Below are 230,686 nucleotides of genomic sequence, written 5' to 3' on the forward strand. Positions count from 1 at the left end.
TAGGTAGAGTTTCGGAAATATTACTGATTGGGCTATAGATAGTGTAACATTCGTTTGTATGGTGATTTATTCTGTCAAATATGGGTTTGATGAGTGATTTATCACCAAGTACTAGTCGTTTGTAAAATCAAAGCAGGACAAAATTATGGGCAAGAGTGCCAGAAAAAAACTTAAGCACGCCGCTTCTCTTCAAGCTAATTTGGAAGTTGGAAGAGGTGAAATACAAGACAATGCGTTAAAAGCCATCGTTACCAGCCAACTGTTTAAAACGCGGGTAGAGAAGTCGAAAAAGGGGAAAGGGAGTTTTTCTCGTAAGCTAAAACATAAGGGCAAAGAGCCCTATTCAAAAGCCGCTTAAACAGCAACTTTCGAATAGTGCTCTTTTCTTTTATCTATTGAGTGCGACTATCGCTCGATTCGCGGTGAGTAAATGGAATAAGCCGTAACCTGACCAGCAACAATCGCTGAGAACATAAACAGTGCTGAGAGACCAATACTTGGAATGGGCAAGATAGACTGTTCAAATACAGATTGCCCAGCACTGACCAAAACTCGACTACCTGGTACCAAGATGATGATGCCCTGGACGATATAGATAGACCCGGTGAGATCCATCTTCTTCGCCACCCAAGTGCCGTAGAGCGTGATCAGTACGGTGGTAATCCAAGTACCCACAACCCAACCACTTTCGAAACCTAGGTAAAACGGTCCCCACATGCCCAGTACCGCTACAGGCAAACCGAGCAAAATGTCTTTAGGTCTGGCATTGAATATCACACCAAGAGATACGGATATTAGAAACAGCCCTGAGATGTGGAGCCAAGTGGGTATCTCATTGACGTAAGAAGTGATATCCGGCTGCCCCCAGATTGCTTCTCCGATGTTCAAACCCATCATAATGCCGACAAACAGTTTAATCAGGGTGAGAAAGCTTTGACCCAGCAGGCTGGTCCCTGAAACCAAATCGTTAAACGCTAGGCATTCGAGCGAGTTAGCTATCGATAAACCGGGAACAAATAAGACGATAGCGGCGATACACAGCGCCCAGACAGGGAGATCGGCGCTGGTACTTGCGAAAAAGGCAACCAGAATGCCGGTGACCAGTGCAGCGACAAACTCTACGGCGATGGAGCGCCTCGCTTTACAGATTTGCTGAGCGCCCCATGCGAGAAAACCAAGAAAGATCGAAATATAGACAGCCTCTAGCGTACTACCAACCAGCATAAGGTACGCAGGTGGAATCCCCATATTCGCAAGTGCCGTGACCCATTTAGGGTAGCCTACAGGCTCTGGAACGGGCTCCTTACTGGGTTGGTTAATTCGAATAATGGTGTTCGCCAGTAAGCTGAGGTTAATCGAAGCGGGCTGATGGCGCTTCATAACCACGGCATTGTTGTCGTCAGGAAACTGATAGTTAACGGTTGTTGGAGTCGCTTGAATCATGACATCGACGCCATGTTTTCGAGCATAAAATTGAGTGTATTTTTCTAATTTGTAGGGCGCGCAGCCACTACGATGCAAGGTGTCACCGATCTCAACGATCTTTTTGATTCTGTACTCTGAAGGCATGGTATGTAGTACGAAATATCGAATGCGCGCAAAGGTAACAAAGCCATATGTTCTATTCGAGCGCAAATCTACTGAACAGTGGCTAGAGTCACACTCTTTTTGATATTCCCAATAATAGGGATGCTGAAAAGTGAAAACTTAGATTGTAACAACGTATTTGGGCTCGAAATGTCTGGTTTAAAATGCATCAGATCACAAAATTACCAATGATTATAGATGTAAATGTTGTTACCTAATTGTAACTGTATATTTCACTTTTGGCGGGTTTATTGGGTTTTGAGCTTGAGTTGTAAGGAACCTTACCTATTGTTTTGTTAACCATTATTTTACATATGTTGCAGGGGTATTTGACGGACAAAAAATGTACCAATTTAGGGGTTGAATTTCGGAGGGAAATGGCGAAAATATGTGCAAAATGAGTTTGCAAAAATGAAAGGAAGCTTTTTCCAAGTTTAAAAAGCGAGGCAATGATGAAACTATTTCTGATAATAATGGCGTCAATCTCAGCAGGTGTGCTATCCGCTGAACACCTTCATTCTTTCATGTTAGGTCTTTCGATTTCTGCATTGGCCGTTGGCAGCTGCTACTGGTTTGCATTCCGAACGACTCGTTTTCCTCAGCTAGCTTTGTTGCTTCTGATTTGTGGCATGCTATCTAAGCTGACTATCACCGTGATTGGGGTGAGTTGGAGTATGTCGGAAGAGCTGATTACTTCTCCATTAGTATTCGCACTGTCATACCTATTCTTCTCTTTAGTAGTGACTTACTTGTGGTTTAGCTACCGAGACAGCATTACGCCAAAACCGAAGAAGGTTCAGGAAGCTCAAGCTTAGTCGCTCAGAGAATCAAGATTGATAAAGCCAGTGTTATGAACACTGGCTTTTTTGTACTAATCTACCCATATATGGAGTCGAACTCTCATTATTTAATAAAACTTTCCAATAAGCGTAACGATTGATTACAAAGCGAATAAATATCATTGTTGTTTGTTTATACTCGAACTAATCATAAAAACTCCGATTGTGACTAGAGTTGGTAACGTCCCATGAAAAAAACGTTTCTCCTAAAAGCAGCACTTTTCTCCTCTATCGCTGTGACATTCAATGCCATTGCGGCACCTACTATTATCCCTGAGCCTCCGACATTAGGGGCGAAAGGCTATGTTTTGATTGACTACAACACTGGCCAAGTGTTGGTAGAAAAGAATGCGAACACCAAGCTTAATCCGGCCAGTTTAACCAAACTGATGACGGCTTATGTGGCGGGACAGGAAGTTAAAGCGGGCAACATTACTTTGGATGATCAGGTTGTGATCAGCAAAAACGCTTGGGCAAAGAACTTCCCCGACTCGTCAAAGATGTTTATCGAAGTAGGCACTACGGTACCTCTGATGGATCTTTATCGTGGTCTTATTGTGCAATCGGGTAACGATGCGAGTGTGGCGATTGCAGAATACGTCGCTGGCAGTGAAGGAGCCTTTGTTAACTTAATGAACTCCTGGGCTGAAAAGCTCGGCCTAGAAAACACCGCCTATACCAATCCACACGGTTTGGATAGCAATGGCCTTTACTCAACCCCTATGGATATTGCGAAACTGGGCCAAGCCATTATTCGTGATTTGCCTGATATCTATCCTCTCTATAGCGAGACGTCTTATACCTACAACGGCATTACTCAGTACAACAGAAATGGTTTGCTACGAGATCGCAGCATGAACGTTGATGGTATGAAGACAGGTTACACCAGCGGAGCAGGGTACAGCTTGACCACATCTGCAACCAGTGGGGACATGCGTTTGATCGCCGTGGTGATGGGTGCAAGTAGCACTAAGAGTCGAGAGTCTGAAAGTAAGCAATTACTTAGCTATGGTTTCCGATTCTTCGAAACGGTGTCACCTACCAAAGCTGGCGACACTGTGACCGAAGCGAAAGTCTGGATGGGTGAGCAGGATCAGTTAAGTGTGGGTGTCAATGAAGATATCTATATGACACTGCCAAAAGGTAATGCGGCCAAACTGACGGCTGAAGTCGAATTTGACCGCGAATTGGTGGCTCCTATCACTGAGGGGGAAAAAGTCGGCACCATCATATACAGCGTGGAAGGTGATGAAGTCGCGACGGCAGATCTAATCGCTCAGACTGATATCGATGAAGGCAGTCTTTTCAAACAGCTGATCGATTGGTTCAAACGTCTGATTTCTAGCTGGTTCTAACAGATAAGCGGATGCCTTGTGCATCCGCTTTTGTCTGTACTCTAAAGCATCAATTTAAGGACATTGTGTTTCCTAATAAGATGATGGTGAGCCACTGCGAGAATATGAAGCATCACCAGTGAAGCAAGCATCAGGCAAGATAAACGGTGAACTTTAAAGAAAAACGAACTTATTTCTACTTCTTGAATTAGATTGCTAATTTCTACTATCCAGAAAAAATAATACGGGCTTTGTAGCATCAGAAATCCGGAAATAAATACCCAAGACATCATGAAATACATCAGTGAATGAATGAGTTTAGCAACACTTTTTTGCCAATGAGCAATGTTGTCGTCAACCTCTAGGCTTGGCCTTAAATACTTCCACACCCAACGTGCCAAAAATACGGGAGCTGCCACTGTGGCAAGAGACATGTTTAATGTCGACAAGAAGTGAAACATAGGAGAATCCTGGGTTGTAAGGTGCATCCCATATCCTGCCATTGTTGTGTACACAATGATGATTGCCATAAACCAATGAAACGTTTTGGTGACTCTGTCATAACTTACTCCGCTCATGTTCATACCTTCCCTTTCATATTCACACTAGACAGAATCAAGCCAACATAATAAGTGTTTAATAAAAGTTATTAGATGATTCTGCTGTTATTTTATTTTGCTAATTAAGTGAGAATCTAGCGGAAGGAGAGTTATATTCATCATTTATCCCTGTTTTTGGAAAGGATATCCCGAATAAAAATAACGGTTGCAAGTGAGTTTATAAAACTATTGTTTGATTTATTAATAGTCATTTATTTGGAAGATATGAGCCGTCGAACTGTTACATATAGTAAATGGATTTGTATGTCATCATTGCACCGCATTAGAGACTGCCTTTAGCGAGCAAACCAAACTCTTAACTAACGTTAACTCATTGCTGACATCTCTGTGAATGAAAAGGCGCAGAATCCATCGCACTAAGCGATACAAGGATTCACCCATGGAATTTACTGAGAAGGATAGAGAGGCGTTATACAATACGTGGATGTCTCAAAAGTCTAAAATGCGTCTCACGCAAATGGAGTTTGCGAAAAAGTTAGGGATCAGTCAGCTAAGCTTCTCGCAACTCTTACGCGGAGAAGAGCCTTTGACGATGTCGTTCATTAGCCACTTTTGCCGATTACTTCATCTCGATGCGAAACTGGTCTTTCCTTCACTTAAACAAGCTAATGATATGGGCCCTAAGGTGGTTTATCTTCAAAGCCGAATGAGTGTTGACGGAGAAATCCAGAACGCCTACATCGAAGGTAATCAAATTGTGGTCGAATACGCACACACTGTAAATCAAGCGTAATGTGAGCCTACGGTAGCGTCGCCTCTGTCTGGCATTAAATTTCAGTGGTACTCTAGGCATAGAGTTCATCCTGAATAGTAAAATCATGCTGGAAAAAGAAAACCTCATTAAGTTAGCACGCGTCCAGATGCCCTTTGGCAAATATGCTGGACGCGTTTTGATCGATCTCCCCGAAGAATATTTATTGTGGTTTGATAAGAAGGGCTTTCCTAATGGGGAGCTTGGCGACCTCCTCAAGCTATGCCTTGCGCTAAAAATCGAAGGATTAGATAGCGTCGTTAAGCCTTTAAAGCGAATGTAACCCTAGAACTTAAACAAAAGACTGACTATGAATTTTGATATCGAAGCATTGAGACACCACCAACTGGTCGAAGATGGCCAACTTGAAGGGTGCTACATTCATCAGCCTGCTGAAGGTAGCCAGCAAGATGACAAAGCCGTTTTGGCAGAGCGCCAAGCGTTAGAAAAGATGGGCTACAAAGTAGTACAGGTTCAAGCGAAAGGTAAAACAACAACCTTTGCTGAGGCTATGCAAAAGTTTGCGAAGAAGAGTGGTCATCAGTCTAAGTAATCGGCGGATGTCACCTGCCACAATATCCTTAACCTCTCCCAAGAAAAATCTTGTTTCCATTGAAAAGAGTCAGCCTGTTAGGCTGACTCTTTTTTGCCCCATTGTGTTTTACGTTAAAGCTTTATTGTGCAGCAGTCACCTTAGTGTTTGAATTACATTCTGTTATGAAAAACACATTAAGTTGATTAACCCCCCTACATACGCAGCCGACGTAAATAAGCTTAAGTACTCAATGTAATATCGAGACCGATAACATCAGTCACCTCTTTCTTGTATGGAACATATCGGAATCGTTTTTTGCAGGAGCGTAAAACAACGTGCTAACTGGTAAAATGAACAATTCCAAGTTCTACAGCTTTACCAATGTTTACTTTGCCTTGGACTAAAGCTTGTAATGCAGCTTCACTCATAAGCATGACGGATGATGGCTTGGCTGAAACGGGTGAGACATGAATCTCAATATTTTGATCGGGGGATACCTTAGTCCATAAATGGCTGTCGATAAGATAAATATATGACACAGACCGAAGTTCAACTTGCTGCTTCTTTGCAATTAGTTTTAGCCACCAACTCGCGCGTCGTAATCCTTGCTTACCTTCAAGAGTTTCAACGCTTTCAAGATAGTTTTTCGCTAACGCATCTTGTGTTGCCATTGCAATATCGAGTGAACCTGGAAAGCTTTCGGTAAAGGGGTTATTGAACTGCCCATCATAGGAGCAAGCATGAGTCGCCATGCTTGCTCCTAATGTAAGGCTCAACAATACCATTGGGTATAATGCCTTCATATTACCTTCCTAGGGTGTCACAATATTGAACCAGAAATTGAAGGTATCAAGCATACCAACAAAATCTTTGAACACTTTCTTATCACCGTTGAGCTTAATATCCCCATTGGAAATAGCCTTCTCAAGAGTGGTTACACCAAGTTGTACGTCATCAAGCGTTGCTTTGGTTAAAGTGAGCGAAACATCTGGATCATCATTGAATTTCGTTGTGTGGTTAAGCACTGAGTTTTCGATATACAAGGTATATTTTTCACCAAGATCGGTGAAATTGATGTTAATGGTGTAGTCCTTGCCTGCCGCTTTTTCTGGAAGCAATCGAACCGCAAGATAGTCGAATAACATCTCCGGTGGCATATTTTTGATGATGTCAGGAGAGGCTGTATTGGTTCCACCTGCAGATGGAGTACCGTTTCTTAATTCATATGCACCTTGTAAGTAGACGGAACGCCAAGGGCCAGACTCAGCTTGATAGCCAAGTTGCTCATAAGTATCAGCCAGTAATGCTTTACCGTTTTTACTTTGAGGGTTTGCAAATACAACGTGTTTTAACACTTCCGCTACCCATCGATATTTTCCGTTATCGAAATCTTGTCTCGCTTTGTCGATGACGGTTCTTTCCCCACCCATATATTCAACATATTTTACCGCAGCATTCGTCGGTGGAAGGTTATTGAGGTCTGATGGATTACCGCTGTACCAACCCATGTAGCGTTGATAGACGGCGCGACTGTTGTGGCGCAGAGTTCCGTAGTAACCACGAGTACTCCAATTATTCTCAATTTCATTTGGGAATTGAATTATTTCAGAGATTTCAGAACCAATGTAACCTTGATTCATTAAGCGAACGGTTTGGTCGTGAGTATATTTGTACATATCGCGTTGAAGCTTGAAGTACTCGACAATTTCTTCTTGTCCCCACATAGGCCAGTGGTGACTTTGGAATTTAACTTCGACTTCGTCGCCCCACATTTCGATGGTTTCATTTAAGTAATGTGACCATTTCAAAGCATCGCGAACTTGTGCACCACGGAGGGTCAATATATTGTGCATGGTATTGGTACTATTTTCAGCCATCCACAGTGCTTTTTTCTCAGGGATCCAAGTATTTATCTCTGTTGGTGCTTCAGACCCTGGTGTGTATTGGAACACCATTTTAATACCATCAACAACGTGCTCTTCACCTGTTTTTTCGATAATCAGAGTTGGGCGAATTAGCGTCGCAAGGCCGGTTGAGGTTGTTTGACCTAAGCCCCCGTTGACACCACCTTCAGGATTACGTGGCAACAGCGCGCCATACATATAAATTGCGCGTCGACCCATTGCATTGCCAGCGATGACGTTTTCAGAAACTGCATGCTCCGTAAATCCGTGTGACGCGATAATCTGTACTTTGCCAGCTTCTACATCGGCTTCATCAACAATACCTCGAACACCGCCAAAGTGATCTATGTGGCTGTGGCTATAGATCACCGCAGTAACAGGGCGCTCACCAAGTTCTGCGTTGATAAATGCTAACGCCGCTTTAGCGGTTTCTTGAGAAATCAACGGATCAAAAACAATCCAACCATTTTCACCTTCAACAAAGGTAATATTGGTCAAGTCATAGCCGCGAACTTGGTAGATACCGTCAGTAACTTTAAATAGGCCGTTTATAACGTTTAGCTGAGCATTACGCCATAAACTAGGGTTAACACTATCCGGGGCTTTGGCATCTAGTGTAATGAACTTTTTATACTCTTCTAAATCCCAGACAACATCCCCATTTTCATTAGTAATGGTGACAACATCTTGCTTGGCGATGAAGCCCTTTTGAGCACGTTCAAAATCTTTGGTGTCTTTAAATGGCAGGGTTTTATAGAGTGCTTGATTAGTATCAATAGTGGCTTGAGTTGCAGGTTTCGACTCTGCTGCGACAACTCCTGTAGACATGACCAACACTAGCAACGAGTTCGTTATATTTCTCATAGAGTGTTCCTTCACTATATGCATGGTTATATTAAATCAGCCTATTAGTAGGTAAATATTTATTGCTAATAGGATTAGTTTTTAATATGCATCAAAATGCACTTCACATAATGACCATACATTAGAAGACATGGTTATGCCACATGATATTCAATTTGGTATATATCTGGAATTCACGCTTTCTAAGAAATAGGCCCCAAACCTCATGTCTTGCTTAAAAACGTATAGAGGATGAATAAACTATATGCACTAGAGTAAATACTTAGCAATACCTCAGCTAATCCGCTATGCACCAATTTAGTCAAATAGGTAACACAGAAATGTCCAATCCTGAGTTGCAGCAAAAACTCCTCAAAGAAAGCAGTTTGTTTTTGATTTGATAACAACGGCTCGCCAATCGGTGAGCAGTGTCAGCGACTTAAACTATGTTTAGGTTTGAAAATTGAAGGCCTAGATAGTGTTGTTAAACCCCTCAAACGTATGTAATTCTAGAGGCACACAAATCGTGGGCTTTATTTCCTAGAGTGAGCAGTTTTTCATCGTCAGAAAATCACCAGTATTCACAGCCCAACCCTCAATAGGCGAAGAACAAGGTAATCACAATGCAGCAAATAGGTAATCAGAGTTTAGTGTCTTTTATGGTGTCGGATCAGGACAGAAGTGTTGCGGTTTATAACCCCGCGACACAAGAGCTGCTGGGTTATGCACCGGTTTCCACTCAGGAGGAAATCGAACAGGGAATCGTTCGGGCTCATAACGCTCAGAAAGAGTGGGCCAAGCTGACTGGCAAGCAGCGAGCTGCCATCCTCCAAGGTTGGTTTCGATTACTGGTTGAAAACCAAGATGACCTCAGCCGTTTAATGACCCTAGAACAAGGCAAGCCACTAGCGGAAGCGAAAGGTGAAGTGCTCTATGGCGCGAGCTTTGTTGAGTGGTTCGCTGAAGAAGCAAAACGCACTTATGGCGAAACCATTCCAGCACCAACACCGGACAAGCGTATGGTGACCATTAAGCAGCCAGTCGGTGTAGCGAGTGCGATTACGCCGTGGAATTTTCCGATAGCGATGATTACTCGCAAAGCCGCTCCCGCGCTTGCCGCAGGTTGTAGCTTTGTGGTGAAACCCGCTGAACTGACGCCGTTGTCTGCGTTTGCGGTAGTGGAACTGGCCTATCAGGCGGGTATTCCTCGCGATGTATTACAAGTGGTTGTAGGTGAAAGTGCGCCAGAAGTTGGGGCGCTGTTTACCTCTCATCCACTGATTCGCAAACTGTCTTTCACGGGTTCAACTCGTGTCGGCAGTCTCCTGATGCAGCAAAGTGCCCACGATATTAAACGCACTTCAATGGAGTTGGGTGGTAACGCCCCTTTCATCGTATTTGATGATGCAGATATAGACGCTGCTGTTGCTGGAGCTGTGGCTTCTAAATTTCGTAATGCAGGCCAGACGTGTGTGTGCGCTAATCGCTTTTATATCCACCGCAATGTATACGATGAATTTGTGGCTAAATTTGATGATGCAGTAAAACAGCTCAAATTGGGTAACGGTTTAGAAGAAGGCGTTAATATTGGGCCTGTTATTAGCCAAGCTGCCAAAGAGGGTATCGAGCGTTTGATTGATGGGGCGATTGAACAAGGGGCGCAGCCTGTTTCTCCCATTGAGCCTCAAAGCGGTCAGTTTATCGCTCCGGTCATCTTAAAGAATGTGACGCAGGATATGGATATAGTCTCGAAAGAGATCTTCGGCCCAGTGGCGCCAGTATTGGCATTTGAGAGTGATGAAGAGTTGATTGAGATGGCGAATGACACCATCTATGGTCTGGCGGCTTACTTCTACAGTGATAATATTCGTCGTATCTGGAAGGTGGCTGAAGCGCTTGAATACGGAATGGTTGGAATTAATGATGGGATTATCTCATCAGAAGTCGCGCCATTTGGCGGCGTCAAACAATCCGGTATTGGCCGAGAAGGAGCCAAACAGGGGATCGATGAGTACATGGATTTGAAATACCTTTGCTTTGGAGGCCTGAGTTAACCTTGCCTCAGCATCTGAATTAAAAAAGCCCGCAATTGCGGGCTTTTTTAATGGCTTTTCTTCGGCCCGTTGCGGACTAAATCCTGACCCGTTTTGAAGATTTCGTCTGTTACCCAACGAGCTAGCAGCAGCTGGTGGTTATCATCCAACACTGCCACAAAGTGGCGGCCATCAGCATTGTTCGTGGCAAGGGCGATACCTGCAATGCCTTCCAGACCAAAACTGCCGTTTTCGACAGCAATAAGAAAAGCTTCTAGCTCTTCGAGATTATCAATGATGCGATCATCACTAAACATAATTTCTTCTCTCTCGTCACATTGAATTTCAATGCGATAACTAATCATGGCGCTACTTTAACGATCATAGCCGTTGATTTCCAGATAAGCCGCAGAGGCTGAACAAAATCTCACCATTCACGCTCTATTTTTACCATTCACGTCTTCCAACCACCGTTCGTCGCATACCCAAGCAGCCTTGCTCATTGCTGATTAACCTTTGAACATCAGCTACGAAGAAGGAACGACAAAATGAAACTGACGCATCAATTAGGTCTGTGTTTACTGGTTAGCGCTCAAGCGGTCGCAGCGCCAAGTGACAAGTTAATAGAGCAATATAATCAAGCCGCTCAAGGCGATGAAGATAAGGTTGAATCCGTTTATGAGCAGCTGCAAGGTCAGATCGAAAGACAAGGCGGTGATGCTCTGACATTGGTCTATCTCGGTAGCTCACAAACCTTGATGGGACGCGATGCTTTTCTTCCTTGGAACAAGATGAAATACGTCGAGCAAGGGCTCGGTACGATTGCCAAAGGGTTGGATATGCTATCGGATGATACAACGCCTGTTCCACTGCAAGAGATTCGTCAGGGGCTACCAGAGTCCCTATTGGCAAGAGCCGTTGCGGCGACGACTTATACATCATTGCCCGACATGTTTAATCATTTCGAACGTGGTTATGAACTGTATTCGGGGCTTCTCTCTGAGCAGGCTTTTAGGTCTCAATCCTTTGATGCGATTGCCTGGGTTTACATCTACGCCATTCAGGCCGCCATACGTGCAGAAGACAGCATACAGGCACAAAAATGGGCACAGGAAATGTCAACGCTCAATGCCCAACATCCGATGACGTTACAAGCGATAGCGATGGCCAATAACGCCTAAGGAGAGAGCATGTTGCAGTTTCAAAATCTAGCCAAGCAGTACCAACTCGGTCAGCAGCGAGTGGAGGCTCTCAGCAACGTCACTGGCGAAATCAGTAATGGTGAAATGGTCGCGCTTTGTGGCCCGTCAGGCTCTGGCAAAAGCACGTTGCTGAATATTCTGGGTTTGCTTGATAGTGAGTATGAAGGTCAGGTTATGTTCGATGGCTCGTTATACCCGAAAGAGCCACAACAATCGGCGCAATTGAGGCGAACCAGCATGGGTTTTGTATTCCAGCGCTTTAACTTGGTTCCCGTAATGAGTGCATGGGAAAACGTGGCGTACCCACTAATGTTGAACGGATACTCTGCCAAACAGCAGCAACGGCTCGCCATGGAAATGCTTGGCAAAGTGGGGCTGGAAGAGTTTGCTCACCATCGACCTGATCATCTCTCGGGTGGTCAACAACAGCGCGTCGCCATTGCACGGGCGCTGGTTCATCAACCCAAACTTGTTATTGCCGATGAGCCAACCGCCAGTCTGGATAGCCATACCGCGCAGCGTGTGATTGAACTGATGAAAACCCTCGGGCATGAATTGGGAACAACCTTCATTGTCGCCACTCATGACCAAAGAATGGCGAATCAATGTGACCGCCCCCTCTCACTGGTGGATGGCAGAATAAGCGAGGAGGCGATGAAATGGGCCAGTTAGTTCCTCAATCAGTGCGCATAGCGTATCTGAATTTGCTGCGAAATCGTCGTCGCAGTGTGCTGTCCGCTCTTATTATCACGATTGCCGTTTTTGCTTTGACGTCAGCGGGTGGGTTTGGGCTTTACACCTATGAATCACTCCAAGAATCAACGGCGCGGGATACGGGGCATCTGACAATCAGCATTCCCGGATTTTTTGAGAAAGATGAAGACATGCCATTGACGAATGGTCTGGAAGACAGCGCTGCGATCTACAAGCAACTGATATCGAATCCGGATATACGAGGCATTCAGCCTAGGATTGAGTTCACAGGGCTGGTCTCAAATGGCAATAAATCGACCATTTTTGTCGGTACTGGCGTGAATGAACGTGAGTTCGATATGAAGGGGCCGTTTCTCGACGTGCGTCAGGGTAAAACTTTGTCTGATATTCGCTCTTCGCGGTATCAACCCTCGGAGCCTGAGGTGATGCTGGGCGTCGATTTGGCCCGTAACCTCAACGTATCAATTGGTGACTGGATCACCGTGCTTGCGACGACGAGCGACGGCGCGCTGAATGCGCTCGATTTTAAAGTTCATGGTATCTATTCAACGGGTGTACCGGACTTAGATAAGCGCCAGCTATACCTGCATATTGAATCGGTACAGGAACTATTGGTGAGTGACAAAGTGAGTACTTTGTCGGTCTTCCTCTACGAAACACAAAACACGTTGAAGCTTCAGAGTTGGGTGGAAGAACAACTCGCTTCTTTGCTACATAGCCAAGCACTGGAAGTCACGCCGTGGCAGCAAAGAGCCTTTTTCTACACCAAAGTGAAAGATTTATACGATCGAATCTTCGGCATTATGGGGGCGGTGATGTCGCTGGTGGTGTTCGTTGCCCTGTTTAACACCATGACGATGTCGGTGACGGAAAGAACGCGAGAAATCGGAACCTTGTCCGCGTTAGGCACATATCCTGCGGAAATCGTGGCGGGCTTTGTGCGCGAAGCCGCATTGTTGGCTGGCATTGGCACACTCTTAGGTGGGCTTCTAACAGCCGTCACCAGTATTGTCCTGATGGTGGTGGATGTGCAAATGCCACCACCACCGGGTCGAACCGACGGTTATCCACTCAATATCTATTTTTCACCCGAGCTACTGAGTTACAGCGCATTGGGTGTCATGGCAATTTGTATTTTCGCTGCGTTTCTTTCCGCCCGAAAGGGTGTCAATAAGCCGATAACGGAGGCATTGACCTATGTTTAAATCACTTTCTATCGTCATCGCATTGAGTCTGTTGAGTGCTGGTGTGTTTGCTAATGACACGGCAACCATGGTCAAAAATGCAGATGCCTACCGCCTTGATACAGCGTCCGCCAAAGTGGTGTCTCTCGTTACCTTGTATAAAAACGGAGAGCTGGATAAAACACGCCAATACAATGTTTATACGCGCCCCGAACGCGAGTCTTTGGTTGTGTTTAAGTCACCAGTTGAATCGGGGCAAAAGATGCTGATGTTGGGAGACAACTATTGGCTAGTGATGCCTAAAAGTCGTCGCCCGATCCGTATAACACCAATGCAAAAGCTACTCGGTGAAGCCTCCGTTGGCGATGTTTCTACTCTCACTTGGAGTCAGGACTACCGAGCGACGCTGACGGCTCAGGAAACCTTGACCATCAATGAGCGGGCAGTGCTGGCAAACCAGCTTTCTCTGCAGTCTGTAACTCAAGGTGCGAGTTACGATCGCATCGAATTATGGTTGGAATCGGAGAGCGATTTCCCGATCAAAGCCGATTTGTACTTAAAATCTGGCAAGCTGGCTAAGCAGGCATTGTTTGAACAGGGTGAGCGCGATGGCCAGTCAAGAGTCGTGAGCATGACCTTGATTGACAAGATTCAGCCAGCGAAGAAAACGGTCATTGAATATCAGCAAGTGACGGCTCATCAACTTGAAGATAAATACTATATTCCGGCATTTTTGACGCGTAACGCACTGTCGGAGCTGTAACGTGACTTACCGTTTGATTTTCGCGTTGGCGGCAATGGTTTCAGGCAGTGGCCTTGCTCAGCCAAGTTTCAACTGGGACTGGACGGTTAGTGTTAGCCAGAGTCAGCACAGAGACTCCGTCTGGTTTGAACCGCATACGGCGTCGCACACTGAGCAGCTAGACGCATTGCTTCGTGTGCAAGCCGAGTGGCAAAATTGGAGCGGCCTGTTAGCAGCAAAGAGTAGTCAACTAGCGTCGAGCAACTCATCCGATTCAACTGACAATGAGTTGATTGTTCAGGAGTTTTTTTGGCAAGGCGTCTGGGAGACTGGCGTACTACCGATTGATATGACGCTGGGTAAAATCCGCCTCGATTGGGGAGTAGGGTATGGATATCGTCCTTTAGATTTGTTCAAACCTTATCGGCGTAACCCAGTGGGAATTCAGGTAGAGGAGGGCGCAGGTGTCGCAATGGCGTCATACTTTGATCCTTCGGGAGAGTGGAGTTTGCTTTACAGCGACTCCAGTTGGACAAAGCAAGAGTCTAGCGAGCTCGAACAGAGAACTGAGCAACAGGGCATTGGTCTGCGTCGTTACTGGTTGGCAGATGAGACGGAATGGCAGGGCATTGCTTACTATGACGACGTGAGACAGGGTTTAATTGGTGGCTCCATGGTGTCTGTTTATGATGCGTCATGGGCATACCACGCTTCTTTTGTGTACCAGAGGGATTATCTAGGGTTTGAGCAGCAAGGGCTCTACTCACCCGTAACTCTTGCTAACAAAAGTAGTGGCTTTCAAGGTTTGGTTGGGCTTAATTGGGCGAGCCAAGCCGGCAATCAAATCATTGTTGAATATTGGTATGACAATCGGGCGTGGAGCAAAGAAGATTGGCGTCAGGGACTGGAAAGAGCGACTGCTTTATCAGAAAGCGCCAACACCGCTGGTCTATCGCATTCGTACGCTCAGGGGCTCAACCATATCAATCTGGCGCAGCATAACGTCATGTTTCATTGGAGTTTGAATCCCACTAGCTGGGGTCAGTGGCAATGGAGTAAAAATGCCTTATGGCTGGAGAATGTAGAGCCAACTTTTGATCTCTTATTATCGCCACAAGACGGCGGTGTCATTGCAACACAGTGGATTAATTACAGTGCTTATGACTCGGGGCAGACTTCGGTCGACGTTGAACTTGCAGCCCGTTTTATGACGGGAAGACATGACTCCGTATATGCAAATCTATCAGATAAGCGTATGATTTTTATAAATCTAAAAGGGAAATTTTGATGACTGACTTTGCTACTCGTTTAACAGACGTATTGAAGAGTTTGGTGTTTACCTCAGTTTTTTGCCTCATCATCGCATTCGCAACACATGCCATCTGGCCGAGCCCGTTTTGGGAGCATATTCTTATCAGTTTCGGCTACGGATATAGCGCAGTATTGAGCTCTCATTTATTGCAGTGGACGAGTGAGCATTGGACTCGGCGTCAGCTGAGCATGTTGTCTATTGGCGCTTCAATGGTGTTTGGTACGACCAATGCCTACTATTGGTTAAGCAAATACGACAAGTTTGCCGACTTCAGCCAGATGAAGCCGGTAATCATTCTTGGGTTTATTTTCTCAGCGGCTTGTTTTCTGTATTTCTATACGCATGAGCAAAAGCTGCAGACTCAAAAGGAGCTGGAACGGGCTCGCCGTATTCAAACGGAGCAGGAGAAAGCACTGCTACTAAGCCAACTGAAGCAGCTGCAAAGTCAGATTGAACCCCACTTCTTGTTTAATACACTGGCTAACATTAGCGTATTGATAGATAGCGATGCGACAAATGCCAAGCTGATGCTGGAGAAACTGACCGAGCTATTACGCGGGACGTTACAACGCAGTCGTCAGTACAACACGACCTTAAAAGGCGAATTAGAGCTGGTGGATGCTTACCTTGCCATTCAAAAAATACGGCTCGGAGAACGCTTGAATTATGAAATCTCCGACCATTGTTTGGGGGACCTCAATATACCGCCTCTGTTGGTTCAACCGCTAGTGGAGAACGCAGTACAACATGGCATTGAGCCCAGCTCTGTCGGTGGAAAAATAACAGTAGAGGTTGCTGAAAATCAGGATAGTGTGACCATTTCTGTTATCGACAACGGGATTGGTTTTAGCGATACGCCTAGTCATGCTGGGCAAGGTATTGGGCTGGACAATATTCGTCATCGGCTCACCACTTTGTTTGGTCAACATGCGTCACTGAACCTGAAAGAGAATGCATCGGGTGGTGTGATTGCTCAGTTGTCTGTACAACGTCGCTCATTGGAGAAACTTGAGGAAAACATGGATGCAAACTGATCTTCTTACGGCAGTCATTGCCGACGATGAGCCGTTGCTGCGCCGTCATCTTAATCAGGCGCTTGCTGAGTATTGGCCTGAACTCGATATTGTCGGGCAGGCTGCGAATGGTGAACAAGCCCTTGAAATGATCGAGCAACATCAGCCTCAAGTGGTATTTCTGGATATAAAAATGCCCGGGCTGGATGGTATGTCACTGGCAAAGAAGCTCTCTAAGCGTGATTGCCAACTTCATATTGTGTTTGTAACGGCGTATGACGAATACGCTGTCCAAGCTTTTGAAACTAATGCGGTGGATTACCTGCTTAAACCTGTCTCTGATTCTCGCCTTATCCAATGCGTTGAAAAACTGAAAGCGCGGCTAAGCAGTGCTGAACCCGCGACAGAGCTTGGTACTTTGTTGAATCAGATTCAGCAGCTCAACGCGCCCGCTCAGCCGAAATACTTAAGTTGGATTAGAGCAAGCAAAGGTGAAGAGATCCACCTCATTGCTTTGTCTGAGGTGCTTTACTTCAAAGCGGAAGACAAATACGTCTCTCTGTACAAACGAGAACAGGGCAACAAAGTTGAGTATGTGCTGCGAACGTCACTTAAGGAACTACTGGCTCAGCTTGATCCGGATTTGTTTTGGCAAGTGCACCGCTCGAGTGTGGTTAACGTCTCGATGATAGACAAAGTGAAGAAAGATTTTACCGGTAAAATGGTTGCGGTAATTGGTGACGACAGCATTCCCATCAGCAGAGCGATGCAAAGCAAATTTACCAGTATGTGGTAATGGAAGGAGATCAAAAGTGGATATCTTTAAGTGGACTGAGAAAATGATGGGAATGGATGAAGAGGCGTGGCAGCGACATGCGAGTCCGCTCAGCGTTTATTCTCGATTTACGATATTGCCGCTGCTCTCATTATCGATTTGGTCAAAAGAATGGATCGGCGTCTGGTCGACACTCCCGATTTTTATCTCTATTGCTTGGGTCTGGCTCAACCCTCGCGTTTTCTCAGCGCCAAAAAACACTAACAGTTGGGCGTCTATCGGAACCTTCGGAGAGCGGATTTATTTGCAACGATCAAAAGTTAAGATACCGGGGCACCATCTGAGGATGTGTAACCTGCTGAGTACGCTTTCTGCGCTTGGTGTACCTATTCTGATATACGGTTTGTATACCTTGGATGTTGGTATCGTCGTATTGGGGAATTTCTGGGTAATGGCATTCAAAGCATGGTTTGTCGATCGCATGGTCTGGATTTACATGGATCTAAAAGATACGGATCCTGAGTATGCCAGTTGGCTAAAATTATAGTGGGTTTGAATGCTGCAAGGCGATTGTATTTTTATACAATAATGTTACTTTTCAGTAACCCACTATGTATGAGGCACAGCCATGACCGTTGAAAGTGCGATCACCTTCTTTATCGCTATGTTGATCTTTAGCATCACACCTGGGCCGGGCGTATTTGCCATCGTTGCTCGTGCTATGGTTTCAGGCGCAAAACACTGTATTTCTCTTTCTGCTGGAATGGTTGCCAGCGACGTTATCTATCTCCTTTTAGCCTGCTTGGGTTTGGCCGCAATAGCTGAAAACTGGGCAACGCTGTTTGTGGTGATTCGTTACGTCGGTGCGGCTTACCTCATCTATCTCGGTTATAAGATGATCAAAGCACTGCCTCAGGCCAGTGAAGCGATTCAACAGGATCAAACACCAAAAGCTCCGTCTCATATCGCCGGATTTGTACAGGGCTTTCTTATCTCGGCTTCAAACCCTAAAGTGATCCTATTCTATATTTCATTCCTGCCAACGTTTATGGACTTAACCGTTCTTAATAGTCAGGATATTGCACTGGCTGCGGTATTAAGCATTGTTGCTCTGATGACAGGGTTAATGATGATAGCGATTGGTGCAGGGCGACTGGTTAAAGTGTTGAAAACTCCAAGTGCTCAACGCAAGCTGAATCAAGGGGCTGGTGGCGTGATGATTGCTGCTGGTACTTACCTCGCAATCAATAAATAGACAGATAAAAAACAAGCGCTTAGCAATGGGGGTTGCTAAGCGCTTGTTGTTTAAACACTCTGAACTAACAGTTCAATAAGTTCGTCTTCTGTTTCAGGTATTTTGTTAAATTCTACACTCACATCCGCGCCGCCCTTGAGCATATACGCTTTACTGGTACAGTGATCATGGTGAAACCATTTACCACCTACACAAACGTCAGTGTAACATCTTGGGTCTTTTTTCAGTTCCATGGGCATCCCTCTTGTTAATCTCCGTAACATTATGTCAACATAAATGATGTAATGACTTTGTTAAAATGATCTCGATCAAGCAGAGGTAACAATTACCTCTATGGGGTTAAAGGAAATAGACGAATTGGTGATGTAGACCCTGATTCGCTACTCAGTATAAGGATGAACTCATGCAAGCTGCCAAACTCTACTACGTTTACGACCCTATGTGTTCTTGGTGTTGGGGTTATAAACCCACTTGGGAAAAAATCCAGAGTGCGTTAGCTGATGAGGTGACAGTGCAATATGTGGTTGGAGGGTTGGCGCCAGACTCTATTGAGCCTATGCCCATCGCCATGCGTGAACAAATTGCCTCATATTGGAAGAAGATCGAAAACTATCTAGGCACTGAGTTCAACTATGACTTCTGGACAAAAAACACCCCTAAGCGCTCAACTTATCCTTCTTGTCGAGCAGTGTTAGCGGCACGCAAGCAGGGAGCGGAGAAAGAGATGCTACGCGCCATTCAGCACGCTTATTACCTTCAAGCACGAAACCCGAGTGACAGTGAAGTATTGATTGCGATAGCAGCGGAGGTTGGGCTTGATGAAGCGCAGTTCTTGCGAGATTTTCAGTCTGAAGCTCTAAACCAACAATTCATGGAGGAGCTGGGTTTCGCTCGCTCTATCGGTGGGAATAGTTTCCCATCCTTGTTTGTAGAGACGGCCAATGGTGTGGTCGAGCTGCCCGTTGATTATGAATCTGCCCAAGATACCATTGAGCAGATTCATCGTTTAATGGCTTAGGCTAATTGCGCGGGCTTTTTCTGCTTCATAACGTCTCGGATACTCATGCTCATTAGTATCAAGTTGGTGAAGCCCGCAATCAATTCAACAATCTGAACGATGTAAAACGTGCTGTTAAACTGCCCAGCGCTTGCAAGATAGTGAAGGTAGATGGCTGCCGGCGTCAGAACCAGCAAACCATTTAACGCAATTAAGGGCATGCGTTTTTTCTTTGCTGCAATCGGCCCTCTTGTGACCTTTGGTGCCATCTTAGCCCCCGTAATACCCGCCAATGCCATGGTTGGAATCAAAAACCATATTGCATAGAAGATGTATGTCTTAACGCTTGCGATCTGAGCAAGACTGCCAAATAGTCCCACATAAAGCGTGCTAGTAAAGAAGCTTAGAATCATCATAAAGCCACTTAAGGCGGCTGCTTTATGTATTGTTCGAATCCAGTTTTTCATCTTAATTACCTTTGCTTTATCTGTATGGGATGATTTAAATTTACAAAACAACAGTTGCAATTGCAACTGTTGTTTTTGCACTTAAATTGAAAATAGCAAATGTGAAAGGTAATAGATTGATTATTAAAAAGATTAAACTTTAAACGAAATAGCATTGCCCAGAGATATCTGGGCAATCGGGTTCTATAAGACGTGTATTAGCGTTCGCTTTCGATAAGAATTGAAGAGACGGGTTCAAGCTGAATCGAGATTTCACTGTTGCTGACCGCCACCTTTTGCTTTGTCATGGTATTGAAGAAAGTTGGGTTGGTGATATTCAGTTTCCAGACAGGCAGGGTGAGCGACTTTACATTATTCCCCAAATTGAAAGCTGCGATCACACATTGTCCAGCGAGTTGGCGAGCATAGGCAAAGCTTGTGTCATCTTGGTAGAGCAGCACAAAATCACCTTCTTGTAGAGCCGGTTGAGTTTTACGGATCTCAATCAGTTGCTTGATAAAAGGTAAATAGGTGTTGTGGACTACCTCTTCCCAAGGCATACATCGGCGATTGTCTGGATCATGGCTTCCCTCCATGCCTAGTTCTGTACCGTAATAGAGACAAGGTGTGCCAACGTAGCTAAACAACAAAGTTGCAGCCAGTCTGAACAGCCTAGGATCGTGTTTAACCAACTCCATAAATCGTGCAGTATCGTGGCTGTCTAATTGATTTAACTGGCTAAGTTGATTCAACCAAGGAACTTTCGCTCTGGCTTCGGACAACCAATTGAGAAACTCAGGTACGGATATTGATATTGGATCAAAGGCAATGTCGAGATTGGCAAGCAGGGCACGCAGTGGGTGAGCGAAACCATAGTAGTTCATCGCACCGTCTTCCTGATCGCCTTGTAGCCACTGAGTCGCTTCAAAGAAGTGTTCACCAAGAACATAGCAATCAGGATTGACGGATTTAGCCGCTTGGCGAAACGCTTTGACATAGTGCTGGTTATTCTTAGCACCTTGTCCTTCACCGAGCATATGGATTACGTCGAACCGCCAACCATCAATAGAATAGGGCGGTTTTAGCCAGTGTTTGATGACGGCATCGTCACCGAGGTAAATGTAATTTCTTACGCGGCTGTTTTCAAAATTGAGGACAGGCAGTGACTTAATCCCTTTCCACCCCTCGTAGTGGCGGCTTTCTCCTTCAAAAAGGTAGTAATCGCGATATTCAGAGTGAGTTCCTTGGTAGGCGCCCACTTCGGGATGCAAGCCTTGCAGATTGAACCATGGGTGCTCTGTTGAGGTGTGATTGAAAACCGCATCCAACATGATTTTCATATCGCGCTGATGGATTTGTTGGCAGAGTTCGGCGAAATGTTGGTTGCTCCCAAGGTGTGGGTCGACATTCAGATAGTCGCTGGTATCGTACTTGTGGTTGCTTGGAGCGCCAAAAATGGGATTAAGATATAAAGCAGTGATGCCAAGTGTTTCAAGGTAATCCAGCTTTTGCTCAACACCGTGCAAATCACCGCCATAGAACTCGCAGCCAGCATTGCCGTTACTCACATCAACAGGCTCTCCCCATTGTTTAGCAACGACGTTTCTTGTTCCTCCTGAAACTTTGTATTCGCCAGTCTTAACACTGATGTCAGAGTTTCCATTACAGAATCGGTCGGGGAATATCTGATAGAACACCTGCTTGTTGACCCAAGCCGGAGGTTGATGCTTAGAGTTGAACTTAAAATGGGTCTCTCTTGGCGGCATACGTGTATGGAGGCCTTTTGCATCTAACCAAAGCTGACGCTGGGGCATGAGAATCTTAAACGCGTAACGAGTGAGGTCTTGGTCTGAGTTGGCAGTGATTGATGCGGTCCAGAAGGTAAGATGATGTGTTTCACCATCGGGCTGCATTTCTACAAGATACTCTTCATTGTCAGGTTCGTGACGGACCAAGACTTTGTCCAACTCAATGCCTTTCTCTATTGCAAGCTTGAGGGTTAGTGTGTCGTTGGTAACGCGAAACCAGTCTTTACTTTGACCATGAAAGATAAATGGATGTGTCATAACTTTTGTTCCGAATCAGGGGCGACAAGCTCTAGAAACAGGCTTGCCAGTGGGGGAAGCAGCATAGAAATGGAAGCTGATGTTTGAGTCACATTCAGGGTGTACTCCGAGTCACTCATCCTATCTATCCAACGATATTGTCCGGGAAGCAGCTGCCAGTCAGTAATGAGCGAGTAAGGGAGAATCAGTTCGACTTGTTTACCTTGTTGTGCGCTGAAATTGGCAACAACAATCAGCTTTTGTTCTTCACTGGCTCTGGCGAAAGCGAACAACTGATCTTGCATTTCGCCGAAATTGTCAAAGTTCGCAGCGTAAAGGTCGTGATAGTCTCCCAATAGGGCAGGGCTTTTTAACGTCAGGTTAAGCAGCTTTTGGTAGAAGGTTCTCAGTGCTTTTTCATCCTCACTCAGTTGGCCTCCGTCAAAAGCGCCATGGTTCATCCAACGCTGATGGTGAGGGACGCCCACATAGTCGAATATCGACGTGCGGCTAGGTGTGCCAAATCCACCGAACTCCGCCCCAGGTTCACCGACTTCCTGACCAAAATAGATCATGCTAGGGGAACTTGATAGGCAAGTAGACACCAACATGGCGGGTTTGCCTTTTTGAGCACACCCCGAAAATTCAGGCGAAGCAAGTCTCTGTTCATCATGATTATCGAGAAAGTGCAGCATATGGTGCTCAATATCGCGCAGCTGATACTCAATACGGCCAATCTCTCGCGTAGAACCGTGACCTTGTACAATTGATTTCAACTGGGTCATAGAGATCAACCTTGTCGTAGAGGTAATCCATTTTTCCGAGCTGGATATAGTCGCGATAAAGTTCCGGCTGATAGACTTCAGCCATCAGAAAGGCATCTTGGTTAGCCACTTTTATCGAAGAGTTAAGATAGCTCCAGAACTCGACAGGCACCATTTCGGCCATATCGTAACGAAAGCCATCGACGCCTTTTTCAAGCCAGTAAAGTGCGATATCCCGAAACTTTTTCCACGAATCGGGAACGGATTTATCCTGCCAGAATTGATGGTGCTCAGAATGAGGCTTAAAGCGGTATTCCTCTGGCAAGATAGGAAAGTCTTTGCTGCCGTCAGGGCGAACACCATAATTGATTTTTACTGTCTCGTACCAATCATCAATGGACGGTTGAGCTTTCCTTGATCCATTGCCGGTCCATTTCGCCGGAAACTCCTGATAAGGCGTCTCCAAGTGTGGATGCACGTCTCCTCCAAGGATCTTTTCAGGCGATAATTCGCTTGGCAGTTCAAAAGGAGCATCTGGAATATAGTAGAAGTTGTTGTCTTTGTGATAACCGACATTGGTGTCATCGTGAGCTCCAAAATCTTCCACACCTGAAGGGTTGTTTAACCCTTTATAAACCCGAGCCACATGATTAGGTACGATGTCGATGATCACTTTGAGGCCAGCATTGTGGGTGCGACTGATTAAATCGTCGAATTCCTGGTTTCGTCGACTGGGATCATCAGCTAGATCTGGGTTGACCGAGTAGTAATCCTTTACCGCGTAAGGAGAGCCTGCACGGCCTTTGACAACCGAAGGGTGATCATTGTCGATTCCTACATGCGTGTAATCATTGACTAGAGCATGATGTGGTACGCCAGTAAACCAGATGTGTGTGATGCCCAAATCACGAATTTCATTTAAAGCCTTTTCAGTAAAGTGACTGAACTTGCCAACCCCATTGGTATCTATGTTGCCCCATGGCTGATTGGTGGTATTCGTGTTGCCAAACAGACGGGTAAAGACCTGATAAATATTGTACTTCTTCATTCAACAATCTAACCATTCTTATTGAGGTTGATTTAAGGCTAGTGGAAGTTGATGGGGTTTGACTCCTCCTTTTGGCGAGAGTGTGGGGCGTAGAAAGACGCTCAGTGGTGAAAACGTGAGATAGAACGAAAAACGCCGTGCGAGGCACGGCGTTTGTATTACGAAAGGTGATTATTTTAGGTCTTGATCAAAGTCACCGTGGAAGTGATCGTGGTCAGAGACGCTGTCGGCTGCTTTAAGTCTTTCGCCAATGCGTAGTTTCTCTTTTGGCGCTTCACCAGTAGAGAAGGCACGTTGTGCTTTCACTTCTGGTTCTGCCGGCTGCTCTGGGAACAACTGTTTGCTCATCGCGTAGTAAGTTGTTACGTAAGCAAGTGACTGAGTATTGGTGTAAAGCGCGTTCTGGTTAACGTTATTCACGTCATCACACGCCTGGTGGTAACACTTATCGTAAGACACATCGATGTCACCGCCGAATTTCTCAACTTCTTCAGCTGTTTTCACTTTCTCTGCACCAGTGAACAGGCCACCAAATGCAACACCCCAGTCAGCGAAACCTGCGTAGTCAGAACGTTTCGACAGAGCTTGAGGAATGGTCGCTTCTTCTTTATCAGTAAAGAACTCCTGGAAGATAGACTCGATGTCAGATGTGCCGTATGGCGGTTTGAAATCACCAGTGTAAGCGTTATCTGGGCTGTCTTTAGTATCAGACAAGTCGCCGTCCATCACACCATAGATGTAGTTCGGTGAACCAATCATGTCGAAGTTCAGGTACAGCTTCACTTTATTGAGCTCAGTGTAACGAGCTTCAACCAGTTCTACTTGCTCAGGCGTTAGCTCACTTGGATCTTTCAAACCAAGTTCTTCAAGAATCTGAGCTTGTGCGTCATTGTAGATTGGTTGGAACAAGTCATTGGTGTAGTACTCAGAGCCTACTAGACCTGCTTCTTCAGCTGCCCACCATGCGAAGCGAACTTTGTTCTTAACTGGTACTTCAAGCTCAGATAGGGTCACGGCGTATTCAAGTAGGCCAGCCGTACCTGTGCCGTTATCGTTGATACCTGGACCTTCTGGAACAGAGTCGAGGTGAGCACCAAGCATGACGACTTGATCGTCGTTACCGCGAGGGGTTTCTGCAAGAATGTTTTGCGTTACGACGTCTTCATCTTTCACATTGACCGTAAGATTTGCCAATACCGTTTCAGATTGTGCTTTGTTGTACCACTCTTGACCAAGATCGAAGCGCGCGCCCAAAGCGGCGATTGTCGCTTTCGTATCACTGCCTAGCGTGCCGTTAACGACAGATTTTCTGCCTTCATCGTTGCCTTGGTTGAAGACGATAACCGCTTTCGCTCCTGCGTTTTCTGCGTTGACAACTTTTGCGTCAAATGCACAGCCACCACGCTGGATAACGGCAATCTTGCCTGCTACGTCTTTGCCTGTGAAGTCAGATGCTTCACAGCCATCAGTGCTGTCGTAATCGGGTGCATCAAAGCGGAAGTCTGGTGTAATGAACGCGAGCTCGCCACTGACCTGGCCATTGGAGTTACCTGAGTAAGACATGACGGCGAAGTCTGCTTCAACACCTTCATCGGCTTCACGTACGCTGATGAGATCTTTGCCATCGACGTTGGCTTTCGTGCCTGCTAGCTCTTCCCAAGCGCGGAAGTCAAACTCTTGTGTAGTAACGATGTAGCCATGTTCTTTCATGGTTTCGACAATGAACTCAACCGAGTTGGCGTAACCTTTGGTGCCTGCTGCACGAGTAATGGAATTGCCATCTGTAGTGGCAGAAGCCAAACCTTCTAGTGTCACTAGGTGGCTGACGACTTCATCTCTATCGATGTTTTCACTGACGTATTTTGCCACCTCACGTGGATCGTCCCAGAAACACCCCGATAGCATGGTGGTACTGATAACAGTCGCGAGAATGGATTTTTTTGTTGTTATGCTTACTTGCATGTGTGACTCCTTTTTAAACAATCCATTCAATTCTTCACAAAAGATTAAGTTATAAAAATGTTAAAATTAACATATTTTATAAAAATGAATGCATATCAAATAATAAAAATGAGAAAGATGTAATTCATAGGTAGAGCTAATGTTCTAGATCTCAAAATCAACATTTTCAATTAGTTATGAGATTTTTATGGTCTTTTAATTGATAAGTTTGTTATCTGGCAAACTGTGATACATGGCAATATGATATGCAGTTAAATTCATATTAATTTTTACTGTTAGCTGCATAGTTGTGTAATTGATAGGTGGTGGGAGATGGAGGAATCGATGATTAGAAGCGACTCATTCCTAATCATCGAACAATAGATTGATTGCTATTGCCATCAAAACTAAACCTGAGATTGGCAGCAAGACACCCAATGGCGAGCGCTCTATGTAAGGCAGATTCTCTGCAATCAATAAGCCCCACTCAGGTTCTGGCGGTTTAACGCCAAGTCCGATAAAACTCAGAGAAGTCAGGCTGAGCGTAATGTACGGCAAACGTAGAAACGCGTGACGAATCAATGGCGGTAGCACATAAGGCAACAAGTAGTAACGGAGTACCCGCCACTGACTGGTTCCCCAAATTGGCGCAAGATGCGTATAAGGCTGCGCTTTGGCCTCCATCAACAAGCTTGCACAGTGCGCGGCTAATGGTGCCCACGACACCATAACAATCGCAATCAAAGCACTGTTTGGATTCATCCCCGTTAGGCCAGCAATCAGCAGACCCGCCACAATGTATGGCACACCTTTGGTGATCTCAATTAAGCCTTGGCTATAACGAGTCACGAAGCCGAGCAGCAAACCAATCACCAAACTTAGGAACGTTGCGATGATGCCCATTTTGATAGTCGACATCATACCGCCACCAACACGAGCAAGCAGATCTCGACCAATTGCATCGGCACCAAACGGTGCTACTAAGCTTGGCGATTCAAGGCGGGTAAATTGGATGGTGTAAGGATCGAGCATTAACGCCCACCCCGCACAACCAATCAGCAAGGCAAAGATTGTCGCACTGACGATACGTTTGGTGGTGCTTTGGGTAAAACGGAACGTACTGTGACTGCTGATCAACTTGCCACTTGTGACACTGTGCCCGAGTAACCAGCGTTGCAATAAGATGCTCGCACTGCTGATCAGCATCGAGAACACCAGCAACACCAACAAGCCTCCTTGCAACATCGGCAGATCTTGTGACTTCGCCGCGCCTAAAATTAGTCGTCCGATACCCGGAATGGAGAACACCTGTTCCACAGCAACCGCGCCGCCGGTCAAACCAATCACCGTCATTGCGATTTGAGGAATCAAGTTACTAACGGCACGCCACAAGGCAAAGCGTAAGATTTGAAACTGACGGACGTTCGCCGATAGCCAAGTGATCACCCAAGGTTCATCTAATACACGCTTGAGGCTGTCATTGAGCAAGCGACCGAACAAGCCAGCAGCAGGCAATGCCATTGCCAAACTTGGTAGCCAGAGGTTTTGCACGCCTTGCCAACCATAAGGCGGGAACCAGCCCAACCAAATGGAAAACACCATGATCAGCAATGAAGCAATCACGTACTCAGGCAATGAAACCAACACCGAACTGAGCGTGTCATGATGTTTGTCTAAACGATTCTGTTGCCAACGACGCACAGTGTAAAGCACGCTCGCCATGCACATTACAAATGCCATACCTAACGCTGTAACCATCAGTAATAGCGACGTTTTTGCGGTTTGTTGAACGCTCTCCATTACGGATGCGCCACTCACCCAAGAGACACCTAAGTCACCTTGCATGGCAAGCGTCAACCAATCCCACAGTCGCTCAGCAGCGCTGCGGTCAAGTTGAAGATCCTCTCGAATTGCTTGCAGAGCTTCTGCCGTCAGCAATTGTTGAGCACCCGCACGAGCACGGAGGATTGATTGGCTTGGATCGATACCGGCAATATCCGGCATCAAACCCACCAAAACAACCACTACCCCGAGAGACAGGAAGCGCGACAAAAAACGCGTAAACCATTCAGGCATACAAGCGCTCCAACGAGAGCGCATGTTGGCAACAGACGACATCGAGTTAGTTCACCTCAGTAAACTGGTCGATCAGACGACGCTCACGTGGGTCACGTTGTGCATTCTTTACGCGGTTACTCTCACCTTGGATTACACGCTCGTGAAGCAGTGGAATCACAGCGTATTGCTCAAGGATTTTGCTTTCTGCTTCGATGATCGCTTGTTGGCGTTTCTCACCCAAAGGTTGACGATCAGCGTGTTTCAATGCTGCGTCCACCTCTTCAGAGCAGAACTGACCTAGGTTGTAAGAACCTTTACAGCTAAAGTCACTTTGCATGTACGCCACTGGGTCACCAGAATCCAGCACCGTTGCACGTGACAACAAGAACGCATCGAACTTACCTGCTAGTGCATCGTTTTCGATTTGTGCGTATTCACGAACATCTAGCTCAACCACAAAGCCTGCCGCTTCAAGTTGTTGCTTTAGCAGCACCGCTACTTCTGGCAACTCAGCACGGTCGGTAAATGTACCGATGGTGATCTTCTCACCGTTCGCGTGGCGCATTTCCATGGTTTCCATACGAGGGTTCGCATCACGAATTGGTTGAGCCCATGCCAATGCTGGACCTAACAGACCTTTCGCTGAATCGGCGTGGTTCTCGTAAACCGTTTTGATGATTTGCTCACGGTTAACCGCTTGAGCCGCTGCTTTACGCAAACCGAACTGGCTAAACACATCTGATTTGTTGTTTAGGTAAAGCGTGTTGGTACGTGGCATTGCAACTTCGTGCAGCTGTGAAGATTCCATCATCGCGATTTGCGAAACAGGAACCGCTTCAACGACATCCGCCTCACCGGTACGCAGCGCTGCAGCACGAGCAAAACCGTTTGGTACGTATTCCGCAAAAATGCTATCTACTTTCGCTTTTTCACCCCAGTAACCGTCAAAACGCTTCAGTTTTGCGCTGGTTGTCCCGTTGATTTCTGTCAGAACGAATGGACCCGTACCCGCATTGATTGGCACAACACGACCGTTTTCTTGATATGCAGCACCAGAAAGGATCGCTAGCTGTGGGCTAGAAAGACGGCTTGGCAACAATGGATCGTTAAAGGTCGTTTTGATTTCAACAGTGAAGTCGTCCAATGCGCGAACTTGCCATTCGATACCATCCAAAATGCGTGGCTTTGGTGCAGCATCTAATGCTTTTTGCAGAGAGTTCACGACCGCGTTGGCATCAAGGTCAGAACCATCGTGGAATTTCACGCCCTTACGTACCGTAAATTGCCACGTCTTCGGGTCAACTTGTTCCCACTCTGTTGCCAGCATAGGCTCTGCTACCGACTGATCGTTTAGGTTCACCAGCGTTTCTGCCGTGCTCCAACGTGACAGTTTGAACGCGTCATCTGAAAGTGGCGACAAACCTGTGCGTGGTGGCTGCATCATGGCAACGCGAATTTCCGTTGCTTGCGGTGCCGCTGCTTTTTCCGCTTCTGGCTTGCTTTCGCCAGAGTCAAAACAACCGGTCAGCAGTGCGCTTAAGGCTAGCGACAAAGCTAACTTGGGAGTACTAAGGTGCATAAGAAACCTCTCCAATGGTTTTTGTGAATTCATTACTTTTGTGTTGAGCGCTCATTAATGCTCTCGTGATCAAGTGCGATGGGTTATTTGCCACACTTTGTGTTGTGCCGTGCTCGACAACGCGTCCTTTGTCTAACACCAGGATTTCATCGCATAGGGTTTGTGCAGCATCGAGGTCATGTGTCACCAAAATCAGGCGCATTTGACGACTCTTTTGAATACCTGTTAACAGGTCGAGAATCTGTTTACGACTGACGGGATCTAGGCTGCTGGTTGGCTCATCGGCAACCAACACACAAGGCTCAACAATCAAAGCTCTGGCGATAGCCACACGTTGGGCTTGCCCAACTGATAATTGCTGTGGGTTACGATCCAGCAAAGTGAGTTCCAAGCCGACATCCGCCAATACCTTTTCGACCTTCTCATTGAGCCCTTGCGTTACACCAATATTGCTTAGCGGCTCCAGTAAGATCTGGCGAACACTGTAATACGGATTCAAGCTCGATTGCGGCTCTTGCGGAATCAGTTGAATGTGCTGACACAACTCTTGGCGCTGATTAGCCGACATACGCGATAGCGGATAGCCACACACATACACTTCACCAGATGTGGGTTTACGAAGACCAAAAAGAAGCTCAATCAAGGTCGATTTACCCGCACCAGAAGGACCAACAATCGCAATGTTCTGTGTGTCGATAGCAAGATCCAATTGTTCAAGCGCTTTAAACGGTTTGCCCCCTAACCAACTTGGTTTGGAGTAATAGTGAACACTGGCTTGCTCAAAGCGAACTTCCGCCGATTTAGGCTGCGTGTGCCCGCTCAAGTTGTGCTTAGTCAAAATAGGCTCCAGAGATGAGGTTAAGGCAGCAGTTGCGCAAGTTGTTGGCAGAAAGGATGCGAACTTTGCTGAATGGCTTGCCATGGTGCGCCATAAGCCACCATGGTGTTGTCCGCAATCACTAAGACTTTGTCACACGCCAAAGCAGCAGATAGATCGTGCGTGATCAACAAACCACTGATGTTGCGCTGCTGAACACTACTGCGTAGCAACTCAAGGATCTCCGCTTCAGTTATTGGATCGAGCGCACTGGTGGGCTCATCAGCGATGATCAAGTTGGCACTACCAAGCAACGCAATCGCAATACAAATACGCTGGCGCTGACCACCAGATAACTGGCTTGGGTGCTGCGCCAATGCTGCTTTTGGATCCGTAAATCCGAGTTGAGACAACAAGGTCGTCACCGTTTCTCTGTTTGCTGAAGACAAGCGTGTTTTGTTGCCCGTTAACGCCAAACACAGTTGTTGTTCGACAGACGCCAATGGATTCAGCGCTTTGAGTGCATCTTGGAAAATGACCGCTGGACGCTGCGAATGACTGCGTTGCAACATGCCAGTTTTTGCGACTTCACTGCTGTTAAGCTGGATACTTCCGTCCACCCAAATATCAGACGGCAAAAAACCTGCGACGGCTTTCGACAACATGGATTTACCAATGCCAGAAGGTCCCATAATGGCAAGAACTTCACCTTGGAACAGCTCAAAAGAAATGTCTTTGAAGAGTGTGCGTTCTGAGTCTGCAAGGCTGAAATTATTAACGGAGAGTATTGGTTGAGAAATCACGACACCAAAACAAATGTAACATTATAACATAACAATGCTATCACGTGATTTTGTGCAATAAAACCGTCTGGAGTAGTTATTTCAGCTTATTTTTCCCTCACATCATCAATGCGAACTATCGCGATTGGTTTGATTCACAATGATATGAAATGACGTCCATTTAATATGACTAAAGACATTTTTTCTTCACCTGAATGATGCTTGGGTACAAGAAAACAAAGCGTCCAACGTAGAACACAGTAAATGCCAGCCACAAACCGTGATTGCCCCAGTATTGCACCGCAATAAATTGGGTCACTAAGAACACCACCATGGTTAAGAAGGTAGAGTTACGCACTGGTCGCGTCGTCCCCGTGCCGGTAAAGATGCCGTAAAACGTAAGACCAAAACCCGCAACTAATGGGAACACCAATAACCAAGGGCTCATATCTAAATACAGCTCAACAAGGTTTGGCAAAGTGGTAAACAACGTCACCACTTGGTGTTTGAAAAGAACCAACAGCAAGGTCAAGACAACGACGAACGCTGCGGTCCATTGCGTGTTTAGCTTAATCACGTTATCAAGCAATGTTGGATTCTTCTGCCCAACCGCTTTACCTGCAAAGACGCTCGACGCATTCGCCACACCATCAAACATGTAGCTGACGATGAAGGTCACTTGCATCAAGATTGCATTCACTGCGAGCACATCAGAACCAAGTTGAGAGCCTACACGCGCCATCATGTTGAAGAACACAAGCAGGCACACAGTACGTAACAACAAATCCATATTGGAAGATGCAATGACTTTGAGATCTTTACGCGTCATTTTTGCGGTCTGAATGTAATCAAACAACGAAAACGACAGGTTCTCAACACCAGCACCGCACCAATAACAAACGTCGAGATTTGCGCGATAAGTGTCGCCAACGCAACACCAGCAATTCCCATGTCGAAGTACAACACAAATACGACATCCAGCACTATGTTAAGCACGTTGCCAAACACTTGCGTGAACAAGGTTTCTTTGGCTTTCGCCTGCCCCATTAACCAACCAATCACGGTGTAATTCAGCAGTACAAATGGCGCACCAAAGATCATGATATCGAAGTAAATCTTAGTGTTTTCTGCCACGACTGGATCAGGGGAGATAATCAGTTCTGCACCCATCCAAATCACGGACTGCAATGCAATAAAAATCAAGCCAAGGCTGAGCGAAAGTACGAAAGGACGAAATAAGCTGCTCGCTTGCTCTTCTGGACTGTTTTTACCTAACGCAATCGCACTTTGCCCTGTGGTACTGACTCGGAAAAAGCCAAATAGCCAATACAAGGTGTTCATGATGACCGTACCGACCGCTACACCACCAATCATCTCAGCGACACCGAGCCTACCAATCACGGCAGTGTCCACCGCCCCCAACAAGGGCTGAGTTACAGTAGAAACGATGAAAGGAAATGCAATTTTTAAGTAGTCTTTATGGGTCAGAGCCATCTTATTCTGCCGAGTTTAATAAGAATTGTATCAGGGTAAAGGAGGGAGATGATGTCCAAGATCGGGATGAGAGTCAAAGGTTGTATTGATTATCATTACAGTAAATAGTAAAACTCAAAAATATAACAAGGCTAAGCATATTAAATGCTTAGCCTTTACTTGTTGATAATTTGGTTTGTGAATCTTTAGTTTTAGTGCGTAACTTTTGGTTAGCCTTTCATCACTTCCATCACAGTGTGTCCCGTGGCGAGTTTTGCACTACGGGCGACGCGTAGATTTGATTTGGCGAGTAGCTTTTCCATATCGCTTAAGCTGCGTTGATGGGTGCCGTCTTCACAGATAACCGATTGGAACAGGGCGTTGAACAGCAGTCGTGGAGAGCGCTCACCGTCTTCAACGAGAGGTTCAATCACCAGCAGGCGATTGTCTTCTAGCGATCGAGCAACCGTGTCGAGTATGTCTTTACAAGACTGTGTATTCCAGTTGTGCAGGACGTTTTTCAGCAGATAAATATCGTAGCCAGAGGGGATAGAATCGAAGAAATCGCCGCAGCAGACCTCGACTCTGTCGTGAATGTCGCTGGGCAGGTACTGCCAACTTTGCTCGCACACTTCTTCTCGGTCAAAGATACACCCAGACAGATGTTCGTAGCGATGGAGTAACTCTGCGGTAATTACGCCGCTTCCGCCGCCAATGTCCATTAAGCTACCCGCAAAACTGAACATATCTGGAAAAACTCTGGCGAGCTCTGCGCCCACTGGTCTTGAAAAGTCACGCATAGCGAGATCATACACGGAGGAACGTGAAGGTGTGGATTCTAAATACTGGTAAAGCATCTGATCATAGATGTGTTTGAATCCGGAGTCTCCAGTTTTACAGGTATGGAGTAGCCCCTCATAGCCGCGATAATATTCTTCGCCGAACAGTCGGCAGAAATGTCGCATAGATTGGGGGTGGTCGGAAAGAAGCAGCATGGAATGCGTGTTATTGCTGATCATTCGATCATCTTCAACATCAAAAAAACCAAACAGCTCGACGACCTTAAGCGTATTTAGCAGGACAGTCTTATCCGCATTACAAGCTAAAGCAAGTGCGTCGATGTCGAGCGAGCCCTCTTTTAATAAGTCGGCAAGCCCCAGTTCTGCGGCCACATTGAGTGCTTTGGCTGCCAGAGGCAGCATCATGATTTCAGATATCTTTTTAGTGGACTCTACATTACTCATAAAACGACCTCATTAAACCGTTAATTATTGCGTATTTAGCAAGCTAGCTTTGAAAACTTAATATTTAATTAAGATTGAATGAGTAAAGAATATTATTGGCGGTGTAGGTTACTAATGAATGTTTTATCATTATTACTTGATGATTATGTTTGAGTTGTTTCTTCATTTATAAAAAGAAATTAAATTTAATTCCAAAGTGTTTTTTATGTCTGTTTATAGTCAATTTAAAGTCAGTTTATAATTGATAATATTGAATTTAAAGTAAGTTTTATCTCCATAAGTGGTTGTTATTTGGTTTTTATTTCCACTCTATCTCTGCCTTAAAAACTTTGATGCTTAAAAGCAATTTGTTTCCTTAATTAAATCCTAAGTTTTCATGTCTAACTTTTATTTGTAGAAACCGGTCAGCAAGAAAATATTCTCGCATGACTTCAGGAATACCTTAACCAGCGAGGTAAATATTGTGAAAAATAACAATCCTGTATTTGAAACTATTTCAATGCAATCGTCGATTTCCCCTGAGGCAATAGCGGTTATCTACAAAGACAAGTCGCTGACCTATTCTGAGCTTGAGCTGCAATCAAACCAATTAGCGAGCTACTTAGTTAATCAATATCCTGATGGTGATAAAGGCAAAGTAGCGGTTTACCTTGAACCTAGCCTGATGTTGCCTGTGGTGATACTGGGGGTAATGAAAGCTGGGTTCAGTTATGTGCCTCTCTCTTCGTTCCAGCCGACAAAACGCATTCAGCAAATCTTGGATGATTCCGATGCATTCCTCATCATCACTGATGAGTTACTGAGCAAGAAACCGAGCATGGCTGAGTGCGATACAGAGAAGCTGAATGTTGCAGCGCTTGATCTAGCTGGCACTCTACACTGCCAATCATTGCCGAAGGTAAACCATTCTGATTTGGCTTATACCCTTTACACATCAGGCTCGACGGGTGTGCCAAAAGGGGTAGAAGTTGAACATGGTAGCATGGCGTATTATCTCGATTGGTTTAATCATGATTTATGGCCTGAAACTCAGGTAACCCTACCGCTCACCTCCTCTCTAAGCTTTGCGGCTGCGGTGACTCAATTGTTTGCTCCTTTGCTACGTGGTGACACCCTTCATATTCTTCCTGAAGGTACTTTGAATAACCCGCAACGACTCTTTGATTGGTATCAGAACCGAACTAACACGGCGATCTACTGTGTCCCTACAATATGGAATGAATTACTCAATTACCGCTGCTCAGTCGATAGCGCGCTGTCTCTGCCTGAAACTGTTTTTCTATCCGGAGAACCTATCGGTGAAGACATTAAGCAACGTACGTTCGACAGCATCGAGAATGTGCGTTTGTTTAACCTATATGGCCCGACTGAAACCGTTGCAAACTGTGCGTTTACTGAGTTAGAGCCAGACCAGCCCGTGACTATAGGCAAAGCGTTGGCAGGAAGTGAGTTGTTTCTACTCGATGAAAAGGGCGCATTAGTGACAGACGGCAGCGTGGGTGAAATCTGTATATGCGGCCCGGGCGTGGCTCGCGGATACAGTCATCGACCTGAATTGAGCGCAGAGCGTTTCTTCTCTCATCGCGGCCATAGCGCGCATCGCACCGGAGATTTGGGTCAGTTCAACGCAAACGGAGACATGGTGTGCCTGGGTCGCAAAGATCGTCAGGTGAAAATTCACGGAGTGCGAGTTGAGTTGGGCGAAATAGAAGCCAATCTTCGTCAGCATAGTGAAGTAGCCGACGCTGCGGTGAAAATGGTCAATGGTGGGCTGGTGGCTTACTTGCTGACGGACAAAAAACCAAGTGCTTGGGATCTACGTGCTTTCCTTAGCGAGCGCTGCCCGAGCGCGATGATGCCCGCTCAATTTGTTTACCTTGAAAGCTTTCCAAAACTACCGAATGGAAAACTCGATAGCGCTCGTCTGCCCGAGCCTGCGCCAGTAAGGCCAGAGCTGAATTATGATCGCAGCGTACCCGCTAACGACCTTGAACGGGACCTCGTAGACATCTGGCAAGAAGTGCTCGGTTTTAGTGGCCTAGGGGTTGATGATGACTTCTTTGACTTAGGCGGGAATTCCTTGCAGGCGATGCGTGCCAGAACCCTGATTCGACGCCGCCTCTACAGCGAGATAGATTTCAAGCTCTTTTTCAGCAATGCGACGCCGCGTAAATTGGCTGCGGTTGTACCTTATTATCTGGCAGATGACTTGGATGACGCGACATCCACTCCAAATGAGAAGAATCAAGAAGCGCAATTCGAACCGCTCACATCGCAACAGGCTTACTTCCTGACGTTAGAACAAACCAGCGCTAACCCGAAAGCCTACCAGCCTGCGTTTTGTATTTACCTTGAAGGAAAGGCAAGTTCGGAGAGCGTGGAATGGTGCCTCAATCGGGTGTTGGCCAGCAACCCAATCCTGACTACTCAATTCGATCTCGATAACTTTACCGCTAAAGAAGGTGGCTATGGTGCAGGTAAAGTAGAGATTCCGCACCGCAAGGTTGAGCATGTGTCGGGCAAACTCAGTGAAATGTCGCATTGTGATTTGCTGGATATGGCAGACATGCCGGACATCGACATTGATAGAGAGCCGCCGATTCGCCTGGCGTTATTGAGCAATAGTGACGATGAGCATGTGATCGTTGTTCGTGTCCACCACGCTGTGTTTGACCATGATTCCATTGGCATATTCTTTGAGCAATTTGTTCAAGCTTACCGCGCTTATATGGCAGGAGATTATGGTTTTGCCCAGCATCACCAACACCACTTGAGCTTGAAACAGCATCGCGGTGCGATGGTGGATGAAGAAAGCCAGATGCAATTTTGGTTGTCGAGATTGAATCGCTATCTGACAAAAGGAGCGGACAGTTCGTTGTACCCAAAAGCGGATTACCCGTCACCACAAGGCTACGTTGTGGAACTTTCCCAGCCTTTCAGCCAAGCGATAAAAGACTTTGCGCACGCACACAATGCAACGGCGTATGTCGTGTTACTCACGCTGTTTAATCTCGTGTTAAACCACGAAACTCGTTATCACAACATAACGATTGGCTTGCCTGTCTCCAATCGAGCTCTTTGTCAGAACGATGGTCAGCTCGGCTGTTTCGTCAACATGGTCACCTACCACGAACAGGTTGATCAGGTGGATAGCGTTGTAGGCTTGATTGAAGCCAGCAGCAAAGCGATCTACTCGTTGATAGAAAATCAGTCCGTGTCCTACCTAGAACTTGCTGATGAAATGCGAAGCAAAGGCTGGCTCGAGAAACTACGTTTCCCTGTCACGTTTAATTATCTGTCTGCAATGCCGGAAGCTACAGAGGTGCAAGGCTGCCGCATGAAAGTTCAACACATCGCTGAGCAATCCGCTCGATGCGATTTGACTCTAACTGTCGATGACGGCGAGCAGTTGACCCTCAATTTCGATTATGAAAGCACGGCGTTTACCAAGCAGCAGATCACCTTGCTGGCAGAACAATACTTGGCTCTGATTTCAGACACATTATCTCTGTAATGCGGAGTGTCTCCGGCTCGCAGGGAGCCGGAGATGAATAACGATTAAATATGGGGAGATGAATACAATGTCAAAATTGATCCACCGTCAGTTTGCTCATCAGTGCGCCAAAACACCGGATAATATCGCTCTGCGAAGTGACAGCGAAAACATCACATACCGCCAACTGGAACTGCGCGCCAATAATATTGCTCAGTCATTAATCCGCTCTGGCATTACATCAGGCGATGTTGTCGGCATCTACATGAATCGCTGCAATAACCTTGTTGCGACCATATTGGGTATTTTGAAATCAGGGGCTTGTTACTTACCGCTCGATCCTTATTACCCAAGCGATCGCCTCGCTTATATGGCAGAGCACTCGGAAGCCAAACTGGTGATCACTGACAATTTGAATAGCATGGATTGGCTTAGCAATGATCTTCCAACGTTGGATGTGAATAGCATAGATTTTTCCAGCGCGACAACCCCAGACTTACCGCAGGTAGACGAACAGAGCTTGTGTTACATCATGTACACTTCGGGCTCAACCGGTAAGCCTAAGGGCGTGATGATCGCGCATCATACGGTGGTGAATTACCTCAACTGGATGCAAAATGCCTTTCAACTGACGACAAACAGCCGGGTACTGAATCAGACCACATTCAGCTTTGATATTTCAGTCTGGGAAATGTTCTGGCCTCTGATGACTGGAGCAAGCTGTGCACTGATTGCTGAAGACGCTAAGTATGACCCCGTGCTGTTGGCTGACTTCGTTGAGCAACATCAGGTCACTGTCGCCCAATTTGTGCCAACCGCACTGCGTATCATTGTCGATGCGGATGTACTGCAACAATGTACCTCGCTAGAGCATATCTTCTCTGGTGGAGAAGCGTTGCCGCAACGCTTGGTGGACGACCTTTCCGCGCAGTATCCGGGTCATATCCACAACCTCTACGGGCCGACAGAGGCCACCATCTTTGCCTGTCACTGGTACTGTCAGCCACAGTGCGTAGAAAAAGTTGTGCCGATTGGTCGCCCGATTCCACACGCAGAAGTGCTTGTCCTTGATGAAGATTTACAGCCGGTAAAACAAGGGCAGTGCGGTGAATTGTATTTGGCCGGAGACATTCTGGCGAAAGGTTACCTCAAACGTGCCGACCTTACTCAAGAACGCTTTGTAGATCATCCCCAGAGTGGAGAAAAAATGTATCGCACAGGCGATTTGGTGAGTACCCGAGAAGACGGCGCGTTACTCTTCCATGGCCGAACCGATTCACAAATCAAACTGCGAGGTCACCGAATTGAGCTGGCTGAAATTGAAGCTCAACTACAAGCGATGCCCAGCATTTCTCACGCTGCAGTGATTGTGGATAGCAGCGATGACGGTAAGGCATCTTACCTGACTGCCTTTTATGTGCCCTCTCAGCAGTCCAACGTTGATGTGCAAGTGATCAAAGAACAACTGGCAAAAGTATTGCCTTACTACATGCAACCCTCCCGATATTACTCCGTTGATAGCTTACCCACGCTCCCTAATGGGAAAGTTAGCAAGTCAGCTTTAAACGCTCACTAATTAGAAGGTTCTAGCACTATGTCGAATAACAAACCCAATATGACACCTGAAATTGAAAACCGTGTTCTCTCAATCTGGCAATCGGTTTTAGACGTTAAAAAAATTGCCCGAGATGAGAACTTCTTTGATGCAGGAGGCAACTCATTATTAATGAGTAAAGTACACAGGGAAATAAAAAGACAGCTTGGAATTCCGATTAATATTATCGAGCTATTTCAATGTCCTACAGTGGATTCGCTAAGTAAGAATATATCTAAAAAATACCCTCAGGTGTTATTAGAAAAATCGAATTAAAACTTCGCTAAATAGTTTTACCTAGAAGACAAATTCATTTTATTCGCTGATTGAAACACTCCTTTCTGTTCAAAGGAGAGGGGCCGTTTTTCCCGAAATAAGTACAAATAAATACGACATACAACCCGTGAGGTAGCATATGAAAGACCAAGCAACACTGCGCGATAAAGATATAGCTATTATTGGCATGTCAGGCCGATTCCCTGGTGCAGAAGACATCACGACGTTCTGGAAGAACCTCGCTGAAGGGCTGGAAACCATCACAACATTTAGCGAACAAGAGCTTCGCGAGTCGGGTGTCGATGAAGAATTGATTGCCTCACCCAACTACATTCCTCGCCGAGGTATTCTCGGCAACGCGCAACATTTCGATGCGCACTTCTTTGATATTACTCCTCGTGACGCGGAAATCATGGATCCTCAACACCGTGCGTTTCTGGAAAGCAGTTGGCATGCTTTTGAAGATGCGGGGTACGTGCCTTCGAGTTATCCGGGCAAAGTGGGTGTTTTTGGCGGTACAGGCACAGCGTGGCATTTAAACAAAGTCCATTCCCATCCGGGCGTCAGTCAGTTTGCCAGTGGCGCGTCTGTTGTGACCAATAACGATAAAGACTATGTCACAACGCGAGTCTCCTACAAGCTGGACTTAAAAGGGCCAAGCGTGAATGTGCAGACGGCCTGTTCAACCGCAATGGTGGCTGTGGTGATGGGGATTAACAGCCTATTAAGCCGTGAAAGTGACCTCGTAGTTGCTGGTGGTGTGTCTATCGATACACCGGAGCGCCGCGGCTACAAATACATGCAAGGTGGTATGGAGTCAGCGGATGGACGCTGTTACGCGTTTGATTCTCGTGCCAATGGCACGGTGTTTAGCCGCGGTGTTGGTGCTGTGCTGCTTAAGCGTGTTAAGGATGCAGTCAAAGATGGCGACCACATCTACGCAGTGATAAAAGGTGGGGCAATCAACAATGATGGTAGCCTCAAAGCGGGATTCACGGCACCGGGCATTGAGGGGCAGGTTGAAGTCGCGAAGCAGGCGATTTCCAACGCCGATATTGATGTAGAAAACATCCGCTTTGTTGAAGCGCATGGTACGGCGACAGCGTTGGGCGACCCGATTGAATTTTCGTCTTTGTCGCAAACCTTCCGCCACTTCACGGATAAAGAGCAGTTCTGTCGTTTAGGGTCAGTCAAAACTAACATCGGCCACACCGATGCTGCCTCGGGCGTTGCCAGTCTGATTAAAGCCTCAATGGCATTGGAATCCGGACAGCTGCCAGCTTCGCTGCATTATGCTGAGCCGAATCCTAACATTGAATTTGAAACCAGCCCGTTCGTAATGAACACCGAACTGACGGCATTTAAGCAGCAGGACAAGCCAAACAATGCCTTGGTCAACTCCTTTGGTGTCGGAGGTACTAATGCTTGTGTGATCCTTGAAGCGGCGCCCGAGACTCAACCGGGTGATGCGCATAACTCGCCACTCATGATCCCGTTCTCAGCTCGCAGTCGTAACGCATTGAATGAGATGAAGAAGCGTCTAGCAAGTTACCTGACAGATAACCCAGATGCAGATGTTGCGGACGTGGCGTACACCATGCAGGTAGGCCGCAAACAGTTCGAATTTTCCACCTCGGTGGTTGGCAATGATCGTCAGGCAATCATTGAAGCGCTGGCTAAGCCTTCTCAGATTGTGTCTGGAAACAAATCCAAGCGACCAATGGTGTTTATGTTCCCGGGGCAGGGCAACCAATATCCGAATATGTCTCGCGATCTTTACCAGACGTATCCGGTGTTTAAGCAGGCGATGGATCAGTGCTGCGAATATCTGCTGCCAATTCTAGAACAGGATCTGCGTGAGATTATCTTCCCGCAAGATGATCAAACCGCGGCTCGTATCAACGAAACTCAATTCACCCAGCCTGCGTTGTTCGTTGTTGAGTACAGCCTTGCTCAGCTTTGGATGTCATGGGGCATTCAGCCAGATGTGATGATTGGTCACAGTGTCGGTGAGTACGTGGCAGCATGCTTATCGGGTGTGTTCTCGCTTGAAGATGCGCTCAAAGCTGTCGCGATTCGTGGCAAGTTGGTTCAGGCTCTGCCGGCGGGCGCAATGTTAGCGGTTCTGATGGAAGAAGCTGAGCTTACTGAGCGCTTATCAAACAGTGAACTGGATATCGCGGCGGTCAATTACCCAGAGCTCTGTGTGGTGGCGGGTGAGCTTGAAGCGATAAAAGCGTTCCAGTATGAGCTGGAAGAAGAAGGCATCTTCTGCAAGCACTTGGATACGTCACACGGTTTCCACTCAAGCATGATGGATCCTATGTTGCCAGCGTTCAAAGACGTGATCGATGGCATTGAACTGAATGCGCCGCAGATTCCGTTCGTCTCTTCAGTAAATGGCGAATGGATCAGTGACGAACTAGCGCAGGATAGCGACTACTGGGTTCGTCATGTGCGAAATCCTGTGCTGTTCTCGCATGCATTCAAAACCTTGATGGCCGATCATCAGGATGGCTTCGTGGCACTAGAAGTAGGGCCGGGCCGTTCTTTGGAGTCTGCGGCGAAGCAACACTTCCGTGAAGAAGATGGTTCGAATGCCGATATCTTCTCCTCTTTGCCTACGGCCAAAGAAGTAGAGATTTCCGGTGAGTATTTCATCTCAATGCTTGGTGCTTTATGGGCGCACGGCGTCGAGATTGACTGGTCATCTTACTATGGTGGTGAGCGCCGACGTCGCCTGCCTCTGCCGGGCTACCCGTTCGAGCGAAATGAATTCAAACTGCCTGAACTGAAAACAGGTATTGCTGAAAGCCTATCAAGCAACAGTGCGGAAGCCGGTTTGAAACGCAAGAAAACCGATGTTGGTGACTGGTTCTATATGCCTGCGTGGAAGCGAACCATTCCTGCTGACTTCATGCCGAGCAAGCAAACTCAAGATGAAAATGATTGTTGGGTGGTTTTCGCTGACGAATATGGTGTGGCTGATCAGCTGCATGCTCAGCTTCTGGCATCAGGCCAGCAAGTGGTGACTGTGTTCAAAGGCGTCTGCTATCAGGAGAATGTCGTCACCAGCGACAGCGCGAAGAGCTTTGTCATTGACCCTACCTCTCGTGAAGACTACATCCGAGTGCTTAAGGCAATCAAAGCTCAAAAGATGAATCCGGTTCGTATTGTTGATCTGTGGAACCTCTCTCCTGAGCAAGGTGATGTCGACCTTGAACTGTGCCGTGAACACCAGTTGGATTCTTTCTACAGCCCGTTGTACCTGCAACAGGCGTTAGTGAATGAAAACTTGCTGGATAATCTTCACCTGCTGTTGGTGACCAATAATATCTTCAGTGTATCTGGGGAGCGAGTTTACGCACCTGAGAAAGCACTGTTGGTCGGGCCTGCGCGTGTGTTCTACCACGAGTACCCTGATGTTCAGTGTCATTTAGTCGATATCGACTGGCCTGCGGACTTAGCGAATGAATCCGGCCAGTGGACAGCAGAGCAAGCGGCACGTTGTCTGATTGCTGAGAGCAGTATTAACACTGACGGCCAACTGGTGGCGTATCGAGGTGGTTGTCGCTGGGAGGAAGACTATCAGGCGGTTAACTTAAAACAGCAAGAACCAGGCTTACCAGCGCAATTCAAAGATGATGGCGTTTATCTCATCACTGGTGGATTGGGCGGTCTTGGTATGCTGGTGGCCGGCCACATCTCGGAAATGAGCAATGCGACGCTTGTTCTGACTTATCGCAGTCGTCTGCCTGAACGCGAGCAATGGAATGACTGGATTCAGAATCACCCAGTCGATGATCCAATGAGTGAAAAACTGGCGGGCATCCTGCGTCTTGAAGAGCAAGGTAACACCATTGACCTAGTCAATGTGGACGTCTGTGATTATGTCGCTATGTCGGAAGTGTTTGAACGCTATGATCGCTTTGATGGCATTTTCCACACGGCTGGTATTGCGGGTGGTGGCATCATTCCGCTCAAGTCAGATGAAGATTGTGCCAGCGTTCTGGAGCCGAAAATCCTCGGCAGCCTGATTCTCGATGACCTGACCAGAGACAGCCAGCCTGATTTCATGGTGCTGTTCTCTTCCATCAGCTCGATTGTCGGTGATGAAGCTCGGATTGATTACTGTTCTGGTAATGCCTTTATGGATGTGTTTGCCGGCTACCGTAATCAGAATCGAAACGGTCGCACCATTGCAATCAACTGGGGTAAATGGGGTGATGTCGGCATGGCGGTTCAGTGGGCTCGTGAGTTGGATGAGAAAAACAAAGCCAACGAAGCGCCCCTAGAACAAACAGGGCTGCTTACGCTGCTCGGCCGTAAAGGTATGGAAGAAGAATATCGAGTCAATCTGGATGTGCGAAACGACTGGGTACTCAACGAGCATAGCTTGTCGAATCAACCGACCTTGGTTGGTACCACAATACTGTCGATGCTGCATACCCTGATGAATCACTTCAAGCCTCAGGAAGCGCTTCAGGTTAAGAACTTGCTGTTGACCAAACCGGCGATTTACCACAACGCTTGGCCACGTGAAATGCGCCTGTATGTACGCAGTGAAGGCGCGGGCTACAGCTTTAGCCTTCGTAGCCGCGGCGTCCGTGACATCGAGTGGGACGAACATGCGCTGGGCAACCTTGGCCGTGGTGTCGAGAGTGAAGAGAGCCTTGCTGCTGTAGATTCACTTGAAGCGATTCAGTCTCGCTGCATTAACAAACTGCCTGATGACTTAACTGGCAAGGATTACGTCAATGCCGTAACGGGTGAAACCTTCCTGTCGCTCAGTGAGCGTTGGAATGGTCCTAAGTGTGCGTGGCAAGGTGAGGATGAGTGGCTGATTCATAAAGATCTCGATGCTCAGTTCCAGAGTGATTTTGAACAGTACCCGTATCACCCAGCACTGATTGACTCGGTATCCATTCGCTGTATCAACCTGATCACGACAGACAACTACCTGCCAATCAGCTACGGCAAGATCAGCTATCTGGCACCGCTTGATGGAGATTGCTACGCGCATATCAAGCTCAAACAGCCGTATCAGGCGGAAGACAGCACCATCATCTTGGATGTGGTCTTCCTATCTGCTGACAGCAAGCCGTTGATGGTTCTGGAGAACTACACGCTAGTACGTATGAAAGCCGAGAATCAGGTTGCAGCTTCTGCGCCAGCGTCTGCTGTAGCTCAGGTTACCGTCGATGTCTCCGACAAGGACATTCTGTTCTACGAAGGGCTGGATGCACTGAAACGACAGCTTGCACACCTAGAGTTTGAGCAACTCGTCGTGGTGACTAGTGATCTGGGTCAGCTTATCTACGAAGCGATTCCTGAACAGGAAGATGAACAGCTGGCAGAGCTGGAAGCGGAAGTGAGCCAAGGGCACGCCCGTCCAGAACTCTCTGTTGAGTATGTGGCACCTGAAAACGATATCGAGAAAGAGATCATTGCAGTCTGGCAGTCGATTCTAGGCATTTCAGGTATTGGTGTTGATGACAATTTCGTCGAGCTTGGTGGTAACTCGCTGTTGGCGGTGCAAATTGTGTCAAAAGTGTCAGCCAAGTTTGAAGTCGATATTCGAGTGGATCTCTTCTATCAGGATCAAACCGTAAGAGGGCTGTCCGGCCTGATCATCGAAGCGTTTGAATCTGTTCTTCAGAGCGAATAGCGCCCATTTCCCCGGGCATTAGCCCGGGAAGTTCATCACCTTCAGGCTGTCGCAACGGCAGCCAAATCTTCCAAATGGTAAAAGGGCACGGCTATGACAACGAAAACGAATCAGATTTTGAACTCTATGGGACTCGAAGAGCTGAAAAGGCTCGCCAGAGAGAAAAAACAGAAAAAAGCGCAGCTCATGGAAGAGAGCCGTTCTTCAACAACGGAACCAAAACGCAAAATATTCCCTCTCACCAATGCGCAAAAGAGCATTTGGACACTGGATCGGTTCCTCGAAGACAATAAAGCCTATAACAACCCATTGGCGATCACCTGTCACATTGATCACGAGTTCGAGCCAGACAGAGTCGAACGCGCTCTGACGAAAATGGTCAATAATCACGACATATTCCGCACCACGATCCGAGTGGTCGATGGCGAGCCTTGCCAGTGCATCGACAACCTGCCCAGTTTTGATTTTGGTTTTGATGACATTACTGCCATGCCAGAAGCGGATAAAAATCAGTGGGTCATGCGAGTCGCTCGTGAAGAAGGCAGAAAGAATTTTGACCTGACTAACGGACCACTGTTTCGCTGGCGAATGGCAAAAACTCAGCCGGGTGAATACATCATCATGCTGACCTTCCATCATATTATTTCAGATGGTTGGACCGTCAGCTTGTGCTTCAAAGAGTTTATGAGCACCTATTTTGGTCAGGCGGTAGATCATGCAGCGCAATTTACCGATTACGCCTTAAAGGAAAGCCGCTGGCTTGAAGACGGTAAGTACGAACAGGGGCTGAACTACTGGCGCGATAAGCTAAGTGGCGTTCAAGGTGTGCTGGAACTGGCAACCGATCACCCTCGTCCGGATGCGCTCAATTTTGAGGGAAGTTATGTCAGCCATCCACTTGATGCTGACTTCTGTCATCAGCTTCAGTCTTGCGCAGCAAAACAGGGGGCAACTACCTTTCACTTGATGCTGGCGGCCTATCAGTTACTCCTACATAAATACAGTAGTCAGAACGATATTGTGATTGGTGTGCCTTTTGCCAATCGTAGTGACGCCCAGACGCAGGAAATGATGGGGCTGTTCATGAACACGCTACCACTGCGCTTTAATCTCAATGATGATTTGCCTCTTTCGGCTGTGATAGAAGCAGCAAAAACCGAGAGCGAAGAGGCAATTGCCTATCAGAACGTGCCGTTTAATCGCATTCTCGATGTTGTCGACTATTCGCGAGATGCACGTGTTAACCCGCTTTATCAGGCGGTGCTGACTTATCAGGTTTATCCGCACTCGCGAACCAATACCTTGTTTAGCTATTCGCCACTCAAAGTCGATTACGGTGTGTCTAAGTTGGATCTCAACTTATGGATTGAGGAAGACGGCGACGGTTTGCTGTGCACATTCAACTACAGTACAGCGCTGTTTGAACGCGCCACCGTGCAGCGAATGCTGCGCGATTTACATACCATATTGACCGCATTGGTTGAGCACCCACAGCAATCGATTCAAGCCTTGTCATTGGTGACAGAAGATGAACGTCAGTCTCTACTTAAAACGTGTTTATCGGCAGAGGCAAGTCAAACGTTGCCGGTTCATCAGCAATTTGAGCAACAGGCGCTAGCTTGCCCTGAAGACGTGGCAGTACGTTGTGAAGGCCGTACACTGAGCTACGCCGCTCTTAATGAGCGCGCCAATCAGCTGGCAGCACAACTGGCCTCGCAAGGTATGAGTCACGGTGAGCCCGTCGCGATACTGATGGAAAAAAGTGAGCATAGTGTGGTAGCGATATTAGCCATTCTGAAAGCGGGTGGTTGCTACCTTCCTATCGACATCAATCTGCCGGAATCTAAAATCGGCTTCATCTTAAACGATGCTAAAGTTAAGCGTGTTTTACTCGTAGGTGAAGTACCCATTGCTTTAAAAGCACTGGCTACACAATCTTCACTAAATTGGGTCGACATTCTGAACACAGATACGAGTAACACTTCACCAACACGCACTAATCCGCCAGATGATTTTGGCGATGGACCAGCGTACATCATTTATACCTCTGGCAGTACAGGGGCACCAAAAGGTGTGTGTGTTCACCATTCCCAACTCAGCCACTATTGCCGAGCGATTGCTCCGGTACTCGAACAAACTCACAGAGCGCGATATGGCTTAATGTCGTCTTTCTCCACGGATCTGGCTCATACCATGCTATTCCCAGCGTTGGTCGGGCAAGGCGAGCTGGAGATAGTGACCAATGGCCTACTGGAAAGCCCTGAACAACTCGCCAATTATCTAAAAGATAAACCTCTTGATTGCATGAAAATCACGCCGACACATTTGTCTGCGTTGTTGAATGCCCCGAACGCGCAGCATTTGCTTCCGGAGCAAACATTGGTACTTGGCGGTGAGCGTTTACCTGTTTCTCTGATTGAGAAAGTCAAAGCGCTCAAACCAAGCTGCCAGATAGTCAATCACTATGGCCCAACCGAGTGCACGGTGGGCGTGACGACATTGACGATTCCCGACAACATTGCGGATTTGGGTTATCAGGTTGCGCCTATTGGTCAGGCCCTCGATGGAAGTCATGTACTGGTTCTCGATGCTCATCAACAACTGCTTCCTGCTGGCGTACCCGGTGAAATTTTTATTGGCGGAGCGCAGCTCGCTTCTGGATACCTTGGCCTCGATGAGCAAACACGGCGTCACTTTGTTCCCCACCCGTACTTACCAGGTGGGCGTCTGTATCGTACTGGTGACAAAGGCCGCCTGTTAGCGGATGGCAACCTTGAATATCTTGGTCGCTTGGATCGTCAGGTCAAAGTACGTGGCTATCGAGTTGAGTTGGCCGAGATTGAGCAGGCTTTAGGCCAGATTGCTAATGTTGAACGTGCGGCGGTTGTTCAGCAGCATACCGCGGACACCAACCGTTTGGTCGCTTATGTCGTTGCTGGTGAAACTGGCGATCAGGAAGGGATTAAGGCGGAACTGAGACAGCTATTACCCGCTTACATGCAGCCAGAAGTGTGGATGTGGCTCGACGTTATGCCAATCACCGCAAGCGGAAAAATCAATTATCAGGCGTTACCTGCGGCTAAACGGAATCCAGAGACATCGGCTTCTGCCCTTCCGAACAATCAAACGCAAGCTCGTTTGCTGACGCTGTTTCAGCAAGCCTTGAACACTCAACAGGTCGGTATTGATGACGAGTTTTTCAATCTTGGGGGAAATTCCATCAGTGCATTGAAGCTGTTGATTGAAGTGAATAAAGCGTTCTCTACTACATTGACCCTCGGCCAGATACTGGAAAACAGCAGTGTTGCTCGACTTGGCAAACTGATTGAACAGGTATCCGATAACGCTGAATACGGTTCTTCGATTGTGATGCTCAATCAAGGTAACCCACAGCAGAAGCCGACCGTACTTCTGATTCACCCTGCCGGTGGCAATGTGCTTTGTTACGACGAATTAGTGAAGGGGTTGAGTAAAGAGTATCCGGTCTACGGTGTTCAGGTGGCTGATTTTCAGGGGCTAGCTGAGTACAACCGCCAAGTGTCAACGTTAGCTGAGCACTACGTGAATCAGCTCGGCGAACTGACAGAACGTTCTGATTTGATCATCGGAGGTTGGTCACTGGGAGGCACCATCGCTTTTGAGATGGCGTGTCAGGTTCAGGCCTTGACCGGAAATCAGCCGAAGGTTTTGGTTTTTGACCAACCAGCCCCTCAAGTGAACGTCGATAACAGTGCCACTATGGCTGAGCATGAGCGTCTTGCTTACTTTGCTCACAAGGTAGAGCTGTTTACCGGAACGTCTTTTGATACCTCGGGCCCACAACTGGCCAAGATGTCACAAGCGGAAAGAACACAGGTATTCCTGACGGGCTTTCGTAAAGCGAATTTGGTGCCGGATAATATCCGCGCTGAGGACTTCCAGCATTTTCTCGCCATTCTTCAGGCTCACATGAATGCGACAGATGAATATCAGGGGCAGCGATATTCTGGTCCTGTTATCGTGGCGGAAGCAGAAGAGATCTTAGCTGGCCGTACGCGATTGAAAGAATCTGGGCTGGGTTGGCAGGCATTCAGCGAGCAGCCTCTGACCGTATTGCCTGCTAAGGGAGATCACATCTCCATGATGAACGCGCCTCACATTGGTGACTTGGCGAGTCGTCTACAGGAGGGGCTGCTTTGAGTACGATCGCACTTTCAAAACCGGAAAGCGAAGTCGTCGTTTCAAGGAAGGAGTGGTGGGCCATCATTGGTGGCCTCATCGGTGGCTTTATGGCAATTCTGGACATCCAGATCACTAACTCCTCGATGAAAGTCATTCAGGGGGCGCTGTCTGCGTCCCTGGATGACGCCTCTTGGCTGATGACGTCGTACTTTACGGCTGAGATTGTTGCGATCCCACTTTGTGGCTGGCTATCAAAAGCGCTGGGAACGGGTCGTTACGCTTTATGGTGTATCGGCGGTTTTCTCGGCTCGTCCTTGCTTTGTTCAATGGCGTGGAATCTGGACTCGATGATTGTCTTCCGCGCTTTGCAGGGCTTTTGTGGTGGCGCATTGATCCCCTTGTCTTTCCGTTTGATTATTGAAATCCTGCCGCTAGAAAAACGCCCTATGGGGATGTCGTTATTCAGTATTATCGCCACGTTCGCCCCAGCGATAGGTCCGGCGATCGGCGGTTGGCTCACTGAACACTTTTCATGGCACGCGATCTTTTACGTCAATGTTTTACCGTCAGTCGTGGCATGGGCACTGATTCAACGTTCAATGAAGCATCCCATTATTAACTGGCAAATCATTCGTCAGGGCGACTTTGTTGGCGTTGTGTCGGTGATGATGTTTCTCGGTACACTGGAAGTCATTCTGGAAAAAGGTGGCGATGAAAATTGGTTCGATTCGCGCATGATTTGCGTACTGGCGGTGCTCTCTGCCATCAGCTTTGTGATTTTTGTTTATGACCAGATCGTACATCGCAACCCGCTGATTAACATTCGCCTGTTTAAGGAATATCAGTACTCCTATGCTTTGCTCATCTTTGCCATGTTGGGCTCAGCTATCTACGGCACGCTGTTTCTAGTGCCGTATTATCTGACGATGATTCATGATTATAACGCGACGGAAATTGGTCATGTTGTTATCTGGATGGGGCTGCCGCAGCTGGTGATTTTGCCGATGATCCCATTTCTCATTCGCCGCTATAACCCTAAGTATCTTATTTTCATCGGCTTCGTTGGTTTGGCCATCAGTGCCTTTATGGATTGCCATATGAATGCTGATTTTGCCGGACCGCAGATGATCGCCTCGATGTTGGTTCGTGCGTTAGGCCAGCCGTTTATTATGGTGCCACTCTCCATGCTGGCGACCCAGAACATTAAAGCGGAGGATGCCGCCTCATCGGCAGTGTTAATCAATGTATTTCGTAGTCTAGGTGGCTCCATGGGTACCGCGGTACTGTCGACCTATTTCACTACTCGGATCGATTTCCACCTCGACTCTATCAAATCCACCTTACTGACAGGTAGTCAGCAATTTTATCACTATCTGGGTGAGGTAAAGAATCTGCTGGTCAATCAGGGGTTGCCGTCTGATAGCACTAATGTCCAACAAACTGCGGTGAGCATTCTGGGCGAAAGGATGGCAATTCAATCGCAAATCATGGCCTTTAACGACCTGTTTATGATCATGGGGATCATGATGCTCGCCACCGCCATCATGGTGTTGTGTTCAAACCGTGATTTCCAGCTTCAACTGAAAAAAGAGGAAACAGCATGAGTGATAAAACGTCAATGAGTGTCTGGAGCTATCTGCTGTCTTCAGAAGCAAGAATGACCATCATAGTGCCCATTCTGATTTACAACCTGACATTCTGGGGAGTAGGAGTAGGAGCGGCGTTGATTGTCACCGCGTGTTACTCCGCATTACTGGAGTTGTTCAGCAAACGAAGTGGTTCTCTGTCCATCATCGCTTTGATTTTGGTATCGGGCACTATTCATTACCTTTACCTGCATGGTTACACCCTGTTTGGGATTGACCAAGAAAGCGTCTTCCTTTCGGTAGGCGGATCACTGTCTGTCATCGTCGTGTTTGGCTTCTACTCCATGATTGGCCGCCCAGTAGTTCGTACTCAGGCGGAAAATGCGCTCCCTCGTTTGATGCAGTTGCCTGTCTATGGCTCGCCAAAGTACGCCCAAGTATGGCAGGAGATTTCTCTGGTTTGGATTCTCGCTTACGCAGTGAAAGCGCTACTCGTGATTAAGTTCTCCCGTGATATGCCGGATTACGCTGACTACTTCGTTTTCTTTGGCGCCTGGCCACTGACGCTGGCGATGATTGCTTTCAGTTTTTACTGGCCCGGCTTTCGTTGGTCCTCGGAGGCAAGCGCATAAATCCCCAGCTACTTGGCGTCAAGTGACTTGGTATCAAATTACAACACTATAAACTCAATGAGGTGCTTTATGAATCAACTAGTTAACCCATCAATTGTGCTTGACAACCACCCCCAAGGTGCCGCGACAACGGGCAATTTTCGTATCGCCAACCAGCCAATTGGCGAGTTAAAGCCGGGTGAGTTTTTAATTGAAAACACTTGGCTTTCGATGGACCCATATACGCGACCGCGCCTTAATGAAAACACTGCGTATGTCGAGCCGATCAAACTGGGTGAGGTGATTCAGGGAGAAACCATTGGCAAGGTTGTCGAAAGTAACAGCCCTAAATATCAGGTCGGCGATAGGGTGTTCACTTTTTCAGGTTGGCAAAAATATTGTGTCGGTAACGATGCGGATTTCATGACTTATCGATTGCCAGATACGGAACTATCGCCAACGATCTTTCTCAGTGTGGCGGGAACTCCGGGTCGAGCGGCGTACTTTGGATTGAACAAAATTGCCAAACCTAAAGCGGGTGAAACCATGGTGGTATCAGCCGCTTCAGGTGCTGTGGGGTCGGTTGCCGGTCAACTTGGCAAAATGGCGGGGTGCCGAGTGGTCGGTATCGCGGGCAGTGAGGAAAAGTGTCGTTATGTGGTCGATGAACTGGGTTTCGATGCCTGCGTCAATTACAAGTCTGACAATTTGAGCGAGGAGATTGAAGCCGCCTGTCCGAACGGCGTGGACATCTACTTCGAAAATGTAGGTGGGCGTATATCTTCCTTTGTTGCACGTCATTTAAACGAAGGTGCCAGAGTGCCAATTTGTGGCAGTGCAGCGTTATACAACAAAGGCAAAGATGTGGATGCCTCGACGTTATCGCGCTTCTACTCCTCACTGCCTAGTGCGCCGGAAAATCGATTCTTTCTGGTGACCGAGTGGGTCAATGAATATGCCAGCTCGATCAGTTGGCTGACCGCCGCAGCGGAAAGTGGTCAACTCAAATTTCGTGAAACGGTGACCGAAGGATTGGAAAACGCACCGCAGGCCTTTGTCGATCTATTGGAAGGGAAGCACTTCGGTAAACAACTGGTTCGAGTTTAATACTCTTCGCCTTTTTTGATTGGTTGGTCGTGCTATGAAAAAAATAATAAAGATTTTGATTCCACTGATGTTGTTGGTCCTGGCTGGCGGTGCCTATTGGTATTACTACGGGCGCTTTTTCCAGACCACCGACAATGCTTACGTTCAAACGGACATTACTAACGTCAGTTCGCGCATCAATGCGGAAGTGGTAAAAATTAATATTAAGGACAATCAGAAGGTCAAAAAAGGCGATTTACTGGCGCAGCTGGATGACCGCGAATTCGTGATTAAAGAGCAGCTCGCTGAAGCGACCTTGGCGCAAAGTCAGGCGGAACAGTCGAACGCGGACGCGGCGTACAAGATGCAGAAAAGTACCATCGAAGAGTATCAGAGTAAGGTGACGTCGGCGAAGGCCAAATATCAATATTCACTTCAGCAATACAAGCGTTTGCAGGCTCTAGAGAAGCAAAACTATGTGTCCAAAGGCGAACGTGACAACGGCGCGTCTGCCTATAAAGTTGATAAAGCGGCGTATCTTGAGGCTAAGGCCAGCCTGAAAACGCAACAAGACAAGCTATCGGTACTGGAAAGTGAAATAGAGCAGGCTGACGCGATGGTCAAGCAAGCCACAGCCAGTTTGTCTCAGGCGAAGCTTGAATTGGGCTACACCCGAATTGTGGCTCCAATAGATGGTGTGATCAGCAATCGTAACCTGCAAGTCGGTATGATGGTGCAACCGGGGCAATCTGTGGTGAGCATAGTGTCTGATCGTACACCGTGGATTCTGGCGAACTTTAAAGAAACGCAAAAGTCTCGCATGCACAAAGGGCAGTCTGTTGATGTCACCATTGATGCCTATCCAGGGAAGACTTTCTCAGCACGAATCGACAGTGTATCGCCAGCCACGGGCGCCACCTTTGCTTTGCTACCACCAGATAACGCGACGGGCAACTTTACCAAAGTGGTGCAACGTGTACCGGTTAAGATTGTGTTCAATGATTCGGTTCAGGTCGACAATGGGTTATCTGCGGTTGTTACTGTGGATACGAGGCAGTAATTATGGCGACATTATTTCCTGATATTGACGCCATAGTGGGAGCGCGTGATTTATCTGAACAAACAAGCGGTCGGTTTATCAACAAGGAGCAAAGGTTTCTCATCAATGGCGCGAGTGTCTTTGTGTGCCAGTTTAACCCAAGCCTTTATCACGATGCCTTATTCAAGCAGTTCAGGATTCGATGTCCTGATGGACTTGGCCGCGCGGTAAGCTCAAGACGAGCTGAGTTTCTGGCGGGTCGTTATGCGGCCAGACAGGCGATATCTGCTTGCGGTGGGTTGGTTGCCAGCGGAGTCCAGATCGGGGTCGGGGCAAATCGCTGTCCAACATGGCCAGACGGAATTTTAGGTACCATTACCCATTGCGATGATATCGCTGCATGTGCAGTGCTTCCTGCTATTCAGAACATCAGGCGCTACATCGGAATGGATATTGAGAAAGTGCTAGCGGCCAAAGTGGTGCGTGAGATATCCAGCTCCGTTTGTTCTGTATGGGAGTGGCAGCGTCTGGCGTCACTGCCATTTAGTAACGATATCATCACCACAATCATCTTCTCCGCCAAAGAGAGTCTGTTTAAAGCGCTTTATTCCTACATTGGTGAGTATTTCGGCTTTGAATGTGCTCAGGTTAAATGTGTTGACCCATACAAACAGCGCATATGGCTGGACTTATCGCCTTCGCTGGTGGCTAAGACAGGTTTTCGAGAAGTGGAGTGTCATTACACCTTGCAGTCGGACTACGTGATCACCTTTCTCTCTCAATAGTAGGCCTCTGCGGCGAAACAAAATGGAACTATGTGCATAAACTGATGTACTTAGCATGTTCAACGAGATTAATATAATCGGAGCCTTTCGAATGCCAAGCTAGCACTGGTAAGGCCAAAAATTGAAATGTTTTTCAGTTTATTAAATGTTTTTTAAGTCTGGCTTGTTAATTTGAATGAATTCCATGTTTGGCTTCTGCACTCTCCAAAGCTCAAAAGGCCGACACAGATGGATTAAAAGCAGTGAGACTCAGTAAATAAAACCATCGCTTGTGACCTTCCTTTTATCACTGCTGAATGGGTCACGATACAGAACAGAGATAGATAACATGCGCGTATTATTAGTTGAAGATGACCCTATGCTTGGCAATGCGATTACCGCTTCCCTTGCCAGACATCACTATACCGCAGACTGGGTAACATCGGGTGAAAGTGCCCTTCATGCACTGCAAACTGACAGCTTCCTGCTGGTCATTCTTGATATTTCATTACCAGGTATTAGTGGTTTGAAAGTACTCAAAGAGCTCAGGAGTAAAGGAGACAAGACGCCCGTTTTGATTCTCAGCGCTCGAGATGAACTCAATGACCGTGTTTATGGGCTCAATCATGGCGCAGATGATTATCTGGTTAAGCCGTTCCAACTGGAAGAGCTGCTGGCGCGTATGGGTGCGTTGATTCGCCGATCGGCGGGCATGGCCGATGACACCATTGTGGTGGGAGATGTCTCTGTCTCGGTCAACTCACATAAAGTCGCGGTTGCCGGTGAGTGCATTAATCTGACGCCGAATGAATTTAAAATTCTCCTCTATCTGGTGACGAATGCTGGTAGGGTGCTAAGCAAAACTCAGATATTGCAAAACATGCACGGTTGGGATGAAAGTGCCGGACTTAATTCGATTGAAGTACACATCCATAATCTGCGCAAAAAGATGCCGAAAGGTACCATAGAAAACATTCGAGGAGTCGGATACATCATCCAGCACTAGTATGAGACTGAATTCTGTTAAACGTCGTGTCGCATTGGCGAGTGTGCTACTTTGTCTCGCGGTTATTACTGCGTCTACCATCTGGGTCTATCTTGATACTCGTCAAGCTATTACGGACGTTGATGATGCACGGCTTCAGGATCTCAGTGAGAGTTTCTTGAAGGTGTTGTTATTGACCGACCCCTCTGTGATTGGCGAAGACCGAAACTCAGACCCAGAAACCGTTTTCGCTAACATCACCAGTAAAACGTCTCCCAAAGACAACCTAGAAAAATGGTCACGAGCCAAGCTGCTTGAAGATAATTTTGCCTACTTATTGCTCGATTCAAAGGGCGTTGTATTGGCAAGCTCTCCGAATGCGCCACCTGTTGACTTAAAGATGATGCGTCATCCTGGCCTGAACGACATTCATGATCAGCAGCAATCCAACATGTGGCGTGGCGTAACCATGCTATTAACGCAACCGAAAACGGGTGAGCCAATGTGGCTCTGGCTGGGTGAAGACAAGCACCTGCGCAGCGAAGTCGAAAACAAAATTGCGATCCCAGCTATTGTCCCCATGCTGGTGGCAACACCATTCCTATGTCTGCTATTGGTGCTGTTTACCTATCATTTGTTTGCACCAATAAGCCGTCTGGAAAAGGAAGTGTCGGAGAAGTCGATTGATAACCTCTCACCACTTAATATTACTGATGTCCCAACGGAGCTGGATAGCTTAGTAAAACGCTTAAACTACCTGTTTGATCAAGTCGATGCCGCTTGGCAAAGAGAAAAACGATTTAATCAAGACGCTGCCCATGAACTGCGAACACCTCTGGCCGTGATCAAGCTTAATGCGCAGAATGCACTTGAAACACAAAATGCTGAAGAAAAAGACCATGACCTAAAACAGATTGAAAAGAGCATTACACGTTCTGAGCGAACCATTGAGCAGTTATTGACATTGGCAAAAGTAGAGAGCGGACTGGTCGTTGATTTAAGCCAAACCGTCGATGTCGCTCAGATACTACGCAATGTGATCGCCGAGCTGGTGCCTCTTGCATTGAAGCAACAGCAAAAAATCACATTAGAAGCCGATGAGGAAACCTATGCGATTCAAGGCAATGAGATTTTCCTTAACTGTCTGTTTCGAAATCTGATGGATAATGCTATTCGCTACTCTGGAGAGGGAACTCGAATTTGGGCTGAAGTGACTGAGCATGAAGAACATGTACAGATCGTGATTGCCGATAGCGGTCGAGGAATGAGTCAAATTGATATTGACCGGATCTTTGAGCGCTTTTTCCGTGCTAAAGAAACTCAAAACAAAGCTCAAGGAGCAGGTTTGGGGATGGCGATAGTTGAGCGTGTTATTGCTCTTCATCAGGGAAAAATTGATGTGAGATCTCAAGAGCCGGGTTTGGCGTTCATCATCACCTTGCCAAAGTTCCGTTTAATTTAGCTTCAAATTAGGATGTGGATGTAAGCTCACAAAAACAGAATTCCTGTTAAATGATTTGTTTTAGGCAAAAAAGAGGTGCAAACAAGGAAGTGTCTAGCTTAACGCTCTGCTAATCTGCAACCCATGCTTAATGGGGCGCTTTGACAGTCTGAGATCCTTTTCTACGCTTAGAGTCGTGTATACGTAAGATGAAAAGGAGAAGAGAAAATGGCGACATTTAAACAGGACATTCCACATCGCGTTACTGTCTACCACGATGACATTGATCAGGAAAACGCGTTGAAAAATGCCATGCTGCCTGAAAAACCAAGATATTTTAACGGCTCGCCCACCTATCAGGCTGACAGTATTGAAGAGTTCAAAACTCGAATTGGTCAGGTAGGAATGTCGCTCGAATGAAGATTTGAGTCAGTAGAAAAAGTTATTCAACATCAGCCCGCACTATCGCGGGCTTTTTGATTCCTGTACTTTAATCTGATTACGTCCACTTTCTTTCGCCATATACAGTTGTTTATCTGCACTAGATAGTGCTTTGGCAAAGTCATCATCCAACCATTCCACCACACCGATGCTGACAGTTACTTTGGAGCAGACGACCGATCTCAAACTGGCGACCAGTTGAAGTTCTACTCGGCTGCGAATTCTCTCCGCTAAACTAGCGGCATCTTCCAGCTGAGTTTCCGGCAAGATTAACGCAAACTCTTCGCCACCCAGTCGACCAAAGATATCGGTATCGCGAATCTCACTCATAACAAGAGTACAAAAGGTTTTCAGCACCGAATCACCAATCGCATGGCCGTAGTTATCGTTAATCTGTTTGAAGTGATCTAGGTCCATCATACATATGCATGAACTGGCGTTGAGCCGTCGAATGTCCTCGGCATGATTAACTAATGCGCGACGGTTGAGAATGCCTGTTAATGGGTCTTCGCGCACCAGCTTGACCAGTTGAGATTCTTTAGTCTTGATACTGTAAGCCATGTCAGAAAAGGCACTAAAGAGCTGGCCAATTTCATCATCTCTGACAGAGAAGTCAGTTTTAGCTCGGCCTGTTTTTGAGAGCACTGAGATTCGTCGACGCAGGTCGACGATCGGTGAGGCGATGTAGTGGGAAAGATAAAGAGTCAAAGATGCAAATAAGAACAGAGCAATACATAGGTAGAGGAACACCTCGCGCATTAGTAGTAAGTTGCTCGACTTGAGTTCCTCCATTGATACATACACCACCAAGTTTATGCCTTTTTGATTATCGGGAATGGATGGGTGGGTGTTGTCCACAGAGATAAGATGATTTTGAATATTCAATTCTATAGGTTGATTGATCAGCATCCCGTTTAGATCGTCTCTCATCTGTGGCTTATTGGTCTTATTAAGGCCTGCTTTTGAGAGTTCATGCAGCGACAAATGATTGGCTGCGGACAATGAGTGAAGACCTTGGTTTCGTACCATTAAAACATCTACGTGTTGGAGGTTACTTTGAATCAAGGTGTTTTTTATCTGGTAAAGGTGGTCTTCAACAATGGTGCGATCTAATACGGCTGTGTAAAAGCCGACGATTTGCTTATCGCATCCAATAAGAGGTCGCGAATATAGATAAGTTTCGGTGTCGAATATCAGGCCTAGCTTTGAAATAGTTTCTGCGCTGGCAAGGCTGATGACTTGGCGAGGGAGTCGTCTCCCCTCACGAATCTTGACCAGTAAGTTACTCAAATCTCTACTCGCTTGAGAGTTCACCTCGCCACGCTGGTTAAGTTCGAGTAACTGACGGAGGGTTTCTTGTTCTAACCGTAGATTCTCGGGATAAGTGGTTTGCCACTCTTGGTATGAAGTGTGTAGTAGGGCAAGAACGTGTTCAGGCAGAAGAATAAGGCCCTTAATATTTTTACGAAGTACGTACCGATTACTCTTATTCGAAGACAAACTAAATGCAGTGACCTGTCCGGATAAGTCCGAAATCGCGAGCGCGGAGAAACCACTGGTGAAACTCAAGGCGTCTGCAGAAGAGATAGATAATGAGCTCTCTCCTTCTTTGCAGGTTGTTATCTCACTACTAAGGCGATCAAATTCGGTAAATCGTCCTTCTACATAGTGACTAATTTCATTAGCGCCTAGAGACGAAGAAAGTTGAATAGACTGGAAAATGTGGTCGATGGTGAGCTTTTCTCGAGCTTTGTAATAGGCGTAGCTGAAGATCAGCAATGACACTGCTAAGGGTAGAAGTATGATAAAAATCTTTACGCTAAGCTTATTCATTTCCTACAGGTCTTTGATCCTCTGGTTTGATGGTCCCTAACTGTTCGATCACATTTAGCTTACCGTTGGTAAACTGGCCCAAGTACATGGGCAGTTCAAAGTGATGATCATCTCTGAGTTTAATCGCCAGCTCTCTCTCATATAGAGTTAGCCCAGGGAGTTGGTTGATGACAACTTCTTTATCAACTGAGCCTGCTTTTTCTATCGCTGCTTTGAGTAAGTAAATCAGATCGTAATGAGACTTGCTGGAATAGGTCACCACCGATTCAGAACCATGATAGTTTTTATAATCGTTGACGAATTTCTGTAATACAGGTTCATCGTTCTGACTAAAAAAGTGAAGAGCAGTGAGTACGCCTTCTAAAGCGTCATCACCAAGATTGGACAAATAGGTTTCATCGGCCGCAAAAGCTACGATTTGAAGAGGTCGGCCAAAGTTAAACGACTTCAACTGGGATAAGAAAGTAAAGCCATCAACACCGGGTAAGATGAGCATTAGTGTTTCAGCGCCAGAGGTTTTAATGCGCTCGAATACAGAAGTGAAGTCTTTTACACCAAATGGGGTAAACTCTATATCAACGACGCTACCTTGGTGTTCATTGACGGAGTTTACAATACTTTCAGCCATCCGGTGTGGCCAGATATAGTCATAGCCGAAGATATAAAAATCTTTCCCCACGTTGTCGATCAGGTAAGGAACGATAGGTTCAATGTAATGCTCTGGAATGGCGCTGTAGCAAAACAGGTAGCGATTAAAATGTTGGCCTTCATAATCGATACCGTAAAACAAAGGGGTTTGAAATGTTTCCGCGACTTCCGCCATGGCATAACGAGCCGCACTACTAACAGGGCCAAACAGAGCAAATACTTGGCTTTGCTGTACTAATTCACGGCTGTATTTTACGGTTTTTGCTGGATCAGTCTGGTTATCACGGATGATGAGTTCAAGTTGTCTGTCAAGAACCCCACCATTTGCATTGATTTGGTCGACGGCAAGCTGGGCGCCTTTCAGTGCTTGCTGACCATATATAGCAAAGGTCCCTGTCAAAGGTAGGACAACACCGAGTTTGATATTGGGCTGCTGCGGAAGGCAACTGGTCGTGAGCAGCAAAACTGATGCCGCGAATACATATTTCACGATACGTCCAACCGATGCCACCATAAGCTACCTTGAGAATCCATTCTCACATTCTATTAATAAAAGTTTAAAAAGCGCATTTAGTAAAGCGCATTGGGGGCTTGCTTGTGATGCAGACTAAGTAACGCCATAGTAAAGTCGGCTCAGGTCTCGTTAACCTGGGCAGGTTTACGGCCTCTAGATGTTGATCTTCGCCTCTTCATCAGATACATGTTTTTATCGGCACGGGTAATTGCTGAAAATAACTCGCCTTTAGCACTACCCGATATACCATAGCTAAATTCAATTTCAGAGTTTGCCACGTATCCTAACAACCGTTCAATGAAGTCACCGCTACGCCCAGGTTGGACATAAGCAATAAATTCATCTCCACCATATCGAACCAAATATTCATTCTTGAGAATGCAATGAGACAAATATCGAGCAAATAATACGAGCAAAGCATCACCGTAATCATGGCCAAGCGTATCGTTGATAGATTTAAAGTTATCAATATCCAGATAGATGACGTCGTAATCCTTTTCTGGGATCTTGCGCATGAATTTTCGATTATTAAGTTGGGTCAGATGATCTTTTTCTGATTCTTCTTTGAGTTTAAAATATAACGAAGATACGCCAGATAGCATCAAAATATGAGCAATTAGCAGCGTTGTCGACGAAATTAACAAAACTTCATCTTTATGATCAGAACTAATAGCAGGCCATGACAACTGACAATAGTTGATGAATAGCTCAATGATCATCGAAATCATTGCTAATAAACATCCATACAGTATTTTATTGCTCACCTGATGGCGCAATAAAAGATAGGATATATAGAGAAGAATTATTATTTTTGTCAGTTGTATGGCGAGGTCGAGTTCAGAAATCATTGTCGTGTCTATCCAAAACAGCAAAGATGCTAACTTATTGTTTTTGAATTCCTTCTAGTATTTTTAGAATATCAAGCTTTGTTGTTTCACTGTGGCTGGAGGCTTCTATTATGATATTTGCTAACGTATCGTCATCACAGTAGAAGTAAGCGACGGTTATCTCTAGCGCCGCAGATATGCGTTTTACGGTCGTGTAATCAGGAGCATGTTTACCAGTTTCGTACTGACTAATTCTAGCGCTTGCGCTTCCTGACTCCATCCCTAGTTTTTGCCCCAGCTCTTCCTGAGTGATACCTCTTTTCTTTCTTATGTCTCTTAGCCTTCTAGGTAATGGGCTGGTCATGCAGTGAGTACCTCCACTATCAAAGCAGAGTCATTTTAACCTTATAGTATTAGATATATTACTAAGGAATTTTTAGATTCTAAGTTTTTGGGTATATCTATTAAATAAGCAATGACTTTTTCACTGTTATCGACAGCTGTTTTATGAACTTTAGAACAATATTTTGTTAATTCATGATGCGATTTAAGTGAGGGGCTATTATCGATATATTTGTGATTATTTTTACTAGCACTTTATTACTAGTTTGATCTAGTTAATAGGAACTATTTTGATCAATAAGTAAACAGAATCCCCCGAATAAACAGTTTATATTTAATTCGGGGTTATAAAATTGGAAGGAATATATTATTTTTGATGATTGTTTAAATCTAAAGTTCCAGATTGATAAATTAAGCCATCAGGGATATCCGTGCCAAGTAGCACTGGCCCGTCCAAGTCAACAATCTCTGCTCGGGTTGCGATAGGTAAAGCAGCCTTCATTGCTAACGAGGTACCGAGCATGCAGCCCACCATAATAGAAAACCCTTTCGCTCTGGCTTCTTGTTCCAACGCCAGTGCTTCTGTTAGGCCGCCCGATTTATCTAGCTTAATATTGATCATCTCGTAACAACCCTCTAAGCGGGAGAGGTCGCTACGCACATGGCAACTCTCATCAGCACATATAGGAATCGGATGTGAGATCCCCTTTAATAAACCATCTTGACCTTTGGGAACGGGTTGCTCGATCATAGTGATATTAAGCTGTTCTAATGCTGAAAATAGCTCGCCGAGATCTTCATTCTGCCAGGCTTCGTTGGCATCAAGGATAATTTTGCATTCTGGCGCTGCACGTCTAACGGCAGTGACTCGCGGTACAATGTCTTTGTCGTCCAGTTTGACCTTGAGCAGAGTGGCGCCCTGCTCGATATAATCACTGGCTTGTTGCGCCATTTTTTCTGGTATATCGATCGAGACCGTCATCGCTGTCTCGATTTGTGAGCGGATATCAAAGTAGGGAGATGGAAAGTGTAATCCGTCCGTCTTTGCAATCAAATCCCATAATGCACAGTCGAGCGCGTTTCTTGCGGCTCCAGCCGGCATTTTCTGCAGCGCGACTTTTGCTTCAGCAGCGGAAAGCGTTTTCAACGTAGGAATAATTTGATGAATTTGCGTCAATACTGATTCAACGCTTTCGCCATACCTCGGGTAAGGTGTACATTCTCCCATCGCAACATGAGATAGATGGTGGATCTCCACTCGAACTACATCACAATGCGTTCTTACTCCTCGCGAGATGGCAAAAGGACGAGCTAGAGGAATTGATTCACTGAATGCTGTAATGTCCATGTTTAGCCTCACAGAGTTTTAACATGTGCTGCAATTGCATCGATGCCGAATCTGACTGGGTCGGTGACCGGAACCTGATGTTGCTCTTGCCAATCGGCACAAAGCGCCATGGCATCTTCTTCACTAATAGCAGAGGTATTCAGACTGATACCTGCCAGTTGAGCATTAGGATTCGTCAGTTGTGCAGCTGCGAGGTTAGCACTTATTGTTGCTTCAATCGTTGGTAATTCACAATGCGGTAGGTGGCGAATGTGAGGGCGGCCAATTTCGTGGCATAGCACCAAAGCATCTGCCTGCGCGCCGTGTAGTAAGCCGAGACTCACGCCTGCAAAAGAAGGATTGAACAGTGAGCCCTGGCCTTCGATGATATCCCATTCGTGATCGGTAAATTCAGGGCTGACTTTTTCTACAGCGCCTGAAATGAAATCCGCAACAACCGCATCAATCGATATGCCTCGTCCGTCAATTAAGATGCCCGTTTGACCTGTGGCTTTAAATTGTGCTGAGACATTAATATTGTGCAGTGCTTTTTCTAATGCCAATGCTGTAAACATTTTACCGACAGAGCAATCCGTACCGACAGTTAAGATACGTTTCCCTTTGCGTGGTATGCCATTGCCGACTTCCAGGTTTTGGTCAAAGTGACGAACATCGTGCAGTTTAGTGATGCCTTGTTGTTCCAGCTCGGCCAGTTCAGGGATATCTTTTAGTCGTTGATGCATGCCGGAGGCAATTTCAAAGCCTAGCTCTGCTGCTTGAATTAAGCACTCTTGCCAGCTCTCAGGTATGAAGCCGCCTGCATTGGCGGTACCAATGACGAGTGTTTTTGCTCCCTCATTTTTTGCTTCTTCTAGAGTTAGGTTGGGCAAATCAAGAGTGACAGTGTCACTCGTTAGGCGTAACTCACCAACACATTGTTCAGGTCGCCAAAGTGCAATACCTCGTGCCGTTTTTGCTGAAATCGGGTCGGTAACGTCGCCAAGAAAGAGTAAGTAAGGTTGAGCAATAGACATAAAGCATCCTTGATTAACAGAGTAAGCAGATGCATACACTCTATTGAACTCAATGCTTTATGCCGAATACCTATTTGTTGCTAGGGTATAACGTTAAGCTATACACCTTGTCGCGCGGCTTCTTGAAGGCACTCAGCGAACCACTTGGCTGAAACAGAAAGCGGGTAATGCTGGCAATAAATCAGGGAGACGTTTACTGGTATCGCTGGCATTAATGAAGCACATTGGATCTGCGGATACGATTGATAATGCTTGGCGGTCCAAGGATCGATAATGGCGTTTGCCGCACCATGCACGACCATTTCCGCGGCAACATTATAACTTCTAACGCTGACCTTTGGGTGAAAGTTTGGGGCGACGGCATGAATGGATTGGTGCAGCTGAAACCCAAGTGGATCTCGCGTGTCGAGTCCAACCAGTGGCAACGAACTCTCTAGTAGTTCCTGAAGTGTGACTGAGTGCTGAGCGATCGTCTCTGTGGGGGTCAGCACCTTCATTTCTGTGTTGAGTAACGTGTCTTGAACAATGGAAGAAGCGCTCTCTTCCCCAAAGCATACAGCGAGGTCTAATTCGTTTTTTACTAGACCATCAATCAGTTCATCTCGATTTGCAGTGCACACTTCTAAGGTATAGTCCGTGTTATTGCAAACCTCTGCTATGACCGGTGCGAGGAAACCAGAGGCAAGTATTGGCGGTGAACCAATGCGGAGGTGATGCTGTCCATGCTTGAGTTTGCTGGTTAAACTTCGAAATTGACCAAGTTGTTGGTAGATCTTTTCCGCCTCTGTAATCAGAGATTGGGCCTCCTGAGTAGGAACCAGCCGACCTTTTACTCGATCAAATAGCGTGAACCCTAATTGCTGCTCAGTATGAGCCAGTACTCGGGTGACATTGGGCTGTGAAACATGAAGCTGCTTGGCTGCCCCTGACACTGTGCCAGCGTGCATGACGGCATAAAACACTTCTATCTGGCGTAGATTCACTTCCTCGCTTCCCTAAGTACATGAACGGATAGCAGCCACTTTAAAACAAATGGATGCAGTTAAAAAGAATTAACCTAACTGGGTTGACCTGTCTATAAGTGTAGGCTTTACTGTGCGGCCCGATTTTTGGTAGATGATAAAGAGGTGATTGATGGCGATTGGATTCGATTATGGAACGGCTAACTGTTCGGTAGCGGAATTGGTCAATGATGAGATCAGGCAGATCCCTCTGGTTGGAGATAGCTACTATATCCCATCTACTTTATGTGCGCCAACAGCGGAAGTTGTCTCTGAATATTTGTTTCGCTGTTTAGACATTGAGCCTGGTAGCGAAATCAGTGAAAGCGTACTGCGTCGAGCAATTAAGCTTAATCGCGAGGAAGGACTGGAAGTACGCTCTGACGATATTCGATTTGGTCAACAAGCCTTAGAGCTCTATCTGGAAGATCCCAAGGATGTTTATTACGTAAAGTCCCCCAAATCGTTCCTTGGGGTGACAGGCCTGCGTGATATGCAGTTGGCCTTCTTTGAGGACTTGGTCTGCGCAATGATGGCTAATATCAAAACTCAGGCAGAATGTTCACTTCAAAAAGAGATTTCACAGACGGTCATTGGTCGTCCAGTGAACTTCCTTGGTCGTGGTGGAAATGATTCTAACCTACAGGCAGAAGGTATTTTGCACCGCGCTGCCCGCCGAGCAGGCTTTAAAGATATCGAGTTTCAGTTTGAGCCTCTGGCGGCAGGTTTAGATTATGAAGCGAGCCTTGAGCAGAATAAAAATGTGCTGGTTGTTGATATTGGTGGTGGTACAACAGATTGCTCATTTGTTCAGATGGGTCCAAGTTGGTGTGGAAAACAGGACAGAAGTGAGTCTTTAATTGCTCACTCTGGGCAACGAATTGGCGGTAATGACCTAGATATTTTCACTGCCTTTAAATGCTTTATGCAGGAGTTTGGTATGGGGTCAACTAGCCAGTCTGGCCTAGACATCCCAACCACTCAATTTTGGAACCCCATTGCAATCAACGATGTTCAGGCCCAGCGCAAGTTCTACGCACATGAAAACCTCAAGCAGCTACGACTATTGCTAAAGGAAGCTCGTGAACCTGAAAAACTGGCTAGACTAGTCCAATTGCATCAAGAAACCCTTGGTTACTCGGTGATTCGAGAAGCAGAGCAAACTAAGATAGCGTTGGCTGACGCGGTGGCTTACAACGCAAATCTGGATCTACTTTCTGAAGTGGTTTCACTATCTGTAACACGCCAACAAATGGAAGAAGCCATTGTCAATCCAACTGAGAAAATCAAAGCGCTGGTTATCGAAGCTATTAAGCAAAGTAGTATCAAGCCTGATGTGATATACATGACAGGGGGCTCAGCCCGTTCACCTATCCTCACTGGGGCAGTGAAATCCGTACTTCCTGACACACCTGTGATAAGCGGGAACTATTTTGGTTCGGTAACGGCAGGGCTTGCTCGCTGGGCAAATACGATCTTCAGATAGCGGATGTAGAGTAACCAACTAGGTTGTTCCACCATTGCACTTTGCCTAATTACTATCCTGTTAATTTGACTGGATTTAGCTTTAAAAGCCCTCTATTGATAGAGGGCTTTTTGCTTTTTTCAAAAAAGTTCCGTTTAAATTTCAAAAAGTGTGAACTTGATCGAGAGGTAAGAAAAGGCCTCTTCTCTCACTAAAAACTTTAATACTTTCATGTGGTTAAAAATTGTTCACATTTTTGTTATTTGAGCAATTTCTAATAAATCTTCAAGCTAAGCACTTGGTTGCACTTCATTTTTAAATATTTCGTACTACGTTTTAATTGTTCGTGATGCTTTGGCCCTACAGGCCAGACACGGACAGAAGTTACAAACCTAAACGGACGTTAAGTTATGAAAATTAAATTATTAGCCGCTGCGATTGCGGCAACAGCATGTGGTACTAACGCTTTCGCTGCAGAAATCTACAATAGCGAAGGTTCAACAATTTCTATCGGTGGCTACGTAGATGTGGGTATCGGTGAGTATGACTCGGCAGATGAAGTGGAGGTGCATGATGTGTCTCCTCGAATCAACATCGCTGGAACACAAGATATCGGTAACGGCTTTACTGTCGATGCGAAAGGGGAATGGGCTCTAAACTACCTTGATGGTGGTGACACTTCTTTCACTACTCGTTTGGGTTACATTGGTGCGACTCATGAGCAGTTCGGTCGATTTGTAGTCGGTACTCAGTGGTCTCCATACTACGATATCGCCGGTGTTGCGGATTTACCAATCGCATTCGCCAATGACTTCTTATATGACGATCACAACAATCTCGGTACAGCTCGCGGTGAAGACATGGTCAGCTACCGTAAAGCGATCGAGCTGGGAGACATGGGAAGTCTAAATCTAGGCTTAGCATGGCAAGGTAAGCATACTGCAACCACGGATACTCAAACCGTTTCTGGTGGCACTGTTACGACGACTCGTACAAGCAAAGAGTACGACGCACGTGGTCAAATCGCATTGTCGATGAGTGTTTACGGTTTTAACCTAGGCTATTCATACAACGGCGGTGATGTAGACAACGTAGATGCGCATTCGCACGCGTTTGCTTTTAGCTCTGGTTCATACGGTGACGGCCTATACTCTGCTGTTGTTTATGCAATGAATGAGAATATGAATGGCTTCGAGGAAAGCGATGAGTATGAAATCCTTCTCGCTTACGCATTGGGTAACGGTTGGAACTTAAGCGTCAACTACGAAGCTGAAATTGATGACAAAGCTAGTAAAACTCAGTACAGCGAATCTGCATTGCAGGCAGAGTACACCTTTACGCCTAATTTCATGGGCTTTGTTGGTTATCAGTTTGACCTAGGCAATGACATTAACGTGAAAGAGGAAGACAATTGGACCATTGGTGCTCGTTACTTCCTATAAATCAATAAGATCTACTGCCTCAACACGTAATTGTGTTAGCGCCTATCCAGTGTTGGATAGGCGTTTTTCTGTTTTCTGGGATGGGTGTACCAATTATGGGGATTGGATCTTAGTTTCGAAACACGATGGGTTAATTCATTAATTTGTTGAATTAATATTGGCGTCCGGAGTAGAACGATCAGGGAAGCAGCATGAATTCGGTAAAACTTGGCGATAAAAGTATCTATCCTAGCAAAGTGGTTTGCGTAGGACGCAATTATCTTGAGCACATCAAAGAGCTAAATAATGCAGTACCGGATGAAATGGTTGTGTTCAACAAACCGCCTTCTTCTATCTCTTCTCAGTTAATATCGCACCACGGTGAAACGCTACACTACGAGGGCGAAATATGCTTTATCGTAAGTGGAGGTCAATTGAGTGCGGTTGGGCTCGGATTGGACCTAACCAAACGCGAGTTGCAATCCAAACTTAAGAATAAAGGGTTACCGTGGGAGCGCGCGAAAGCTTTCGACGGCTCAGCTGTATTTAGCCGCTTTATTTCTTTAAATGGTATTGCAATTGAATCTCTGGAAATTGAGCTGTTTATTAACTGTGTTCGTGTTCAAAAGGGGGCCGTCAACCAAATGATGTATCCGCCCCAAACCATTCTTGAAGAGCTCAGAACATACACCACTTTAAATGATGGCGATATCGTAATGACAGGCACTCCACAAGGCGTTGGTGAAGTTCATACTGGTGATGTGTTCCTTGGACGATTAAAAGCTGTAGGTAAAACGCTGATCGAAATTGAATGGTTAGCGCAATAACCCTTTACCTTTCTCCTAGGGAAAGGATTAACCTCTGAATTCTGGTTAACTCAGAGGTCATTATTATGGGATGTTGTAATCAAGCTCCAAAAGGTGGTACTACTCAGCTAGGTGTACTGGTCAAGTGGGTCACGATACTAGGATGTGGTGTTTTGTTATTGGCTTTGATATTCGGCTAAAGCAGCTTTAGGCCAACAAACACCAACATACTGGCTAAGGTCGTCAGTAACACATTCTTAGTTTTCCAAGCCAAGATTGCCGCCAATATTGCAGAAAGTAGGTATGGGTTGTCTGGCGTAAGCCAGAGCTGCTTCTCAGGCATAAATACAATAGGAGCCCAGATTGCGGTCAGAACTGCTGGGCTTGAATAGCTGAGCAGGCGATGCGTTTTTGGGCTTAATCGTAAAGGTAGTCTAGGCTCAAGAAAAACATAACGGCTTAGGAAAACCAATGCTGTCATGGCTAAAATAGAAAGCATAATCATTATTTTGCCCCTCTTACTGTCTCGCAAACATAGCCCGCCACCATTCCGCATACGCTAGCAATCATTAGCCCTGACTCAATTTTCAAATAGCTGCAGACCACCGAGACGAGAAGCGAAGTTAACACCGCCATTAATATAGGGAAGCTTTTGATGTTGGGTGTGACAATTGCAATAAATGTCGCGGCGACCGCAAATTCCAATCCGAGCTCATTCATTGCTGGGATTTGGCTGCCAGCAATGATGCCAGCCAAGGTGGCTAGGTTCCAGCAAAGGTAAAAGCTGAGTCCAGCGCCGAGTGCATACCAGCGATTGAACTGCTGTTCTGATTGTTGACCACACAATGCAAACAACTCATCAGTGAGTAGAAAACCCAACCCTAATCGCCATTTGAATGGTAATGGGCTGACTTTACTGCGCATAGATACGCTGTATAAAAAGTGGCGTGAAGTAATAAAGAAGGTTGCCAGCAGCATAGTGGCGAGTCCAGCTCCGGCTTTTAACATACCTGTTGCCACAAGCTGAGCTGAACCTGCAAAAAGAATCGCCGACAAAGCTTGGCTTTCTATCACAGTAAGACCGGCATCAATGGCAAAAGATCCTGCAAGCAGCCCCCAAGGAATAACGGCAAGGCTCAGAGGCATCATAGCGAATGCTCCTTGCATGAATAATCGTTGTTTACTTGGTGTGTATGGAGAATTCAATGTCGTACTACTCATAAAAATTTGATTGGTTGTTAGACTTGTAATTATTAATACACACGTAAAACCGCGTGCCTTGTATAAAATTGCGCAGCTAAATGCTGTTGGCGTATTGCTTTGGGGTGACCCCCATAGCTCGTTTGAAGTGGCGATGAAAGTGGCTTTGATCGTGGAATCCGGATTCTTGAGCAACATCGGATATTTTCATTCCCTGACGCATCAGTCGCTTCGCGAATCTAAGTCGTGATTGGATTTGGTAGGAGTGTGGTGGCAACCCATACGCTTTCTGAAAGCTTCTCACAAGATGAAATGGGCTTAATCCTGCAAGCTTGGACAGATCTTCCAATGACACATTCGCCTGTGGAAAGTCATCTAGAAACTCCTTAACGATACCAATCTGCTTAGAGCTAGATGTTATCAAATCGCTGGATTGTCGGCTTTTGCTATGGCGAGCGATGAGTTTAACCAGTGTGCCGTAAACCAACGTTTCTCTAAGTAGTTTATTGTCCGACTTTTCTAGTACGTCAAATACCAGCCTTAGCTGTTGTGCCATTTCAGGGTCGTATACGACTGGCTCTGGGAAATAAGGGGCAGATAATGCTGGGGTTAAACCTGAAGTTATCTGAGAGAATTGTTCAGGAAGAGGGTACATGGCTTTGTATTCCCATCCTCCTTCAGTCGCCGTCTGGCCGTTATGCACTTCATCCGCATTGACTAAGATAATGCTGTCTTGAGGCGCAATATGATTGCCTCCGGTTCGATAGAACTTTTGCGCGCCTTTCTCTATAACACCAACGGTATAGCCTTCGTGGCTGTGGCGTGAAAAGTTTTGATGAGTATATTTCGCATCGAGTAACTCTAGCCCACCAAGCTCAGAAGCAAGTTGAAAACGTGCCGACTCCTTCTTTTTGATATCAGCCATTCCTAGAAACTCCACACTTAAAACTCTCACCAGTCTAGCTTATAAGTTTCGCTTATTTTTGTACAAAATTGCTTTCCTTTTAAGAAAAAGTTAATAGTCTGTGATGGTTTTATGTGTTGCTTTTTTGCTCATTAATTGAGTTTTATACCTAGTTATTGATCTTTTTTTGATATAAAATCCCGCGTTTTATTGATTGTCTAATATAATAATTATGATTGATATGTCTGTGCTTCCAGTTTATTTAACTGCAGTGGTGGCACTTTTATTGTTGCCTGGCCCGGATATGCTTCTGATCGCCAGCTCAAGTATGAGTTATGGTCGTCGAGTAGGTGTTTTTGCCAGTTTGGGTAACGCGACATCAGGAGTGATCTTAACGCTGCTTGCTGCCGCAGGCGTCTCAGCCTTGGTGGCTATGAGCCCTTTAGCTCTCAAAGCACTTCATTTTCTGGGCGGCGCTTATTTGTTAAAAATGGGCTGGGATTGTCTACGAGCGAGTGACAGTGGGAATCCTGATTTGGACCCGTCAAATAAAATGGTTGGGACTTTCTATCAGAGAGCATTGGTCAGCAATCTGCTTAATCCTAAAGCTTTAGTCTTTTTTGTCATGTTCTTACCTCAGTTTGTTTCGGTAAATATAGAGGCTTCATCTGGAGAACAAATGTTGGCATTGGGGTTACTGCTCAATGTGCTAGGGCTGGCGTTCAACTTCCTGTTAGTTGCATTGGTGGGTACTTTAGGTAAACCACTGCTTGAAAATGCTAAGTTCCGAACATACCAACATAAGTTCATGGGGCTGATTTTTGCCATTCTGGCATTTTGGATGCTAAGCTCGTTTATCGCAGAGTTGTAATATAAGGCCAGCAATTGCTGGCCTTATTTGTTAAGAGGAAAGGACGTCTATGCACATCAGTTTCATGTTGAACCCGCCAAAGAACATTAAAGATGCTATCTACAATGGGCTGAAATCATTTAACCTCAAGCATTTTCCTGATGAAGACATTGTGTCGTTGGCGTGCATTGCTGAAAATGAACAAGGTGATTTTGTTGGCGGATTAACGGGTGAGATTTTTACAAATACACTTTTTGTTGAATTTTTATGGGTAGATGAAGTCAAAAGCTCTGCTGGCACGGGTTCTAGCTTAATGGCTAGAGTCGAGCGAGAAGCTAAAGCCCATGGCGTAACGGATATTTACTTGGATACCTATTCGTTTCAGGCTGCGGAATTTTATCTCAAGCTTGGTTTTAAAGAAGTTGGGCGCTACGAAGGTTTCCCAACGGCAGGCGTTGATAAGATTTTTTTACAAAAGAAAATTGTATAGTGAAGTTCTGATACTACACTAACATTCACTTTAGCCGCATACCCATAATGGGGCGGTTTTAATCCTCGGGTTTTACAGAGTTAATGATCAAGCGTTTGAAATCTGCAGTGATGGCGAGAATTACCTTACTTTTGGTTGGGTGGGTTTTTGCTATCTGCTTTATGCAGAATACCAGCATCATTAGCATGTGCTCGTTTAAGCAGTCTGCTCTTACCGACACAATTCAGCTCACCGATAACGGTGATGGCATTCAAAAACAGTGTGACCTGACAGAAAAGCTGCTCAGCAGTGCCAAGGTTAATCTTGATAACATGATGGTACCGATGTTTTTGTTCATCGTGGTCATCGTTGCCTGGCTGGATCGGAGTCGACCAGAAGCCCCATCCTTTACCGAACCTATCGTCCCAAAATCTAGGGTTCACCTCACATTGTGTGTTTTCAGAGAATAAATTCAGTCATGTGTTTCTGACTTCGGTCAGAGGATTTAATGCGTCTGTTATATCAACCATTTACAAAAAATGGTGACTATTTTGGAAATACACATGAGAAGTTTATTAAAAGACATGGTCATGAGTGCAATCTCTCTGTTGTTTGCACTGAGTACCTTGCTATTCACCACCCAAGCCTTTGCAGAAGTCGATACCGGCTGGATGACCAAACAGGAGCATCCACCACTCAAAACTCGCTTTGTTCTTACGGGTCAGGCTGACGCTGCGAGTAAAACCGTCGAAGGCTTTCTAGAAGTTGAACTGGATGACGACTGGAAGACCTACTGGCGCAGCCCGGGAGAAGGTGGTGTTGCTCCTTCTATTGATTGGGGAGAGTCGACCAATCTTGAAAACGTAGAGTGGCACTGGCCTTACCCGGAACAGTTCAGTTTGCTTGGCATTAATACACTGGGCTATAAAGATAAAACCGTGATTCCTATGACGTTAGCAGTCAAGGATTTTGCTCAACCCGTTGTATTGGATGCCAAGCTAACGATGTCGTCCTGTACCACGATTTGTGTGCTTACGGATTACCCATTTTCACTCACTTTCACCCCAAGTGAGCTGATTATCAATCAAGACGCACTTTATACGCATGCCCAAGCCATCAGCCAGGTACCTAAGTCTTCGCCTTTATTGTCGAATGCAAAAGCGACCTGGGATGCGAATGCCAATGTTCTTCAAGTTCAGATGAGCAAAGCGCTTGGTTGGCAGGACCCAGACTTTATTGTCGATGGGCATTCGGATGATGCAAAGGAGTACAGCTACAAACTGACTGGCTATAGTGTTGATGGAGATACAGTTACGGCAACGTTTGATGTGTCGAGTTGGTTAGGCGACATCAACTTCATTGACCAGAGTATTTTCGTCACGGTTCAAGACAACAACTTTCTGGCTGAACAGGATGTTATGGTCTCAAATGGGGTAGTGACCAAGACCGATATCTCTCTATTGCATATGATTGGCTTTGCTCTATTTGGCGGTTTGATTCTTAACGTCATGCCGTGTGTTCTACCTGTCTTGGGTATGAAGCTAAGCAGTATTGTGGCAGTGCAAGGTGTTGAACGACGCCAGATCCGCTGGCAATTTCTCGCGTCTTCGGCTGGTATTCTTACCTCATTCTGGTTGCTGGCTGGTTTCCTGTTGATACTTAAGCTGACCGGAAATGCAGTGGGTTGGGGGATTCAGTTCCAAAGCGGTTGGTTTATCGCCATTATGGTGCTGGTCACCAGTCTATTTGGTGCCAATATGTTGGGGTTGTTCGAGATTCGCCTGTCTTCGAAAACCAATACTTGGGCTGCATCAAAAGGCGATAATTCCTATGCCGGACACTTTACCCAAGGCATGTTTGCCACCTTGCTTGCCACTCCGTGTTCTGCCCCGTTCCTAGGAACAGCGGTAGCTTTTGCATTAGCCGCTAGCTCACTGGAGCTGTTTACGATCTTTACTGCCTTAGCCGTTGGAATGGCGCTTCCTTGGATTGGTGTTGCGCTTTTCCCAGGTATTGCGAAACTGCTGCCGAGACCAGGCGCATGGATGAATAAGCTCAAACTCTTGTTTGGCGTCATGATGCTGGCGACCAGTATTTGGCTACTCACGTTACTCAATAACCACATTCCTCCGTTCTGGACGCTGCTTATTGCCTTGGTGGCATTTGTTGTTGTACTGATTCGCGTGAAAAAGGTGTATGGCGACAAAGCCATGGCGATTTCAGGTGGTGGTGCTGTACTCTTGATAGCGGGCGGTTTTGTTCTAGCGAGCATGACCACTGATCACTGGGCAACCCCCTTGCCAGATGAATTGGTTTGGAAGCGCTTATCTAATGAGCGGATTGAGCAAGCCGTTGAACAAGGTCAAACGGTGTTTGTTAACGTGACGGCAGATTGGTGTGTTACCTGTAAAGCGAACAAAATTGGCGTCATTCTACAGGATCCGGTCTATTCGGCACTGAAGCACCCATCGGTCACTTTGATTGAAGGGGACTGGACGCATCCTGATGGTTTAGTGACGGATTATCTGCGTGCCAATGGCCGATTTGGTGTGCCGTTTAACATTGTCTATGGGCCAAGCGCACCCGAAGGTATCCCATTGCCTGTTATCTTATCAAGCGAGGCTGTGATGGAAGCCATTGCAACTGCTGGGGGAGGGAACAGTTAGTGAAACGTTCTCTGCGTTACTGGCTTAAAGAGATTTTGATTCTGGTGGTATTAGCTATTGCGATTTCTGCGGCAATAGACTGGTTTCGTAGCCAGAGCCTACCGACTGAATCGGCGCCGCCGATCACGGGTGTCACTCTGGATGGAGAGTCAGTCGATGTGATTGCCATGAGCTATGAGCAGCCAGTGATGGTCTATTTCTGGGCGACTTGGTGTCCTGCGTGTAAGTTTGTCAGCCCAACGGTTGACTGGTTGAGTCAGTACTATCCGGTCATCGGTGTCGCTGGTTCGTCAGGAACCTCCGCTCGAGTTCGCCAGTTTATGCAGGCTCAAGAGTATCAATTTAGCAATATTAATGATGAAAGAGGGGAGATATTTAATCGTTGGAATATCTCCGTAACCCCAACCGTTTTCATAATCAAAGATGGCAAGGTGGAAAGCATTACAACAGGCATCATTACACCACCGGGTATGTTAGCCAGACTTTGGTTAAATCAATAGGAACAATAAAGTGATTAAGAAATTAACAATAGCACTTGCGATGGGCGTTATGGCGCTATCGCCTCTGGCTCAAGCTCAAAATCAGGATGAGAAAATCAACGAAATTGTCGAGATGCTCAAAGCCAATCCAAGTGTCGTCGACGGGCTTCATGAGAGTCTGGGCATGTACGTTAAACAGCAGCAACAATTTGATCAGTTGCTATCGAGCAGCCAAGCGTACATCAATGACCCTAAGCACACCTCTATAGGGGCAGAAAATGCGGAGTTAACCTTGGTTAACGTGACGGATTACAGCTGCCCTTATTGTAAGAAGCTAGATCTTGAATTGCAGAAGCTGGTAGAGGACTACCCGCAGATCAAAGTCGTTAACTTGTATGTTCCGTTGAAAGAAGGTTCTTCGAGTGTTAACTCGGCGGGTTATGCTTTGAATGTGTGGCAAAACGCACGTGCCAAGTATCCTCAAGTTCACGAGTTGCTAGTGGCGAAACCAGGTACTCACGATGCAATTTCTCTGGCTAAAATCGCCAAGAAAACAGGTACAGAGCAATACCTGAACAACCCTGAAGACATTGAAAAGCAGTTGGAAAACAATTACGCGTTGTTCAATGGCTTCGGTTTGCGTGGAACGCCTGCTTTGATTGTCGGCGAGAGCGTGATACCAGGTTATGTGCCTTACGATAAACTGGAAGAAATCGTAGAGAAGCAATTGTAATGAAAAAGGAACACTCCCTCATTGCGAGGGAGTGTTCGCTTACTCGCTAGTCATCTGAGCGTTTACGTTTTACGGCAGGGATGGCAAAAGCCCAGTGAGCGATGAGTAGACAAAGTAAGAAATAGATAGTCGTTGCTGGTGCTTGCAGTGGGAAATCAACACTCATGTGGATCAGCATCCCTAATATAGCCATAAAAGCCCCAAGCCCTGCCCCTTTCATCTGACGGCTACGTCGATTTCGAAAAGCTTGAATCGACTTAAGCAGAGCGGCGACAACAGCCACTGCCAGTATTGATGTACCAATCAGACCATACTCGAAGACAAACTGGATATAGTCGTTGTGGGCGTGATCGTAAAATAGCTGAATCTTTCCGTTGTTGTAGGCCTGAAACGACGAGTAAAAACTGCCTCCCCCCAAGCCAAGCAGAGGTTGATGTTGAATTGCCTCCAATGCGGCGTAAACCACGTCGTCACGCGATTCGTTGCTCAGGCTGGTTTCCACCAAACGTTGTTTGACTTTTTCTAGGCCAAACCAAGTGCTGACGATGACCGTATCGATCACAAACAGGCTGGCAATCAAAACGTACATACTTTTAGGCTTGTTCTGATACAGGAGCAACAGAAGCAAACTGCCTGTGGTTAAGGCGATGAAAAATGCCACGTTCCCCATTCTTGAACGCGTCAGCACTAAGGCAATCACCATGATAATCAAACCCAGGCGGATAAAAGCCTTATCGGACAGGAATACAGCGAAGAAGCGCTGTGCCGATAGGGTGATGCTTTGCTTTTGACTGTCTTGCAATTGGGAGATCAGCAATCCAAAACCAATGCATAGGTTAATCATCAGAAAGTTGGCTAAATGATTGTGATAAACGAAGCTACCAGACGCTCGATGTCCATTGGGTAAATCAAAAACGGGTGATAAGGGAAGATCAACCAACTGAATGACACCGGCATAAAACCCCTGACATACACCGCTGCTGACCATGACAAGAATTAGCGCTTTGAGGCGCGGCATATTGGTGATAACGACGGAAGCGATCAGGCAGATCTGCAAATAATGCAGCGTTTTAACTGAGGAAACGAGTGCTAGGCCGGTGTCCTCAAACGAACCAAAGGGAAGAACGGGTTGAATAAAAGCCCAAAGGGTAAATATTGCAAGTGGGATCAATACCCACCGAGTTCGTTTTAATTGATGTAGCCAGTGGTCAGTGGAAAAACACAGAATGCAAAACAGTAGTAATCCCGCTACGAAGAATTCATTGATCGACCACGCCCAAGGTCTGTTTCCTCCGAGAGGGATCGGTAGCCAAAATACAAATAAAAGAAACAGTGGGTAGATCAGACGTTCAAGATAATTGGTCATAAAAACAGCACAAAAAAGAGGCAGGCTCATGGCCTGCCTTGAATAGACATATCAAAACTCAATTTGGCGAGGCAGTACCACCACCGCTACCATTGCCAGTACCTAATGCGGTAGTTGCGCCTGGATTAACCGCTAAAGGTGGAGCGGTTGCAATACCCGCAGCGGTTGGTTCACTGATTAACGCCGGGTCAGCGCCGCCTGAAATCGCGGCAATCAGAATGTCTGTTGGGTCGAGCAAATTGAGCTCGGCGACAGCGTCGACGATATCCTGAGCATAGTCAGGAGCAGAGAACACCGCTTGTTGGATAAGCTGTTCGTACGCATCTGGATTGGCGTGGCTAACCACAATCGCTGTTGCTTTGGCGATTTGTTCAGGTGCCAGAGATTGTGTTGCCGCTTCGAGTACAGCCAGACTGTCATCGGAATGGCTTTGAGCAGCAAGAGAGAGAATATCGGTCGTTTGGTCAGGACAGCTGGTTAGCAAACTGGTGAGAGTTGAAGTCAGGTCCGTTGCGCTATCTAAGGACGCTTGGACAGCGTCGAGATCGGAACAGGCCACATTTGGTGTTTCTTCTGCCATTGTTTGTGCTGAAAACGCAAGGCTCGCAATCAACATCCATATTCTGTTTTTCATGGTGATAAGTCCTGAATACTCAATGTGAGCGTTAATAAGGCCAGTATATGGTCTTACACTGATTAATCGACAATTATTGATTTAACATTCTGTTTTTCTTAAAAATGATTCGCTCGCATGTTCAATTATGAAACACTCATACTTTGAGATAGCGGCACGAGCCAATCGACGTATAGTCCACATCCTGCATCTGCTTCATCACGATACAAGCAAAACGAAACTTGTTACTTTGCGTTAGGTAATCGCGAAATGTCTGGCGAACGTCTTTGTGTTTGATAGCTCGATAAATGTGTGGCATCGCTAGCTTCCTTTCCTTAGGTGTGAATGTCTGCCAGTTGGAAAGTGCCAGCGTTGCAATTTTTAGGTTCACCTCAGGAATAAAGGGACCGTGAGTATCTGCTTGGATCAGGTATTGGCTTCGATTAGCCCCGCTGAGCTGAGTTTCTAAAGCCGCTAGGTTCGCCCAGGTGTTCGGCCAGTTAGGTCTGAGCTCTGTACTATGGATATACGCTTGCTTAGCCAAACTCAGATATTTGCCTTTCTCTGATTCGTCGCTGATATACGCCTTCCACTCGTACACTTTTCCTTGTAAGTCAAAGTAGTGAGGGTGAGAAGAATGGTGATTAAGGCTGGCGTCGATCAGTTTCTCAGCGCTTTCTATTTCGCCTAGCTGCGGCTTCTCTTCTGACGCGTTCCAGTGCTCTATTTTATTTGAAACCGCTTTGGCGTAGAGCGAGGCCACACCAAAGTGATACGAAATAAACAGAATGAACATGGCTGAGGCAGCTAGCCCCAGCTTAAACAACAAAGCGGAAACCTTGCCTTTCATTACGCGTTTTCGACTCCGTAATAAGACTGATACTGTTTGTAGCCGCTGTAAGCGGACGCTTTTTTAACGTTCAGCTTGTTAAGGATCACACCGTCAATCCTTGTGCCTTGCTGAGCGAGCTTGCCAACTACATCACGTACTGTTTTGGTTCGAGTATGCGAAGCATTGATGACGATGACCGCTGAATCAACATATCGCGATAGCATGAAGGCATCACTGACAGCCAGACAAGGTGGTGTGTCGATGATGATGCGATCGTATTTAGTTCTCAGTTGCTCAACGAAATCGCCAAAACCTGTTGAAGAGATAAGCTCAAGTGGGTTGTTGGTGTAAGTCCCAGCGGCGAGAATATCCAGCTCCGATTCCTCATCGTGATAAATGCAATCTTCGATAGCGTGAGTTTTGGTTAAGATGTTCGTCACACCTGGTTGCGCAGAAGGCAGGCCAAATCGTCGCGCGACAGTCGGTTTTCTCAAATCGCAGTCGATCAGCAAGGTCTTTTCCATTTGTGCTAATGACAGCGCCAAATTGAGTGCTGAAGTGGTTTTCCCTTCATCGGGTTGTGAAGACGTCACCATGACAACAGAATTGGACTTGTTTGAGTTCGCTAGCAAATATCCTGTACGCACTGTTCGAACGGCTTCAGTCAATTGACGGTTGCGCTCATCGAAGTAGGCTTTGCCATCCAGTGGGCGTTTGGTTTTTAGTGCTGGAACGATTCCCAGAATTTCGAGTGACAACTGCTTTGATACCTGTTTGATATCGGTAAAGGTGTCATTGACTGCATCAGCAACGAATGCCATCACGCAGCCAAAACTCAAAGAAGCTAGGAATGCTAAGATAACGATCATCTTACGGTTTGGTTTGCTTGGTGCAAGCGGAGGGCTCGCATAGTCGGTAAAACGTGCAATATTGGCGTTGAAATCGCTAGACGCATTGGTCTCTTTCTGGCGACTAAGGAACAGGTCAAACAGCTCACGGTTTGTTTGTACTTCGCGCTTCAACTCAGAGTATCTAGCGTTCTTGACGGTCAGAGCCTGAAACTCAACTTTGCGTTTTTCTAGTTCGCCACGAATGGTTTGCTCGGCTTGTCTGGCGGCTTTAAGCTCGTTATTGATGCCATTGAGCAGTTGGTTTAACTCTGAGCGCAGGTTCTTCTTAACGGATTCTAACTCTGCAATTGCTGCTTTGAGCTTAGGGTGCTTAGGGCCGTAACGCTTAGATAGTTCCGAAACTTTTCGTTCAGCCTGAACTTCCGCGACTTTGACATCACGAATGGTTGGATGGTTAGAAATCTCTGGTACCGAAGCCAGCGCTGACAACTGATTAGAGTCAGACTTGTAGTTTCTGGCTACTTGATACAGCGTTTCAGCAGCAACGCGACGATCGCGAGCTTTGTTTAGTTGAGAAGTGAGCTCAGCTAGCTCTTGTGAGGCGAGGCTTTCCACCCCTTGGATATCAACTAGACCTTCTTGTTGTAAGAACGCTTGTAGCTGAGCTTCCGATTGACGCAGTTTTTCGCGCAAATCGCCAATACGCTCATTTAACCAGCTCGACGCCTGCTGAGTGACCTCAATTTTCGCTTCAATATTGCTGTCCATGAAAACGCGTCCGATTTCATTAGCGATTTGCGCGGATAGCTCTGGGTCTCTGCTGGTATAAGAGATCTGTACAAGCTGTGTCTTACGGATCGGGTTGATCGCTAATCCGCGTTTGAACTTGTAAAGTACTAGCTTGTTTCTTGCGTAGTCTGACTGCTCAAGCTCTTCATTGGGTAGAGACTTTCTAAAAGCTTGCAGGACAGGAAACCATTCCATCAAGCGATCTTTCAAAGAAACGTTGGATTCTTCCTGTGCGCGCGGATCAAACTCAGGGTGACTGGTCAGATTGAGACGACGAATCACTTCTTCGGAGACTCGGTCTGATTTCAAAATCTCAATCTGAGTGAGATAGTATTCCTGACTCTTGGTGTCTAAGCCGTAAAACTCTTCAATGGAGATGATGTTGGCTTGCTTAGACTCAATCAGAAGTGTTGCTCTTGCGGTGTATTTTGAAGGCAGTGAAAGTACCACCAATATCGCCAGAGCAGTGACCAGTATTGAGAAAATAATGATGCGCCACTTATAGTTAAGCAACACTTTAAAGTATTGGCGGATATCAATGAGCTCTTCTTTGCTCACCGGAGAATTCTGGGTATTTTCCATAATATTCAATTAAAAGAAGCTTTCTTCAACGGTGATAATGTCACCAGGTTGGATTCGGTGAAGTAGGGAGACACGAGTTGGTTTTGAATCTGGCTCGTCGCTGGACGAAACGAAGATTTTTGACTTTGAAGCTCGCTCAGTAAATCCACCCGCAATAGTAATGGCCTTATTCACGGTTAGCCCGGGATGAAACGGGTAACCGCCAGACGTGATGACTTCGCCGTTGATAAAGTAAGGACGATATTCCACGACACTGACGTAGACGTTCGGGTTGACCAGATAGCCGTCAAGCAATCCATCATGAATGGACTGCTTGACTTCTCTTAGAGTGCGGCCTTTGAGAGCGATGCTGCCAAGGAAAGGGTAATCGATAGAGCCACTATCGCTAACGCGGGTTTCTAGTGACAGTTCAGGTTCGTCATAAACCTGCACCTTAATCAGATCGCCAACGCCAAGACGATAAAGCTCATCGCTAGCAAAGACTTGAAACGAAACACATAGCAGCAGAATTGAAAATATAGACTTCATGAGCTTACATCACACCTTCTACTGCTACGTAGTAGACAGACTGGTCATAGCTAAAGTTGCTTAGATTAGAATCACGAGATTCGTAAGACACCCCGCCTTTGAACGTCAACCAACGACGAAAATCGTAATCAAGATAAACACTCGCTTTGGAAGTATCGTCTTTGCGACTACTGTCAGTGTAATCTTCAGACAGATAAGAAAGCTCAGTATGCGTAGAGATAATTTCTGACCAGTTGTGTGACCAATTAGCGTTGTAGACTGAGGTATCAATTGCACCACCCAAGCCATTAGGGTCAGTGGACTTACGGCTAGATTTCAGTTCGAGTGCTGAGTAGCTTCTCAGCATGTATGCAACGTCAACATCCCATGAAAATGAGTCAAAATCCTCTCGCTGTGATGCGTCAAACTCTTTGTTCTGATAACCGATTTTAACACTGCCGCGTAGCTTACCGGTGGCATCCCATGAGGTGCCTAAGTAAACAAAGTGGTGCAAGCTATCACGCTCGCTGGAACCCGGAGCGACTTCGTTGTAGCTACGGTCATTGACGATGTACTGCGCTAACAGCGATGTTTTAGGAAACGCCTTGTAGAAGAAAGCGGTACTGAATCTTCCTTCGTCCCAGTCTTGGTATCGGGTCACATTTCGGTTGTTCTTGTATGACAAATCACCCCAGCCAACATTCGCTTCTATTTGCCCTTTTGCTTCGGTGCTGCCATAGCGATAGCCAAGGTTGAACGAATTAGAGACATATTTGTTGTAGTCGAGGTTGGAGGTTGTATCGTTGTCACCACGGTTTTCATGCGTTTTGGCTAAGCTGTAGCGTAGATCAAGCGCATTTCTTGAGTTCGCTTCCCAGTAACTGGTCAGGTCAAGAAAGTGATCGGTATAGTTGTCGCGTTGTGAGCTAAAAAACTCACCGCGCTGGATGCGATAGCCAAGATTGTGCTTTTGTTTGTCACTTTCCAGCTCAAACCCGACACCGGGTTCATAGACAGCGAACCAAGAGCTGGTTTCATCAAACTCTTCTTTCGCCACGTTACTGTTGTAGCCACTGTAGAGGTTCAGGTAAGGCACAATTGCGATACCCGATTCTGTTTCAATTGGCACAGGTGTTGGCGCCGCATAGACCGAATGAGAAACCGCAAGAGTCAGAAACCCGCTTGTGATTGATGTGAGTTTGTTGAATCTATTCATAATAAACATCATGTCCATGACTTAATAGGCATTTTTGCCAACAAAACCTTTGAAAACTGTAAGAAAAACAATCTTAATATCGAACCATAGAGACCATCTGTGGATGTAATCTAGGTCGAATTGCACGCGCTTTTCCATCTTGTCGATGGTGTTGGTTTCGCCGCGCCATCCGTTAACCTGAGCCCAACCTGTAATGCCTGGTTTCACTTTGTGGCGCAACATGTAACGGTTCACAATAGTGCGATACTCTTCGTTGTGCGCGACAGCGTGAGGACGTGGGCCAACAATAGACATGCGGCCTTGCAGTACGTTGATAAACTGAGGGAGCTCGTCCAATGAAGTACGGCGAATGAAAGCCCCGAACTTAGTCACACGCGGGTCGTTCTTTGTTGCCTGAGCGACCTTAGCGCCATTATCCATTACTTTCATGCTACGGAATTTCCACACTTTTATCGGCTTACCATCCAGGCCGTATCGAAGCTGCTTGAAAATGATGGGGCCCGGAGAAGAGATTTTTACACCGATCGCGACGGCAAGAAGTACTGGGCTAATCAACACAAGAATTAAGCTGCTCAAAACCAAATCTTCTAAACGTTTTAACCAAGTCGATAACCCATTAAACGGTGTGTCGAATATGCTGAATGCGTTGACTTCACCTATGGTGTACCAGCGGGAATGCAATAGATTAAACGTGAAGAAATCGGGCACGACATACGTATTTACGGTACTGTCAGAAAAAGCTTCCAAAATATCTGAAATACGTTTTTGTGCCTGCATTGGCAAAGCAATATAGATATTTTGCACCTCGCCATTTTTTGCTAACGCTAATGCATCTTTTATTGTGCCTAGTATAGGTAAATCACTAGTCAGTCGCTTCGGCTCTCGGTCATCATAGAAACCCGTGAGTTTAATTCCTAATTCTGGATGATTACGCAAGTTGTTTGATAGTTCTAATCCTTGCGGAGTTAAACCTATAATGGCTGCTTTTTTTGTATGAACACCCCGCTGGTGGAGGTAATAAAGTGCCATGAAAGCGAACATGCGCCAAATAAGCAGAGCTGCAAAAGTGAGTACAATCCAATAACCAATAATTAGACGGGAAAAGTCTGGGCCAGTTTTTGAAAAGTAGCTAAGTAACGTGAGTCCACCAACGGTAGAGACCCAACAAAAAGAAGTATAAAGCGCCAGAGAACGAAGTTTAGCAGTACGCCAATGGCTGTATATATCTAGACTCTCAGCGATGAAAGAGTAGATGATAACACCCAACAGACCTGCAGAGATGTAGCCTAAGGTAACAATGTGCGCATTTGCTTTGATAGCAATATACAACGCACAGAGTATTACCAAGCAGTCAATAAGACGATAAAAGACTTTACCGTGATAATTGGTAATACGTATCCTTCCTCGTTCACTCATTGTGAGCTCCTGAAATACATGTAATCCCTGTAAGGTTTTAACAAATAAAAATAGCAAGGCGCATTTTTATAACATCTTTATATAGGTTGCAATGATATAAGGTGGCTCAATATTAAGACTGATGGTGTATTGTTTTAGATTGAAGGTGATAGGTTAAATTATTTACTAATAAATAATTGGTTAGATAATTATTAGATGTTTTACTCAATAATTTGAGAGTGTGTTTTTTATTTATTTTATTTTCTAAGTTGGATGAGAATAATTTAACTTTCTCAAAATAGAAACAATTACAGATGGCTGGAGTTCTTATTTATAAGAATGGTTGTTATTGGCTATTTACAACAGGTATTTACTTTGAGTCTGGACTTTTATTTAGTTATTGCTAATTAGACAAATGGTTAGAAGAGAGAGGCAAGAACTTGACTTGGTATTCTTGCCCAGAGAGACGTTATTTCGTCTGATAACGTGCAACGAAGGTGTGAGTTGCACATTCTACTGCACTTTTTAGTAGTTCACAGTTTGCCGGAGGTTGATGCCCAAGTAATTGAGGCCAAAAAACGACGGCTTTAATACTGCCGATAAATTGTTCAACAGCCATGGAGATGTCATCGACTTCAAGCACCCCAGCCTCAATGCCTTGTTTTACCCACTGATTAAGGCCATAAGAGTCCTCGATAGCCTCGAAACGTTTCATCAGCAACTGAGAAGTGTGAGGGCATCGAATGCATTCCGCCATGACTAAGCGTGCGGTCATTTGAAAATCGTCGGTATTGATGTAACACATCTGCTTGAGTGTGATATCGATAAGTTGTGCTGCCACTGACACAGAAGGTTCAAATTTCAGCTCACATTGTTCATCAAAGCGACATATTAGCTTATCTACAATGACCTCAAATAGAGCATCTTTGTTTGGGTAGTATTTGTATAACGTGCGTTTTGAAACCCCAGCATGTTTAGAAATACCTTCCATACTGGCCTGCTCAAAGCCTTTTTGAGAGAAAACTTCAATGGCGGACCTGATGATATCTTCTTGTTTTATATCGCTTCGTTTAATCATGCACTCATCTCAAGATACTTAAAGTAAACGATGGTGTTTACTTTTAATGTTGCAGTGTCTAAAGTATACACCATCGTTTACTTTCTTGGGTAGCTACTAGGTCATGAAAATGAGCAATCGGATTAAAGCATCGGCAAATTCAGCACTAGGTGTAATGGGATTCAGCCAGCTTCTTAACACCGAAAGCGGTGTTGAGCGTCAACAGAGCGAACGGCTGAGAGCGAAAAGAATCGTCAACTCAAAGCAATTTAAAAATGGCAAAGTAGTGGCTAGAATGCCTAGCGTGCCAAGCTCAGAGAGTATGTCTGCAGTGATGTGGAAATTCTTTTTCCAACGAGGCTCCCTCAAGCCTCAAACCATGTTGCCCCATGTTCCCGTCAATATGGTCAAACTGGCGCAACGCAGTGATGATATGCGTGTTACTTGGTTAGGACACTCAAGTCTATTTATCGATATAGACCGAACTCGAATCCTTATTGACCCTGTGTTTGAGCACGCGTCACCTTGGGTGGCGAAAAAGTTTTTCTCCCGTAATGTAAAAGCGCCGGTTAAACGTGATGAATTACCTCTACCAGACGCTATTGTGATTTCACACGATCATTATGATCATTTAGAAGAGTCGACGATTCGTTACTACGCCGATAAAGATGTCGTCTTCATGGTGCCGTTGGCGGTAGGGCGCCATTTAGAAAAGTGGGGCGTAAGTCCTGCTAAGATCCAAGAATTAGATTGGTGGGAGTCGACCACTATCAATGGCGTTAAGCTGACTGCAGCCCCAGCAAACCATAATTCTGGCCGTACTGGTTTTGATTCCAATAGCACGCTTTGGGCTTCTTGGGCCATCCTTGGTAAATCTGGCTCATTGTTTTACAGCGGTGATTCAGCGTACGACACACATTTTAAAGAGATCGGAAAAAAACTCGGACCGTTTGATATGGCATTCATTGAAGTGGCCGCCAATGTGAAAGAGGGTAAAGGTTTCCCTGTCGAAAACTGGGGGCATATGCAAGCGCGACATACGATGCAGGCATTTATGGATCTGGGCGCAGAGCAATTGTTCCCAGTTCATTGGTCCACTTTCGAGCTGTTTGCTCACAAATGGGATGAACCCATGACCGATCTCATCGAAGAAGCCAAAGTTACGGGCGCGAGATTAGTGACACCTATGGTTGGAGAAACACTTGAGCTCAATGATGAGATAAACACGTCATTCTGGTGGAAAAACCAGAATGAAAAGTGGGTAAAAGGTGATTTAAGCTTTCAGAATTAGATACTATAACTCCATAGAAAATAAACGATATTTTGACTAGGCCTGCGTATTGCGGGCCTTTTTATTGGAATTATAAATAACGCTATCTTTTACATCGAAAACTCATGTACTCTAAGTTAACATTTATGCAACAAGCTGGTTAATGAAGGAGTAAGCCAATGGATAAAGAACAAAGTCTTTTTCAATGGGAAAGGGTGAAACGTTTTAACTTTTCCGTTTGGACAGTTCTAATTGGCGTACTCATTGCTAGGACCAGTTATTTCATGGCCTGGCCGTTTTTGATTGTCTTCCTCTATCAGGATTATGGTACCTCTGCTATCGAGGTCGGTTCGATGCTTGCAGCGTCTGCCTTGATAGGTTCAGTCGCTGGGCTATATTCGGGTTATCTATCTGACAAGTTCGGCAGAAAGTGGCTGATGTCGGCCGGCTGTATCATCGCTTTTTTTGCGTATAACGGCATCGCTTTGGCGAGTGAAGTTTGGCATTTCTACATTCTCATTCTCTTTACTGGCTTGATGCATCCTCTCATTGATGGGCCAGCTAAGGCGGTGTTAGGAGACTCGCTTGATGATCTGAAAGACCGAGAGCTGGCACTTAACACACGTTACTTTTTGCTTAATATTGGCGGGGCAATAGGGCCTCTTATTGGGGTAACGCTAGCATTATCGGATCCTCAAAGCCTGTTTATGGTGACTGGGTTTACTCACTTAGCGTATTGCTTTTGGATTCTTTTTGGTATTGAACGTAAAGGCAAGTTTAAGCAACCGGATCGTTCACAATTACCCAATTTTCGCCAGACGTTGAAAGTCATCAGTAAAGACCGAATCTTCGTCTTGTTGATGTTGGCTAATCTGATGTTGATGTTCGTTTATGCGCAGCTCGAATCATCAGTTCCTCAGGTTATTGTGCGAAGTGGCATTGAAGAGTCTGCCACATTGATTGCGATGCTATTGTTTATCAACACCGCGACCATTGTTCTATTTCAGTTCCCGCTACTTAAACTGATGGAAAAGCTTCCGCTTTTTACCCGTACTCGCATAGGGATGATCCTGATTGCTATTGGGCAACTGGCATTTATTGTGTCACCAAAAGATGCCGCGATAGGCTGGGCGATAGCCAGCTTTATTATCAGCCTCGGAGAGGTGGTGACTTTCCCAACCATTAACGTTCAAATTGATCGACTCGCGCCTGCCCATTTGAGGGGCTCTTACTTCGGTGCGACGGCGCTCTATACGTTGGGTTTTGCAATTGGTCCATTGCTTGGGGGAATGATGATTGAGTGGTTAGGCGCTAACTGGTTATTTGGTTTCTGCTTTATCGTCTGTCTATCAATGATCTGGCTCTATTGGTATGCCGAACACGCTGAAGACCCAGTGGAAAGAGAACCTGTGACTCAAACATAAATAGAAGCCCTCGAATGAGGGCTTTATTATTAGAGTTCGTTTGGCGTCTGTTCGTCTGAAAATTGCGGCTCAAACTTCAAGGTTTGAGTTGGGTACGCGATATCTGCGCCATGCTTGTGAATGATAGACATGATTTTTAACAGAACATCTTCTTTGACTTCATGATAGCGAATCCAGTTAACGGTTTTGGTGAAGGTATACACCATCATTTGCAGAGATGACGGACCAAAAGCGTTGAAGTTGACGATGAGAGTCTGCTTGGTATCAATATCAGGGTGACTTTTCAACATTGTCTTAATGTCTTTTACGATTTGAGCAACCTTCTCTCCATCATCGTAGCGAACACCAATCGTCTCTTTGATTCTTCGGTTGAGCATTCGTGATGGGTTTTCCACCACTATGTTGCTGAATACTGAGTTAGGAACATAAAGAGGTCGTTTGTCGAAAGTGCGGATAATCGTCATTCGCCACCCGATGCGCTCTACGGTGCCTTCGATCTGGCGATCCGGAGAGCGGATCCAGTCTCCGACTTTAAACGGACGATCGAAATAAATCATCATACCGCCAAAGAAGTTAGAGAGGAGGTCTTTGGCTGCTAAACCCACAACCAAGCCACCGACACCACCAAAGGTCAGTAAACCGGACAAGCTTAGGCCAAATGCCTGCATGATGGTCAGCATACCAATGGTAATGAAGAACAGCCTCGACACCTTGGCTATCGCTTGGACTGTCGTCTCGTCCCTAGACTTCTGTTTTAAAACATACTCTTCGACATTGTTTATCAGCCGCATGGTGATCCAGATAAAGATAGCGATCACCAGTAGAAGCTTTAAAGTACTTAGCCAGTTCAGCTTAGACCCCATGTAGTCTTGCAGAATGAATCCAAGTGAAATTGTCGCGGGCCAACACCAAATCAGTGTGCTGACGGGCGTTTTGAGTGCGTGTAGAGTAAGGTCATCCCAGTGGAATTTGGTTTTGCCGACAAGAATCTCTAGTCTACCGTAGATGATGCGCCATGCGATCCAAGCAAAGAAACTTGCGGCAGTGATGAACAGAACGTTGGTATCCCAGCTTTGCAGCATAGTCACAAGGTTCTGAGGCAATAAAGCAACTAACTCATTCATTTAAGGGGTCTTATTGTTGAAGTTATGAGGACAAGTATAAGGGGTTGTCAGTAGGCACACTACCGACATTTTTCCGACAGGTCTTATTCGCCTTCATTTCTGATGACGGTAAATCAATAAACTGAGCAACGCTCTGTTTATTTCTTACTGCTGAAGTGTTCAGATAAAGCGGCTCGGCGATTTTTGGCAGAGCCTCCGCCGCCTTCCATATCAACCGTGTTTTCATAACCGGCTTTGATAAATCGCTGTGTTGGGCTGTTGGGTTCTAGACGACGAAGTTGAGGTGATTCGAAGGTACCTGCAATTTGATAAATTGAAATACCACCACCCGTTGTTACCGTGACTAGCTTTCCGTCAAAGTCGAAGTTAGTGGTGATTAACCGGTCATTTCGATAAACACCTATTTCGTTAAACGTCAGAATTTCAGTGTTGTATTCAGGAGTGCCGATTTCTATCCAACGGCCGTAGACATTCTTAGGGTGGACGTAATCTTTGTAGCTGAAAAAAAGCAGCGCAGCAAAAGCTGTCGCCAAAATGAAAAATAGCGTTGCGAAAGATAATTTTACAAAAGCTTCTTTTTCCATGTAAGAGCGCTTTTTCAATTTGGGTGCATTGGTTGTTCTGTTTAACGCCACACTAAACTGCTCTGGTCAGCGGAACTAAATCGAAAGTTTACCTTTAATTCGATTGCTGTGGTGTAAGAGTTTTCTCATTGACATTACTTATCAATAATAAGTTTGATCTTCAGCCCAAAAAATGCACGGTTTATTTTAGTCAATATAAGGTGCCACCAATGCCTTAACATTCACTTTGGCCTTTAGTCTTGCTGCTAATAAGTATAGTCCGCCTATCTTGCGATGGAGAAACAGCGCATCTGCTGGCGGAGTATGCCAGTAGTTCTTTTCCATACTTAATACTGTCCCGGCCTCCCTCAATCGCATGGACAAATCACTGGTGCCAAAATCGTACTCCCCATCGAAAAGCATAGGTTCACAGGCCTGCTCAACCAAATTTAAAATGGCTGCTTTCTGTTGGCTTTCAATATCTTGACTAAAGAAACCTATCTGAGAGAGTGCGCTATCTAATGCATGACTATCATTTTTAGTCACCGCTTTAAACGCTCGTTGATAACCTTGACTGATTTTGTCGCTGTATGTTCTGGTCGCCCCGAAATCCAACAGAACGATTTTCTTACTCTCATGATTAAACAGATAGTTGGCAAAGTTGGGGTCTGTTTGCACAAGTTGATACTCAAACAGTTCTCTGAAAAGAAGGGATAGCAACGCGGTCATCACTTTATCACGAGTGATTTGGTCGCAATTACTGATTGTTTCAATAGGCTGCCCTTCGAGATAAGACATAGTTAGCACAGTTTCAGAGCTCACCGCAGGGTAAACTCTTGGAACTTCAAATTCAGTATCATTAATCAAATGCTTTCGATACGTTTCGAGAAATTCGGCTTCTTTTTTATAGTTGGCTTCGTCATGAAGTTGTTCTTTCGCTTGTTGAAGAAGGCCATTGATGTCGACATTTTTGGGAATTAAGCCTACCAGGTTAAGAAGTGTCGCCACATTGTCCACATCACTGTCGATGCTTTTTCTGATACCTGGATATTGAACTTTGACTGCTATGGGATCACCCGCATCAGTATGAGCAAAGTGCACTTGTCCGATTGACGCACTGGCTATTGGCTTAAAGTTAAACGACAAGAATTGAGACTTCCAATCGTCGCCTAAGCCGCTCGACATGACTTGTGTGAGCTGCTTGGCCAACATGGGGTTGGCGTCAGAACGTAAACGAGCCAGAATATCGGCGAGTTCAGGAGAGAGAAGATCACCTGCATCCATAGAGAGCATTTGGCCTATTTTCATTGCTGCACCGCGTAGGTGTGCTAATTGATCGGCCAGGCGTTTGATATTGGTAGGAGTAAGCAATAACTCTTGTTTACTAGGTTTATTGCCTTTCATCCATTGCTTTGTTCCTTCCGCAACGACATTAGAGCCTATTTTGGTCGCCAATGATGCCATCTGACCAAAACGAGATAATCTATTGGTTGGGATCTTGGATTCTTCCTTAGACATCGAACATTCTCCTATCTTTTGGGTGTTTATACGGCAACCCACTGTTTTTATATCACTTTGTAAATGCACCGCCTAGCGTGCGGTTGAAATACTTACTTGCTAGGTGTCAATGATTCCGATAAAAACTAGCTCTGATACTTAGTTTCTATCGAATAATTTCAAGGAGGATACATGATCAAAGCAAATCATTATTTTGAAGGGAACGTACAGTCTTTAGCGTACGAGCAAGACGGCGCACAATCTAGTGTAGGGGTAATGGCTCCTGGTGAATATACATTTGGCACGGCTGCGCCAGAGCGTATGACGGTGGTGCAGGGTAGCTTAACCGTTAAACGTGTTGGCGATGAGGATTGGGTAACTTACACCAAAGGTGAGTCATTTAACGTAGCAGGCGACTCGTCATTCGATCTTAAAGTCACTGCAGCAACTGCTTATCTGTGCGAGTACCTTTAAAATAAAACCAACAATCTCGTCGCGTATGTCTGTATGGTGGGCGGCGAGTAATAACATGCAAAACAAAACGCAATTCGATTTTAAAAACGCAAATTCCATCTATGGAGGACGTATATTTCCTCTCTTCATCACATTTCTGTCCAAAAATCATTTCTTACATGCTTTCAAATATTGGCAAAGACTTTGCTTAAACAAACTAATGAAAGGGCTTGAGAACAAGGCTATATGATGAGGTAGCAGCATTATTGTTCGGAAATCCCGAGATATGACCAAGTAATAAACAGATTTGTCAGTTACATCGTTGGCTATACTTAGTTTGTAACTGAACTGCTTCGAGAGGAGGTTGATGATGGCTGTAGTACCGAAACACAAAGACCCGAACGCTCGTTACGATCCCAATCAGGAGCTTACTGCTGATCAGTTACACCGATTTGGCAAAGTAGCGAATAAAGCGCAAGCTCGGCGCGATCAAATGGCACAGCGTAGCTCATTATCGACTGCTGCAAGGGCTGCCAAAGAGACCGCAATGAAGCCTATTGTTGTGCCAAAGAAGGATAAACCTAATTCTGCTCGTTACGCTGCTTGGATGTTGGTTGTGATGGCTATCTGTCTATGGCTCATGTTCATGAGCCGCTAAACTTATTTATTGGGGTTACCTTCTCTGCATCGGTACTCTTGATTGCAGGGACAGATCCAGCGTGATCACTTTGGTAATATCGATATTGGTTTTTTCCATTATGTTTTGCGGCGTACATTGCTTTGTCTGCACAGCGAGTGAGCTCTGGCAGTGAGTCTCCATCGGTCGGAAAGATTGCGACACCAGCGCTTACGGTGAGTTTATTAATCCTTTCTGTGCTTTGGTAGCTGTCTTCAAACAAATGACAGATGCGCTCCAGTATATTGTTAAGGTCTTTTATGCTTCGTACATCGTAAAGAAGTAAGACAAACTCATCACCAGCATAACGTGCGATTGAATAGTCGTGTTTCTGTGTCTTCCTGTCTTTAGAGCGAATATTGTTCTTTAGGCGTTTTGAGAAATGTTGTAAAACTCGATCCCCTACATCATGGCCATAGGTATCATTGATGGCCTTAAAGTTATCAATATCGAGAAACACCATTGCGGTGACCGTCTTATTGGCACGTACTTCTTCTAATTTCTCCATTGCCCAGCTCTCAAAGCTCCAACGATTCGCAAGTCCAGTGAGTTGATCGCGATAAGCGAGGTCTTCAATCCCCTCTTTATAGAGCGATTGAATATAGTTGACGACTTTGGAGTAGAAGTAAGATGAGGTATTACACAGTAAGCATAGGGCAAATAAACTGATCAGAAATCTATCTACAGAGAGCTGCAGTGGCACAGAAACTAAATCCGTAAATAGACAGGTGATCATCGTCAAAACATAGAAGCTACTACTGAACAGCAATCCATAGCGGAATTCACAGACAAAAATAACAGCCGCCATAATAGGGTAGAGCCAAAGAAGGCGATCGGAGATATGTTCGCCGAATAGTAGCAACATCATTCCTTGAAAGAGCAAAACACATGAAAGCACCAAGTCTGAAAAGTTGGCTGACTGATTAAGTCTGAGGTACCAAAGATTGGCAGAGAGCACTGCCACGCACAGCATATTGAGTGTGCCAAACAGGTAGTTTTGATTGGCAATATGGATAGAGCCGTAATAGGTTAAAATGACGAGCGCAATGACAGAACAGAGGAGCACGACTTTGCACTTGCGAGCAGAGCGCATATCCGCCATTTCTTCTAAATGTTGTCCTACAAAACTCGCCATTTGATTCCTTGCCCGTAAATTCACAATCCGGCAATTAAAGTCTAGAAGAAAAAAAGGAGTCTGAATGAAGGTATTAGAAAAGGAAATTGAATGAGATCAATTAATTATATGAGTCGTATTGCTTATGAGTTGGGGCTAAATTTAAGGCACTAAATTTTGGCGCATAGGTAACTCATTGTATTTGATGGTCAAATATAATAATCGATAATAAATTGGCGTTTTTAACTCTATGATTAGTTTAGAGAAAATGGAGTCCTAGTGTCATTCTATATAATAAAAAAATCTATAAATGGCAGCTAAGTACTGAATTCGCTACGAAGCCAATTGCGAAGTATTAGAACGTGTTCATTTTTAAGCTTCTCGGGCTGGCAGGCGAAGTAAAAATCCTGATGAGGGTTGAGGACTGGCTGGCCAACCTCGACGAGAGAGCCATTACTGACATCATCCCGGATAAACTGTCGATGTGTCACAAAGACACCCAGTTTACGAATGGTCGCTTGAACCGCTTGAATTGAGGCTGAAAAGCTTAAATTATTGGCAAAAGGTGGCATAGAGAGTTGATGGTTTTCACACCATACCTGCCAGTCATATTTTCGTCTGTCGTTAGCAGCAACGATAGCGGGATACTGAGCCAATAAAGATGCTGGTGTGGTCTCTTCATTGACTAGCTCAGGGCTAGCGGCCATTACCAATTCATCCCTAGCTAGTAATTCACAGTAGTAATCAGGCCAATCGTCAGTGTTTCCATGAATGATTGCGACATCAATGCCTTCGTTTTCCATAACAAAGCTACCGATTAGGTTTGAAATGCGTATATCCAGTTGCGGTGCATACTGATTAAATCGATTGACTCGGGGAATCCACCAGTGCATTGCCAGAGAGTGGACCATATTGAGTGTCAGTCTCTGGCTCTGCTGTTCGTCAATCAGATTTTGAGTGGCCGCTACAATCTGTTCTATTGCCGGGGCTACTTGTTTGTAGTACCTGCGGCCAGCTGCGTTGAGAGCCACTTTTCGCCCCGTCCGAATAAACAACGCCTGACCGATTTGTGTTTCGAGTGACTTGATAGCTTGGCTAACAGCAGAGTGGCTGACGCTCAATTCATTGGCTGCCTCCGTCATACTGCCTGTTTCTGCCACAGCAATGAAGGAGTAAATAGACTTAAGAGGTGCTAGTTTTTTCATCTGTAAGTTTTTCTTACTTAACCTGTAAATATTACTCGTTTTTTATTTCTGCTTCAAACTTCTAAACTTAGCAGCAAATAGGGAGGAGTTATGCCAAATCAGTTGTACCCAGTCTTATTCATGTTGTCTTCAACATTCAGTTTGTCACTAACCGGACTGTTTTCCAAATTTTTAAGCGAGCATTTTGATGCTAACTTGCTAAGCTTTCTTCGTTTTATCTTGCCTGCGATGGTGCTCCTTTTGATGTTTATTGGCAAAGAAGTAAGATGGCCAGACCGCAATGAACAGGTCCCTCTTTGGGTGAGAGCGCTTTGCATTGGTGCATGTCAGGTGTGCTTTATCTATGCACTGCAGCACCTGACTCTCGTTGAGAGTGTTGTATTGTTTGGTACTGGACCATTATTTATTCCAGTGTTAGAAAAGCTTATATTTTCTGTTCACTTGAGTGTCGTTAATATTGTGGGACTTGTGACTACGTTTACCGGGGTCGTTTTGTTAGCGGGTGATGTCAGTGGCTTCAATTTCAGACTAGAACTCCTTATTGGCCTTGGAGCTGGGGTGTTTAATGCGGGTTCGCAGTTGAGCCTATACCGCATCAGCAAGAGTAGATTGAATGCGTTTGAAATCAACCTATGGACTTTCCTCTATGCTGCTGTGGTAATTACTCCGCTTTTAGCGCTGAGTTTAGTCAATAATCAAACTATGTATCAGCCTGCTGGAACTAATCCTTGGCTTATAATAGCGGTGCTTGGTGTTCTGGCGTTCCTGATCATCAATACTCAAGTATTTCGCTCAAAAGCCTACAAACTAGCAGAGTCCGGATCTCAGCTCGCACCGCTCATTTTTACCAACTTATTGTTTACCGCGTTATGGCAAGTACTGTTCTACAAAGAAAGTTACAGTGTGTATCAAGTGTTAGGCCTTTCGCTCATTATCATTGCTAACGTAGCCTGCGTACTGTTACCTAAGTGGTTGAAGAAAAGTAACTTAAAAGTAGCGTAAGAAATTAAAAAATGGTTCTGAAGGTGAGATTGATACGTTCACCTATTGATTGGTTAGTTTTGGGTAAGCTGTGCTTCCAGTGGTGTTGCATTTCGCCGGCCATGATGAGCAAGCTACCATGGCTAAGCTCAATATCATGGTTTTGTCCTGTATGTAGGTGTTTGAGAGTAAATCGTCGTGTAGCTCCAAGGCTGAGAGAAGCGATAGTAGGGTTTTGTCCTAACTCGGGCTCATTGTCTTGATGAGCCCCCATCGAATCCTGACCATCGCGATATAAGTTAAGTAATACTGAATTGAATCTTTGGTTGGCGACGCCTTCGCATCGAGATTTAACGGACTGTAATCTTTCCGTCATTGGCATAGCAGGCATCGTTAAGCCAGAGTAGGTATAGGATTTATCTCCGTACCAAGCCTGCAAACGCGGTTGTAGCACGCTACGTCCAAAAAGCTGTATTCGCTCTTGTGTCCAAGGTGTTTCTAATTTGAGTGAAGACATCAGTTCGTCGGCTTCATTGGATGAAATAAAGTTGTCTAACCACAATAATCGACCATTCGGTAAGTCGATCCATCTTTGTTCATAGGGTAAGGCTTCAAACAAATCCAAAATTCACTCTCTTATCAATAATTTTATCTTTAACCGATGAAAACTCACTCAAGTTAATGTAGTTTTTATATAAGTGCTAAAACAATAGCCATAATAATAATTATATACCTCTAACTGGTTAGGAATAGAGGCATTACTACTCATCGGTCTAACAAACATGATCTTTTCGATGAGCTTTTGTGGGGGTGGAATGAAGTATCGCTTTGGCAATCGATGGTCAGTGTTCTTGCTGGCTTTTACACTGTTTTCTTTGGCAGTTGGACTTATCGAGTCTATCGATCGCAGTCAAAAGAATTTTTTGAGAGATAGCTTGTTAGACCGCGCTAAAGAAGAGTTGTCTATTGTTCGTTCAGAGCTAGAGTCAGCTATCGTTTACGACATATTCGCCGTTAACGATATATCGGCGTTAGTCGCTTCTAACCCGAGTTTCGAATATTCAGGTTGGGATTTACTTGCTTCCAGCATTATGCGCAAAGCGAGTCACGTTACTATCATCGGCTTGGCGCCTGATGATGTCATCAAATACATCTACCCGTTGGAAGGCAATGAGAAAGCACTTGGACTTGATTATCGAACAGTTCCAAGTCAGTGGCGAACGATAAAGAAAGCCCGCGAGGTTCAGGAGATCTTTATTGCTGGTCCTGTTAATTTGGTTCAGGGGGGAAGGGCGCTTGTTGCTCGCATACCTATATTTACCGATCCGCTATACAACCGTGATTACTGGGGAGTATGTAGTGTTGTAATCTCATTGGAAACCTTGTTTATTGATGCTGGTGCTGAAGAGTTTTCTTTTAAATACAATTTAGCAATGCGTGGAATAAACAGCTCGGGATTGGATGGAGAAGTTTTTTACGGCTCGCAGAGCACTTTTGATAACGCATTTGCCACCGAAACGGTCCACTTTCCATACGGCAGTTGGATAATAGCTGCTTCCACTAAGGATGATTTGCTTCGACACAGTGAGTGGTACCGAGTCCATGCAGTTCGTTTGCTAGGGTATCCAATGGTGCTGGTTCTGCTGATTGCCTTTGTCACCATTTTTCGCCTATATCAAGCTGCAGATCGACGCTCCCTTCACGATGAGCTAACGTCGTTACCTAACCGTCGTTATTTTATGTATACCCTTCAAGGGCATTTTGACGCAGTCTCTCATTCTGGAAAAGGTGAGGTATTTGCAATCCTCAATGTTGATCTTGATAAATTTAAGCAAATCAATGATACCTACGGCCACGCAGCGGGGGACAAGGTATTGATTGCGGTAGCAGAGAGAATTAAAAGCGTACTCAGGGCTTCAGATGTGGTGGCTCGCATTGGTGGAGACGAGTTCTTAATTATGCTTCCAAGGATATCTTCTATTGAAGATGTTGATGTTCTAAACATTGAGCTACAGAAAGCCATTTGCCATACGCCGGTCATTTTTGAGCAGCATCTCATCAATATTCATGTAAGTGTTGGTTTTGCTTTGTATAGCGCAGACTTTAAAGATGTTGATGACATGCTTAAGCTCGCCGATGTCCGAATGTATGAAGAGAAACGTCGACAGGCTCAGCGTAGCGGATTGTAGTCACGAATCTCTGATTGCGTGTCGGCACTTACTCTAATTTCATGCTATAGACAATACTATAAGATGATGATTTAGAGGGATAAGAATGCGAGATCTGACCCAGTGGCTAAGCGATTATGGTGAGAGTCATCAAAATCCAGTTAACCAGAAAATCCACAAAGTAGCAGTGCCGGGGATTTTCTTATCTATTGTCGGCTTAATCTGGTCAATTCCATCGATTTCGTTTTTCGGTTTTACCCTAAACTGGGTTTGGGTTGCGATGCTACCTGTCATGATTTTCTATTTTAAACTGTCGCTGAGCGTGTTTCTAATGATGCTTGGTTTTACATTGGCGTGTATTTCTTTGATTTGGTCTTTGGAAATTCTTCAGGCGCCCGTGCTCCTTGTTTCGCTGATCTTATTTGCCGTATTGTGGATGTTGCAGTTTATTGGGCACAAAATTGAGGGTAAGAAGCCTTCATTCTTTGAAGATCTTCTTTTTCTTCTTATCGGTCCTGTCTGGGTATTTCGCCAGAAATAGCACACACTTCTTCAACAAAACGTTTGTCTCTAACAGTCCTTCAACTGTTGGGGGCTTCGTATGTGTTTTAGATCACACTTCTTCTGCTCTTAAGCTATCTTGCTATTAACAAAATTGAAACTTGTGACTTTTGTCATGGAAAACGTTTTCTTGTTACCGGTAACATTTGTATCAAAGTTACCGGTAACATAAAATAATAATCCGGTCTCATCCCGGGCAGCTAGACTAGGCTGCATTGGAGTACATGAAACAATCTAAGGACACCCCTACTATGAAAGCGATGACAAAACCTTTGCTTGCTGCCACTTTGACAGGACTTTTTGCGACTTCGGCCTTGGCCGCTGACTTCAAACTGAAGATTCAGTCTTCTGACCCATCTGGTGATTTGAACTTTAAAGTTCAACAAAAATGGGCAGAGCGCGTAGAGAAAATGTCGAATGGCCGAATTGACATCGACCTTCTACCAGTAGGGGCAGTGGTGAAACACACTGAAACTTTAGGCGCGATCAAAATGGGTATTCTAGATGGGCAAGTGACAGCAACTGGTTACTTCTCGGGTAAGGATCCTGCTTTTGGCCTAATTGGCAACATGGTCGGTGCATGGTCAGATACGACCCAGCTTCTGCAGTACATGAACTACGGTGGTGGTAATGAACTGATGACTGAGCTTTACGCACCATATGGTGTGAAGTTTGTTGGTGCTTCAACAACGGGCGTTGAATCCTTCATCTCGAAAAAGCCGCTCAACGGTGTCGATGACTTGAAAGGTTTGAAATTACGTGCGCCAGAAGGTTTGGTTCAGCAAGTGTTCGCCGCTGCCGGTGCAACGCCTGTAAACCTACCTGGCTCTGAAGTCTTCACTGGTTTGAGTAAAGGTGTTATTGATGCAGCGGATTATACGGTATTTTCAACCAACCAAAAAGCGGGCATGAATGATATTGCTACGCACCCAGTTCAACCGGGTTTCCACTCATTACCACTGATCGATATTTCTGTATCTCAGAAGAAATGGGACAAGATGCCTGAAGACTTACAAACTATTCTTCAAACTTCAGTCCGTGATTTTTCTTACGACATGACAACTCAATTGAAAATGGCGGATCAGGCTGCAGTGAAAGAAGCGCAAGCGAACCCATCCATCACTATCCATAATTGGTCTGACGAAGAGCGTAAGAAATTCCGTGAAATTGCTAAGTCTCAATGGAAAGTGTTTGCTGAGCGTTCACCAAACGCGAAAAAAGTGTATGACTCAGTGACTGGTTTCCTAGAAGAAAACGGCCTTCTTTAAGCTGAACATGTGTTCTAGCTTCTCTCAGGAGGGCTTAGCCCTCCTTCTTTTTGGAATTGATTGGTATGAATGACAACGTCCCACATCCACCTCAACAGCAGGATGGGCAACCGAGAAACTTTCTCGACAGAGCCATTATAAAAATCAGTAATTTGCTGAGCTGGTTATTCATCTTCACTGTATTTATTTCGTTTTATGAAGTTCTGATGCGTTATGCCTTTAACGCGCCAACAACTTGGGTTCACGAAACGGCGTCCTTCATTGGTGGTTCACTGTTTATTGTTGGAGGTATCTATGCCTTTGCTGCTAATAAGCATGTGCGAGTGGTATTAATTTACGATTCTGTGTCCGAACAGACACGTAAATACCTCAATATTGTTCACCATCTCATGGGGCTGGCATTTGCTGGCATGCTGGCTTACGCGTCTTTTGCGATGGCGAAAGAGTCTTGGTATGCCCCGTGGGGTGAGCTTCGCCTTGAAACATCGGGTTCTGTACTGAATGCACCTTACCCAGCTTTACTCAAGGGCCTGATTTTTGTCGTCCTTTGTATTCTTGTTATCCAGTTTGTCTTACACCTCATTCAGGAAGTTATGGGGCTAAGGAAGAATAACGATGTTTGATTTATCTTCTATTGGCATCGCATGGGGTAGTGTACTCATGCTGGTGATGATGATTGCCTTGCTGCTCACAGGTATGCAGTTGGCCTTTGTCACAGGCTTTGTCGCCATTTTCTTCACTCTTTGCTGGTTTGGGCCAGATGCACTGCCTTTGATCGCGAGCCGGACTTACAGTTTTGCTTCAGGTTATGTGTTCCTTGCTGTGCCTATGTTTGTTCTCATGGCTGCGCTGCTTGATCGATCAGGCATTGCCAGAGACTTGTTTGACGCGATGAAATCTGTCGGCCGTAAAGTACGCGGTGGTGTGGCTGTACAAACCTTGCTGGTGGCGGTTCTTCTAGCCTCAATGTCAGGCGTGATTGGTGGAGAAACGGTCCTGCTTGGTATTCTTGCTTTACCGCAGATGCTGCGTCTTGGTTATGATCGAAAATTAGCGATTGGTACCACCTGTGCAGGCGGCGCACTGGGCACTATGCTTCCACCAAGTATTGTTCTGATTATCTATGGTATGACGGCGAGTGTATCAATCGGTGATTTGTTCAAGGCTTCGTTCTTACCAGCATTCATTCTTGCTGGTTGTTACATCGCTTACGTATTAGTTCGCTGTAAGCTCAATCCTTCATTAGCCCCGATTCCAAGTGATGGTGATGAAGAAGATGAAAGGCAAGTTAGCTACTTCAAGGCTCTGTTTTTCCCGCTGTTGTCTGTAGCGGTTGTCCTTGGGAGCATTTACACCGGTGTCGCCTCTGTAACCGAAGCTTCTGCACTGGGCGTTGTGGGTATTATGATTTCAGCAATCATTCGCGGTGAAATGAGTATCAACATGCTCAAAGAGAGTGCGATCGCGACCATGCGCACTTGCGGCATGATCATGTGGATTGGTATTGGTGCGAGCGCATTAGTTGGAATCTACAACTTAATGGGCGGTATCGACTTCGTTGAAGAAGTCATTCTTGGCCTGAGTGGCGGTAGCCCTCTCGCGACATTGTTGATCATGATGGTAGTTCTACTGGTTCTTGGTATGTTCCTTGATTGGGTTGGCGTTGCACTGCTGACTATGCCGATTTTTGTGCCGATTATTACCAGTTTGGGTTATGACCCAGTTTGGTTTGGTGTGGTGTTCTGCCTCAATATGCAGGTTTCATTCTTATCGCCTCCGTTTGGGCCGGCAGCATTCTATCTTAAGTCCGTCGCACCAAAAGACATCAGTTTAGGGGAAATCTTCAGCTCACTATTGCCATTTATTGGCCTGCAGATCTTCGTATTAAGCCTAGTGATTATGTTCCCAGATCTCGCTATGTGGTGGAAATAACCGCAAAGCATTTTGAATTAGTAAAGTATTGAAATTGGTATTCACAGCCTTCTGATAATTGGAAGGCTAAGGATAGTATTACCCAATGAAAGTGAAAAAAATATTAGTAATGGGCGTTTCAGGTTGTGGTAAGAGCCTGATTGGTAAAGAGATTGCCGATAAGTTGTCTCTGCCTTTTTATGATGGTGATGATTACCATCCAAAAGCCAATGTGGAGAAAATGGCGCAAGGAATTCCACTGGATGATTGCGACCGCTTAGGCTGGCTAGAAACACTAAACCGAATTTACGTTGAGAATGATGCTGCGGTGATTGCCTGCTCTGCACTCAAACCAGCGTACAGAGATATTCTTCGTCGTAACAATCAACAACTGGCTATCGTCTATCTGAAAGGTGACTTCGATACTATATGGTCTCGACACAAGCAACGTGCTAACCATTATTTTAATGGCGAAGCGATGCTCAAAAGTCAGTTTGAAGCCTTAGTTGAACCAAGCGACGATGAAGCGTTGTTTATCGATATTACGTCGGATGTCAATACCGTAGTGGAATCAGCGCTTATTGCACTGAAGGAGCGAGTGCTATGAGCCAGTCAAATATTGCGATGATTGGCCTTGGTGTGATGGGTAAAAGCCTTGCGTTGAATCTACTCGACCATGGCTTTAATGTCACTGGGTTTGATATTGATGAAGCTAACCGTCGACGGGCTGTTTCCGAAGCGGATCTCATTTCATGCATTGCCAGCAAAGGTCAATTTGTTGCGGCGTCGAATCTCTCTGAGTTACTGAAGACTTTGGAAAAACCACGTGTGATTGCCTTGTCTGTTCCAGCCGGAGAGATTGTTGATAAGGTGATTGATGATTTACTCATTGCTGGTATCGATAGCGAAGATATTGTGATTGATACCGGTAACAGCCTTTGGACGGATTCTGAGCGCCGAGAGACTCACTACCAGGGCAAATTGCGTTTCTTTAGTACTGCGGTTTCTGGCGGTGAAGTCGGGGCTCGAACAGGGCCGGCTCTTATGGCTAGTGGTGACCCAGCAGCTTGGGAATATGTGCGTCCGATGTGGGAAGCGATTGCCGCCAAAGTGGATGAAAAAGGTCTGCCAGTCGGACAATTTGAACAAGGTGAATCATGTGCAGCATACCTAGGGCCTGCGGGAGCTGGGCACTACGTTAAAATGGTTCACAATGGTATTGAATACGCTGATATGCAGCTTATCTGTGAAGCATTTCATTTCATGTCCGATGTTCTTGAGATGTCGGCTAGAGAAATCAGTGCAGTATTTTCAAGTTGGACCAAGGGTGTCCTCAATAGTTACTTGATAGAAATCAGCGCAGAGATATTGCAGACAGAAGATCCAGTAACAGGAAAACCGTTTGTTGATGTGGTGCTTGATAAAGCGGGTCAGAAGGGGACTGGGCTGTGGACGGCGGTGAATAGCCTACAAATGGGCGCACCTGCACCGACCATTGCTCAAGCGGTATTTGCTCGAGCACAAAGTGCACAAAAGCAACTAAGAGTGAATGCAGCAGCAGTTCTAAAAACGCACACCAAACCTGCGGGTGGCTTCGACAAGCAAGCTATGCTCGATGAGCTACACGACGCCTTATACTGCGCCAAACTCGTGGTATACGCTCAGGGTTTTGAGCTGCTGAAGACCACTTCTGTTGAAGAAGGCTGGAATCTAGATTTTGGTGATATTGCTAAAATTTGGCGAGCAGGGTGTATCATCCGCGCCATCTTTTTACAGGACATCACCAAGGCCTACCAAAATGAACCTGAGTTGGAACACCTTCTATTCGCCGATGTTTTTATCGAGCAAATCGCACAGAGATCGTGTGGCTGGCGAAGCAGTGTGTCTAATGCGGCTATTCATGGCGTACCAGTGCCGGCTATCTCTTCTGCATTGAACTATTTCGATTCGCTCCGTTGCGGTGTTTTACCTGCGAATTTGCTTCAGGCTCAGCGAGACTACTTTGGAGCGCATACCTATTCCAGAGTGGATAAACCAGAAGATGAAAAGTTTCATTTAACTTGGAGTGAGCCAAACAAAACGCAACTCACGGTGTAAAAACAGAGCGTTCGCTGCAAAGCGAGCGCTTTTTTGTTATCTGAACCAATAAATTCGTTTTGTTTTATGAGTAAAATGTTACCAGTAACATAAAGAGCAGAAAGAAACATCATCAATGGCCAATAAGAAAAAACGCCCTACGTTGCAAGATATTGCAGATAAAGTTGGGGTGACAAAAATGACTGTCAGTCGTTGTCTACGCGACCCTTCTCTTGTCTCTCAAGCAATACAAGAAAAGGTTAATCAGGCGGTGGACGAGCTGGGATATATTCCCAACCGCGCACCGGATATTCTGTCCAATGCGAAGTCGAATGCTATCGGTGTGCTGGTTCCTTCCTTAACTAACCAGGTTTTTGCTGAAGTGATACGTGGTATTGAATCGGTGACCACACCAGCAGGTTACCAAACGATGATCGCACACTACGGCTACAGTGAAGAGCTTGAAGAAAAGAGCATTGCTTCTCTGCTGTCGTATAACGTTGATGCCATTATACTCTCAGAGAATGTTCATACCGACAGGGCCCGCAAGATGCTGGAAACCGCATCAATCCCTGTGGTGGAAATCATGGATTCATTCTCGCCTCGCATTGAGCAGGCTGTTGGGTTTGACAACAGGCTTGCGGCTCGTGACATGACAAAAGCCATGTTAGCGCAGGGAAGAGAGAACATTGCGTATTTTGCTGCGCGGATGGATGAGCGGACCCGACTAAAGATGGACGGTTATCAGTTGGCACTTCAAGAGCAGGGAAAAGCGCCAGTTACTCTCCAGACGGAGGAAGCTTCGTCGTTTACCTTGGGCGCTAAACTATTAGGTGAGCTTTTACAAAAGCACCCTGAGGTAGACGGTATCTTCTGTACCAATGACGATTTAGCCATTGGTGCTTTGTTTGAATGCCAGAGACGAGGAATAAAAATCCCAGAACAAATGGCGATTGTTGGATTTCATGGTCATGACATCAGTCAGGCAATGACGCCAAAACTAGCGACAGTGATTACGCCACGTGAAGAGATCGGCCAAGTTGCAGCACAGCAATTAATTCAACGCCTTAAAGGTGTTGAAAGCTGGAAAGCGAGTATTGACTTGGGATATCAAATCGAATTAGGAGAAAGCCTGTAATTTGCAAAATGCATTTGTTTGATATTTGCATTTTGCAATCAAGTGCAATTTAGAAATGGATTATGCGTATGGTTTTCATGCATCTGATGCAGAAGTGAACAAAAACAATGGTTTTTATTGATAATTAAAGTTGGCACGCTTCATGCTTTAGTAGTAATGACCCTTATTAAGCCGAGGGTCACCTAGCCAACTGACGTTGTTAGTGAACCTTATTTTTGTTCACATTCATATATAGCCAATCACGATTATTGTGATTGGCTTTTTTTCTTTTTAGGCCCTTACAACTCACATCAGTACATTTTCCTGACATCCGTTATAGCAGCTTGGTTTTCGAGGGCACACAGCGCCTCTGGAACAGATCACCCTTGCGTCGGTCTGAATACCTCGCTCAATCCAGTTAATATTGAGAATCTTGGCAATCGTGGTGAACTCTCTTTGGATATGACGAGGAATTGAAGCACTGCCTCCGTTATCAACACACAATGACTTCAGCTCTTCGGCGATACTACGTGAGTCACCACCTTGAGCGTCGATCGCTGGGTTTAAATCGATGCCCGCGCAGAGAACTCGATTGTTGCCCGCAGGGTCAGTCATGTTGACTGATTCACAGCAGTAGATTCTTGGCTCGTCACCAACATTGAGAATAGAGATTTGCGCTGAGCTGCCGTTTTGAGGCTCAGAAAGTCTTCTGAATACCGCCCAGTGCTGACAAGGGTCGTTAACCTTGCGCATGTTTCCCCAAGGAAGCGGGATGCCATTACCGCGATAAACCGCTTTCAGCTTGTTCTGGCCATAGGCATCAAAGTAATGCCAGTGTGGATAAGGTGACACCACCGTCATTCGGCGCATTGCTACAGAAGGGGAAACCCCTGCTTTGAGGTGAACATCAATCTCGTAACCGCTACGGTCGAGCAACTGGCGGAAAGGCACCTTTGGACATAACAGAGCACCAGCAAAAAAGCTCGATTCAAAATCTCGCCATGCTTGTAAAATATCCTGAGAGTTGAGATCTGAGGTTGGTGCGGCTTGGTTGTGTTCTTCCCAGCTATTGGCGTGACCAACAGACAAGACGCTCTTTAATCCCTCTTTACTATGCAGGACACAATGGCCGATGTAGACGGCCAAATCGTATTTCAGGCGAGTCGGGTATTGTTTCAGAATCTCGTTTAAATAGATAAAACCAGGCGGTTCAAAGAAAGAGGTGACGACCTGCTTTGCGCTAACTCCAAGTTCATCGACAATATCTTGTGGTGGACGCGACACCCAGCGGATGGTTAGCCCCATACTACGAGCAATATCCATCAGATCTTCAGCAGACAAATTAAGGCGTTTTAATCCGACTTCTTCTGCAGCACGTTCTAGATCAGGAAAGTGGTTTTGGTTGCTCTCCTGATGGGCACGGATCAATAAGTGAGCAAACTGGCGGCCGGTAATACCGGTTTGAGAGAGCATTTCTGGAATAGCAATTTGTAAAATCTCATTAGAGAAGAGGAAGCTTGGCTCAAGTGCCATTCCACTAATGCCACCTCTATTACCTTTATCAGGTGTGATATCGGCCTGTTCAGGTTCATCATCCAGAAACCAGGTCGGATCTTTTTGGAAAACTTCAGCGATGACCTCCAACATATCAATACTAGGGACACGCTTTCCACGCTCAATCATTGATAGATAGGAGACAGAAGGGGCGTATTCCGGATTAACTCGTATACAGCGAGCTGACAGATCTTCCATGGTTAAATGGTTGCGTTTACGTAGGTTTCGAATCTTGGTCCCTAAAAAGTGGGACTGACGAATTAGACTTTTTGACAGCATCATTTTGTAAAATTCACATTGTAAAATTTTTGTTGTGAAATTGTAGTCAAAATTTCACTAGTATACAAAGTAAGCAAAGTCACAAATCTGCAATCAGTTAAACGCAAGTTTGAAATATTTGCTCTAGGACAGAAAAGTTGTGAAATATCCGCGAGGGAAACACTATGAATATGCTTACTTTCGATAAAACAGAAATCCAAAAACAAGACAAGCCATTTATCGCTGAAGCAGTCTTCGCGGTAGAAAAGATGAATTCAAATCAAACCACCGAGAAGCAAGTAAAAGCAAAACAATTGCTAGATCGTCTATTTCCACTTGAGAGTGGCTCACACAAAGACGTTACCGCATATGTTATCGACTATCGCCATGTAATGGCTTATTTCAAAGATGGTAGTCACAGTGGTTTGAAGCACTCTAAACACTTTGTTGCTTACACTGGTGAGAAAGAAGATCCTGAATCTATCTTGTTTAGAGATGGCACAGGAAGCCATGTTGAACTGACATTCGGCAATCATAAAGGCACAGGCTGTGTAGAGTTGGTTGAAATTGATGACATTCAACTAGAGACCTGCACTATGTTCCCTCAGGAAAGCAGTGAAATTTCTGCGATGCGCCATTGGATCAGCTTGGTGAAAGGGGATGAGAAAGGCAAACCACGTGCATGTACTGAAGCAAAAGAGTACACGGCGAAAAATGGTGACGACTATGACCTGGAGTGCTGCTACACACTAAGTCGCTAATCTAACTACAATTAATTCTGTCATTAAAAGCTCCACATTGTGTGGGGCTTTTATTATATCTGATGTTCTGTAAATTAATGAAATAAAAAGAAAAAAATGTGACTGAATGTCACGCGTCACTAATGATAGAAATATGTCCGTTTTTAGTGGCATAAAATTATCATTTGTCGCTATCTGATTGTTTTGTTGATCACTTCTTGATCAAATTTTCTCGTATTCAAAATTTAATGAGTAATTCGTGTAGTTTTTTGTTTCCACTGTAAGAATTATAATTTCGTATGTAACTTGCTTGATTGTGCAGCTATCGCTCATGTTATTGGTGCGATTTATCGCAGAGACACTTCCTATTGAGTCGTTGGGGAGAAGGATTTTATACCAATAACAGGAAAGTAAAATGAAACAACGTCAAATGCTTTGGCTGATTGCTGCTGGATTAGGAGTTAGCCTACCAGTTACAGCCGCAGAGATGGTTAAAGTTGAAAACGATGCATTACTACAACAAGCACTAAAAGCTCAGTCAAACAGCGTAGTTCCGTTGGAAACCGGCTTCGCTGAAGTGAAACGAGTCGTTTTACCTAATGGTAAAGTCAAAGTTCGTTATCAACAGACACACATGGGCCTACCTGTGTTTAACACCTCTGTAGTCGCCACTCAGACCAAAAGCAGCCAGAATGAAGTTTACGGTGTCATGGCACAGGGAATCAGTGGTGACTTGGCAACAGTTGCTCCCACTCTGGATGAGAAACAAGCGATCGCAGCAGCGAAAAATGCATTTAAGAAGCACTCTCTTGGGGCTTCTGATGCTCCGTTCGAAAACTCCCAATCGAAGCTGATGGTGTGGCTTGATGACTCTCAAACTGCAAAAGTCGTTTACATGGTAGACTTTTTTGTTGCGGCAAAGGTACCAAGACGCCCATTCTACTTGGTTGATGCTACAACAGGTGAAGTGCTGAAACATTGGGAAGGCATAAACCACGCTCAAGCGACAGGTACAGGCCCTGGTGGTAACCAAAAGACAGGTCAATACAACTTCGGTACGGACTATCCGGGATTTATCGTCGATAAATCAGGCACAACCTGTACGATGAACAACTCAGCGGTGAAAACCGTGGATTTGAATGGTGGTACTTCAGGTAGTACAGCATTCAGCTATCCGTGTAATGACGATACCAATTTCAACGACCACAAGTATGTGAATGGCGCTTATTCGCCTCTGAACGATGCACATTACTTTGGTAAAGTTGTGTTTGATATGTACCAAGACTGGATGAATACTTCACCGTTAACCTTCCAGCTAACCATGCGTGTTCACTACGGCAACAACTATGAAAACGCGTTCTGGAACGGTTCATCAATGACATTTGGCGATGGTCAGAACACATTCTATCCATTGGTTGACATTAACGTGAGTGCACACGAAGTGAGCCACGGTTTCACCGAGCAAAACTCAGGGTTGGTGTACTCCAACATGTCAGGTGGTATGAACGAAGCCTTCTCTGATATTGCAGGTGAAGCAGCGGAATTCTACATGAAAGGTTCTGTTGACTGGGTTGTTGGTGCAGACATCTTTAAGTCTGAAGGTGGCCTACGTTACTTCGATCTTCCATCAAAAGATGGCCGCTCTATCGACCATGTTTCTCAATACTACGATGGCCTGAACGTTCACTACTCAAGTGGTGTGTACAACCGTGCCTTCTACTTGCTGGCTAACAAAGCGGGTTGGGATGTACGTAAAGGTTTCGAAATCTTTACGCTGGCGAACCAACTTTACTGGACAGCAAACAGCACGTTTGATGCAGGTGCTTGTGGCGTAGCCAAAGCAGCAGCTGATATGGGTTACAACGTATCGGATGTTGAAGATGCATTCACTACAGTAGGTGTAAACGCGTCTTGTGGTACAACGCCTCCACCAACCGGCGATGTACTCGTAAAAGGTACGCCAGTGACTGACCTAGCGGGTGCACGCTCTTCTGAAACTTTCTACACGTTCACTGTTGATTCAGCGTCTAACGTTGCAGTTTCTATCTCCGGCGGCACTGGAGATGCGGATCTGTACGTAAAAGCGGGCAGCAAACCAACTACTAGCAGCTACGACTGCCGCCCTTACCGTTACGGTAACACTGAACAGTGCAGCCTATCAGCAACACCAGGTACAACTTATCACGTGATGCTAAGAGGTTACTCTAGCTACTCTGGCGTGACACTAAGATTAGACTAATAAAAAAACACAACATCGTAAGTGAAAGGGCTCCATCTGGAGCCCTTTGTTTTTATCGAGTTGGCCTTTTCCACACTAGGTAAAGCACGAACACACCACCTAATGCTCCAGTGACAATACCGACAGGCAATTCTTGAGGTGCCAGAATTGTTCGGCTTGCTATGTCACCAAACAGCAGTATTACTGCCCCCCAGACTGCAACTAATGGAAGTGCGAGTTTATGAGTCATTCCAGAAAAAGGACGAACCAGATGGGGGACCATGAGCCCGATAAAACCAATAACTCCAGTTAGGGCGACAATTGCAGCGGTACAGAAAGCGCAACAGATAAAAATTTCGCTTCGCAGCCGATGTACATTTATCCCTAAAGACCGTGTTGTTTGCTCACTGACGAGTAAAGTATCTAAGTCGCGATGGCGATACAGCGCGAGTACAACAACGCATAGTAATCCTAGCGCAGCGAAAATTAAGTTGTCCCAACGAGCTAAACCCAGGCCACCCATCGTCCAGAATAGAATGGAGCTAGCAGCGCGCTGATCGCCAGAAAAAATTAAAAAGCTGGTTAGGGCGCTAAACAAAAAAGAGATGGCAAGGCCGCAGAGAACCAGATCGTTGTTACCGCGCTTTTTCTGAGTTGAAAAAAGAAATAACACAGTCGTTGCTGAGACAATACCACCGGAGAAAGCCGCTATGGGAAGTGACCAAGTGCCTAGCGTATTTCCAAGAGAGGTTATCACTAAAACCGCGCCCGCAGATGCTCCCGAGGAAAGGCCAAAAATGAAAGGGTCCGCCAGATCATTTCGTGTCGTTGTTTGCAGCAAAGCACCAACCATCGCTAGTCCTGCTCCTGCGACTATGGCTAGCAATGCACGGGGTAATCGCAAATCAACCAAAATAAGACTAGTCATCGTGGCTTCTTCACTGTTAAACGAAGCCAGACCGCGTACAACCTCATGGAATGAGAGTGGCACAGAGCCGTGCATCAAACTCAGAGCAAATGAAACCAGCATAGCACTGATTCCAAGTAGCCATGCTAGGTGATATTTAGAGATTGGCATAGAGACCAGCACTAACGTTAAGCTATTGCGGGAAAAACGCATTGGATAACTTCTCAATAGCTTCTATGTTGGCAGGCCCCGGGGTGAGTTGTTCATAGCGGAGTTTGACGTAGCGATGAGCTTTCACGGCGTTAGTGTGCTTCATAAGAGGGTGCTGTTCCAGAAAGTTTTTCAGTGCGTCTGCACCGCTAGCTGTCTGATAATCGAGTAGTATGATGACATCAGGGTTCTGCTTAGCAACATACTCCCAAGAGGTAGTTGCCCAACTTGCTTCCATGTTGTCGGTAATGTTTTTGCCTCCGGCTTTCTGAATCATTGCGTTAGGCATTGCATACTTACCAGCTGTAAAAGGCTTATCTTCTCCTGAGTCGTACAAGAATACCTTTGGAGAGGCTTCCCCTGAGTTAGCACTTTTATGTTGTACTGCCTCAACTCTCTGCTTCCAGGCTTTCACCAACTTGTTTGCTTTGTCTTGACGGTCAAAGATGACTCCAAGCTTTTGTACGTCCTCATAAAGTAAGTTCATACTAGCTGCTTGTAAGGACTTATCCATGTGAATGCAGCTTTCGGATAAAACCAGAGTGTCTATCCCGTATGGTTTTAAGCTTTCTGGTGTAACTTCGCCACCGACTTTCATTCCATAGTTCCAACCAGCAAAAAAGAAGTCAGCTTTTGATGCAATTAATGTCTCAAGAGAGGGGTATTTTGCAGCCAGCTCTGGGATGTTACCCAGCGTGCGCTCGAAAGTGGGAGACATTTTGTACCAGCCTGTAATGCCTGTCACACCAACCATGCTGTCTTGTAGGCCGAGAGCAAAAGCCATTTCAGTCATATTGATATCGTGAAATACGGCATGAGTCGGGCGGGCATCAATTGTCAGAGGGCTACCACAATTATCAACTGTGACGGGGTAGTGCGTCACTGCAGCGTTGGCTGTGGCCAGTGGAACAAACAGGATTGGTAACATAAACCACTTCATTAGGCGGCTCCTTTTGATAAGTTAGAGTGGCGATGGGGCGTGGCTTCGAAATGGAAAACCACGCTATTGGTTTGTGGATGGCTGAAAGTAAATACGTCGAGTCCGAACACCGGAGCGATGAACTCATTTCGCAAAACGATATTCGGAGCAGCGCATACCAACATTTTTTGTTCAGACATGAGTAGCACTTTATCTGCAAAAGGAGCGACTAGAGTCAAATCATGCAGGACCACGATCGCCGCAATTCCTCTTCGTTTTACAAGCTCAAGTAACTCTATGCGTGCTAGTGGATCAAGGTGATTGGTCGGTTCGTCTAATAGCAGTAATTCTGGCTTCTGAGCGAACGTACGCGCAATATTCGCTCGCTGCAATTCACCTCCAGAAAGAGACCCAAGAAGGCGATGTTCCATCTTTAACAAGCCGACGTCTTCTAACGCTTGGTTGACGGCAGCCTCATGTTCTTGGAGCGAGCAGCAGAATGTGTGAGGTACTCGTCCGAGTCTAACGTACTCGCGGACAGTTAATCGTGGGTCGGCGTTTTCATGTTGTGCAACAATGGCGATCGTCTTTGCTAATGTTTGCGGAGTTTGGTCTTCGAGGTTTGTGCCACAAATTTTTAACTCGCCACTGGTAACTTGGTATTCGCCAGAAAGGGCCTTCAGCAAACTAGACTTACCACTTCCGTTGGGGCCGATTATTGCAATACATTCGCCTGCTTTGATGTTTAAACTTACTTCGTTAACCGCTCGCCAACCCTGAGGGCCACAAGCGGAAAGCTGTGAAGCGAACATAACGGTCTGAGATAACTTTTTCATAAAATCAAACATTAAATGAGATGTTATAACATAACACTCAATGAGATTAAATTGTCAACAAAGTTTTTAATTTTCCAAATATGATTGAGATAGATTCTAAGTCTGCTGGATGTGTGTACATGTCCAGCAGGCTTAGTTAGTCCGCTGATTGGATTGAAAGTATGGTATATCCCAACACGCCCATATAGACCTATATTGCGTGGCAGTGCGAGTAACGTTCTAGACTGAGAAAACGGGAGACATGCCGTAATTTTCTCCTGCCATTAGTAAAACACCGATAACAATGAGAAGTATGCCACCAATAAGCTGGATGTAAGATCCAGTAACACTCCACCCTTTGCTTTTGCTGTTAGCCTTAACGAGGTAGCGCTTAACTACATGTTTGCCAGTCAATGTCATCATAGCAATCATAGACGTAGTAAGAGCTGTTCCCGCAGCCATCAGTATGGCACTGAGTACGCCCATCCAATACAAGCCAGCAACGTTGGCAAAAAGCAGCACCATAATTGCACCAGTACAAGGTCTAATGCCAATAGTGCTAATAATGGCAAGATATTCGCGCCATGTGGACGCCTGATTAATGGCATCAGCATCAGCTACGTGGTTGTGCCCACAACCGCACGTGTTGCTATGTTGATGTGCTGATTGAGTAAAGCTGCTATGAGGATCGCTTAACGAGCTATTTCCAATTGGTGCTAGTTTCCCTGAGAAAGGCGTGGCGAGTGGTGTTACTGAATTTACTCGAATTCGTGGTTTGCGTATCGACTTATATATATTTTTCAGGGCTTTGTACATGATCAACCCACCGAATAAGGCGACCAGACCAAAGCTGAATGTCACGAAAAGCGAAGCTTGCTGGTTGACTACCCGCATCGAGGCATTAAACCCCCACACTAAGACCGTCACCAAGGTAATGGCGACTATAGCCTGAAGCATGGCGGAAACAACCGTTATCACCAAGCTCGCTTTTACTTTAGTTGGGTGAGTAGCCAAGTATGTGGTCACAATTACTTTTCCATGTCCGGGGCCAAGCGAATGAAGCATGCCATACAAGAAGCTAAAGCCAATCAGGTAGCTACCAGCTATGAGCGTGTTTTCTTTCGCATCGTAGAGTAAGTCTGCAAGCTGACTATTGACCTCTCTTTGCCAGTGTGCCGTTTTGACGACCAGTGTCGGCCATGCGAGCCAGAGCTGATAAAGGCATACAGCTAATATTGCTGTGACTGCAAGGGCGACCAGCCAAGCTTGATACGGACGTAAAGGCGTGCTTTCTTGACGCGCCGGAGTATTAATCGTCAGCGGTTTCATATTTGTACTCATGATTCATGTTTAGATGGAAGGGATGCTCGCACAGTTGATTTTGACGGTCTGGGTAAACAGCTGTCCTAATGCATTATCTGGGTCTGCATCCGCTGGTAATGACATTGCATAGCTCATCTGTTCAGGAGTAGGGTTTGGTTCAATCATCTCTAAATCACACTGTCGATCCAGTTCTGGAGACAAAACCACGTCATTGGGTGATTTCCAGGCCATATCGACATAGTAACTGGGTTCGAAAATAAGTAAGCGTAGAGAATCTCGTGTCACGGGTTGGGGTTTTGAAAGAGGCAGTTCGAAGCTCAGAACGAGTTTTGACCGATTACGGGCTAGAGTCCCTTTCTGAGCGACTTTGTATTTGATAGGCGCTTCGCCATCATAGAAATAGGTAAAGTAGTGTTCATACAGCATATTCTCTAGCACAGAGGCGGATACCTCTTGCAAAGATGATTGCTCATTTTCAGCGCTCATATCTTTTCCGTCTAACATGTAGGCGGATGTCATCGCGTCAAATGTCCACTCCATCTTCAAACTTGTGATCATTCCGTTTTTGCCTTGAATATAGGTCTTCAAATCGATCCAAGAGTGAGGGTGGGCCTGTACTGAGGGAGCAATAATCAATGCGAGAAAAAGCCCGATCTTATTGCACCTACTTTCTTGCATACGATCATGGTGAGCTGAAGAGAAGCTATTTTTAGCACCAGAGATTCGTTTTATAAGGCGTATACATGGCTCGAATAAGCCGTCGATTTTGCTCATTTGTACTGTAATAATAATGATTTTGTTATGTTATAACATATGACTGCTGGTGGGCAAAAAAGTTCAATGTTAGAAATTTGTAGAGCGCTATAATCGAGGACTAAGCATACTCAGATTAGATTAAGAGTTAAGTGATTCATCTGGGAGAGTAGATGGCTTTTTCAGTCGATCAGGTTCGATGTCATTGTTGAGTAGTATTACCAGTAGCCAATCTGATTATCAAAAGTCCTCCTGATATAAAAAAGCCGCCAATCAAAAGATAGGCGGCTTCTCTAGACTGATTTTTGCTTATTGCTGAAGCTTCGATTTAGCTTCTTCGACTTTAGAGAAGTCTAGACCAAGCTCTTCAACAGCTTCTTTAATTAGCGCTGGATTTTGCATTACTTGGCCCATAAGAAGTTGTAGCTTCTCTTGTGGTAGACCAAGTTGGCTGATGGTTGCCATGGCCGCTAGAGGGTTCTGTGTCAACGTCTGAAACAGTTCGTTGATTTGCTCGTCGCTGATGTTGTTCTCTTTCAACGTCTCTAGAATTGGGTTCATCAAATTACCTTTTTACCACTAAATGAAATAGAAGTTCAGTCTAACATCAAGCTAATGAAGGTTGTACTAGCACTAACTGACCTGAGTGAATTTTATGTCTTTGAAATGCGGGTTTTCTATCAAGGCTGTCATAGAAACCAAGGCTTCGGTCGGTAGCTGTGTTTCACCCGTTGCTGTCGCGATGACGATGGACTCCCTTCGATGGGAATCATAGCTGGTTGTCATCGCTTTGCCTTCAACAATCTGGCCCGACTCCGTCACCAACCGAACAGGGATATGGTAGAGACAAGCTATTTCGATGTAATCGTATTGGTTACAAGAGATCATGCTCAGTCCTTATAAAATATCGCCAGCCAGATAGTTTCTTCATCTGGCGTGGTATAGCTGACTCTATGCTTAGTATGGGCTGGTATTTTGATATGGTCACCAGCCCTCAGCTCAACTTCCTCTCCGTCAGGGTACTGGAGGCGAGCATAGCCTGTTAGCACCACGACCCATTCATGTTCGTCTTGATCATACCAAAAATCTGGTTCGGAACTTTGCCCCTTTGAGACGATGCGCTCAAGGCGAAAAGATTGACCGGACAGGAGATCTTCAAAAACTTCTTCTGTTAGATCGTCAGGGATGGATTGTAAAAGGTTCATCGCGTTACACCGTATAATCAAACACCACAATGTCTTCAAGGATTGGCCTGAAGATTTCTTTCAAAACATCATGCTCTGGGTGGGGTAGGTAACGGTCTCGACCTGCTTCGTCAGCAAACGTCATCATAACGCAGTGGGTGTAGTGTTTGTTTTTCCCTTCTGGGCTGTCGTTGAGCCCCCATTCTACGCTATCGACACCTTCAACCTTAGTTGGCATAGATAGAAACGAATTCTTCAGCTCTTCAATCTGCTGTGGTGAAGCATTCGGTTTAAATTGAATAAGTAGAATATGTCTGATCATGATTGTTCCTGAATGAGTGTGTTCTGAACGTGTTGCCAGATGGTCATCATTTCTTCACCAAAAAGGTAAAACTGAATGTCCAGCTGAGCAAATTGGCTCTCTGTGCATACCGTTAGCGCAATCTCGGCGGCTTCCTGAAATGGATAACCATAAACGCCGCAAGAAATTGCTGGGAAGGCAATGCTTAGACACCGATGAGTAAGTGCCAGCTTAAGCGATTCACGATAGGCAGATTGCAATATTTGTTCAGGATTAGCAACTTGATGATAAATAGGGCCGACAGTATGAATAACATATTTTGCTCTTAATTTACCTGAGGTGGTTATTCTTGCTTGGCCTGAAGGACAACGCACACCATCAACGGCTTCTACCTGCTGGCAGGCTTTCAGGAGCTCTGAACCTGCTGCTCTATGAATTGCACCATCAACGCCTCCGCCACCCAGCATCTTTGGGTTAGCCGCATTGACGATAGCATCTACTTGAGCTCGAGTGATATCTCCGTTGATGAGTGTGATCATGACCATTACTCCAGAATATAGGCGTTGGTGATGTTGCTATAGTCACCTTTAGCGAAGGAGAGGATATTGTCAAAGGCGTGTTGAAAGTAGAGCTCATAACTGCCTTGCTCTACGTAGCCTAAGTGTGGTGTTGCAATCACGTTGGGTAAACTCAATAGAGGTTCGTTGTCTTTTGTCGCGGGCTCATAGTCAAAAACATCCACGGCGGCTTGTTTGGTTGGAGCCGTAGCCAGTGTTTGATAGAGCGCATTTGGCTCAATGAGTTCAGCCCGACTGATGTTAACCAGCAACGAATCCGACTTCATTGCGTCTAAATCTTTCTGACTGATAATGTGGCGTGTTGCATCGTTAAGCCTTAGATGCAGTGAAATCACATCGCATTGTTCAAAAAAGGTTTCTCGACTGTTTGCGGCTTGGTAACCCATCTCTATAGCATTTTGTCTGGAGGATTCACTGCCCCAGACCATCACATGCATTCCAAACACTTCAGCGTATTTAGCGATGCGTTGTCCGATTTTACCAAAGCCCCAAATGCCAAGGGTTTGTCCATTTAGTGTCCGCCCTAATGTAGGCTGTCCAGATTGTTGCCAGTGCCCTTGCTTGAACCGTTCGAGGTAAGCAGGAATATGGCGACTGGCTGCCATAATTAATGACCAACACAACTCAGACGGAGCAATGGGGGAACCAATGCCTTCGGCAACAGCCACCTGATGTTGATCGCAATCCGTTAGGTTTAGGTGATTGCTGATTTTTCCGGTCTGGCTGATGAGTTTAAGGTTTGGCAGGTTTTTAAGCAGATTGGGAGTGATGATGGTGCGTTCTCGAATCAGAACTAATACTTCAAACGGTTGAAGCTGTTCGATCAATTGACTCTCGTTTGAGGGGATGTCAGAAAAAACAGTGACATCATGGTCATTCAGTTTTTTATAACAGTCTAAGTGACGAACTTGATCTTGATAGTCATCCAATATTGCAATACGCACAGCACAGTCCTTTTAACCAATGAGGTGCATATATTAAAAGAGATGATCGAAGAAATGTAGCGATAGTGTTAAGTCAATATTTGCGCTTTGAGCTCGACCACATTTCCCTCTGGATCATGAATATATATTGAGCGACCAAAGCCTTGAGCACCGTATCGTTCTGCAAAGGGTTGATAGATAAGCCCGCATTGGTCGAGATAGTTAAGCAGAGCGTTCTCTTCTAGTGGCGCGATTTGAAGGCAGAAGTGATCGACATTGCGACCATTCTGGCTGGGCTCTTTACCACCCAGTTTACCCAGCGTACTGTCGACGCAAACCAAGTCAATGATGGCGCTACCTGCGCGAAGCTGTGTTAGGCCAAGTTCTGGAAGTTCGCGTTCGATAGGGCAGTGTAAAATATCTCGATAGAAGTGAAGCATATCTTTGATGTTACTCGTCCTTAGAACGATGTGATCTAACCCTTTCACTTCAATCATGTTGGTGACTCCCTAAAATCAAAATACTAAGTTATACGCTAGCACAAGCATGATGATTCCGATGATTGCTTCGAGTATTTTCCATGAGCGAGCATGGCGGAAAGCTGGAATCAGGCGCTTAGCCCCATATCCAAGGCTGAAAAAGAATACAAATGAGGCACTGACAGCGCCAAGAGCAAACTGCAATTTATTCGGTTCGTATTGGGTAGAGATGGAGCCAAGCAATACGACGGTATCCAGATAGACGTGCGGATTTAGCCAAGTAAAAGCTAGGCACATCAATGCCGTTTTTAAAGCACTTTGTGTTGAATCACCCGCAGGGTTGAGGGCGTGATTTGCCGTGTAAGCAGAATACAGGCTGTGCAGACCGTACCAGAGCAAAAATAGGCTACCGCCATAACGGGCGACTAGTTCAATCAAAGGAAATTTCGCTACGATTAAACCAAACCCTGCAACACCAGCAGAAATCAGGATGGCGTCTGAAAGAGAGCAAATCAAACAGACCAAAAACACATGGTGCTGTTTGATTCCTTGCTTAAGGACAAACGCATTCTGCGCCCCGATGGCTAAGATTAATGAAAGGCCGAGCGTAAAACCTGCGAGAAACGTACTCATTATCGAAGTTAGAAGCTAGAGCCTGGCTGAGTCAGAAATTCAATTTCTTCGGCAGTACTTTCTCTTCCTAGAATCTCGTTTCGGTGCGGATAGCGACCAAATCTATCTATGATGACCTTATGTTTGATCTCGAATTCGTAGTTATTTTCCATGCCCGGTGCTTTGAATAACTCAACGGCACGCTCATGAATCAATGAAGATTCACTGTGCATAAACGGCATGTAGAGAAAAGACTGCTGTGTTGGTGAAAGCTCGACATCTTTACCTAAAGCGATGGCTTCTTGTGCAAGAGCTAGTGCCAATGGGTCCTGTGCAAAAGCTTTGGGCGTATTACGATAGACATTACGTGAAAACTGGTCCAGCACAATGACTTCCGCCAGTCGACCAAGAGCGTTGGTACGCCAGCTATAAAGCTCAGATTGCGCCGCACGTTGCAATAGGTCACCAAAACGTTGCGTGATCGTATTATCTAGCTGTTCGCTACTTACAAACCAGTCTTTAGGTTCTAACTCTTCAAACCAAAAGGACAGGACTTCTTGCGCAGTGATGGGAGTCATGGTGATATCATCCTTGTATGTGATGGGTTATCCGTCGAATCTAATATACGAGAGTGACGGAGAAATTTAAATGTTTAATCAGAGAGTTATATCAGGGTCTGTGTAGATTCGATAACTTGTTGGTGAATCAGTTTAGCCAATAGTTCGATGCCTTGATGCCACTCCGGAGTATCTTCAAAGTTAGCGGTACTCAGACGGATACAGTGGCGAAATTGATCCGCGGTTGCAAATACAGTTCCCGGTAGGATGCTGATCTTATGTTTATTGCATTCCTTATAGAGAGCGAAGCTGTCAACTGACTCGGGCAAAGTAAGCCAAACTAAAAAAGACCCTTGTGGTTGAGATAGGTGGTAACTATTGCGGAGCTCAGTATAGCGGTTTAACGCTGTTGTAAGCAGTAGGCTGAAACGACGGTTGTTTTGTTGATAGGTACGCTGCATCTTATTGATATGCTGTCGATATTTTCCTGTCGATAGAAATTCGCCTACAGCGGATTGCATCAGGTTCAAGCTGCCCATATTGTCACAAATCAGATACTTCTCGATCTCTGAACGATATTTTCCAGAAAGAATCCACCCGATTCGCAATCTGGAGTCGAGCATCTTTGAGAGTGAATTTACGTAGATCACCCGATCTTGGTTATCGAGTGTTTTCAGTGGTAATACGCCACGATCAAATGCCAGTGCGCCAAAAACGTCGTCTTCGATAATAGGGATATCTTTAGAAACGTTGAGTAGTTCAATTCGCCTTTCTTCAGGTATCCGTGACCCTGTTGGGTTAGTGAAATTGGGCGTTATGAGAATCACGGCGATAGGCCATTCCTGAATCGCATTTTCGAGCGCTTTAGGGTCCATACCATTGCGGGTACAACTCGAAATCTCGACCACTTTTAGCCCAAGTGATTCCATCAAAAGCAGATTTCCAAAGTAACAGGGGGACTCCACGGCGACGATGTCTCCGGGTGTGGTTAGAGCGCGAAGTGCAAGACTGATTGCCTGTTGAGCTCCGTGAGTGATGGCTAGATCATTCGGATTGGCTTTGACACCAAGATCACGGCTGATTTTTGCCAACTGCTTGATGAGCCTATCATTCCCCGGAGGCAGTTGATAATGACTCGGCATGTGACTTTGCATTCTGCTATGACGACCTATTTCTGCATACAGGGATTTGATGGCGGGAGTCTGAATGTTTGGATGAGCAGAGCCAGTCGGTAACAACTCTTTCTCCTCTGGATAGCTGAGGATTTCTTTCGACACAGACAGCAGATCGACGGACTGAGGTGGCTGCTGGTGCAACTCCCTTGGCTGTGTCGCTTTAACTCGATAGCCTGATTTGGGTACCGCATAAATGAGCTCTTCGGCTTCCATCTCCTGATAGGCTCTAATGACGGTATTTTTGCTGACGTTCAGGTCGGCAACCAGTTGGCGGATCGATGGCAGTTTGTCTTCAGGTTGATAAATACCATTGTGAATCGCTTGTCGAATGTGGTGCTCTACTTGAACAAACTTATTGTCGGCTAATGAATCTGTACCCATTAAAAATACTCAATCTGTGTCTTTTTGATTTATCTGTCCCTTATTAAAGTAGCGCTAATTGGAGAGAAAAAGCCAGAGGAAATGACATGTTGGTGAGGTTAATCCCGTTTGTATTTGTGGTGCTTTGGGCATCGGGCTTTGTAGGAGCTAGGTTGGGTCTGCAATATGCGGAGCCAGCGACATTACTCACGATTCGCATGCTGGCCAATGTAGGGTTCTTTTTATTGCTGATTGCTTTACTGCGTCGCTCGATACCGCAAGGCAAGTTGTTTTGGCATAGCTGCGTGGTAGGAGTTTTAATTCACGGCTTTTATCTGGGTGGTACCTATATTGCGATTGATTTAGGAATGCCTGCGGGGTTGAGCTCGCTTCTGGTTGGTATTCAGCCGATATTAACCGCTATCTTATTAGTCGCTTTCAGCCGCGAACAATTCAAAGTATCGCAGTGGATAGGCTTAGCTCTGGGGTTTGTAGGTATCAGTTTAGTCTTGATTGGCAAAACTCAATGGCAAGAGGAGACGCATAAGTTTGCAGCCATCGCTCTGTGTGTGCTGTCGCTGATCGGGATCACTTTGGGGACTTTGTATCAAAAACGCTATTGCAAAGGTGCCGATATGGTTGGTAGTGCTATGGTCCAGTATCTCGCGGCAGCTTGCTTATTCCTCCCTTATGCAATGCATTTTGAAACCATGGAAGTCCAATGGACAACAGAGTTCATTTTTACGCTAACTTGGCTCGTTGTTGTGCTGTCCTGCGTTGCGATTCTGCTTCTGCTCTATATGGTGGAAAATGGTGCATCGTCGAAAGTGGCTTCGGTTTTTTATCTCGTGCCTCCAACGACGGCAATCCAAGCATGGCTCGTATTTGGTGAGTCTTTTGATGGTCTTGGGATGCTAGGGTTTGTGCTGGCAGCGACTGCAGTTTACTTGGTGGTTAAGGCACCAAGCCGGCCGTTCATGGGGAAACGTCGTTCTAAGCTAGTAACCACTAATTCTTAATGGGTATTGGCATTGTCTGTAGGCGCATTATACTTCCCGCATTATTATTGAACACCAAAACCAGGCGATGAGCAAAAAGCCAGATAGGATGAGCGCAATGCTTTCCATCATTCAGCAAGTGAAGCAAGAGCTTCCTTTGTACGCACCGGAAACCTTTGTTTGTGGTTCAAAGGGCAGTTGTGTGGGGTGCCCGAAAAAGTTACTGGAGCTGGTGGATTCTGAACTGACCTATTGGGAATCGGCGATGGGGCGAGGTATTACGCCTCAATTCGATGAAATTCGCCGCTTTGGTAAGATGTGCAATGGGGTTCGTAGGGGGTTACAGCGCAACGGCTTGGTATAAATCCGCTATTTTTCTTTAGAACTCCCGTTGTGTGGGCTAACTTTATAAAGTACTCACTAACTGGGAGTTTGTCATGAAGCGAATGTATTCTCTTCTGTCACTACTCATTGCGTTGTCTGCTTCTTTCTCTTCGGTATCTGTGGCCGGATACTCCGATGACCTTCGTGAGCTGTCATTTTTTACTGAGTCTTATCCCCCTGCCAATTATATGGAAGGCGATAAAATTACAGGTTATGCCGTGGAAATCCTCCTTGCCGCAAGTAAGATGGTCGGGGAAGAGATTGATATGTCGCAGGTGACTTTACAACCTTGGGCTCGTTCATATCGAACGGTGTTAACTCATGATAATTCGGTGTTGTTTTCTACGACACGTTCAGAACACAGAGAAACGCTGTTTAATTGGGTTGGCCCTATCGCTGATATAAAAATTGTCGTTTTGGCGCGAAAAGATGCGGACATTACAATTGAAAAGCCAATGGATATGGCCAATTACCGTATCGGGGTGATCAGAGATGATATCGGTGAGCAAACCCTGCTAGCGATGGGTTTGCCAAGGAACTCAATGCAGGAAGCTAATTACGTGACAACGTTGGCGGAGCAGCTAATGAAAAAGCGTATTGACCTTTTGGTTTACGCCCATCGCGCAGCAATTTGGTGGTCTAAGCAAGCTGAGGTCGATCCGAGTTTGTTTGAATCTGTTTATGTTGTGAGGGAAGGCCTGATCTATTACGCTTTTAACGTTGATGTTAAACCGGAAGTACTTGCTAAGCTGCAAAAGGGTGTTGATATGCTCAAGAGCACCAAAGGTCAGTCTGGAAAGTCTTTATATCAGGAAATTATGGACAAATACGAGCGATAAAAAGCAGCCAAATGGCTGCTTTTGTATTTAAACTTTGGCCTTTTTAACGAAATAAGGATTATCGAATTTCTTTTGTGGCCCCAGCTCTGAAATAACCAGTCTGTTCCACAAGGCTCGGTCGAACTCACCTTTGGGGATAGAAGGGTACAAAGTTTCTTCTTCTTCACGGGCGTAGCGAAGAAACTCTTTCTTCTTGATTTGGTTGTACTTCCGTGCAACACGATTGTGCTTTGAGATCCACTCCAACTTAAAGTTGTTCAAAGCGGGCTCGGCTTCCTCAAGCGGCAGGCGAGTCAAGTAGATCCGTTTATAAGACACTTTTCGATCAAGCATGGTACGCATTGCAGTCTGTATGTACTTACCATGATTGGTGATCGAGATATCCTCTTTGTCGAATAGCGTTACGCTCCAACCAGATGGAAAGAAGTTAGGCTTACGATATTGCTTATTCCGGGTTTCAATCGCCTGATGAATGACCAGATCAGAGGTGCCATTAAATGTCTGCTGCCATTTGGCTATACGTATCTGTGTCGCAGTCGGTAAGCGATAGATATGAGTAAACTTATCTTGGTCCATATGAATACACAAATTGCTTCTAGTTATGAGAGAGCCTATTTCAAAGGTAAGAAAACAGAGTTAGGCGCTTCGAAATAGGAAATGTGGGATGAGATGCGTGCCCACAACAACGACTATCTTAGTGAATTCTTAAACAGGCTGCCACACTTTATTGGTCAATTTTTGGTAAAGAGCAGTCACGGCTTAAATATGCGTTTTAACATTTATAACTGATATGTATCAGAGTTCGTAGTCATCGACTACGCTTACTGATAAGTAGGGAAGTATAACTCTAAAGGTAAGTATGGCTGGGACGGACTTTGTGTCTCTTCTATGGTTGCTGGTTTGCACTTGTATTGCATTCTTCATGCAAGCTGGCTTTACCCTAATCGAAACCGGTTGTGTTCGCGCGAAGAATTCTGTCAATGTCGCGATGAAGAACATGGCAGACTTTCTAGTGGTGTCTGTCGTCTATGTTTTCGTTGGTTTCCATTTAGCACAGGGCAGCTCGCTTTTCTCATTCGACACTTTCCCTCTAACAAGTGAAGACTTTCCCGTTGTGATGTTTAACCTGATGTTTGTTGCGACCGCCGCGACTATTGTCTCAGGTTGTGTTGCCGAGCGAATGAGTTTTCGCGGTTATATTTATACGTCGGCTTTCATTGGTATACTGACGTATCCAGTGGTGTCCTACTGGACTTGGAACCCTAATTCTTGGCTCTACATACTTGGTTTTCAAGATTTTGCTGGAGGTGCGACGGTTCATGTTGTAGGTGGCATGATTGGTTTAGTCGGTACGATGATCATAGGGCCACGCAAAGACCGATTCATTGGCACACAACAAGTAAATGAAATCCCCTCCTATAATCACACTCTGGTTACGATCGGCGTGTTTTTAATGGTGTTTGCTTGGCTCGGTTTTAATGGTGGGAGTTTCTACCAATTCGATGCACGTGTTCCTGTCGTTTTGTTTAACACTGTCCTTTGTGGTGCCGTGTCAGGATTTGTCACTCTGATTCTTGTCCATCGGTCCAAACACGTGCCAGTGTTTGTCACGCTCAATAGTGTTCTGGGTGGGTTAGTTATCGTGACAGCGGGCGCCAATATCTTTAATACATTTGAGGTTGCTCTGCTGGGTTTTCTGGCATCCATTACGGTGTACTACGGCGAAAGAATCCTAGTAGCACTTAAGATAGATGACCCTGTTGGTGCCATCCCAGTTCATTTGTTCTGCGGTATTTTAGGCGTTATATACACCGGCTATTCACTCAGCTTGACGCAAAATGGTGAGTTGGTCTGGGACGTGATGGTGCAAGCTGTTGGTATTCTGGTGATCTTGTTTTGGTCTGGCATTAACTCTTATGCATGTTTTCAACTATTGAAGTGTTTTCATCTCGACAGGGTGTCTCCTCAGGATGAAGAGCTTGGTTTGAATGTCACAGAGCATGGTGTCCAGATGAGTTGGCTTGAGACCCTTAGAGTGATTGAAGGCATCAGTCGAGACGGTGATTACTCAAAACGCGTGCCGGTGGAAATCGGTACGGAAGCGGGTGACGTTGCCATTTCTTTCAATCATTTAATGGATAGGCTAGAGGCCAATATCGATGTGTTACACCACGTAGCAAAAGGTAACCTTGATGATGTGGATATTGTTCCGAGTAGTGATAAAGACGTAATGGCGAACTCACTTCATTCAATGATTGTCAGTTTACGCTCGCTGATTGATGAAGTGGAAGGCGAAATTGAAAATCAAGCCATGCAAATTGAAACCAGTGAGCACTCCATCCAAACACTCATCGAGAAATTTAAACGCACTCAAGATCAACTCATGGAAGCGGAAAAGATGTCTGCACTGACTGGGATGGTTGTGGGGGTGGCGCACGAGTTGAATACGCCGCTGGGCATCTCTGTTACGAGTCTTTCTGTTCTCAGCGAGCATCTTGATGAAGTGGCGAAGAAGTTTTCGGAACGGACTATTACTACAGATGACCTGAACCGCTTTCTCAACGTCGCTAATGAATGTATTGAAATGATAGTGAACAATATCGAACGCTCGGTTGATTTGGTCAGTAAGCTCAAGCAAGTCAATCAGAAAATGACGACAGAAGAGCCTAAGCTGATTGATCTCAAACCCATGCTGAATGATGCCGTTTTGCATGTTAAAGATACTTTATTGCAGAAATCGATCGAGGTTGAAATCGAATGTGAAGAGACATTGCAAGCGTTCTTACCACCGATCTCGCTCCAGTGTGTGGTAGAAGAGCTTCTCAACAATAGTGCACTGCATGGCTTTGGTGAAGAGCAAGATGAAGCTCAACGCGTGATTATGGTTAATGTGCACCAATCCAGTAACCGTATTGATATTATCGTAGAGGATAATGGTGTCGGCATTGCGCCAGAAAACCAGAAAAAAATCTTTCAGCCGTTTTTTACTACCCTACGTGCAAGAGGTGGTACAGGCCTTGGCCTACATATGGTCTATAACATTTGTACACAGAAACTTGCAGGTGCGATTAATGTTCAGAGCGAAGTGAATAAAGGCACTCGCATCGCGCTTTCTCTCGATACTATGGGAGCCGCTGCGGCTCAATAACTCTACTCCCTGTTTCTCAGTTTGATTCACAACGCTTGTCAAATTACTGCCTCAAAAGCGTAAGCAGCTTGTCATTTTCCCCCGGGACACTTAGTACTGGTGACATTAGAAGCTGGTATGACAATGAGAGTAGCAATTTTTGGTAGTGGTTATGTGGGGTTGGTACAAGCCGCGGTTTTGAGTGATGCTGGGCATAATGTGTGCTGTATCGATGTCGATGAAGAACGTATTGCAAAATTGAGAAATGGTGTTGTCCCAATATACGAACCAGGACTAGAAAAGCTGGTCGCTGAAAACTCCTTTGCGGGTCGGCTCACTTTCACGACCTCCGCAGAGCATGAGCTGAATCGGTCAGACGTCATTTTTATTGCTGTCGGCACTCCTCAGGATCAAGATGGCTCTGCCGATCTCAATTATGTGCTTGCGGTAGCGTCAGAAATTGGTAAGTACATTCACGAAGACAAAGTGGTGGTGAATAAATCCACCGTACCTGTGGGAACCGCTCAAGCCGTAGAGTGTGAGATTAAGCTTCAACTGGCTCGTCGAGGATTGAACTCATTGGACGTGGCGGTATTGTCTAATCCTGAATTTCTTAAAGAGGGCACCGCAGTTACCGACTGTACTCGCCCAGACCGCATCATTGTTGGTGTAGACAAACATCATGCGCGCTATCAACAACTTAAAGAGCTGATGCGTGAGCTCTATGCGCCATTCAATCGCAATCATGAAAAGTTGATCTTTATGGATGTAAAATCAGCAGAGTTAACTAAGTACGCCGCGAACAGCATGTTGGCAACTAAGATCAGCTTCATGAATGAAATGGCGAATATTGCGGAGCGCGTTGGAGCGAATATTGAAGATGTTCGTAAAGGTATTGGCAGTGATGAGCGTATTGGTTACCACTTTATCTATCCTGGTTGTGGTTATGGTGGTTCATGTTTTCCTAAAGATATTCAGGCGTTAATTAAGACCTCCGAAAGCTTCGGATATAGTAGTGAAATATTGAAAGCGGTCGAGAACGTTAACTTCTATCAAAAGCACAAGTTGTATGACCTAGTGCAAACACACTTTGGTGGTAGAGAGCAGTTGCGAAACAAGACGTTGGCATTATGGGGGTTAGCTTTTAAGCCTCGAACAGATGATATGCGTGAAGCCCCGAGTCGAGTTTTGATGGAAGCGTTATGGGAGGCGGGTGCAACGGTTCAGGCTTTCGATCCAAAAGCAATGGAAGAAGCGCAGCGAATCTATGGCCCACGTTCAGACTTGCGCTTGATGGGGACGAAAGAGGCGACTCTCAGTGGTGCGGACGGGCTTATCATCTGTACAGAGTGGCAGAATTTTAAGGCGCCAGATTTTGATTTTATTAAGCAGGCTCTAAATCAGGCTGTTATCTTTGACGGTCGTAACCTGTACGAGCCAGAGCGTCTTTCTAGCCGAGGTATTCAATATTATTCTATTGGTCGCCGAATCTAGGAAGTGGAAGGGGAAGTTTTCCCCTTCTTTTTCAACTCACTGGTTAGCCAAGAAATTCTGCTTGTTTCTCGTGTTGAACGACTTTACGCACTACGACTGTATTAGCAATCAAATCGTGCCAGCCTTGCTTCTTACCATTAAAAGCTATCCAGATAAAGCCGAGGCAAAGAGGAATAGCGCTGATGTAATATGCAAGGTAACGGATGACTGATTTAGAAAGCGTCAGCCGATGGCCTGTAACTGCATCTAATACTTCTAGTTTTAAAGCCATCTTTCCGGGTGTTGCTGAGCGGTAGACCCAGAACGCAACGGTGGCTATCAGAGGACAAATCCAGTTTAGGACTAAGTCCCAACCTCCAAGCAGAAAATCATCTGAGCTCCAATAGACTTCACCATAAACCCAGTGCATTAAGGGTGTTATTAGGAGTAACAGTAGTACGGTATCGATTAGTGACGCAGCAAAACGGATCCAAAAGCCTGCGTATTCCTTTGATGTATCTTTCATTTTTACCTTCTAGCCAGTAGACCAGCCCATTTATAGATAAGCTTGATTGTTTTAATAGTCATAAGTAGTAAGGGGAATGTATCAGAAGGTGAGGAAGAAGTGTTTTGTTTAAGGTGAATCTAACCAAATCATGACGTAAACCTCTCCGTCAAAACACGTTTTACGGACCGTAAAAACCGTCAAAATCGCTAAGGATAATAACGAAAAATCCTGATATATATCATAAAATCAATTGGTTAAGCTCTTTTTGGTTGGGTGTGAAGTGTAATCAAAAATTTTGTGAATTTTTCCAATACTGCAAGCTTGTGTCCATAAGCTAAAAAGAGTGCTCGAAGGTGTGAAACTTTGTTGTTTTTGTGGCTAACATAATTTTTGCGAACACGGTCTGTTGGCTGAATAAGCAGTGTGTATGTATCAACCACTCGAGGTTTATTATGAACAAGCGACAAAACAAAAAACTACTCGCTTTATCTATTGCAGTAGGGGCGACATTGTCTCCTATGTCAGCGTTAGCAAGTGCTCAAGCTGGTCAGGAAATGGTTAATCCCACTGGGATGATCTTAGAAGGCTATTGGCACAATTGGTGTAATGTTGGTGGCGGAGATGGGTATAGACAAGGCTCATCTGCATGTATCCAACTCAATGAGGTACCACGAGATTATAATGTCGTGATGGTTTCCTTCATGAAAGTGTTTGATGAAACAGAAGGACGTATACCAACATTTCGTTTAGACCCTGCTCTGGGGATGTCTGAACAAGATTTTATCAAGCAAATTGGTGAGTTAAATGCTCAGGGCCGCTCAGTGTTAATCTCTATGGGTGGCGCAAATGCGCACATCGCAATGCAATCAGGCGATGAGCAGCCTTTAGCTGAAGAAATCATTCGACTGACTGATCTCTATGGTTTTGACGGGTTGGATATCGATCTTGAACAATCAGCGATCAGAGAGAAAGACAACGAGCAAGTTATTGTTGATGCGCTTAAAATCGTCAAAGAGCATTACAGAAAGTCTGACAAGAATTTCATCATTGCTATGGCACCTGAGTTCCCCAATTTAAGGCACGCCGCAAATCAGTCTTATAAAGCTTACATAGAAAATTTAGAGGGCTATTACGACTGGATCAGTCCACAATTTTATAATCAAGCTGGCGATGGTGTGAATGGTGATTATAGCGGTGAAGCATGCAGTGGCTGGCTAGCTCAAAACAATGACGAGTGTAAGAAAGAGTTCATTTATTGGAGCTCATACAATGTTGCAAATGGTATCGACGGTTACGTGAAGATTCCGCACGATAAGCTTGTATATGGAGTTCCCGCTAACAATGATGCAGCTAACAATGGATTCGTAAAAGATCCTCAAGACCTATTTGATGCGTTTGCTCAGCTAGAGGCTGAAGGACTGGGTTTACGCGGTATTATGACTTGGTCAGTCAACTGGGATCTGGGAAAAGATTCAGCGGACAAACCCTATGACCAACAGTTTGTAAACACTTATGGCCCTTTCATTCATGGTGGCGATGTTGACATGCCGCCAGTGTTTTCTGGTACTCAAGATACTGAAATCTTTGTCAATACTGAGTTTGATGAAATGGCAGGTGTGACCGCATCGGATGAAGAAGATGGCGATCTAACCAGCAAAATCACTCATGAAGGGGAGGTGGATGAGTCCCGAAAAGGGGTTTATACCATTATCTACCGTGTGACGGATAGCGGTAACAATACCACAACTGATTCTCGCCTTGTAACGGTAAAAGATGATGATGGGACGATTGGGTCCAAACCTGAAATTCATGGAGTGGAAGACACAACATCTGTTCTTGGCCAGTTCTTCGATACCATGCTTGGGGTATCTGCGCTAGATAGTGAAGATGGCAACATCACTTCTCAGATAACGATCGAAGGTAATGTTGACACTGCCAATATTGGCGATAACACTTTGACTTATCGTGTGGAAGACAGCGATGGTAATGAAGCGGTTGAGGTGCGCAATGTCCAAGTCATTAACGAGGCACCAGTACTTCATGGTATCAGTGATGTATCAATTACTGTGGGCGATGAATTTGATGCATTGTATGGCGTCACCGCACATGACTCGACAGATGGTGATTTAACCAGCCGAATTCTAGTCGATGGTGAGGTAAACTCAACTGAACCTGGCCGTTATGCCTTGGTCTATTCTGTTTCTGACTTCAACGGAGCAACCACCATTGAAAACAGAAATGTGACAGTGAATGAAGCGTCGGTTTGTGTTATTCACGACTACCCAGACTGGCCTAGAAAGGACTGGGAAGGTGGCGAATATAATCACGCAGATAAGGGTGATTTAATGCGCTACGAAGGTGTGGTCTATGAAGCTCAATGGTACACCACAACAGTTCCTGGAAGTGATTCGAGCTGGATTGTGGCTGATGGTGATTGCCAAAGCGAAGGAAACCAAGCGCCAGACGCTATTATCAATGGCCCGGCAAGTGCCATTGTTGGTTCTTCTATCACTCTAGATGGTAGTCAGTCTGTGGATCATGATGGTTCTATTTCTAACTATCAGTGGAGCTGGAATGGGGTAGTGCTCAGTGAATCGAGTTCTTCGCTAAATGTGGATTTCACACAGGGGCATTTAGGACAAAATGTTTTCACTTTGGTCGTCGCGGACAACGAAGGCTTAACGGATTCAGTGGAACATACGGTGAATGTGACGTCTGATGATGGTGGGACTGATCCAGGTGTCTGTGAAGGCATTCCCGCTTACCAAACTTATGATCCTTCAACGGGAGAAGGCATTTACATGACGGGTGTTCAGGTTGCGCATAAAGGCGATAAGTATGAAGCGCTAACCGATAACTTGTATAACATAGAGCCGGGTACCGCAGATCATTGGTGGAAGCCTTTGGGGTCTTGCGAGTAGCAAAGTTTCTCGCGACGAAATAAAGGTTCATTTATTTAGCCACTAACAGGCAGGTTGAATTCCTCTTGTTAGTGGCTTTTTCGTTGAGTGACTAAAGAATGCAATGTTTGGCGTAGCTGGTGGCTTCGTTTGCTGTCCATTCGCCTTTCGGTTTATCAGCTAAGTCCTGGCACCAAGCTTCGCTACCGACCGTATTCTGAAATACACAGTGTTTGGCAAAGTCGAGCGCTCCCTGAGCATTCCATTCGCTCTTCGGTTTATCCTGCATGTTGTCACACCATTCCTGTGTGCCGATTTCTTCTTGGCATGCGCTCAGTGCTAACGCTGCGGCAAGAACGAAAACTATTCTTTTCATCGTTTCTCTCAGTTTTTTGTTTGCGCCACTATACCCAAATTTACGTCTCAAGTGTGTTATTTACGGCTGAATCAATCACCTGCTGCGTTAAAAAATGCATCAAATTTGGTGAATGATGTCACTGTTTGGGGCTGTTAAAATCATCAATTAAGGATCCGTTTCACACTCTAAAGATGAGTGACTCGCAAAACTGAAGTCAACGATTATGATTTCATCGAAACGTTTCGATGAGTTTTCTGTTAATAGCGGATGCAGTGCGAAATAGAAACTCAACGCAGTTTGAACGTGTAATCGATAGGTCGATGAAATGAAAAAAAGTACCCTGATAAACTCTGAACTTTCTTACCTCGTGGCGACACTAGGCCATACTGATGAAATCACGATATGTGATGCAGGCTTACCAATTCCCGAGCAGGTGCAACGTGTAGATCTTGCGTTGACTCACGGCGTGCCAAGCTTTTTGGAAACAGTGCGAGTGATTCTTTCAGAGTCGCAAATAGAAGGGGTGATCATCGCTGAAGAGTTTGCCTCCGTCAGTCCTGCACATCATGAGACTTTGATTGCTGAGCTGCGTGCTGAAGAAGCGCAGACAGGAAAATCTATTTCGGTGGTTTATGTACCACATGAAGAATTCAAAACGCGCACTCAGCAAAGCCGTGCCGTAGTGAGAACGGGTGAGTGTACGCCTTACGCCAATGTAATTTTTCAAGCTGGTGTTGTGTTTTAAGCCGTTTGAGACTGAGGACCAATTATGACTCAAGCTATTCTACAACTGAGTGAGATTGAGAAAGCTTTCCCCGGCGTTAAAGCCTTGGATAAAGCGAGCCTGAACGTTTATCCCGGTAAAGTGATGGCTTTGATGGGTGAAAACGGTGCGGGCAAATCAACGTTGATGAAAGTGTTGACGGGAATCTACAGCAAAGATTCGGGTAGCATTCATTACCAAGGCCAACCAGCAGCGTTCAAAGGCCCGCGTGATTCGCAGGAAGCGGGAATCAGCATTATTCACCAAGAGCTAAACCTGATCCCTGAACTCACGATTGCAGAAAATATCTTCCTTGGCCGAGAGTTTACAGGCGCGATGGGTCGAATTCAGTGGGACAAAATGTACGCTGAAGCGGACAAATTGTTAGCAAGACTGAACGTAAAGCATAGTGCTAAGCAACTGTTAGGCGAGCTCAGCCTCGGTGAACAGCAGATGGTTGAGATTGCTAAAGCACTGTCGTTTGAGTCGAAAGTTATCATTATGGATGAGCCGACCGATGCACTGACAGATACCGAAACCGAGTCTTTGTTTGCCGTGATTCGAGAATTACGTGAGCAGGGCTGCGGCATTGTTTATATCTCTCACCGTCTGAAAGAGATTTTTGAAATCTGCGATGACATTACGGTGCTTCGTGACGGAAAGTTCATTGGAGAGTGCGCTGTAGCGTCTACCGACGAAGATGGACTGATTGAGATGATGGTTGGCCGTAAGCTGGAAGAGCAATACCCACGCATTGACGTTCAACATGGCGACATTTGCCTTGAAGTGATTGGGTTGACAGGCTCTGGCGTTCACGACGTCAGCTTTAAACTCCAGCGCGGTGAGATACTCGGTGTCTCGGGTTTGATGGGCGCCGGTCGAACTGAATTGATGAAAGTCATCTATGGCGCTCTGCCTAGTGAGCGTGGCGTAATCAATCTGAATAACAAAACCATCAACCCTGTGAGCCCACAAGATGGTCTTGCAAACGGCATTGCTTACATCTCTGAAGACCGCAAGGGTGACGGCTTAGTCTTGGGCTTGTCAGTAAAAGAGAACATGTCGCTTTGCTCTCTGGATAAATTGACCAAAGGTGGTCGAATTCAGCATAGCGATGAAGTGGTTGCCGTCGAAGACTTTATCAAACTCTTCAACATCAAGACCCCAACTCGCGATCAGATCATTGGCAACCTATCTGGTGGTAACCAGCAGAAGGTGGCGATAGCTAAAGGTCTGATGACTAAACCTAAAGTACTGATCCTTGACGAGCCCACACGTGGTGTCGATGTCGGTGCAAAGAAAGAAATTTACCAGCTCATCAACAAATTCAAAGCCGATGGCATGAGTATCATTCTGGTCTCTTCAGAAATGCCGGAAGTGTTGGGAATGAGCGACCGTATCATTGTGATGCATGAAGGCCGCATTAGTGGTGAGTTTGATGCCAAAGACGCCGATCAGGAGAAGTTGTTGGCGTGTGCAGTAGGCAAAGAAATAAATGAGGAAGCAGCATGAGTACTAATACCATGAGCAAACCAAACGAAGCGGGCAGCAAGAAGCTGTTCAGCAAAGAGTGGCTGATTGAACAAAAGTCGCTCATCGCACTTATCTTCCTGATTGTTGTTGTATCGTTCCTTAACCCCAACTTTTTTACGGTCGATAACATTCTTAACATTCTGCGTCAGACCTCAGTAAACGCAATTATTGCGGTAGGTATGACCTTGGTTATCTTGACCGCAGGTATTGATCTGAGTGTCGGCTCGGTTCTGGCATTATGTGGTGCTTTTGCTGCCAGTTTAATCGCTTTGGAAGTGCCTGTATTGGTGGCGGTTCCAACGGCCTTGTTTGCCGGTGCAGCACTGGGTGCGATCAGCGGTATCATTATCGCCAAAGGCAAGGTACAAGCATTTATCGCAACACTGGTAACCATGACCTTGTTGCGTGGTGTCACTATGGTTTACACCGATGGTCGCCCAATTTCGACTGGCTTTACCGATACCGCTGATGCTTTCGCGTGGTTCGGTACAGGTTACGCTTTGGGAATTCCGGTTCCAGTTTGGTTGATGGTCATCGTTTTCGCTGCGGCTTGGTACCTACTTAACCACACGCGCTTTGGTCGCTATGTGTATGCATTAGGTGGTAACGAATCTGCGACACGCCTATCTGGCATCAACGTCGATCGCGTTAAGATTGGTGTCTACGCTATATGTGGCCTGCTGTCGGCACTGGCAGGCATCATTATCACATCTCGTCTTTCTTCTGCTCAGCCAACCGCTGGTATGGGCTATGAACTGGATGCCATAGCAGCCGTTGTACTCGGTGGTACTAGCTTAATGGGCGGTAAAGGTCGAATCATGGGCACATTAATCGGTGCACTCATCATCGGCTTCCTAAACAACGCTCTGAACTTGCTCGACGTTTCATCTTACTACCAGATGATTGCTAAAGCCGTAGTTATTTTGCTGGCTGTACTGGTCGACAACAAGAACAAGTAATTCATAAAAAGGCTTGGAGGTAAGTACTCCGAGCCACCCTACACAAGGACTAAACACAATGAAAAAACTCGCAACTCTTATCTCTGCTGCACTTCTTTCATCCACCGTCTCTATTTCAGCACAGGCGCAAGATACGGTGGCTATCGTACTGTCTACGCTGAACAATCCTTTCTTCGTTACGATGAAAGATGGCGCAGAAGCAAAAGCGAAAGAGCTGGGCTACGACCTGATTGTTCTGGACTCACAAAATGACCCAAGTAAAGAACTGTCTAACGTCGAAGACCTCACGGTTCGTGGCGTAAAGGCAATTCTGATCAACCCTACAGATTCTGATGCTGTTTCAAATGCTATTCGCATGGCAAACCGCTCTGACATTCCTGTACTGACTCTAGACCGTGGTGCGAGCCGTGGTGATGTTGTAAGCCATATCGCTTCAGATAACGTAGTCGGCGGTGAAATGGCGGGTCATTTCATCATGGAAAAAGTGGGTGAAAAAGCGAAAGTTATTCAGCTAGAAGGTATTGCGGGCACGTCGGCTGCACGTGAACGTGGCGAAGGTTTCATGAACGCAGTGAAGGGTAGTGAGATGGAACTACTGGCCAGCCAGCCAGCTGATTTCGACCGCACTAAAGGCCTAAACGTAATGGAAAACCTGCTAGCTGCAAATCCAAACGTACAGGCGGTATTTGCCCAAAATGATGAAATGGCGCTAGGCGCACTGCGTGCTGTACAGGCCTCTGGTAAAGACGTGATGATCGTTGGTTTCGATGGTACTGATGATGGTATCGCTGCAGTTAACCGCGGCAAACTGGCTGCGACAGTGGCTCAGCAGCCAGATCTTATCGGTTCATTAGGTATCGAAACTGCTGACAAAGTACTGAAAGGTGAGTCTGTTGAAGAGTACATCCCAGTACCTCTGAAAGTAATCACTAAGTAATGTGAATTTTGCCCTTCTCCTCATTTTAATCTGTCGTTTCGAGGAGGAGGGCAAATAAGCTTGCGCTTTTGCGAGAGCGCAAACTTATTACTCCCGTTCCAAATTAGTAAGGTTCAATTGAACCGAGGATAACCGTATGAATAAGTTAGTGGTATTAGGTAGTGTTAACGCTGACCATGTTCTCCAAGTGCCTTCTTTTCCTCGTCCAGGCGAGACGTTGCATGGTCGCAACTATCAAGTTATCCCAGGTGGTAAAGGGGCAAACCAAGCCGTAGCGGCGGCCCGATTAAACGCAGACACAGGATTCATCGCCTGCGTTGGTGATGATGCGTTTGGTATCAATATTCGTGAAAACTTCAAAATGGACAACATCAACATTGCTGGCGTCAAAATGCAGCCAAATTGTCCAACCGGAATTGCCATGATTCAGGTAGCTGAAAGCGGTGAGAACAGTATTTGTATCTCCGCGGAGGCGAATGCTAAGTTGACTGAAGACGCGATTGAGTTTGATTTAGAGCGAATTCGTCAGGCCAACTATCTGCTTATGCAGTTGGAAACGCCAATGTGTGGTATTGAAAAAGCCGCGCAAGTCGCGAAAGCGTCTAGAACCAACGTTATCCTTAATCCAGCGCCAGCGCGTGAGTTATCGGATGAGCTACTTTCTTGTATTGATGTGATTACCCCAAATGAGACCGAAGCAGAAGTACTTACTGGCGTGACGGTTACAGACAACGAGTCAGCCCAAGAAGCAGCAAATACGCTTCACCGTAAAGGTATTGAAATCGTATTGATTACGCTTGGGGCTAAAGGGGTATGGCTAAGTCAGAATGGACGTGGTGAACTAATCCCAGGCTTCAGAGTCGAAGCAACAGACACAACAGCTGCAGGCGATACCTTTAATGGGGCCTTGGTCACTGGTTTATTAGAAGATTTGCCTCTAGAATCTGCGATAAAGTTTGCTCACGCTGCCGCAGCCATTTCCGTAACACGCTTTGGCGCACAGACTTCAATCCCTAGTCGAGATGAAGTTGACGCTTTTCTGGAGCAACATAATTAGTCAAATATAAGGAGATAATTACATGGCTACAATGAAAGATATTGCCCGGCTCGCCGGTGTTTCCACTTCAACTGTCAGCCATGTCATTAATAAATCTCGTTATGTAAGTGAAGAAATTTCTGAGCGGGTAAACAAAGCCGCTCAGGAACTCAACTATACGCCTTCCGCGCTCGCCCGTAGCCTTAAAATTAATCGTACCAAAACCATTGGCATGTTAGTAACAACCTCTACAAACCCATTCTTTGGCGAAGTGGTTAAGGGGGTTGAACGCAGTTGCTATCAACAAGGTTATAACCTCATTCTTTGCAACACCGAAGGTGATAATGAGCGCATGCGTGAGTCAATTAACACCTTGTTGCAAAAACGCGTCGACGGTTTGATCCTCATGTGTTCTTCCTTGGAGGGCGAACGCATTGACGTGTTCGAGAAATACCCTGATATTCCGGTGGTTGTGATGGACTGGGGTCCGATGTTGTTCACCAGCGACAAGATTCAGGACAACTCACTGCGTGGTGGCTATATTGCAGCTAAGCATCTGATTGAATCAGGCCATAAGGACATCGGCTGTATTACTGGTCCGTTAGTGAAGCATCAGGCTCAGATGCGTTATGAAGGTTACAAACGCGCATTAATAGAAGCGGATTTAGAATTCAACCCAAATTGGATTATCGAATCTGACTTTGAATGTGAAGGCGGCTACGACGCTTTTAATAAGATGCACGCGAAAGGACCTCTGCCAAGTTCCATCTTTGTTTGTAACGATATGATGTCAATGGGCGTGATTAACGCCGCCAACGAAAAAGGTATTCGCGTACCTCAAGATTTATCGATCATCGGCTATGACGATATTCAAATCTCTAAATTCATGACTCCGGCACTAACAACAATCCATCAGCCCAAATACCGTTTAGGTAAGGCAGCAGTGGAAGCGTTGTTGAAAAAACTGGACGGTGGAGAGACGGAACCGCAAGTTGTCCAACTCGAGCCGACTTTAATCGAACGTAAAACGGTTCGTGCGCTCTCCTAGAACTATCGCAAGCCTTTAAGTTTCCACAGCTTTTTTAGTGCGAATTTTTAAATTAATTTTTGTGGACTAGAACTGCATATTGAGTGCCATTTACACTTTTTTTATAAGTTTGTGCTAAACCTTAAGTTAGAGAAATAGTATTAGGGGTTAGACAAGAAATGGAATTGTTTGCAGACCATCGACAGTCACAGCAACCTGCGACCAGTGAACAAGACTCAGCAGAGCGGTTGGCTTCCCCATGGAAAGTATTGTTGATTGATGACGATGAGCAAATGCATCAAGTCACTAAGCTGGCCCTTTCTGATTTTGAGTTTGAAGGTAGACATCTGGAACTGATATCCGCTTTTTCCGCAACGGAAGCTAAAGGTATTTTTCAGAATTCAGATGACATCGCTCTCGCGCTTGTTGATGTGGTTATGGAAACAGAGCACGCGGGTCTGGAGCTGGTTAAGTACGTCCGTGAAGAGCTTGGTAACAGCTTAGTCCGTCTCGTTCTGCGAACAGGGCAGGCGGGTCAGGCTCCAGAAGATACCGTCATTCGCGAATATGAAATCGATGACTACAAAGAAAAAACTGAACTAACTACGCAAAAACTCAAAACCCTACTTTATTCTATGCTTCGTTCCTATCGCGACCTTTGCTTGATTGAGCAACAAAAGAAGGGACTTAGTAAAGTGATTGAAGCTTCGGCGTATGTTCAAAACACCACCACTCTTCAGACCTATGCTACCTCCGTGCTAGAGCAATTGACTTCCCTGCTTAAGCTGGATCAGTCCGCTTTATACTGCATTGTTCAACCTCGACCAAATGGCGAAGAGTCGCGCGCCTTAACGCTTGCTGCGACTGGTGATTTTGTTGATTTCTATAGTGAGTGTGCTTTTGAAAAGCTACCCGTAGAGGTGTCTGAGCGTTGTAAGCGTGTATTTGAAGCGCAAAAGTCAGAGAAGTTTGGTGATGCCTACGTGTTGTATACGCATGATGAACAAGGCGTAGACTGTATTTTATATGTGAATGTTAAGCGTGAGCTTACAGAATTGGACATGCAGTTGCTTGAGATTTACATGCAGAACATAGGTTTAACCTTTGAAAATCTCAGCCTAATGCTGGATATTCGCGAAACTTCTAAAGAGTTGGTTTACACCCTTGCTAATGCAGTGGAAGCGCGGAGTAAAGAAACAGGTGCTCATGTTCAACGAGTCTCTTTATTCTGTGAAAAACTGGCTCTACTGTATGGTTTAAGTGAATCAGATGCATCTGTCATCAAGCACGCTTCACCATTACATGATGTAGGTAAGGTCGCGGTACCTGATTCGATCCTTCACAAACCCGGTAAGCTCAATGCGGAAGAGTGGGAGATCATGAAGAGACACGTTGATTATGGCGTGGATATTCTCAGCAAATCTAAGCGTCGCTTGATTACTGTTGCTAAGGAAATTGCCGGTTATCACCATGAAAAGTGGGACGGGACAGGCTATCCGAATGGTTTATCTGGCCTAGATATACCCGTAACGGGTCGTATTACCGCTTTAGCCGATGTGTTTGATGCACTAGGGGCAAAACGCAGCTACAAAGAGCCTTGGAGTGATGAAGACATTATGTTAGAGCTGGTTGCCCAAAAAGGTAAGCATTTCGAACCTGAATTGGTTGAGCTGCTCATCTTACATTGGGATGAGTTTATTGAAATTCGCAATTCCCTACCAGATTAATTTTCTAACGTTAGTGTTCATCTTCCATCGGTAAATTTTCTGGAAGTGTGAGTTTAAAATACACCCCTTCACCTGGTTGAGAGTTGAATTCCAGCTCTCCTTGGAGCTTTTGCTTCACTAGGTTAAACACCAAGTTAAGCCCCAATCCAGAGCCACCCAACCCGCGTTTACTAGTGTAGAAAGGTTCAAAAATCTTCTGATGCAATGAGGCGTCCACGCCACTGCCGTTATCGCGGTACTCAACGATTATTGATTCATCTACTTGGTAGAATGAGATAGTGATTTCCGCTTGAGGTTGGTTATCAAAGGCGTGGTTGATACTGTTCATAACGAGGTTAGAGATAATTTGAGTTAGCACACCTGGTAAGCTGTTCATCAAAATAGTCCGGTCACCCGTTAATCTAGGTTCAACGGGGATCTTACGAGTTTCAGGATGCAAGCTAGCTAACAGTGCCTCCAATACTTGCATAACGTTGAATTGAGAACGAGCTTCGGATACCTGATCGACGGCGGTTTGTTTGAAATCCTTCACCAATTTTGCTGCACGGCTGAGGTTATGTTCGAGCATTTGGCTGCTGTCAGACATGCGTTTCATCAGTGTCTCAAATTGTGTACTGGTTAGAGTCTGAGCTGCGAAGGCTGCGTTGAGTTCGCTGGTTACATCTCTTATTACTGAAGTTGCGGTTACGGCGATACCTAATGGTGTGTTAACTTCATGAGCAACACCTGCCACCAAACCGCCTAAGGCCGCGAGTTTTTCTGACTCAACCAACTTGTCCTGAGTTTCTTGAAGTTGTTCCATACTTTGCTTTAGGTCGAGTGTTCTTGAAGCGACCATGCGTTCCAGATTTTGGTTCAGTTCTTCAAGCTCAATTTGTGTCAGCTTCAGTTCAGTAATATTGATGGCCGTGCCTCTAAAGCCCAAAAACTGGCTATTTTCATAACGCGCTTTAGCTTGGAACAAAAGATGTAGGGTGATGCTGTTGATGGTGACACTTTCTTCGACTTGCGTGAAATCATTCCGCCTAGCAATTGCCTGATGCAGGCCTGTCGAGTCATGCAAATCTTCTATGTCAGAAAAGCTGAGGCCATTAACCGCAGCTAGGCCAAGCGTTTCTTTCATTGGTTCTGAGCAATAAATAAGCTGACCAAGATCATTGGTTTCCCACAACCAATCCGACGACACATGCGTGAAGTCCGCCAAACGTTCTTGCTCGCTTTTAATACTGTTGTAGAGCAGAGTAATGTTGTTACTGATCTTATTAGCGCCTTCTCCCAGCCAGTCCAGCTCGTCATTTTTTTCTGTGATCCAACGAGTATGCTCCAAAACCAATGGGGGACTCGGATGACGCGGATTAAATGCTCTCAAATACTGCGCAATCTGGAAGACACGACGATTAACACTAGCGTGAAAAATAAACAGCATCACTGAACAAACGAGTAGCGTTTTAAAAGCATTGAGAAGAAGTGTGGAAATAAACTGTTGAATCAGATAGTCATAGATTTCCTGTGCGTTTGATTCGACATAAATTGAACCAATATCTTCAGTATGACCATCTTCAGGATCGCGATAGGTGAGTAAATAAGTAGCTTTGACGACATTGCCTTTAACTTCTTTTCCTGAGTTGAAGGTGTAATTTCCAGAATGGACTTCAAGGTAGTCAATTTTAGGAAGGTTGACTAATCCATCGAGTCTTTCCTGAAGGACGACTAAATCGAAAGACCAAAGGGAAGAGGCCAACAAACTGGCATGCACGTCGCGTATCTCAATGTGTCTTTGGTCGACATCACTAAACTCTTTTTCATAGTCCCAAGATAGCTGCAACAAAGTGGTAAGCAGTGTTACTACACTACTCAATGTCACCATGAGTAGGATGATGCGGCGACCAATTCGGCTATACAAAGGGTTATTTATGCTTTCTTCTACTTTTTTGCTGCGGCTCATAGGACTCTAAAGTCGTGTTTTTACTTGAGTATAGCCTGCACTGATTAACTTTTATAACGACCTATTCATACCAAAGATAGTTTTCAATCCTAAACTAAAGTATGAAATGTGATTTTAAGGGGGTTCTATGAGAGTGCTGACGTTTTTGTTGCTACTGCATTGCAGTTTTGCCCAAGCGGAGAAAGTGCTACTTATAGAGAGCTATCATGCTGAGTATCCTTGGGATGCGAGCTACGTGAAAGGGATTGAGGAAGTACTGACTAGCACAGCGCAGCTATTTCGATTTCAAATGGACACCAAACGTCTCCCTAAAGATCAATTTGAATCAAAAGCTGATGAAGCTCTGTCGTACTATTACAGTTTGCAGCCTGACGTTGTGGTCTTAGGTGACGATAACGCGTTGAGTTACATGTTACCTAGACTATATAAAGAGCCCATTTCTATTGTGTTTTTAGGGGTTAACTCCAACCCCCGTTACCTTCTGTACCAATATCGAGGCGAAGCCAAGATTACTGGCGTGTTAGAGCTCCCGCTTTATATTAAAAGTCTTGGTGATCTTAGTTTCATCCATCCCGAGCGATATTTTAAAGTCCGTGTGATGTTTGACTCAGGGGTGACTTCTAAAATTGCGGCTAAGCACATTCAACGGCAGTACGAGATGATCAAAGATAATCTCGGTATAGAAACGGAAATTTTATTATTGTCGACTCGGAGTGAATGGGAAGCGGCAATTATGGGTGCTGAAGCTGACGGTGTGGCCTTCATTATCATTGGTTTATACCATACCTTGATTGACGAAGGGGGTGAGAGTGTGCCTTCTGATCTGGTGTTGCAGTGGACTAATGAGCATTCAACGATTCCATTATTTTCTTTCTGGGATTTTTCAGTCGGCGCTGGGAAAACAAGCGGTGGAGTTGTCTTATTTGGAGAAAGCCAAGGTAAACAGGCGGGCACTCTGATCAATCGGATATTAGCTGGTGAAAGAGCCGATCAAATTCCGATCACTATTGGTGAGCAGGGTCGAGCTATTTATTCGACAACAGAGATGCATCGCTGGGGATTAAAGCCTCCTTCTCATTGGCTACCTATTGATTAACACAGGATAACAAAAAGCCCCACGAGCTTGCGCTGGTGGGGCTTCTAGAATGCTAGCTAATTAAGCTTCGCTGCGACGGTCACGGCCATGACCACGTTCGCCACGGTAGTTACCACGGTGATCGCCACCACGGTTACGATCAAAGCGACGTTCGCCATCACGACGGCCACCTTCGCGTCCACCACGACCGCCTTCACGGTTACCACGGTAGCCGCCTTCGCGATTGCCGTCACGGTTACCACGGTAACCACCGTCACGACGACCACCACCATCGCGACCACCACGACCACCATCACGACCGCCGCCACGACGTGGTTCACGGAAATCGTTGAAGTCACATACTACGGCATCTACTTGTTTCTGGCGGATGCGTAGTTTGCGTAGTTTGCTAGCAGTTTCAGAAGACATTGCTTTTGGTAGCTGAACGTAAGTCTCGCCTTGTGCTAGTTTAATCGCACCGATTGAACCTTTAACTAGGCCAAGCTCGTTTGCCAATGCACCAACGATATCTTTAACCTGAACGCCTTGCTCACGACCAACCTGAAGCTGGTAAGTATCCCAGTCTTGGTTGTTGAAGTTACGGTCACGACCACGACCATCACGGCCACCTTCGCGACGCTCTTTACGACGTTGCTTGTCACGCTCAATCGCTTCAATCATTGGGTCTTCGCCAATGTAGAATAGAGGGCGTTTGCCTTGCTGGCGCTTCAGTAGGATTGCTGCAAGCGTTGCTGCGTCAATCTCTAGTGCGTCTTGTAGCTTCTCTACAAGCTCACCGAATTTCTCAAGAGATTTGTGTTCTTTCTCTTGCTCTAGCTCAGCACCAAGTTTAACTAGACGAGCTTCTGCAACCTTGTCACGTAGTGGAAGTTGAATCTCTTCCATTGAAGACTTAGTCACGCGCTCGATAGTGCGAAGCATACGAATTTGGTTAGTGCGAACTAGAAGGATCGCTTTACCTTTACGTCCAGCACGACCTGTACGGCCGATACGGTGGATGTAAGACTCAACATCGAATGGGATGTCGTAGTTAAATACGTGTGTGATACGAGGAACGTCAAGGCCACGTGCTACAACGTCAGTTGCTACTAGGATGTCGATAACACCTTGTTTGATGTGATCAACAGTACGCTCACGTAGAGACTGAGGAATGTCACCGTGTAGTGCAGACGCTTTGAAGCCGCGAGCACATAGCCAATCAGCAAGACGCTCAGTATCTTGACGAGTACGTACGAATACGATTGATGCATCAGTCTCTTCTGTTTCTAGAAGACGAGACATTGCTTCGTCTTTCTCTACACCTTTAACAACCCAGAACTGCTGCTCTACTTTGTCTACAGTGTGGTTTTTACCTGCAACGTCGATAGTGATAGGATCACGTAGGAAGCGCTCAACAATGTTTTTAAGCATTGGAGGCATAGTTGCAGAGAAAAGTACACGTTGTGCTGATTCAGGAGCGTGCTCCATGATCTCAGTTACGTCGTCGACGAAGCCCATGTTTAGCATCTCATCCGCTTCATCAAGAACGAATGTGTGTACTTCGTCTAGGTGCAGACGTTCACGGTTGATAAGGTCTTGAACACGACCTGGTGTACCAACAACAATGTGAGCACCGTTCTTAAGTGCACGCATTTGGTCAACGATTGATGCACCACCGTAGATTTCAAGCACTTTAAGGCCAGAAATGTTTTGACCAAGGTTCTTTATTTCAGCAGCAACCTGAATCGCTAGCTCACGAGTCGGCGCTAGAACGATGGCTTGTGGTTTACGCTGAGAAAGCTCAAGCTTGTTCAGAAGTGGTAGAGAGAAAGCTGCCGTTTTACCGGTACCAGTTTGAGCTTTACCTAGTGCGTCAGTACCTTCCATCAGGTGTGGGATAGCCGCTGCCTGAATTGGAGTTGGTGAAACGAAACCCATTCCGTCAAGTGCAGAAAGGATAGAGTCGTTAAGCGCTAAGTCGCTAAACTGAATTACAGAATCTGTCATTGGGATCCTACTAAATTAATGTCAACAAAAGGTCCCACGAGCTCTACCAATTCCATTACCAATCCAGTTCTTTGCTGAATCCGTTCAGATGCGGATAAGTCGTAAATCGCATCAAGCCGCTAGGGACATATCTAAGGGGGCGGAATTATTCCCTAAATGCACAAAAAAAGCCAGAAAAAATTGAAATACATCACATATTTTTCTCACTATTGATTAAAGCGAGTATTCAATGACCAAAAATAGTGAATATATGAATCTATTAGCGCGCAAAATAGTCGTTATTAACTTTCGAAACGGATAGGTAAATCAATGGATAGGAGAAGCTTTACTAAACTTTGCGGTTTGCTCGGCATTAGCGCTGCATTCCCGTTAAATGCAGCGCTCAAGTTACAACTAAAAAACAAAAGGGTAGGTATCATTGGGGCTGGTGCTGCTGGAATGTGTACTGGTTATCTGCTCAAGGAGCTTGGTGTTGAATATACCTTATTCGAAGCTTCATCAAGAATTGGCGGACGAATCAAAGAAGAAAACACATTCGCTGACTTTCCCTTATCATTGGGCGCAGAATGGCTGCATGTCGCGCCAAGTGAACTCGACCGTATCGCTCAAAAGCCAGCTAATGTTCGGCTTAGCCCATATCCAAAAACGGCCAAAGTTGCTTATTTTGAAGATGGAAACCTCTATGAGGGCGAAATCGGAGACTATCAGGATGCAAGATTTACCAACAGCAGTTGGCTTGGCTTCTTTGAGCAGTATCTATTACCAGAAATTAAATCTAATCTACTCTTCGACACTGAGATTACTCAAGTAAACTATGCTGACGCGGGCGTAGTGCTGACCGATAGCCTACAGAAGCATTACAACTTTGATGTTGTTGTCGTCACTGTTCCACTCCCAATCCTTCGCAATGAACGCCTTCGCTTTCTCCCCCCACTTCCAGATTACAAGCGAGATGCGATCAATCAAGCTGCGTTCTGGGGAGGAATTAAGGTGTTTATTGAATTTAAGAACCACTTCTATCCGACGTTTTTGACCTTTCTCGATAGCGAGACTGATGAAGGCCAGTATCTTTATTACGATGCTGCTTATGGCCACAAGAGCTCTAAGCACGTGATGGGCTTGTTTGCCGTTGGAGAGCATGCACGTCGCTATCAAAGTCTCAATGACGTTGATCTGATCAATCAAATCCTTTCCGAATTGACCCCTGTTTATGGTGAGCAAGTTCGCAATGGTTATGTGAAGCACACAGTTCAAAATTGGAATGAGGAACCTTTTGTGATGGGTGCGTACCTTGCCGACAGCGCATCGTATCGCGGTCCGTCAAAATTGTTTAAACCTGTGAAGGATAAAGTGTTCTTTGCCGGTGAAGCCTACCACACCGATGAAGAGGATTGGGGCGGGGTACACAATGCTGCGCGGGCGGCGCGAAATGTGGTGGAGATGCTCACTCACCATAAGTTTAATTAACGGCGTTTTCTATGGCGATATTTCAAAGCGTTGTGATTGCGGTTTTAGTATGAACAATCGATGATAAAAAGCTTCTACAATATACATTCAGTACATTACCTAGTACCATGTGGCGCAATAGATTGACTCCCAAAAATGGGCCCGCCACTACCTTGTGCCGATAGCTTATTGACTTGGGAACAACATAGCGCCGCATGCGTTTGGCATTCGGAATAAAGAACGAATTAGTTAGAAGTTAAAATGTTCCAAGATAATCCTCTACTGGCTCAACTTAAGCAGCAAATCCAGGAAACACTTCCGAAGAAGGAAGGCACGATCAAAGCGACAGAAAAAGGCTTTGGTTTCTTAGAAGTCGACAGCAAGACCAGCTTCTTTATTCCACCTCCATACATGAAAAAATGTATGCATGGCGACAAAGTAAAAGCCATCATCCGTACTGAAAAAGAGCGCGAAGTGGCGGAGCCAGAAGAGCTGTTGGAACAAGGCGTTACTCGTTTTATCGGCCGCGTTAAGCTATTTAAAGGCAAACTGAATGTAACGCCTGATCACCCACAGCTTAAAAAACTCTCTTTGAAAGCTAGGGTCAAAAAAGGCCTGAAAAGTGACGACTTTAAAGAAGGTGACTGGGTTGTTGCGCATTTAATTCGCCACCCACTGAAAGGCGATAACGGCTTTTTTGTCGAAATCTCAGAGAAGATCACTGATGCGGACGACAAAATCGCACCTTGGTGGGTAACGTTAGCGCAAAATGATTTACCAAACAGTGAACCTGCAGGTATCGACAACTGGGAAATCAAAGATGACGCGGAATTAGAACGTGTCGACATGACGCATGTACCGTTTGTTACTATCGATGGTGAATCAACCAAAGATATGGACGATGCACTGTACGCGAAGAAGACTGAATCTGGCGATTTTGAGCTGACAATTGCGATTGCCGATCCAACGGCTTATATCACGCCGGACAGCGATATGGACAAGGTCGCCCGAGAGCGCGGCTTTACCATTTATCTTCCGGGTCGCAACATCCCGATGCTACCGCGTGATTTGGCTGATGAGCTGTGTTCTCTGATTGAAAACGAAGAACGTCCGGCTCTTTGCTGTACAGTAACAATCAGCAAAGATGGTGTTATTGGCGATGACGTTAAGTTCTTCGCTGCGAACATCAAATCTCACGCACGTCTGGCTTATGATCATGTGTCTGACTGGCTTGAAACAGGTCAATCTGAAGCGTGGCAGCCAACGGAAGAGATTGCTGAAATTGTTCGTGACTTGTATGAGTTTTCTAAAGCTCGCGCTGAATGGCGTGAAACACACGCAGTAGTGTTCCCAGATCGCCCTGATTACCGATTTGAGCTAAGTGAAGATAACGACGTGGTAGCCATTCATGCAGATATGCGCCGCTCAGCGAATCGCTTGGTTGAAGAATCTATGATTACGGCAAACATCTGTGCAGGTAAAGCGCTGAAGGCGAGCTTTGATTCAGGTGTATTCAATACCCACGCAGGTTTCAAACCAGAAAAGATCGCTGACGTGATTGAGTTGGTTAATCCTGAAGGTGAGTTGCCGTTTACTGCTGAAAGTGTGGTGACTCTGGAAGGGTTTGCGGAACTTCGTCGCTGGTTAGCAAAACAAGAGACTAGCTACCTCGATAACCGTATCCGTAAATACCAAGCTTACAGCGAAATTGGTAACCAACCTTTGCCTCACTATGCAATGGGCTTAGAGCTATACGCAACATGGACCTCTCCAATTCGTAAGTACGGTGACATGATTAACCACCGTATGCTGAAAGCGCACATCCTAGGTAAAGCGCCGGTACAAACAGCGGATGAAAGTGTTGGCGAAGAACTCGCACTGCATCGTAAACACCATAAGATTGCAGAGCGCAATGTTGGTGATTGGTTGTATGCCCGCACATTAGCTGAAGAACCGGCAAAAGAGACGGTATTTAATGGCGAAATCTTTGACGTGTCTCGCGCAGGTATTCGCGTTCGCCTGATTGAAAATGGTGCCGCGGCGTTTGTTCCAGGTTCCTTGATTCTGGCAAACAAAGAACGTCTTGAATGTAATGGTGAAGCGGGTACTGTATCTATCGATAAGGAAGTTATCTATCGTTTGGGTGATGTGGTTGAATTGGTATTGAATGATGTAAACCAAGAAACACGCAGTATTGTCGCGAAGCCAACTCAAGTCTTTGAAGACGTAAAGGCACCTGAAGCGGCAGAAACACCAGCGGAATGATTCGATTCTTGATAAAACAAAAGGGCGCTCAAAGCGCCCTTTTTTGATCGTGATTTACAGGGTTACATTAGATTAATCTTCCCAGAAAACTGATTTAGGATCTTTGTCCACTTCACGCATAATGGCTGTAAGATCATGACTTTGTGCTAGATAAGGGTAGGGCAACCAATTCTCTTCTTTCAATTCGTCAGCCATAAATAGCAGCCATGTACTGTGTTCCTCGTTCCATTGCACTTTAGCCACAGGCAACATGTAGTCACAATGGGCTGAATCCAGCAAAAAGTGCTGTTTAATGAACACGACTCCGTTATCCGTCACTTCATAACTCGCTTTGCCTAACTCAGCAGGCAAGCTTTTATTACGCTGTTCACAAATGACTTGTGCGCGGCTCTCTACTTGTTTTTGCAGCAAACTGACCAGTCCCATACCGGCTCCATTGTTTTCGCTAACCTATTCATAGTATGTACAAGAATATGAAGAGTCTGCATAGGTTTTCACAAAAATGTCATCTAATCGAAATATGATAGCGCCAGTTAACTTATCCGCATCAGATTGGAGATTATTATGATTCGTGTTGCGCTGGCGGCAATATTGTCCTCTTCCTTACTCACTTTTCCTGCGCTAGCGAGTGAAGTCAATGTGTCTGGTTCAACGTCCGTGGCACGCGTCATGGACGTTTTGGCAGAAGATTTCAACACCACTCACCCTGATACTTATATTGCTGTTCAAGGCATCGGCTCTTCAGCAGGTATCACTTTGCTTAAAAAGGGCGTGGCTGACATCGGCATGAGTTCAAGGTACCTAACTGAGAGCGAGCAGGATGAAACGCTTACGGTGACTCCATTGGCGTTTGATGGTTTGGCGGTTGTCGTGAACAAGTCGAACCCGGTTCAGAATGTGAGCCGTGAGCAGTTGTTTGATATCTATAAAGGCAAAATCACAAACTGGAAAGAGATTGGCGGTGCCGATCAGAAAATTGCCGTGGTAACGCGTGAAGCGTCTTCAGGCTCGCGTTACAGCTTTGAGAGCCTGCTGGGTTTGACAAAAATCGTCAACGGCCGCCAGGTCTCTGATATCAACCCAGACAACTTGGTGGTAAATAGCAATAGCATGGTGAAAACCATAGTGAACCACAATAAGCAGGCAATTGGCTTCATTTCGACTGGTTCTGTCGACAGCTCAATTAAGGCGATTCAATTTGAAGGTGTTGAAGCGAGCAGCCAGACGATTGCTAACCGCAAGTATGAGCTTTCCCGTCCGTTTCTTGTGTTATACAAAAAAGCAAACTTAGGTAAAGATGCCCAGTCGTTTATCCAATACTTGAAAGGTAAAGAAGCCAAAGCACTGATTAGCGAGTACGGCTACACACCAATCAGTAAGTAGTAGATACAAAAAAGGAGAGCTTCGGCTCTCCTTTTTTAAACTGCCAGTCTTTAAAAGTGCAATTGAATTACGGATACCACCACGGCGCCAGGGCGACGAACCCCTTCGATCTCGACTTTAATCTCGCGCTCTATTTCTATACCTTTGCGAATTGGCGTGATTTTCGATAGTCGGCTTACCGCACGAACTCGGCTATTGGCTTTAACTGGATACGGGAAACGAACCTGATTAAGACCAATATTCACCACCATTTTTGCCGTTGGGAATAACGAGTGGTCCGGATCGACACTGTCAGTTAATTTTGGCAGCATTGCTAGTGTCAAAAAACCATGCGCGATGGTCGTTTTGAATGGAGATTCGCTTTCAGCACGCTCAGGATCGGTGTGGATCCACTGCATATCTTCCGTTACCTGACCAAACTGGTTAATACGCTCCTGAGAAATATCAAGCCAGTCACCTGTATGAATAACTTCACCAAGTTTGTCTTGCAGTTCGTCAAACAGTTTTTGTGCTTCTGGCTTCAATTCAATAGGCTTTGGCTCAGCTTTAGGTGGCTCGACAGGTGCCTGCACTTCATCGTTGACTGCTGGACGTTGCAGATCTCTGAGGCGAGTAAACAGGTGGCGGTTGTTTGTCTTGTGTAAAAACTCACCCCAATATTCACGTACAGCAGGAGAAACCCATTGCATGAGCTCTGAGTGCTGCTTATCACCACGATGTTTAAATAGGTCTGCGACTTTCATATAAACCTCAGAAATCTTATATTGATAAAGGTCAACCCGTTAATTTTGAAATACTTCACAATTATGTGCAATGACTTTCGGGCGTACATGTGTTATCTCAAAGCGCTATTTCTTATATAAATCAAAGGTTTTCTAATAAAACATTATTTTATTAGAAAATACAGTTTAGAGTATTTACACAGTAAACTTGCCTTCTTTTTGTCGTCTTTGTCCAAAAAACCAGATGGTTAGTTTGTCGTCACTTAAACAGATAACTGCAAATTAATCCTTTACAAAACTCATGCCAATACCTAGTATACCTCCCGCAACGGAGAGATGGCTGAGTGGTTGAAAGCACCGGTCTTGAAAACCGGCATACGTTAATAGCGTATCTAGGGTTCAAATCCCTATCTCTCCGCCATATTGTACCGAAAACGGGAACTGAGAAATCAGTTCCCGTTTTTGCGTTTGTGGCAATGCGAAGTATGTTTATGTTAGCTCCTGTGGCGAAGAGCTTTTTTGCTGGTTGAACCTTTATCTCTTTGAAAGTAGATAACAATAGCTGCTTGAGCTGTTCGTCAGTCGAACTTCTTATGTGTTCACTGATGCATCGAACAAAATTTGTAAGCTGTTTCTCTCCTACATTTTTTACTGGCAAACGGCTGAGAGTTGTTTGCTGTTTTAGCGTTGCTTCCAGATTTAAAATAGTACTGTTTAGTTCGGATAGGTGGTTGTTCACTGTGGCATTAGGTTGTAGCTCTCCACTAGCTAAAAGATCCACGAGAGTTTTCGCTTGTACCTTTGCTCTATTTATTGCATTAGTTGTATGTAGCATCTTGTCTCTCGACGCAGCTGACTTTTCTTTGAGTAGGTCTCGAGCCTGTGAGTAGACATTTGTTATATGCTCATTTGAGAACACTTGAGGCAGTAGCTTTTCTCGTACTTCTTTCTCTAATTTGGGTTTACTAATTCTTTTAGATGAACAAAGCTTAGTATCTCTTTGCACCTGTAAGCTACATTGGTAATACTTATACTTTCCACTTTTTCCGGCTGTTACGACCATTGAGCCACCACATACGGCACAACGTAAGATACCAGTAAGTAGACTAGAAGAGCGAACACTCTTCGAATTAGGCATATTAACGCCTCTAGCGAGAATACTTTCTCTTGTGCGATCAAATTGTTCCTTTGAGAGGATTGCTGGCGCTGGACTAACTACAGTATCTTTCTTAGATTTTTTCCCGAATAACCTCTCGCCATAATAAACAGGATTATTGAGAACTCGGGATAATGTACTTTTACTCCATCTTTTCCCTCTATACGTTAGCCCTTGTTCATTAAGAATGTTTAGCATGTTTTTTATACCAATGCCTTTTCCATAATGCCCTTTTTCGGCCAATTCAAAAATATGCCTAACAATGTCTGCTTCTTCTTGAACTATCTCCAATTTTCGTCGGATATTTGATGTGTCCCCAGCTACTTCAATAGATTTGTACCCGTACGGAGGAATACCGCCAGTGAAAAAGCCTTTTCTAGCTGTGTCCATCAGCCTATCTGACACCACTTTTCCATTTTGTCTGCTTTGATGCTCATTCATAACTCCGAGCATCGTAACCATCACATATTGATCTTCTGGGTTTTCGGGAAAAGATTCAATCGCTGAGACCAAAGAAATTCCATGCTTTTCAAGGGTTTTTGTTGCTTGTAGTTGAACCAGAAGATTTCTACTAAAGCGGGATAGAGAGTATACAATCACGCCATCAGCTAGAATAAGCCCTTGTTCCAAATCGTCTAGCATTCTACTGAACTCAGCTCTTGGCCCCTGATAAGCGCTTTTGGCCTCATCTACGTACCAAGCGACAATATGGTGATTGCCTAGTTTAGCCCAATTAATGATTTTATTTCTTTGGCCATCAATTGAGTCGCCCGTTTCAACTTGATTGTGAGATGAAACTCTTAAGTAAGCTACATACCTCATAATATTACTCCCTTTCTAATGGTCTGATATTATCATTTAATATAGTTAGCAAGTCTTCGTCATTAATATTTGATATGTAATAAAGTAAACAATCCTCTATATTTAGGTTTGTTCTATATGTTAGTTTGTATTTCTCAGATAAATAATTTTTCATGATGAATCTCCAATAAATTGTACTAGTAATTAATGTACAAATTACTGGGAAGTCAATATCGTAGATTTTCGTGGGAGAGATTTTGCTTTAAATATAAATAATTTTTTTAAAAAAATATTACTTATTTATATTCAAGTGGTTATAGGAGTCTAACACATTTTATATAAAAATCATCAATATATTGCCACGATGTTTAAAGCAATAACGTGGTAATATATTGATTTTTAGCAACATATTTTCATTAACAAGGGTTTTATAATGAGAATATATTATAAGTGTCGATGTCAATCTATTTGGGTAGTACCTTCACATTAGCTTGTTTTCGTATTGATAAAGGTGTTTTTCCGGGGTTTGAGAATGGAACGGTGAATGGCTCGTTAATATTCCCCGCTCCTTTCATTGGTATCAGGTTGCCATCTTCATCTCTAGTTTTGTTTTTGACACGAGCTACCTTTACTGTATTTTTGTAAATCGGAATTTTATTTAATATATTCCACCCTTTAAAAATACAGCTTAATCGGCAGATTACGTCATATGAACTAGACCCTCCCATAACTGAATAAAGATAATTTCGCACCTTGAATTCAGTATCGCTCTCTGATGAAATTCCAATCCCAGAAATAATAGTAGATAAATAGTTGTCGGGAGAGGTCAAGATTTCGCCAGAATATGACTTGGCTTGGTGATTAATGAGATAGTGAGCGAAAGCATAGACATGAGGTGGTGCAAGTTTTTCGTGTTTGTGCTTTTTCACTAGCTTAGCAACAAAATCTACTGATAGAGCCAGCTCTTGATTTTGCTCGACATAGTGAAGAATCTCCGACTGGCTGAAGGAGGTTCCTTGTGTTCCACGGAAGGCAAAAGGGTTTAACGTTTGTTCATAAGCCTTTGCTAAAAGTGCTACTTTAGATAATACGTTGGCGTCGACTTTAACTCCTGCCATTTCCAATACTTGAGCTCTAGATCTTAATTTCCCTACGTCAATATGAGCAAATGACATCAGGTCTGTAACTCCAGTAATCAAAACCGTAATAAAACCAAACTCTGATTGTGAGCCTGCTTCTAATCTAGTGTGACCATTGAGCAATTCTCCGTCGCTTGAGAAAACGATAGGTTCGCCTGTTAAACACCATTTCCGTTCGTTCATAGTAGCGGTATAACGTTTAACTTCCTTCGCTCCAACTTTTCTGTTTCGGTTTTCTGGGTTTATTGCACCTCTTCGAGAAAATTGTAAAAGGTCCCTAGCAAGCGTTGGTGGTATGTACACAACATGACATTTTATGTTCGTGTCGATTACCTTTGGACTTGCGTACTTACTTGCATGTTTTTTAAACATAGAATCCATTTCATCTCTTGAAAGTCTTCTCGTTGATGACTTGATTAGATCCGTTGAGCTTCCCAAGTACATATCGGCAGGTGTTTGGTACTTTTTCACTAAGTTATTTAAAAACTCTTCTTCGAATTTTAGTTCTTTACTCTGTTCAGACATTTTTCTTTCACAACTTTGTTAACCTGTTTTTTAATTATTGATCGGGGGTTGCCCCCGATCAAGTTTTAAATTTAAAATTGTGCATAATAAGGTCATTCGAGTTTTTAAAGTTTCGGAAAAACAATTGCTTAACTCTAATATTAATTTTGAAGGTGTGTCAGCCAAGCATGGTCGCTTTACAACGTTATTAACGGTTGCGCCTCTGGTTGATGTGTTGAATGCCTTTGCTAGCTTCAAGGATTCTAACTCTTTGTTACAGTTGGTTTACGGTGAACTTGCCTTAGCAGAGAACCAGAAACGAATAGCTCAATTGAAAGAGCAAATCTCTCGGTCATACCAACAAAATCGACTTGGTTTAGAAATTAACCTGACGATTCTTGTTAGAGAGGGGACTATAAAACCGATCGGCAACTCCAATGTGTTGCGGAGTATTGAATATAGTAAGAAGGATGCTCTTCTAATTGGTGGTCTTATTCAGTTTGTTGCACTGATGGAGTTAATGGGATGGAACTATAAAAAGTTGGATTTCGTCGCGAACCAAAGTGAACTCAGAACAACAAGTAGGTTGAGGTCTTCGTTATCGACTCAGTCAATCTCATGTAAATTCATTCTCGACAATGATCAGCCACTTGAAGATAACGGAATAATAAAGTTACTAAGTAGCTTTAACTCAAACTATAGCGGCCTTCAATCTATGGTTGTTAGCCGTATTTCAGATGAGTCTTTCGTTAAGGACTTTGTTTACGAACTCGCCAGTGAAATGGAATTGGAAAGGTTTGGGGGTATTTCGTCGAAAGCTACAAGAGTTACAAAGTCCGATAGCTTTGTAACCACAGAAGCCACAATGTTACAGGTAGTTTTAGCTTCGGTTTGTGGTGCAAAAATCAAAATGTCGAGTGAGTCACTGGCAAAGCTTACTGACGGGACTTTTTCAAATGAAGACTCTTTACGAGAGTTGAAACCATTTTTGGTTGCGTTTTACAAATCATGGCTTGATGAAGCAACTACACAATTTCTAAGAAACAGAGACGGTTTTCACTATTCTACACAGATTTGGCAAGCTTTGTCTTTAGTTGTTCACGAGCTATTAAGACGAGAATATGACCTTGAAAAATTTTCAATCTACGGCCAAATTTTAGGCAAATTAGATTATTCAAAAAATGCTAGTCATTGGAGCAATTGCAAGGCTATGGTGCTTGATACCTCTGGCCGTAACTATAAGAATGCAACCAATGGTGGTCGAAGTTTTCGGGATGCTATGGCACGTTATTTTATGGATATCTTAGATGTGTAATTAGGTTAACCTATTGGCTACCTACTGTTTAAAACGTTAATCAACGTTTCCTCTTACCGTCAAAATGAACCTCCCCTCTCTCCCTCAGTTCAAAACTGACGTTTTTATTGCCACAGTTGCATATAGGAAGTAAAATCGAAAAGTGTTAAGGGTGGAAAGCTAGTGCTGATTTAATCTTCGCTAGTTTTATTTTAATAAAATTGTGAAAGAAATTAACCGTGGATAATAGATGTTTGAACCGTTAATAAACTATATGTCTCAAAACCATACAGAGGCGATTTTGATTTCAGTTTTTGCATTGTTTGTTTTTATTCTGAGTTTTCGAAGTAATATAAATAAGATATCATCAAACAATCGCGGAGTTAGTGCTGGTAGAGACATTAATGGACCTGTGATGACGGGAGATGTCAACTCTAATCGAAAAAGTATATTAAACACGTTAGCAAATGTTTCAACTATACTTGCTCTTATTATTAGTGCACTGACGTTATATGTATCGTATCTAGCTCTAATTAAATAAGGCTAAAATTTGTTCGGTAAAATAAAAGTGTTTTTGAACAAAGTGACAGCTAAAAATAGGGCTGTGGCTGCTGGCGGGAATATTAATGCACCTGTTTTTACTGGTGATATTCATGACTCTAAAATTAATATAGATCAGAAATCATTTGCTCAAAGCACGTTTCTTGCACAAGCAAGTGCCTTCGATGAAAGTAATGATAGGATACCGTTACTTTGGACTACTTATCAGTGCTTAAGTTTATTGTCTAATAATAATGAAATAGAAGGTAACTTAAAGTTTAAAATATTAAAATTTGAAGATGACTTTATGGTCCAGTTAATAGGACATAAAGCTAGTCATCTCAATGTTTTATATTTTAAAGCCAAGGGAGGTGATATAGGATGCAAAGAACTAAACACCATCCTAAAAAACATTCCTGATTTTGCATTAAAGATTTCGTCTAAGAAGATATTTTTTAACAAAGATATCTCGCCAGATGTAAATTATTTTTGGGATAATGCATCTAAAGGTAATTTTAAAACCAAGATATTTAATAAAAAGAAAGAGTCATTTACAGGGCTTAGCCTTGAATTAATTCGCAGTTTTGTTAAGAATGCCACTCTTGAAAAGTTATTTTTTCGTGATAATTATTTTACTCCATACATTTGCACTGAGAATTCTAGGTTTGTAAGTGAGCTAACTAAAGCACTTGCAATCAACTTGCTATCTAAACAATCTTCTGATGCATTTGTTGAAGTAAAACGCCATGATTTGGAAGTCAGGTTTGGAGCCGAACATTACAATGACATCTTCCCTTCGCCTCCAAAATTTGAAGCTTCTATTCCGCCGAATTTGAGAAATCATCAAGAGTTAATATTAAAGTCGATATTTGATGATAAAAAAAACACCATAATTCATGCTCGAGGTGGTGTTGGAAAAACAGTCATGGCGAGACTAGCCCACTCAGTAGCTCCTGAACATTCATGCGTTATAGTTTATGACTGTTTTGGTGATGGCCTATATCGTTCGCTCAATAATCCGAGACACTCTTTTGATAAAGTTCTAGTACAAATCATTAATGAGCTTGCCATAGAAGGAATATGTGACCCTCTGGTTTCATCAGGAAAAGATAGAAAGAGTTTAGTTTCAGAATTTCAATCTCGTTTAGAAGTTGCAGTACAATTCTTGAGAAAAGGGAATGAACTAGCTCAGTTGTACGTGTTTATCGATGCAGCCGACAATGCAGTTATGGCTGCGAAGGAGAAAGCTGAAAACTCAATTATACCCGAGCTTTTGAATAGCTTAATGATTGATGGCTGTACGGTAGTTGCATTGTGTAGATCTGAAAGAATCGAGTTGCTAAGTCCTCGGGCAGAAGTTAGACAGCATGAATTAAGCGCATTTACTGAAAACGAGTCTCTTGCTCACCTACGCCTATACTACTCTGGTGCAAATGAAGAGGATGCTAAAGAGTTTCATCGACTTTCAGGAGGAAATCCTCGAGTTCAGTCATATGCTATTCAGGCATTCCCAGACTCGCTGTCCGACATGTTGCAAAACCTAGGCCCTACATTAACTACAGTTGATGCTCAGATCGAGGTTCAACTTGAACACGCAATTGAGCGATTAAAAAGCAAGAATGTCTCAAGTGAAAGTGTCAAAATTGACTTAATATGCACTGCTTTGGCTAGTTTGCCTCCATTTATTCCAATAAGTGTTATCTCTAAACTTACGAATCTTCGTGAGGCGGAAATTGGAAGTTTTATAAGTGATTTCGGACAAGGCTTAATATTAATTGACGATAGTATTCAGTTTAGAGATGAACCGACAGAAACTTGGTTTAGAAAGCAATACGCATCTACATCTGAACAAGCGAAGGAATTCGTTTTAAACATACGTGAGCTGGCTAGCTCAGACAGTTATGTTTCTGAATGTCTGCCATATTTAATGCTGGCGGGTGGTAATCATCAAGACTTAATCGATCTGGCTCTTTCAGAAGAGTTTTTACCTATAGATAATCCCATTGACACTAGAAGCATAAGTACTTCTAGATTAAATGCAGCACTAAAATCGGCCTTGAAGTTACAGGACTATGTATCATTTGTAAAACTGGCGCTAAGGACTGGAGAAGAATTTGCAGGAGACCAACGTCAGATCGACCTGTTAAATCAGAATGCCATATTAATTAGTGCCATTCAATCACCAACTGAAGTTCAAAAGTTGGCATTTCAAGGAAAGCTAGCAGGTGATTGGAAAGGTTCTGAAAATCTGTATAAATCCTCATTACTATCGGTACATCAAGAATTTAAAGGTGAGTCTCTAAGTTATTTAAGAGCAGCAGAAAACTGGTTAGCTTACTACTTTAAATCCAAGGCAAGTGAAAAGAATCGAAGGCGAAATGAAGGTGTGTCTACTAAAGAAGTAGCATTACTTTTTACAACATATTTGAATCTTTTTGGAGCGAAAAAAACAATTGAAAGAATATTGAATTTTACACCATCTAAGGCGCTTCAAAAAGCAATTGAAGTCTTTAGTAAAAATTTAGTAGACGAATCAAGGTTTGATGAAATAAAAGATCTTTCATTTTATTCTAGAGAGTTTGGATATATATGTATTCATTTCATATGTTCACTTTATTCGTTTCAGGTGTCTTTAAACAAAGAAATTGTCAACTCTTGTTTTTTAAATATAACTAAAATCGATAGCGATGAGGTAAATGTAGCAAATAAAACAATTCAAAATGTTAATATCAATTTATTCATTGAATGTTGCTTGGCTAATGGATTAGACCGAACGTTATTATACAGTTTTTTTCAAAGTAAGATAACTCTTAGTCCTAAGCCTTGGTTTGCAAATCCTACTATGTACCATAATGGTGATTTACATGATTTTGTCGAGGCTGCTGCACTAATGACCTTACTATCTGGAGTTCCGCTTCCAGATAACTCTATCTTCCCAAAAGAGTTCCTAGCCGATGATTTAGACTATAAAAAAGCTCAAGAGAAAGAAAAATATAGGAAAACACTAGATGCTACAATTCCTGCACAGTGTTTTTTAATTCAGGTCCGCTCAGGAATCATTAACGATTTTTCCTCCGAGTATGAAACCACTTTTGAACAGGTATCAAAAAACCTTCCTCCATCTTATGAGCTACGTAGTTACACCCCAGAATTAGTTAAGGGGATAAAGCAAAAATGCTTGTTTAGTGCTAAGAGTTTGAACAAAGAACAACAGATTCTGATTTTCTCTGATATCGCTAAAGAGGCATCATACAACTTATTGCTAGATGGGTTGTATTACACTTGTCGAGTCGAACACCTTCATCATCTTGCCAGCTTGTACGAGAATCCTCTGATTAGCACCATCTCAGCATTTAAAAAGGATGGCCCAGAAAGTACATCAAGCTCATATATTGATACTGCAATTGCGGTATGTCCCTTATCAAAGTTTAAGTCCGCCGAGTATTTCAATAAGGCTATCGAATCTGCATCAAAGTTTGGTGATGAAGCTTTGATGCGACACTCTTCTATTTTGTCTTTGGCTGAGAAAAGTTCAGAGGAGAGTTGTTCAGCAGAACTGACATACAGGTTCTCTAGAAGTTCAGAAGTGATTTATGAATATATGTCTGATCACTTCCCAATTGATAAAACGATGAAAGCCATTCAAAACATGAACTCCTCTTCTGCTTTCGCGATCATGGCTCGTTGGTTAGATCGAGAGGTAACATATTGGGGGGTTGTCGAAGACACGATTATCAGAGAATCGTTTGCTAATGGGGTATTAGCACCTGAAGAAGCGTGGTGTGCTCAAGGATTGGTAGATGAATCAGAGTATATTGACTTCATTATCGATTGCATCGAGAAAACTAAGAGTGAAAATGTAAAAAAAATTATATTTGATGATGCAGCTAGACAGTCTTTGATAAAAGGCTTCTCAGAAAAAATGTTGAGTCGTATTCAAAAAGTAGGAGATAAATTTGGCTTGAGTTCACCCGACCTTGTTGATGCGATTCATCTACTTAAAAAACAAAACCGAGATAAACTTCCGACGAAACAATCTTTAGGTTCAGAGAGTAAAGAGCAAGAAATTGATTGGAGTTCAGTTTTTCGTTCAAACAATTTTACTTCTTCTGATCATATTGAAAACTCATTGGGCAATTTCAACCGAATTAAAAATGGATGTCACATAAATGTATTTTGGGAACAGGTTTATCTAAAGGTTCCTACACTGTCTTCTGTGGACTTCATTCGCTCTATCTTGAGATGTAAATCTCTATCTAAATATGAATTGCAAAGCTTCTTAGAAAGTACACCTATAGAATGGCTTCAACATGATGATTTTAAAAAGGTATGGTTACAGGTTTTTGATTTATATGTAGAAAATAATGCTAGCCTTGTCTCAAGTCCATGGTGGGTGGAGCAGTCAACGTCAAGATTTCCCTTGAAAGAAGACTTTGCTAAACTAAGATGTAACGGCGTAATCAAAGCTCTCGAGGCTAAAAGTGATTTTGATGATGCTGAGTTCATTTTTTCAGTTATATCTGTCGTATCTGATAAGCTTAGTCCGACTGAAGCCAGAGATGCCTTGAGCTATGCTCTTGATCGGGTCGAACTTCATATCGATCAGGATGACGCAGATGGAAGTTGGGATCACTGGTTAGAACCTTCTTGTAGCACTCCTGAAGCTTATGCATCTTTTATTTGGTCACTAATCTCTAATCCTACATCTAAAATATGTTGGGAAGGTGTTCATATAATTTACCGCCTTGTTGAGTGTGGTTGTGACAAAATTATTGATTCATTGATCCTTCTTTTTCCACGCAATGATAACGCAGCATTCGCGTCAAACAAGTTTCGATTCTACAAGCATCATGCACAGCTCTATTTTTTAATAGCGATGCTCAGAGGAGCCAAATCAAATCCGGCAACTTTATTGAGGTATAGCTCATTTTTTATTGAGCAAGCTACAAGTGCAGATCATATCCTATTGGAACACTATGCCTCTAAAGTTGCTTTTGAGTTGTTGCAGAAAGACTCTACTGTTTATAGTACGGACGAGATTTGTAAGTTGAAGGAGGTTGGGAAGAGCCAATTCGGTAAAAATATTCTCAAATCACGAGATGAGTGTGTAGATGTAAATATTGCGAGTAGTGGTGAAGACATTCCTGATGTCTCATTTTTCCTCGATTTTCAAGAGTACTGGCTGAAGCCGTTAGCCAACGTTTTTAATGTTTCAGTCAAATCATTGAAACAAGCTGCAATGAATATAGTGATTAATGAATGGGGAATTAGCCCCAATGACCAGTTCTTCGACGATCCAAGAAGTTATGGTCGAAAGGAAACACATTCAAGGCACTATTCAATACCTCCAACTCAGCGTTTTGATTTTTATTTGGGGTATCACGTAGTATTTACTCTTGCTTCGCGCCTAATTAAAAACATTCCTATAGCACAAAGCAAAAACGATTGGGAGGGAGATCGCTGGTTTGAATGGTTATCTGGACACTTATTGTCAACAGATAATGGTTATTTGCTAGCTGATTTAAGAGATCCTGCTCCTCTAATTAGGAGGGGCTGGCTTGAAGAAATAGTCACAGAGTCATGGCGTTGGGAAATTCTTGATTGCGACTTTTTCGAAGGTCTGTTGTTGAAACATAAAGAGAAAACATTTGTTTGTGTCACAGGTTTATGGGCTGACACCGATGGTCGCGGTAACAATGAGGAATACCGTATTTCAAGCGCCTTAGTATCACCGAGCAACTCTGATTCGCTATTAAAAGCGCTAGTCACTTGCAAAAATAGTCACGACTATAAGCTTCCTACATATGAAGAAGAACGGTTTGAATTGGATGATCATGACTTTCAATTAAAGGGATGGATCGTTGAGCCTGATTCATACAAGCGCTTCGATGAAATAGACCCTTATGCCGGGGAACTCCAGTTTCCAAGCAAAAGGATAGGAAGTGAATATGAGAAATTACTTCAATTGAGCTATTGCAGCCTCAGTCGAACCTATACTGACATCCTAGGTAACAAGCATGGTTTCTCTGAAACTTGGACTGATACCCATACCCGATACAATGAAGGGATCATACGAAAGGGGGATAGGGTCTACATGTCTTTAGATATGCTTAAAACCCTCTGCATTGATACTGAATTGTCACTTATATTTGAAGTGTCGATTAGTCGCCAAAGCTCAACTTTTGATAAGGATTTACCAACAGATGTCAAATACTCAGGCCAATATTGTAACTTGTATACTCTCTCAAGAGATGGAGTCATCAAAGACTACCAATCAAGATGTTATCAACTTAGGTAAAGCGATCATTGCAGAGCTTGATATGGAAATAGAGTGCAATACCCCTGCTCGTTGGATGGTCCATTACATTGCCGAGAATATCAACAAAGCTAGTCATAGTGATGGCGATGCGAAGGATACTGCTGAAAGAAACTGTGTCGATGCAATTATTAAGCTTTGGCAGCATCGTTCAGAACTTCCTAGAGGCATCAGGCCTTTTACTGAGTTTGACTCAGTTTTTCAGGGGCTTAGCCGTCTAGACAGTTCGAGTAGTAACCACTATTACAATGAGTTCCTTCAGTTTGATGAAGAAATTGATGACGAGGAGTCAACCGACACTAAACAGTGGGTCAACGTTGCTTTAACAGTGGACCAAGCAGCTAAAAGTTTAGTTTCAGAATGCTTCGAAAAGGCGGCTCAATCTGCCTTAACCGAGAAGTCTAAAAGTATTCTGCAGCTTGCACCAAAAAGCTCCGGAGATGACATTAAGGTTTTGTTGAGTTTTCTAGATGATGAAATCGACGAAAATACATTGAAAGAGAAAAAGATAGCTGACATCGAGTCAAAAATAGCGAGAATACAATCATTAAAAGAAGCTTGTGACGTATTTCTAGAAAGTTACAAAGGTGATTTGGAAGAGTTAGTTAAGCGAGATATTACTTGATGTTAGCCGTAAGCTCTGTGGTAAGAGTTTGCACTTGGCCTAAGCAATCTGCTCCGAGCCCAAACGAAGTAGCTTTTACTGATTAACTATAGTGAAATATAGATGTTATGTTAATGGAATGGGTTATATGCTTTTCGAGTGTTTAGGCTTCGCTGATTGTAGTTACGATCCGGCAAAACCGACTACATACTTTGGCCTAGGTGATTTAATCGCAGCGCTTGGGTTAGCTATAGCGTTCTGGCAATTGGTAACTCCTCTTATAAAACTGCGTATAAAATGTCATCAATTTAGTAAATTTGCTATCGGCTTGTCATCATTAGCGATCTTTTCTATTTTGATCGCAGCAGTACTCCCTTCTATCCCGGGAACAGCAATACCGTTGTTAGGATATCCACTATTTTGGGAGGTTTCTGCCACTGTATTCATCTTAGTTTCGGCATTAATAGCTTGGAGGGCTGCTACTACAAAAGTAACCCTTAAAGATGATAACTTCCAGCTTTACCAAAGAGAGTTATTCCAAGCACTAGAAGGGCAGGATAAAGGTGCACTCTTTTCTATCGTAGATGAGCTGTCAGTACCAAACATCAAGTATCTTGCCATCAACTACTATTGTGAACATGAGTGTGAAAACAAAAGGTTGGCTCACAACATAATTGTCATGCTCTCAGATGAAGACATCACAAATAACATAGTGATTCATAACCCTATGTTATTTTATAACCTTCTCGATGAGTTTTCACGTCATAGAGAACCAGACCGTGGCTTCTTTAATAAGCTTGTCGAGGAACTTATTTCAGCTAGTTGTAGGTGCGAAAACTCTTTCTTTTACCAGAGTGGGAAATTCCAAGGGATTGGCATTTTTAACGATAACGCTGGGGCGTTAATTTTCGGTTGCTATGACTTTCACAGTGCTTATCGCGTTTATAATCTGAATGGTTTCTTCTCGTATGGTGAGCCTTTCGTTAATAGAAAGGGATACTGGGAATCATATCACGTACTAGCAAAGATCTCAGTAGACACGATTCTTTACGGGAAATCTTACGATGGAAGTGTCTACAGTAGAGAAGACTTATTCTCGAGTTTTGTGATTGGTTTAAAAAATACAATTGACCTCTTACATCAAGTATCAGATGACGCGAAGTTTACCGCGCGATATGTGTTTAATGATGTTCTCCAGTACTCATTTCAGTCATACCTAACCTATATGAACAAATTTCAATCCGACCCACACTTAGATGGAAATAGACCTTTAGAGAAAGAGTGGGTCGATGTGTTGGATAGATTCACGCTCCTCAGCTCAAGAGCTGACTATTCAGATAAGTACTCAAATGGTCAAGTTTTTGCCGACATTTTTGAATGGCTTTTCTCGGATCTAAATGAACTAGGTAGCAATAAATATCAAGAAAATATCATCGATGCGTTTCTCGAAGGACTCACTTCCAAAACAAACCGTGCACTGGACATAAATTGCAATCTTCATGGCTACAAATATGTTGTAAGGCAACTCATTAGCTACATTAGATTTGAAGATGTCACTGTTTATCAGTCTAAACGATTATACTCGGAGAAACTTTCCACTTTTTGTGAAGTAGTAAGTAGAAGCGTACTGTCCAATATTACTAGCTTTGATAAAACTGATAAATTGGAAATTCTACTTCCTAGTAACGTAAAATTGAATAGAATCGGTGGTTATGTTAGATATGAATATACCAGCTCTTTCCGAGACTACAGGTTGATAGATAAAGTAGATGGTTAGTTGTAGTAATCCATACAGGAACTTACACATACGCTCGTCAGTCACGACTCTATCGTACTACTGTTACCATATGTCGCATTTTGGACAGAATATGCCAGCGATTTTTGTAAATTAGCGCAACTAAGATTAGTTTTTGCAAGGATAAAAATTTCTCAGAGATCCCCCTTACTTACATACTCAACCTTTCTGCTTTAACTTGAGCCAGTACACTAACCACCTCAGTCTGGTACTGTTCAATTGTGTATTCAAAATTAAAAAACTCATCGTAGCACCTATTAAATGCTCGTTCTTTAAAGTTTTTGTACCAACTGATGGTGTTTAGTCCATACTTTTCAATTAGTGGCTGCACGACGTTTATACAGTTTTGTTGTAGAAGCATTAATGAGAATTTTTCCAACATCATTGAACCAAAGAAATTTTCAGATAAATAGTCTTTAAGTTCTGTTTCACTCATCCGATTAACATCACATATATGTTCCTCTACAATCCGATTATAAATCTCCATATACTTTGATTCTGAGTAACACTGAATTAGAGCCGTAAACTCAGCAATTTGCTCTCTCGTTAAACTTGAAAGTAACTTTTTTCCTAACTCACTTTTCTTTGATAGCTCCTGTGTAATTTTATCAAAATCAGGCTTATATATTCGGGTTTTACTCTTCGTGCGTTCATATTCTGACAGATACTCTTCCACTGGCTTATAATCAAAATACACATCAAATATTGTTCTGGTCGCTTCCAAATTTAGGTGCTTTGGTTTGTTAATAATTTTCAGGCTGTGATTTAAATAATGATTACTTTCTATTGCAGAAATCGTTTTGCTATACAAGCCACTTGATAACTTAAATTTATCTCTGACAAATGGTTTGGCTTGCTTAGCTATGGGTTCGCCCTCTTTACTTTCGTATTTAGCAAGCATCAAAGAAATTGACTGCAGGTCATAAAGTGAAAGCTGATTTGGTGTGGTCACCCAACTGTACTCGTATTTCATCTCATTTGTAATATCATCCTGAAAATCAAACATCTTGAATAGCAATGTAAACCTGAGTTCAAGTATTCCAATGTTTATAAGTGGTGTTTCAGATAAATGAACCTGACTATCGTTGCTGGCAGGATATCTAAATGTTTGGCCTGTAGGGTCGATATCTGCAATATCTTTGATGTAAGGGTCAAGAAGGGGGACAAGCTTGTTGAAACGTGAATCGATTATAGGAGCATATTCACTAACCAGACTCCATAATTTAGAAAGGTTATGAGTGGATGCTTCATCTATTGTAGGAAAGGGCATAAGTGTCCCCTTTAAAGAAGGATCTTTTGCTACTTTCGCATCCCTATACTGTTTAAGCTTCACGTCCCTTTTAGTCGCTAAAATACTTAAATCTTTCCACCATTTTTTTAGCCTTAGCTCAACGGCATGCCTCATGTTGAAACATATAGGATATACCAAATAATCAAGGTGAGTTCTTAATTCAGAAGATTCTTTCGCTGATCTAATTAGCTCCAGTGCAGCACTTGAAAACCCAAGTGCGTAATCAGTATTTGATCGTGGTTCTCCTTCAGGTGCGAAGCTACCATTGTGACCGACTGTGGCATTTAGGTGAATCGTTTCACCCCCAGAAAAGGTATCGTTTTCTATTCTTTGATTCACTATAACACCCTGCTATATAGCTGATATCCATTAAATAAATTAACTGCTTTCTCTTTAGATATTTGATTTATAATAGGTTTATTAGATAAATTAAGTCAAAGACTAAGCTCGAGAATTGTTATACATGCCCGTCCGGCAAACTTTGGGGCAAGTCGTCTGAGCCAAGAACACACTACAGCCAAGAGCACTACACTGACACATTGATTGACAGAAATTAGTTAAAGCATTAACTCTACCACTAAGACTCAAATCAAATTTTTGTAGTTTGCTCAAACTAGTTGATTTCATCTGGTAATGATAGGCTTGAGTGCTATTCACATGATGATTGATTTCTTTATAATCATGGTTTTATGGTTATTGTGAAGCGAAAAACAATGAAAAATGGCGATGTATATCGAGGGATAAATTTTGAAATTGAGCAAACAGATGCAGGATACGTGGGGCTGGTCGATTTGCAAAAGTACAGTAAATCCATTAGCCGAGATAGTTTGGCAGAGTTGAAATGTGCCTTGAGAGAGAATGTTGATGAGTTCTTTAATCAACACCCAGATATATCGCCTAATAATAGAGCGGAACCAAGTACAGTTGTGTATTGGCTTTTTGCTTGTATCGGTATTCTATGGATGTTGTGGTTATGGGGCAGTTATCCGGGAGATTTAGTTACTGATGGTTTTAATTTGGTTAACTCCAGCGAAAACTCGTCAACAGGTAACGTAAAATCAAGTTGGTTGAATGACTTTGGCTCATTTTTCAACAATATGGCAGCACCTATTATTTCTTTGCTATCGTATTTTGGTTTGCTCTATACGCTCGTCCAACAAAACAAATCCCATAGAGTTTCTCTAGATGAGTTGGAGCTAACTCGGCGTGAACTGCAAAGCTCTGCGGAAGCGCAAAGGGATCAAGCAGGGACTCTTGAAGAGCAGTTAAAGGAAGCGAAAAGAACAGCCAAGCAAGAACGTTTTGATAGTACGTTTTCAAGCCTGTTGACCGAACATAACCAGATGCTCAGCCAATTATCTGGGAATAAGAATGTTAAGTTGTATGATACTGAGCATAGAGGGCTAGAAAAAGAGTCGTTGAATGATATTCGCAACGTTATTCTGGATGATTCAAGCTTAAGCCGATATTTTCGAAATCTATATCAACTACTTAAATATATTGCAAAGAATCATGTAGATAACACAGAAAAAATCTTCACTGACGAGTACTTGAAGGGTGTGCCCTCAGAGGAAGAAAAGTATTATTCAAGCTTAGTTCGATCAATGCTCCCAATGAACATCTTAAGGTTACTAGCAGTAAATTGTCATGATGGTGTTGTCGACGATCATTCCTTCCATAAATATTTCTTACTTATAGAAAGATATAGCTTTTTAGAGCATTTGAATGTAAACAAGCCATTAACGTTTAATAAACAAGGCTGGAATACAAATTCTTCAAGAGATTATATTCCGAATGCGTATGAGATGATCTTGAAGGCTTATTCTCACAAGTCATTTGATCAAAATGAAAGTCTCAAACAAAAAGAAAAAAATTTGTCTCAGTTGCTAAAAAAAGGCGCGAAAGTGGCCATAAGTGATCAAAGTATTCTTAATAGAAGTTATTATGATGGCAGTGTTTATCACAAGGTCAAAGAAAGTAACGCATCGTAAAGACAATAATCTTTTTAGATGAGGAAATAGACGGCTCCGTAGCGACTTTTAGCTCTATCTAATTTTGGGGCAGAAGCACTTTATGGCAACCTGTCAGATCTAGCCAAGTGAGGTTACTAAGCTGACAGGTTGTTATCAGATTAATTAAGTTTAGTCGTTTGCAAATGTCTTACGCACTACAATTTTCATTTTGGTTGCTAAGATTCGTTTGGAGAACTCTCGTAGAGTGATAAAAAGCGGCTTTCCTATCACAAAAAACCTCTCGATAATCGTCATAAGAATCGACAACAAAGATAACTCGTAGGTTTTCTATTGAACGAGCTGTTAATCGATTACGCAGCCAACCTGAAAAGTTAGGATCCTTTAACGCCTCGACACCGTAGAGCCAGAGCCAAGTAGGATACTCATTTTCCTCAATAGACTTATTCAGCTTCCCTGACGACGTGAAATTTTGTTTCCACTGATTCAAATCAATTGTTTTTACAGCGACCCCTAAGGATTCATTAATTCGTTCAATATTAGAGATTAACGAGTTGGTCAAGTCTGGACGAAACACGTGATGCATACGCATATCTAGGGCCCAAGCACATCTAACATATCGTTCTAAACCTACTTCATAATCATTGAAGTTAGCTTCGATGTCTTCAAGCGTTTTTGCATGCATTTACTGTACTCTTAGTTTTATCGTTACGTTATCGCAACTTTTAGTTCGTTAGTATGGTAACTCTTAACGAAAAGACTTTCGAATAGAAATCAGTTTGCTACTACAATGGTCCTCAACTCTTTTTAGGTTTGTACACATGTCGATTGGTTTGTTAACTCGTAAAGAGAAGATGAGAGATAAGTTGATGTGGATTCACTCTATAATGAAAAGCGTGTGGTTATCTTCAGCCAAATGAATGAAAGCAGTATCAAACCTTCAAGACGAAAAAAGCGCAGATGGTTTACGTTATTGAACTACCTAACCGATTTTCAATGCTCTTATCTTGGCTAGTAGCTCATTGTTGACACCTTCTCCGAAAGCTGATTTCAAGTAACGATTAGGTGAGGCCTCGAGTAGAGCACTTTGTTCGAGATCGCCGCATACATACCATACAGCTTCTAGGTTTTGGGCATGGGCTAGCATCCTACGCAATGGATCGCTATTCCCCATACGAACACTTGTTGTTACTTCCGGCGCTAGCTCATCGTTGCTAATCAAATCTTCATTGATGAAAAAACTCCTTGGATATCTAGCATCTAATGGGAAGAGTTTTAACCCGGAGTAGGCAGCTGCTTCACGTAGTTTGTTTAAACCAATGATGTCTGGTGAGATCAATTTACAAAGGGGCATTGTAGGGGCTGCTTGCCAATTCTTGTATCTTGTACAACGATCTTGATCTGCACGAATATACCCGTTTGAGAACAATAGACTGTTGGTGTCGAAGTATAAAATTTTCAACTTTAAACCTCCGGGCGAGTTAACTGTACTTCAAATTCTAATTTCATCACTTTCTAAAAACCAGTACCCATATTCGTCCCACTCTCCCCGCCACTTTCGATAAAAAACCGCTGTTTATACAGCGGTTTTTTCGTATCTGGTCTATTAGTCTGAACTTAGCTCATCTGAATTCATAGGGTGAGACTAGCCCTTTATCCTTCCGCTTTTTTATGAATTTTTCTCTGGGCTCTTTTGCCGCGCGGCAACACTTGCGTCAAAGTTGGCAACTCGATCTGTGAATGCCGCTGACATGCTTTTAGGAATAGAAGTCGCTAACGGTAGATTGGCTTTCATCGGGTCAACGGCTCGGTTTCTCACCAGTACTTCAAAGTGAAGGTGTGGCCCCGTCAGACGACCTGTTGCTCCGGAGAGGGCGATCTTCTGTCCTCTCTTCACGTGTTGTCCTTTTTTAACCAGAAAACGGCTGAGATGTAGGTAACGGGTTTTGTATACGCTGTTATGCTCGATAACCAGATATTTGCCTGCGTAAGGGTGGTTTCGTACAGCAATCACTTTTCCATCTCCCGTAGAGTAGATAGGAGTGCCGACCGGTGTTGCGAAATCGGTGCCGTTATGAGGTGAAATTCTGCCTGTGACCGGGTGCCTCCTTTTAGGGTTAAAAGGCGAAGTGATACGGCGATAGGCTTTGGTTATCGGGTATCGATCAAAGGCTTGTTCTAAGCTATTACCTTCTCTGTCATAAAAGCGTCCATCGTCAGCGAGAAAAGCGGCTATTTCGTGACTTCGCATCGACAAGGAAATTCCCTCAATTTCGGCATTCCCTGTTTTATGATCATCGAGGTACTGTTCCTTAACTAGAATGTTGAACGAATCACCCGCGCGCAGATCACGAGCAAAATTTACCTTGTCCCTTAACACTCGTGTGATGTTTGCGATTTGCGTTGTGCTTAATCCTAGGCGATGCGCCGCCACAGAGAAGCTTCCATTGACCTCACCAGAGTAGAGCTTTGAACGCCAGCTACCGGGCTGTTCATCAAAACGATAGCTAAATTGCCCACTGTCGTCTTTTTCGTAAATTGCTTGCTCTACCAAACTCTCATGGAAGATCAGTGCGTTGAGTTTGCGTGTTTCATTATCAACAACGAACTCTAAATGATCGCCGGGTTTGATCGTATCCAGCTTAAGTGAAACCAGATCCGCTTCTAGAATGTGTTGTAGCGTCTGATAAGGCAGATGCCAAGCTGAGAAAATTGAACTTAATGTGTCACCTACTTTCACGATGTAGTGGACTTTCATCGGTTGAAACTTTGAAGTCACCGCATCGGGAAGAGATTGGTAGGGGACTATGGGGATTTTAACTTCAGGTGAGGGTGTTTCTTTGGTTGTTTCAACTTGAATGAATGCAGCGATGGAAAAACAAGTGACAGCGATGAGTGCTAGTAGAGAGCGTTTTGAAAGCATAGCAGGTGTTATCTATGAAATTATCGAAATGTTATAACATAACATTCTGGGTGTGTGTAGTGTTGTTGTGTCAATGTCAGTGAACCGTATTGATTAAGGTGACGGCCTAAGTTGGGCAGTATTACAGAAATTGCTTACGAAATGCTGAAGGCGTTATGCCTTTCATGGTTTTAAACTGGCGATTGAAGTTAGAAAGATTCTGAAAACCTGTCAGTTCGGCAATTAGCGCGATTGGTTTTGCAGAACTTGCGAGCAACTCACACGCTTTGCCTATTCGATACTGCTTCAAATGTTCGGAAAAACTCACCCCAAAATGCTTTTCATACATGCGATACAAAGAGCTCTCACTCATATGAAGAAGTTGGCAAAGATCGGAAACCTTAATAGGGCGGGCGTAGTGCTCCTCTATATAGAACCTAGCTTGCTGAATTCTTTGATAGGACTCTTTATCATCTTCAAAGCGGTGTAAATGGTAGGGAGTCGCTGATAAGGTTTGCCGAGTTTGATCTTCCACTAGGAGCAAAACAATCTCCATGACTCTGACGGCCTGTATTGGCAGGGATTGTTGCTCTAAGTCTCGAGTAATGACGTTGACTCTCTGGGCGGTTTCCTTACTAAACCTGACTCCGTAGGCGGCTTCTGCCAATATGCGTTTAAAGTGATGGGCTTCTGGAATCAGGTCTTGCAGTTTCTCTAGCCATTGGTGTTTAAACCAGATGACAACGGTGTGATGTGTGCCTTGTTCCTCTCGTGATAAACGACCACTCAGCATGTGCGGTAATCCAGGCCCGTATAACAGCAGTGTGTTGTGATCGATCTTACCCACTGCATCACCCGCAAAGTAATTACCTTCAAAGGCGTCGTGCGGATCTAGGTAGAGCACCAGTTCATATTCAGAATGGTAGTGCCAGGCACAGGCATACTCTTGCTTGATAACATCGCAACAATAGTGTTTGACCAACCAGTTAAAGCTAGGGTGATTGCTGATGTTTTCTATAAACGGTTTCAATTCGAAGTTCTCCCCTGACACCTTACTAGGCTAATGAAACTGCGCGAAAACTGTCAATGAAAATACATCTATTGGTGGAAAAGTATCAGATGTAGGTCGAATACTATTAATTTAGCCGTACGATACTATTTAAAATTAAGCGGTTTTCTAAAGTGAATCTCTATCTCCAAATAGCATAAAGAGCAGAATATGCATAAAGACAGAACCGCGATACTTTTTATTATCACAGCCTTCATTTCTGGGCTTTGTGGTGCTTTTTTTTACCCGCTTTCGAGCCTGTTTATAGTGGAAGCTTTGGGGGCTTCTCCAATGATGCTGTCTGCCTACATGGTCACAGCGGTTGTTAGCTCAGTGATTGTCTCACAGGTCATAGCCCGCTACTCAGATCAGGGTTGGCAAAGAAAGCGAATACTGATTGTGTCGTTGAGCTGCTATTTGGTGACCGTGGTGAGCTTTATCTTTATTCGCGAATTTTGGTTGGCGATAGTGGTTGTGACGCTGTTTGGCAGTGTCAGTGGTGCTTCTTTTGGTCAATTGTTTGCGCTAGGCAGAGAGTATGGCGACAGTCGGTTTGAAGATAGCACCAGCTTTTTGTCGATAATGCGGGCAGGGATTGCGATTGCTTGGGTGTTCGGTCCGCCCGTGGCGTTTATCCTTAAAGCTCAGTTTGGTTTCAATGCTTCTTTTGCTGCGTCAGCCTTTATCATCTGTACTGCGATTGTCGTTATTGCATACTACCTGCCAGATAGTGTTGTAAAGCCTGATATCGAAGAAAAAGATAAAGTGACAGCTCCTAGTTCAATAAACTTTCTGATTGTGTTGTATGCCTTTGTTGTGGTGTTCGCCTTTGCGGCAAACAACTTATACATCGTCAGTATGCCGCTCTATTTGTCTCAGGAGTTAAAAGTGGAAGCAAACTGGCTTGGAGTGCTGTTTGGAGTGGCAGCGTTGTGCGAGATCCCAGTCATGTTCTACGCCGGAAAGCTGGCTGCTAGGTTCGGTACCGTACGTGTTATGTCGGTCGGTTTGGTGAGTGGTTGTTTGTTCTTTGTGACCATGTTGATCGCAACAGACAAAGCCATGCTGATTGCTGCCCAGATCTTCAATGGCATTTTCATTGGCAGTTGTGCAACGTTGGGAATGGTTGCGCTACAGGACATGATGCGTGACAGGTTGGGAACTGCATCAACGCTGTTTTCAAATTTACTCAACGTTAGTATGTTAGCCGCCAGTTTAGCCGTTGGCATTGTTGGAGAGCTATTCAGTTACTACAGTGCTTTTTATGTCTGCTTGTTCGCGATAGTGCTAGCGTATCTATTGCTATCTCTATTCGCTTACAAGTTAAATAAAAAGCAGCGCCAAGCACCGTGTCCAGCGACGGCTTAATCAACCAATGAAAAGGAGCGCTTGATGCGCTCCTTACTTTTATGCTGCTGGGTAAACCATGGGGAAATCCAGTGATGGATGTTTGTCTACCAAAGACTTATAGCCGTAGACGGATTCAATCATTTCGGATGTCAGAGCTTCCCAAGGTGGTGCGTCACACACCAGCCCTCCGTCGTGCAGTACCACAAGGCGATCAGAATATTGAGCAGCCAAATTGAGGTCATGCAAGACCACAACTACGGCGGTGTTCTGCTCGTCTGCGAGTTGGCGAGCAATCTTCAGCGTATTGTGTTGATGGGCTAGATCCAGTGCAGATGTCGGCTCATCGAGCATCAAAATTTTCTCGTCGCCTGAGTGAGATAATTGCACTAATACGCGTGCCAGGTGCAGGCGCTGTTTTTCGCCACCAGATAAAGAAGGGTAGAGCCGCTCGGCAAGGTGCCCAACATCCGTCATCTGCATGTATTGTTTTGCTAACGTTTGAGTCTCTTTGTTAGGCAGGTTAAGTGGAATGGCACCTAGCTCAACCACCTCATGTGCCAGAAACGGGAAGCTCAAGGTGCTGTGTTGAGGCAGCATTCCAAGATGTTTGGCTAGTGTGCCTGCTTGCCACTCTTTTCGATGCTTACCAAAATACTGAATGTTATTGTTGGATGGAATTTCACCACAGAGCAACTTGAGCAACGTACTCTTTCCTGCTCCATTGGGACCAAGTAACGCAGTCACTTCTCCCGCTTTAATCTTGATATCCACATCATCCAAAACTTTGCGTTTTCCAAAACGCATTGAGATACCTTCACCGGACAGTACAACTTTTCCCATTACAAGATCTTCCCTTTTTGTTTGAACAGCAGATAGATAAAGAATGGCGCGCCAATGATAGCGGTGACGATACCAACAGGGAGTTCAGCGGGCGCAAAAGCAACACGAGAGAACATATCAGCGAAGGTGAGGAGTAATGCCCCCATCAACGCAGAAATCGGTAGTAGCGTACGGTGGTCAGGGCCAGACAGCATCCGGCCTAAATGCGGGATAACCAAACCAATGAAACCGATCATGCCAGATACGCTGACTGTCACGCCGACACCAATGGCAGTAAGCAGTATGAGTTGGCGTTTGAGCTTCTGTACGGGGATACCAAGGTGATTTGCTTCCGCCTCACCTAGTAATAAGGCGTTGAGAGGCATGGCTTTACGCATAAAAATAACCATCAGTATCAATAGAGTGACGGCACAAAGCGTAATGCTGGTCCAGTTAGCACCAGCCAGAGAGCCCATTTGCCACAGCGATAAGTCCCGAAGCATCTGATCATTGGCGACAAAACTCATAAAGCCGATACCAGCGCCAGACAAAGCGCTGATCGCTACGCCTGCTAGGAGCATAATGGTCACTGACGTTCCCATTTTGCTGGTCCCGAGCTTATACACCATGATGGTTGTCAGAGCACCACCAAAGAAAGCGAAAAGAGGTACGGCGGCAAAGTTCATTAATTGAGGATAATCAATACTGAATTTTGCAAACATCACGATCGCGAAAGCGGCCCCCAAAGAAGCACCGGCAGAGACACCAATGATACCCGGCTCTGCGAGTGGGTTACGAAACAGCCCTTGCATCACCGTGCCGCAAATCGCCAATATGGCACCTACCAGCATGCAAAGCACGGTTCTAGGGAAGCGAATCTCGTGGATGACCATATTGATGTGAGGCGCGAGATCGTTAGAGCGAATAATCAGACTGTATACGCTGTCCATAAAACTGATGTTCATGGGACCAACAGTCACAGAGGTTAGCGCTGTCAGCGCCAGTATGGAGCCGAACAGCGTTAGAATTGCGGATAGAGGAATACGACGTAACAACATAAATACGGGCGTTTATTCTACGGTAGTCAGGATCTGGCTTAGTCGCTCAGCTTCAGAAAGACTCTTCAAGCCAAGACCGCCGACAAGTGCATGGCCGTCAACAGTAATAATGTTCTTTGATTGACCAGCAGGTGTGGCCGCCAATAGTGGCATTTTAGCCAGAATGGCATCAGCGCCACCCATCTTCTCATAGCTACGACCGCTAACCAGGATGACATCAGGTTGCATCTCTACCATGGCTTCGGTAGACAGTGGCTTGTATGAATCCAGCTTACTTGCCGCAGGGTTAACGCCTCCCGCCAGCTCGATGATTGCATTTGGTGTTGTGCTTGCTCCCGCTACATTGGCCGGGCGTCCTTCATGAATCAGCAGAAACAGGACTTTTTTGGCTTCTTTGGTTTTAGCTTTGTTTTTCTCAAGGCTCGAAATCTGCTGGTTTACTTCCGCTTTGAGCGCTTCAGCGTTCTTCTGGCTATCGGTTAGCGCCGCGATTTCATCAATGCGTTCCAGCAAGCCTTCAGGAGTCGGTAGGGTATTGACGATATCGACTTCAACACCAGCGGTTTTTAGTTGGCTCAGGCTCGTTTCTGGCCCCATTTCATCGGAACCAATCAATCGTGTTGGGTTGAGTGCCATCAAGCCCTCAGAGGATAAACGGCGATGGTAACCAATCTTTGGAAGCTTTAGATCTTGTGGCAGTTCGCTGGTGACATCTACGGCAACCAGCTGGTTTTGCTGCTCTAAGGCGAGGATAAGTTCTGTCACCGCACTACCCGCACTAATGATACGTTCATTCGCCATTGCTGTTGCAGCAACTGCAGATAGGGATAGGGCGGCAACTCCTTTGATCAATGTTTTCTTAAGCATAATAGACTCTATTGTTTTAATTCTTCCGTAAGTAGTTGTGTCGCCTGGATACTGTTTTCTTGTAAGAAGGCGAGTAGCTTGACGAGGTATTGCACGTCAGCGGTTTTCTCTGCACCAATCACTATCGGATGATTGTTTGATTTATGCTCTTCCAGCAGAGCAAGTTTGAAGTTTTCCCAATCAATGTATTCTTTGCCATTGATTGCCCAGTAAGGCTCATTTTCGAGAATATTGACGGTAATAGACTTAGTATCCACTTCCGCGACCACTTGTGAGTCAGTCGTTGGAAGGTCGACTTCCAGTGAATCGAGCTTGACGGCGGCGGTGAGCATCAGGAACACCATGACGATAAAAATAATATCCAGTAGAGGAGTGAGATCAGGAGTTAGACCGAAGTTACTCTTCTCTTGTGATACTTTGATCATGATGACGCCTCGGTCACTGGTATTGGGGCTTTCGCCGATACTTGAGGTGAAACGTGTTGGAGACTGATGCCTTCCAACCATAAGTTAACGTAGTTGAGTGTGTGTTCTAGCTTCGCCATGACTTTATCCGCCCACAGGCCAAGCAACTGAGCGCCAGCAATGGCTGGTAGAGCGATCAGCAAGCCAGCAGCGGTTGTGCGCATTGCTAAACCAAGACCGTCAGCGAGATCGTTGGGTGTAATACTGCCCGTTGATGCGGCAACGCCTTTGAACATTTCTATAAGGCCAAGTACCGTCCCCAGCAGGCCAATTAATGGGCTGATCACACCGATGAGAGTCAGCAAACGAAGGCCAGAATTGAGTTGATGGCGCTTTTCCTGAAGCCACATACCCGCGGCATCTTCACGCAAAACTTTGGAAAACGAATGGTGGGCTAACAGCATCGCTACGCCTTTATATAGCAGTGGGCGGCGTGGAGAGAGTTTCTCTGCCAAGGCTTCTAGTTGCTGCTTGTCGGAAGGAGAAATTTGGTTGAGCTCATTACGGATAGCGCGCTTACCCACGCCCAGGCTGATCATGACCTGGAACAAACGTTCGGTGATGATCATAACGGTTAATGCTGAACAAATGATCAGTGGCCATGTCATCAGGCCAAGCTGTTCTTGTAATTGATTTAGTTGTTCCATTGTTAATCCAATTTAAAGCGAACGGGTAATCTGACGCGGTGGGCCATCTTTTGTCCGTTAACGATGTGCGGGGAAAATTTCCACTTTTTGATGGCTTTCAGAGCAGAGTTATCCAAGATGGTTGCTCCGGAAGAAGAAATTAAGATTTGTCTGACCTGATCACCGTTTTCATCCAGCCAGACTTCATACATAGCTACGCCTTCAAGCTTTCTTTTCTGTGCGAGTCTTGGATAGACAGGTCGAGTCGGTTTAGATAAGAAGCTAGGTCTGTTTACCAGTACCGGTTCTTGGCTAACGCCTTGGTTTACCTCAGCAGGTTGAGGTTTCGTTTGTTCTACTACCTCTTTTTTCTTTTCTGCCTTCTCTACAGTTTTTTTAACAACAGGCTGATCTTGTGGTTTCTTTTGCGTTGTTTTTTTAACGGGTTTGTCAGTCTTTTTCTCAACCACCTTTTTCTGTTGTTTAGGTGCCTCTTTCTTTACTACCGGCTTCTCTTTCACCACTGGCTTTTTCACTGGTGGGTCGACTTTCGCTGGCTCAACTGGTTTAGGAGGCTCAGGTGCTTCTACGGGTTGTTCAGCGACAGGCTCCGGTTCCGCTGGCGGTTGTTGAGTGGGTACGGCTTTGAAGTTGATAGAGACCGTGGAAGATTGTGCACCAGCAGGCATCGCATGAAGCTTTGGTTCATCAGCGACAAAGAGAATTGCGGTATGAAGAGCAAGGGAAACGCATCCTGCTATCGCATATCTTTTTAGGTTCACTACCAGCCTCACGAATGAATCATTTTTTACAACATGGAATGAGATTATTACTTACAATCGAAATAAGATCAATTATCAATTGCATTATCATTTGCACCATTTTATGATCGTTCGCAGTTTTGAAAGATTTAGCGCGAGCCCTTGTGGAATAAGCGTTAAGAGATGTTATGTGATGTTAGATATTGATAAATTTGATGAATCGATTTTGGGAGAGGATACGCCTGATCCGTTGCGATTTGCGTTCCCCAAAAAGCATTCTGCTCATGCGGGCGGTATGGCATCTCCCATCATGCCTGAACAAAAAGTGCCACTTCTCAACACCTTGTATGAACAACAAGGTCAACGTAACAAAAAGCGTTGCCTATACATTCATATTCCTTTCTGCCGGGTCCGATGTACTTTCTGCAATTTCTTCCAAAATGCTGCGAGCCGAAAACTGGTCGATGACTACTTCGAAGCACTGATTAATGAAATCAAACAGAAGAGCGCTTTGCCTTGGACACAGACCGGTGTTTTCCATGCGGTTTATATTGGTGGTGGAACACCGACCGATCTCTCGACTGAGCAAGTGGAACGTCTGGGTAAAGCCATTCGTCAGTACTTCCCGCTTTCTACAGATTGTGAGATCACCTTAGAAGGGCGAATCAATCGATTCAGCGAAGAAATGTTTGAAAGAGCTCTGGAAGGCGGCTTTAACCGTTTCTCCTTTGGTATTCAGAGTTTTGATACCAAAGTCCGCCGTAGTGCAAAACGTCTGGATGATCGTGAAGTCGTCTTGGAACGTGTCGCGCAGCTCTCTGCCACCGAAGAGGCGCCAATAATTCTCGACCTTCTATACGGTCTTCCGTATCAGACGCTAGATGTGTTTGAGCAGGACTTGAATGATTTCATGTCGACAGGCGCTCACGGGTTAGATCTCTATCAGCTTGTGGTCGGTGGAACCGCGCCGATGCTGAATTTGGTTGAAAAAGGCAAGATGCCACCACCAGCAACGACACCAGATAAAGCATCAATGTATGAACTTGGTGTCGCTTTTATGGACAAACATTATATGCGCCAGCTAAGTGTTAATCACTGGGCAAGAGACAATCGAGAGCGCAGCCAGTACAACAGCCTCGCTAAGACATACGCTGAAGTATTACCTATCGGCTGTGGCGCTGGTGGCAACATTGGTGGTTATGGAATGATGAACCACCGTACATTAGAAACTTACATGAACGCGATGAAGTCTGGTGATTCAGTCGTCGCTATGATGACCAAGCAACATGCGCAGGAACCTTTGTTTGCTGCCATTAAATCTGGTTTCGACAAAGGTGTCGTTAGCCGTCATCAACTACCTTTATTAGCAGGTGAAGATACGTTTGATTTCTTTATGCCGCTGTTTGAAGTATGGCAGAACAAAGGCTTAGCGCGCATTGAAGGGGATTACCTAGCGTTGACTTTAGCTGGCAGCTTCTGGGCAGTCAGTTTGGCACAAGCCTGCATTCAAGTATTGCAAAAAACACATTCTGAAGTAATCGCGTCACACAAAGTGGCACTCTAAGTGGAATTATTATGGAAGCACTAAAACAACAAGTCGCTCAACTGATCGAGCAAGAACCGACACTTCTACCCGCTGCAATTGCAGAGCGTTTAGAGGTGTCTGAATTCGAAGCGGTAGCGGCTCTACCAGAAGAGATGATTGCCTTGGCTCCGGGAGAGCAAGCTCAGTCTTTCTTGGAAAACTTGGTCGGTTTTGGCCCAGTGACAACCATTGTTCATTCGTTCGGTTCAATTTTTGAAGTGAAGGCACCATTCCCGAAAGGCAAAGTTGCTCGAGGCTACTACAACCTGATGGGTAAAGAAGGCGAGCTTCATGGTCACCTTAAGTTAGACAACGTGAAAAATATTGCTTTAGTTAGCAAGCCGTTCATGGGGCGTGAGAGTCACTACTTTGGCTTTTTCTGTGAACAAGGTAATAACATTTTTAAAATCTATCTAGGACGCAACGAAAAGCGTGAGCTGATCGCTGAACAGGTAGAAACATTCAAGCAGTGGCAGCAAGAGCTACGCAAATAAATAGGAGCTCCGGCATGACAGGTTATGCCGGAAGCCAACATTATTAGAAATAAAAAGTATTGAAAAGTCAGGAGTTCAAAATGGATCCACAAGTAAAACAAGAGCGTCTTCAAGGTCGTCTTGGTCCGGAAATCAAAGAGTTTCGCCAAGAGCGCCGCACGCTTCAGCTAGCCACCGTTGATGCTGATGGTCAACCGAACGTGAGCTACGCGCCATTTGTTCAAAACCAGGAAGGTTATTTTATTCTGATCTCGGAAATTGCGCGCCACGCTCGCAACCTTCAGGTTAACCCAAATGTTTCTATCATGATGATCGAAGACGAAGATACATCAAAGCAGCTGTTTGCGCGCAAACGCCTGACATTTGATGCGGTAGCAACCGTTGTTGACCGTGAGTCTGAGCAGTGGCAACAAATTGTGGGTCAGATGAAAGAACGCTTCGGTGAAATCATTGATGGTCTGAGCCAGTTGCAAGACTTTGTTCTATTCAACCTGAAAGCGGAGAAAGGTCTGTTTGTAAAAGGCTTTGGTCAGGCTTATCAGGTATCAGGTGATGATCTGGTTGATTTTGTTCACCTTGAAGAAGGTCATAAGCAGGTAGAAAACGCTTAAGCTGTCCAATTAAGTCGAAAACTGTCTGATAAGGGAGCTATACTGGCTCCCTTTGTTGTATCTGAAAGGGAAAAGCGTGAAACCTGTAAGCAAGGATCATGGGGAAATTTGTTATCCCTTTATTTATGAAGACAGCCCAGTGTGTGACTTTGAGATTGCGGCGGATGAGCTGTGTACAAGGATTGGTCTGGTCCTGACGATGGATCTGGATGACTATAGCCGAGATGTCCTGCAACGAGTCCAGCCTTATGTTTATCACTTGAATGGTTCGGTGCGTGGAAAACTGGCAATTTTTGAGGATAACCTGCAGGAGCTTTATCATGATTACAATGCACTGCGTGAAAAGCTAGACGGAGGTTTTAAAGGCTTTGTATTGCCCGGAGGGCATCCTATTTCAGCAGAGTTGCATTTGTGCAGGACACAAGCGAAGAAAGTTGTGCGTGCTCTTGTAGCGATCGAACATGCAGGTAAAAAATCGCCTGATCCTATTTTGTTTCGATATGCTAATTTGCTAGCGAATGTCATGTATACGTTGGCTTCTTATACCAACCGCATGCAACAAGTCGTTGAAACGGAATTCGTTAGCAAAAGTTATCCAATGCCAAAATAGTATGGGGTAACGGAAATGAAAACGCCCGGCATTGAGCCGGGCGTTGTTTTAATCGGTTGATGATTATGCTTCGAAATCAACACCTGCTTCTTTGTACAGGCGGCGACAAGCTTTACCATCACTGTGGAACAAGTGACAACGGTGTGCTGGAATGCCTACCATCAGTTTGTCTCCAGCTTCTACCGCTAGCGTATCTGGTTGGCGATAGATCATATCCGCGTCAGCTGCATCAATGTGCATGTACACCTGAGTTTCGTTACCCAACTTCTCTACGATGTTGACTTCACCTTCAATGGCAGCATCACCTTGATCAGCTGGAAGCAAGTGCTCTGGGCGCACACCCAGTGACATACGCTCGCCACGTGTTACCGTGCGGCCATCAACTGGAATCCAGAAAGTGGTACCGTTAGCCAGTTGAACCATGACTCGATCGTCTTCTACAGCTTCAATGAAGACACTCATGAAGTTCATCTTAGGTGAGCCGATGAAACCAGCCACAAAGCGGTTTTGAGGGTAATGGTATAGCTCAAGTGGTTTACCAACCTGAGCAACATAGCCTGCGTCCAATACCACGATCTTATCAGCCATAGTCATAGCTTCTACCTGATCGTGAGTTACGTAAATCATGGTACAGCCTAGTTTGCGCTGAAGCTTAGTAATCTCAGAACGCATCTGAACACGCAAAGCAGCATCTAGGTTTGATAGTGGTTCATCAAGAAGGAAAACATTAGGTTGAGAAACCAGAGTACGACCAATCGCTACACGCTGACGCTGACCACCTGAAAGGGCTTTTGGTTGACGATCTAGCAGGTGACTCAGTTGAAGAATTTCCGCTGCGTGTTCAACGCGCTTGTCGATTTCACCTTTGTCGGCTTTCGCCAGCTTGAGGCCAAACGACATATTGTCGTATAAGTTCAGGTGTGGGTATAACGCGTAAGACTGGAATACCATACCTACGCCGCGCTGAGAAGGTTCAACTTCATTCATGCGCTCTTCACCAATGTAAAGATCACCCGAAGTAATATCTTCTAGACCAGCAATACAACGTAGCAGAGTTGATTTACCACAGCCTGATGGACCGACGAAGACAACAAACTCGCCTTCTTGAATGTCCAGATCAACGTTCTTTGAGATTAAAACGTCGCCATAAGCTTTACATACATTTTTTAACGTGACACTCGCCATCTAGCTCGCCCTCGATCAATATTTTTATTTTACTGCCCATCATTATATGAATTATCGCGCGAGCAGTAAGTGTAGGAATTCGGTAAGGTGAATTGAAGTGTAAGAAAATAAGGGTGATGGATTCAATCGCATCACCCGTCAAAGCCAAAATAAAGTTCGCTTCCCCCGTATGAAAGTAACTGTCTCCCCCGTTGAATCCAAACTGGTAATGACACCAGAATCACTACGAACATCTACTTCATAACAGCGAACCCCACGGCATTGCAAACCAGCTTTAGTTTGATTGCAAAGCAATCATAAACACACTGGAAAGGGTTCTTACCATCCACTCTTGGATGACTGTAGTTTGGCTTTCTTGGACTGTTACTGCATCCTCCTGATGATTTTTTTTAAAGGGGTAGTAGGCGGGGAGTAGGGAGAGGAGGGCTGATCGCACGGAGTTAGATCGAGTTCAAAGAAATCTGGGGTTTGATAGTGAAATCGATCACGTTAAGCGTCATTTTTGTGATTCTGGTCGCCTTCGTCGAAGGATGACGATCACGAAAATAGGCCATAATACCGAGGGCGTAGGGAGTAGGAGGATGAGCTAATTGACAGTTTAGCTAAAAATGTATGTCGAAATACGGTGAAACCTCTGAACGGTGGAACCCTACAACACAAATATAAAAAGGATATGATCATGAAAAACGCCCTAAGCACAGTGGCACTAGGTACCCTAGTTGCTCTTGGCTCATTTGGTGCAAATGCTGCTATCGAAGAAGGTCAATTAACTATCTGGATCAACGGCGATAAAGGTTACAACGGACTTGCTGAAGTAGGAAAACAGTTTGAAGAAGAAACGGGGATCAAAGTAACAGTTGCTCACCCAGACGCACTTCAAGACAAGTTCCCTCAAACTGCAGCGACCGGTGATGGTCCTGATATTGTGTTCTGGGCTCACGACCGTTTTGGTGGTTACGCTGAAGCAGGTCTTCTAAGTGAAATTAAGCCGTCTAAAGAAGTGAAAGAAGGCATCGTAGACTTCGCGTGGGATGCGGTTAAATACAACGGCAAAATCATCGGTTACCCAGTTGCGGTTGAATCTCTGTCTCTTATCTACAACAAAGACCTAGTGCCAAACCCACCTAAGAGTTGGGAAGAAGTTGAAGCACTCGACACTAAGCTGAAGAAAGAAGGCAAGTCTGCCATCATGTGGAACCTGAAAGAACCATACTTCACATGGCCACTAATGGCGGCTGATGGTGGTTACGCGTTCAAATACGGCGCAGAAGGCTACGACATCAAAGACGCGGGTATCGCGAACGATGGCGTCAAAGACGCAATGAACTTTGTAAAAGGTCTGGTAGACAAAGGCGTGATCTCTTCTGATATGGATTACTCAGTTTCTGAGTCTGCGTTTAACCAAGGCAATACAGCGATGACCATCAACGGCCCATGGGCTTGGGGTAACATCGAGAAATCTGGCATCAACTACGGTGTAACCACTCTGCCTAAATTCAATGGCCAATCTTCTAAACCATTCGTTGGTGTACTAACAGCGGGTATCAGCACAGCTTCTCCAAACAAAGATCTAGCGGTTGAGTTCATCGAGAACTACCTACTGACTAACGACGGTCTACGTAAAGTTAACAATGACAAGCCACTAGGTGCGGTAGCGCTTAACTCTTTCCAACGTGAGCTAGATGCAGACAAGCGCATTGCAGCGACAATGGATAACGCGATGAACGGCGAAATCATGCCAAACATCCCTCAGATGAACGCATTCTGGGGCAGCGCGAAAAACGCAATCATCAACATCGTTGATGGTCGTCAGTCTGTAGATGCAGCACTGGCTGACGCAGAAAAACAAATGACAAAATAATTGTCGACCTTTTTAAGGAGGGGGTAACCCCTCCTTCATTTCTTTGTTTTATTATCGCTAGCAGGTTCTTTTATGCAGTCAGTTCAAGGTACAGATGCTATGACATCACCAACAACGAGCTTGCCTTCAAGTAAAAATGTATTCATAAAGTGGGCGCTTCTTGGCTCAGTCGGTATTCTTAATGGCTACGCGACGATTCTAATGTATTCACGTGGTGAGATTGCGTTTGCACTTCTTACCCTTATCATAACCGCACTTGCCCTTTATATCTTTGGTAGTAAAAAGACTTACGCACATCGCTACATTTACCCAGGTATCGCAGGCATGATTTTATTCATCCTGTTCCCGCTGGCGTACACCGTTGGTCTTGCCTTCACTAACTACAGTGCGAAAAACCAGCTTTCTTTTGAACGTGCTCAGTCTGTTTTGCTTGATCGTACTTATCAAAGTGGTGATAGCTACCCGTTCTCTCTTATCAAGACAGAGAATGGCCACCGTATCTCTGTGAAAAAAGGTGATCAGCTGTTCGCAACAGAAGAATTCAACCTCGCTACGTTATCTGGTGATATGTCGTTGACTCCTGTCGAGCAAGTTGAAGGTGAAAAAGAGAAAATTAAAGCCATCATCAAGAATAAATCTGTTCTTGGCGCTGTAGACCTGCACTTGCCGTCAGGTGAAGACATTCGTATGAGTGGTTTGCGCAAGTTTGCGGCAGTTGTCCCACTTTACACTTTGCAAGCGGATGGGGAGACGCTCTACAACAATGAAACGCAAGAAAACCTACGCCCTAACAATGAAGTCGGCTTTTACCAACCAGTTGATGAAAATGGTCAATTTGTAGGCTCAACTGTCTCACCAGGCTTTATTGTAACTATTGGTACTGATAACTTTGAGCGTGTCTGGAAAGATGACGGTATCAAAGAACCCTTTATTAGTATCTTCATCTGGACGATTGTATTCTCGGCAGTCAGTGTCGCTCTGACTGTTCTGATTGGTTTGGTTCTGGCAAGTGTTGTTCAATGGGAAGAGCTGAAAGGGCGAGCGATTTATCGCGTATTGTTGATACTGCCTTACGCTGTTCCTGCCTTTATCTCGATTCTTATCTTCAAAGGTTTGTTCAACCAGAGCTTTGGTGAAGTGAACATGGTCTTGGAGGCGATGTTTGGCATCAGCCCAACGTGGTTCTCTGACCCGTTCTTGGCGAAACTGATGATCATCATCGTGAACACTTGGTTAGGCTTCCCTTACATGATGATTCTGTGTATGGGCCTACTTAAAGCGATTCCAGAAGATTTGTATGAAGCATCGGCGATTGATGGAGCGAACTTTATCGACAACTTCCGTCGCATCACGCTGCCACTTATGATCAAACCACTGACGCCACTACTAATTGCGAGCTTTGCGTTTAACTTCAACAACTTTGTATTGATTCAGCTTCTGACTCAAGGTGGTCCGAACATGATTGGTACGTCGGAGCCTGCGGGCTACACCGACCTATTGGTTAACTACACATACCGCATCGCATTTGAAGGTGCTGGTGGTCAGGACTTTGGTCTGGCAAGTGCAATCGCTACGCTTATCTTCTTGTTGGTTGGTGCGCTAGCGCTATTGAACCTTCGTGTAACAAAAGTAGCTCAGGACTAAGGAGAGACACAATGGCAATGGTACAAGGCAAGTCATTAAAATACCGTGTTTGGGCTACTCACATCGCAATGTGGGCGTTCCTAGCACTGATTATCTTCCCGCTGTTGATGATCATCGCGATTTCTTTCCGTGAAGGTAACTTCGCAACGGGGAGCATTATTCCAGAAAACCCATCTTTAGAGCACTGGAAGCTGGCATTAGGCTTTTCCGTAACTAATGCGGATGGTTCAGTTACTCCACCGCCATTCCCTGTTCTAACATGGTTGTGGAACTCGGTAAAAGTCGCTGGGATTAGCTCGATTCTTATCGTGACACTTTCTACAACCTCGGCATACGCGTTTGCACGTATGAGGTTCAAAGGTAAGAACACCATCCTTAAGGCAATGATGATCTTTCAGATGTTCCCAGCTGTACTAGCATTGGTGGCGATTTATGCTCTATTTGACAAGCTAGGCCAGTATATTCCATTCCTAGGTCTGAATACTCATGGCGGTTTGATCTTCTCTTACCTCGGCGGTATCGCGCTTCATGTGTGGACGATTAAGGGATACTTCGAGACGATTGATAATTCGCTAGAAGAAGCGGCAGCATTGGATGGAGCAACACCTTGGCAGGCGTTCCGATTGGTTCTACTTCCTTTGTCGGTGCCAATTCTTGCAGTAGTGTTTATCTTGTCATTCATTATGGTGGTCGGTGAAGTTCCGGTGGCATCTTTGCTACTTTCTGATGTAAACTCATATACATTAGCGGTTGGTATGCAGCAGTATCTTTACCCCCAAAACTATCTATGGGGTGATTTCGCGGCAGCAGCAGTATTATCTGCACTACCAATTACCATCGTATTCTTACTTGCGCAGCGCTGGTTGGTCGGAGGATTAACCGCCGGTGGTGTGAAAGGCTAATAAGAACGATAAGGGCGACCGTGAGGTCGCCCATTTTGTTTCTCGACTTAACACTTTTGGTTTGGCCGCCGATCAGTTAAGAAGAGGGCAAAACTGGCGTTACGCATAGCTGGCTGTTAGCTTAGATTCCTTACTATTTCACTACTAACAGTTTTTGTAACCAAAACCCGAGTTTAATCGGGTTTTTTTATGTCTTTTCACTACGTATTCATTCTGCAACAGTCTTACTTATCTTTTAATTTCAATGAAATGTAGATACTTACAGAAATAGTATGTCACTGGTTCTTGAGGGGAGAATGGGGCCCATTCTCTGCTGGATTACATACAGAAATGAAAGAAAAGTGACCTTTATTTTGAGTTGTGAATAAAAAAAGTAGAAAATTTACGAAAATATTCTGCGTGTTTTATTGATAAGCAAAGCTCTATTATCAGTTCTGTTTCGAAACCCAATGATAGGGAAAACATTGGCTACATAGGGAAGTGTCAATCTGAAAGTTCAATAAGATAGGCAGTAGATACAATGTTAAAAAAATCAATTTTAGTGATCGCACTTGCGGGAATATGTTCGGTTGCAAACGCAAACCCTTATCTTGGTGTGGCAGTAGGTCAAGCTAAGTTTAAAGACACTTACTCTTCTTACAACACCACTTTATTTGGAAACGGCTCATACAAGTTAGACTTGGAAGATGATGACAGCACGGCAGCGAAGCTATTTGTTGGTTATCAGTTCAATGATTATTTCGCGATAGAAGGCTCACTTGGTGGTTATGATGCTATCGATGGCTCTTATGTGTCTATTGGTGATATGACGTTTTTGGCAACACAAGCTAAAGGCATTCTGCCAATTGGTGATCGATTCAATCTATTTGTTAAAGGGGGGATCGCATACTTCGGTGCTGAGTTCAAAACGAGTTATGCTACAGTTTCTGATGAGGCTATCACAGGAATGTATGGTGCAGGTGCTGAGTTTGCAATCTCTAAAAATATCAAGCTGAGTGCTGAGTTTGATTATATTAGACCTGAGCTTGAGGTAGTTAAAATTGGTAACGAAACCTTGAGTGTAGAGTCAGATATTACCACTCTGTCACTAGGCTTAAGTTATCACTTCTAGCCATGAAACGAAGGAGCTCTATTTTTAGAGCTCCTTATGTCTTCTTAAACAGGGGCGATGAATTTTGGAGTATTCGTGAACGATGTGAATATAAGATACCTTGAGTTGCTACTTAAAAAGTACCAGCTTAATCAGGTTTACTCAGTTGGTCTTGGTGAACTTGAGACTGTGCTTTGTACCTCAAGACGCAATGTTTCAACCGTAATGGGTAAGTTAGCGAATATTGGCTGGGTGTATTGGCAGCCTGCAGTAGGGCGTGGCAAGAGCAGTAAACTTAAGGTAAAAAAATCTCTCCAACAAGTTCTCTCCATTATTTTTCTTTATGAACTCGAACAAGCGCAGTCTAAAGTCATTACGAAATTGCTTGAAAGTTATGGATTAGTTGCGATTCGAGCACTCAGTGTCGCTGCTGAAGAGTTTAACGAGAGAAACGAGCAAGTTAACTCAGTATTTATTTCCTCCTATCCTTGGGTCAATACCATTGACCCCGCCCAAACTTATCGCGCCTCAGAGTTGCAAGTCATTAAAAGTGTTTACGATGTTTTGATAAGACAAGACCAAGACGGCAGCCTACTGCCTGGGTTAGCCCATCATTGGGAACAGAATGACAATGTGATCAGTTTGTGGCTTAGACCACTGATTTACCGGCATGATGGTGAGTTGCTTGCAATAGAGGATGTGGTTTGGAGCTTGGAGCGCCTACGCGATTACTCTGGCCCGGTTCGAGATCTGGTGAGTGGTATTGAAACAATAGATATTACTGCCTCCGACAAAGTCGAGATTACACTGAACTTTCCCAATAAATTATTTATTTACGCTTTGGCAATGCCCTACGCGTCTATTATTTGTCGAGATCAGCTATGTTTCGGTAATGGTTATACCTGCCATGTCGGAACCGGACCGTATAAGGTTGATAGATGGAATGAAGAAAGCCTTTCTCTCAAAGCTCACAATGATTATTACGCTGCACGGGCTTTGATAGAAAAGGTGACGCTGTCTCACAACACAGAGATAATTGAAAATGCGCTTAGCTTTAATCAGGAAGTGGGCGAAGTTGAAGTAGAATCAATCAATGCCTTCTCTTATCTCACCTATCATGAGCGTGCCGACAGTGAGCTAAACCCAGCTACTTGGGATGTGTTAGCTAACTACATTGCCCAAAGTAAATACGATTATGATGAAGATAACGCTGTTGAGGGGGTAGACCTCCAACAATTATCGGAAAATATGTTGCCGGTTGAGCCTCCAAAACTTGAAGGTCGAGTGGTGATTGCAGAGCCTATTTGGACCATTCCCAGTTTAATTCGTAATGCAAAATGGTTACATAGACTGATCCGTTCAACGGGACTAGAACTTGACGTCCATATTGTCGAAGACATTAGTCACCCTGAGGCAGCCACTGCACATGCTGATCTTATGTTGATTGAAGAGATAGTCGAGGCGCCTCTTGAATACGGCCTGTTTGAGTGGCTATCCATCTCGACGGGGCTACGTTTCGCGTTAAATGAGCGGGGCATGGAAACTCATCAACAGAGAATTCGTCAAGCAGTGAGTGCACACGTGCCTCTTGTCGAGTTACAGAAAATAGAGCAAGAGCTATATGAGAGTAAACGTTGTGTGGCGCTTTTTTGTGGGAAAGAGGAAGTAACGAAAGTGCAGCAAGTTCGTGGTGTGCAAATTAGGCCAACGGGGTATAGCGATTTTTACAAACTCTGGATTTCTAAATAGTCAGTGTCGTTTGGGTTAAAATTCGCGATTAGAAGGCGCACATCCTAAATACTGAAGTAGCACGTAAATACTTTCTTGAGAAAGCGCAACTCGACGAAACAGGTCAGCAAAGGTATCGTCACCACCAAAGCAGGTTTGAATATAATGGTTGATTTCCGAATCGGCGTAGCCTTCAACATACATAGTGCGTACCCATTGGTATTCAACAGCCTTTGGGTTGGCTAAGGTGGTTTCGCTAAGTGTTGTATGGCTAAGGTTCACGCCAGTTCCTTCATTCTACTTAATCGATTGCGGATTTAATCAAACCAAGATGAAGGAAAAATGACAGATGTGTTGCGATGATATTAATCTGACATAAAAAAGCGAAAAAAGAGGCCTTTAAGCCTCTTTTTTTGATAGGAATGTTATTTCAGATACTTTACATGCGCTTCCATTTCTTCACCGATTTGTTTACGCATGTTCATTAAACGAATCGCTGAATCTCTTAATTCAATATCGTCTTTGGTTTCTGGAATCCACTCAGGGACAGGTGAAGGTTTGCCTTCTCCGTCTACCGCAACCATGATGACAATACAATGCGTTGTCAGGCGATTTTTCAGCTCTTTTGGATCACTGGCTTGGACGTCAATAGCAATATGCATTGAGGTTTTGCCTGTGTAAATGACTTTGGCGCTGACTTCAACTAAATTACCGACGTGTATTGGAGCAACAAAGCGGATACCACCTGCATATGCCGTAATACAGTACTTACCACTCCATGCCGCTGCGTTGGCATAGGCTGCCAAATCGATCCATTTCATGACGGCGCCGCCATGAACTTTACCACCAAAGTTGACATCTCCGGGTTCAGCTAGAAATCTTAGTGTTATATCGCGTTGACCATTACTCATCTGTCAATCCTTTGTTTTTATGTGTTTGTTAAACTTATTAACAAACACTTCAATAAACTGCAATCAATAATTCCAGCTTAGTCGAAAAAACGCAGGAGCCCCAGAAATGGAGTGGCGCTCATCATGCCCTGATAATTCAGGGCATGATGAAGAGTGGTTAGATTCGAGATGACATGACGGAATCCATGATCTGCATACTTTCGTCAAAGTAAGGGTTGTACGTCAGGCGAGCATGAATCTTACCGGGTTCGGTGTAACCCCAAGCGGAATACCAGACTTGTTCACCTTGAGCACATTTTGCTGCGTCGGTTTCTTCCTGACCGTTGGAGCAAATTATATTCGTTCCATTGATGCCGTAATTGGGGTTATTTGGCGAAAAGAGCAGTCCCATATGAGAGCCGTTAGAAATTCTCTGTTCAGGCAGGTTCATTGAGAATCGGGTTGAACGTGGCTCCGTGAGATCGTGCTCCCCTTGCCAGACAATACGACTGTTTGGGTTCTTCATTTTTTGCGTAAAGGTATCAATTGAAAACTGAGTGTTGATGACACTGTCCGCTTCGCTCATGAGCATAAACACGGGCTTGTCGTAATTGGCTGTCGCGAGTTTATCTCTTACTTGTGCTGATGTTTGATAGTAAACAGCTGCCGCACTCATTGGTAATGAGTTGTAGCGCAGTGGATTGTCTTCTGGATCCTGATCGGCCCATGTAATGAAGTAGCTCGCGAGCTCGGCAAACTTGACTGTCGTTGACCCTGGCTCAAAGGCGGGTGAAAACAATAATACGCCATTGATATCTTCATCAGACAATGCTTCAGAAGTGACAAGGTTCGCGCCCGTAGAGTAACCGCCAACCCAAATAGAATCGGTGTCTTGCTTTAGTAAGCCAATATGATGGTGAACGACTCCTTGCCAGTCTTCTAAACTAGGTAGCAGCAGGTCGCCAGCTTTACTACCATGACCGGGCAGCAAGACTGTTCTCACCAAGTAACCTTGCTCAGCTAGATGTGTGGCGATATCTGTAAAAGAGTATGGAGAGTCGCCCAAACCGTGTACCAGAAGCACACCTTGTCCGTTTGGCTCAGAAGGCACATACTCTCGTGGTAAAACTTGTGCTAGCTCTTGCTGCTGATTTCCCGTTAGAAACAAGCGATTTTCCGTCAGCCAAGTTTTGGTGTCAGCGATGTATTCCTGAAAGCTACTCTGCTGATATTCAGGTAAAGTGTCAGCTTTGTCATAAGCTGGATCTTTAGAAGGCGTGCTGCAGCCCACAAGGCCTGCCGTGACGGCTGCAGCAAAGTAAAATGCCAGCGCGGTTTTTTTACGCATGATGTATTCCAGCTTTTCCTTTTTACTTTGACACTTCTTCATACTCTCCCTCCAACACAGATCCTTTCGATGGCTGGTTGTTAAATGTTGATGCGTTTTTCTTAATCGCTTTTTCGATCTTCTTACCTGTAATCAGAGCCGCGATGGTTAAGGGAATTGCTAGGATCAGGCCAAAAATGATGGTAAAGAAGCCAATAAACAGCGCCAATGCGCTCGAAATCACTCTATTCATAATTTACACCTCTCTTTTATCCTCAATATTAAACAAATCGAAATGAATGAAAGATGAATAAATTCGTCAGCAACAAAAAAGCCGCTTTCATCAAGAAAACGGCAAGTACGGGGGTATATCTTTATAATTGTGTTGTGGAGTTTTGCCCCTGAATCTTTCAGGGGCGATATTCGATTACTTACTAGGGTAAGTCTTATAACGTACACCCATCATTTGTTCCATACAGTGAACAACCTGACAGCTGTAACCAAACTCGTTGTCATACCAAATGTACAATACACAGCGGCTGTCTTGAGCAATCGTTGCAGCACCATCTACTACGCCAGCATGGCGAGAACCAACAAGGTCACTGGAAACGATTTCTGTCGAGTCTGTGTAGTCAATTTGCGCAGACAGTTTAGAAGTTAGCGCCATCTCACGAAGATACTCGTTCAGCTCTTCTTTGTCGGTGCCTTTTTCTAGGTTCAGGTTAGCAACCGCCATCGAAACATTAGGAGTAGGGACGCGAATAGCATTACCAGTCAGCTTACCAGCAAGTTCTGGTAGCGCCTTAGCGACTGCCTTCGCTGCACCTGTTTCGGTCAAAACCATATTGAGTGATGCACTTCGGCCACGACGCTCGCCTGAATGGAAGTTGTCAATCAGGTTCTGGTCGTTAGTGAACGAGTGAACAGTCTCAATGTGGCCTGATAGTACACCATACTTGTCGTTGATGGCTTTAAGTACTGGCGTGATTGCGTTAGTGGTACAGCTTGCCGCAGAGATGATGGTATCTTCCGCTTGGATAACTTCTTCGTTAACGCCAAACACAACGTTCTTAATATCGCCTTTACCTGGTGCCGTAAGTAGCACTTTTTCAGCGCCGTTACAGGCTACATGTTGGCCTAGGCCCTCAGCGTCGCGCCAAACACCTGTGTTGTCGACAACCAAAGCGTTGTTGATACCGTAAGTGGTGTAGTCAATTTCTTCAGGCTTGTTAGCGTAAATGAACTGAATGTAGTTACCATTTGCAATGATTGCTTTACGCTCTTCATCGACAATGATGCTGCCGTTGAACTGGCCATGAACTGAATCACGACGAAGTAGGCTAGCACGCTTTTCAAGATCGCCTTTCTTACCACCACGAACAACAACTGCACGTAAACGTAGCGGATAGCCAGGGCCACTTTTCTCAACCAATAGGCGAGTAAGTAGACGGCCGATACGGCCAAAGCCATATAGAACAACATCACGAGGCTCAGTAACGGTCTCTCCGTTCATCGCGCCCATTAGAGAAGAATGTAGGAAGTCTTTGACACCGTGCTCATCATCGCGACCTTGCCAGAATTGATGAGCCAGTTGGCCTACATCAATACGACATGGTGACAGTTCCATTTCTGATAGTGCTTTAATCAGAGGAAGCGTTTGATCTGCAGATAGTGGAGTTCCTGTATAGCGACGAGCAAGACGGTGCGTCTTGATAATATCGATGGTCGCTGCATTCACCAGAGTTTTACCGAACAGTAGAACTTCGACGCCTTTTTCGCGATAAAGTTGACCTAGTAGGGGAGAGATAGTTTCCGCAATCGTTTGGCTCGTTTGCCAGTCAAGGAGGTGTTTCTCTGGACTCATTGTTTGTTTGGACCTTTCACGTTTTGGGGACTGACTCTACTTCACTGTGTAGGGGGAGTGAGCAGAGATAAAAAGTGTTTTAATTATGTAATTTTTATGCGGCAGGATTGTAATGCCTAACATCTTATTCTGCTAGAAAAAATAATTGCAGAGTAATTGGCTGGTTTTGTTACGATTTAGTCATGGTTTATTGTCGGTATGACCTATTGACTTTTGCAGGGTATGTTACTTATTTTTCGATAAAAAATACTCAACACACAAAAAGTATGCAAATCATAGTGTAAGAACTAAATGTATGTTGATCTGTAGCACGTAAACTACTTAAAAGGTAAACGACAAACCTATAGACACCAAGTCGACCTTAGAAGCAAACGATTCACTTGTGTTTTGTGGCAAGGTGAACTGGCCGCTGATCACGTTTTTTCGACCTTGTATTTGTTGCCACTCAAATGAGGCGTTGAATTGAGGTGTAAAATCGTATCTGACCCCGAGTAAGTAGCTATTACTCTCCTTGGTTCTTCTTGATTGCCCATATTGTATGTAAGGCGTAAACATATCGATTCGATAGTCTATACCCGCATACCAGTTAGCGCGTATATCTTCAGAAAGCACTGCCTCTGTTTGGAGATGCCAATTACCAATCGTATGGCTTGCCCCAAAGCTGACTAAGTGGAGGTTAAAGCATACGTCTGGTTGGTTAGCAAAAATCTGTCGTGCCTCAACATCGGTATAAGAGACATGGAGCTGGCTGTCTTCTATATAGATATCTGCACTGAAGCCATATGCATTTTTCACGTCTAAGGTGAAAGAGCGTCCATAAAGTTCGTAATTCTCCTCGTTATCCAGAGCGTAGAAGGGGGTAAGGCTGAGTTGAAATTGCTCAAACAACTCGAAGTTAAACTCCGCAGATGCACCTTCAAAATGGGTGATACCTAGATTGCCCCCATAGACATCTATGGGCAATCGTAACCATGGATAGGCGCTGGAGACGTAGTAGTACTCAGACATAATAAACATCGGTGACCTCAATCGTCCGACTTTATAGCGGTGCCCTGAGTCTGAATACTCGATAAAGGCTCTCTCTAGAATTGGGGATGAGAAAGTGTCCTGAGGTCGCTTGAGCACTTGTAATACTGAGCGCAGCTCATTACTAATCTGCCAATCCAACTGCAGACCGAAAGTGGTATCACAATCGAAACACCAGTCATCGGCTATATCGCGGCCATAGAACACAGGCGTATTATTATCGCTTTTGGCAGCAGCAACGGTACCAAAGCCGCTTAGATTCAGCTCGTTAGCCAGTTGAGTTTGAGCGGTAACAGGGCAGCTAGCCAGTGCGATTATTAAAAATGATTTTTGTCGTAGCTCCATAATCCTAGCCTTTATTACAGAGTGTAAAGAGGACATTAGCTTGTTCTGGAATCATATCGACTGGAACATAGGCTATGCCATTGGGATGCTTGCTCAGCCATAAGGTAATATTTTTCATTGAAGTGTGAGCGATTTCGTTGGGGGCTGGTGTTTTGCCTGAAAAGCTTTGGCGTGCCCAAATAGCGTTCATCTGGGCTGGGCTTTTATTCAATAACGAGTAGTAAAAATCTTGGCGTTGGGTGGAGTTTTTAGGGAGATCCATCAGCCTAATAGGTTGACCGCCAATACTTGAAGTACGGCCTCGATAGAGCATTTTAACTTGATTAGAGCGCAATACGTTTATCTCTGGGTTCAGGGTGACGATGGCAAAATTACATGCCAGAGACTGAAAACAGAAAAGTAGTAATGTTAATGCTGTCAAATGCTTAAGCAAATATATCCCTTGTCGCTCGAAAAAATCACCTTAATTTTACTCTTGTTAATAAGAAGCGAATTTAATATGAACTAATATTATAGGCCTAGTGGTTCAAAAAATGATTCGAAGGAACGAGTCTCAATGCTCCTCACTAACATATCAATAAAAAGTCGGTTGTTGATTTTATGCCTTATTCCTACATTAGTTATTATTTTGTTCACCGCCAATACGGTAGTGCATATTCAGGACAGGCTTCACAGCTACGCGGTTATCAATGAAAAAAATCAGACACTAAGGCATTTGTCTGCCTTTTCTCGTTACGTCTACGAAGCGCTTGCACTCCGCATTGAAGGGCAAAGCGCAGCCATTGCGCTTGGGATGGCGCAGCAATCGTTGAATTCAATAACGAGCGTGACGCACGCTGAAGAACACGTTAGTGGCAGTATGAGCCAGTCGGATCACACTTTAAGCTACATTGAGGAACTCAACGAACTCCTACCTGAGCTCGCCACAGTCAGCTCTCACGGAAGCTTAGAGCTAGGTCGGCTGATTTATGCGGTTTTGTATGATCTGTACAGTGACGTTCAGTCCATTGAAAGCCATAGCACCGAGCTAAAAGTGCATAAACTCGATCTTGTATTGAGTGACCTCAGCTGGCTGTACTTTTGGATGGAGCAAGAAGCATGGTTGGCCCAGGAAATCAAAGGTATTCGCCTTTCTTATGCGGAGTATGCCACCGAGTATTTCAAGATCAGCGAAAGGCAGCAATTTTACCTCGATAAGTTCATCAATTTGGGGGCAGATTCTGACCAGATAAACACGCTACTTAACATTTTCGCGAGTCGCGATTTCCAGCGTGGTAGTTATTACAAACAGCACATGTTGCTTAATGAGGGGAGCCGTGGACGCCTTGGGGATTTTGCACTTGCGATCGAGCAACGTAATGCCCTGGTAGAAAAACAACTTGGCCTGTTTTCATCAAAATTGCACGAAGAACTGCTGAGCAGTATTCAGCGCAGTGAAAACACGCTTCTCGTCATCGCTATTGGCGGTTTCATTGTGTTCTCCGTGATGTTTTTTTGGGGGACGAGTACGCTTTATCGTATTAATTCCAAGCTGGCAAAAATTCTGGCTGTAATGGGCAGCATGCGTAATAGCGGCAGTACTGAATTAGTGTCTGTGGATGGCAAGGATGAGTTCTCTAAGTTTGCTCAAAACATCAACTATCTCATTCAGGCTCAGAAAGACCATGAACGGGATCTAGTCGTCGCCAAGGAAAATGCAGAGGCTGCCAACCAAGCAAAAAGCGTATTTTTGGCTAACATGTCTCATGAGATCAGAACTCCGCTCAATGGCATTATGGGCATGACCGAGATCCTATCGGATAGTCGTCTTAATTCCTCGCAAAAAGATATTCTCAGTGACATTGATGTTTCTTCTCACGCGCTATTAGTACTTATCAATGACATTCTCGACCTGTCGAAAATCGAATCTGGCAACCTGACGTTATCTCCCAGTCATGCGGATGTTCGCGAAGCGGTTTTTGAAGCGATGAACATGGTCAGTACTAAAGCTCTTAAACAGCAAGTTGAACTCAGAGCAACGTTGTCCCCAGACATTCCGGATAGTTTGTACATTGACGAGTTTCGTTTTAAACAGATCTTGATGAACCTGCTTAGTAACGCAGTGAAGTTTACCCAAGATGGCTCGGTGTCCGTGGTAGTCAAGCTCATGAATGAAGGTGAGAAGGCCTATTTGCACTGCAGTGTGGTGGACACTGGAGTGGGAATAAACGAAGAGAAATTGGAAGAGATCTTTGAGCCATTTACCCAAGAAGATGGCAGCATTACCCGTCGTTATGGAGGCACTGGCTTGGGGTTAGCGATTTGTCGTCAAATTGCTGAATTAATGGGAGGCAGTATTACGGCGAGCTCTACGCCCGGTCTAGGTAGCCGCTTTAGCTTCGTCATACCTGCGCAATCTGTTGTTGAAACGAGTAAGGACAAAGCAAAGGGAAAAGCTTTGTTTATTGTAAATGACAGCAAATATGAGTCGTTGATAAAGAGTGAAGCGGAGCGCTTTGGTTTAGCAGTGACAGCTGCTGAGAGCACTAATGAAGTGACGATGCTTGATGAACAGTTTGATTTGATTTTCTATTGTTACCATCCACATCACAGCTCGCGCCGCGATTTAGCGTCTCTTAGAGCTCGTTTTAATTTCTCAGAGATCATCGGTTTGCAGCATCACTTATATATGTTGCCGGATGCAGAAGCGCTTGTATCATCTAATCTGACTTTACCCTTCTTGGGAAGCCGATTTGAAGCAGCCATCATCAAGGCTCTCAATTCTATCCAGATCAATACCAGTTACTCTGATAATGAACGCCCCCAGCCTTACCCAATAAATGAAAGCCGTTGTGTGCTGATTGTCGAAGATAACTTGATGAATCAGAAGATTGCTAGCTTCTTTCTCAGCAAAGTTGGAATGAATTACCAGATTGCCAGTAACGGCGCAGAAGCGGTGAATATGTTTCAGTCGGGGCGATTGTATACGGCAATCCTGATGGACTGCATGATGCCAGTTATGGATGGGTTGACAGCAACGCGTAGCATCAGAAAATGGGAAACAGAACAAGGGCGAGACAGAACGCCTATTATCGCTTTAACGGCGAGCGTCCTGCCTGAAGAGATTGATAGTTGCTTTGAAGCGGGTATGGACGCCTATTTACCTAAACCGTACAAGTCCCAGCAACTGTTTGACACGTTTGAACGTTTACACGTTGTCTTGTAAATCTTCTAGCGGTAGCCAGTTTACCTTAACGCCTGCTTGAAGGAACATATCTTGGCTGATTTTAATTTTCTCCCCCCAACGAGACAAGAAGTCTTCGGTCTGCTCAGGACAGTGCACTGCTGAAATACCTGTCTGGATAATTTTGGCTGCGCAGTTAGGGCAAGGGAAATGCGTGACCCAAATTTCACATCCGTCTAAATCACGCTTAGCAAAAAGAATAGCGTTTTCTTCTGCATGAAGTGTCTTGAGATACTTCATCTCTCTCTCATCGGTCATCGCACTATCGGAGATTCCATGTGGGTAGCCGTTGAACCCAACTGAAACGATACGGTTTTGCTTCGTGATGACAGCGCCAACCTGAGTCGAAGGGTCCTTACTCCAAGAGCCCACAAGGACAGCCATCTGATAAAAGCGTTGTGCCCATTTAGAAATCATTCAGTCATTCCTCTAGGAAAGAAAACCCTGCTTAGGGAGATAAACAAACGTAATGTGATAGAGATCAGGTAATAATATCCTAATTTCGGCTGAGTTAGTCCAGTAAAATTCAGTACCTTAGCGATTTCAGAAAATGATAGCGCGCTACAAATGTGATTTACATCTCAATTTTTTGCTGACAAGGTGTTCCGATAGAGGAGTAAACGACCATGACTCTTGTGCGAGATCTCTTACAAATACGTAAGTTTAATGATGGTAAAATGCTAGGAAACAGTCATTTATTGATATTAAGGTGTTGATATTATTTGATTATTTTAGTTTTTCACATTCGGGCCGATATCATATTAGACGAAATCGACCATTGTGAAAAAGCGCTACTGACTTAATCTTAAGTTGTCAGCAGGAAGCAGACACGGAACAGGAAAGACCCAAGGATAGGTCATCTTCAGGACGAAGATTCGATTATTCAGGACGAATGGTCGGCATGGAAAGCAAAGGACATTGGCTGGACGCTAGTAACTAGGATGGTTACATCAAGGAAAGTTAATGGACGCTTAAAGGAATAAGGCAATTTCTATCAGGACGATAGATTCAGGACACCGCTTAAGGATAAAGCGATGAGAGTTAGCGAGGATAGCTAACGGGCTGGATTGCCGAGGACACCGCTAGGAAGGCGATGATAAGGAAAGTGCTGAAGGAATCAGCGTACTATCAAGGAATAGATGCAGGGAGCACCTATTAGTAGCCGGATTGCTGCGAGTAAGAATAAGCCCCACTAGGCGAAAGTTTAGTGGGGTTTTCTTTTACGAATTGTTACAAATAGCGCTATTGTGAATTACCTTGGCGAGTGGTCTACTGACGATCCCTAAGCAATAAAGGTAATAAACTTAAATGGACGACCCCTTTAGTCGACTGAACACACTTCTGGCTTCTTCATCCGAGGAGGCAACCCTATGTTAGAACTTTTCATGCAACCCGAAACTTGGGTTATCTTCGCAACACTTTTCGCACTGGAAATAGTACTTGGTGTCGATAATGTTGTGTTTATATCTGTGCTTTGCGAACGCCTACCCGCTCATCAGAGAAAACTAGCCCGTAACTTGGGTATTTCGTTGGCTGTTATTGCTCGAATTGTCCTAGTCTTCTCGATTTCATGGGTAATGTCGCTCACACAGTCTGTATTGGAAATCATGTCATCGAGCTTTACTGGGCGTGACTTGATAATGATCGCAGGTGGCGCCTTTTTATTGCTGAAAAGTCTCAAGGAGCTTTGGGCCTGGCTAGCGCACCAAGAAGCGGGACATTCAACTCATGTACGAACTGGGCTGGCTGTGGTTTTGCTACAGATAGTGGCTGTGGACGCCGTTTTCTCGATGGATTCTGTGATTACTGCGGTTGGATTGACGAGTGAAGTGCCCATTATGGTTGCTGCCATTCTCTCTTCAGCGGTGGTTATGGTTCTAACCGCGGAAAAGATTAATAACCTAGTGAGCCGTTACCCTGGATTTAAAACCTTAGCCCTGCTGTTTTTAGTGCTACTTGGTGGATTGTTGATGGCAGAAGGTTTCGCTATCCACATCAACAAAGGGTACGTCTATTTTGCGATGGCATTTGGCTTAGTTCTTGAACTGTGTCATATCCGAATAGAGAAAAAGAATGCTATCCAAATAAATCGAATTCGACCATTTAAGTTGAAAGTCGGCACGACAACGTTGTAAATGAAAAAGGGAAGCTCAAGCTTCCCTTTTTTGATTCTAACTAGCGTTATCGCTGAAAAGTGATGCGCTCTTCACTGTCAAGGTGAATAGAGGTTACTGCCGGTTGAGTTTGTGCAATCACCTTACCATGGCGTATTGAGTAACGGACAGGCACTTGGCGTCGCACTGCATCAAATCCATTTTCGGCAGGCAGGATCAGCAAACTGCCAGGTTTACCTTCTTCTAACCCATACTTGTCTTGGATATTCAGCGTACGTGCTGAATTTGTGCTGATGAGATCCAATGAATTGTTGATTTGGTCGTAGCCCATCACCTGACAAACATGTAAGCCCATATGGAGCACTTGAAGCATATTTGCTGTCCCTAGGGGATACCATGGGTCAAATACGTCATCATGTCCAAAACACACATTGATGTTGGATTTGAGCATTTCTTTGACTCTAGTGACGCCACGGCGTTTCGGATAATCATCGAAGCGGCCCTGTAGGTGGATGTTGACCAGTGGGTTGGCAACAAAGTTAATACCCGACATTCTCAACAAGCGGAAAAGTCTCGACGCATAAGCGCCGTTGTAGGACCCCATCGCTGTTGTGTGACTGGCCGTAACCTTATCTCCCATCTCATATTTATGGGCCAGAGCGGCTAAGGTCTCGACAAAGCGAGATTGTTCGTCGTCAATTTCATCACAGTGCACATCAATCAAGCGGTCATACTTTCTTGCCAACTCGAATACATAGTGGAGAGACTCAACCCCATACTCGCGAGTGAACTCAAAATGAGGAATCGCCCCGATCACATCGGCGCCGATCTTCACGGCTTCTTCAAGCAGTTCTTTGCCATTTGGGTAGGAGAGGATGCCTTCCTGAGGGAAAGCGACGATTTGGATATCTACCCACTCTTTCATCTCTTCACGCACTTCAACCATCGCTTTCAAAGCGACAAGTGTCGGGTCCGATACGTCAACGTGAGTACGAACGTGTTGAACACCGTTGGCAATTTGCCATTTCAGAGTCTGCTTTGCACGAGCTTTAACGTCTTCCGCAGACAGCATTTCTTTGCGCTCAGCCCAGCGTTCAATGCCTTCGAAAAGCGTACCGGAAATATTCCAGCTTGGTTCTCCGGCCGTTTGAGTTGTATCTAAGTGAATATGTGGCTCACAAAATGGCGCAACGGCGAGTCCACCTTCTGCATCTAAAATGTCACCAGAGTGGTTAACAGCAATGTCGTTATCTAGGATCTGTTGAAATTGACCATTTTCAATCAGGATCTGTTTCAATCCTTCTTGATTTTGTAGTTTTGCATTTTTGATCAATAACTTAGTCATTATGCGTCCTTACGCGGATTGCGCGTTGAGTGTTTTCTTGTTTAAAAGTGGGTTGAGTACGACGTAACACAACGCGCCTCCCAGTACGGCATTGATTGGTACAACTCCAGGGATAAACTTACCTGCTGCAACACCTACTGCCACTGCTACAATACTAGCCCAATTCACGTCTTTGAATTCTGTCGTAGCGAAATTTTGGTAGCGTTTTCTATTCATCAAGAAATCCGCGATGATGACGCCACCAATCGGCGGAATGGCAGTCGATAGGAACGTTAGCCATCCAACAAAGTTGTTATACAGCCACAATGCGAAGATGGTGCCCACGATACCGTTGATAATAGACATCATAGTACTTGAGCGTCCGGTGATGTTAGAAAAGCCTAACCCTGAAGCGTATAAAGCATTTTCATTGGTAGTCCAGATATTGAGCCCAAGTACGATGATTGCAGGTAGTAGTAGGCCTTGAGCAATCATGACGTCCGAAATATCTGCCATACCCGTCGCTGCTGCCCCTGCGGCACCGAAGATAAACATTAGTGAGTTACCGATAAAGAAGGCGATCATGGTGACCAGTACGGCGCCAGCTGGTTTTTTACCAAAGCGAACAAAATCTGCGGTGAGTGTACCTGCGCTGACAAATGAGCCTACGACCATTGCTAATGCGACAGAGAAATCCATAGGCGTTTCTGGTTGAATAAGCTTGAGTTGTTCAAACCCGCCCACGCTATCGACGGCCATAGATACTGAGTAGCTGCCCAGAATTGCAATTGCAGGAACAGCAATCGCTGAAAGCACCATCAGCGCTTTAATGCCAAAGTAAACCGTCGCTGTCATTAGAAGGCCGGACACAATGATCAATGTATTGGTATCAATGCCTGTCGCTTTTTGAACGGGTATGGCGAACATCGCGACACCTACACCAAACCAACCGACCTGTGTGCCACCAAGTAAAGCAGAAGGAAGCCATGAGCCTTTAGTTCCAAATGAGTATCGAGCGAGAAGGTGAGTGGAGAGGCCAGTAGAAGACCCGATGTAGCCGAGGAAAGAAGTGTAAATACCGAGGATGAGGTTGCCAATGAGGACTGCGAGAATAAAGTCATTAAATGAAAGGCCAGTACCGAGTGAGCCTCCCGTCCACATGCTTGCAGAGAAAAAGGTCAGGCCTAACATCACCATCGTGAGTGAAATGACGCCTTTTCTGGCCGTTGTTGGAACGGGTCCCAGACTGTAGTTGTTATCTTCGGACATCTATCACCTCCACAAATAGATAAAACAAACTTAAGTGAGTAAATTCTAGATAAACGGCCGCTATTATGGTGATAAATATCACGTGGTCAATCTAAATCCATAAGGGTTAACGTTTGCTTGGCTTTGTCTTGTAATTAAATTTATATAAAACAAAAAGATAGTTTAATTGTGAATTTAATAAAAAAAATATTAAAGATGATGTAATCGGTTTCTAAATGATATTTTTAGAGGGAATTCTACTAAATTTGTACAAGTTTGTTGTGAATGCATGTCTGTAAGAATTGCTTCATACGTTAGCTTCACCTAGTTTCTGTTCCAAACGTTTGTTGACGTGATTTTGAGTAATTTTGGTGTGGAAGTATCGAATAATGTCTGATTTTGAGGTGTTGGAAATGAAGAAAGCCTATAGTGGTTATTTACTACATTAAATCGTAAGAAATTTAATAGACAAGACAAAGATAAAAGAGAAAGCGTGCAATTATTGAGCGTGTCAGTGCCATGTGATGATCATTGAACTGACACATCAATGTAGCAATCAAAGTTGATGATAAGTTCGTTGGCAACAGATAGAAAAAAAGCCAATCTCAATAAGTAAGATTGGCTCAAATAAGTGTGAACAAATTCGGTTCACTAACAACGTCAGTTGGCTAGGTGACCCTCGGCTTAAGAAGGGTCACTCTAGTAAATGCAGTATATGTGCCAACTTTTATAGAGCTTAATTGCCCACTATTTCACCACTAAATGCCGTTTTGGAAGCAAACGGTTGCAATATGAAATTGCATTTTGCAAATAACCTCAACATTGCTAATGATATATCACACAATTTAAGTGTGTAATCAAACCTTATTGGTATCGGCCCTTGTTTAGATTTTTTCTCGTAACGCTTGTCATTCTTATCATTGAGAATGACGCGCTGTTTTATCTAATCCCAAAAACAGGATAGTCATACACTCTCGTATTGAGCGAGCAGGGCTCATTTCGCAAAGGTAGAATTTGTAAAATTGAATGAAAGTAAGAGTTTTGATGCATATCCAATGATAAGCTTAAAAGTGATAACAAAATCTAATGATTGGTGTAACGCTGGATGCAAATAAAAAGCTCGGGTTAACCGAGCTTTTTACAGGGGAGTGTTAAATAGAGTAGAAGTAGTAAAGCTGAGACTTCATACGAATGATGATACCTCTGATGACATCAAGGAATGCCATAAAACCAACGGGCTTTTCGCCACTAACCCAAGCTAGCCCGACAGAACCGACGGGAATGTCATAGCCCTCGGTTTCTTCTATTTTCAAACGGACGAAGTGATGTTTGTTTTGTAAGTTCTTGCCCGTCGTCGCACGCACGGAGTCATCCAGACCAAGCAAATTGCTTTGTGATTCGCCAGTAGCTTCAACTATTCCCTCAACTTGAGCAGAAAAGATCTTACCTGGGTAGACTGACGAAGAAAATTCAGCACTGTGTCCTGGTTTAACATTGCGAATCGCCTGATGATTGACTCGCATTAGGACGTATTTCTCATCTGTGTACATTTGCAGCCGAGGTAACATTGAGACACGCTGTCCCTCGCGCAAGATGAAGTTGGTAACAAAGCCATCAGCAGGTGCATGAACTTTGGTGCTGTCGAGCTCCCACTTTGCTTTTGCGAGTTTCTCTTGTGACTTTTTCCAATCAGCATGTTTAGATTTTACCGCTAATTCCGATTTCGCGATCGCGAGTTTGGCTTTTTCGGTGTCCACCTGTTTTGTTTTTAGCTTTGATTCTATGGTTGAGACGTTGTGTCGTGCCTTAGTGACTGCTGTTTCCTGCTTATCGATATCGCTCGCAGTGATGGTGTTGTTCACTACACGATTTTGCTCTCTGTAACGCTTTAACATTTTGTTTTGCAAACTGTAATCAGCTTTGGCAGCAGCAAGTTGGCTTTCTGTAGTCTCTAAATCCTGAACCATTGACTCGTACGTTGCCTGTGAGATTGAAATATCCTCAAATGCAACTTCAAGCTCCACCATCGCTGACTCTTCTTCTACTTTTGCCTGGTTATAGGTGATTTGGTATTGAGTCGGGTCGATCTCGTAAATCAGTTGGCCTTTCTTTACCTTTTGGTTGGGTTCAATGTAAATCTTGTCGACTTTACCTGTTACGTTAGGCGAATCGGGGCGTAACTGGATATGGGGGGATTGCACCACCGAACCGCCAGAAAGATCCATTGGCGTATAGTTGATCAAACCCACCCAAACAAACATCAGCCAAGAAACGCCACCTAAATAGGCGAATGACTTAGTCGCGGTATTCCAGGGCATACCCACCAGCCTTAGCAGGTAAATAAAAAGTGCCCAGACAGCTAAACCTTCTAACATTAAGCCTCCTCCTGTTTATCTTTCGTGTTGGGGGCATGACGCCAAGTGTCGCGTAGGTTCACAATGGCTTTGTCCATATCGACGAAAGCGACAATGACTGCTACAACCCAAACCCAGTGCCAGATGAAACCAATCCATGTCAACGCCGTTATCAGTCCTATTTGATGATGATCTTTGCTATGGGCTTTGTTGATTGGTAGTTCGTGAAACTTCCAGAATCCAAACAGAGCTGCACCGACAGTCGCAATCAAGACAATAGTTGCGACGACATGTAATGCGGTGTCTGCACCGGTTCCCACGAACGGGACACTTAATAAACTCATTCAAGGCTCCTTTATTAATAAGGATCTGTATTGTGTTTCGGATTTGAAAATTAGCTTAGTATGTGACAGATTGATTCATATTAAATGTCTAATTGATGTGATCTGTATATGGATAAAGTGCGCTTTATGCGTGTGTTGGGAATTCGACATATTCATCAGGAAGCGAGGTCGCGCTACCAAATTGACGATGACGAACTAGTGATTCCGGAATCTGCGTTTCGCAATCCGATGACGCTGGTCCCAATGTTTGAAGTGAATCGCTGGTTTGAAAAATTAGAGGGCGTTACAGGAAACCCTGATGTGATTCTTGATATCAACCGTGATGTTGATGTTGGACAGATCGGTGTTATTTCTCACTGGCTTCTTTCTGGTAGTGATCTCGCATCGACCATTCGACGTGTGAATTATGGATTTAGTAGTCTGCAAAGCGGAGCGTTTCTATCTGCATCCCTGAGTGGTTCACTGATCAAATGGGCGTATCGGAATCCAATGATCGAACCTGAATGTAAAGTACACGACAGTGTCCGTATGGCGATGGCACTCACCAAGATCTTACGTACTTATCTTGGTCAGGATTTTTCTCCACTCAGAGTACAACTGTCTGGTTCTCGCAAGAATACACCTAAATATGAAGCATATTTTGGCTGTGAGGTGGAATGGAGTCACTCGTCCACGGAGATATGGTTTCATTCGGAGCTGCGTTTAGCGACCAAGCAGCAAGCGAGGCTGCAGAAAGGGCGACTGGCGATGAATTTTGCTGACTTGGACGAATTGCTTAATATGCCTGACCCAGAAGATGAAGTGAAAGTGATTTATGAAATTCTAAACTACAGCCGCCATTATGGGTTGCCAACGGTAGAAAATGTTTCTAGCTTACTCGGGCTGTCAGTACAGCAATTTCAACGTCGGTTGCGTAATTTAGGAATGAACTTCACCACGGTGAGTGGTTATGTACTGAGTAACATTGCGGTAGAAATGATGCGTCATGGTATCAAGATTGATGATATTGCTCAGCGCCTTGGTTATCAGAATATCGCTAGCTTTAATCGCATGTTTAAAAAACATCGGGGTTTGACGCCAAACCAGTACGTGCAGCGTTACTACCTTTAGGCGCAGAGAACAAAAAAGCGCCGCAATGGCGCTTTCCAATCCGCTTACTCTTCAGGGCGCCAACCGAGCGCACTGGCAATCGCGCCGACCACTAAAGTGTCTCGTTCATCATCGTTCAGTGAGTCAAGCATCTGGATTGTGAGTGCGCCATTAGTTTGCACTGCAGCGACTTCTTGTGTTCCACGCTCAAAGCTGTAGCCAAGTGGTGTGTCGACTGGCACAAGTAGGCCTTCACCAGTATGAATAGTTTTCACATTAAAGTGGTTGGTGCCAATTCTTACCAAGCCTTTCTCTGTTTTATCGAAGCCGATATCCAGTACACCTGCATCTGGCTCAATTTTGTACTCACCAACGCTTTTCTCATCTGAGCTTATATCGCAGGTATAAGGATCGTTGCCACCGAACTCTACGCCCATGTAGTTGTATGAGACACCGCCACCTGTGCAGGTCAGCACCCATGTTTTTCCATCACTGTTACGAGTAACTTCTGCCGCCATTTCCCCATCTTTAAAAGACAGTTTATTGAACCACGTTGATGAAGAGGCGCTGCGAGAGTACTTACCCTTATACATACCAGCGATGTCAAAAGTACCTTCTCGACCTAACTTCCATAAATTATTGTCGGTCTTTATGTTGATCTCCGGTTGAGCTTTGACAGCGGGCGATTTATCCATGATAGCGGTGCTACCACAAGCGGTAAGGGCAAGCGCCATTGCGCTAACGAGTAGGTGTTTGTTCATATATATTTACTTCTTGTTGACGAAAAACCAGCTATTGAGGAAGTTGTTCAGTGACGCAAACGCTCTATGCGTCCAGTTAAGAGGGTTATCTGTTGCGTTTGAGTCTTGGCTAGCCACATCCCCGGTTGCGGTAAATGTAGGTTTTAGCTCTCCGGGATAGGTACCTAGACTTGGGTCAACTTTATATTCATACATCGAGCCCAGTAGAGCACCTGGGTTGAGATCCTTGCTGACCGTGTGGATCGGGTCTTCGTCCCCTTTGTCATCTGGGGCAGGGCATGTATTGGCGGCGAGCTGACCGTTTCCGTAGTTACATGGGTCGTACTCAAGCTTAGTCGCGCCAGTTTGCAACGACAAAAGGCGCTGGAACTCTTGATAGGCACTGGCGACTTCGGCGCCTTGTGTGGTTAAAGAGTCTTCATCGACATAGTAGTCGTAAAGCTGCAACATCTTTTGGTAAGAGGTGTTTTTTAGTGTTTCGTCACCACCGCCGTTATTGGTGTAAACAAGCTCAATACCGTCAATACCAGAGGAGGTGTTGACCTGTTGAGCCAAATTAAGGACGAAGGTTTCATAATCAGCACTGCCCGTTGGCTCTTTTTCTATGACGCCAATGACCAAGGTTTTTTGAGCGAATTGTTTTTGCACATCACTGTGTGCCCAGTTAGTCAGGTTGTTAATTTGGGTTTGTACCCGAGCACGCTGCGTTTCAGAGACATTTGGTCCAATGCTCAGTACATAAACGCCTTTATCGAACTGGCAAGCATTCGCGCCAGTCTGAACACTACAGTTGGTTGCTGAGCTGTAGACATTAACGGCATTGGTCGTTGTTGATGTTGGATTCGTATCATCACTGTTACAGCCAGATAGTAAAGCGACGGTGAACGTCGAGAGAAGAAGAGAGCGGCTAGGATTCATTTCATTATTTACTTATTGAATGATAACTTTGGTGAATAATAAAGAGAGTAACTAGATTGTCGAACAGGCCTACTGTGATTTGTAAGAGCATAAACACTCAGCTCATAAAAATGTGCCTTCAGAACACAGTATGTCCACGATACGAACACTAGAATGGGGCTATTAACGACATCTAATCGAATGGATAAAGCGGGTATTGTAATTAATTGTAAGTGGACTCTTACAAAATCCAGTGTGGCAGGGAGCGCAATCTCAATTTCCTTGCTTGAGCAAGTAATCGTCTAATATATAATTTGCGTCAATTTATAAATGGTTGCGAAAGTAGATTGTGAATTACAGAGTGCTTCTTGTTGAAGACGATAAGGAAATCGCAAGACTGACTCAAATGTACCTCGAAGCCGAAGGATATGGTGTTGAGGTGGTGTACTCAGGTGATAAAGCGGTAGATGCGGTGACGCGCTACCAGCCTGACGTTGTGCTATTGGATCTCATGTTACCGGGGGAAGATGGTGCGACGGTTCTTAAAAAGCTACGAACCTTCTATCAGGGTGTTGTGATTGTACAAACAGCAGTTCAAGAGGAGCTGAGTGAAGTCAGTTTACTAAAATTGGGTGCCGATGATTATCTGACTAAACCAATTCGTGGCCATATCTTGGTTGCTCGTCTTGAAGCTCATTTACGTCGTTATGCGGCAGCGGGGCAGGAGCCATCGACCCACAACTATGAAGCTTATGGATTTAGGTTGTGCCCTTTACGTAAAGTGGCTTTTTATCGCAGCAAAAACATTGACTTAACTCAGGCGGAGTTCGACATTCTTCTTTTGCTGGTTCAATCTCCCGACAAAGCGGTATCAAGAGATCTCTGTTGCCAATCATCTCGTGGGATAGAATACACCTTCAATGATCGCTCCATTGATATGCGTATTTCGGGCTTACGACGAAAACTAGCCCGAGCGGATGTGAACAACGCTCAGATTAAAACCATTCGCAATCAGGGCTATATGCTCACAGCAGCATAATCGGATATGGTTCGTTCCACTTTTACCAAAGCATACATTAGTCTGGCAACAGGGCTTGTAATCACTGTTGTTGCATTTCTCACTTTGGGTTCTGACTTTATGAGAAAAACTGAAGTCGAGATATTCCTCAATGATGGGCAGTTTTTCGTTAATCAATACATCGAACAACGTGGTCAGCCTAACTCCCTTTATAAAGAGTTGACCAACACGGGGAAGCAGCAGTTTTACATCTTTAATCTATCTTTGGTTAACGTAAAACCCGAGACGCTGCCATGCTCAGATTGTCGCGAGCTGTACCGATTGAAGTCAATACCCGTTTATCTAGTCGAAGATAACTTGTATGCGGCGGTGTTTCCGTTACCAAACTCGGCGAGAAGTCTCATGTTCAGTGAGAATCGCGATTTTTTTGAACCCCAATTTGAGTGGTACGAAGACTCCGAAGTCATGTTTGTGATTGGTCTTGTGGCCTGGATATTTGTCAGCTTAGGCGTATTTGTTTATGTCCCTATTCGCCATCTACATAACCAAATTAATCAGCTTAACCGTGCGTCTCGTCGCTTTGGACGCGGTGAGTTTAGTGCACGTATTGACAGTGACAACTTCCGACTTCCCCTCAAAGAACTGGCGGAAAGCTTCAACTACATGGCAGATGACATTGAAGGCCATGTAAAGCAGAGTCAGATCTACACGCAGGCTATTCCTCATGAAGTCAGAACGCCGCTCAGTCGAATTCAGTTAGCCAGCGATATGGCTAGGCGCAATGCTGTTGAGGAGCAAGAACCGTTTTTTGATGATATTGACCGATATGTTGACGATATCTCCGCTCTGACTGCTAGCGTGGTACAAATTTCCCGGGTAGGAGGTTTGACGGAAAGTGAATTGCTCGACACACAAAACCTTCTCCCTGAACGCTGGCTTAAACAGCGTATTGACAGGCAAGAGCATTACAACAAACAAATCAGCTTTCATGCTTCTTTGACTGAGCCTGCCCCAGCTTTGGATGTATTAGAAACCTTAGCTAATCTGGTGATTGATAATCTGCTTCAAAACGCATTCCGTTACGCAGATGCTGCGGTCGCGATCACTTTAATCGGTTTTGACAACACATTAGTGATTGATATCGAAGATGACGGGGCTGGCATCCCAAAAGATAAATACGATGAGATCTTTCTGGCATTCTCCAGATTGGATGAAAGCCGCCATAGTGACGGCTTTGGGTTAGGGCTGACCATCGCTTCAGAAGCAGCCAAGCGACTCAACTGGCGTATTTCTTTAGGCGAAAGCGAACTGGGTGGGGCTCGTTTTACTGTTTTGATCGAGTGCTAGTTCACTACTTTGTGCCAGCGTTCACCATATGCACTGCTGTAATCGGGCTCTTCCAGATGTTTAGATGCTTCTACTGGCTCAAGTGGACCAACTATCGTCCGATAGGGTAAGACGCCAGCCCACACGGGAAGATCCAAATCGGATTCATCATCGTTGACTCCAAAACGACTGATTTTGACCGATGCTTCGCTTAAAGGCATCTTCAGCACCATGGTCGCGGCGAGTTCTCTGTCACTACTTAATCTGACCTGCTCCGTTCTCCCGGGGGCAATCTGCTCAACAAAATGATTGAGCAGACGATCTTTTTCCTGCTTCTCTTCAACTACTTCAAATTGGCCAAATACTACAGCTGAGCGATAGTGCGCGCTGTGGTGAAAAGCCGATCTCGCTAGAACCCAGCCATCGAATAGTGTGAATGTCAGGCAGGTCTGGTGGCCTTGTTTTAATGAGCGCAGCAATCGGCTGTTGTTCGCACCGTGTATATACACATGTTCATCAACACGCCATGCCAACATAGGAATCACAATAGGGCCGTTAGCGTCATTAATCGCGATATGGGCGATTAATGACTCATCAATAATTTGTTCAAGATGTTTGTCCTCGAACACGGCTTTGTGCGCGCCTTTTTTTATTTGGGTCCTTTCTGTGTTTGATAGCATTGCGTTTCTCCATTAGCTTGTAATTTATGGTTCCAATCTAATGTTTAACTGGTATGTTATTGAGAGCCAGTTTTGACAAAGTTATAGGTCCAGTTAATGGCGTTGATTGATATTGGAGATCTGACTCTCTCAGGTGGGGCGAGCACCTTACAACAGCAGTTATTTCATGCGATTCGAGCAAAAATAGTGAAAAGCTTGTGGCCATTGCAGGGTAAGTTGCCTTCGACGCGCAAGCTCGCCAGTGAACTCAATGTAAGTCGCAATACAGTGACGGCTGCTTATGAGCAGCTGTTGGCGGAAGGCTACATAGAAAGTAAGCAAGGTTCGGGGTTCTACGTTGCGGTTGAGTTACCGGATAAATATGTGCCAGCGACCGTGACTCAGGGTACGTCTTCGGGCGAGTCCAACTGCTTTGATATCAATTCGTCATTTGCACCTGGCGTTCCAGATCTTTCACAGTTTCCACTTGGTAAATGGCAGCGATTGCTGCAAAGGCATGTTCTACGCCCAGTGTTACTGGGAAATCAAAATATTCAGGGCAGTGAAGCGCTTAGAGCGGCGCTGTCTGATTACTTGTCTTCCAGCCGCTCCGTTCACTGCTCAGCACAGAGAATCATTGTGACTTCTGGTGCTCAACAGGCTTTGACCATTGCGATGGCGGCGACTCTGGCACAAGGTGAAAAAGTTCTAATGGAGCAGCCAGGGTATGCCCAAATGACCAAGGTGCTTGAACTCAACCAATATCAGCTGGAACCTTTGACGGTGCATCAAGAAACAGGCTTTGAGTTGAGTGATGTCCTGAAAAGTACGGCACGAGCGCTATACATCACCCCGAGTAACCAATATCCGATGGGAACGACCATCAACACTGAAAATCGCCTTAAGTTGATTGAATGGGCGGCGAGTCATCAAGGGTGGATTATCGAAGATGATTATGACAGTGAGTTTCAGTTTGCACACCGGCCTTATACCAGCTTACAGGGATTAGCGGGCCAAATGGGGCTAGATGAGCACGTGATCTATATTGGCTCACTAAGTAAAGTGATGTTTAACGGCTTAAGGTTAGGTTACATGGTGGTGCCGGATAATTTAATTCAGCGCTGTCTTGAAATCAAAGATGCCATGAGCGGTGATTCTCCGTCACATACTCAGGAAGCGTTAGCTGACTTTATTGCTGAAGGCCATTTACTGCGTCATATACGAAAAATGCGCCGACTGTACAAACAAAAACATGAGATTGTCAGCCAAGCCATTGAACAAGCATTCGGTGGACAGGTTACGATCATCAGCCAAGCTGCTGGTTTGCATGTCACGCTAAAATGGAGCGGCAGAATAGACGAGCATGCGTGGGTGAAAAGGGCCGCGAAGCAAGGGATAGTGCTGCGGCCACTGAGCTATTATGAACATAACAAGGAGAGTCATCGAGAGTGGCGAGCGGTCGTGCTCGGTTTTGGTAATACACCATTGCAAGAGATCGAACCCGGGATACAAGCACTTGCCCGATTATTTGAATCGTGATTGTATTGAACAAAATGTCATCAATTGAGGGAAGAATATGTGCCGTTGGTTAGCCTATCAGGGAGAGTCAATTTACTTAGACGAATTGGTGTATGAACCTGAGCATTCTCTGGTGCATCAAAGCCTCGATGCAAGAAAAGCCGTAACAAGGGTGAACGCCGACGGCTTTGGATTGGGCTGGTATACTGAGCGAGACACTCCAGGGCAGTTCCACGAAGTTTTACCAGCTTGGGGAGATGAAAACCTACGTTCTCTGACACATCACATTCGTTCTCATCGATTTATGGCGCATGTTCGCTCATCTACGGGTACACAGGTCTCTCGCTCTAATTGCCATCCGTTTATCATCGACAACTGGATGTTTCTGCATAATGGTCAGATTGGTGAATTCGAGCGCGTTAAGTATGAGCTACAAAGCCAGTTACCTGAATCATTGTTCCTTAAACGCATGGGTACGACCGACAGCGAGCTGATTTTTCTTTTGATGCTACACAATGGCCTGTGTGAACAGCCTGTCGAAGCGATTCGTAAAACCATTATTGATATTAGCCAGATGTTGAAATCGAAAGGCATTGAAGAGCCATTAAAAGCGTCTATTTGTATTTCAGATGGAGAGCAGTTTTGGGCGGTCCGTTATAGCTCTGATGATGATGCGCCAACCGTATTTATAAGACAAGAGGGCGCTAACATCGCTTTAGCATCAGAGCCGCTGGAGAAAAGCTCAGGCTGGAAGGCGGTGCTTCCTCAAAGCATTCTGGAAATTAAAGGTGACGCCGTCACCTTATATGCTATTTAGCCTGACTTTGATCCAGCGTTTGTCGCTTTCCCCATGGTAGGGACAATAAAACAAAGACAGCAACGGCGTATAGCATTGACCAACCTAAGCAGACAAACACGCCTGTGCAGATAAGTAACGACACGCCAGCAAGCCATTTGCTGATGCCGGTAAGTAGCTTGTAGGCAGATAACATCGCCAATAAATACACCAGAACGAAAATACCATTTGCCAGCTTAAGGAAGAACTCTAAGTCCAGCCCTGAAATTTCGCCCACTAAGCATGACAATACCAACACCACACCAACCGCCAACGTAGCGTTTGCTGGGACGCCTCGAATTGAGACTCTGGCTAGCGCGCTTTTAGGTTTGTATTCGCGCGCCTGCGCCCAAACCATCCTTGATAAACTTTGTGTATATAGATTCACGCTGGCAAAGCAGGCGGCAAAACTGAGAGCGCTGATAAGCAACTTAAATTGTTCACCGAATAGCATCTCTGACAGCCAAGGGATAGAAGCACTGTCGAACTCGCTACTCCCATAAGCTCCATATTTGAGTATGACGACAGAGCATGCCCAATAGGCTGCACCCGCCACAAAACAACCGATGATGATCGCAATTGGGAAATCCCGTTGTGGATTCTTAAACTCTTCCCCCATGTGGGCGAATGCTTCAATTCCGACAAAGCACCAAAACATAACGGCCAATGCAGCCCCAATACTCCAAGTTGATTCGGAGGAGAGCGCTGGCATTGTTAGATCTTGCGCGCCAATATCACCTTTCCACCAGAATGCAGCGACCAGAATGAAGATACTGAGCGCAATCAGCGTCTGAAGGCGCCCCGATGACTTTGTGCCTGCTAAATTAACAGCGATTAAGAGAAACACTGTTAGCAGTTGGGCGAAAATAGAGGAGTTCAGCGCTTCAGGCAGTAATTGCTGTAAAAAGCCAGCGGCTAGCGCTACTGCGGCAGGGACGCCGACCGGAATAACACTGACAAACAACCAAGCAACGCTTTTTTCAAGGCGCTGATCAAATGCCTGGCGAACGAAGTGTGCCGTGCCACCTGCATTCGGATAGCGCTTTCCCAGCTGAGCAAAGGTCAGCGCAATCGGACATATCGCAATAAATAGAATTAGCCATGCCCAAAGTGAGAGTGAACCTGCAATACCAGCGGCAATGGCTGGTACCATGAAAAGGCCAGTTCCCAGCAAGGTCGTTGAGAGTTGCCCAACGCCTGAGAGTAACGTGATTTCTTGTTTTAGCTGACTCATGGTTTCCTTTCCTGATTTTTTTTTTGATAGCTTACTCAAACATATGAAAAAACACAGCAAGCAATTTGTCGTAGTTATATGTCATTTTGGCGGAAGTCAGGTGAGTGAATAGGCAATTTGCACTCTTTCGCCCAACGGTTTTTTGTGTCACATTACCTGAAATCAACAGGATAAGTTGAGGTATGACAGGAAGTAATATGGATAAGTTCGACAATCAAATTCTCGGTATTTTAAGACACCACGCCAGAGCTTCGGTCAGTGACATTGCTCGACAGGTCAATTTGTCACGTTCAGCCGTGACGGCAAGAATTCAAAAGTTGGAACAGGAAAAAGTCATTCTTGGCTACCATGCGAATATCGCCCAAGACGAACCGGAACTTATACAGGCGTACATGGCATTAAAGTTCGACATGTCAGCCTCCTCTCATTATTGCGAGTCCTATGCTGAGACAATCTATAAGATTGATGGCGTGAAATGGTGCCATGCGATAACAGGGGAGACCGACATGATGTTGTTCGTCGAAGTACCTACCATGGCAAGGCTCAATGAGATTCGTGATGAACTACAGGCGATCCCTGAACTGCGCCACCTGATGACTCACACCGTGCTTACGGAGTTCTTTAATACACGCCATGTCTCTTAATCATATCAACCTCAACTTGTTGCGTTCTTTGCAGGTGTTGCTCGAAGAGTGCCATGTGAGCAGAGCCGCAGATAGACTCAACATTACTCAATCAGCCGTGAGTCGTCAGCTCGCTCAGCTTCGAGAATTGTGTGGTGACCCTTTATTGGTGCGCGAAGGCAATGCTTTGGTGCCGACACCAAGAGCATTGGCCATGCAGGAAAAGCTCAATCTTTTGTTAGGAGAGTTTGAACAACTACTGCACGACAAACCTTTCGACCCGCAAACATGGAAGCAAGAGTTTGTTCTGTCTTCCAGTGACTATGTTGCTCAATACATAGTGCCCGATGTGGTTGCCGTTATGGTAGAGCAATCGCCGAACGTCAATCTCGCCTATCGCTTATGGCAGCCAGAATATCTTCAACAATTTGGTGAAACCGGTATTCACTTAGCCTCGACCATGCAGCCAGAGAAACCCGCTAATGTAACGAGTGTGAAAATCGGTGAGGACAAATCAGTCTGTCTGATGCGTAAATCTCACCCGTTGTCAGTCAAACAGACGCTGACAGAAGAAGAGCTGGTGGGTTACCCACATTTGAAGGTTACTGGTGGCGGAGATAAGGATTCAAGTACAGATATTGTTCTCAAATCTCTTGGGTTTGAAAGGCGAATTGCTTTAAAAGTCCCGTTCTTTTCCGCTGCAGTCAATGCCTTGGTTTCCAGTGATTATCTGATGGTGGTACCTGAGCACATCGCTTTGAACTTGTCGGCGAATCATAACCTTGAATATCGTCCTCTGCCATTTGAGACAGAAGCACATCAGTACTGGCTGATGTGGCACCCCAAATACGATCAGGATAAAGCGCATCAATGGATGCGTGAGATGGTTCTGCACGCGATGCGCACATCAAATTATTCTGTAGGTATGACTTGAAATCATAGCCGATATAATAAACTTTGATTTCAAATCATTAATCCGCTGCGATAGTTTAACGACATGGATTCAGCCTCAGGAAAAAACAATGACACTCACAATCTGGCTATCACTTTTTACGGTTTGTATTTTAGGGGCGATGTCGCCCGGCCCGAGTCTCGCTATGGTCGCGAAACATAGCCTAGCAGGGGGGCGAAAAAATGGCTTGGCAGCCGCATGGGCGCACGCATTGGGCATTGGCATTTATGCTTTCATTACCCTGATCGGCCTAGCCGTTGTCCTACAACAGTCACCACTGCTTTTCAAAGCGATAAGTTACTCGGGCGCAGCGTATCTGGCGTACCTTGGTTACAATGCGTTGCGCTCAAAAGGTGGTGTGGCAGCGAAGCTGGAGTCGGGCGAGCACACATCGGCTTGGCAGTCTGCAAAAGAAGGATTTCTTATCTCCATTCTTAGCCCTAAGATTGCGCTGTTCTTTATCGCGCTGTTCAGCCAGTTTGTTGCGGTGGGGGACAGTCTAACGGCTAAAGCGCTAATTGTTCTCACCCCGCTAGTGGTCGACGGTTTGTGGTATACCTTGATTACTTTCTTGCTATCGAGCCCACGCCTTTTAGACAAAATTCGCTCAAAAGCACAACTGATTGATCGCCTGTCTGGCGCCGTGCTGATATTTTTAGCGGTACGAGTTGTGATGACAGTGTAAGATAGCCAACACGAACAAAAATAAATAACAAAGGAGCCATCGGCTCCTTTTGTCATGATTGGAGACGGAATGATGATTAGACTTGCTGTTATCGGGACGAACTGGATCACCGATCAGTTCATTGAAGCTGCGTTGAAGACAGAGCAATATCTTTTGGCTGGCGTGTATTCTCGCTCTATCGAGAAAGCGAAAGAGTTTGCTGAGAAATACGCATCACCCGCTCTTTTTGATGATTTTGATAAGCTGGCGACTTCTAAGTCGATTGACGTGGTTTACATTGCTAGCCCCAACTCACTACACGCTCCACAAGCATTGAAATTACTTGAAGCAGGTAAGCATGTTATCTGCGAAAAGCCACTGGCTGCGAATGATAAGTTAGCACAACAAATGTACCAGACAGCGTTAGCGAATGATGTGGTTCTTTTTGAGGCGTTCATGTCGCCCCACACACCAAACTTCAAACTACTGAAAGAACAAAGTAAGAACATCGGTAAGATTCGCAAAGCACTGATCACTTATTGCCAGTACTCGTCACGCTACCCTAAGTACTTAGCTGGTGAAAACCCAAATACCTTTAATCCTGCCTTTGCAAATGGTTCGATTATGGACATCGGCTACTACTGTGTTGGCTCAGCTGTTGAATTGTTTGGCGAACCTCACGGCGTAAAAGCACAGGCTCAGATGCTAGATAGTGGTGTCGATGGCAGCGGAAGCGTTATTTTAGGTTACGACGGCTTTGAAGTGGTGCTGCAACATTCTAAGACCAGTGACTCTTATTTGCCGAGTGAAATTCAAGGTGAGGAAGGGGCGTTGCTTATGGAGATGATTTCAACCGGCAAAAAACTGACAAAGATTGCCAGAGGTGGTGTTGGTGTCGATTTGAGTGTTAAACAAGACCCGAATCCAATGTATTACGAAGCTCTGGCTTTTGCTAAGCAATTTGAAACGAAAAAAATTGACGAAGAGTGTATGAAGCGCTCGCTGATTGTGGCTAAATTGCTGACAGAGATTCGCAAGCAAACGGGTGTAACATTCCCGACAGACGTATAAGAGAGAAAGATATGCAAGCCGAAGTTAAATGGATCGAAGATTTTAAGTTTCTAGGTCACTCTCAATCTGGTCATTCAGTCGTAATGGATGGCAATGGCGGTGCAACAGCACCCAGCCCAATGGAAATGGTTCTGATGGCGGCAGGCGGATGTAGCTCAGTTGACGTTGTTGATGGCCTTAAAGAAGCCTCTCAGAAGGTGACTAGCTGCATTGCGAAACTGACGACCGAGCGCCGTGAAACAGCTCCTCGTATTTTCACCACAGTAAATATCCACTTTGAAGTGTCGGGTGACAATCTGGATACAGACGTTGTCGCAAAAGTAACAGCAGACTCTCTGGAAAAGTACTGTTCAGTGTGTCTGATGCTAGGTGCTGGCGTAGAAATGACCCACAGCTGGGAAATTGTGTAATCTGTTCTATTTAGATGGAAAGCCGGGTTTACAGCCCGGCTTTTTTGTAAATTAAGGAAATATTCACCGGTTAGGTTTTCTCTTTTTCCAATCTTGTATTCGCGCTATTTTACCTTTCCTATTCAAGCAGTTAATTGGAAAACGTTATGACAGAGTTTGAAAAAATGGTCGCAGGTCAGTTGTTTAACGGGGCTGATCCCAGCGTTAATAACATTCGCGAGCAAGCAACACGCCTTTTGCAGGAGCTAAATCACAATACCAGTGATATTCAGCGTGTTGAAACCTGTCGTCAGCTGCTGAAACGTTTTGGCGAAGCGAGCATGATTCGCTCTCCTTTTCTTTGTGAGTTTGGAAAAACGATATCGATTGGCGATAGCACCTTCATCAATATGAATGTGACCATGTTGGATGGGGCTGAGATTACGATTGGCAACCATGTACTTATCGGCCCAAACACTCAGTTCTATACCGCGGGTCATTCTTTGGACTATCGAAGCCGAAGAGGTTGGGAAACCACCTGTTTGCCTATTACTGTGGAAGATGATGTTTGGATCGGTGGCAACGTGGTAATTAATCAAGGTGTGACTATTGGCGCGCGCAGTGTCATCGCCGCTAATTCAGTGGTAACACGAGACGTACCACCCGACAGCTTGTATGGTGGAACTCCGGCAAAATTGATAAGACATTTGACAGAGAATGACAGTTAACGCTAGGTTAAGCTCCTTTGCTGTTAATCTGAGAGAATAGAGTGAGCCAACATAAATTTACTTTGTGCGGTGTGTTAGCCATCCTGCTTTGGAGCAGTGTGATGGGGTTAGCGCGAACGGTCACTGAGTTTTTAGGGCCCATTGGTGGCGCTGCATCAATCTATACCGTCGCTTCTCTGTTTTTGGTGATGGTAATGGGCCTGCCAAAAATCAGAAGCTATTCTCTGACCTATGTATTGATTGGTGGTGGGCTGTTTGTCGCCTATGAAATATGTTTGGCACTTGCACTGGCTATGGCGAATTCTCGCCAACAAGCCGTAGAAATGCTGGTGATTAACTACCTATGGCCCGCTCTGACCGTTCTACTGGCTGTCACGTTCAGCCCGAAGAAAACCAATATTCTCGTTTATCCCGCAATCGCACTGGCGTTTTTTGGTGTGGCTTGGAGTATCACTGGTGACCAAGGGCTTTCGTTCACCCAGATTGCAGCCAATGTGGCGACTAACCCTGTAACCTACGCTATGGCATTTGTGGGCGCGTTTCTGTGGGCAATCTACTGTAATCTGACTAAGCGTATTTCCAAAGGGCAAAATCCGATTACGCTGTTCTTTATCATGACGGCCGTGACCTTATGGATTAAATACGCGATCAGTAATGAAACAGGGATGAGCGTTAACCTTGAATCCGGTGGTTTGTTGCTGATTACAGGTATTGCAATGGGCAGTGGCTACGCGCTTTGGAACTACGCAATTATCGGCGGTAACATGGTGCTTTTGGCGACGCTATCTTACTTTACACCTGTTCTTTCGACCGTTATTTCGTCTGTGATTCTTGGTTTGGTTCTTACGGATACCTTCTTGCAAGGCGTCGCTCTAGTGACAATCGGTTCACTGCTGTGCTGGTGGGTCACAAGAGAGAAAAAAGCGGAATCGGCTGAACCGGAAGCGTGTAAGGATTGAGTATTACCAGCGGATCTCAATGGGTGTTCCTGTTTTCACGAGAGTGAGCAGTTCATCCATTTCTTCGTTGGTAATGGCGATGCAGCCATTAGTCCAGTCAAAACTTTGTACGAATTTGGCGGGCCGCTTTTCCCCGTTTCTTAATCCATGAATCTTAATGTCACCACCAGGATCGACGCGAAGTTTTGCGGCATAAGCAATGTCTCGTGGGTTAGGGTAGCTGATGTGGATTGAGCGATAGAACTCTGAATTATCAATCACGAAGTCGAGGTAGTAGCGGCCCTCAGGCGTTCGATGATCCCCTTCCTGGGTTTTATGCCCTTTAGGGTGTTTACCTAACGCGATGCGAAACTCTTTCACCACTTGACCATTGTCAATCAGATACATGCGACGTTTGGACTTGTCGACTTTAACTAAGTCGACCATTGCGGTTGAAGCACAGGTAAAAAGTAGTGCCCCCAATGTCACTATCGTCCTTAATGCAGTGCCATTCATTGTCTTACTATTCTTCCAAAAAACAGAAAGGTAGCCGTGAAGCTACCTTTCGAGTTTACGTAATGTCATCAGGGAGAAATCGAGAAAATATCACGCTCCGCAAATCCCAAGTCTTTAAACGCTTCTATCGCTTCATTCCGACTATGCGCATCAACTTCAAACGAAGTCATTTGGGACCCATCAAAATATAGGATCACATAATGAGTACTGGGATCTGGCTTTTCAATTGCCGACATCATTCCTCCAGCTATTCATTGATACAATGAACTTGGACCTGAACAATGCCTCTACCAGTGCCTTCGCGGTATTAAAGCTTCGCTAATGTTTCCCCAGGCTTCCCTTTTGCTCGAGGCATTTTGTCCACCTTTTTAATTAGTTTAAGCAGTTTTGAAGCATTCCAGCCAGTTTCTTGCTGAGAAAAACGTGATTTTTGCATTTCATCCAATTCATTTTGGATATCGGCAAGAAGTGCCTTATCACTAATCTGGGCCTCCTGGAGCCATTCAGTAGCGCAATGCTGTGCTTTAAAGTGATCTTGCTCTTCAAGTGCTGAAACCAAGCGGCCACTTGTATCGAGTGGTGCGATTGGCTTCTGCTGGGTTTCCACGCTAGTGTTTCGTTTTCTGAATAGTAAAACGGTTGTGATAACCCAAAGCAGGGCAAACAGCGCTGTGAGATAAGGCCAAAAACCGGGATCTTTGACAGTGACCGTTTTTACTTCGGTTGGCGCTGAATACTGAGACGCTGGCACTGGAATATTTAGGCTCTCTCCCGGGCTGACAGCTAACGCTATACCATCTAGATGAGCGGTTTTCTGCTGTTTGTTCTGGCTATCCCACCAATTGAGATTGATCTCTGAAAGTTGAACATCACCAGTTTGCTGAGGAATGAGTACCTGCTTCAATGTCATGCGCGTGAAACCATTCTCTAGCTGGGTGAACTGAGGCTTTTCTTCGTACACGCGAATGCCTTGCGGATAGCTGATCTTCAGGTTCGGGAAACGGTCAGAAGAGAGCCCTTCAATGTCCAAGGTGACTTCACGTGTAATCGAATCGCCCACTTTAGCCTGATGCGTGGTTGATGAAGGAATCGGTTCCCCGTTCGCCGCGACCCATGTTTGTGTTAGCTTAAGCTCCGATGTCGGCAGCCATACACCACTGTAGCCAGCGGGTTTATCTTCGACTTTGATAGCAAAGGTTTTTGCTGGCGTATCAACCGAGATCAGTTTGTTGGTCCCTGTTCGATCATTGCCATAAACAACAGAACCTTTGAATGCTGCACCTTTTAGTGTGTATTCGCCGGGCTGGTTTGCCGTTACGCGATAGGCTTGGTCAAGTACAGTGACTTCCACGCCACCGAGAACGCTTTGATACTGCTTTGGTTCACCGATTTGAGCTAAGGTCAATCCATCGACTTGAGGAGGGATGACATTAGGGCTTTGCAGGCGTCTCGGATCTGCTTTAATGATCAGGCGAGTACGTAATGAGGCACTTTCATTTGGGTAAAGCGTCGTCTTATCAAGTGAACTGCGTAGCTCAACTAAGTCGGATACTTTAGGCTCATCGGTGTCCATAGTAACCTGAATAGCAATCGGCTTTGAGCTCGCCCCGTTGACTGTAAAAGCGGGAATATTGGCAACGCCAAGTGTTTGAGCGGCTAGTGTTAGGTTCCACTCACTGCGTGTACTGCGGTCACCATTGACTATGTTGATCGAAGAGCCAAAACTAGGTCGTCCAACATAAAAATCTTTTTCCAGTGCGCTGAAATCAATATCATCGGAAGAGACTTTTTCGTCGACTACAACGCGAAGTTGGAACACTTCGTTCTTGACGACTTTATTCTTGCTGACGGTCGCCCAGACATTTGCCGCCATAGCGGCAGGGCTGACAAAAGATAAAGCCAGCGCCACTAAGCTAATCAGTTTCATTATTTGTCGATTCATAGTTACCACTTCTTACCTGTATTCTGCGGTGGTTGCTTTTGCTGAGCTTGCAACATCATTTGAGCTCTGAGTAAACGGCTAGGGTCGCGCGCGCTTTCGACCTGTTCCAGTTTTCGAAGTGCAGGGTCAATTTGCTCTAAATTTTGCTCCTGCTCAGCTGCGCTTTGCGGTTGAGTCGCGCTTTTATCTTGCGACTCTGACTCTTGTTCCGACGTTGAAGCACCTTGCTGTTGCTTGTTCTGCTCTTGTTGTTGCTGAGGAGTTTCGGAACTTGATGCCTGTTGCTTTTGCTGTTCGCCTGTCTCTTCTTGGGTTTGCTGAGGTTTTTGAGATTGCTGCTGCTCAGATTGCTTGTCAGACGATTTCTCATTTGAAGATGAATCTTGCCCAGATTGAGAGGAATTCTCTTGCTCTGAAGAGGAGTCATCGCCAGACTTTTGTTGCTGTTGCTGTTGCTGTTGCTGTTGCTGTTGCTGTTGCTGTTGCTGTTGCTGTTGCTGTTGCTGTTGCTGTTGCTGTTGCTGTTGCTGTTGTCTGACAATCTCCAGGTTTTTCTTTGCATCTTCGTTGCTCGGATCTTGTTTGAGCACGTCCTCATAAAGGCTAATGGCTTGGTCAAACTCTCGGTTTTGAGCGTAGGCGTTAGCGAGGTTGTATTTTCCGTTTAGCGTTTGTGAATCTTTAAGTGCATTGATGGCGGCAGGGAAGTTGCCTGCCTGATACTGCGCTATACCTTGCCACTCTTTGTTCTCGAACAGATCCGCCGCTTCTTGATACTGCTCGGCATCGTAGAGCTGTTTGGCTTGTTGATTACTGTTAAGCCAAGCTGAAGCCATCGCTGGTTTAGGCGACAGTAGTGGGTAAGCCAAGATGATCATCGAAAACAAAAAGCCACGACGAAACATAAGAAGCGCCGGGATGATCAGCAAGGGTACTAACCAGATACCGCTGTTGACCCGATCACTGATTTGTTGTGACTGGTTTAGTTTACCCGTACTTTCAATGCTACTTGTGCGATTGGCTATGGCGTCTATGTCGCTGTTATTGAGCTGAATAGGTGTAAAGAAACCACCAAGGGATTTGGACACGCTATTCATGTTACCGAAGTTGGATTTTGCCACCACGGTTTGCCCAGCGTCGGTTTTGAGTAGAGTGCCATCATTGAGTCGTATAGGAGCACCTGAGCGGGTGCCCACACCGAGTATGGATAATCGCCAGTGTGTACCCTCAAGAAGATCTTGAATTCCTTGGGTTTCCGCACCATCCAAATCGTCACTGAAGAGTATGATATCACCACGAGACAAGCCGGCGTTTTTCATCATATCAATAGCTAAACGGACGGCTTTTACTGCGTCGGCACCGGGGTAGGGCATCAATTCGGGGCTGAGGTTGGGTATCAGGTTTTGAATGGTGCGCGTATCTGAGGTCATCGGACTAACGGTGTACGCATCACCAGCGTAAGCGACGAGACCCGTGGTACCTTCACTCCATTTTTTGAGTAGGTCACTGGCCTTGTATTTAGTCTGAGTCAGCCGGTTAGGTTTGATGTCAGTGGCATACATAGACATCGACATGTCCATGATTAGCACACGAGCACTATCGTTGCTGAAACTAGGCCTTTCTGAGCTGGTAAAGCTTGGCCCAGAGAGAGCAATTGTGGCGATTAAACCGCATATGGCGATTGCACTGGTGACAGTATTGCGTGCCGATTTGTGTTGTATACCCATTGCTTTGGCAAGGTGGGGGGCAATTAACGTCTGGTTACGGCTACGTTTTGAGAGCCAGAAAACTAACCCACATAGTGGAAGAAGTACCAGCAGCCACTCTGGATAGAGGAAGCGAAAATCAGACATGATTCCTCCTGATGATAATAAGTGCGAAGAAGCCCGCCAGTGCGATTGCAAGTGGAAACCCGAACCACTCTTGCTGTGGTCGCCAGGTTTGTGTGGCTTGGCTAACAGGTTCTAGGTTATTGATGGTGTCATAGATAGTCGCCAGCTCTTTGCTGTCACGGGCACGGAAATATTGCCCACCAGTCAGCTTGGCGATTTCCATCAGAGATTTTTCGTCTAGGTCTTGAGCTGTGTTGACTTTACGTGTCATGAAAAACTCTTTGACCATCATCTCTCCGGCGCCGACGCCAACAGTGTATATCGTGGCGTTGTACTTCTTGGCAATTTTGGCCGCTTCGATTGGGTCAAGTACGCCCGCAGTGTTACTGCCGTCGCTGAGTAGTATCATCACACGTTGCGGTGCATCGCTATCGACGAAGGTTTTGGTCGCTAGCCCTATGCCTTCGCCAATCGCGGTTTTGGTCCCAATAAGGCGTAATACGGTTTGATTGAGCTGCTCGGCAACGGTATGTCTATCAAGCGTTAATGGTGTTTGCAGATAAGCGTGATCGGCAAACAGCACTAGGCCCAATCGGTCTCCCTGACGTTTGGAAATAAAGTCAGATAAGACCTGTTTGACTGCGCTTAAACGGTCGATATAGTCACCGTTGAATTGCATGTCTTCTTTACTCATCGAGTAAGACAGATCAACTACCAGCATCATGTCTCTATGCTTCGGTTGTGTCGTGACAGGGTCGCCATACCAGACAGGTCTTGCAACCGCGGTAATCAAGCAGACCCAAACCAGACCCGCCAGAACTTTAGCCAACAAGTTCCTCGGCGCACTGCCTGCCGCTGAGTCGGGCAGGTAGGGCATATAAACGGGAGATGACTGTTTAACTGGCGGCAGTAAAAAATAAATCAGTATGGGGAGTGGTAGCAGCAGAAATGCCCACCACCATACGAATTCGATGTTAGCCAACTTTGGCTCTCCTTCTTTTTGGCGGAAGCGCCTCATCGACCCATTGGGAGCAATGGGTAATCAATTCGGAGGCATTTCCTACGGGCTCTTTCGAATACAAAGCCTCTTGCCAGAGTTCATAGTTCTCGAGGAACACGGGTGATTTCACCTGAGTATCAAGAAAGGCATACCACTCTTTGCCCGTTAACTGCGCTACTTCTTCTCTTGGGTAGTAACACAGCGCGGCCTGACGTAATAATTCAATGGCTTCAGCAGGTTTGTCACCTGCCTGAATAAGCTTCAGCGCGGTTTTCTTTGGTGCCATACGCTTTTTATTCCAGCGATAGGTCAGCCAAATTATCAATGTGCCAAAGACAATCGCTCCTGCGGTCGCCCACCATCCCCATGCCAGTGGAAACCACGAGGGCACCTCCGGTAAATGCATTGGATTAAGTGGTAATAGTGAATCCTTGTTATTGGTGCTCATTGATTACGTCCAGATAATTGTTGTAGTAATGATTCTTGGGTAGAGAGACGGGTAAAACTCAAGCCATGGTTAATAGATAAGTCTTTCAGATCTTGCTGTTTTTGTTCAAAAACAGACTTAATCTGATCGCGTGCTTTTCGTGAAGAAAAGTCCATCCACAACGTTTGACGTTTGTCGGAAACTTGTTCGACGCCGCGATAACTGGTGATGCCCGCTTCCAAAGGATCGGAAATATGAACCAGTCGTACGCGGTTGTGGGCACGTAGCCGAGTGAGTAATAGCTGGTTTGACTCTGAGAAACGCAGGAAGTCACTGATGATGACCACTTCACTCCCCTTAGGACATAGGCGGTTCAGTGCCTGTAAGCCATGGCCCATATCTGAGGAGTGGGGCGTAGTCGATTGATGCAGTTTGTCTTGATGAAGCTTCACCAGATGCTGAATTAATGCGAGTGGCCCTTGATTACGACTGGTCGGCTTTAGCTCAGTCAGTTGGTCGCCAGTATCAATCATTGCGCCTATACGATCTCGCTGAGCAACAGACAACCACGCAATCAGGCTTGCCATATGAGATGCCAAGACCGATTTGAACATCAGCTGAGAACCAAACATCATGCTGGCACTGAAATCCACATACACAATGATGGGCTTCTCTCGTTCTTCTGTGAAAAGCTTGGTATGAGGTTTACCGGTTCGAGCGGTTACGCGCCAATCAATGCTCCGCACATCGTCACCAGGTTGATACTGGCGGACTTCGGCAAAGTCCATACCACGGCCTAGTTGCTTACTCTGATGTTGCCCCAGCATTTGAGACCACAAACTCTTTGCAGGAGGTAACCACTTTATCGCTTGCTGCTTGTAGTAAAGCAGTTCATCAAGACACAAGTTTACGCCGTCAGAGTATGGGGATAATTGTTTATCCATCTGTAACCCTTATGCGCTGCCCACCAGAGACAGAAGGCGGTTAACCACCTGATTGGCACTAATGCCTTCGGCTTGAGCCTGATAGCTGAGCAGAATACGGTGTCTGAGAACTGGAAAAGCCATCGCCTGCACATCTTCTGGTGATACATAGTCACGACCAGAGAGCCAAGCGTGAGCACGAGCACAGCGATCTAACGCGATGGTTGCGCGAGGGCTGACTCCCATTTCTATCCAGTTACTCAGTGTTTCGTCATATTGCGTTGGTTGGCGTGTCGCCATAACAAGGCGAATAATATAGTTCTCAACCCCTTCCGCCATGTGGATGTTCAATACTTCCTGTCGCGCAGAGAAAATATCTTGTTGAGAGAGGATTGGCGGAGCGACTTTTTCCTCGCCTTTTGCCTCACCGCGATTCAGGCGCAGTATTTCCAGTTCACTTTCTGCATTCGGATAATCCACATTGAGATGCAGTAAAAAGCGATCCAATTGCGCTTCAGGAAGCGGGTAGGTGCCTTCTTGCTCAATTGGGTTTTGTGTCGCCATCACCAGAAATAGCTCTGGCAGTGGGTATGTTTGACGACCAGCGGTGATTTGTTTCTCTGCCATGGCTTCAAGCATCGCGGCCTGAACTTTCGCAGGGGCACGGTTGATTTCGTCGGCCAAAATCAATGAGTTGAAGATCGGCCCTGCTTGGAATGTAAATTCGCCCGTTTCCGGACGGAAAATATCAGTGCCGGTTAAATCGGCAGGAAGTAGATCTGGAGTAAATTGGATCCGGTGAAAGTCGCCTTCAATGCAGTCAGCCAATGACTTAACAGCGCGTGTTTTCGCTAATCCAGGAGGGCCTTCAACCAGAATGTGGCCATCGGCTAATAGAGCGACTAAAAGTTGTTTAACAAGTTCAGTCTGACCAATAACTTGGCCTTCCAAGTATTGTTGTAGGGTATGAAATGACTGAGAGTTCATCGATGTCTGTCTCCTCGCTTTTTCACTTAGTGGATTTTGAAGTGAAAAAGTTCATCCATTGACTAATGTTGCGTATTGGATGGTTAATAACTATCCAACTTAGTACTGCAACATAAGTTCTATTATTTCAGTTGCTTACAATATGGGGATTTTAACGCTTCATGCAAGTGTTCAATATCGAAAAATTGGTTTGCAAATTAGTGCGAAATTGATGACTTATTCAGTAAAGGAATGTATTTTTTGTCCGATATAAAAAAGTGCGTCACAATTTAATTTGGCTTGCTCTCCTCCTAAGCTAAAAATTAACTGTGATTTCAACTTTCATACAATCATAAAGCGCTATAAGGCAACTCGAATGATGAAACTAAACGCGATCAGTATTAAGCAAAAGGTTGTTGCGGGTATTACTTTTGCTGTTCTTGCTTCAACAATTATTGTCGGAGTGATGGCACAGCGTCAGGCACGTGAGGTCCTCGAACATAGATTAGTAGATATCGAACTACCATCTATGCTGGACCAGATTAAAGGTCAAATCGATTACGATGTGACTCAGCTACTGCGCGCCGCCGAGCAGATAGCAAACAATGAATTTATTAAACAAGCGGTCAGTACGACCAACATCGACCCTCAAGTGGAAGCGATGCTGGTTAAAGAGCTCAATAACGTTCGCAATCAATACAATTTGAATGATGCCTCTGTTGCGAATCGTGAAACAGCCTACTACTGGAACCAGAATGGCTTCTTACGTCAGTTGAACGAACAGCAAGACGGATGGTTCTTTGGTTTCACGCAGTCTGGGCAACCTACCATGGTGAGCATGTTTCAGGAATCGACTGGTGAAGTGAAAATGTTCGCTAACTTCCAGTTTGTAAACGGATTCAGCATGTCCGGCTTGTCTAAATCAATGGACGACATGGTTAGATTGCTCAACGGCTTCCAAATCGAAGACACGGGTTTTGTATTCCTGACGGATGCACAAGGACAGATACAAATTCATCGCCAGAAGGACAAAGCCAGCTCGACCTTATCTCAATTGTATGGAAGCGAAGCTTCTATGCTTTTGAATAAATCTGGCTTCAACCTGATTGAAGCGAGCTACGAGGGCGAGCAAGTTTTCGTTTCGAGCCTATATATTCCTTCAATGGACTGGTTTGTTATCGGTGTAGCACCGGTAAATGAAGTGTTCGCTGACCTTAACTATGTTGCCAAACAGATGACTGTTACTATGATAGTGGTTGCTGCTTTGTTCATCTTCATGGGTTTATTCTTAGCGAACAGCATTACACGCCCAATCAAGTCTATTGCAGCGCGCTTTACCGATCTTGGTCGTGGGGACGGTGACCTTTCACAGCGTATTGAAGTTCAGAGCAGCGATGAAATTGGTCAGTTATCTGAAGGGTTTAACGGCTTTATCGAGAAAATACACGAGTCGATGAAAGAAGTCGCATCAACCAGCGGTGCGCTACAAACCGCCTCTGAAAGTGTTTCCCATAAAGCCAACACGACTCACGATAACAGCCAGATTCAGCGCGACCAAACCATTCAGGTAGTCACGGCGATTAATGAAATGGGTGCAACGATTAGTGAGATTGCATCGAATGCGGCAACCGCTGCAGAAACCGCGAATCAAGCGTCAGATAATACTCAGGTCGGTCAGAATGTTGTTAACAAGGCCAAAGACGCGATCAGTCGTTTGGCTATGGACATAGAGAATACTGGTCAAGTGGTTGAGCAACTGGCATCGACAACACAAGAAATCGGCTCGATTCTTGACGTAATCCGTGATATCTCCGAGCAAACCAACTTGCTGGCATTGAACGCAGCAATCGAAGCAGCGCGAGCGGGTGAGCAAGGGCGTGGTTTCGCTGTGGTTGCGGATGAAGTGCGAAATCTAGCAAGCCGAACCGCAGATTCGACAGAAGAGATCCAGAAGATGATCAACCAACTTCAAAGCGACGCCAAAGATGCGGTAACGGCCATGGAAGCAGGCAAATCTGTCACCCATGAAGGTGTGTCATCTTCAGATGAAGCGGTAGAAGTGTTGGTGAATATTTCTGAGCGAATCCATGATATTTCTGATCGCAATACTCAGGTGGCAACGGCCACGGAAGAGCAATCAACGGTTGTGCATACTATCAACCAAAACATCGAAGAGATTAACGCCATCAACGAAGTAACAACTAGTACGGCGGAAGAACTGGCAGCTGCCAGCTCTGATCTGAAAGAGTTGTCAGAACGCCTTGATCGCATGGTAGGTAGCTTTAAGCTATAAAACCATCCGTGAACTAGAATAACTGGGGCTAAGTGGGTAAACTTAGCCCCAGTTTTTATATTATTAGGTAAGTAATATCATGAGTGATTTTGAAAAAGAGCTAGAGCAAATGTCTCAGGAAATGAGTGATGAGCCTGAGGTAGCGCTTCCATCACTTGAAGAGCAAAAAGCTATCGCGGCAGAGCTGAAAAAACTTGAAGAAGCCGGCGAGCTAACGCCAGAAATCCTAGAACAGTACTTTGGCAAGTTTTACTCGAAAACCGATAAGCCAGTGCACTAGAAACTAAGTATTCAATAAAAGCCGCATTAAGCGGCTTTTTTGTATTCGATGGACTTGCTAGTTACAACAGGTACTTGTTAGCTTTTCGGTAACCTATTTTCACTTTCCAAACTCCAATAATTCCCGATTTTCATAAATTAGCTCGCTCAAGAAATCAGCGACCACTCTTATCCGTCTTGAGTGTGCTAAATCTGAGTGAATCGCAAGCCAGATAGGTTTATTACAGCCCACCTCATTTTCAATGCAGATGAGACCTTGTTGTTTAGCGATGAAGTGAGGAAGAATTGAGAGCCCAAGGCCAGCATGAACGGCACTGAACTGCGCGGACAAACTGGACGTAGTAAGCTTGCAAGTTCTGCCACGTAGTGTTTTTTGAATCCATTGTGCAGCAGGAAGGTGTTGCTGAGTTTCCGTCCAGCCAATGAAGTCATCATTCACATAGGGATTTGTCTGCTTTGAACGAGGTCTTCTATTTAAATAACTTTCAGATCCGTAAAGCCCAAAACCTAAATCTCCTAAACGACGGATAGTTACATTTCCTCTCTCTGGCCTCACCATACGTATAGCCATATCAGCATCTCTTCGATGCAAGTTGACGGTTGAAACACTGGTTTCCACTTCTACATTGAGTCCATCATGCTTGCTGAGTAGATTTGGTAAGGCCGGAATGATCAAATGATCAGCCAGTCCTTGTGCGGTTGCTAATCGAACGTGGCCTGAAACCCCATCATCCGTACCTTGTGCCGCAGAGCCAAACGCATATCCGGCTTGTTCCAGAGCTTCTGCTTGAGGAATTAGTGACAGCCCTTCATCGGTAAGTTTGTATCCTAGTTGGTCACGCACGAACAACCGCAGTTCAAGCGCATTTTCTAAGCGTTCGAGCCGACGAGTCGCTGTCGCGATACCTATTTTTAGTGTTTTGGATGCGCCACTTAGTGTTCCTGCTCTCGCTATGGCCAAGAAGACTCGTGCATCATCCCAGTTGAGTCTACTGTGTTTGTTATTTCCGAATTCGGAAAACTGATTGTGTTTTTTGGCCATATGAACCTCCTTTTGAGGAGAGCATACTGTGAACAACACAACAAACCAAGGAAATTTAGATGATGGAAAAACGTATCTTGGGAAATGGCTTAGAAGTATCTGCGATCGGCCTAGGTTGCATGGGAATGAGTGAATTCTATGGGCCCAGAAATGATCAAGAATCAATAGAGGTATTGAATAAAGCTGTTGATCTAGGGTGTACGCTTTTGGACACAGCAGATACTTATGGTGACCATCATAACGAGGAACTGATTGGTCGATTCTTAAGGACTCGTCGCAGTAACGTAAAAGTGGC

201 protein-coding genes, 1 tRNA gene and 3 pseudogenes (1 of these 205 only partly in view) are annotated in these 230,686 nt (G+C 44.9%); 104 read left to right on the plus strand and 101 right to left on the minus strand.

Annotated features, from left to right (window positions below; genetic code table 11):
- The first annotated feature begins 145 nt into the window (after positions 1-145).
- Positions 146-358 carry a ribosome alternative rescue factor ArfA gene (gene arfA / locus VIC_RS13255; protein WP_006960451.1) on the plus strand — a complete coding sequence of 71 codons (213 nt, stop codon included), beginning with the start codon at positions 146-148 and terminating at the stop codon, positions 356-358.
- Positions 359-405: 47 nt separating this feature from the next.
- On the opposite strand, the gene VIC_RS13260 is transcribed toward arfA, so the two are convergent.
- Positions 406-1,569, minus strand: coding sequence for a threonine/serine exporter family protein (locus VIC_RS13260; RefSeq protein ID WP_038158454.1), 1,164 nt, complete (start codon positions 1,567-1,569; stop codon positions 406-408).
- Between the two features lie 470 nt (positions 1,570-2,039).
- Between VIC_RS13260 and VIC_RS13265 the strand changes: the two genes are divergently transcribed.
- A complete protein-coding gene (locus VIC_RS13265) occupies positions 2,040-2,402 on the plus strand; it encodes a hypothetical protein (protein WP_006960453.1) in 363 nt (120 codons plus the stop codon).
- Between the two features lie 212 nt (positions 2,403-2,614).
- The gene (locus VIC_RS13270; protein WP_006960454.1) at positions 2,615-3,781 is read left to right on the plus strand and encodes a D-alanyl-D-alanine carboxypeptidase family protein; all 1,167 of its coding nucleotides are present in this window, start codon (positions 2,615-2,617) and stop codon (positions 3,779-3,781) included.
- Between the two features lie 41 nt (positions 3,782-3,822).
- Here the strand turns inward: VIC_RS13270 and VIC_RS13275 are convergent, their stop codons facing one another.
- Positions 3,823-4,338, minus strand: coding sequence for a cytochrome b (locus VIC_RS13275; RefSeq protein ID WP_080555934.1), 516 nt, complete (start codon positions 4,336-4,338; stop codon positions 3,823-3,825).
- Between the two features lie 421 nt (positions 4,339-4,759).
- Here VIC_RS13275 and VIC_RS13280 point away from each other — a divergent pair, with 421 nt between their 5' ends.
- The 3 genes from VIC_RS13280 (at position 4,760) to VIC_RS13290 (ending at position 5,684) form a co-directional block, all read left to right on the plus strand.
- Positions 4,760-5,113, plus strand: a complete 354-nt coding sequence (locus tag VIC_RS13280) for a helix-turn-helix domain-containing protein (RefSeq protein WP_006960455.1) — start codon at positions 4,760-4,762, stop codon at positions 5,111-5,113.
- A gap of 85 nt (positions 5,114-5,198) precedes the next feature.
- Positions 5,199-5,414: a DUF3820 family protein gene (locus tag VIC_RS13285; RefSeq protein WP_006960456.1), complete on the plus strand. Its 216-nt coding sequence runs from the start codon at positions 5,199-5,201 to the stop codon at positions 5,412-5,414.
- Positions 5,415-5,441: 27 nt separating this feature from the next.
- On the plus strand, positions 5,442-5,684 hold the full coding sequence (locus tag VIC_RS13290) for a hypothetical protein (RefSeq protein WP_006960457.1): 243 nt from the start codon (positions 5,442-5,444) through the stop codon (positions 5,682-5,684).
- Between the two features lie 320 nt (positions 5,685-6,004).
- On the opposite strand, the gene VIC_RS13295 is transcribed toward VIC_RS13290, so the two are convergent.
- Complete coding sequence (locus tag VIC_RS13295) at positions 6,005-6,469, minus strand: hypothetical protein (protein WP_039951918.1); 465 nt, start codon at positions 6,467-6,469, stop codon at positions 6,005-6,007.
- A 9-nt stretch (positions 6,470-6,478) separates the two neighbouring features.
- Positions 6,479-8,434 (minus strand): alkyl/aryl-sulfatase, encoded by a 1,956-nt coding sequence (locus tag VIC_RS13300; protein ID WP_039951919.1) that lies wholly within the window; start codon positions 8,432-8,434, stop codon positions 6,479-6,481.
- A gap of 602 nt (positions 8,435-9,036) precedes the next feature.
- Between VIC_RS13300 and VIC_RS13305 the strand changes: the two genes are divergently transcribed.
- Positions 9,037-10,467, plus strand: a complete 1,431-nt coding sequence (locus tag VIC_RS13305) for an NAD-dependent succinate-semialdehyde dehydrogenase (RefSeq protein ID WP_006960460.1) — start codon at positions 9,037-9,039, stop codon at positions 10,465-10,467.
- A gap of 47 nt (positions 10,468-10,514) precedes the next feature.
- Here the strand turns inward: VIC_RS13305 and VIC_RS13310 are convergent, their stop codons facing one another.
- Positions 10,515-10,763: a hypothetical protein gene (locus tag VIC_RS13310; protein WP_006960461.1), complete on the minus strand. Its 249-nt coding sequence runs from the start codon at positions 10,761-10,763 to the stop codon at positions 10,515-10,517.
- A gap of 231 nt (positions 10,764-10,994) precedes the next feature.
- Between VIC_RS13310 and VIC_RS13315 the strand changes: the two genes are divergently transcribed.
- From VIC_RS13315 to VIC_RS13355, 9 genes are all read left to right on the plus strand, one after another.
- Positions 10,995-11,627 carry a hypothetical protein gene (locus VIC_RS13315; RefSeq protein WP_006960462.1) on the plus strand — a complete coding sequence of 211 codons (633 nt, stop codon included), beginning with the start codon at positions 10,995-10,997 and terminating at the stop codon, positions 11,625-11,627.
- Between the two features lie 9 nt (positions 11,628-11,636).
- On the plus strand, positions 11,637-12,320 hold the full coding sequence (locus tag VIC_RS13320; RefSeq protein ID WP_006960463.1) for an ABC transporter ATP-binding protein: 684 nt from the start codon (positions 11,637-11,639) through the stop codon (positions 12,318-12,320).
- A complete protein-coding gene (locus VIC_RS13325) occupies positions 12,308-13,567 on the plus strand; it encodes an ABC transporter permease (protein WP_006960464.1) in 1,260 nt (419 codons plus the stop codon). Before VIC_RS13320 ends, VIC_RS13325 begins: the two co-directional genes overlap by 13 nt.
- Positions 13,560-14,309, plus strand: a complete 750-nt coding sequence (locus VIC_RS13330; RefSeq protein WP_006960465.1) for an outer membrane lipoprotein-sorting protein — start codon at positions 13,560-13,562, stop codon at positions 14,307-14,309. Before VIC_RS13325 ends, VIC_RS13330 begins: the two co-directional genes overlap by 8 nt.
- A 34-nt stretch (positions 14,310-14,343) precedes the next feature.
- The gene (locus tag VIC_RS13335) at positions 14,344-15,576 is read left to right on the plus strand and encodes a hypothetical protein (protein ID WP_050778628.1); all 1,233 of its coding nucleotides are present in this window, start codon (positions 14,344-14,346) and stop codon (positions 15,574-15,576) included.
- Positions 15,576-16,634 carry a sensor histidine kinase gene (locus VIC_RS13340; protein ID WP_006960467.1) on the plus strand — a complete coding sequence of 353 codons (1,059 nt, stop codon included), beginning with the start codon at positions 15,576-15,578 and terminating at the stop codon, positions 16,632-16,634. The genes VIC_RS13335 and VIC_RS13340 overlap by 1 nt, the downstream gene beginning before the upstream one ends.
- A complete protein-coding gene (locus VIC_RS13345; protein WP_006960468.1) occupies positions 16,624-17,409 on the plus strand; it encodes a LytR/AlgR family response regulator transcription factor in 786 nt (261 codons plus the stop codon). The genes VIC_RS13340 and VIC_RS13345 overlap by 11 nt, the downstream gene beginning before the upstream one ends.
- Positions 17,410-17,425: 16 nt before the next feature.
- Positions 17,426-17,935 (plus strand): DUF6653 family protein, encoded by a 510-nt coding sequence (locus tag VIC_RS13350; protein WP_039951920.1) that lies wholly within the window; start codon positions 17,426-17,428, stop codon positions 17,933-17,935.
- A gap of 81 nt (positions 17,936-18,016) precedes the next feature.
- A complete protein-coding gene (locus tag VIC_RS13355) occupies positions 18,017-18,643 on the plus strand; it encodes a LysE family translocator (RefSeq protein WP_006960471.1) in 627 nt (208 codons plus the stop codon).
- Positions 18,644-18,693: 50 nt separating this feature from the next.
- On the opposite strand, the gene VIC_RS13360 is transcribed toward VIC_RS13355, so the two are convergent.
- A complete protein-coding gene (locus VIC_RS13360; RefSeq protein WP_006960472.1) occupies positions 18,694-18,876 on the minus strand; it encodes a hypothetical protein in 183 nt (60 codons plus the stop codon).
- 170 nt (positions 18,877-19,046) lie between these two features.
- Between VIC_RS13360 and VIC_RS13365 the strand changes: the two genes are divergently transcribed.
- Positions 19,047-19,661 carry a DsbA family protein gene (locus tag VIC_RS13365; RefSeq protein ID WP_006960473.1) on the plus strand — a complete coding sequence of 205 codons (615 nt, stop codon included), beginning with the start codon at positions 19,047-19,049 and terminating at the stop codon, positions 19,659-19,661.
- Here the strand turns inward: VIC_RS13365 and VIC_RS13370 are convergent.
- From VIC_RS13370 to VIC_RS13415, 10 genes and pseudogenes are all read right to left on the minus strand, one after another.
- Complete coding sequence (locus tag VIC_RS13370; protein ID WP_006960474.1) at positions 19,658-20,107, minus strand: hypothetical protein; 450 nt, start codon at positions 20,105-20,107, stop codon at positions 19,658-19,660. The genes VIC_RS13365 and VIC_RS13370 overlap by 4 nt on opposite strands.
- A gap of 197 nt (positions 20,108-20,304) precedes the next feature.
- Complete coding sequence (gene malZ, locus VIC_RS13375) at positions 20,305-22,152, minus strand: maltodextrin glucosidase (protein ID WP_006960475.1); 1,848 nt, start codon at positions 22,150-22,152, stop codon at positions 20,305-20,307.
- Positions 22,149-23,943, minus strand: a pseudogene (locus VIC_RS13380) (alpha-amylase family glycosyl hydrolase). The gene malZ and the pseudogene VIC_RS13380 overlap by 4 nt, the downstream one beginning before the upstream one ends.
- A 171-nt stretch (positions 23,944-24,114) precedes the next feature.
- Entirely contained in the window at positions 24,115-25,905 is a 1,791-nt protein-coding gene (locus VIC_RS13385) for a M28 family metallopeptidase (RefSeq protein WP_006960476.1), read from the minus strand.
- 345 nt (positions 25,906-26,250) lie between these two features.
- Positions 26,251-28,002: an ABC transporter permease subunit gene (locus VIC_RS13390; protein ID WP_006960477.1), complete on the minus strand. Its 1,752-nt coding sequence runs from the start codon at positions 28,000-28,002 to the stop codon at positions 26,251-26,253.
- A 4-nt stretch (positions 28,003-28,006) separates the two neighbouring features.
- Entirely contained in the window at positions 28,007-29,521 is a 1,515-nt protein-coding gene (locus VIC_RS13395; protein WP_006960478.1) for an ABC transporter substrate-binding protein, read from the minus strand.
- Complete coding sequence (locus VIC_RS13400) at positions 29,511-30,359, minus strand: ABC transporter ATP-binding protein (protein ID WP_006960479.1); 849 nt, start codon at positions 30,357-30,359, stop codon at positions 29,511-29,513. The genes VIC_RS13395 and VIC_RS13400 overlap by 11 nt, the downstream gene beginning before the upstream one ends.
- A 20-nt stretch (positions 30,360-30,379) precedes the next feature.
- The gene (locus tag VIC_RS13405) at positions 30,380-31,141 is read right to left on the minus strand and encodes an ATP-binding cassette domain-containing protein (protein WP_006960480.1); all 762 of its coding nucleotides are present in this window, start codon (positions 31,139-31,141) and stop codon (positions 30,380-30,382) included.
- A gap of 169 nt (positions 31,142-31,310) precedes the next feature.
- Positions 31,311-32,614: pseudogene (locus VIC_RS13410) on the minus strand (MATE family efflux transporter).
- A gap of 209 nt (positions 32,615-32,823) precedes the next feature.
- On the minus strand, positions 32,824-33,837 hold the full coding sequence (locus VIC_RS13415; protein ID WP_006960481.1) for a methyltransferase: 1,014 nt from the start codon (positions 33,835-33,837) through the stop codon (positions 32,824-32,826).
- Between the two features lie 463 nt (positions 33,838-34,300).
- Between VIC_RS13415 and VIC_RS13420 the strand changes: the two genes are divergently transcribed.
- The 13 genes from VIC_RS13420 (at position 34,301) to VIC_RS13480 (ending at position 56,961) form a co-directional block, all read left to right on the plus strand.
- Entirely contained in the window at positions 34,301-37,351 is a 3,051-nt protein-coding gene (locus tag VIC_RS13420) for a non-ribosomal peptide synthetase (protein WP_006960482.1), read from the plus strand.
- A 67-nt stretch (positions 37,352-37,418) separates the two neighbouring features.
- Positions 37,419-38,906 carry a non-ribosomal peptide synthetase gene (locus tag VIC_RS13425; protein WP_006960483.1) on the plus strand — a complete coding sequence of 496 codons (1,488 nt, stop codon included), beginning with the start codon at positions 37,419-37,421 and terminating at the stop codon, positions 38,904-38,906.
- An 18-nt stretch (positions 38,907-38,924) separates the two neighbouring features.
- The gene (locus VIC_RS13430; RefSeq protein WP_019276642.1) at positions 38,925-39,200 is read left to right on the plus strand and encodes an acyl carrier protein; all 276 of its coding nucleotides are present in this window, start codon (positions 38,925-38,927) and stop codon (positions 39,198-39,200) included.
- A gap of 139 nt (positions 39,201-39,339) precedes the next feature.
- The gene (locus tag VIC_RS13435; protein ID WP_006960484.1) at positions 39,340-44,868 is read left to right on the plus strand and encodes a type I polyketide synthase; all 5,529 of its coding nucleotides are present in this window, start codon (positions 39,340-39,342) and stop codon (positions 44,866-44,868) included.
- A 93-nt stretch (positions 44,869-44,961) separates the two neighbouring features.
- Positions 44,962-49,047: a non-ribosomal peptide synthetase gene (locus VIC_RS13440; protein WP_006960485.1), complete on the plus strand. Its 4,086-nt coding sequence runs from the start codon at positions 44,962-44,964 to the stop codon at positions 49,045-49,047.
- Positions 49,044-50,633, plus strand: coding sequence for an MDR family MFS transporter (locus VIC_RS13445; protein ID WP_006960486.1), 1,590 nt, complete (start codon positions 49,044-49,046; stop codon positions 50,631-50,633). The genes VIC_RS13440 and VIC_RS13445 overlap by 4 nt, the downstream gene beginning before the upstream one ends.
- Complete coding sequence (locus VIC_RS13450) at positions 50,630-51,247, plus strand: hypothetical protein (protein ID WP_006960487.1); 618 nt, start codon at positions 50,630-50,632, stop codon at positions 51,245-51,247. The genes VIC_RS13445 and VIC_RS13450 overlap by 4 nt, the downstream gene beginning before the upstream one ends.
- Positions 51,248-51,316: 69 nt before the next feature.
- Complete coding sequence (locus VIC_RS13455; protein WP_006960488.1) at positions 51,317-52,333, plus strand: NADP-dependent oxidoreductase; 1,017 nt, start codon at positions 51,317-51,319, stop codon at positions 52,331-52,333.
- A gap of 34 nt (positions 52,334-52,367) precedes the next feature.
- Positions 52,368-53,372, plus strand: a complete 1,005-nt coding sequence (locus VIC_RS13460) for an HlyD family secretion protein (protein WP_006960489.1) — start codon at positions 52,368-52,370, stop codon at positions 53,370-53,372.
- Positions 53,373-53,374: 2 nt separating this feature from the next.
- Positions 53,375-54,136 (plus strand): 4'-phosphopantetheinyl transferase family protein, encoded by a 762-nt coding sequence (locus VIC_RS13465; RefSeq protein WP_006960490.1) that lies wholly within the window; start codon positions 53,375-53,377, stop codon positions 54,134-54,136.
- 328 nt (positions 54,137-54,464) lie between these two features.
- A complete protein-coding gene (locus VIC_RS13470; RefSeq protein ID WP_006960491.1) occupies positions 54,465-55,121 on the plus strand; it encodes a response regulator transcription factor in 657 nt (218 codons plus the stop codon).
- 1 nt (position 55,122) lies between these two features.
- A complete protein-coding gene (locus VIC_RS13475; protein WP_006960492.1) occupies positions 55,123-56,562 on the plus strand; it encodes a sensor histidine kinase in 1,440 nt (479 codons plus the stop codon).
- Between the two features lie 207 nt (positions 56,563-56,769).
- Complete coding sequence (locus tag VIC_RS13480; RefSeq protein WP_006960494.1) at positions 56,770-56,961, plus strand: hypothetical protein; 192 nt, start codon at positions 56,770-56,772, stop codon at positions 56,959-56,961.
- Between the two features lie 42 nt (positions 56,962-57,003).
- On the opposite strand, the gene VIC_RS13485 is transcribed toward VIC_RS13480, so the two are convergent.
- The 7 genes from VIC_RS13485 to VIC_RS13515 form a co-directional block, all read right to left on the minus strand.
- Entirely contained in the window at positions 57,004-58,815 is a 1,812-nt protein-coding gene (locus VIC_RS13485) for a GGDEF domain-containing protein (protein ID WP_006960496.1), read from the minus strand.
- The gene (locus VIC_RS13490; RefSeq protein WP_006960498.1) at positions 58,808-59,977 is read right to left on the minus strand and encodes a substrate-binding protein; all 1,170 of its coding nucleotides are present in this window, start codon (positions 59,975-59,977) and stop codon (positions 58,808-58,810) included. Before VIC_RS13490 ends, VIC_RS13485 begins: the two co-directional genes overlap by 8 nt.
- 119 nt (positions 59,978-60,096) lie before the next feature.
- Positions 60,097-60,825 (minus strand): GGDEF domain-containing protein, encoded by a 729-nt coding sequence (locus tag VIC_RS13495; RefSeq protein ID WP_006960499.1) that lies wholly within the window; start codon positions 60,823-60,825, stop codon positions 60,097-60,099.
- Positions 60,826-60,859: 34 nt separating this feature from the next.
- Positions 60,860-61,168: a helix-turn-helix domain-containing protein gene (locus VIC_RS13500; RefSeq protein WP_019276654.1), complete on the minus strand. Its 309-nt coding sequence runs from the start codon at positions 61,166-61,168 to the stop codon at positions 60,860-60,862.
- Positions 61,169-61,513: 345 nt separating this feature from the next.
- Positions 61,514-62,494: an N-acetyl-D-Glu racemase DgcA gene (gene dgcA / locus VIC_RS13505; protein ID WP_006960501.1), complete on the minus strand. Its 981-nt coding sequence runs from the start codon at positions 62,492-62,494 to the stop codon at positions 61,514-61,516.
- 8 nt (positions 62,495-62,502) lie between these two features.
- Positions 62,503-63,507: an N-acetyltransferase DgcN gene (gene dgcN, locus VIC_RS13510; protein ID WP_006960503.1), complete on the minus strand. Its 1,005-nt coding sequence runs from the start codon at positions 63,505-63,507 to the stop codon at positions 62,503-62,505.
- A gap of 98 nt (positions 63,508-63,605) precedes the next feature.
- Positions 63,606-64,490 (minus strand): LysR family transcriptional regulator, encoded by an 885-nt coding sequence (locus tag VIC_RS13515; RefSeq protein ID WP_039951923.1) that lies wholly within the window; start codon positions 64,488-64,490, stop codon positions 63,606-63,608.
- 151 nt (positions 64,491-64,641) lie between these two features.
- On the opposite strand from VIC_RS13515, the gene yegD reads away from it, so the two are divergent.
- The 3 genes from yegD (at position 64,642) to VIC_RS13530 (ending at position 68,221) form a co-directional block, all read left to right on the plus strand.
- On the plus strand, positions 64,642-65,994 hold the full coding sequence (gene yegD, locus VIC_RS13520; protein WP_006960507.1) for a molecular chaperone: 1,353 nt from the start codon (positions 64,642-64,644) through the stop codon (positions 65,992-65,994).
- 389 nt (positions 65,995-66,383) lie between these two features.
- Positions 66,384-67,415, plus strand: coding sequence for a porin (locus VIC_RS13525; RefSeq protein WP_006960509.1), 1,032 nt, complete (start codon positions 66,384-66,386; stop codon positions 67,413-67,415).
- Between the two features lie 191 nt (positions 67,416-67,606).
- The gene (locus VIC_RS13530) at positions 67,607-68,221 is read left to right on the plus strand and encodes a fumarylacetoacetate hydrolase family protein (RefSeq protein ID WP_006960511.1); all 615 of its coding nucleotides are present in this window, start codon (positions 67,607-67,609) and stop codon (positions 68,219-68,221) included.
- Positions 68,222-68,396: 175 nt separating this feature from the next.
- Here the strand turns inward: VIC_RS13530 and VIC_RS13535 are convergent, their stop codons facing one another.
- The 3 genes from VIC_RS13535 to VIC_RS13545 form a co-directional block, all read right to left on the minus strand.
- Positions 68,397-68,705 (minus strand): AzlD domain-containing protein, encoded by a 309-nt coding sequence (locus tag VIC_RS13535; protein WP_006960515.1) that lies wholly within the window; start codon positions 68,703-68,705, stop codon positions 68,397-68,399.
- Positions 68,705-69,421 (minus strand): AzlC family ABC transporter permease, encoded by a 717-nt coding sequence (locus tag VIC_RS13540; protein ID WP_172854073.1) that lies wholly within the window; start codon positions 69,419-69,421, stop codon positions 68,705-68,707. Before VIC_RS13540 ends, VIC_RS13535 begins: the two co-directional genes overlap by 1 nt.
- A gap of 76 nt (positions 69,422-69,497) precedes the next feature.
- Positions 69,498-70,325: an AraC family transcriptional regulator gene (locus VIC_RS13545; protein ID WP_006960519.1), complete on the minus strand. Its 828-nt coding sequence runs from the start codon at positions 70,323-70,325 to the stop codon at positions 69,498-69,500.
- A gap of 211 nt (positions 70,326-70,536) precedes the next feature.
- On the opposite strand from VIC_RS13545, the gene VIC_RS13550 reads away from it, so the two are divergent.
- The 6 genes from VIC_RS13550 (at position 70,537) to VIC_RS13575 (ending at position 75,501) form a co-directional block, all read left to right on the plus strand.
- Entirely contained in the window at positions 70,537-71,175 is a 639-nt protein-coding gene (locus VIC_RS13550) for a LysE family translocator (protein ID WP_039951926.1), read from the plus strand.
- A gap of 49 nt (positions 71,176-71,224) precedes the next feature.
- A complete protein-coding gene (locus VIC_RS13555) occupies positions 71,225-71,644 on the plus strand; it encodes a GNAT family N-acetyltransferase (RefSeq protein ID WP_006960523.1) in 420 nt (139 codons plus the stop codon).
- 83 nt (positions 71,645-71,727) lie between these two features.
- On the plus strand, positions 71,728-72,093 hold the full coding sequence (locus VIC_RS13560; protein ID WP_039951928.1) for a hypothetical protein: 366 nt from the start codon (positions 71,728-71,730) through the stop codon (positions 72,091-72,093).
- Between the two features lie 93 nt (positions 72,094-72,186).
- Positions 72,187-74,289, plus strand: a complete 2,103-nt coding sequence (locus VIC_RS13565; RefSeq protein ID WP_006960531.1) for a protein-disulfide reductase DsbD family protein — start codon at positions 72,187-72,189, stop codon at positions 74,287-74,289.
- Positions 74,289-74,789, plus strand: coding sequence for a redoxin domain-containing protein (locus tag VIC_RS13570; RefSeq protein ID WP_006960533.1), 501 nt, complete (start codon positions 74,289-74,291; stop codon positions 74,787-74,789). The genes VIC_RS13565 and VIC_RS13570 overlap by 1 nt, the downstream gene beginning before the upstream one ends.
- A gap of 10 nt (positions 74,790-74,799) precedes the next feature.
- The gene (locus VIC_RS13575) at positions 74,800-75,501 is read left to right on the plus strand and encodes a DsbA family protein (protein ID WP_006960534.1); all 702 of its coding nucleotides are present in this window, start codon (positions 74,800-74,802) and stop codon (positions 75,499-75,501) included.
- Between the two features lie 46 nt (positions 75,502-75,547).
- On the opposite strand, the gene VIC_RS13580 is transcribed toward VIC_RS13575, so the two are convergent.
- The 8 genes from VIC_RS13580 to VIC_RS13615 form a co-directional block, all read right to left on the minus strand.
- A complete protein-coding gene (locus tag VIC_RS13580; RefSeq protein WP_039952045.1) occupies positions 75,548-76,867 on the minus strand; it encodes an O-antigen ligase family protein in 1,320 nt (439 codons plus the stop codon).
- A gap of 58 nt (positions 76,868-76,925) precedes the next feature.
- A complete protein-coding gene (locus VIC_RS13585) occupies positions 76,926-77,483 on the minus strand; it encodes a hypothetical protein (protein WP_006960538.1) in 558 nt (185 codons plus the stop codon).
- A 154-nt stretch (positions 77,484-77,637) separates the two neighbouring features.
- A complete protein-coding gene (locus VIC_RS13590) occupies positions 77,638-78,330 on the minus strand; it encodes a VpsP family polysaccharide biosynthesis protein (protein ID WP_006960540.1) in 693 nt (230 codons plus the stop codon).
- Positions 78,330-80,534: an exopolysaccharide regulatory tyrosine autokinase VpsO gene (gene vpsO, locus VIC_RS13595; RefSeq protein ID WP_006960542.1), complete on the minus strand. Its 2,205-nt coding sequence runs from the start codon at positions 80,532-80,534 to the stop codon at positions 78,330-78,332. Before vpsO ends, VIC_RS13590 begins: the two co-directional genes overlap by 1 nt.
- 9 nt (positions 80,535-80,543) lie before the next feature.
- Complete coding sequence (vpsN, locus tag VIC_RS13600; RefSeq protein ID WP_006960544.1) at positions 80,544-81,062, minus strand: exopolysaccharide export protein VpsN; 519 nt, start codon at positions 81,060-81,062, stop codon at positions 80,544-80,546.
- Between the two features lie 4 nt (positions 81,063-81,066).
- Entirely contained in the window at positions 81,067-82,266 is a 1,200-nt protein-coding gene (locus tag VIC_RS13605; RefSeq protein WP_006960547.1) for an outer membrane beta-barrel protein, read from the minus strand.
- Between the two features lie 12 nt (positions 82,267-82,278).
- On the minus strand, positions 82,279-83,673 hold the full coding sequence (gene vpsL / locus VIC_RS13610; protein WP_006960549.1) for an exopolysaccharide biosynthesis glycosyltransferase VpsL: 1,395 nt from the start codon (positions 83,671-83,673) through the stop codon (positions 82,279-82,281).
- Positions 83,674-84,121: 448 nt separating this feature from the next.
- Positions 84,122-84,730 (minus strand): TetR/AcrR family transcriptional regulator, encoded by a 609-nt coding sequence (locus VIC_RS13615; RefSeq protein WP_006960550.1) that lies wholly within the window; start codon positions 84,728-84,730, stop codon positions 84,122-84,124.
- Between the two features lie 109 nt (positions 84,731-84,839).
- Here VIC_RS13615 and VIC_RS13620 point away from each other — a divergent pair, with 109 nt between their 5' ends.
- Positions 84,840-86,000: an MBL fold metallo-hydrolase gene (locus VIC_RS13620; protein ID WP_039951934.1), complete on the plus strand. Its 1,161-nt coding sequence runs from the start codon at positions 84,840-84,842 to the stop codon at positions 85,998-86,000.
- A 158-nt stretch (positions 86,001-86,158) separates the two neighbouring features.
- The gene (locus VIC_RS13625; RefSeq protein WP_039951937.1) at positions 86,159-87,403 is read left to right on the plus strand and encodes an MDR family MFS transporter; all 1,245 of its coding nucleotides are present in this window, start codon (positions 86,159-86,161) and stop codon (positions 87,401-87,403) included.
- Positions 87,404-87,432: 29 nt separating this feature from the next.
- Here VIC_RS13625 and VIC_RS13630 read toward each other — a convergent pair whose 3' ends face one another.
- The 3 genes from VIC_RS13630 to VIC_RS13640 form a co-directional block, all read right to left on the minus strand.
- Complete coding sequence (locus VIC_RS13630; protein WP_006960555.1) at positions 87,433-88,527, minus strand: mechanosensitive ion channel family protein; 1,095 nt, start codon at positions 88,525-88,527, stop codon at positions 87,433-87,435.
- Between the two features lie 137 nt (positions 88,528-88,664).
- Positions 88,665-89,111 carry a DUF2850 domain-containing protein gene (locus VIC_RS13635; RefSeq protein ID WP_039951939.1) on the minus strand — a complete coding sequence of 149 codons (447 nt, stop codon included), beginning with the start codon at positions 89,109-89,111 and terminating at the stop codon, positions 88,665-88,667.
- Positions 89,112-89,297: 186 nt separating this feature from the next.
- The gene (locus VIC_RS13640) at positions 89,298-90,608 is read right to left on the minus strand and encodes an ABC1 kinase family protein (protein ID WP_006960557.1); all 1,311 of its coding nucleotides are present in this window, start codon (positions 90,606-90,608) and stop codon (positions 89,298-89,300) included.
- 171 nt (positions 90,609-90,779) lie between these two features.
- On the opposite strand from VIC_RS13640, the gene ppnP reads away from it, so the two are divergent.
- Both ppnP and VIC_RS13650 read left to right on the plus strand, forming a co-directional pair.
- Positions 90,780-91,061 (plus strand): pyrimidine/purine nucleoside phosphorylase, encoded by a 282-nt coding sequence (ppnP, locus tag VIC_RS13645; protein WP_006960558.1) that lies wholly within the window; start codon positions 90,780-90,782, stop codon positions 91,059-91,061.
- A gap of 349 nt (positions 91,062-91,410) precedes the next feature.
- Positions 91,411-91,698, plus strand: a complete 288-nt coding sequence (locus VIC_RS13650; RefSeq protein WP_039951941.1) for a hypothetical protein — start codon at positions 91,411-91,413, stop codon at positions 91,696-91,698.
- Here the strand turns inward: VIC_RS13650 and VIC_RS13655 are convergent.
- Together VIC_RS13655 and VIC_RS13660 are read right to left on the minus strand one after the other, a co-directional pair.
- On the minus strand, positions 91,685-92,851 hold the full coding sequence (locus VIC_RS13655) for a GGDEF domain-containing protein (RefSeq protein WP_006960560.1): 1,167 nt from the start codon (positions 92,849-92,851) through the stop codon (positions 91,685-91,687). The two genes, VIC_RS13650 and VIC_RS13655, sit on opposite strands and share 14 nt — an antisense overlap.
- Before the next feature lie 296 nt (positions 92,852-93,147).
- A complete protein-coding gene (locus VIC_RS13660) occupies positions 93,148-94,035 on the minus strand; it encodes a LysR substrate-binding domain-containing protein (RefSeq protein WP_006960561.1) in 888 nt (295 codons plus the stop codon).
- Between the two features lie 90 nt (positions 94,036-94,125).
- Here VIC_RS13660 and VIC_RS13665 point away from each other — a divergent pair, with 90 nt between their 5' ends.
- Positions 94,126-95,037 (plus strand): DMT family transporter, encoded by a 912-nt coding sequence (locus tag VIC_RS13665; protein ID WP_006960562.1) that lies wholly within the window; start codon positions 94,126-94,128, stop codon positions 95,035-95,037.
- Between the two features lie 4 nt (positions 95,038-95,041).
- On the opposite strand, the gene VIC_RS13670 is transcribed toward VIC_RS13665, so the two are convergent.
- Entirely contained in the window at positions 95,042-95,641 is a 600-nt protein-coding gene (locus VIC_RS13670; protein WP_050778621.1) for an alpha-ketoglutarate-dependent dioxygenase AlkB family protein, read from the minus strand.
- 190 nt (positions 95,642-95,831) lie between these two features.
- Here VIC_RS13670 and VIC_RS13675 point away from each other — a divergent pair, with 190 nt between their 5' ends.
- From VIC_RS13675 to gntR, 8 genes are all read left to right on the plus strand, one after another.
- The gene (locus VIC_RS13675; protein WP_039952048.1) at positions 95,832-97,205 is read left to right on the plus strand and encodes a diguanylate cyclase; all 1,374 of its coding nucleotides are present in this window, start codon (positions 95,832-95,834) and stop codon (positions 97,203-97,205) included.
- 85 nt (positions 97,206-97,290) lie between these two features.
- Positions 97,291-97,725 carry an Mpo1 family 2-hydroxy fatty acid dioxygenase gene (locus VIC_RS13680; protein ID WP_006960565.1) on the plus strand — a complete coding sequence of 145 codons (435 nt, stop codon included), beginning with the start codon at positions 97,291-97,293 and terminating at the stop codon, positions 97,723-97,725.
- A gap of 271 nt (positions 97,726-97,996) precedes the next feature.
- Positions 97,997-99,013, plus strand: coding sequence for a TRAP transporter substrate-binding protein (locus VIC_RS13685; protein ID WP_006960566.1), 1,017 nt, complete (start codon positions 97,997-97,999; stop codon positions 99,011-99,013).
- Positions 99,014-99,078: 65 nt separating this feature from the next.
- A complete protein-coding gene (locus VIC_RS13690) occupies positions 99,079-99,636 on the plus strand; it encodes a TRAP transporter small permease subunit (protein WP_006960567.1) in 558 nt (185 codons plus the stop codon).
- Complete coding sequence (locus tag VIC_RS13695) at positions 99,629-100,945, plus strand: TRAP transporter large permease (protein ID WP_006960568.1); 1,317 nt, start codon at positions 99,629-99,631, stop codon at positions 100,943-100,945. Before VIC_RS13690 ends, VIC_RS13695 begins: the two co-directional genes overlap by 8 nt.
- An 85-nt stretch (positions 100,946-101,030) precedes the next feature.
- Positions 101,031-101,531, plus strand: a complete 501-nt coding sequence (locus VIC_RS13700; protein WP_006960569.1) for a gluconokinase — start codon at positions 101,031-101,033, stop codon at positions 101,529-101,531.
- Positions 101,528-103,021, plus strand: a complete 1,494-nt coding sequence (gene gndA / locus VIC_RS13705; protein WP_006960570.1) for an NADP-dependent phosphogluconate dehydrogenase — start codon at positions 101,528-101,530, stop codon at positions 103,019-103,021. The genes VIC_RS13700 and gndA overlap by 4 nt, the downstream gene beginning before the upstream one ends.
- Positions 103,022-103,136: 115 nt before the next feature.
- Complete coding sequence (gntR, locus tag VIC_RS13710) at positions 103,137-104,138, plus strand: gluconate operon transcriptional repressor GntR (protein ID WP_006960571.1); 1,002 nt, start codon at positions 103,137-103,139, stop codon at positions 104,136-104,138.
- A gap of 285 nt (positions 104,139-104,423) precedes the next feature.
- Here the strand turns inward: gntR and VIC_RS13715 are convergent, their stop codons facing one another.
- A complete protein-coding gene (locus tag VIC_RS13715; RefSeq protein WP_038158333.1) occupies positions 104,424-105,953 on the minus strand; it encodes a DUF3612 domain-containing protein in 1,530 nt (509 codons plus the stop codon).
- 161 nt (positions 105,954-106,114) lie between these two features.
- Here VIC_RS13715 and VIC_RS13720 point away from each other — a divergent pair, with 161 nt between their 5' ends.
- Both VIC_RS13720 and VIC_RS13725 read left to right on the plus strand, forming a co-directional pair.
- On the plus strand, positions 106,115-106,690 hold the full coding sequence (locus VIC_RS13720) for an aldolase/citrate lyase/malate synthase family protein (protein WP_006960573.1): 576 nt from the start codon (positions 106,115-106,117) through the stop codon (positions 106,688-106,690).
- 394 nt (positions 106,691-107,084) lie between these two features.
- Positions 107,085-108,908: a M4 family metallopeptidase gene (locus VIC_RS13725; protein ID WP_006960574.1), complete on the plus strand. Its 1,824-nt coding sequence runs from the start codon at positions 107,085-107,087 to the stop codon at positions 108,906-108,908.
- A gap of 52 nt (positions 108,909-108,960) precedes the next feature.
- Here VIC_RS13725 and VIC_RS13730 read toward each other — a convergent pair whose 3' ends face one another.
- The 15 genes from VIC_RS13730 to VIC_RS13800 form a co-directional block, all read right to left on the minus strand.
- The gene (locus tag VIC_RS13730) at positions 108,961-109,917 is read right to left on the minus strand and encodes a FecCD family ABC transporter permease (protein WP_039951944.1); all 957 of its coding nucleotides are present in this window, start codon (positions 109,915-109,917) and stop codon (positions 108,961-108,963) included.
- 70 nt (positions 109,918-109,987) lie between these two features.
- The gene (locus VIC_RS13735; protein WP_006960576.1) at positions 109,988-110,944 is read right to left on the minus strand and encodes an ABC transporter substrate-binding protein; all 957 of its coding nucleotides are present in this window, start codon (positions 110,942-110,944) and stop codon (positions 109,988-109,990) included.
- Positions 110,944-111,759: an ABC transporter ATP-binding protein gene (locus tag VIC_RS13740; RefSeq protein ID WP_006960577.1), complete on the minus strand. Its 816-nt coding sequence runs from the start codon at positions 111,757-111,759 to the stop codon at positions 110,944-110,946. The genes VIC_RS13735 and VIC_RS13740 overlap by 1 nt, the downstream gene beginning before the upstream one ends.
- Before the next feature lie 219 nt (positions 111,760-111,978).
- Positions 111,979-113,067 (minus strand): nickel/cobalt transporter, encoded by a 1,089-nt coding sequence (locus VIC_RS13745; protein WP_006960578.1) that lies wholly within the window; start codon positions 113,065-113,067, stop codon positions 111,979-111,981.
- Between the two features lie 21 nt (positions 113,068-113,088).
- Entirely contained in the window at positions 113,089-113,835 is a 747-nt protein-coding gene (locus VIC_RS13750) for a DUF1007 family protein (protein WP_006960579.1), read from the minus strand.
- Between the two features lie 288 nt (positions 113,836-114,123).
- Positions 114,124-114,375: a DUF2999 family protein gene (locus tag VIC_RS13755; RefSeq protein ID WP_006960580.1), complete on the minus strand. Its 252-nt coding sequence runs from the start codon at positions 114,373-114,375 to the stop codon at positions 114,124-114,126.
- A gap of 72 nt (positions 114,376-114,447) precedes the next feature.
- Positions 114,448-114,702: a Rho-binding antiterminator gene (locus VIC_RS13760; RefSeq protein ID WP_006960581.1), complete on the minus strand. Its 255-nt coding sequence runs from the start codon at positions 114,700-114,702 to the stop codon at positions 114,448-114,450.
- A 2-nt stretch (positions 114,703-114,704) separates the two neighbouring features.
- Complete coding sequence (locus VIC_RS13765) at positions 114,705-115,019, minus strand: cupin domain-containing protein (RefSeq protein WP_006960582.1); 315 nt, start codon at positions 115,017-115,019, stop codon at positions 114,705-114,707.
- A 4-nt stretch (positions 115,020-115,023) separates the two neighbouring features.
- Positions 115,024-115,320, minus strand: coding sequence for a Dabb family protein (locus VIC_RS13770; protein ID WP_006960583.1), 297 nt, complete (start codon positions 115,318-115,320; stop codon positions 115,024-115,026).
- A complete protein-coding gene (locus VIC_RS13775) occupies positions 115,317-115,844 on the minus strand; it encodes an O-acetyl-ADP-ribose deacetylase (protein ID WP_039951946.1) in 528 nt (175 codons plus the stop codon). Before VIC_RS13775 ends, VIC_RS13770 begins: the two co-directional genes overlap by 4 nt.
- Positions 115,844-116,821 carry a D-2-hydroxyacid dehydrogenase family protein gene (locus tag VIC_RS13780; protein WP_006960585.1) on the minus strand — a complete coding sequence of 326 codons (978 nt, stop codon included), beginning with the start codon at positions 116,819-116,821 and terminating at the stop codon, positions 115,844-115,846. Before VIC_RS13780 ends, VIC_RS13775 begins: the two co-directional genes overlap by 1 nt.
- Before the next feature lie 68 nt (positions 116,822-116,889).
- Positions 116,890-117,297, minus strand: coding sequence for a VOC family protein (locus tag VIC_RS13785; protein WP_006960586.1), 408 nt, complete (start codon positions 117,295-117,297; stop codon positions 116,890-116,892).
- Positions 117,298-117,315: 18 nt separating this feature from the next.
- Positions 117,316-117,912 (minus strand): LysE/ArgO family amino acid transporter, encoded by a 597-nt coding sequence (locus tag VIC_RS13790; RefSeq protein WP_006960587.1) that lies wholly within the window; start codon positions 117,910-117,912, stop codon positions 117,316-117,318.
- An 8-nt stretch (positions 117,913-117,920) separates the two neighbouring features.
- A complete protein-coding gene (locus tag VIC_RS13795; protein ID WP_006960588.1) occupies positions 117,921-118,469 on the minus strand; it encodes a DUF924 family protein in 549 nt (182 codons plus the stop codon).
- 86 nt (positions 118,470-118,555) lie between these two features.
- Entirely contained in the window at positions 118,556-120,004 is a 1,449-nt protein-coding gene (locus tag VIC_RS13800) for an aminotransferase-like domain-containing protein (RefSeq protein WP_006960589.1), read from the minus strand.
- An 86-nt stretch (positions 120,005-120,090) separates the two neighbouring features.
- On the opposite strand from VIC_RS13800, the gene VIC_RS13805 reads away from it, so the two are divergent.
- The 3 genes from VIC_RS13805 (at position 120,091) to VIC_RS13815 (ending at position 122,204) form a co-directional block, all read left to right on the plus strand.
- Positions 120,091-121,002, plus strand: a complete 912-nt coding sequence (locus tag VIC_RS13805) for a DMT family transporter (RefSeq protein ID WP_006960590.1) — start codon at positions 120,091-120,093, stop codon at positions 121,000-121,002.
- Positions 121,003-121,069: 67 nt separating this feature from the next.
- Positions 121,070-121,345, plus strand: a complete 276-nt coding sequence (locus VIC_RS13810) for a hypothetical protein (protein WP_086026955.1) — start codon at positions 121,070-121,072, stop codon at positions 121,343-121,345.
- 82 nt (positions 121,346-121,427) lie between these two features.
- A complete protein-coding gene (locus VIC_RS13815; RefSeq protein ID WP_031342342.1) occupies positions 121,428-122,204 on the plus strand; it encodes a substrate-binding periplasmic protein in 777 nt (258 codons plus the stop codon).
- A 27-nt stretch (positions 122,205-122,231) separates the two neighbouring features.
- On the opposite strand, the gene VIC_RS13820 is transcribed toward VIC_RS13815, so the two are convergent.
- Positions 122,232-122,780, minus strand: coding sequence for an MSHA operon transcriptional regulator (locus VIC_RS13820; RefSeq protein WP_006960594.1), 549 nt, complete (start codon positions 122,778-122,780; stop codon positions 122,232-122,234).
- A gap of 283 nt (positions 122,781-123,063) precedes the next feature.
- On the opposite strand from VIC_RS13820, the gene VIC_RS13825 reads away from it, so the two are divergent.
- Both VIC_RS13825 and VIC_RS13830 read left to right on the plus strand, forming a co-directional pair.
- Positions 123,064-125,352, plus strand: a complete 2,289-nt coding sequence (locus VIC_RS13825) for an ATP-binding protein (RefSeq protein ID WP_006960596.1) — start codon at positions 123,064-123,066, stop codon at positions 125,350-125,352.
- Positions 125,353-125,475: 123 nt separating this feature from the next.
- The gene (locus tag VIC_RS13830; RefSeq protein ID WP_039952055.1) at positions 125,476-126,825 is read left to right on the plus strand and encodes a UDP-glucose dehydrogenase family protein; all 1,350 of its coding nucleotides are present in this window, start codon (positions 125,476-125,478) and stop codon (positions 126,823-126,825) included.
- A gap of 43 nt (positions 126,826-126,868) precedes the next feature.
- Here the strand turns inward: VIC_RS13830 and VIC_RS13835 are convergent, their stop codons facing one another.
- Entirely contained in the window at positions 126,869-127,330 is a 462-nt protein-coding gene (locus VIC_RS13835) for an RDD family protein (RefSeq protein ID WP_039951948.1), read from the minus strand.
- A gap of 434 nt (positions 127,331-127,764) precedes the next feature.
- On the opposite strand from VIC_RS13835, the gene VIC_RS13840 reads away from it, so the two are divergent.
- On the plus strand, positions 127,765-130,233 hold the full coding sequence (locus tag VIC_RS13840) for an immunoglobulin-like domain-containing protein (RefSeq protein WP_006960599.1): 2,469 nt from the start codon (positions 127,765-127,767) through the stop codon (positions 130,231-130,233).
- 91 nt (positions 130,234-130,324) lie between these two features.
- Here VIC_RS13840 and VIC_RS13845 read toward each other — a convergent pair whose 3' ends face one another.
- Entirely contained in the window at positions 130,325-130,588 is a 264-nt protein-coding gene (locus VIC_RS13845) for a DUF3012 domain-containing protein (RefSeq protein WP_006960600.1), read from the minus strand.
- A gap of 307 nt (positions 130,589-130,895) precedes the next feature.
- On the opposite strand from VIC_RS13845, the gene rbsD reads away from it, so the two are divergent.
- The 7 genes from rbsD to VIC_RS13880 all read left to right on the plus strand — a co-directional run bounded on the left by rbsD (position 130,896) and on the right by VIC_RS13880 (position 138,552).
- Complete coding sequence (gene rbsD, locus VIC_RS13850; RefSeq protein ID WP_006960601.1) at positions 130,896-131,315, plus strand: D-ribose pyranase; 420 nt, start codon at positions 130,896-130,898, stop codon at positions 131,313-131,315.
- A 24-nt stretch (positions 131,316-131,339) separates the two neighbouring features.
- On the plus strand, positions 131,340-132,845 hold the full coding sequence (rbsA, locus tag VIC_RS13855) for a ribose ABC transporter ATP-binding protein RbsA (protein ID WP_006960602.1): 1,506 nt from the start codon (positions 131,340-131,342) through the stop codon (positions 132,843-132,845).
- Positions 132,842-133,825 carry a ribose ABC transporter permease gene (rbsC, locus tag VIC_RS13860; protein WP_006960603.1) on the plus strand — a complete coding sequence of 328 codons (984 nt, stop codon included), beginning with the start codon at positions 132,842-132,844 and terminating at the stop codon, positions 133,823-133,825. Before rbsA ends, rbsC begins: the two co-directional genes overlap by 4 nt.
- Positions 133,826-133,883: 58 nt before the next feature.
- On the plus strand, positions 133,884-134,762 hold the full coding sequence (gene rbsB, locus VIC_RS13865) for a ribose ABC transporter substrate-binding protein RbsB (protein WP_006960604.1): 879 nt from the start codon (positions 133,884-133,886) through the stop codon (positions 134,760-134,762).
- A gap of 136 nt (positions 134,763-134,898) precedes the next feature.
- Positions 134,899-135,819, plus strand: coding sequence for a ribokinase (gene rbsK / locus VIC_RS13870; RefSeq protein ID WP_006960605.1), 921 nt, complete (start codon positions 134,899-134,901; stop codon positions 135,817-135,819).
- 22 nt (positions 135,820-135,841) lie between these two features.
- Complete coding sequence (locus VIC_RS13875; protein ID WP_006960606.1) at positions 135,842-136,846, plus strand: substrate-binding domain-containing protein; 1,005 nt, start codon at positions 135,842-135,844, stop codon at positions 136,844-136,846.
- Positions 136,847-137,004: 158 nt separating this feature from the next.
- A complete protein-coding gene (locus VIC_RS13880) occupies positions 137,005-138,552 on the plus strand; it encodes a DUF3369 domain-containing protein (protein ID WP_006960607.1) in 1,548 nt (515 codons plus the stop codon).
- 10 nt (positions 138,553-138,562) lie between these two features.
- On the opposite strand, the gene VIC_RS13885 is transcribed toward VIC_RS13880, so the two are convergent.
- Positions 138,563-140,497 carry a sensor histidine kinase gene (locus VIC_RS13885; protein WP_006960608.1) on the minus strand — a complete coding sequence of 645 codons (1,935 nt, stop codon included), beginning with the start codon at positions 140,495-140,497 and terminating at the stop codon, positions 138,563-138,565.
- 127 nt (positions 140,498-140,624) lie between these two features.
- Here VIC_RS13885 and VIC_RS13890 point away from each other — a divergent pair, with 127 nt between their 5' ends.
- Positions 140,625-141,593, plus strand: coding sequence for an ABC transporter substrate-binding protein (locus tag VIC_RS13890; RefSeq protein WP_006960609.1), 969 nt, complete (start codon positions 140,625-140,627; stop codon positions 141,591-141,593).
- A 60-nt stretch (positions 141,594-141,653) separates the two neighbouring features.
- Here the strand turns inward: VIC_RS13890 and VIC_RS13895 are convergent, their stop codons facing one another.
- Entirely contained in the window at positions 141,654-143,579 is a 1,926-nt protein-coding gene (locus VIC_RS13895) for a DEAD/DEAH box helicase (protein WP_006960610.1), read from the minus strand.
- Positions 143,580-143,888: 309 nt separating this feature from the next.
- On the opposite strand from VIC_RS13895, the gene VIC_RS13900 reads away from it, so the two are divergent.
- Together VIC_RS13900 and rnb are read left to right on the plus strand one after the other, a co-directional pair.
- A complete protein-coding gene (locus VIC_RS13900; RefSeq protein ID WP_006960611.1) occupies positions 143,889-145,046 on the plus strand; it encodes a flavin monoamine oxidase family protein in 1,158 nt (385 codons plus the stop codon).
- A gap of 240 nt (positions 145,047-145,286) precedes the next feature.
- Complete coding sequence (gene rnb / locus VIC_RS13905) at positions 145,287-147,290, plus strand: exoribonuclease II (protein WP_006960612.1); 2,004 nt, start codon at positions 145,287-145,289, stop codon at positions 147,288-147,290.
- Between the two features lie 72 nt (positions 147,291-147,362).
- Here rnb and VIC_RS13910 read toward each other — a convergent pair whose 3' ends face one another.
- A complete protein-coding gene (locus tag VIC_RS13910; protein WP_006960613.1) occupies positions 147,363-147,716 on the minus strand; it encodes a DUF3024 domain-containing protein in 354 nt (117 codons plus the stop codon).
- Positions 147,717-147,854: 138 nt separating this feature from the next.
- Here VIC_RS13910 and VIC_RS13915 point away from each other — a divergent pair, with 138 nt between their 5' ends.
- On the plus strand, positions 147,855-148,673 hold the full coding sequence (locus tag VIC_RS13915; RefSeq protein WP_006960614.1) for a phosphate ABC transporter substrate-binding protein: 819 nt from the start codon (positions 147,855-147,857) through the stop codon (positions 148,671-148,673).
- Positions 148,674-148,723: 50 nt separating this feature from the next.
- On the opposite strand, the gene VIC_RS13920 is transcribed toward VIC_RS13915, so the two are convergent.
- Entirely contained in the window at positions 148,724-149,416 is a 693-nt protein-coding gene (locus VIC_RS13920; protein WP_006960615.1) for a MaoC family dehydratase, read from the minus strand.
- Positions 149,417-149,725: 309 nt separating this feature from the next.
- Here VIC_RS13920 and VIC_RS13925 point away from each other — a divergent pair.
- Positions 149,726-149,816 (plus strand) — tRNA-Ser (locus VIC_RS13925).
- Positions 149,817-150,335: 519 nt separating this feature from the next.
- Here the strand turns inward: VIC_RS13925 and VIC_RS27275 are convergent.
- A pseudogene (locus VIC_RS27275) lies at positions 150,336-151,373 on the minus strand (recombinase family protein); the annotation flags it as partial.
- Between the two features lie 443 nt (positions 151,374-151,816).
- Entirely contained in the window at positions 151,817-153,016 is a 1,200-nt protein-coding gene (locus VIC_RS13930) for a hypothetical protein (protein WP_006960616.1), read from the minus strand.
- A 124-nt stretch (positions 153,017-153,140) separates the two neighbouring features.
- Between VIC_RS13930 and VIC_RS13935 the strand changes: the two genes are divergently transcribed.
- From VIC_RS13935 to VIC_RS13955, 4 genes are all read left to right on the plus strand, one after another.
- Positions 153,141-154,310 (plus strand): hypothetical protein, encoded by a 1,170-nt coding sequence (locus VIC_RS13935; RefSeq protein ID WP_050778622.1) that lies wholly within the window; start codon positions 153,141-153,143, stop codon positions 154,308-154,310.
- 529 nt (positions 154,311-154,839) lie between these two features.
- Positions 154,840-161,127, plus strand: coding sequence for a hypothetical protein (locus tag VIC_RS13945; RefSeq protein ID WP_006960618.1), 6,288 nt, complete (start codon positions 154,840-154,842; stop codon positions 161,125-161,127).
- The gene (locus VIC_RS13950) at positions 161,033-161,770 is read left to right on the plus strand and encodes a hypothetical protein (protein WP_236612179.1); all 738 of its coding nucleotides are present in this window, start codon (positions 161,033-161,035) and stop codon (positions 161,768-161,770) included. The genes VIC_RS13945 and VIC_RS13950 overlap by 95 nt, the downstream gene beginning before the upstream one ends.
- A 127-nt stretch (positions 161,771-161,897) precedes the next feature.
- Complete coding sequence (locus VIC_RS13955) at positions 161,898-163,526, plus strand: hypothetical protein (protein ID WP_006960620.1); 1,629 nt, start codon at positions 161,898-161,900, stop codon at positions 163,524-163,526.
- A 169-nt stretch (positions 163,527-163,695) separates the two neighbouring features.
- On the opposite strand, the gene VIC_RS13960 is transcribed toward VIC_RS13955, so the two are convergent.
- A complete protein-coding gene (locus VIC_RS13960; protein WP_006960621.1) occupies positions 163,696-165,174 on the minus strand; it encodes a hypothetical protein in 1,479 nt (492 codons plus the stop codon).
- Between the two features lie 374 nt (positions 165,175-165,548).
- Between VIC_RS13960 and VIC_RS13965 the strand changes: the two genes are divergently transcribed.
- The gene (locus tag VIC_RS13965; protein ID WP_157622138.1) at positions 165,549-166,826 is read left to right on the plus strand and encodes a putative phage abortive infection protein; all 1,278 of its coding nucleotides are present in this window, start codon (positions 165,549-165,551) and stop codon (positions 166,824-166,826) included.
- A 169-nt stretch (positions 166,827-166,995) separates the two neighbouring features.
- Here the strand turns inward: VIC_RS13965 and VIC_RS13970 are convergent, their stop codons facing one another.
- The 4 genes from VIC_RS13970 to VIC_RS13985 form a co-directional block, all read right to left on the minus strand.
- Positions 166,996-167,490, minus strand: coding sequence for a hypothetical protein (locus tag VIC_RS13970; RefSeq protein WP_050778623.1), 495 nt, complete (start codon positions 167,488-167,490; stop codon positions 166,996-166,998).
- A 297-nt stretch (positions 167,491-167,787) separates the two neighbouring features.
- A complete protein-coding gene (locus VIC_RS13975) occupies positions 167,788-168,159 on the minus strand; it encodes a hypothetical protein (protein WP_236612180.1) in 372 nt (123 codons plus the stop codon).
- A gap of 315 nt (positions 168,160-168,474) precedes the next feature.
- Positions 168,475-169,728 (minus strand): peptidoglycan DD-metalloendopeptidase family protein, encoded by a 1,254-nt coding sequence (locus tag VIC_RS13980; RefSeq protein ID WP_006960623.1) that lies wholly within the window; start codon positions 169,726-169,728, stop codon positions 168,475-168,477.
- A 121-nt stretch (positions 169,729-169,849) separates the two neighbouring features.
- A complete protein-coding gene (locus VIC_RS13985; protein WP_006960624.1) occupies positions 169,850-170,737 on the minus strand; it encodes a helix-turn-helix domain-containing protein in 888 nt (295 codons plus the stop codon).
- A 189-nt stretch (positions 170,738-170,926) separates the two neighbouring features.
- Here VIC_RS13985 and VIC_RS13990 point away from each other — a divergent pair, with 189 nt between their 5' ends.
- Positions 170,927-172,123 carry a sugar efflux transporter gene (locus VIC_RS13990; protein ID WP_006960625.1) on the plus strand — a complete coding sequence of 399 codons (1,197 nt, stop codon included), beginning with the start codon at positions 170,927-170,929 and terminating at the stop codon, positions 172,121-172,123.
- Positions 172,124-172,162: 39 nt separating this feature from the next.
- Here the strand turns inward: VIC_RS13990 and VIC_RS13995 are convergent, their stop codons facing one another.
- From VIC_RS13995 to VIC_RS14020, 6 genes are read right to left on the minus strand one after another with little or no spacing between them, the layout of a single operon-like run.
- On the minus strand, positions 172,163-172,945 hold the full coding sequence (locus tag VIC_RS13995; protein ID WP_006960626.1) for a heme ABC transporter ATP-binding protein: 783 nt from the start codon (positions 172,943-172,945) through the stop codon (positions 172,163-172,165).
- On the minus strand, positions 172,945-173,982 hold the full coding sequence (locus tag VIC_RS14000) for a FecCD family ABC transporter permease (RefSeq protein ID WP_006960627.1): 1,038 nt from the start codon (positions 173,980-173,982) through the stop codon (positions 172,945-172,947). The genes VIC_RS13995 and VIC_RS14000 overlap by 1 nt, the downstream gene beginning before the upstream one ends.
- 12 nt (positions 173,983-173,994) lie before the next feature.
- Positions 173,995-174,849, minus strand: coding sequence for a heme/hemin ABC transporter substrate-binding protein (locus VIC_RS14005; RefSeq protein WP_006960628.1), 855 nt, complete (start codon positions 174,847-174,849; stop codon positions 173,995-173,997).
- Between the two features lie 8 nt (positions 174,850-174,857).
- A complete protein-coding gene (locus VIC_RS14010; RefSeq protein WP_006960629.1) occupies positions 174,858-175,274 on the minus strand; it encodes an ExbD/TolR family protein in 417 nt (138 codons plus the stop codon).
- Positions 175,271-175,960 carry a MotA/TolQ/ExbB proton channel family protein gene (locus VIC_RS14015; protein WP_006960630.1) on the minus strand — a complete coding sequence of 230 codons (690 nt, stop codon included), beginning with the start codon at positions 175,958-175,960 and terminating at the stop codon, positions 175,271-175,273. The genes VIC_RS14010 and VIC_RS14015 overlap by 4 nt, the downstream gene beginning before the upstream one ends.
- Positions 175,961-175,962: 2 nt before the next feature.
- On the minus strand, positions 175,963-176,721 hold the full coding sequence (locus tag VIC_RS14020; RefSeq protein ID WP_006960631.1) for an energy transducer TonB: 759 nt from the start codon (positions 176,719-176,721) through the stop codon (positions 175,963-175,965).
- A 169-nt stretch (positions 176,722-176,890) separates the two neighbouring features.
- Between VIC_RS14020 and hutW the strand changes: the two genes are divergently transcribed.
- The 4 genes from hutW to VIC_RS14040 all read left to right on the plus strand — a co-directional run bounded on the left by hutW (position 176,891) and on the right by VIC_RS14040 (position 180,000).
- Positions 176,891-178,264 (plus strand): heme anaerobic degradation radical SAM methyltransferase ChuW/HutW, encoded by a 1,374-nt coding sequence (hutW, locus tag VIC_RS14025; protein WP_172854086.1) that lies wholly within the window; start codon positions 176,891-176,893, stop codon positions 178,262-178,264.
- 11 nt (positions 178,265-178,275) lie between these two features.
- Positions 178,276-178,779 (plus strand): heme utilization cystosolic carrier protein HutX, encoded by a 504-nt coding sequence (gene hutX, locus VIC_RS14030; protein WP_006960634.1) that lies wholly within the window; start codon positions 178,276-178,278, stop codon positions 178,777-178,779.
- 80 nt (positions 178,780-178,859) lie between these two features.
- The gene (gene hutZ, locus VIC_RS14035) at positions 178,860-179,390 is read left to right on the plus strand and encodes a heme utilization protein HutZ (RefSeq protein WP_006960636.1); all 531 of its coding nucleotides are present in this window, start codon (positions 178,860-178,862) and stop codon (positions 179,388-179,390) included.
- A gap of 76 nt (positions 179,391-179,466) precedes the next feature.
- A complete protein-coding gene (locus VIC_RS14040; protein ID WP_006960638.1) occupies positions 179,467-180,000 on the plus strand; it encodes an ATP:cob(I)alamin adenosyltransferase in 534 nt (177 codons plus the stop codon).
- A gap of 63 nt (positions 180,001-180,063) precedes the next feature.
- Here VIC_RS14040 and malK read toward each other — a convergent pair whose 3' ends face one another.
- Complete coding sequence (gene malK, locus VIC_RS14045) at positions 180,064-181,185, minus strand: maltose/maltodextrin ABC transporter ATP-binding protein MalK (protein WP_006960640.1); 1,122 nt, start codon at positions 181,183-181,185, stop codon at positions 180,064-180,066.
- 679 nt (positions 181,186-181,864) lie between these two features.
- Between malK and malE the strand changes: the two genes are divergently transcribed.
- From malE to VIC_RS14070, 5 genes are all read left to right on the plus strand, one after another.
- Positions 181,865-183,046 (plus strand): maltose/maltodextrin ABC transporter substrate-binding protein MalE, encoded by a 1,182-nt coding sequence (gene malE / locus VIC_RS14050; protein ID WP_006960642.1) that lies wholly within the window; start codon positions 181,865-181,867, stop codon positions 183,044-183,046.
- 72 nt (positions 183,047-183,118) lie between these two features.
- On the plus strand, positions 183,119-184,690 hold the full coding sequence (gene malF, locus VIC_RS14055; RefSeq protein WP_039951955.1) for a maltose ABC transporter permease MalF: 1,572 nt from the start codon (positions 183,119-183,121) through the stop codon (positions 184,688-184,690).
- 11 nt (positions 184,691-184,701) lie between these two features.
- Entirely contained in the window at positions 184,702-185,592 is an 891-nt protein-coding gene (gene malG, locus VIC_RS14060; protein ID WP_006960645.1) for a maltose ABC transporter permease MalG, read from the plus strand.
- A gap of 520 nt (positions 185,593-186,112) precedes the next feature.
- A complete protein-coding gene (locus VIC_RS14065; RefSeq protein WP_006960646.1) occupies positions 186,113-186,703 on the plus strand; it encodes an outer membrane beta-barrel protein in 591 nt (196 codons plus the stop codon).
- A 75-nt stretch (positions 186,704-186,778) separates the two neighbouring features.
- On the plus strand, positions 186,779-188,431 hold the full coding sequence (locus VIC_RS14070) for an ABC transporter substrate-binding protein (protein WP_006960647.1): 1,653 nt from the start codon (positions 186,779-186,781) through the stop codon (positions 188,429-188,431).
- A 15-nt stretch (positions 188,432-188,446) separates the two neighbouring features.
- Here VIC_RS14070 and VIC_RS14075 read toward each other — a convergent pair whose 3' ends face one another.
- From VIC_RS14075 to VIC_RS14105, 7 genes are all read right to left on the minus strand, one after another.
- On the minus strand, positions 188,447-188,692 hold the full coding sequence (locus VIC_RS14075) for a hypothetical protein (protein WP_006960648.1): 246 nt from the start codon (positions 188,690-188,692) through the stop codon (positions 188,447-188,449).
- A 143-nt stretch (positions 188,693-188,835) separates the two neighbouring features.
- Positions 188,836-189,321, minus strand: a complete 486-nt coding sequence (locus VIC_RS14080; RefSeq protein ID WP_006960649.1) for an acyl-CoA thioesterase — start codon at positions 189,319-189,321, stop codon at positions 188,836-188,838.
- A gap of 157 nt (positions 189,322-189,478) precedes the next feature.
- Positions 189,479-190,648: an alpha/beta hydrolase gene (locus VIC_RS14085; protein WP_039952060.1), complete on the minus strand. Its 1,170-nt coding sequence runs from the start codon at positions 190,646-190,648 to the stop codon at positions 189,479-189,481.
- A gap of 22 nt (positions 190,649-190,670) precedes the next feature.
- Positions 190,671-190,880, minus strand: coding sequence for a hypothetical protein (locus VIC_RS14090; RefSeq protein WP_006960651.1), 210 nt, complete (start codon positions 190,878-190,880; stop codon positions 190,671-190,673).
- Positions 190,881-191,054: 174 nt separating this feature from the next.
- On the minus strand, positions 191,055-192,491 hold the full coding sequence (locus tag VIC_RS14095) for a glyceraldehyde-3-phosphate dehydrogenase (protein WP_006960652.1): 1,437 nt from the start codon (positions 192,489-192,491) through the stop codon (positions 191,055-191,057).
- 321 nt (positions 192,492-192,812) lie between these two features.
- Positions 192,813-193,862: a porin gene (locus VIC_RS14100; protein ID WP_099608550.1), complete on the minus strand. Its 1,050-nt coding sequence runs from the start codon at positions 193,860-193,862 to the stop codon at positions 192,813-192,815.
- Between the two features lie 4 nt (positions 193,863-193,866).
- Positions 193,867-194,295, minus strand: a complete 429-nt coding sequence (locus tag VIC_RS14105; RefSeq protein ID WP_039951956.1) for a hypothetical protein — start codon at positions 194,293-194,295, stop codon at positions 193,867-193,869.
- 123 nt (positions 194,296-194,418) lie between these two features.
- Between VIC_RS14105 and VIC_RS14110 the strand changes: the two genes are divergently transcribed.
- Positions 194,419-197,067, plus strand: a complete 2,649-nt coding sequence (locus VIC_RS14110; protein WP_006960655.1) for an ATP-binding protein — start codon at positions 194,419-194,421, stop codon at positions 197,065-197,067.
- Here VIC_RS14110 and VIC_RS14115 read toward each other — a convergent pair.
- On the minus strand, positions 197,050-197,502 hold the full coding sequence (locus tag VIC_RS14115) for a dCMP deaminase family protein (protein WP_006960656.1): 453 nt from the start codon (positions 197,500-197,502) through the stop codon (positions 197,050-197,052). The genes VIC_RS14110 and VIC_RS14115 overlap by 18 nt on opposite strands.
- Before the next feature lie 953 nt (positions 197,503-198,455).
- Between VIC_RS14115 and VIC_RS14120 the strand changes: the two genes are divergently transcribed.
- The gene (locus VIC_RS14120; RefSeq protein ID WP_006960657.1) at positions 198,456-199,220 is read left to right on the plus strand and encodes a TerC family protein; all 765 of its coding nucleotides are present in this window, start codon (positions 198,456-198,458) and stop codon (positions 199,218-199,220) included.
- A gap of 46 nt (positions 199,221-199,266) precedes the next feature.
- Here VIC_RS14120 and VIC_RS14125 read toward each other — a convergent pair whose 3' ends face one another.
- From VIC_RS14125 to VIC_RS14140, 4 genes are all read right to left on the minus strand, one after another.
- Positions 199,267-200,544, minus strand: coding sequence for a cytosine deaminase (locus VIC_RS14125; protein WP_006960658.1), 1,278 nt, complete (start codon positions 200,542-200,544; stop codon positions 199,267-199,269).
- A gap of 9 nt (positions 200,545-200,553) precedes the next feature.
- Positions 200,554-201,792, minus strand: a complete 1,239-nt coding sequence (codB, locus tag VIC_RS14130) for a cytosine permease (protein ID WP_006960659.1) — start codon at positions 201,790-201,792, stop codon at positions 200,554-200,556.
- A gap of 1,130 nt (positions 201,793-202,922) precedes the next feature.
- Entirely contained in the window at positions 202,923-204,146 is a 1,224-nt protein-coding gene (locus VIC_RS14135) for an HlyD family secretion protein (protein ID WP_006960660.1), read from the minus strand.
- The gene (locus VIC_RS14140; protein ID WP_006960661.1) at positions 204,146-204,469 is read right to left on the minus strand and encodes a hypothetical protein; all 324 of its coding nucleotides are present in this window, start codon (positions 204,467-204,469) and stop codon (positions 204,146-204,148) included. The genes VIC_RS14135 and VIC_RS14140 overlap by 1 nt, the downstream gene beginning before the upstream one ends.
- Positions 204,470-204,577: 108 nt before the next feature.
- On the opposite strand from VIC_RS14140, the gene VIC_RS14145 reads away from it, so the two are divergent.
- Positions 204,578-205,579, plus strand: a complete 1,002-nt coding sequence (locus tag VIC_RS14145) for an AraC family transcriptional regulator (protein ID WP_006960662.1) — start codon at positions 204,578-204,580, stop codon at positions 205,577-205,579.
- Between the two features lie 44 nt (positions 205,580-205,623).
- Here the strand turns inward: VIC_RS14145 and VIC_RS14150 are convergent, their stop codons facing one another.
- Positions 205,624-206,319 (minus strand): VV20781 family protein, encoded by a 696-nt coding sequence (locus VIC_RS14150; protein WP_006960663.1) that lies wholly within the window; start codon positions 206,317-206,319, stop codon positions 205,624-205,626.
- A gap of 6 nt (positions 206,320-206,325) precedes the next feature.
- Complete coding sequence (locus tag VIC_RS14155) at positions 206,326-207,237, minus strand: hypothetical protein (protein ID WP_006960664.1); 912 nt, start codon at positions 207,235-207,237, stop codon at positions 206,326-206,328.
- A gap of 325 nt (positions 207,238-207,562) precedes the next feature.
- Here VIC_RS14155 and VIC_RS14160 point away from each other — a divergent pair, with 325 nt between their 5' ends.
- Together VIC_RS14160 and VIC_RS14165 are read left to right on the plus strand one after the other, a co-directional pair.
- Positions 207,563-208,255 carry a response regulator transcription factor gene (locus VIC_RS14160; RefSeq protein ID WP_301339511.1) on the plus strand — a complete coding sequence of 231 codons (693 nt, stop codon included), beginning with the start codon at positions 207,563-207,565 and terminating at the stop codon, positions 208,253-208,255.
- Positions 208,256-208,261: 6 nt separating this feature from the next.
- A complete protein-coding gene (locus tag VIC_RS14165) occupies positions 208,262-209,581 on the plus strand; it encodes an ATP-binding protein (RefSeq protein WP_006960666.1) in 1,320 nt (439 codons plus the stop codon).
- On the opposite strand, the gene VIC_RS14170 is transcribed toward VIC_RS14165, so the two are convergent.
- Positions 209,578-210,240 carry a pyridoxamine 5'-phosphate oxidase family protein gene (locus tag VIC_RS14170; protein WP_006960667.1) on the minus strand — a complete coding sequence of 221 codons (663 nt, stop codon included), beginning with the start codon at positions 210,238-210,240 and terminating at the stop codon, positions 209,578-209,580. The two genes, VIC_RS14165 and VIC_RS14170, sit on opposite strands and share 4 nt — an antisense overlap.
- A gap of 96 nt (positions 210,241-210,336) precedes the next feature.
- On the opposite strand from VIC_RS14170, the gene pdxR reads away from it, so the two are divergent.
- Complete coding sequence (pdxR, locus tag VIC_RS14175) at positions 210,337-211,758, plus strand: MocR-like pyridoxine biosynthesis transcription factor PdxR (protein WP_006960668.1); 1,422 nt, start codon at positions 210,337-210,339, stop codon at positions 211,756-211,758.
- Positions 211,759-211,795: 37 nt separating this feature from the next.
- Entirely contained in the window at positions 211,796-212,554 is a 759-nt protein-coding gene (locus VIC_RS14180) for a class II glutamine amidotransferase (RefSeq protein WP_006960669.1), read from the plus strand.
- Here the strand turns inward: VIC_RS14180 and yjeH are convergent.
- Positions 212,547-213,806: an L-methionine/branched-chain amino acid transporter gene (gene yjeH, locus VIC_RS14185; RefSeq protein ID WP_006960670.1), complete on the minus strand. Its 1,260-nt coding sequence runs from the start codon at positions 213,804-213,806 to the stop codon at positions 212,547-212,549. The genes VIC_RS14180 and yjeH overlap by 8 nt on opposite strands.
- 197 nt (positions 213,807-214,003) lie before the next feature.
- On the opposite strand from yjeH, the gene VIC_RS14190 reads away from it, so the two are divergent.
- The 7 genes from VIC_RS14190 (at position 214,004) to yddG (ending at position 219,192) form a co-directional block, all read left to right on the plus strand.
- Entirely contained in the window at positions 214,004-214,450 is a 447-nt protein-coding gene (locus tag VIC_RS14190; protein ID WP_006960671.1) for an Lrp/AsnC family transcriptional regulator, read from the plus strand.
- Entirely contained in the window at positions 214,440-215,363 is a 924-nt protein-coding gene (locus VIC_RS14195) for a LysR family transcriptional regulator (protein ID WP_006960672.1), read from the plus strand. Before VIC_RS14190 ends, VIC_RS14195 begins: the two co-directional genes overlap by 11 nt.
- Positions 215,364-215,451: 88 nt before the next feature.
- Positions 215,452-216,066: a LysE family translocator gene (locus tag VIC_RS14200; protein ID WP_019275621.1), complete on the plus strand. Its 615-nt coding sequence runs from the start codon at positions 215,452-215,454 to the stop codon at positions 216,064-216,066.
- 72 nt (positions 216,067-216,138) lie between these two features.
- Positions 216,139-217,116 carry a Gfo/Idh/MocA family protein gene (locus tag VIC_RS14205; RefSeq protein WP_039952062.1) on the plus strand — a complete coding sequence of 326 codons (978 nt, stop codon included), beginning with the start codon at positions 216,139-216,141 and terminating at the stop codon, positions 217,114-217,116.
- A gap of 11 nt (positions 217,117-217,127) precedes the next feature.
- Complete coding sequence (locus VIC_RS14210; protein ID WP_006960675.1) at positions 217,128-217,526, plus strand: OsmC family protein; 399 nt, start codon at positions 217,128-217,130, stop codon at positions 217,524-217,526.
- 146 nt (positions 217,527-217,672) lie between these two features.
- The gene (locus VIC_RS14215) at positions 217,673-218,233 is read left to right on the plus strand and encodes a sugar O-acetyltransferase (RefSeq protein WP_006960676.1); all 561 of its coding nucleotides are present in this window, start codon (positions 217,673-217,675) and stop codon (positions 218,231-218,233) included.
- A 41-nt stretch (positions 218,234-218,274) separates the two neighbouring features.
- Positions 218,275-219,192 (plus strand): aromatic amino acid DMT transporter YddG, encoded by a 918-nt coding sequence (gene yddG, locus VIC_RS14220; RefSeq protein WP_080555935.1) that lies wholly within the window; start codon positions 218,275-218,277, stop codon positions 219,190-219,192.
- Positions 219,193-219,195: 3 nt separating this feature from the next.
- Here the strand turns inward: yddG and VIC_RS14225 are convergent, their stop codons facing one another.
- The 7 genes from VIC_RS14225 to VIC_RS14255 all read right to left on the minus strand — a co-directional run bounded on the left by VIC_RS14225 (position 219,196) and on the right by VIC_RS14255 (position 226,798).
- Positions 219,196-219,687 (minus strand): L,D-transpeptidase family protein, encoded by a 492-nt coding sequence (locus tag VIC_RS14225; protein WP_050778624.1) that lies wholly within the window; start codon positions 219,685-219,687, stop codon positions 219,196-219,198.
- Between the two features lie 307 nt (positions 219,688-219,994).
- A complete protein-coding gene (locus VIC_RS14230) occupies positions 219,995-221,614 on the minus strand; it encodes a BatD family protein (RefSeq protein ID WP_006960679.1) in 1,620 nt (539 codons plus the stop codon).
- Between the two features lie 17 nt (positions 221,615-221,631).
- Positions 221,632-223,482, minus strand: a complete 1,851-nt coding sequence (locus VIC_RS14235) for a VWA domain-containing protein (RefSeq protein WP_006960680.1) — start codon at positions 223,480-223,482, stop codon at positions 221,632-221,634.
- Positions 223,475-224,443, minus strand: coding sequence for a vWA domain-containing protein (locus VIC_RS14240; protein ID WP_039951961.1), 969 nt, complete (start codon positions 224,441-224,443; stop codon positions 223,475-223,477). The genes VIC_RS14235 and VIC_RS14240 overlap by 8 nt, the downstream gene beginning before the upstream one ends.
- Complete coding sequence (locus VIC_RS14245; RefSeq protein ID WP_021458215.1) at positions 224,436-224,909, minus strand: DUF4381 domain-containing protein; 474 nt, start codon at positions 224,907-224,909, stop codon at positions 224,436-224,438. Before VIC_RS14245 ends, VIC_RS14240 begins: the two co-directional genes overlap by 8 nt.
- Positions 224,906-225,832: a DUF58 domain-containing protein gene (locus VIC_RS14250; RefSeq protein WP_006960683.1), complete on the minus strand. Its 927-nt coding sequence runs from the start codon at positions 225,830-225,832 to the stop codon at positions 224,906-224,908. Before VIC_RS14250 ends, VIC_RS14245 begins: the two co-directional genes overlap by 4 nt.
- A gap of 9 nt (positions 225,833-225,841) precedes the next feature.
- Positions 225,842-226,798, minus strand: a complete 957-nt coding sequence (locus tag VIC_RS14255) for an AAA family ATPase (protein WP_006960684.1) — start codon at positions 226,796-226,798, stop codon at positions 225,842-225,844.
- A gap of 355 nt (positions 226,799-227,153) precedes the next feature.
- Between VIC_RS14255 and VIC_RS14260 the strand changes: the two genes are divergently transcribed.
- Positions 227,154-229,070, plus strand: a complete 1,917-nt coding sequence (locus VIC_RS14260) for a methyl-accepting chemotaxis protein (protein ID WP_006960685.1) — start codon at positions 227,154-227,156, stop codon at positions 229,068-229,070.
- A 79-nt stretch (positions 229,071-229,149) separates the two neighbouring features.
- Positions 229,150-229,350 (plus strand): chromosome segregation ATPase, encoded by a 201-nt coding sequence (locus VIC_RS14265; RefSeq protein ID WP_006960686.1) that lies wholly within the window; start codon positions 229,150-229,152, stop codon positions 229,348-229,350.
- A gap of 99 nt (positions 229,351-229,449) precedes the next feature.
- Here the strand turns inward: VIC_RS14265 and VIC_RS14270 are convergent, their stop codons facing one another.
- The gene (locus tag VIC_RS14270) at positions 229,450-230,391 is read right to left on the minus strand and encodes a LysR family transcriptional regulator (RefSeq protein ID WP_006960687.1); all 942 of its coding nucleotides are present in this window, start codon (positions 230,389-230,391) and stop codon (positions 229,450-229,452) included.
- A 59-nt stretch (positions 230,392-230,450) separates the two neighbouring features.
- Between VIC_RS14270 and VIC_RS14275 the strand changes: the two genes are divergently transcribed.
- Positions 230,451-230,686 carry the beginning of an aldo/keto reductase gene (locus VIC_RS14275; protein WP_006960688.1) on the plus strand. 751 nt of this gene lie beyond the right edge of the window, so the window shows 236 of its 987 coding nt (coding positions 1-236); the start codon lies at positions 230,451-230,453; its stop codon lies beyond the right edge, outside the window.

It is taken from the genome of Vibrio coralliilyticus ATCC BAA-450 (genome assembly GCF_000176135.1).
GTDB lineage: Bacteria > Pseudomonadota > Gammaproteobacteria > Enterobacterales > Vibrionaceae > Vibrio > Vibrio coralliilyticus.

Bases quoted from the DNA above. Each gene is read 5' to 3' on its own strand.
- VIC_RS13675 (WP_039952048.1), top strand. From the start codon at position 95,832: ATGAAGTATCGCTTTGGCAATCGATGGTCAGTGTTCTTGCTGGCTTTT.
- VIC_RS13285 (WP_006960456.1), top strand. From the start codon at position 5,199: ATGCTGGAAAAAGAAAACCTCATTAAGTTAGCACGCGTCCAGATGCCC.
- VIC_RS13280 (WP_006960455.1), top strand. From the start codon at position 4,760: ATGGAATTTACTGAGAAGGATAGAGAGGCGTTATACAATACGTGGATG.
- VIC_RS14135 (WP_006960660.1), bottom strand. From the start codon at position 204,146: ATGTTAGAAGGTTTAGCTGTCTGGGCACTTTTTATTTACCTGCTAAGG.
- VIC_RS14210 (WP_006960675.1), top strand. From the start codon at position 217,128: ATGCAAGCCGAAGTTAAATGGATCGAAGATTTTAAGTTTCTAGGTCAC.
- pdxR (WP_006960668.1), top strand. From the start codon at position 210,337: ATGGCGTTGATTGATATTGGAGATCTGACTCTCTCAGGTGGGGCGAGC.
- VIC_RS13765 (WP_006960582.1), bottom strand. From the start codon at position 115,019: ATGAACCTTTTACAATCCATCCCTGACGATCTAACAGAAGAAGTTTTT.
- rbsB (WP_006960604.1), top strand. From the start codon at position 133,884: ATGAAAAAACTCGCAACTCTTATCTCTGCTGCACTTCTTTCATCCACC.
- VIC_RS13475 (WP_006960492.1), top strand. From the start codon at position 55,123: ATGAGACTGAATTCTGTTAAACGTCGTGTCGCATTGGCGAGTGTGCTA.
- VIC_RS13890 (WP_006960609.1), top strand. From the start codon at position 140,625: ATGAGAGTGCTGACGTTTTTGTTGCTACTGCATTGCAGTTTTGCCCAA.
- VIC_RS13365 (WP_006960473.1), top strand. From the start codon at position 19,047: ATGCAAGCTGCCAAACTCTACTACGTTTACGACCCTATGTGTTCTTGG.
- VIC_RS13455 (WP_006960488.1), top strand. From the start codon at position 51,317: ATGAATCAACTAGTTAACCCATCAATTGTGCTTGACAACCACCCCCAA.
- VIC_RS13385 (WP_006960476.1), bottom strand. From the start codon at position 25,905: ATGCAAGTAAGCATAACAACAAAAAAATCCATTCTCGCGACTGTTATC.
- VIC_RS13965 (WP_157622138.1), top strand. From the start codon at position 165,549: ATGAAAAATGGCGATGTATATCGAGGGATAAATTTTGAAATTGAGCAA.
- VIC_RS13810 (WP_086026955.1), top strand. From the start codon at position 121,070: ATGAGCAAAAAGCCAGATAGGATGAGCGCAATGCTTTCCATCATTCAG.
- VIC_RS13545 (WP_006960519.1), bottom strand. From the start codon at position 70,325: ATGGCTGATATCAAAAAGAAGGAGTCGGCACGTTTTCAACTTGCTTCT.
- malE (WP_006960642.1), top strand. From the start codon at position 181,865: ATGAAAAACGCCCTAAGCACAGTGGCACTAGGTACCCTAGTTGCTCTT.
- dgcA (WP_006960501.1), bottom strand. From the start codon at position 62,494: ATGGACATTACAGCATTCAGTGAATCAATTCCTCTAGCTCGTCCTTTT.
- VIC_RS13695 (WP_006960568.1), top strand. From the start codon at position 99,629: ATGTTTGATTTATCTTCTATTGGCATCGCATGGGGTAGTGTACTCATG.
- VIC_RS13415 (WP_006960481.1), bottom strand. From the start codon at position 33,837: ATGAGTAATGTAGAGTCCACTAAAAAGATATCTGAAATCATGATGCTG.
- VIC_RS13770 (WP_006960583.1), bottom strand. From the start codon at position 115,320: ATGATCAGACATATTCTACTTATTCAATTTAAACCGAATGCTTCACCA.
- VIC_RS13325 (WP_006960464.1), top strand. From the start codon at position 12,308: ATGGGCCAGTTAGTTCCTCAATCAGTGCGCATAGCGTATCTGAATTTG.
- VIC_RS13990 (WP_006960625.1), top strand. From the start codon at position 170,927: ATGCATAAAGACAGAACCGCGATACTTTTTATTATCACAGCCTTCATT.
- VIC_RS13800 (WP_006960589.1), bottom strand. From the start codon at position 120,004: ATGGGTACAGATTCATTAGCCGACAATAAGTTTGTTCAAGTAGAGCAC.
- VIC_RS14080 (WP_006960649.1), bottom strand. From the start codon at position 189,321: ATGAGTAATGGTCAACGCGATATAACACTAAGATTTCTAGCTGAACCC.
- VIC_RS13440 (WP_006960485.1), top strand. From the start codon at position 44,962: ATGACAACGAAAACGAATCAGATTTTGAACTCTATGGGACTCGAAGAG.
- VIC_RS13290 (WP_006960457.1), top strand. From the start codon at position 5,442: ATGAATTTTGATATCGAAGCATTGAGACACCACCAACTGGTCGAAGAT.
- VIC_RS13845 (WP_006960600.1), bottom strand. From the start codon at position 130,588: ATGAAAAGAATAGTTTTCGTTCTTGCCGCAGCGTTAGCACTGAGCGCA.
- VIC_RS13480 (WP_006960494.1), top strand. From the start codon at position 56,770: ATGGCGACATTTAAACAGGACATTCCACATCGCGTTACTGTCTACCAC.
- VIC_RS13500 (WP_019276654.1), bottom strand. From the start codon at position 61,168: ATGACCAGCCCATTACCTAGAAGGCTAAGAGACATAAGAAAGAAAAGA.
- VIC_RS13585 (WP_006960538.1), bottom strand. From the start codon at position 77,483: ATGTTGATTGCGAGCCTTGCGTTTTCAGCACAAACAATGGCAGAAGAA.
- VIC_RS13390 (WP_006960477.1), bottom strand. From the start codon at position 28,002: ATGTCGTCTGTTGCCAACATGCGCTCTCGTTGGAGCGCTTGTATGCCT.
- VIC_RS13550 (WP_039951926.1), top strand. From the start codon at position 70,537: ATGATTGATATGTCTGTGCTTCCAGTTTATTTAACTGCAGTGGTGGCA.
- VIC_RS13650 (WP_039951941.1), top strand. From the start codon at position 91,411: ATGGCTGTAGTACCGAAACACAAAGACCCGAACGCTCGTTACGATCCC.
- VIC_RS13785 (WP_006960586.1), bottom strand. From the start codon at position 117,297: ATGATTGAAGTGAAAGGGTTAGATCACATCGTTCTAAGGACGAGTAAC.
- VIC_RS13345 (WP_006960468.1), top strand. From the start codon at position 16,624: ATGCAAACTGATCTTCTTACGGCAGTCATTGCCGACGATGAGCCGTTG.
- VIC_RS13555 (WP_006960523.1), top strand. From the start codon at position 71,225: ATGCACATCAGTTTCATGTTGAACCCGCCAAAGAACATTAAAGATGCT.
- vpsL (WP_006960549.1), bottom strand. From the start codon at position 83,673: ATGAGTGAACGAGGAAGGATACGTATTACCAATTATCACGGTAAAGTC.
- yjeH (WP_006960670.1), bottom strand. From the start codon at position 213,806: ATGAGTCAGCTAAAACAAGAAATCACGTTACTCTCAGGCGTTGGGCAA.
- arfA (WP_006960451.1), top strand. From the start codon at position 146: ATGGGCAAGAGTGCCAGAAAAAAACTTAAGCACGCCGCTTCTCTTCAA.
- VIC_RS14170 (WP_006960667.1), bottom strand. From the start codon at position 210,240: ATGCTATCAAACACAGAAAGGACCCAAATAAAAAAAGGCGCGCACAAA.
- VIC_RS13260 (WP_038158454.1), bottom strand. From the start codon at position 1,569: ATGCCTTCAGAGTACAGAATCAAAAAGATCGTTGAGATCGGTGACACC.
- dgcN (WP_006960503.1), bottom strand. From the start codon at position 63,507: ATGTCTATTGCTCAACCTTACTTACTCTTTCTTGGCGACGTTACCGAC.
- VIC_RS14140 (WP_006960661.1), bottom strand. From the start codon at position 204,469: ATGAGTTTATTAAGTGTCCCGTTCGTGGGAACCGGTGCAGACACCGCA.
- VIC_RS14005 (WP_006960628.1), bottom strand. From the start codon at position 174,849: ATGCTTAAGAAAACATTGATCAAAGGAGTTGCCGCCCTATCCCTATCT.
- VIC_RS14190 (WP_006960671.1), top strand. From the start codon at position 214,004: ATGGATAAGTTCGACAATCAAATTCTCGGTATTTTAAGACACCACGCC.
- VIC_RS13315 (WP_006960462.1), top strand. From the start codon at position 10,995: ATGAAACTGACGCATCAATTAGGTCTGTGTTTACTGGTTAGCGCTCAA.
- VIC_RS13565 (WP_006960531.1), top strand. From the start codon at position 72,187: ATGAGAAGTTTATTAAAAGACATGGTCATGAGTGCAATCTCTCTGTTG.
- VIC_RS13340 (WP_006960467.1), top strand. From the start codon at position 15,576: ATGACTGACTTTGCTACTCGTTTAACAGACGTATTGAAGAGTTTGGTG.
- VIC_RS14155 (WP_006960664.1), bottom strand. From the start codon at position 207,237: ATGAATCCTAGCCGCTCTCTTCTTCTCTCGACGTTCACCGTCGCTTTA.
- VIC_RS13360 (WP_006960472.1), bottom strand. From the start codon at position 18,876: ATGGAACTGAAAAAAGACCCAAGATGTTACACTGACGTTTGTGTAGGT.
- VIC_RS13805 (WP_006960590.1), top strand. From the start codon at position 120,091: ATGTTGGTGAGGTTAATCCCGTTTGTATTTGTGGTGCTTTGGGCATCG.
- VIC_RS14245 (WP_021458215.1), bottom strand. From the start codon at position 224,909: ATGAGCACCAATAACAAGGATTCACTATTACCACTTAATCCAATGCAT.
- VIC_RS13950 (WP_236612179.1), top strand. From the start codon at position 161,033: ATGTCAAATACTCAGGCCAATATTGTAACTTGTATACTCTCTCAAGAG.
- VIC_RS14100 (WP_099608550.1), bottom strand. From the start codon at position 193,862: ATGGAGCTACGACAAAAATCATTTTTAATAATCGCACTGGCTAGCTGC.
- VIC_RS13755 (WP_006960580.1), bottom strand. From the start codon at position 114,375: ATGAACCCAATTCTAGAGACGTTGAAAGAGAACAACATCAGCGACGAG.
- VIC_RS14195 (WP_006960672.1), top strand. From the start codon at position 214,440: ATGTCTCTTAATCATATCAACCTCAACTTGTTGCGTTCTTTGCAGGTG.
- VIC_RS13930 (WP_006960616.1), bottom strand. From the start codon at position 153,016: ATGTCTGAACAGAGTAAAGAACTAAAATTCGAAGAAGAGTTTTTAAAT.
- VIC_RS13560 (WP_039951928.1), top strand. From the start codon at position 71,728: ATGATCAAGCGTTTGAAATCTGCAGTGATGGCGAGAATTACCTTACTT.
- VIC_RS13540 (WP_172854073.1), bottom strand. From the start codon at position 69,421: ATGAGTAGTACGACATTGAATTCTCCATACACACCAAGTAAACAACGA.
- rbsD (WP_006960601.1), top strand. From the start codon at position 130,896: ATGAAAAAAAGTACCCTGATAAACTCTGAACTTTCTTACCTCGTGGCG.
- VIC_RS13625 (WP_039951937.1), top strand. From the start codon at position 86,159: ATGGATAAAGAACAAAGTCTTTTTCAATGGGAAAGGGTGAAACGTTTT.
- VIC_RS13665 (WP_006960562.1), top strand. From the start codon at position 94,126: ATGCCAAATCAGTTGTACCCAGTCTTATTCATGTTGTCTTCAACATTC.
- rbsC (WP_006960603.1), top strand. From the start codon at position 132,842: ATGAGTACTAATACCATGAGCAAACCAAACGAAGCGGGCAGCAAGAAG.
- VIC_RS13525 (WP_006960509.1), top strand. From the start codon at position 66,384: ATGAAAATTAAATTATTAGCCGCTGCGATTGCGGCAACAGCATGTGGT.
- malF (WP_039951955.1), top strand. From the start codon at position 183,119: ATGCAGTCAGTTCAAGGTACAGATGCTATGACATCACCAACAACGAGC.
- VIC_RS13275 (WP_080555934.1), bottom strand. From the start codon at position 4,338: ATGAGCGGAGTAAGTTATGACAGAGTCACCAAAACGTTTCATTGGTTT.
- VIC_RS13875 (WP_006960606.1), top strand. From the start codon at position 135,842: ATGGCTACAATGAAAGATATTGCCCGGCTCGCCGGTGTTTCCACTTCA.
- VIC_RS13640 (WP_006960557.1), bottom strand. From the start codon at position 90,608: ATGTCTAAGGAAGAATCCAAGATCCCAACCAATAGATTATCTCGTTTT.
- VIC_RS13485 (WP_006960496.1), bottom strand. From the start codon at position 58,815: ATGAATAAGCTTAGCGTAAAGATTTTTATCATACTTCTACCCTTAGCA.
- VIC_RS13995 (WP_006960626.1), bottom strand. From the start codon at position 172,945: ATGGGAAAAGTTGTACTGTCCGGTGAAGGTATCTCAATGCGTTTTGGA.
- VIC_RS13660 (WP_006960561.1), bottom strand. From the start codon at position 94,035: ATGAAAAAACTAGCACCTCTTAAGTCTATTTACTCCTTCATTGCTGTG.
- VIC_RS13685 (WP_006960566.1), top strand. From the start codon at position 97,997: ATGAAAGCGATGACAAAACCTTTGCTTGCTGCCACTTTGACAGGACTT.
- VIC_RS14065 (WP_006960646.1), top strand. From the start codon at position 186,113: ATGTTAAAAAAATCAATTTTAGTGATCGCACTTGCGGGAATATGTTCG.
- VIC_RS14110 (WP_006960655.1), top strand. From the start codon at position 194,419: ATGCTCCTCACTAACATATCAATAAAAAGTCGGTTGTTGATTTTATGC.
- VIC_RS13270 (WP_006960454.1), top strand. From the start codon at position 2,615: ATGAAAAAAACGTTTCTCCTAAAAGCAGCACTTTTCTCCTCTATCGCT.
- VIC_RS13265 (WP_006960453.1), top strand. From the start codon at position 2,040: ATGAAACTATTTCTGATAATAATGGCGTCAATCTCAGCAGGTGTGCTA.
- VIC_RS14115 (WP_006960656.1), bottom strand. From the start codon at position 197,502: ATGATTTCTAAATGGGCACAACGCTTTTATCAGATGGCTGTCCTTGTG.
- VIC_RS14205 (WP_039952062.1), top strand. From the start codon at position 216,139: ATGATTAGACTTGCTGTTATCGGGACGAACTGGATCACCGATCAGTTC.
- VIC_RS13975 (WP_236612180.1), bottom strand. From the start codon at position 168,159: ATGCCCCTTTGTAAATTGATCTCACCAGACATCATTGGTTTAAACAAA.
- VIC_RS14165 (WP_006960666.1), top strand. From the start codon at position 208,262: ATGGTTCGTTCCACTTTTACCAAAGCATACATTAGTCTGGCAACAGGG.
- VIC_RS13775 (WP_039951946.1), bottom strand. From the start codon at position 115,844: ATGGTCATGATCACACTCATCAACGGAGATATCACTCGAGCTCAAGTA.
- VIC_RS13795 (WP_006960588.1), bottom strand. From the start codon at position 118,469: ATGACTCCCATCACTGCGCAAGAAGTCCTGTCCTTTTGGTTTGAAGAG.
- VIC_RS13900 (WP_006960611.1), top strand. From the start codon at position 143,889: ATGGATAGGAGAAGCTTTACTAAACTTTGCGGTTTGCTCGGCATTAGC.
- gndA (WP_006960570.1), top strand. From the start codon at position 101,528: ATGAGCCAGTCAAATATTGCGATGATTGGCCTTGGTGTGATGGGTAAA.
- VIC_RS13305 (WP_006960460.1), top strand. From the start codon at position 9,037: ATGCAGCAAATAGGTAATCAGAGTTTAGTGTCTTTTATGGTGTCGGAT.
- VIC_RS13720 (WP_006960573.1), top strand. From the start codon at position 106,115: ATGAATATGCTTACTTTCGATAAAACAGAAATCCAAAAACAAGACAAG.
- VIC_RS13490 (WP_006960498.1), bottom strand. From the start codon at position 59,977: ATGGTGGCATCGGTTGGACGTATCGTGAAATATGTATTCGCGGCATCA.
- gntR (WP_006960571.1), top strand. From the start codon at position 103,137: ATGGCCAATAAGAAAAAACGCCCTACGTTGCAAGATATTGCAGATAAA.
- VIC_RS14120 (WP_006960657.1), top strand. From the start codon at position 198,456: ATGTTAGAACTTTTCATGCAACCCGAAACTTGGGTTATCTTCGCAACA.
- VIC_RS13820 (WP_006960594.1), bottom strand. From the start codon at position 122,780: ATGGACCAAGATAAGTTTACTCATATCTATCGCTTACCGACTGCGACA.
- VIC_RS13635 (WP_039951939.1), bottom strand. From the start codon at position 89,111: ATGGAAAAAGAAGCTTTTGTAAAATTATCTTTCGCAACGCTATTTTTC.
- hutZ (WP_006960636.1), top strand. From the start codon at position 178,860: ATGGATCCACAAGTAAAACAAGAGCGTCTTCAAGGTCGTCTTGGTCCG.
- VIC_RS13915 (WP_006960614.1), top strand. From the start codon at position 147,855: ATGATTCGTGTTGCGCTGGCGGCAATATTGTCCTCTTCCTTACTCACT.
- malZ (WP_006960475.1), bottom strand. From the start codon at position 22,152: ATGACACATCCATTTATCTTTCATGGTCAAAGTAAAGACTGGTTTCGC.
- rnb (WP_006960612.1), top strand. From the start codon at position 145,287: ATGTTCCAAGATAATCCTCTACTGGCTCAACTTAAGCAGCAAATCCAG.
- VIC_RS13630 (WP_006960555.1), bottom strand. From the start codon at position 88,527: ATGAATGAGTTAGTTGCTTTATTGCCTCAGAACCTTGTGACTATGCTG.
- VIC_RS13335 (WP_050778628.1), top strand. From the start codon at position 14,344: ATGGTTTCAGGCAGTGGCCTTGCTCAGCCAAGTTTCAACTGGGACTGG.
- VIC_RS14095 (WP_006960652.1), bottom strand. From the start codon at position 192,491: ATGAGTCCAGAGAAACACCTCCTTGACTGGCAAACGAGCCAAACGATT.
- VIC_RS13395 (WP_006960478.1), bottom strand. From the start codon at position 29,521: ATGCACCTTAGTACTCCCAAGTTAGCTTTGTCGCTAGCCTTAAGCGCA.
- VIC_RS13740 (WP_006960577.1), bottom strand. From the start codon at position 111,759: ATGAAAAAGTTATCTCAGACCGTTATGTTCGCTTCACAGCTTTCCGCT.
- VIC_RS13880 (WP_006960607.1), top strand. From the start codon at position 137,005: ATGGAATTGTTTGCAGACCATCGACAGTCACAGCAACCTGCGACCAGT.
- VIC_RS14150 (WP_006960663.1), bottom strand. From the start codon at position 206,319: ATGAACAAACACCTACTCGTTAGCGCAATGGCGCTTGCCCTTACCGCT.
- VIC_RS13730 (WP_039951944.1), bottom strand. From the start codon at position 109,917: ATGCTGGTTTCATTTGCTCTGAGTTTGATGCACGGCTCTGTGCCACTC.
- VIC_RS14015 (WP_006960630.1), bottom strand. From the start codon at position 175,960: ATGGAACAACTAAATCAATTACAAGAACAGCTTGGCCTGATGACATGG.
- VIC_RS14270 (WP_006960687.1), bottom strand. From the start codon at position 230,391: ATGGCCAAAAAACACAATCAGTTTTCCGAATTCGGAAATAACAAACAC.
- VIC_RS14215 (WP_006960676.1), top strand. From the start codon at position 217,673: ATGACAGAGTTTGAAAAAATGGTCGCAGGTCAGTTGTTTAACGGGGCT.
- VIC_RS13580 (WP_039952045.1), bottom strand. From the start codon at position 76,867: ATGACCAATTATCTTGAACGTCTGATCTACCCACTGTTTCTTTTATTT.
- VIC_RS13355 (WP_006960471.1), top strand. From the start codon at position 18,017: ATGACCGTTGAAAGTGCGATCACCTTCTTTATCGCTATGTTGATCTTT.
- malG (WP_006960645.1), top strand. From the start codon at position 184,702: ATGGCAATGGTACAAGGCAAGTCATTAAAATACCGTGTTTGGGCTACT.
- VIC_RS13620 (WP_039951934.1), top strand. From the start codon at position 84,840: ATGAGCAATCGGATTAAAGCATCGGCAAATTCAGCACTAGGTGTAATG.
- VIC_RS13425 (WP_006960483.1), top strand. From the start codon at position 37,419: ATGTCAAAATTGATCCACCGTCAGTTTGCTCATCAGTGCGCCAAAACA.
- VIC_RS13815 (WP_031342342.1), top strand. From the start codon at position 121,428: ATGTATTCTCTTCTGTCACTACTCATTGCGTTGTCTGCTTCTTTCTCT.
- VIC_RS14255 (WP_006960684.1), bottom strand. From the start codon at position 226,798: ATGAACTCTCAGTCATTTCATACCCTACAACAATACTTGGAAGGCCAA.
- VIC_RS13715 (WP_038158333.1), bottom strand. From the start codon at position 105,953: ATGATGCTGTCAAAAAGTCTAATTCGTCAGTCCCACTTTTTAGGGACC.
- vpsO (WP_006960542.1), bottom strand. From the start codon at position 80,534: ATGGAAAATACCCAGAATTCTCCGGTGAGCAAAGAAGAGCTCATTGAT.
- VIC_RS13790 (WP_006960587.1), bottom strand. From the start codon at position 117,912: ATGAGTACGTTTCTCGCAGGTTTTACGCTCGGCCTTTCATTAATCTTA.
- VIC_RS13700 (WP_006960569.1), top strand. From the start codon at position 101,031: ATGAAAGTGAAAAAAATATTAGTAATGGGCGTTTCAGGTTGTGGTAAG.
- VIC_RS13920 (WP_006960615.1), bottom strand. From the start codon at position 149,416: ATGAAAGTCGCAGACCTATTTAAACATCGTGGTGATAAGCAGCACTCA.
- VIC_RS14250 (WP_006960683.1), bottom strand. From the start codon at position 225,832: ATGGATAAACAATTATCCCCATACTCTGACGGCGTAAACTTGTGTCTT.
- VIC_RS13590 (WP_006960540.1), bottom strand. From the start codon at position 78,330: ATGAAAGGCAAGGTTTCCGCTTTGTTGTTTAAGCTGGGGCTAGCTGCC.
- VIC_RS13460 (WP_006960489.1), top strand. From the start codon at position 52,368: ATGAAAAAAATAATAAAGATTTTGATTCCACTGATGTTGTTGGTCCTG.
- VIC_RS13655 (WP_006960560.1), bottom strand. From the start codon at position 92,851: ATGGCGAGTTTTGTAGGACAACATTTAGAAGAAATGGCGGATATGCGC.
- VIC_RS13330 (WP_006960465.1), top strand. From the start codon at position 13,560: ATGTTTAAATCACTTTCTATCGTCATCGCATTGAGTCTGTTGAGTGCT.
- VIC_RS14260 (WP_006960685.1), top strand. From the start codon at position 227,154: ATGATGAAACTAAACGCGATCAGTATTAAGCAAAAGGTTGTTGCGGGT.
- codB (WP_006960659.1), bottom strand. From the start codon at position 201,792: ATGTCCGAAGATAACAACTACAGTCTGGGACCCGTTCCAACAACGGCC.
- VIC_RS14180 (WP_006960669.1), top strand. From the start codon at position 211,796: ATGTGCCGTTGGTTAGCCTATCAGGGAGAGTCAATTTACTTAGACGAA.
- VIC_RS13735 (WP_006960576.1), bottom strand. From the start codon at position 110,944: ATGAAGTGGTTTATGTTACCAATCCTGTTTGTTCCACTGGCCACAGCC.
- rbsA (WP_006960602.1), top strand. From the start codon at position 131,340: ATGACTCAAGCTATTCTACAACTGAGTGAGATTGAGAAAGCTTTCCCC.
- vpsN (WP_006960544.1), bottom strand. From the start codon at position 81,062: ATGAAGTCTATATTTTCAATTCTGCTGCTATGTGTTTCGTTTCAAGTC.
- VIC_RS13680 (WP_006960565.1), top strand. From the start codon at position 97,291: ATGCGAGATCTGACCCAGTGGCTAAGCGATTATGGTGAGAGTCATCAA.
- VIC_RS13840 (WP_006960599.1), top strand. From the start codon at position 127,765: ATGAACAAGCGACAAAACAAAAAACTACTCGCTTTATCTATTGCAGTA.
- VIC_RS14230 (WP_006960679.1), bottom strand. From the start codon at position 221,614: ATGAAACTGATTAGCTTAGTGGCGCTGGCTTTATCTTTTGTCAGCCCT.
- ppnP (WP_006960558.1), top strand. From the start codon at position 90,780: ATGATCAAAGCAAATCATTATTTTGAAGGGAACGTACAGTCTTTAGCG.
- VIC_RS13885 (WP_006960608.1), bottom strand. From the start codon at position 140,497: ATGAGCCGCAGCAAAAAAGTAGAAGAAAGCATAAATAACCCTTTGTAT.
- rbsK (WP_006960605.1), top strand. From the start codon at position 134,899: ATGAATAAGTTAGTGGTATTAGGTAGTGTTAACGCTGACCATGTTCTC.
- VIC_RS13535 (WP_006960515.1), bottom strand. From the start codon at position 68,705: ATGATTATGCTTTCTATTTTAGCCATGACAGCATTGGTTTTCCTAAGC.
- VIC_RS14225 (WP_050778624.1), bottom strand. From the start codon at position 219,687: ATGAATGGCACTGCATTAAGGACGATAGTGACATTGGGGGCACTACTT.
- hutX (WP_006960634.1), top strand. From the start codon at position 178,276: ATGGAAGCACTAAAACAACAAGTCGCTCAACTGATCGAGCAAGAACCG.
- VIC_RS14085 (WP_039952060.1), bottom strand. From the start codon at position 190,648: ATGCGTAAAAAAACCGCGCTGGCATTTTACTTTGCTGCAGCCGTCACG.
- VIC_RS13370 (WP_006960474.1), bottom strand. From the start codon at position 20,107: ATGAAAAACTGGATTCGAACAATACATAAAGCAGCCGCCTTAAGTGGC.
- VIC_RS13605 (WP_006960547.1), bottom strand. From the start codon at position 82,266: ATGTTTATTATGAATAGATTCAACAAACTCACATCAATCACAAGCGGG.
- VIC_RS13750 (WP_006960579.1), bottom strand. From the start codon at position 113,835: ATGAGCAAAATCGACGGCTTATTCGAGCCATGTATACGCCTTATAAAA.
- VIC_RS13300 (WP_039951919.1), bottom strand. From the start codon at position 8,434: ATGAGAAATATAACGAACTCGTTGCTAGTGTTGGTCATGTCTACAGGA.
- VIC_RS13745 (WP_006960578.1), bottom strand. From the start codon at position 113,067: ATGAAACCGCTGACGATTAATACTCCGGCGCGTCAAGAAAGCACGCCT.
- VIC_RS13825 (WP_006960596.1), top strand. From the start codon at position 123,064: ATGGCTGGGACGGACTTTGTGTCTCTTCTATGGTTGCTGGTTTGCACT.
- VIC_RS13760 (WP_006960581.1), bottom strand. From the start codon at position 114,702: ATGATCTCTTGTAACCAATACGATTACATCGAAATAGCTTGTCTCTAC.
- VIC_RS14145 (WP_006960662.1), top strand. From the start codon at position 204,578: ATGGATAAAGTGCGCTTTATGCGTGTGTTGGGAATTCGACATATTCAT.
- VIC_RS14010 (WP_006960629.1), bottom strand. From the start codon at position 175,274: ATGATCAAAGTATCACAAGAGAAGAGTAACTTCGGTCTAACTCCTGAT.
- VIC_RS14000 (WP_006960627.1), bottom strand. From the start codon at position 173,982: ATGTTGTTACGTCGTATTCCTCTATCCGCAATTCTAACGCTGTTCGGC.
- yegD (WP_006960507.1), top strand. From the start codon at position 64,642: ATGGCGATTGGATTCGATTATGGAACGGCTAACTGTTCGGTAGCGGAA.
- VIC_RS13725 (WP_006960574.1), top strand. From the start codon at position 107,085: ATGAAACAACGTCAAATGCTTTGGCTGATTGCTGCTGGATTAGGAGTT.
- VIC_RS13495 (WP_006960499.1), bottom strand. From the start codon at position 60,825: ATGATTTCTGAACTCGACCTCGCCATACAACTGACAAAAATAATAATT.
- VIC_RS13320 (WP_006960463.1), top strand. From the start codon at position 11,637: ATGTTGCAGTTTCAAAATCTAGCCAAGCAGTACCAACTCGGTCAGCAG.
- VIC_RS13295 (WP_039951918.1), bottom strand. From the start codon at position 6,469: ATGAAGGCATTATACCCAATGGTATTGTTGAGCCTTACATTAGGAGCA.
- VIC_RS13310 (WP_006960461.1), bottom strand. From the start codon at position 10,763: ATGTTTAGTGATGATCGCATCATTGATAATCTCGAAGAGCTAGAAGCT.
- VIC_RS13450 (WP_006960487.1), top strand. From the start codon at position 50,630: ATGAGTGATAAAACGTCAATGAGTGTCTGGAGCTATCTGCTGTCTTCA.
- VIC_RS13980 (WP_006960623.1), bottom strand. From the start codon at position 169,728: ATGCTTTCAAAACGCTCTCTACTAGCACTCATCGCTGTCACTTGTTTT.
- VIC_RS13615 (WP_006960550.1), bottom strand. From the start codon at position 84,730: ATGATTAAACGAAGCGATATAAAACAAGAAGATATCATCAGGTCCGCC.
- VIC_RS14200 (WP_019275621.1), top strand. From the start codon at position 215,452: ATGACACTCACAATCTGGCTATCACTTTTTACGGTTTGTATTTTAGGG.
- VIC_RS13835 (WP_039951948.1), bottom strand. From the start codon at position 127,330: ATGAAAGATACATCAAAGGAATACGCAGGCTTTTGGATCCGTTTTGCT.
- VIC_RS13830 (WP_039952055.1), top strand. From the start codon at position 125,476: ATGAGAGTAGCAATTTTTGGTAGTGGTTATGTGGGGTTGGTACAAGCC.
- VIC_RS14125 (WP_006960658.1), bottom strand. From the start codon at position 200,544: ATGACTAAGTTATTGATCAAAAATGCAAAACTACAAAATCAAGAAGGA.
- VIC_RS13430 (WP_019276642.1), top strand. From the start codon at position 38,925: ATGTCGAATAACAAACCCAATATGACACCTGAAATTGAAAACCGTGTT.
- malK (WP_006960640.1), bottom strand. From the start codon at position 181,185: ATGGCGAGTGTCACGTTAAAAAATGTATGTAAAGCTTATGGCGACGTT.
- VIC_RS13690 (WP_006960567.1), top strand. From the start codon at position 99,079: ATGAATGACAACGTCCCACATCCACCTCAACAGCAGGATGGGCAACCG.
- VIC_RS14090 (WP_006960651.1), bottom strand. From the start codon at position 190,880: ATGAATAGAGTGATTTCGAGCGCATTGGCGCTGTTTATTGGCTTCTTT.
- VIC_RS13465 (WP_006960490.1), top strand. From the start codon at position 53,375: ATGGCGACATTATTTCCTGATATTGACGCCATAGTGGGAGCGCGTGAT.
- VIC_RS13955 (WP_006960620.1), top strand. From the start codon at position 161,898: ATGCTTTTCGAGTGTTTAGGCTTCGCTGATTGTAGTTACGATCCGGCA.
- VIC_RS13530 (WP_006960511.1), top strand. From the start codon at position 67,607: ATGAATTCGGTAAAACTTGGCGATAAAAGTATCTATCCTAGCAAAGTG.
- VIC_RS14235 (WP_006960680.1), bottom strand. From the start codon at position 223,482: ATGTCTGATTTTCGCTTCCTCTATCCAGAGTGGCTGCTGGTACTTCTT.
- VIC_RS13895 (WP_006960610.1), bottom strand. From the start codon at position 143,579: ATGACAGATTCTGTAATTCAGTTTAGCGACTTAGCGCTTAACGACTCT.
- VIC_RS13910 (WP_006960613.1), bottom strand. From the start codon at position 147,716: ATGGGACTGGTCAGTTTGCTGCAAAAACAAGTAGAGAGCCGCGCACAA.
- VIC_RS13470 (WP_006960491.1), top strand. From the start codon at position 54,465: ATGCGCGTATTATTAGTTGAAGATGACCCTATGCTTGGCAATGCGATT.
- VIC_RS14265 (WP_006960686.1), top strand. From the start codon at position 229,150: ATGAGTGATTTTGAAAAAGAGCTAGAGCAAATGTCTCAGGAAATGAGT.
- VIC_RS13970 (WP_050778623.1), bottom strand. From the start codon at position 167,490: ATGCATGCAAAAACGCTTGAAGACATCGAAGCTAACTTCAATGATTAT.
- VIC_RS13435 (WP_006960484.1), top strand. From the start codon at position 39,340: ATGAAAGACCAAGCAACACTGCGCGATAAAGATATAGCTATTATTGGC.